Origin of the sequence: Nocardia sp. NPDC050408 (assembly GCF_044458905.1) — a bacterium.
Lineage (GTDB): Bacteria > Actinomycetota > Actinomycetes > Mycobacteriales > Mycobacteriaceae > Nocardia.
On sequence record NZ_JBITIL010000006.1, the window covers coordinates 1 to 230686 of the forward strand.

Below are 230686 nucleotides of genomic sequence, written 5' to 3' on the forward strand. Positions count from 1 at the left end.
GCCCGCCATGGGCTTGCTTGAGCCGGATGCATGGAAATCGTGCACGTCCGGTTCTGAGGGGGGCCGGGCGCAGCAATGCGCCCGGCCTACCCGGCAATTTCAATTCAGCCCGAAATATCTGGCTCGATAGGCTGGCGGTCATGAATCGTCCGGACCCGAACTCTCCGCTGACCTACGAGGAAGCGCTGCGAATCGCGCGCGATCTGGCCCAGGATCCCGGCACTCTGGTCCGCTACACCCATCAGGGGCTCGAGAATGCCCGCTACGGGCGAGGTTTCGCCTTCTTGCAGACGCTGCGCGGCGAGATGGACGGCTATGTCCTGGTGACCACGACCGGTTACGGCAGCGGGGTACTGTCGGTGGACGGAAGCACCATCGACACGGTGATCGCCGAACACCTGGCTCGAGCCGATCATGCCAACAGACAAATCCCCGACAGTGAACTCTCGGTGGCGCACCGAGTGGCGCTCGATGCCTACGATGCCGGCCTCACGCGCATCGACGAGATACCCGGGCGCGCAGCGATCGACGCCGAGACAGCCGACTACGCTGAGTTCGTTCTGCTGGTCCTGTGGCGCAACCGCAACCAGGAAGACTCCGGTCGTAAAATCCTCGCCCGCAACGATTTCCTGTTGCAAAGCCCAATCCCTGGGCGTCGATACACCCAGCCCTGCCCGCATTGCGAGCGGCCGACGATCTACCAGGAACGCTACCCCCGCGCGGTCTGCGATCCCTGCCGGGACCGCACTACCGACCGCGCCGGGCGCCGAGTGACCGGTTTCAACGCCAGTTTCAGTGGCGGAATGATCGCCTACTACACCGACACGCTCGAGCGCTCGGACAACTCTGGCTCCCAACAGGAAGAATGCGTCGAGGTCAGCCGAACCGGTGTGTGTTTTATCGACGCACACCCAGCGACCATGCAGGAGGTACGTCTCGGTGGGATCGTCGTCCAAATAGCATCCGCCCACGGAGACGGCTCAGGCCAACCGAACGGCGCCGTAAGCCGCTTACGTCGCGTTTTCCGCTGGTAGCGGTGACGGTAGGACATCGCACGAGTATTCAGCCGCCGACCAGTTGGCGCGCGACGAGCGCCGATCATCAACGATCCACCGAACCCGCAGGTCATGTCTTGGATGGCGGTGACCGCGCTCGACAACTGTTGTCGCACCGCCGTACCCCGAGCGCTGCCGGTCTCGCAGCGAGTCGCATTCGTGCTGCGGAACCGTGCTCGACGGTCAGCTGATGACCGACCACTGACGGCGAAGCCGAGATCGGTTTCGCCGATCGAGGGACGCGGCTGGGCTGGCGTCGATGCCGGACTTGGGAAGTGGTGTCTACTTGCCGCGCAGAAATTTCTCGGTGTCGATGTCGAAACCGCGGCTTGCCGTTCGACGTAGGGGTGAGTCAGGGTGGAGACGGTCCGCGAACGGTGGGTCGGCCCCGGCGACGGCTAAGGAGCAACAACATGCGAGTCATGATTCTGGGGAAGGCGACCGAGGACACCGAGCGTGGGGTTCCGCCCACCGCCGAGGAGTTCGCCGCGATGGAGGCCTTCAATGAAGAGCTTGCCAAGGCCGGCGTGGTGCTGGCCGGTGACGGCCTGAAGCCGAGTTCGGCCGGCAAGCGGGTGGCTTTCGACGAGAAGGGTGGCTCGTCGGTGCTCGACGGGCCATTCGCCGAAACCAAGGAGCTGATCGCCGGCTACCAGATCTGGGAGGTGTCCTCGCTCGAGGAGGCGCTCGAGTGGGTCCGCCGCGCCCCGATCCGCAATGGTGTCGTCGAGGTACGGCCGTTGTACACCGCCGAGGACTTCGGCGAGGCGTTGACGCCCGAGCTGAGCGAGGCGTGAGACGACCGGGCTTGTAGGGCCGAGGGTATCGGGTGACCATTGCGACCCGGCGGACCGTGGAGGCGGTCTGGCGGATCGAGTCGGCGCGGTTGATCGCTTCCCTGGCGCGAATCGTGAACGACCTGGGCTTGGCCGAGGACTTGGCCCAGGATGCGCTGATCGCGGCGCTGGAGCAGTGCCCGAGTCGGGCGTTCCGGACAAGCCGGGCGCCTGGCTGCTGGCTGTCGCCCGCCGTCGCGCGGTCGACACAGTCCGCCGCCGGGTGAATCTGGAGCGTAAGCTCGCACTGCTCGCCCGCGAGACGCCTGAGGGCGAGGATCCGATGGACGCGATCGAATTCGACAGGCAAGTCGACGATGATGTCCTGCGGTTGATGTTCACCGCGTGCCACCCGGTGCTCGGCCGCGACGCACGGGTGGCGCTCACGCTCAAGACGGTGGCGGGACTGTCCACCGACGAGATAGCCCACGCCTTCCTGATCCCGCCCACCACGCTCGGTCAGCGGATTTCGCGGGCGAAGAAGACGTTGTCGAACGCGGAGGTCCGGTTCGAGGTTCCGGTCGGCGACGAGCTGACCGCACGGCTGGCCTCGGTGCTCGAGGTCGTCTACCTCGTCTTCAACGAGGGATACGCCGCCACCAGCGGCGATTCCTGGATGCGTGCAGAGCTGTGTGCGGAGGCCATGCGGCTCGGTCGGATGCTCGCCGCGCTCGCACCCGACGAACCGGAGCCGCACGCACTGGTGGCGCTGATGGAGTTCCAGGCGTCGCGGCTGCGGGCCCGAACCGACGCCGGCGGCCGACCGGTGCCGCTGGACCGTCAGGACCGGACCCGCTGGGACCGGTTGCTCATCACCCACGCCGAGGGTGCGCTGCGGCGGACCGAACACCTCGGCGGACGCGGGTCCTACGTGTTGCAGGCCTCGATCGCCGCCTGCCACGCCCGCGCGATGAGCGCCGCCGTTACCGACTGGCACCGCATCGCCGAGCTCTATCACGAACTCAGCGCACTCACCGGCTCGCCGGTGGTCGAGCTGAACCGGGCCGTCGCGGTGTCGATGGCCGACGGACCCACAGCCGCGCTGGCCATCGTCGATGAGCTGTCCGCCCTCACCGCGCTGCGCGGCTACCACCTGCTGTCTGCCGTCCGGGGTGATCTGCTGCTCAAGCTCGAACGTCGCGACGAGGCACGCTCGGAGTTCGAACGGGCCGCGGCGATGACCGGCAACCAAGCCGAGCGGACGCTGCTGCTCGACCGGGCCGCGTCCTGCTGAATCGGCCGTGATGACGGATGGAATCGCAGAAAGGCCCGGGAAGTCAGCTGCAGGAGACGAATTGCTGGACGAAGATGCCCGCGGGGTCGCTGGTGTCGAAGCCGGGGCGGGCGGCGCCGGCACGGACACCTACACCGAGCTTGGTGACGTTGCGGTCGAGGATGTTGGCCTTGTGGGTGGGGCTGTTCATCCACCAGGTGAGGGCTGCTCGGGCGGTGGTCAAGGTGTTCGAGCCCCAGCCTGCGTAAGTGTTCTCCGACCAGCGGTTCACGTCGGGGGCATCGCCCTCGTAGTAGGTGCAGGGGTTGTAGGACTTCACGCGGCGCTGGATCTGGGTGTCCACCGGCACACCGGCGAGGTCGGGATCGTCGTGAGAGTTCGCCCCGTCGGTCCACCATTGACGTCCCTCGGCGTGGCGGGCGAAATCCGCTGCGCTGTTTCGTAAGTCGTCGCTCCATTTCAGTTCGGGGACACCGGCATTGGCGCGTTCGATGTTGGTGAGGCAGAAGACGGCGCGCTCGATCTTGTCGAACTGGTCGTTGAGGGCGAACATGGCGCCGAGGCCATTGTTGGGGTACTTGTTCGCGAAGTACTGGTAGCCGTGTACAGGGTCGTCGGCGCGTCACGGCACAGCCCGAGCCTTTCATCTCCACCAGCCATCGGCCAGGGTGTGACGCCGCGCCAGGTTCGGCAGCGCGAGGCACACCATGTTGAGCGAGCCTTGGCTGGTATACGGATATTTCGGCCCGGTATGGCGGATGTTTCGATACATACAACGCCATAGCATCCGGTATGGAGGCCGAAGCTCGATACGCCACGGGCCGAAACCCCTGCACCCGCACTGAATCCCGCCAGAGCTTTGGGGCCGCATGATCACAACTCCGCCCACTGGTTCGAAACCGTCCGGCCATACCGCGGGCCGTTCGGCTTGGAAAGTCCGAAGGCGCGGCCCGGCGCGCGGGGGTGGGATCCGGCAGACCCCCGTGCACAAGACGTGGGCCCTTCCGTGACGCCGTCTCGATCGTGATCCGGCCCGCTCCGAGTGGAATTGCCCATCACCACGCTTCAGCCGTCGAATTCGATGAACGGTCGGCATCCTGTCGGTGCACCCGCGCGCCGTCATCGGTTGGTTCGCGAAAGTCTATCGAATTCGCGCCGGGGCCAGAAATAGGTATGTCGTATAGGTTTCAGGGGTGCTGCCTCGAAAACTGTGTGAATGGTCTTGCCGGTACGCTGCTAGGTTGCTGCGATAGCTAAATGGAATTGCAGATTCGGAATGACGGAAGATCGGTTCGGTCATCGCACGGTTACAATTCCAAAGTATTGTGTTTTGTTCGTAAATATCACGTACATCGGTAGAAGCCGTTCGCTCTGCGGCATTAGATTCGACCATCCAGGCGCTGGGTCCAGACGTTCATGCGCTCCGCGGAAACGGCTGGACGCAATGGGTGGAAAGAAGGAGGTGGATCTCGATTCGATGGGTAATGCATAGTGGCATGGACGTGTTGGGCGGATCGCTGATTTCTACGTGACCGAGTGAGGCTTCGGCGCGCATTTGTAGAGCGACGGTTGGCGGTGATACCGCATTTGCATCGACGTCGCTGATGTCCGGTATGGAACGCGATGCTGTTTCCAGCGTGACTGCGACGAGTTTTCGGCCTGCCCAACGGCCGTCTGGCCGCCGAATATAGCCGATCGAAGAAATGTCAGCAAAAGATCGCCCATCGGTTGCGGGAACCTAACCATGTTGCCCGTGTGAAGAGCGAGATCTGGCATGTATGGATCCCAGCGTCTATTCCCAATGTTGGGAACGCCTGATACTCGGGACATATCGCGGTGCGTGGCCGATTTCTGCTGAATGAGGCTTCGAATTAACGGCCATTGATTGACCGGAGCGGCGATGTCAAAAGGGTATGAACGGTGGCAGTCGGCGACATTGTTGTGAGTCGGCTGGCGTCGGGAGTGTGTGAGAGGTATGTCGATGAGGGACATAGCGATGGCGGCACTGTGTGCCGGAAAAAAGCAAACGTCCAGTTCGTGTCGATCGGCCTCGGCGAACGTTCGCACGTCATGGAGCGGCCGGGAATTGGTGCCCGCATGCTCGGACGGGGACCGGTACCGCAGGTGGTCTGCGGGCGGATCCGTCGCTTCGCCCCCGCCCAACGTTGCCGAGGGCAGTCACGACGGCTGGATTCAGCCGTAACGCCACCGGCCGTCTGCCGCCGATTCGCCGAATCACCGCTGCGCCACTCGAAGCTCGAGGACGGCGTCGGTATCCCCTGTCCGATAGCGCCGGAATTCTTCCGGCGTCTTCGGCAACCCCGATCTACCCCTGGATGTGAACGTGGACACGAACACTGGTGACTCGTCCGACCGGATGTTGGAGTACCTCAAAAAGGTCACCGTGGAGCTCATGTCGAGTCGCGACGAGCTCACCCGACTGCGGGAGCAGAGCGTCGAGCCCATTGCGATCGTGGGCATGAGCTGCCGGTATCCGGGCGGTGTGGAGTCGCCGGAGCAACTGTGGGATCTGGTCGCCTCCGGCTCGGACGCGATCGGGGAATTCCCGGCCGACCGGGGCTGGGATGTGGCGGGATTGTTCGATCCCGATCCGGACCGGTTCGGGAAGGTGTATACGCGCGAGGGCGGTTTTCTTTCCGGCGCCGGTGATTTCGATGCGGGGTTTTTCGGCATCGGCCCGCGTGAGGCGGCGGCGATGGATCCGCAGCAGCGGTTGTTTCTGGAGGCCTCGTGGGAAGCCCTGGAAGACGCCGGTATCGACCCGACCTCGCTGCGAGGCAGCGACACCGGCGTGATCGCCGGAGTGATGTACACCGACTACGAGCACACGGCCAAGGCCGCCGGCCCGGCAGCGGAGGGGCACGCGGGCACCGGATCGGTGAGCAGTGTGGTGTCGGGGCGAGTGGCCTACACGCTGGGGCTGGAAGGTGCGGCGCTGACGGTCGACACGGCATGCTCGTCGTCGCTGGTGGCGATCCATCTGGCCGCCCAGGCACTGCGCCGCCGGGAGACGTCCCTGGTGCTGGCCGGCGGTGTGACCGTGATGTCGACACCGTCGCTGTTCGTGGAGTTTTCGCGGCAACGGGGCTTGTCGCGTGATGGGCGGTGCAAGTCGTTCTCGGCCGGCGCGGACGGGGTGGGCTGGTCCGAGGGCGTGGGCGTGCTGGTGCTGGAACGGTTGTCGGACGCGCGGCGATCCGGGCACGAAATTCTGGCCGTCATTCGAGGATCGGCGGTGAATCAGGATGGTGCGAGCAATGGTTTGACCGCGCCGAACGGTCCGTCGCAGGAGCGGGTGATCGCGTCCGCGCTGGCAGCTGCCGGACTCGAGCCGGCGGATGTGGATGTGGTGGAGGCGCACGGGACGGGAACGCCGCTGGGTGATCCGATCGAGTCACAGGCGTTGATCTCCGCATACGGACAGCGGCGCGGCGCGCCATTGCGGCTCGGGTCGCTGAAGTCGAATATCGGGCATTCGCAAGCGGCCGCGGGCGTGGGCGGGGTGATCAAGGTCGTGCAGGCGTTGCGGCACGGAATGCTGCCCAGGACGCTGCACGTGGGTGAGCCGTCGCCGCATGTGGATTGGTCGGCGGGATCGGTGCGATTGCTTACCGAGGCGGAGCCCTGGCTCGCGGGTGAGCGGGTGCGGCGGGCCGGGGTGTCCTCGTTCGGGATCAGCGGCACCAACGCTCATTTGATCGTGGAGGAAGCGCCCGCGTCCGTCCCTTCGCCGGTCGAGGAGACCGCCGCGACCCCCGCTGCCGCGGCGGATGTGCTGCCGTTGCTGGTATCGGCCAAGTCCGATGCGGCACTGCGCGCCCAGGCGGATCGGTTGCGGCAGTGGCTGCTCGACAATCCAGATGCGGACCTGTGGAGTGTGGCGTCGTCGCTGATCGAGAACAGGACGCAATGGGACCGGCGCGCCGTGGTGGTGGGTCGCGATCGCGGACAGCTGGCGTCGGAGTTGGCGGACCTGGCGTCGGGGTCCTCGGCGGCCGGTGCGTCTGTCGCGGGTGGGACGGCATTTCTGTTCACGGGGCAGGGAACTCAGCGGGTGGGGATGGGGGCGGAGCTCTATGCGGCCTTCCCGGTTTTCGCGACGGCGTTGGACGAGGTCTGCGCGGAGTTCGATCCGCATCTCGGCGGGTCGTTGCGGGAGGTGATGTTCTCCGGCAGCGCTGCGACACGGCCGCCGGGGGTCGGCGCAGCCGATGTCGCACTGGATCGGACGGAGTGGACGCAGCCCGCGTTGTTCGCGTTCGAGGTGGCGTTGTTCCGGTTGATCGGGAGTTTCGGTGTGACCGCGGATGTGCTGGCCGGACATTCGATCGGCGAGCTGACGGCCGCCTACGTCGCGGGGGTGTGGTCGCTGGCGGACGCGTGTGCGCTGGTGGCGGCGCGGGGCCGCTTGATGGGTGCGTTGCCGGCGGGCGGCGCGATGCTCGCGGCCGCCCTGACCGAAAAGGAAGCGCTCGAACTCGTTGCGGTACACGGTGATCGGTTATCGGTCGCGGCTGTGAACGGCCCTTCGTCGGTGGTGCTGTCCGGCGCTGCCGACCTCGTCGAAGCGGCGGAGCGCGAGCTGTCCGACGCGGGCGTGCGGACATCGCGATTGCGGGTCGGTCACGCGTTCCATTCGGCGTTGATGGAGCCGATGCTCGACGAATTCCGTTCCGTGGCAGCGGGTCTGACATATCGATCGCCGACCGTTCCGGTGGTGTCGAACATCTCCGGCGGTGTCGCCGGTGCCGAGGTGACCGATCCGGAGTACTGGGTGCAGCAGGTACGCGGCTGCGTGCGATTCGCGCCCGGCGTCGATGCTCTCGTCGCGGCCGGGGTGCGGCGATTCGTGGAGGTGGGCCCGGATGCGGTGCTGGCATCCATGACTCGCCAGTGCCTGGCCGAATATCCGGAGGTCGAGGCGGGGGCGATGGTTGCCGCCGGGGCGCGGCGTTCGGTCGACGAAGTGACGCAGTGCGTGACGATGCTGGGGCAGCTGCACGCCTGCGGCGCCGAGGTGGATTGGCAGCCGATCTTCGCGGGCCGTCCGCTGCACCGGGTGTCGTTGCCCACGTACGCATTTCAGCGTCAGCGGTTCTGGTTGGAGCCGTTCGCCGCCGATGCCTCCGCGGTGTCGTCGGATCATCCGATCCTGACCGGCGTCGTCTTCGTTGCGGGCAGGGACGAATGGCTGTTCACCGGACGGATGTCGTTGCGGACCCACCCGTGGCTCGCCGATCACGCGGTCTTCGGCTCGGTGTTGCTGCCCGGGACCGGATTCGTGGAACTGGCGTTGACCGCCGGCACTCGGCTCGGCGCCGAGGTCGTCGAGGAACTGCTGCTGGAAGCGCCGCTGCTGGTGCCGGACGACACCGCGGTCGATATTCAGCTCGGTGTCGAGCCCGCCGATGGCGCGGGCAGGCGTCGGTTCGCCGTGCACTCCAGGGTGTCCGGTCAGCATTCCGACGGCGCGGAGTGGGTCGCGCACGCGACAGGGGTGCTGGCGCCCGTGGCCGGCGCGGCGAACGCGGTGTGGGACGGACGGGTGTGGCCGCCCGCGGGCGCCGAACCGGTGGACTCGGCGCGGCTGTACGAGCGGTTGGCGGACATGGGTTTCGGGTACGGCCCGGCATTCCGGGGTGTGCGCGCCGCGTGGATGCGCGGTGCCGAGGTGTTCGCTGAGCTGTCGTTGCCCGAGAACGCGGACGCGCGGCGGTTCCGGGTGCACCCGGCCTTGCTGGACGCCGCTTTCCACACCGCGATCGACCGTCTCGCCGATACCGGCGACGGCCGGGTGCCCTTGCCGTTCTCGTTCGCCGGAGTGCGCGTCTACCGGGAGGAAGCCACGGCCCTGCGGGTGCGTGTCACCCGCACCGACGACACCATCCGAGTAGATGCCGCCGACACGCACGGTCTACCCGTAGTAGCCGTCGACACCCTCGTCGCGCGCCCCGTCGATGCCCGCACCCTGCGCCGTGATCGCGCAACCTCGCACCCGCTCTACACCCTCCGGTGGACTCCGGCATCCACCTCGATCTCCGTGAATCGTTGTGCTGTAGCGGTATTGGGCTCCACGACGATGCCGGGCGCCGAGGCACACACGGATCTGGACGCTCTGCTCGCAATGCCGTCCGTACCCGAGATCGTCGTCTGGCACTGTGACGACGTCCCCGCGACGGGTGATGCCGCCCAGGTGGCCAGGCTGCGGGTATATGCGGCGCTGACGATGTTCCGGGACTGGATCGCCGACGAACGATCCGAGAAATCCACGCTGGTCGTCGTGACCCGCAACGCCGCGGAAATACCGGGCGAATTGTGTGATCCCGCGGCAGCGGCGGTATCCGGTCTGATCGCGTGTGCGCAGTCGGAACATCCCGGCCGGGTCGTCCAGATCGACCACGACGACGCCACCGCGGTGACATCCGGCACGGTGGTGCGAGCCGCGGATCTCGGTGAGCCGCAGGTGGCAGCGCGTGACAACACGCTCCTGGTACCCAGGCTGATACGGGCCGCCGCGCCGGATGCGGCACCGGTCTCGTTCGGCGGCGGGACGGTTCTGATCACCGGTGGCACCGGAGGTCTGGGTGCGCTGACGGCGCGACATCTGGTTGCGGCACATGGCGTTCGGAGCCTGCTGCTGGTTTCCCGGCGGGGACCGGATGCCCCGGGCGCCGCGGATCTGGTCGGCGATCTCGAGGCCGCGGGTGCGCAGGTCCGGGTGGCCGCCTGCGACGTCGCCGACCGAGATGCGCTGCGAGATCTGCTGCGGACCATCCCGGAGCAACACCCGCTGACCGCCGTGATCCACACCGCCGGCGTACTCGACGACGGCACCGTCGAGACGCTGACCACCGCGCAGATCGACCGCGTCATGCGGCCGAAAGTCGATGCGGCACTGCATCTGCACGAACTCACCCGGGATCACGACCTGTCGGCGTTCGTGCTGTTTTCCTCCGCCGCCCCGCTACTCGGTGGTCAGGGCCAGGGCAACTACGCGGCCGCGAACCGTTTCCTCGACGCACTCGCGCATCGTCGTCGCGAAACAGGCCTGCCCGCGCACTCGCTGGCGTGGGGGCTGTGGACGCTCGGTATGGCAGGCGTGCTCGATCGGGAAGATACCGAGGACATAGCCCGCCGTATTCGCACCCGGCTCGGGCTGCTACCCATCACCCCCGAGCCGGGATTGGCGATGTTCGACAAGGCGCTGGCCACCGGCCACTCGCTGCTGATGACCGCGTCGCTCGATAGGGACGCGCTGGCATCGCTCGCTCGCTCCGGCGTGCTGCCGCCGGTGCTGCGCGAGATCGTGCGCGCACCCGTGGCAGCGCAGCCCGGCAGCGAACGCGGCTCGCTGGTACAGCGTTTGGAGATGCTGCCTGAGGACGATCACTACGAGGTCATCCTCCAGGAGATACGCTCGCTGGCCGCCGTCGTCCTCGGACACAAGTCGGCCGCCGCGGTGGCCGCGGATGTGCCGTTCGCCGAACTCGGATTCGACTCGTTGGGCGGCGTCGAATTCCGTAACAGGCTCGCCGCCATCACGGGTCTGTCTCTGCCGTCGACGCTGGTGTTCGAGCATCCGACCGCCGCCGCGGTCGCGCAGCTGCTGCGGTCGCGGATGGGGGCCGTCGAGGTTCGGCACGAGCCGCCGCCCGCCGCATCGGGAGTACGTGGCCGGTTGACGGAGCTGGTGATGGCGGCGCATCGGCGCGGGGACGCGACCGAGGCGATGCCGCTGTTGATCGAAAGTGCCAGACTGAGCGTCGCTTTCGATGAGCCGGCCGCCGCGAATGGCCCCTCGGGGCCCATGCTGCTGTCGCGCGCCGGCGCCGGACCCAACCTGATCTGCATCCCGTCGTTCCTGGTCGGCAACGGACCGCACCAGTTCGGCCGCTTGGCGCGCGAACTCGGCGCCGAATTCGGTGTGTCCGCGTTGCGACTGCCGGGGACCCGAGTCGGTGAACCGATGCCGCCGACCTGGGACGCGCTGCTCGACCACCTTGCCGTTGTCACCGAAAACGCCACGGGCGAGCATCCGTTCGTACTCGTCGGCTACTCGATCGGCGGAGCGGTTGCGCACGCGCTCGCCGAACGGCTCGACGAGCGTGGTCGTGGCCCGGTCGGTGTCGCGATGCTCGACACCTATTCGCCGGATGGTGAAGACCTCATCGGCACCGTTTTCGCCGGCGCGCTCGGCCTGGTGCTCGATCGCGGTCACGAACTGATCGATATCGACGACCACGCACTGGTCGCCATGGGCAATTATGTGCGGATCTTCGGCGAGCGCGGCACGCGGTCCATTGCCGCGCCCACGCTGAATCTGCGAGCCACTGTCGGGCTACCGGGCCTCGATATTGCTGCGCCGGTGCCGGATTGGCAGCACCGCGGCGACACGATCCACATATCCGCCGACCACTTCTCCCTCATCGAAGACGCGGCACCGGCTGCGGCAGAGGGGATTCGGCGATGGCTCCACTCGATTGCGAGCGACGTCGTGGGCAACCGATGAACCGCGTGATCGCGAAAAACACATGCTTGGAATCGAATAAGGCGAGATAGAGGAATCATGGTCGACGCGAATGAGATCGCCATTGTCGGAATGTCGTGCCGGATGCCCGGCGCTTCCGATCTCGAGAGCTTCTGGCGGTTGTTGCGCGATGGGCGCGAGGCTATCGGCTCCGCTCCCGCAGACCGCCCGCGAATCGAGGAGAAGGCCGGATTCCTGGCTTCGGCATCGGAATTCGACGCCGACTTCTTCGGGGTGGCGCCGAATGAGGCGCGTGCGATCGATCCGCAGCAGCTGCTCGGTCTCGAGCTGAGCTGGGAGGCGCTCGAAGACGCGGGCTACCGCGATCGCGACGGTGCCCGCGCGGGAGTGTTCCTGGGCAGCACCGGAACCGATTTCGCCGAAATCGAGGCGTCGAGGGGTAAGTCCGGCGTCGGCAGGCATTCGTTGTCGGGCGTCGGGCGCGGCGTCGCCGCCAACCGGATTTCGAATTACTACGGGTTCACCGGTCCGAGCATCGTGGTGGACAGCGGGCAGTCCTCGTCGCTGGTCGCGGTGCACCTGGCGTGTGAATCGTTGCGCGGCGGCGAGTGTGATGTGGCCTTGGCGGGCGGGCTGAATCTCATCCTGTCGCCGCTGGGTGGTGAGCGCTACGAGCAGTTCGGCGCGCACTCACCGTCGGGACGGTGCTATACCTTCGATGAACGTGCGGACGGCACGGTTCGCGGCGAAGGCGGCGGCATCGTCGTACTCAAGCCGCTGGCGCGCGCGGTCGCCGATGGTGACCGGATCTACGCGGTGATCCGCGGCAGTGCTATCAACAGCGGCAATGAGCGTCAAGTGCTGAGCGCGCCCAGTGTGTCCGCGCAGACCGCGGTGATCAGGGCCGCGCTGGCGGCCGCCGATGTGGAACCCGCGTCGGTGGATTATGTGGAGCTGCACGGAACCGGTACACCCGCGGGCGATCCGGTGGAAGCGCGGGCCCTCGGCGAGATCTATGGCGCCGGGCGGTCCGGGAGCGCACCGCTGGCTGTCGGTTCGGTCAAGACGAATATCGGGCATCTGGAGGGTGCCGCCGGGATCGCCGGCCTGATCAAGACCGTGCTGAGCCTGCGGCATCGGGAACTGGCGCCCAGCTTGAACTTTCACACCGCCAATCCGCAGATTCCACTCGAAGCGCTGCGATTGCGGGTGCAGACCGCGACGGAGCACTGGCCGGGCGCGGCACAGCGCCGGGCGGGCGTGTCGTCGTTCGGAATGGGTGGCACGAACGCACATGTGATTCTGGAGGAGGCGCCGGCGCCGGTCGCGGGTGATGCGGGTGTGGCCGCCGCCGACCGCCCGGTGACCTGGGTGTTGTCCGGGCAGAGCTCGGAAGCGTTGCGGCAGCAGGCTGTTCGATTGCAGGAGTGGCTGGCCGGACATCCGGCCGGTGATGCCGCCGATGTGGCGTATTCGCTCATCCATTCGCGCACGGCGTTGGACTGGCGGGGCGCGGTGATCGGACACGACGCCGACGCGATGGGTGTCGCGCTGGCCGCACTGGCCGATCCGGCGGCGCAGACCTCGGATGAGGCTGCGGTGGTGTCGGGTCGTGTGGTGCCGCGTCGGGTGGCGTTTGTTTTTCCGGGGCAGGGGAGTCAGTGGGTGGGGATGGGTGCGGGGTTGTTGGCTGGGGGTGGGGTGTTTGCGGAGTCGGTGGCGGAGTGTGAGGTGGCGTTGGCGCCGTTTGTGGGTTGGTCTTTGAGCGCGGTGTTGCGGGGTGAGGCTGGGGTTGGGTCGTTGGATCGGGTGGATGTTGTTCAGCCGGTGTTGTTTGCGGTGATGGTGTCGTTGGCGCGGGTGTGGCGTGCGGCGGGTGTGGAGCCGTCGGTGGTGGTGGGGCATTCGCAGGGTGAGATCGCGGCGGCTGTGGTTGCGGGTGGGCTGTCGCTCTCGGATGGCGCGCGCATCGTGGCGGTGCGGTCGCGTGCCGTCGCCGAGGTGCTGGCGGGTTCGGGTGGTATGGCGTCGATCGGTTCTACGGCGGAGGTGGTTGCCCAGCGGTTGTCGGGTTTCGGGGGCCGGTTGTCGGTCGCGGCGGTCAATGGTCCCGGCCAGGTTGTGGTGTCGGGTGAGGCCGCGGCGTTGGACGAGTTTCTGGCGGGGTGTGCGGCCGATGGTGTGTGGGCCAGGCGGATTCCGGTGGATTACGCCTCGCATTCGGCGGCGGTGGAGGCCGTTCGCGACCGGGTGCTGGCGGAGCTGGAATCGGTTGTGCCGGTATCGGGTTCGGTGCCGTTCTTCTCGACTGTGACAGCGGATTTCATGGACACCGCCGAGCTGGACGCCGGGTACTGGTACCGGGGGCTGCGTGAGCACGTGCGCTTCGCCGACGCGATCGAGACGTTACTGGACTCGGGGACGAATGCGTTCGTGGAGACGAGCCCGCATCCTGTGGTGTCGACGGCGATCGAGCTGACGGCGGATTCGATGGGGCTGGCGGACCGGGTCGCGGTCGTCGGCACGCTGCGGCGCGACCACGGCGGCCGACAGCAGTTCGCCGCGGCCTTGGCACATGCCTACTGCGTGGGTATCGATGTAGCACCGGAACTGCTGGCCCCACCGGCACAGCGGGTGGAACTGCCGACGTATGCGTTCCAGCGGCGGCAGTGCTGGACGCTGGATGGCGTGGAGCCGCTTCCGGCTCCGCAGCGCACCGCGTCCCCGGTTCGAAGCAGGCGTGCCGTGGTGGAGGGCCCGCTGGCGCCGCGGTTGTTCGCCGCGGCCGAGCGTGACCGCGACGCGCTCGTGCTCGAGGTCGTGGCCGAACAGGCCGCGGCGGTGCTCGGCCATGATTCGGCCGATGCCGTCGCACCCGATCTGCCGTTCACCGCCGCCGGATTCGATTCGGTGAGCGGACAACAGCTTCGGAGCAACCTGGCATCGGCCACCGGTGTGCCGTTGCCCGCGACCCTGATCTTCGACCACCCGACGCCGATGGCGGTGGCGCGGCTGGTGCGTGCACATCTGGAAGGGATCGATCCCGATGTGCCACGAGTGACTCACCGGGCCGTCTCCGATGAGCCGATCGCCATCGTCGGTATCGGCTGCCGTTTCCCGGGTGGTGTCGGATCGGCCGATGATCTCTGGGAACTCGTCGCGGCGGGACGGGACGTGATCGCGCCGTTCCCATCGGATCGGGGCTGGGATCTGGAGCGGTTGTTCGATGCGGACCCGGATAAGCCGGGGACCGTGTACACCCAGGAGGGCGGCTTCCTCGATGACGCCGGCGGTTTCGATGCGAGCTTCTTCGGCGTGGGCCCGCGCGAGGCGGCGGCGATGGATCCGCAGCAGCGGCTGATGCTGGAGGTCTCCTGGGAGGCGCTCGAGGACGCGGGTATCGACCCCGCGTCGCTGCGCGGCAGCGATACCGGCGTCTACGTCGGCGCCTGCTCGTCGGGGTACGCGCCCGGGGTCGTCGGTGAATACGAAGGTTTCCGGCTGACCGGGACATCACACAGCGTGGTATCCGGCCGTGTCTCTTATGTTTTCGGTCTGGAAGGCCCGGCGGTCACGGTCGATACCGCGTGTTCGTCGTCGCTGGTCGCATTGCACCTGGCGTGCCAGGCATTGCGTCAGGGGGAAGCATCGCTGGCGCTGGCGGGCGGTGTGAGTGTGTCGGCGAGTCCGAGTCTGTACGTGGATTTCGCGCGACAGCGGGGGCTGGCGCCGGATGGGCGATCCAAGGCGTTCGCCGCCGCGGCCGACGGCGTGACGTGGTCCGAGGGCGTCGGGGTGCTCGTGGTCGAGCGGCTGTCGGACGCACAGCGGCTGGGGCACGACATTCTCGGCGTGGTGCGCGGCAGCGCGATCAATCAGGACGGTGCGAGCAATGGCCTGACCGCGCCGAACGGTCCATCGCAGGAGCGTGTGATCGCGCAGGCGCTGGCCAATGCCGGGCTCCGGGCATCGGATGTGGACGCGGTCGAAGCCCATGGCACCGGAACGGCATTGGGTGACCCGATCGAGGCGCAGGCATTGATCGCCACCTACGGGCAGGACCGGTCGGAGCCCTTGCGGATCGGGTCGGTGAAGTCGAATATCGGTCACGCGGTCGCCGCGGCCGGTATCGGTGGTGTCATCAAGATGGTGGCCGCCCTGCGGCACGAAACTCTGCCGCGAACGCTGCATGTCGATGCGCCGACGCCACACGTGGATTGGTCGGCAGGGTCGGTGCGATTGCTGACCGAGGCCGAGCGCTGGCCCATCTCCGATCGGGTGCGGCGTGCGGGTGTGTCGTCGTTCGGGATCAGCGGCACCAACGCGCATGTGATTCTCGAGGAAGCGCCGGCAGTCGTACCGTCGCCGGACGAAGACGCCGCCGCGGTGGCGACCGATGTGGTTCCTGTGCTGGTGTCGGCCAAGTCCGACGAGGCGTTGCGCGCACAGGCGGATCGGCTGCGGCAGTGGATGATCGACCGGCCCGATGCCAGTGTCGCCGATATCGCGTATTCCTCGGTCGAGACACGCGGACACTTCGATCGGCGCGGCGCGGTCGTGGGCCGCGACCGGGAACAGGTGCTGGCCGGTCTCGCCGCTCTCGCCTCGGGCGAGGCGGCGTCGGTCTTCGAGGGGCAGGTCATCCCGGGGAAGACGGCGTTCCTGTTCACCGGTCAGGGTGCGCAGCGAGCCGGGATGGGCGCGCAGTTGTACGGCGCGTTTCCGGTGTTCGCGTCGGCATTGGACCAGGTGTGCGCCCAGATCGATCCGCTGCTCGGCCGGTCGCTGAAAGACCTGATGTTCGATGAGGAGAACGCGGCGCTGCTGGACCTCACGGAGTTCACCCAGCCCGCGCTGTTCGCCTTCGAGGTGGCGCTGTTCCGGTTGGTGGAGTCCTTCGGTATGGCGCCGGATGTGCTGATCGGGCATTCGATCGGCGAGTTGGTGGCCGCCTGTGTGACGGGGGTGTGGTCGCTGGCGGATGCGTGCGCCCTGGTGGTGGCACGCGGGCGGCTGATGGGCGCGCTGCCCGAGGGCGGGGCGATGCTCGCGGTGGCGGTACCCGAGGATCGGGCAGCCGGGATGCTGACCGAGTTCCAGGGCCGGGTATCGATGGGCGCGGTGAACGGTCCGTCGTCGGTGGTGCTGTCCGGTGACGCCGCGGCGATAGCCGGGATCGAGGACAAGCTGGCCGGCGAAGGAGTCAAGACCTCCCGGTTGCGGGTCAGTCATGCGTTCCACTCGGCGTTGATCGAGCCGATGCTCGATGAATTCCGCAGTGTGGCAATGGGATTGACCTATCACGAGCCGGCCGTTCCGATCGTGTCGAATGTGTCGGGTGTCCTGGCCGGCGCCGAGGTGACCGATCCGGGTTACTGGGTCGACCAGGTGCGTGGCTGTGTCCGGTTCGCACCGGGTATCGAGACCGCGGTAGCGGCCGGGGTGCGGCGGTTCGTGGAGATCGGCCCCGATGCCGTGTTGTCCGCGATGACTCGACAGTGCCTGGCCGAGATCCCGGATGTGGAGGCCACATCGACGGTGGTCGCCGCGGCCCGGCGTGCGGCCGACGAGCCGACGCAATTCGTGTCCGCGCTGGCACAGGCCCATGTGGCAGGTATGAGTGTGGACTTGCGCCCGCTGTCGGCCGGTCGCGGTGCACAGCGGGTTTCGTTGCCCAGCTACGCCTTCCAGCATCGGCGGTACTGGCTGCAGCCTGTCGAAGCGGCAGCGGGCGACTCTGGGGGTCATCCGATTCTGACGGGTGTGACCGAGCTCGCCGATACCGACGAATGGTTGTTCACCGGCCGGTTCTCGTTGCGCACGCATCCATGGATCGCCGACCACATGGCCTACGGCGTCGTGGTGGTGCCGGGCGTGCTGTTGCTCGAGTTCCTGCTCGCCGCAGGTCGCGGGATCGGCTGCGAGGTGGTCGAGGAAGTCATGGTGCAGGCGCCGATCCGGCCCGGTGCGGACGCGGTCGATGTGCAGGTGCTGGTGCAGTCGGCCGATGAGTCCGGGCGGCGTTCGTTCGAATTCTTCTATCGGAATGCCTCCGATGGGGAGTGGGTGCGCAACGCCACGGGCGTGTTCGCGGCGGAGCCGGCCGACGATTCGGCGTTGGTGTCGCAGCTGCGGGACCAGGAGTGGCCACCGGCCGATGCCGAACGCGTGGACGTGGATCGGCTGACGCTTCCGGCACAGATCACCGAGGACACCGGACTCGAGTACGGTCCGGCGTTCATCGGTGTGCCGGCGGTATGGCAGCGTGGCGACACGGTCTTCTCGGAGGTCGTGCTGGACACCGACGCGGCACCGGAGTCCGGGCACGGTGTGCATCCGGCCTTGATGGAGCTGGTCGTGCATGCCGGACTGTCCCGCTTGGTTTTCCGGGCCGCGGAGCCCGACCCCGATTCCGGGTGGTTGCTGTTCCAGTGGGGCGGTGCGCGTTTTCATGCGCCGGTGCCCACAGAGGTGACGGAGCTGCGGGTCATGGCGGTGAAAGCCGGAGTGAACACCATCGCCGTCGCGGCCGTCGATACGAACGGCAATCCGATCCTGTCGATCGACGCCGTCATGATGCGTCGCAACGACGCCAAGGAATTCCGGCGCGGCTTGTCCGAGGACGCGGCCGGTCTGTACCAGGTGCACTGGGAGCCTGCCACGGCAGCGTCGGCCGGATCGCCGTCGCCGTCGATGGCCGTGCTCGCGGATTCGGCGGTACCGGGGATCGGCATGTCATTCGCTTCCGTCGCTGAACTCATTGCGGCGGAACAGCTTCCGGAAGTCGTGGTGTGGCGCGTCCCGGAACAGGCGGCGGATGGTCCGGCAGTGGTGCGGGCCGGGGTGCACAGCACGCTGGCCACGGTGAAATCCTGGCTTGCCGAGGAGCGACTGTCCGATGTCCGGATGGTGCTGCTCACCACCGGTGGGGCGGGGCTGCCCGGCGAGGTGCCGGATGTGGTGGCGGCCGCGGCGTGGGGGTTGGTCCGCAGTGCGCAGTCGGAGAATCCGGGGCGGTTCGTTCTCCTCGACGAGGATCCGGCCGAGCGGTCGGGCGCCGACCGGATCGCGGCGGTGCTGGCCTCGGGTGAGCCGCAGGCCGCGGTGCGGGGTGCGGGAGTTCTGGTTCCCAGGCTCACCCGGACATCGAAGGCCGACGAGGTGCGCGACGCCGGCGCGGCGCCGGCTTTCGGCGACGGCGCGGTCTTGATCACCGGTGGTACCGGTGGTCTCGGTGCGTTGTTCGCCCGGCACCTGGTCGCCGAATACGGCGTGCGCAGGTTGGTGCTGTCGTCGCGGCGGGGTCCCGAGGCGCCGGGGGCGTCCGAGCTCGTCGCCGAACTGGGCCGGGCGGGCGCCGATGCCCGCGTGGTCGCGTGTGATGTCGGCGACCGTGACGCGGTGCGAAACCTGTTGGACGCCATGGATTCCGACGGCGGTGTGACCGCTGTGGTGCATACGGCGGGTGTTATCGACGACGGCACCGTGGAGTCGCTGACCAGTGAACAGGTGGACCGGGTGCTGGCGCCGAAGGTGTACGGGGCGTGGTATCTGGACGAGCTGACTCGTGACCGCGATATGTCGGCGTTCGTGGTCTTCTCGTCGATGGCGGGGGTGCTGGGTTCGGCCGGGCAGGGCAATTACGCCGCGGCCAACGCTTTCCTGGACGGTCTGGTGCAGCGACGCCGCGCGGCGGGCTCGGCTGCGGTGTCGCTGGCATGGGGGCCGTGGAACTCCGGCAGCGGCATGACCGGGGAACTGGACAGCACCGCACTCGCACGATGGGAGCGGCTGGGGCTGGGCCGGCTCGGTGATGCCGAGGGCCTGCGGTTGTTCGACGAAGCGGTCGCCGGTTCGCAGGAGCGTCCGGCCGCGATCCGGTTCGACCCGAGCGTATTGCGGCGCGTGTCGGATCCCGATGCGGTTCCGGCCGTTTTGCGCGGTTTCGTACCGCGTTCGATGCGCCCGGCGAAGGCTGCGGGAAAGCCCGCGGCCGGTGCGCTGGCCGAGCGGTTGGCCCAGGTGCCCGAGGCCCGGCGTGCCGACGTGGTGTCGGAGGTGGTGCTGGCGCAGGCGGCGGCGGTGCTGGGACATGATTCGGCGGCCGATATCCGGCCCGATCGGCGCTTCGACGAGATCGGTTTCGATTCGCTGGGTGGCGTGGAATTCCGGAACCGGCTGAACAAGGCCACCGGTATTCAGCTGCCGTCGACTCTGGTGTTCGATTATCCGACCCCCGCGGCGGTGGCGAAACTGGTGTTGTCGAAGGTGGAGCCGAAAGCCGCGAGCGAACCGGTCAAGAAGGTGGCCCGCCGGACCCGGACCGACGAGCCGATTGCCATCGTGGGGATGGGCTGCCGGTTCCCCGGCGGTGTGACGTCGCCGGATGAGTTGTGGGACCTTCTCGCCGGGGGAATCGACGCGACCAGTGAGTACCCGTCGGATCGCGGATGGGATCTGGAGCGGCTGTTCGACGAGGACCCGGACAAGCCGGGCACCGTGTACAGCCGTCGTGCCGGATTCCTCGACGGCGCCGGTGATTTCGATGCCGGCTTCTTCGGAATCAGTCCGCGCGAGGCATCGGCGATGGACCCGCAACAGCGTCATTTGCTCGAATCGTCCTGGGAAGCATTGGAAAACGCGGGAATCGACCCGGCCGCGTTGCGCGGCACCGATGCCGGCGTGTTCGTGGGGGCGTGCTACTCGGGCTATTTCAACCGGGTCACCCCCGAGTTCGAGGGCCATCGGCTCACCGGCACGCAGGGCAGTGTGACGTCGGGACGGCTGTCGTATGTCTTCGGTATCGAAGGACCTTCGGTCACCGTGGACACCGCGTGCTCCTCGTCGCTGGTCGCCTTGCATCTGGCCTGTCAGGCGCTGCGGCAGGGAGAGACCTCGCTGGCCTTGACGGGCGGTGCGACCATCTACGCCGATCCCTATCTCTCCATCGATTTCGCAAGGCAGCGCGGCATATCGCGTGAGGGTCGTTGCAAGTCGTTCGCTGCCACGGCAGATGGCACGGCATTCTCCGAGGGCGTCGGCATGCTCGTGCTCGAGCGCCTGTCGGACGCGCAGCGCGCGGGTCACCCCGTGCTGGCGGTGGTCCGGGGCAGCGCGATCAACCAGGACGGGGCGAGTAACGGTTTGTCGGCGCCGAATGGTCCTTCGCAGGAGCGGGTGATCACCACGGCGTTGGCGAACGCGGGGCTGGAGCCGACCGATATCGATGCGGTGGAGGCACACGGGACGGGAACGCCGCTGGGTGATCCGATCGAGGCGCAGGCCCTGATCGGAACCTACGGGCAGGGGCGATCGAGTGGGCCGCTGTGGCTCGGGTCGTTGAAGTCGAATATCGGGCATACCACGGCCGCGGCGGGTGTGGGCGGTGTCATGAAGATGGTGCTGGCGTTGCGGCACGAGACGCTGCCGAAAACCCTGCACGTGGACGAGCCGAGCCCGAAGGTGGACTGGTCGGCCGGCGAGGTGGAGTTGCTGACCGAGTCGCGGCCGTGGCCGCGCAACGGGCGTGCTCGTCGCGCGGGCGTGTCGTCGTTCGGTGTCAGCGGCACCAACGCCCACGCCATCCTGGAGGAGGCGCCGCTCCCGACTCGCGCCGAATCTCCCATTGCCGCACAAGATTCGGGTCCAGCCGATTCGGATGCCATGTCGTGGATGTTGTCGGCGGTGAGTCCGGAGGCATTGCGGCAGCAGGCTGTTCGGCTCGAGCAGTGGTTGCGCACGCACCCGGATACCGACGCGGCCGATGTGGCGCATTCATTGCTGCGTCACCGGTCGCAGTTGGATTGGCGCAGTGCGGTTGTCGGTCGCGATCGCGACGGATTGATGGCGGGCCTGGCCGGATTGATCGAGTCGGAGGCACTGTCGCCCGAGGGGCCCGTCGAGGTGGTGTCGGGTCGTGTGGTGCCGCGTCGGGTGGCGTTTGTTTTTCCGGGGCAGGGGAGTCAGTGGGTGGGGATGGGTGCGGGGTTGTTGGCTGGGGGTGGGGTGTTTGCGGAGTCGGTGGCGGAGTGTGAGGTGGCGTTGGCGCCGTTTGTGGGTTGGTCTTTGAGCGCGGTGTTGCGGGGTGAGGCTGGGGTTGGGTCGTTGGATCGGGTGGATGTTGTTCAGCCGGTGTTGTTTGCGGTGATGGTGTCGTTGGCGCGGGTGTGGCGTGCGGCGGGTGTGGAGCCGTCGGTGGTGGTGGGGCATTCGCAGGGTGAGATCGCGGCGGCTGTGGTTGCGGGTGGGCTGTCGCTGTCGGATGGCGCCCGGGTCGTCGCGCTTCGTTCTCTCGTTGTGGCACAAGACCTTGCGGGTCACGGCGGTATGGCCTCGGTGAGCGCGGCCGCCGAGGTGGCTGCCGAGCGGTTGGCGGGTTTCGGCGGCCGGCTGTCGGTGGCAGCGGTCAACGGTCCGGGCCAGATCGTGGTTTCCGGTGAAGTGTCGGCCCTCGAGGAATTCCTGGCGGGGTGTGCGGCCGATGGTGTGTGGGCCAAGCGGATTCCGGTGGATTACGCCTCGCATTCGGCGGCGGTGGAGGTCGTTCGCGACCGGGTGCTGGCGGAGCTGGAATCGGTTGTGCCGGTATCGGGTTCGGTGCCGTTCTTCTCGACGGTATCCGGCGATTACGTGGACACGGCGACCTTGGATGCCGGGTATTGGTATCGGGGGCTGCGTGAACAGGTCAGGTTCGCGGAGTCGGTGGCGGCGTTGCAGCGTGCGGGGACGAATGCCTTTATCGAGGTGAGCCCGCATCCGGTGCTGACGATGGGGATCGAGGCGACGGCGGGAGAGCTGGGTCTGGCCGATCGGGTGGCCGTGCTGAGCACGCTGAAGCGTGATCAGGGTGATCCGCTGCAGGTCACCACCGCGTTGGCGCAGGCCTACTGTGCCGGCGTCGACGTGGCGGCCGACGCGTTGGCTCCGGTCGTGACACGGGCGCTCGGTACGCTCCGACCCGTCGCTCGGGTGGATCTGCCGACGTACGCCTTCCAGCACAAGCGGTACTGGTTGCAGCCGAGCGCCGCCCGGGATGTGTACCAGTCGGGGCTGGGCGAGGCGAAGCATCCGCTGCTGGGTGCGGCGGTCTGGATGCCGGACTCCGAAGCGGTGGTGTTGACCGGGCGCCTGTCGCTGGCGGATCACCCGTGGCTGGCCGATCACGCGATCAACGGAGCGGCCCTGCTGCCGGGGACGGCCTTCGTCGAATTGGCGTTGCATGCCGGGACGATGGTCGGCTGTCCCCGGCTGGCCGAGCTGGTCGTGGCCGCGCCACTGGTCCTACCGGCCGATGGCGCCGTTGAACTTCGGGTGATGGCGGCCGCACCCGATGATGCGGGAGCACGAGCCGTATCGGTGTATTCGCGCCCGCAGAGCGACGGCGAATCGGACCAGGACGGCCCGGGATCGTCCGGCGCACCGCGCTCGGAATGGGTACGCCATGCCACGGGAACCGTTGTCGCCTCGCAGCTTTCGGCTCCCGAACCGATCGGGGCCGATGCGGCGAGCTGGCCGCCCGTCGGAGCGCTGCCGGTACACATCGGCGATGCGTACGCCGAGTTGGCCGAGCGCGGCTACGACTACGGGGCGATGTTCCAGGGGCTGACCGCTTTGTGGCGCCGTGGCGACGAACTCTTCGCGGAGGTCGCGCTGCCGGAGCAGGCACAGTCGGCGGATCGGTTCGGGGTGCATCCGGCACTGCTGGACGCGGCACTGCACACGATCGGCCTCGGTGGGATGAGTGCGCCTGCCGCGCCCGGTGAGATCCTCGTGCCCTATTCGTGGGAGAACGTGACCGTGGACGCGGTAGGTGCCGCGTCGGCCCGTGTTCGAGTGGCGCCGGCCGGGACCGACCCGCAGGACCAGCGAATCACCCTCACGCTCACCGACTCTCAGGGCGCAAAGATCGCCGAGATCGCGGCGTTGACCCTGCGTCCGATCCAGATCGGCGCGGTGGGCGCGGCGGCGCCCGACGGTACCTACCGTCTGCGCTGGGTTCCGTTGCCCGCGCCGAATCCGGACGACGTGGCCGCGGCCACGCGGTGGGCGAGCACGGACGACGGCGAGACGGTGACCGTTGACGGCCGGCCCGCGACGGTGATTCGACTCGATGGTCTCGTGGCCGGCGCCACGGCGGCAGCGGACACGGACGTGCCCGATGCGGTGCAGAGTCGGCTGGCCGAGGTCGTGGCGCGCGGCAAGGAGCTGCTGGCCCAGGATCAGCGCATCGTCGTGGTCACCCGAGGTGCGGTCGCGACGGCCGCGGGCGAGCCCGTGGATCTCGTCGGCGCGGCGGTCTGGGGCCTGCTGCGCAGCGGACAGAACGAGCATCCCGACCGGATCACCGTTGTGGACGTGGACCGCTGGGACGACTGTCGCGATGCCGTTGCCACGGCCTTGGCCTCGGCGGACGAGCCCCAGGTCGCGGTGCGCGCCGGCGTTCCCTACGTGCCGCGGCTGACATCCGACCGCGGCGACGTGGTGGGAAGCGGTGACGCGCTGCGGGCCCCGGCGTGGGCGTTGCGTCAGCTCGGCAAGGGCTCCTTGACCGGTGACAACTTCGCTCTGGTCGAAACCCGCACTGCCGTGCAGGAGCTCGGGCCCGGTCAGGTTCGGGTGGGTCTGCGCGCCTCGGGCGTCAACTTCCGGGACGCACTGATCACCTTGGGTATGTATCCGAACCCGGACGCCACCATCGGCATGGAGGGTGCGGGCGTGGTACTGGAGGTGGCGCCGGACGTCACCGAATTCGCCATCGGCGACCGGGTTTTCGGGATGATCGAGGGCATCGGTTCGGTCGTTGTGACCGACAGCAGGCGGCTGGCTCCGATACCGCGGGGATGGTCGTTCGCACAGGCGGCCGCCGTGCCCGTGGTGTTCATTACCGCGTACTACAGCCTCGTCGATCTCGCCGACGCCCGGCCGGGGGAGACGTTGCTGCTGCATGTCGCCACCGGCGGTGTCGGCACGGCCGCTGTGCAACTGGCGCGTCATCTCGGTCTGCGGCTGCTGGTCACCGCCGACCCTTCCAAATGGGATGTGCTGCGCGGCATGGGATTCGACGATGCGGTCATCGGTGACTCGCGCACCCTCGAATTCGAGCGGAAGTTCCTCGAGGTCACCGGCGGCAGTGGTGCAGACATCGTGCTCGATTCGCTGGAAGGCGAATTCGTCGACGCCTCACTGAGATTGCTGCCACGCGGTGGCCGCTTCCTCGAGATGGTGGCTACCGATCGGCGCGATCCCGGCGAGGTCGCCGAGCAGCACCCGGGCGTGCACTACCGCTACTTCCATCTCGACGAGATCGGGCTCGATCGATTGCGCGAGATCATGAGTGCCCTGATCGAATTGATCGATACGGGGGTACTGGCACCGCCTCCGATCACCGGATGGGATCTGCGGCAGGCGCCGGAGGCGTTCCGGTTCGTGGGCGAGGGCAAGCATATCGGCCGCAACGTGCTCACCATTCCGACCCCGCTGCGCCCCGACGGCACCGTGCTGATCACCGGCGGTACCGGTGTTCTGGGTGCGATGGCGGCCCGCCATCTCGTCGTCGAGCACGGTGTGCGGCGGCTGGTGCTCGCGAGCAGGCGCGGTCCCGCCGCCGACGGTGCCGCCGGCCTGGCGGAGGAATTGACGGCGCTGGGCGCACAGGTGGAGGTGGTCGCCTGCGATGTGGCCGACCGGGAGGCGCTCGACAAGCTGCTGGCGAGTATTGCACCGGAGCACCCGCTCACCGGCGTCGTCCACACGGCGGGTGCGCTGGCCGACGGTCTGCTCGCCGACATGACCCCGCAGCAGCTCGCGACGACGCTGCGCCCGAAGGTCGACGCGGCATGGAATCTGCACGAGGCGACCGAGGATCTGGATCTGTCGCAGTTCGTGCTCTATTCCTCGGTCGCGGGCGTGATCGGCACTCGGGGACAAGCGAATTACGCCGCCGCCAACGTCTTCCTCGATGCGCTGGCACACCACCGGCACCTGAGCGGTCTGCCCGCGACATCGGTGGCATGGGGTCTGTGGCAACAGCGCAGCGGGCTGACCGATGCTCTCGGCGAGGCCGACCTGGCCCGGTTGCGGCGGGAGGGAATCGTCGCGCTGGGCGAACAGGACGGGCTGGCGCTGTTCGACGCGGCACTGGTGGATCAGGAGTCCGCGCTGGTTGCCGCGCGGTTCGACCGGACCGCGCTGCCCGACCCGGTCCCCGCGATACTGCGGGGTCTGGTGCGACATTCGGAGCGGAATACGGTGAGCGACAAGCGCTCGCGTGGCTTCGAGCTGGGCCTGATACCGGAAGCCGAACGGGAGCAGGCCGTCGTGGACTTCGTTCTCGAACAGGTGGCGGCCGTACTGGGCTACTCGTCGGCCGCAGATATCGAGCCGGACAGGGGATTCGACGAGATCGGGCTCGACTCGCTGTCGGGTGTGGAGCTTCGCAACCGGCTGTCGAAAGCCACCGGCCTCCAGATTCCGGTGACGCTCGTCTTCGACTACCCGACCGCCCCCGAACTGGGCGGTTATCTGTACGAGCGATTGGCCCCGGCGGTGGCCGTCTCGCCGGCTGCGGCCGGCACCACATCCGACGACATCGCCCATCTGGCGGCGATGGTCGATCGGGTCCTGGCCGCGGCGGGAGACGACGACGCCACGGTCACCGCACTGCTCGGTATCGGCGACCGGCTTCGGTCCCACCTGGGCGGGAGGTGGCGCGGCGATGAGGACGAATACGCCGACCTCGCCACACATTCCCCCGACGAGCTGTTCGATCTGATTGATGAGGAGTTCGGTCGCTCATGAGCAACGAGGAAAAGCTCACCCGGTATCTGCGCAAAGTCACCGGGGACCTGCGAACCGCCAATAAGCGCATCCAGGAATTAGAAGAGGGTGCGCGCGAGCCGATCGCGATCGTCGGGATGAGCTGCCGCTTTCCCGGCGGCGTGGAATCCCCCGCGCAGTTGTGGGATCTGGTGGCCTCCGGTGCCGACGCGGTCGGCGGCTTTCCCGTCGACCGCGGGTGGGATCTGGACACACTCTTCGACCCCGATCCCGGTGTGCCCGGGACGATCTATACGCGTGAGGGTGGGTTCATCCATTCGGCGCCCGAATTCGACGCGGGCTTCTTCGGGATCGGCCCACGCGAGGCCGCCTCGATGGATCCACAACAGCGTCTGACGCTTGAGGCTTCCTGGGAAGCTCTCGAGGATGCGGGCATCGACCCGAAGTCGTTGCGAGGCAGCGACACCGGCGTCTTCGCCGGTGTCTTCCACCAGAACTACGGCCCTCGCATCGGCTCCCCGGCGCTGACGGCGGAGGCCGAAGGTCATGCCGTTCTAGGCGTGTCGAGCTGTGTGCTGTCCGGCCGGGTCTCCTACCTGTTCGGTTTCAAGGGCCCCACGTTGTCCGTGGACACCGCGTGCTCGTCGTCGCTGGTGGCATTGCATCTGGCGTGCCAGGCGCTGCGGCGGGGCGAGACGTCGCTGGCTCTGGTGAGCGGTGTGACCGTGATGTCGGACCCGTCCCATCTGATCGCCTTCGCGCGTCAGCGAGCGCTGTCGGCGGATGCGCGGTGCAAGGCGTTTGCGGCAGCCGCGGACGGGACCGGTCTCTCGGAGGGGCTCGGGATCCTGGTCGTCGAACGGCTCTCGGACGCACGGCGATTGGGTCACGACGTGCTCGCGCTGGTGCGCGGGACGGCGATCAACCAGGACGGTGCGAGCAAGGGGCTGACCGCGCCGAACGGTCCGGCGCAGGAACGGGTGATCGCGGCGGCGCTGGCGAATGCGGGCCTCGCACCGTCGGATGTGGACGTGGTGGAGGCGCACGGGACGGGCACCAAGCTGGGTGATCCGATCGAGGCGGGTGCGCTGATGTCGGTCTACGGTGCGCGGGGTGAGCGTGGGCCGCTGCGTTTGGGGTCGCTCAAGTCGAATATCGGTCATACCAATGCCGCCGCGGGTGTCGCCGGTGTGATCAAGATGGTCGAAGCGATGCGCCACGGTGTGCTGCCGAAGACGCTGCATGTGGATGCGCCCACGCCGCACGTGGATTGGTCCGCGGGCACGATGCGGTTGCTGACGGAGGCCGAGCCGTGGCCCGCGAGCGGGCAGGTGCGGCGTGCGGGTGTGTCGTCGTTCGGAATCAGCGGCACCAACGCTCATGTGATCCTGGAGGAAGCCCCTGCCGATCCGGAGGCCGCCGAGTCGGCGGGCGAATCCGAGCAGGTGGTCACGGCCGAGCCCGTGGCGTCGGATGTCGTCGCGCTGATGATCTCGGCCAAATCCGAGGCAGCGCTGCGAACCCAGGCGAACCGGCTGCGACAGTGGTTGCTCGACGACCCCGATGCGGATGCCTGGGATGTGGCGCATTCGCTGGCGACCTCCCGGGCGCTGCTGGACTGGCGCGGTGTGGCGGTGGGGCGTGACCAGGAGGAACTGCTCGCCGGTCTGGCCGATCTCGCGGCCGGTTCGCCCGGCGCGATCGAAGGCCGCACGGGTGCGGGCACAACCGCTTTCCTGTTCACCGGCCAGGGCGCTCAGCGCGCGGGTATGGGCAAGAGCCTGTACACGGCCTTTCCGGTGTTCGCGGCGGCGTTGGACGAGGTGTGCGCACAGTTCGACCTCGCGTCGGGACGGCGGCTGAAAGACCTGATGTTCGGCGACTCCGCCGAGGTGCTGGCGCGCACCGAAAACACCCAGCCGGCGTTGTTCGCCTTCGAGGTGGCGATGTTCCGGCTGCTCGAATCCTTCGGTATCGCCCCGGATGTGCTGCTCGGGCATTCCATCGGTGAACTGGTCGCCGCGTATGTGGCCGGGGTGTGGTCGTTGCAGGACGCCTGCGCTCTGGTCGCCGCGCGCGGCAGGCTGATGGGCGCGCTGCCCGAAGGCGGCGCGATGCTGGCCGTCGCCGTCGGGGAGGAGCGGGCCGCCGAACTGATCGCCGAGCACGCCGGAAGAGTCTCGATCGCGGCCGTGAACGCCCCCTCCTCGGCAGTGTTGTCCGGGGATCTGGAGGCCATCGAGGCGATCGAGTCCGCGTTGTCGGGTACCGGCGTCAAGACCAACCGGCTCGACGTTTCCCACGCTTTCCACTCCGCCCTCATGGAGCCGATGCTGGCCGAATTCCGTTCGGTGGCACGAAGTATCGCGTATCGATCGCCGCGCCTCGCGATCGTGTCGAACGAAACCGGAGAGCTCGCCGGGGACGCGGTGACCGATCCGGAGTATTGGGTTCGGCAGGTGCGGGGGTGTGTGCGGTTCGCTCCGGGAGTGGACACCCTCGTCTCGGCGGGTGCGCGGCGATTCGTGGAGGTGGGCCCGGATGCGGTGCTTGCGGCGATGACGCGTACGACCGTGGCCGAGAATGCCGAGGTCGAATCGGTGTCGCGGATCGTGGCGGCGGCGCGCCGATCCGTCGACGAGGTGTCGCAGTTCGTCACCGCACTGGCGCAGATCCACGTCGCGGGTGCGCGGGTGGAATGGGCGTCGCTGTTCGCGGGGCGAGCGGTGCGCCGGGTCGCTTTGCCGACCTACGGATTTCAGCGTCGCCGGTTCTGGTTGCAGCCCAGTACCGATGCGGCGGCGTCGGCGGATCATCCGATCCTGACCGGTGTGGTCGGCGTGGCAGGGACCGACGAGTGGCTGTTCACCGGCCGGTTCTCGGTGCGTACGCATCCGTGGATCGCCGATCACATGGCCCATGGTGTCGTGGTGGTTCCGGGCGTGTTGCTGCTCGAATTCCTGCTCGCCGCCGGCGGGCGGATCGATTGCGAGGTGGTCGAGGAGATCATCGTGCAGGCGCCGATCCGTCCCGGTGACGACGAGATCGAAGTGCAGGTCCTGGTCGCGGCCGCAGACGAGTCCGGGCGGCGTTCGTTCGAGTTCTTCTACCGCAGGCCGTCCGGCGACGAATGGGTGCGCAATGCGACCGGTTTCCTCGCGCCACGGTGGAATGGCGACTCGGACTTGGTATCCCGGCTCGGTGAGCAGGCGTGGCCGCCGGCCGATGCCGAACTCGTCGATGTCGACCGGGTGGCACTTGCCGAGCAGATCGCGAAAGATACCGGGCTCCACTACGGTCCGGCGTTCATCGGCGTGAATGCGGTGTGGCAGCGTGGCGACACGGTTTTTTCCGAGGCGACGCTGAATACCGACGCGGTATCGGAATCCGGTCGCCACGACCTGCATCCGGCGCTGTTGGAGCTGGTGATGCATGCCGGACTCTCGCAATCCATATTCCGTTTCGCGGAGTCCGATCCGAAGACCGGTTGGCTGCTGTTCCGGTGGGGCGGTGCGCGTCTCCACCGGCCGATGCCCGCGGAAGTGACAGCCCTGCGGATCATCTCGGAGAAGACCGGCGCGGATACGGTGTCGGTCGCGGCAGTCGATCCGGAGGGCAGGCCGATCGTATCGGTTGATTCGGTGCTGCTGCGTCCGTACGACGTCGAGGAGTTCCGGCGCGGTCTGTCCGATGATCAGGACGCCGGTCTGTATCGGGTGGGCTGGGAGACCACGGCCCCGCCTCCGGTCCCAGGCTCTATGCCGGCGTCGGCCGTCCTCGCGGACACGGTGGTGCCGGGAATCGCGGCATCACCCAGGTCCATTGCCGATATCGTTGCCGCGGAACATGTTCCGGATATCGTCGTCTGGCGTCCGGCGATCGCCCGAGAGGTCGTCGACGATCCGGGTGTGGTGCGGGCACGGGTGCACAGCACACTGGCCGTGCTCGGGACATGGCTCGCCGAAGAACGCCTGTCGGGTGCCTCGCTGGTGGTGGTGACCACGGGTGGTGTCGGTCTTCCCGGCGAGGACGCTGCCGTGGATGTGGCAGCCGCCGCGGTGTGGGGGTTGGTCCGCAGCGCACAGACGGAGAATCCGGGGCGGTTCATACTCCTCGACGAAGACCCGGCCGAAGCGGTGGACGCCGATCGGATCGCGGCTGTGCTGGCCTCGGGTGAGCCGCAGGTCGCGGTGCGCGACACCAGGATTCTGGTTCCCCGGCTGACCCGCACCGGCACCGAGGTTCGGAAAGACAATCCCCTGTCGCTGTGGTCGGGTGCGGGGACGGTGCTGATCACCGGTGGCACAGGTGGTCTGGGCGCGGAGTTTGCCCGGCACCTGGTCACCGAGCACGGTGTGCGCAGGCTGGTGCTGACCTCCCGGCGCGGCCCGCAGGCGCCCGGCGCGGACGAGCTGGTCGCCGAATTGGCGCGGGCCGGCGCCGACGCGCGCGTCGTGGCCTGCGACGTCACCGATCGTGACGCGGTGCGGAACGTGTTGGACGCCATGGACTCCGATGGTGGGGTGACCGCCGTGGTGCATATGGCCGGGGTTGTCGACGATGGCACCCTCCAATCGCTGACCGCCGAGCAGGTGGATCGGGTGCTGGCGCCGAAGGTCGACGGAGCGTGGTACCTGGACGAGTGGACGCGCGGCCGAGATCTGTCGGCATTCGTGGTGTTCTCCTCGATCGCGGGAGTGCTGGGTTCGGCCGGACAGGGCAATTACGCCGCGGCGAACGGATTCCTGGATGGCCTGGTCCGCCTGCGTCGAGCCGCGGGGTTGCCCGCCATATCGCTGGCGTGGGGACCGTGGCACGCCGGCAGCGGGATGGCCGGCGAGGTGGACGGTGCGGCGTTGGCGCGGTTGGGCCGGTGGGGGCTCGGGCAACTCGAGAATGCCGACGGTGTGCGCCTTTTCGATGCCGCTCTCGCGGTCGCGAGCGACGATGGGCGGCTGGCTCCGCTGCGGTTCGACCCGAGTGTGCTGCGGCGCGTCTCGGATCCCGTGGGGATCCCCGCGGTGCTGAGCGGGTTCGTGCGGCGTCCGCTGCCGGCCGCGAGCCGGTCGGAGGCGAGTTTCGCGGCGGGTTCGCTGGGTGAGCGGTTGGCGCGGGTGCCGCACGCGCAGCGCGGCGACGTGGTGCTGGAGATGGTGCTGGGGCAGGCCGCGGCCGTGCTGGGACACGATTCGGCGGCCGATATCCGGCCTGATCAACCTTTCGACGAGATCGGTTTCGATTCGCTGGGGGCGGTGGAGTTCCGCAACCGGTTGGTCAAGGTCACGGGGTTGCGGTTGGCGTCGACCCTGGTGTTCGATCATCCGACTCCCGCCGCGGTGGCGAAACACGTGCTGTCGAGGCACGAGCCGAAGACGACGGGCGGACCGGGCAAGAAGGTCGCGCGCCGAACACCGGCGGATGAGCCGATCGCGATCGTGGGCATGGGATGCCGGTTCCCGGGTGGGGTGAAATCGCCGGACGAACTGTGGGATCTGGTGGCCTCGGGGATCGATGCGACCAGTGCGTACCCATCGGACCGCGGCTGGGATCTGGACCGTTTGTTCGACGAGGATCCGGACAAACCCGGGACCGTATACGCCCGCCGCGCCGGATTCCTCGACGACGCAGCGGATTTCGACGCCGGATTCTTCGGGATCGGCCCGCGGGAAGCGACGGCGATGGACCCGCAGCAGCGGCAATTGCTCGAGGCATCGTGGGAGGCCCTGGAGGATGCCGGGATCGATCCGGTTTCGCTGCGTGGCACCGATGCCGGGGTATTCGTGGGTGCGTGCTTCTCGGGTTATTTCAACCGGGTGACCCCCGAGTTCGAGGGCTACCGGCTCACCGGAGCCCAGGGCAGCGTGATCTCGGGCCGGCTGTCGTATGTGTTCGGCCTGGAAGGGCCGTCGGTCACCGTGGATACGGCGTGTTCGTCGTCGTTGGTGTCGCTGCATCTGGCCTGTCAGGCGCTGCGGCAGGGTGAGGCATCGCTGGCGTTGTCGGGCGGCGCGACGATCTACGCCGATCCCTATCTCTCCGTCGATTTCGCTCGGCAGCGTGGTCTGTCCCCGGACGGGCGGTGCAAATCGTTTTCCGCCGCGGCCGATGGTGTCGCGTTCTCCGAGGGCGTCGGAATGCTGGTGCTGGAACGGCTGTCGGATGCCCGCCGCCTGGGCCACAACGTTCTTGCCGTGGTGCGGGGCACGGCGATCAATCAAGACGGCGCGTCGAACGGTCTGTCCGCGCCGAATGGGCCGTCGCAGGAGCGGGTGATCGCGGCGGCCCTGGCCAACGCCGGGTTGCGGCCCGCCGACATCGATGCGGTGGAGGCGCACGGCACCGGGACGACACTGGGTGATCCGATGGAGGCGCAGGCATTGATCGCCGCCTACGGTCAGGATCGGCCGGGAGCGCCGCTGCGGATCGGCTCGCTGAAGTCGAATATCGGGCACACCTCGGCCGCCGCAGGCGTGGCCGGAGTGATCAAGATGGTGCAGGCGTTGCGGAACGAGACTCTGCCGATGACGCTGCACGTGGATGTGCCCAGCCCGCATGTGGATTGGTCGGCCGGCGGTGTGGAGTTGCTGACCGAGCCGCAGCGGTGGCCGCGCAACGGGCGTGTTCGCCGCGCGGGCGTGTCGTCGTTCGGTGTCAGCGGCACCAATGCGCATGCGATCCTGGAGGAAGCGCCGCCGCAACGAATTCCGGTGGCACCCAACGGAACTCCGGCAGACCTGCCGTTGCCGTTGCTGGTATCGGCCAAATCCGAGGCAGGGTTGCGGGCGCAGGCGGATCGGCTCCTGCAGTGGTTGGTGGCCGGACCCGAGCGAGAGATCGCCGATGTCGCGTACTCGCTGAGCGCCTTCCGCTCCCATATGGAATTCCGGGGCGCGGTCGTCGGGACGGGGCGCGACGAGATCCTTTCCGGTCTGGCGGATCTGGCGGCGGGCAAGGTGTCTTCCGGTGCCGTCGAGGGCGTCGCGGCGACGGGGAAGACCGCGTGGCTGTTCACGGGACAGGGTGCGCAGCGAGCGGGGATGGGTAAGGACCTCTATGCGGCGTTCCCGGTGTTCGCGCAGGTTCTGGACGAGGTGTGTGCCCAGTTCGATGCTCTCCTGATGCGTGATCCGGGAGCGGATTCCGCGCCAGGGCTGCTCGCGGTGATGTTCGATGACACCGAGGGACTGCTGCACCGCACCGAATTCACCCAGCCCGCGTTGTTCGCGTTCGAGGTGGCGCTGTCGCGGTTGCTGGAGTCGTTCGGTATCGCCGCGGACATGCTCATCGGGCACTCGATCGGTGAGCTGGCCGCCGCGTATGTGGCGGGGGTGTGGTCGCTGCCCGATGCCTGCCGTCTGGTGGCTGCCCGCGGTCGGTTGATGGGAGCTCTGCCCGAGGGCGGAGCGATGCTGGCAGTGGCCATCACGGAGACCGACGCGACGGATATCGTCGCCGAATACGGCAGCAGGGTCTCGATCGCGGCGGTCAACGGCCCGTCGTCGGTGGTGCTGTCCGGAGACGCGGACGCCATCCACGCGATCGAGCGTGTACTCACCGGACGCGGACGCAAGACCAACCGGTTGCGGGTGAGCCACGCATTCCATTCGGCGCGAATGGATCCCGTGCTCGCCGAGTTCCGGCTGGTGGCCGCCAGTGTGACCTACCACCCGCCGAAGATCCCGATCGTGTCGAACATCAGCGGCGCCGTGGCCGGTGCCGAGGTGACCGATCCGGGTTACTGGGTCGAACAGGTGCGCGGTTGTGTGCGGTTCGCGCCCGGGATCGCCACCGTGGCCGAGGCCGGGGTGCGGCGGTTCGTGGAGATCGGGCCGGATGCCGTGTTGTCCGCGATGGCCCGGCAGTGTCTCGCCGAGATTCCGGACGTGGAGGCCGCATCGACGGTGGTCGCGGTTGCCCGGCGTTCGGTCGGCGAGCCGTTGCAATTGGTGTCCGCATTGGCACAAGCGCATGTGGCGGGTGCCGGTGTGGATTGGACGCCGCTGTATGCGGATCGTCCGGTATCGCGGTTGCCGTTGCCCACCTATGCATTCCAGCATCGGCGGTACTGGCTGCAACCGGTTGCCGGTGGGGCGCCGCCGGGAGTATCGGGTCACCCGGTGCTGACCGGTGTGGTGCAGGTCGCGGGCAAGGACGAATGGATGCTCACCGGGCGGCTCTCGCGCCGGACCCATCCGTGGCTCGCGGATCACGTGAGCTACGGCGTGATGGTCGTGTCGAGTACGACGCTGGTGGAGATGTTGTGTGCGGCGGGACCGCGGTTCGGCTGCGCCGGGGTGGACGAGCTCACGCTGGAGGCCCCGATATTCCCGCCCGAGGACGGCGCCGACATCGATCTGCAGGTGCTTGTCGACCAGGCCGACGATAGGGGCCGCAGGCACTGCACGGTGCACTACCGCATCGGTGAGGGAGAGTGGGTACGCAACGCCAGCGGCATTCTGACCGGTGACCGGCCGGCGGCGGAGCCGCTGCTGGAACGTCTTCGGGCGCAGCCGTGGCCGCCGTCGGATGCGGACCCGATCGACCCGGAATGGGTACCCGCGCATATCGAAGCCGTGTCGGGACTCGAATACGGTCCCTCCTTCCGCGGCATCGAACGCGCGTGGCAGCGTGGCGACGCCGTGTTCAGCGAGGTTGCGCTGGATCCGGCCGTCGAATCGGACGGTTTCCTGCTGCATCCGGGCCTGATCGACGTCATCGCGCATGCGGGGATGGCCCGTCTGGTGTGGCCGGAGCCCAGCTCCGACCCGAGCCGCGGCATGCTGCTGTTCCGGTGGGGCGGCGCCCGATTCCACGATGTCCGCAGGCCGGGTCCGTTGCGGGTGATCGCCGTGGCGAAAGGTGAGGACGTGCTCGCCGTGGCGGCGGTGGACGGCGACGGCAACCCGGTGGTCTCCTTCGACGAGATCGTGATGCGGCCGTATGACGTCACCCAGTTCCGACGCCCGCTCGCCGGTGACGCCGGGGTGTACGAAATGGAATGGGCGGAGGTTCACCCTGCACCCGACGTGCCGGTGACCGACGAGGTCATCGCACTGGGGTCGGCTTCGATTGCCGGTGTGCGGGAACGATATCCGGACCTCGACAGTCTGACATCGGATCGTGCGATGCCCGATGTGCTGGTGTGGTCGGACGCGGCAGCGCGAAACGACGATGTCACCGTCGCCGCACATGAGCGGGCCCGGTCGGCACTACACCTGCTGCAGGGGTGGCTGGACAAGGATCCGTCGGAGCGGTCGCGGTTGGTCGTCGTCACCCACAACGGCCTTGGGATGCCCGGCGAGACACCGGATCTCGCGGCGGCCACGGTGGCGGGCCTGGTTCGCAGTGCGCAGTCCGAGTATCCCGGCCGGATCGTCTTGCTCGACCGGCAGTCCACGTCCGTTCCGCTGTCGGTCGACACCGTGTTGTCGGCACTGGCGGCCGACGAGCCGCAGGTGGCCGTTCGCGCCGACACGATGCTGGTGCCGCGGCTGCGGCGCTCGGAGGTGATCGCCGGCGCGAGACCGGCATTCGGCTCCGGCACCGTGCTGATCACCGGGGGTACCGGTGGTCTGGGCGCGATGGTGGCCCGTCACCTGGTTGCCGAGCACGGTGTCCGGCACCTGCTCCTGGTGTCCCGCAGTGGCGAGCGAGCCACAGGCGCAACGGAATTGGCGGCGCACCTGTGCGAGCTCGGAGCGAACGCGCGCATCGCGGCCTGCGATGTCGCGGACCGGTCCGCGTTGCGGGCACTGCTCGATTCCATACCGGCCGAACAGCCGTTGACGGCCGTGGTTCACACCGCGGGTGTGCTCGACGATGCGACGATCGCGACGCTCACCGTCGAACAGCTGGACCGCGTGCTCGCGCCGAAGGTCGACGCGGCATGGAATCTGCACGAGTCGACGCGGAACGCTGATCTCTCGGCCTTCGTGCTGTTCTCGTCGATGGCCGCTGTCATCGGCGCCGCGGGACAGGCCAATTACGTTGCCGCCAACAGCTTCCTGGACACGTTGGCCGCGCGGCGCAGCGCCGAAGGGCTGCCCGCTGTGGCGCTGGCCTGGGGTCTGTGGGAGTCCACCGCGGCCGGATCGGGCGGTATGGGCGGCACCCTGGATCACGTGGGTGCCGCACGCATGGCCCGCCTCGGCGTGCATCCGCTGGCGTCGGCGGACGGCCTTCGGCTGTTCGATACCGCCGTGGGGATCGGATCGACCCGGGCGGGCGCATCCGCGCTCATGCCGTTCCGTCTCGACGTCAATGCCCTTCGGCGGGAAGCACATATGGCAACGATTCCCCCGGTCCTGCGAAAAATCGCCCTGCCTTCTCGGTCCGCCGCCGCGGAGGAAAGACCACCGCAGGGTCTGGTACTGGATCGGCTACCGGAGGCCGAGCGGGATCGCGCGGTTCTGGACCTGGTCCTCGAGCAGGCTGCCGCGGTACTGGGGCATTCCTCGGCGGGGGATATTCGGGCCGACAAGGGATTCGACGAGCTCGGCTTCGATTCGCTGGCCGGTGTGGATATGCGCAACCGGCTGTCGAAGAGCACCGGTCTGCGGTTGTCCTCGACGATGGTGTTCGACTACCCGACCCCGGTCGAACTGTCCCGATATCTGCATGAACAGCTGATCTCGGCGTCACCTGCGGCCCCACCGGCCGCCGTTTCCGCACCCGTCGATATCGCCCGGCTGGAGGCGATGGTCGAACAGGCGCTCGCCGCGGCCGGTGACGACCCCGCTGCCGCTACCGCACTGCTCGGTATCGGCGACCGCCTCCGGTCGCACTTCGGCGATCGATGGCAGGACGAGGAATTCGACGATGACCTTGCCGAGCATTCCGGCAGCGAACTATTGGATCTGCTTGACGAGGAGTTCGGTCGATCATGAGCAATGAGGAACGGCTCACCCAGTCCCTGCGGCGATTCGCCAGGGACCTGCGCGCCGCCAACAAGCGCATCCAGGACCTGGAGGAGCGTGCGCGGGAACCGATCGCGATCGTCGGGATGAGCTGCCGCTATCCCGGCGGCGTCGAATCGCCCGCGCAACTGTGGGACCTGGTGGCCTCCAGCGTCGACGCCATCGGCGAGTTCCCGACCGACCGGGGCTGGGATCTGGAGAAACTCTACAATCCGGATCCGGACGTTCCCGGTACGACCAATACCCGTGCAGGCGGATTCCTGTATTCGGCAGGCGATTTCGACGCGGGATTCTTCGGGATCGGCCCGCGGGAAGCCGCGATGATGGATCCCCAGCAGCGCTTGGCACTGGAGGCGTCCTGGGAAGCGCTGGAGTACGCGGGCATCGACCCGATGTCGCTGCGCGGCAGCGATACCGGTGTCTTCACCGGCGTTTTCCACCAGTACTACGGACCTCGGGTCGGCTCCCCGACACTGACCGCCGAGGCGGAAGGCCACGCCTATCTCGGTGCGGGAAACTCCGTCGTATCCGGCCGGGTCGCTTACACATTCGGCTTCAAGGGGCCCACGATGTCGATCGACACCGTGTGCTCGTCGTCGCTGGTGGCCCTGCATCTCGCGTGCCAGGCGCTGCGCAACGGCGAAACATCGCTGGCCTTGGCGGGCGGTGTCACGGTGATGTCGGATCCGTCCCATCTGATCGCATTCGCCCGCCAGCACGGGCTCGCCACCGATGCCCGATGCAAGGCATTCGCGGCCGCCGCGGACGGGACCGGATTTTCCGAAGGTATCGGCATGCTGGTCGTCGAACGCCTGTCGGATGCGCAACGCCTGGGGCACAACGTCTTGGCGGTCATTCGCGGCAGCGCGCTCAATCAGGACGGCGCGAGCAAGGGGCTGACCGCACCGAACGGCCCGTCGCAGGAGCGTGTCATCGCACAGGCATTGGCCAATGCCGGACTGGAACCCGGCGACATCGACGCGGTGGAGGCGCACGGGACCGGCACGATGCTCGGGGATCCGATCGAAGCGCGCGCGCTGATCGGCGTCTACGGCGCGCGGCGTGAACACGGGCCGTTATATGTGGGTTCGCTCAAGTCGAATATCGGTCACACGTCCGCCGCGGCGGGGGTGGGCGGTGTGATCAAGATGGTTCAGGCGATGCGGCACGAGATGTTGCCGATGACATTGCATGTGGATGCGCCTACGCCACATGTGGATTGGTCGGCGGGCACTGTGCGCCTGCTGACCGAGGCGCAGCCGTGGCCCGCGGGTGAGCGGGTGCGCCGTGCGGGTGTCTCGTCCTTCGGGGCCAGCGGCACCAACGCGCACGTGATCATCGAGGAGGCTCCCGCCGAACCGGTCGCCGGGACTGCTCCGGAACAGGTGGCGGCCGAAACGATTACGCCGAATACGAACTCCGATGTCGTCGCGTGGCTCCTGTCGGCGAAATCCGAACCCGGCCTGCGCGCGCAGGCGGATCGGCTGTGGCAGTGGTTAATCGGTGAACCCGATGCGGATGTATGGGATGTGGCCCATTCGCTGATCACGTCGCGGGCGCTGTTGGACCGGCGTGCAGCGATCGTGGGCCGTGACCGGGAGACACTGCTGGCGGGACTTGCGGCCCTTGCCGACGGTGCCTCGTCGGAGGGCGTGGTCGATGGCGTCGTGGGCGCGGGACGCACGGCGTTCCTGTTCACCGGCCAGGGCGCGCAGCAACCCGGAATGGGCCGGGAACTGTACGCGGGGTTCCCCGTGTTCGCGGCCGCGCTGGACGAGGTATGCGCCGAACTCGACCCGTTGCTGGGACGAGCGCTGAAGGACGTGATGTTCGCCGCCGACGGTGATGCCGGTGCGGCCCTGCTGAATCGGACGGAATTCACCCAGCCCGCGTTGTTCGCGTACGAGGTGGCGGCCTACCGGCTGGTCGAATCGTTCGGTGTGACACCGGATGCGCTGCTAGGGCACTCCATCGGCGAGCTGGTGGCGGCGTATGTGGCGGGGGTGTGGTCGCTGGCGGACGCGTGCGCGCTGGTGGCGGCGCGGGGGCGACTGATGGGCGCCCTGCCCGGCGGCGGTGCGATGCTGGCGGCGGCTGTCACCGAAGGCGAGGCGATCGAACTGGTGGCCGGATACGCCGATCGGCTGGCGGTCGCCGCGGTGAATGGACCGGCGGCCGTGGTGCTGTCCGGCGACGCGGAGGCGGTCGACGACGTCCAACGGCTGCTCGCCGAGCGGGGTCGCAAGACCAGCAGGCTGCGGGTCAGCCACGCCTTCCATTCCGCCCGGATGGATCCGATGCTCGACGAATTCCGCTCGGTGGCAGCGGGATTGACCTATCATCAGCCGACCGTTCCGGTGGTGTCGAACGTGACCGGCGCTGTGGTGGAGCGGGAGCTGACCGATCCGGAGTATTGGGTGCGCCAGGTCCGTGCGGCCGTGCGGTTCGAGCCCGGCGTGCGCGCGCTGGCCGCGACCGGGGCCCGGCGGTTCCTGGAGGTCGGCCCGGACGCCGTCCTGGCCGCGATGACACGGCAATGCCTTGCCGAGGAACCCGGGACCGAGGGGCGGTCCGTGGTGGCCGCTGCGGCCCGGCGTGGTTGTGCGGAAGTCGCGCAGTTCACCACATTCCTGGCCGCCGCGCACGCCGCGGGACTGGACGTGGACTGGAGCCCCTTGTTCGCGGGCCGGGAATCGCGTCGAATTCTCTTGCCGACCTATGCATTCCAGCATCAGCGCCATTGGATCGCACCCACCGCCGTGCGGGGCGATGTCGGCCGCGCCGGTGTGACGGTGGTCGACCACCCCATGCTCGGCGGGTCGATCGTGGTGGCGGGCAGGGACGAATGGCTGTTCACCGGTCGGCTGTCGGTGGCGTCGCATCCGTGGATCGCCGATCACACCGTCTTCGGCGAGATTCTGCTCCCGGGAACAGGTTTCGTGGAGCTGGCCCTGGCGGTAGGCGCTCGGCTGGGTGTCGAGGTCGTCGACGAGCTGGTGCTGGAGGCGCCGCTGCGTTTCGGCGAGCGGACCGAGGTCGACGTGCAGATCGCGGTCGAAGAACCCGATAACGAGGGGCGCAGGCGATTCGTCGTGGCGTCCCGGATCGTCGGCGAACAATCGGCGGGCGCGAGTGGAACAACCCATGCGCGTGGCATTCTCGCTCCCGGCGGGGAAATGGAGGGTCCGGCCTACGAGGTCGACGACAACCCGGAGGACGACGCGATCCCCGGCGACGTCCTTTACGACGGGCTGGCCGCGCGCGGATTCGATTACGGCTCCGCATTCCAGGGGGCGCGCCGCGTCTGGCGCGATGGCGGCGGTGACATGGTGGCCGATGTGCGGTTGCCCGCCGAAGTCGGCGTGGACGGTGGCCGATTCGGCATCCATCCCGCGCTGCTCGACGCCGCGTTGCATGCCGGGGTGCAGGATCTGGCCGCGGATCTGCCGCCCGGACAGGTGCCGCTGCCGTTCTCGTTCGGCGGCGTCCGGTTGTATCGCCCGGGGGCGACCGCCGCACAGGTGCGCATCCGGCGCGTCGGCGACAGTATGCGGCTGGAACTGGGTGACGACACCGGCGCTCCGGTACTGACCGTCGAATCGCTGCGGGCGCGCCCGGTGAACAGCCAGGCGCTGCGCGGTGATCGATCGATTGCCGACCGCGGGCTCTACGACGTGCAATGGAGTCGAGTCGGCTCCGGCGACGCGTCCCATGAAGTGGACGGCCTGCTGATCGCCGGGGTGGCCGTGCCCGGATTCGCACGGACCTACCCGGACCTGGCTGCCGAGACCGGAGACACCGGCGAAGCTCCGGATGTGCTGGTGTGGTTCGCCGATGGTCCCGACCGCCGCGCTGCGGACAGCGAGGCCGGTTCCCGGTCGGCGGCGGCCATCGTGCGAGATCGCGTGCACGCGGTGCTGGCCTCGGTGCGATCCTGGCTGCGCCTGCCCACTGCCGACGCCCGACTCGTGGTGGTGACGCGCAATGGTGCGGGGTTGCCCGGCGAAGACCCCGATTTGGCCGCCGCGGCCGTCTGGGGTCTGCTCCGGAGCGCGCAGTCGGAGAATCCCGGCCGGATCGTGCTGCTGGACATCGACGATGACAGCGCGGTGACCCCGGAACTGATCTCGGCGGCCATGGCCACTGACGAGAAGCAGCTGGCGCTGCGCGCGGGTGCGCTGCTGGCGCCGCGGCTGACCCGCCGCGATCCGGCCGCCGCGCGGACCATCGATCTCGGCCCGGGTGCGGTGCTGATCACCGGTGGCACCGGCGGGCTGGGCGCGCTGGTGGCGCGGCATCTGGCCGGCAGGCACGGGGTGCGCGAACTGGTGCTGGTGTCGCGGCGCGGTGAGCGGGCCGAGGGTGTCGCCGAACTGGTAGCCGAACTGGCCGAACTCGGGGCCCGGACCCGGGTGGCGGCCTGTGATGTGAGCGATCGCGCCGCCGTGGCAGCGCTGCTCGACGACATCTCCGACGGCCCCGCGCCGACCGCGGTCATCCACGCCGCCGGCGTGCTGGCCGACGGCACCGTCGACACCCTCACCGCCGAGCAGGTCGACCGGGTGCTCGCACCGAAAGTCGATGCGGCACTGCATCTGCACGAGCTGACCTCCGATCTTTCGGCGTTCGTCCTGTTCTCCTCCGTTGCCGCGGTGGTCGGATCGTCGGGACAAGGCAACTATGCGGCGGCCAATTCGGTACTGGACGCATTGGCGCTCCGCCGCGTCAATGCGGGCCTGCCGGCGGTGTCGGTGGCCTGGGGGCCATGGGGCGGGCGCAGCGGAATGGCGGCCGAGCTGACCGATGCGGACCTGGACCGGTTGTCGCGCATGGGTTCTCGCCCGCTGTCGGAGTCCGACGGTCTCGAATTGTTCGATCTGGCCGGTGGCGCCGGAGCTCCGTTCGTCGCCGCGGTCGACCTGGACACGGCGACATTGGCCGTCGCTGCCGGGTCGGGAATGCTGCCCTCGATGTTGCGGTCGCTGGTGCCGTCCGCGCGCCGCGCGGCCGGAGGTGGCGACCTGGCGCGGCGGCTGGCGTCGCTGGCACCGGATGCTCGCGACGCGGCGGTACTCGAATTCGTCCGTGGTCAGGTCGCCGCAGTGCTGGGATATGCCGCGGCTGATCTGGTCGATATCGAGAAGCCCTTCAGCGCAATGGGTTTCGATTCGCTGGGCGCGGTCGAGTTCCGCAACCGGCTCACCACGACCACCGGCCTGCGGTTGCCGTCCACCCTCGTCTTCGACCACCCCACCACCCGGGCGGTGGCCGCCTTCATCGGGTCCCGGATGGGGGACTCGTCCACGCCGGAGCAGCGCAAGACCACGCGCAGGGTGCGAGCCGACGAGCCGATCGCGATCGTCGGAATGGCGTGCCGCTATCCCGGCGGCGTCGAATCCGCGGACGACCTGTGGGATCTGGTGTTCTCCGGCGCGGACGCCATCAGCGAGTTTCCGCCGGATCGCGGTTGGGACACGGCCCAGCTGTTCCATCCGGACCCCGACCATCCCGGCACGTCCTACGCCCGTGAGGGCGGCTTCCTGATGAACGCGGCCGAATTCGACGCGGGCTTCTTCGGAATCGGCCCGCGTGAGGCGATCGCGATGGATCCCCAGCAGCGGTTACTGCTCGAGGTGTCGTGGGAGGCATTGGAACATGCGGGGATCGCCCCGACCTCGTTGCGGGGCAGCGACACCGGTGTCTACACCGGCGTGATGTACCAGGACTACGACGCCCTGACCCGCCTGGGTGGGCCCGAGGTGGAAGGCTATGTCGCCACCGGCGCCGCGAGCAGTGTGGTGTCCGGCCGGGTCGCCTATTCGCTGGGGTTGGAAGGTCCGGCGATGACGGTGGATACGGCGTGCTCGTCATCGCTGGTGGCACTGCATCTGGCGTGCCGGGCTCTGCGCCAGGGAGAAAGCTCCCTCGCGCTGGTGGGCGGTGCCACCGTGATGGCCACTCCGACGGTGTTCGTGGAGTTCTCCCGGCAGCGCGGTCTGGCTCCCGATGGCCGGTCCAAAGCGTTCTCGGCGGCCGCCGATGGTGTGGCCTGGTCGGAGGGCGCGGGCGTGCTGGTGCTGGAACGACTGTCGGATGCGCGGCGGCTGGGACACAACATCCTCGCGGTGGTCCGTGGCAGCGCTGTCAATCAGGACGGCGCGAGCAATGGCCTGACAGCGCCGCGCGGTCCCTCGCAGGAGCGCGTGATCGCGGCGGCGCTGGCCGATGCCGGCGTGCGTGCGCAGGACGTGGACGTGGTGGAGGCGCACGGGACGGGGACGGCATTGGGCGACCCCATCGAGGCACAGGCATTGATCGCCGCCTACGGACAGGAGCGGTCGGACCGGCCGTTGCGTATCGGCGCACTCAAGTCGAATATCGGCCATACACAGGCGGCCGCGGGTGTGGGCGGTGTGATCAAGGTGGTGCAGGCGCTGCGGCATCAGGTGTTGCCGAAGACACTGCATGTGGACGCCTTGTCGCCGCACGTGGATTGGTCGGCTGGGTCGGTGCGGGTGTTGACCGAGCCCGAGCCGTGGCTGACCGGCGACCGGGTGCGGCGTGCGGGCGTCTCGTCGTTCGGGATCAGCGGAACCAACGCACATGTCATTGTCGAGGAAGCGCCGGATGCGCCGTCACCGGCCGGCGTATCGGAGCACGGCGGTGATCCCGATGTGCGGCAAAGCCCTTCCGTCGCCGATGTTTTCGTGGTGCCGCTGATGCTGTCGGCGAAGTCGGAGCAGGGACTGCGGGGACAGGCGGACCGGTTGCGGACATGGTTGGCCGACCGCCCGGATATCGATCTGTGGTCGGTAGCACGCTCGTTGGTGGACACGCGCGCACGGCTGGACCGGCGGGGCGCCGTCGTCGGGCGCGATCGGGAGGAGTTGCTCGCGGGACTGGCCGCACTGGCATCGGGTTCGCCGCTGCCGGGGGTGGTCGACGGCATGGCGGGTTCGGGGAGAACCGCATTCCTGTTCACCGGTCAGGGAGCGCAGCGGACAGGGATGGGTTCGGGCCTGTATCAGGCGTTTCCGATGTTCGCGGCCGCGCTGGACGAGGTGTGCGCCGAGTTCGACAGCCGGCTCGGTGGGTCGCTGAAGGACGTCATGTTCGCCGATCCGGGGCAGATGCTGGATCGGACGGAGTTCACCCAACCGGCGTTGTTCGCGTTCGAGGTGGCCATGTTCCGGCTGCTGGAATCGTTCGACCTGTCGCCGGATGTCGTTGCGGGACATTCTATCGGTGAACTGGCGGCGGCGTTCGTGGCGGGCGTGTGGTCGCTCGAGGACGCGTGCGCGCTGGTGGCGGCGCGGGGCCGGTTGATGGGGGCGTTGCCGGCCGACGGGGCGATGCTGGCGGTGGCCGTGCCGGAGGACGAGGCGATGCGCGTGCTCGGCGAATTCGGCGACCACGTGTCGCTGGCGGCCGTGAATGGTCCGGAATCGGTGGTGCTGTCAGGGGACGCGGATGTGATCGACGAGATCGCGCGACGGCTGTCGGAAGAGAGGAGAAAGACCACGCGGTTGCGGGTCTCGCATGCGTTCCATTCGGCGTTGATGGAGCCCATGCTGGACGAATTACGTGCTGTGGCACAGGGTTTGACGTATCGGGAGCCGTTGTTGCCGATCGTGTCGAATGTGTCGGGCACGCAGGTGAGTGCGCAGGTGTGCGATCCGGAGTACTGGGTCGCGCAGGTTCGTGGTTGCGTGCGATTCGCTCCCGGTGTGGACACCCTGGTCGGTGCCGGTGTGCGCAGGTTCGTGGAGGTCGGCCCGGACGCGGTGCTCGTTGCGATGACCGCCGAGTGTTTGGCCGAGCATCCGCGAGCGGAGACGAAGTCGATGCTGGTGGCGGCGTCGTCGCGTCGGACGATCGACGAGACGGTCGGGTTCGTCACCCTCCTCGCGCAAGCGCACGCGGCGGGGCTGGAGCCGGATATGCCGCTGGTGTTCGCCGGGCGTGGCATGGATCGGGTGGCATTGCCGACCTACGCGTTCCAGCATCGGCGCTATTGGGTGCAGCCACAGGCAGGAGTCGTGACCGGAACATTCGGGCATCCGCTGTTGGCGAATGCGGTGCCGGTAGCGGGCAGGGACGAGTGGTTGTTCACCGGGCGGTTGTCGCTGCGGACGCATCCGTGGATCGCTGACCACGCGGTATTCGGTTCGGTGTTGTTGCCCGGGACGGCGTTCGCGGAATTGGCGTTGAGCGCGGGCGTACGACTGCGGGTGGACGTCATCGAGGAACTGCTACTCGAATCCCCACTGGTACTGGGCGACGGCATCGAGGTCGATCTGCAGTTGAGTGTCGCCGCACCCGATGAGGAGGGACGGCGCGCCTTCGCGATCTACTCCCGCCCCGCCGCCGAGGCGGACTCGGCCGCGGAGCATCCGTGGGTGCTGCACGCGAGGGGTGTGCTGACCGCTGCCGCCGGCGTCGCCCCGGTGTGGGACGAGCGGAGCTGGCCCCCGGCCGGTGCGGTGCCGTCGAGCGATGCGTCCTTCTACGATCGATTGGCGCAGCGCGGTTTCGAGTACGGCCCGGTATTCCAGGGTGTGACCGCGGTGTGGACTCGCGGCGAGCAGACCTTCGCCGAAGTCTCGCTCGACGACTCGGTGAGCGGTTCGGCCTCGGCGTTCGCCGTGCATCCGGCACTGCTCGACGCCTGTCTGCACGTGGCGATCGACGGCCTGTCCGACGACCTGGCCGCCGGGCAGGTGCCGTTGCCGTTCTCGTTCGCGGGAGTGCGGCTGTGGCGTTCCGGTGCCGGGGCGGTGCGTGTGCGGGTGGTGCGCGACGGCAGCGGGCAGATCGGAATGGTCGTCGTCGACGACACCGGTTCGGTCGTGCTGACAATCGATGCCGTGACCGCGCGCCCGGTCGATGTCCGGGCCTTGACCGCGAGCTCGGCTCGCCGTGCGGCGCCGCTGCACCTGCGATGGGTTCGCGCGGATCGGGCTGCCGCCACCACCGCCGCCGTCATCGCTACAGTCGGGTCGGCGAGGGTGTCCGGGATCGACCGGCATTATCGTGACATCGCGGAATTGGCGGCGGCCGAGGAGGTTCCGGATCTGGTCGTCTACTCGCTCGCCGACGGGGTCGCTACCGCGTCCTCCGGCGCACGTGCCGCCGAGGTGCGGGCTTCGGTTCACACGGTCTGGACGATGCTGCGGTCGTGGTTGTCGAACGAGCGGCTGGCCGATGCTCGTCTGGTGGTGGTGACCCGCGGTGCGACGGCCGTGGCGGACGAGCCGGTCGATGTGGCCGCCGCCGCGGTGGCAGGCATGGTCCGCACCGCACAGTCCGAACATCCCGGCCGGATCGCGTTACTCGATCACGACGGCATGGTGGACGCCGATGTCGTGCGCACTGCCGTCGAATCGGATCGGGGACAGACAACGGTCCGCGACTCGCAGATGTTCGTACCGCGACTGTCCGGCGGTGCGGTCACCGACGAACCGCAGTCGCTCGACCGGGGTGCGATGTTCGGGCACGGCACGGTATTGATCACCGGCGGCACCAGTGGTCTGGGTGCGGTCCTGGCCAGGCATCTGGTGGTGACGCACGGTGTCGAGCACCTGCTGCTGGTGTCGCGCCGGGGTGAAGCGGCCCCGGGCGTCGCGGACCTGGTGGCCGAATTGACCGCCCTGGGAGCCGAAACGCGTGTTGCCGCATGCGATGTCGGTGATCGCGCCGATGTCGCTGCGGTGCTCGATTCGATCGCGCCCGAACATCGATTGACAGCGGTGATTCATTCCGCGGGTGTGGTCGACGACGCCACGCTCGAGAAACTGACCGCCGGGCAGATCGACCGTGTACTCGCGCCAAAGGTCGACGGTGCCCTGCACCTGGACGAGCTGACCCGGGGACACGACCTGTCGGCCTTCATCATGTTCTCCTCCGTCGCATCGACATTCGGTGCACCCGGACAGGGCAACTACGCGGCGGCGAACTCGTTCCTCGACGGACTCGCACTCGCCCGCCGCGCCCAGAGGCTGCCCGCGCTCTCGCTGGCGTGGGGACCGTGGAACCAAGACGTCGGTATGACCGGCGCGATGGACCGAGCCGCGCTGACGCGGTGGGAACGACTGGGCATCAAGGTGCTCGGCATCGACGACGGGACCGCACTGTTCGACGCCGCGATCGCCGCGAACGAACCGGTGGCCGCCTGTGTCGAATTCGACAGGGCGGCACTGGCGGCGCAAGCCCGGACCGGGCTGTTGCCCGAGGTGCTCGAGAGCCTGGTACCCGCTCGAGCGCGTCGAGTGCCGGGCGGCAGCACCGGCCGGTTCGCCGCACGGGTGGCCGCCGCGCCGGAGGATCAGCGAGATGAGCTGATACTCGAATTCGTGCGGGAACTCGCCGCGGCGGTTCTGGGACATCCGTCGGCCGTGGCCGTCGATCCCGAAATCCCGTTCAACGAACTGGGATTCGATTCGCTCGGGGGTATCGAGCTGCGGAACCGGCTCGCCGAGGAGACAGCGATGAAACTACCGTCGACCCTGGTGTTCGATTACCCGACCGCCGCCGCGGTAGCGAAGCTGCTGGGGTCGCGGTTGGCGGCCACATCGACCACATCGGCGGTCGACGACCAGATCGACTCGCTGCAATCGCTGTTCGCGACCATGACGTCGGATCGGGACAAGGCACGTCTGGCCGAGCGGATCCGCTCGCTGCTGGCCGACGCACTCTACGACGGCGAATCCTCGGCCGGAAGCGATCGCGCCGCCGTCGAGGCGGCCAGTGCCGACGAACTCTTCGCACTCATAGACCAGCAGATTTCGACTCAGTGAGGAATGCCGTGACACGTAATGAGGTGACCGCATCCGCCGATCACGACGCAACGTCCCGTGGTCGGTGGTGGATCCTGGCCGTGGTGTGCATCGGCCCGATGATGGCTTTCGTCAATGTCTCCTCCACGCTCGGAGGGCTCGCCACCATCCAGGCCGATCTGCACCCCTCGGCGTCGATGGCCGTCTGGGTCGCCAGTGCCTACAGCCTGGTCGTGGCCAGTCTGGTGCTCGGCAGCGGGACCGTCGGGGATCTCATCGGCCGGCGGCTGATCTTCGCCACCGGCGCGGCCGTCTTCGCGGCGGGCAGTGCTGTGGCATTCGCCGCGCACAACACGGTCGTATTGATTGCCGCCCAGGCCATCATGGGAATCGGCGGCGCGATGGTGTTGCCCACCAGCCTGGCCATCATCAGCCACACCTTCACCGATATGCGCGAACGCACCGAGGCCGTTAGTATCTGGGCCGGAAGTTCCGGAATCGGCCTGGCGATCGGTCCGCTGGGAGCGGGGGTGCTGGTGGGTGCGTTCTCCTGGCATGCGATCTACCTGATCAATGTCGTACTCGGTGTGGTTGCCCTTCTCGGCGCGGTGACACTGATTCGTGAGAGCAGACTCCCCACCCGGGCATTCGATCCCGTCGGGATGGTGCTGGGCACCCTCGCCATCGCGGCACTGACCTATGCGGTGATCGAAGGCGGCTCACGGGGATACACCGAGGTCCGCATCCTGTGTGCCTATGCTGTGCTGGCCGTGTCACTGGTGGCGTTCATCCGGTACGAAGCCCGCCATCCCGATCCCATGCTGGACGTGAAGCTCTTCCGGTCCGGATCCTTCAGCGCCGTGATGGGTACGGCCGCGGTCACCCTGCTGGGATTCACCGGCACCGCGCTGGTCACCGTGCTCTACCTGCAGCACGTGCAGGGAACCACGGTCCTCGCCGCCGCCGTGCGGCTCCTGGTGATGTTCGGCCCCTTCGTCCTCATCAGCGCCGTCGCCGCCCGTATCGTGCATCGCATCGGGTTCACGACGATGCTCACACTCGGCCTCGTCGTCATGGCCGCCGGCATATTCGCGCTCCTCGCCAGTCCACCCGGTACCGGGTTCGGACGGATTTGGCCCGGACTACTGCTCGCCGGTATCGGCAGCGGCATGCTCATCGCACCCGCTACCGCGGCGGCGGTCAACAGCGTCGCACCACACCAGGCAGGTATGGCCAGCGCCACGGTCAACTTGTTCCGTCAGGTCGGCAATGTACTGGGTGCCAGCGTTCTGGGCACCATCCTGACGACGCGGTTCGCCGACAACCTCCGCGACGAACTCCGTGCTGCCGACCTGCCTCGGCCGCTCACCGACGCCGTCGTGTCCGCCGCCGCAGCGGGCGAGCACAGCTCTGCCCTCCCGCCCGCCGTCGCCGGACCGGTCCGCAACGCCATCCAGCACGCGTTCACCGACGCCACCCATCTCGCCCTCACCGTCGCCGGCGTCGTGCTGCTGATCACCGCGGTCCCGGTCGCGATATTCGTCCGCCGGCAACCCGGCACATTCGAGACCGCCACGGCCCCAACGACTTCGGAACTCGACACCGCATAGGACGGACGTGCCGGTCGACCGGGCGTCACTGGTCGGATGTGCTCACCGGAAGCGGGTCGGTCCAATACACCACGTGGCCCCACAATTGCCACAGGGCCTCGACGGCGGCCTCGTCGGTGAGCTCGATGTGAGGACTGTCGTTCTGGTACTGCCAGGTGAGGCAGAACTGTTCGATCATGGCGGTCAATGCCGATGCGGCGATCTCGGGATCGAGCCCGGGACAGTAGCCCGCGGCCTGGGCCGCGCGGATATCGCGAGCGATGAGCGTATTTGCGCTGCTGTGGATTTCGCGCCAGCGCGCCGCGAACGCGGGGTCGATCATGGCCGCCTGGCTGATACCGATGACCTCGGCCAGATGTTCGCGGTAGTGCAGTATCGCTCGAGCGCGCGTTCACTCGCCTCGACGAGTATCTGGATACGGCGGCCAGTGCGGACGTGCGCAAATACCGTCCCGAGAATCTCGCCAACGCGCTGCCTTCGGGCCCTATCGGCCGGTCGCCTCACGCAGCTCGGGTGTCGACGCCTCGACGAAGTCCTCGGCGGTGCACAACGGCCATACCTCACGACACCGTTGCGGATCGGGGGGCCGCGGACCCACCGTGCGCGGACGGTCTCAACCCTGATTCACCCCTAAGTCGAACGGCAAGCCGCGGTTTCGACATCGACATCGAGAAATGTCTCCGCCCGGGATCTTCGGTAGGTTATAGATGTCGAGTGCGCGTTATGACGGGGATCGCTGACCGGCGGGCTTGCCATGGGTGGTAAATACCAGCATTGCGCAGGGACGCGAAGTGCGAAATCTTCAGCCTTGGACATTCCAAATCCTGACGACGAACCGATCCAGGCGATTTTGGGGGGAACTGTTCGTGAACTGCTCGCGGTCGAGGTCGCGCGTTGGCGCCTCCGGGGTTTCGGCGCTTTTGTCGTTCCTGGAACATGGAGAGCGCCGTGACGCAGGCCGAGGATGAGGATCTCGAGGGGTTGGTCGATCGAATCGCGGATGGGCTGCGTGAGGTAGCCCCGCCCGGGTGGCAGCGGCTGGAGGCGTGGTTCGCGATGACCGTGGTCGCCGAATCGGCGCTGCTGGTGGTCGACGACGGTATCCGGTCGTTCCGGTGCCCCGTACCAGATGCGGTGTGGGCTGCGGTGCGCCGGCATCGGCAGGTGTCGGCAAGGGCCGAGGGCGGCCCGTGGTGGCGGTTGCTGGTGCGCATCGACGCGGACCGTGTCGAGGCTGCTGCTGATCACGGTGCCGTGCCGTTCCCCGGCGAGCAATTGTTCGCACCGGAGGCCTATCTCGCCGACTTGGAACGCTATCCGCGGGATCGGCTGCCGGTGTGGCTGGCGGCCTACCTCGGGCGCGGCGAACGTCGGACTCGGCCGCCGCGCGCCGCCGCCGACGCGACGCGGGCGGACCAGCGTGCGGGTCTGCGGGCGGTGGCCGTGGATAACGAACTGCCGGAGCTGGCCGTGTTGTGGGCCCGGTGGGCGGTGCTGGCGGCAGCCTTCGTGGCGGTCGGGTCGGGGCAGGGGCCGCGGATCGGTCCGTCGGTGGGCATCTTCGAAGGCGCCGGACGTAGCGGTTCGACGTTGACGCTATTACCCGGTGACCGGGCCGTGCTATCGGGTGGTGTGTGGGATGCGTCGGTTCTGGACGCCGCGTACAACGCGGGTGCGGCAATGCCGGAATTGTTTGCGGGAGCACCGGATTGGGTGGCCGACCCGGTACTCAATCCGCGGGCGGCAGCCGGTTTGCTGTCGTTTTGTTACTGGTGGGAGGCCGGCCAGTGGTACCGGGGTGAGTCCGCGCCGATACCGGAGTGCGCGCCGGCGCTGCCCGCAGTGTGGACGGTCGGCACCGTGGCGGATGTCGTCAGCACCCTGCTGGACGACCAGTCGGGTGGTGGTACGTCGGGCGTGGCCGAGCTATTGGTGTCGGCTGCGCAGGCCGGCGCCGTGACTCGCGAGGCGATCGTGCAGGTCTTCGGGGTCGGCGACGGCACCGACATCGATGGTGCGATGTTCCAGTTCATGCTCGCGGATCTGGACGCGAACCACACCGAAGGGATCGGCGAAGCGGATGCGCTCGACCTCGTCCGTGATCACATCCGACGACAGGGGTATGACACTACGGGTTACCCGCTGTCGACGCTGCGGGCCGATCGCATAAGTGTGGGCTGGATGGTACGTTCGCCGGTGCCGGACGGCGAAATTGCTTTGGACCGTGCGGTTTTCTATGTCGCCGACGATGGCGTTGTGGAGCGCTCGACGACGTCGGTGCCGTTGTCGGTGTTCGTCACCGGTTTCGAGCGACGGTTCCGGCTGCGCGGCAACGGCCGAGCCTCCTCGGAGGGGGCGCGACGTGAACGATGAAGTTCGGTTGGATCCGGACCACTTGCGAAATCGGGGAGCGCGGCTGGCCGAACTCGGGGACCGCGTGGGGCAAACCTATGCGGGACTGCGCGATTCCCTGGCGCACGCCGAAGGCAGTTGGGGCGATGACAATCTGGGTGTCGCGTTCGCCAGGGAGTTCAAGCCGCATGCCGACCAGTTGCTGGCCAATCTTCGGGCGATGGAGGAGAGCCTGCACAGCACGGCCGCCGGAATGGTGGACGCCGCAAGCCAATTCGAAGTCCAGGACAGGTTCGGCGCCAGCCGGGTCGGCACTACTGCCGACGACCTGGACCCGATCGGCGAGCCGCCGCCGCCCTGGCCGGATGGCAGCGCGAACACGTCCTCACCCGCGGGCACACAGCCGCCCGTGACGTCCGATCCCGCGGCGACCTTTCCGGCAGCGGGTCCTCCGGTGTATCCCACGGACCGGGCTGACCCCACCGAACGATCCATCCCCGGCGGGTCGCGGACACCGGACGCGTCCGCGGGCCGCTCCACGCCGGAGAGCGGTCCGCAGCGGGATCCTTCAGATCGGGCAGTGGGCCGAGAGGTGGAGCGGGGATCAGACGCACCGGGCAGTGGTAACTCCAAGCCTGCCGGAGACTCCGGTCGCCGTCCTCCGGCCGCGGCGGTGTTCCCGCCGGCCGCCGCAGTGTCATCACCGGCCGTGGTGCCCCCGGCCGCTACCCGGGCTTCACCCAGTGCCGCAGCCGGGCGGCCGGCAGGGGCGAGCCCACCGGGTAGTGCGGGACAGCGAGATACGCCGTGGTCCGGGCAGCCGCCCAAAACGGCCGGACCACCCGCCGGTGCCGCGCCGAGACCCCCTGGTCCTCGGTTGCCCTCCTCGCCGCGGACGCAGAAGCCCGCCGATGAATTGCCGCGCGATCGGCGGGGCTCCGGCGCGCGCCCGGTTACCGACCCAGTGGTCGGCTGGCTGGCGCGGACGCTGGCCGAGAACCACGACGTGCGGGTGACCGGATTCGATACCCCAGGCTTGCAGGTGCCGGTTATACGAGAATTCGTGGCCGCAGTGGACCAGGTACTCACCGACTACCCAGTTATCGATCTCGATGTCGTCGCGGTGGCGGAGCTCGATGTCGAAGCGGGGCCGGTGTGTTGGCGTCTCGAACCGCGCGATACACGGGGCACGGGCGCCGGCCGGTCGATCACCCTCGACCAGCGGACCGCGCAGGAGCCGACGCGAGCGACCGGATCGGCGGAGTCCGACACCGAATCGGTGGAGCTGGAAATTTATCAGGCGACGCTGCGCGAATTCGGCCGGGCACTCGACTTCGCCGGTGGCGGTATCGCACGCAGGCGGGCACAGCGCGTCCTGATCGCCGAGTACCTGTGTCTGGAGGCTGGACGCAACAGCACACTCGCCGAGGTAGTGAGCGGTTACCGGCGCTGGCGTGCCGAGTTGACCGGGGACGCCGCGGACGCACGTGGGTTCGACGTGAGCAGGGCCCTCGGCGCCGCGTTCACCGATGTCGTGCTGCGTGGAGACGAGGCGAGTCTCCAGGCGCGAGCACTGCACGCGGTGCTGGTCGACGCGACGTCGCGGTAGGCGGTGCCGGTGGACGGTTCGTGGGCGCTGAACCCGGTCGTTGAACTGCGCAAGTTGTTCGAGGATTTGCCCACCGTGGTGCGGCGCCCGATCGAACTGGTGGTCTTCGGGGGAGACCTGCCGCGCGCCGACGTGTCCGGGATGCGGTGGATGGCCGCGGAGCTGCGGGCCAAGGCCGCCGCCATGAACGGTCACGCGCAGGACGCGGAAGAACTACTGGCGCAAGAGGATTCGCTCGGCGCGCTGGGTGACCGAGTGCGCGAGGTATTGCATCTGCAACACGAGGGCGCGGCGAGGCTGCGGGAGGAAGCGCTGGCTTTGGCCGATCAAGCGCACGCGGCCGCCAACGATGCGGAGAAGACGCTGTGCGTGATGTTCGTGTTCGGCATCGAACTCGCCTGGCGCATCATCAAAATGCTGTCGACGGCGGCCGCGGCCGGCCCGGCCGGAGAGGTTGCCGCGGCTCCCGTGGTGGATTCGATGCTGATCGAGGGCCGAGGCAAGGTCGCGCTGATGCGCGCGGGCCTGGAGCAGGCCTACAAGGTGGGCGCGGCGAAGACGGCGGCCCGCCTCTCGGCGTTGGGGCCGTACCGGTTGGCGCTCGCGGTCGGCAAGGCCGCCGCGCTGCCCGCGGGTGCGGATCTCGGGGTTCAGCTGATGCAGGTCTTGTCCGGCGACCGGAACACGATTGTCAAGGGCCCGAGCGGGGAGAACCCGACGGGTATCGACGTGAATTCGATCGAAGCCGCAGGAGTGTCGGGCGCCGGTGGCGCGGTGGGCGGCATGTTGGCGCCCAAGGTCTTTCCCCGTCTGGAGACCAACCGCGCGGTGCTCGGGCTGGTGCAGGGGGTTGCGGGCGCGGTGTCCGGTCTGGGTGCGGCGGCGTTGATCACGGGCTGGCCGGAAAACTTCGAAGATGTTCTGGCGTCGCTGCTCAGTGGCGGATTCGCCGGAGTAGTGGATGTCCACGGTGGCGCCCACTCGGATCTCGGTTCTCCGACCGGGGAAGTGGTCGACGGCAGCGGGGCCTACGTCGCTCCGGATCCTTCCACGGTGAGTCTCAGCAAGGATGCCGTGATGCGGCTGGCGGGGGCTCCCCCGGGTACGAAATCGCTGACGCCTCCTCCGTCTGTCCCGGTGGACAGCAATGGCGGAACGACCCCGGATCCCGCGAACTCGGCCGCGCCCGGCCATGCCACGGCCACCGGAGCATCGCAGCCGGGAGGGAACCCGATTTCATCGGGGCCGACGGGAGCGACGGGTGATGGACAGCACGAGCCGGACGAGTCCGGAGACCTGGCGCGGCGCCTCGCCGATTCGGCATCGGGTGCGCAGGCGCCGGCCCCGGATGAAGACGCGAACGATCAGGCGAGTGCGGACAGACAACCGGGCGAGCCCAATTCGCCTGCGCGGCAAGGCGACCGCGCGACGGCAGACCGTGCCGGCGATCGAGAGCCCGGTGTAGACCTTCCCGCCGGTGCTGATGAGCCCGCTGGTGGCGGTTCGCAGGCCGGTGAGGGTGTGCAGGGCGGTAATGGCACTGCACAGACCAGTGATCCTGCGCACGCCGGGGCTGGCGCGCAGGATGGTGCTGGCGCGCATGGCGGTGGGGCACAGGCTGGTGGCGCCGGCGATGCGCAAACCGGGAACGGCGGGCAGGCCGGTAGTGGCGACGGTGCACAAGCTGGCAATGGGCCGGCCGGTGGTGGGGTTCACGGTGCTGGCGGTGGTGGCAATGCGCAGTCCGGTGATGGTACGCAGGGTTGGGGTTTGGCTTCCGGTGTGGTCCTGTCGAGCGCGGGCGGCGACCACTCCGGTTCGGAACCGCAGCAATCGGCAGATCACGGCGCGGACGACGCGCATGCGGTCGGTGGCGTCCGGAGCGCCCGGGCTCCGGACGGCGACGGCCCGACTGGACACGAGCCGGCGGTCGCGCGGCCGGGGCGTGGGTCGGCGAAGGTCGATCTGCCGGTGGAGGTGGGTGATGCGTCCGGCCGCCACGGTGCGGGTGGTGAGGGACCGGCCCGGGTCGCGGCACCGAAGCAGGCGGACATACCGCCGGCGCACGAGCCGCCGTCTGTGGAGCACGCCGAGGATGCGGTGCCCGCTGACGCGCCTCCGTCCGGGTCCGACGGATCCCACCGCCCGGTGGAGGAGCTGGCACAGGAGCTGGTGGGGTTGCCGTCAGCGGATCCGGCGACGAAGCGGGACCTAACCGCCGAGCAGCAGACGCAGTTCAAGGCTGCGGCGAAGAAGGCGCTGGCGTTGTATCGGCTGCGGCAGGAGGAGTTGGCCGGTGAGTCGTGGGGGCAGCGCAGGCACGCGATGGAGCATGGCGATCGGGTGGAGTCGCTGCTGCGGTACATCGACGCGGTGCGTGAGGGGACCGGGAAGACGCCACGGTGGAATCAGATCAAGGCGTTCCTGCTCGGCGAGCACGGGTTCATGCGTCAGATGGGTACGGGGCAGGGCAAGTCCATGGTCGGTGCGCTGGATACGTTGGGGCAGTTGTCGCGCGGGGAGCCGGTGGAGCTGGCGAACGGCAAGTCGGTGCGGGTGCATCATGTGATCACCACGACCGAGGTGCTGGCCAACGAGGGGGTCCGGGAATTCGCGCCGATGCTGCGCAGTCTCGGGTACGAGGTCGCGCGCTGGGATCCGCACAATCCTCCGGGCGAGGCAGAACACCCAACCGTGTACTACATGACCTACGACGAGCGCGCGACCGCCGAGCTGTTCGACCGGCCGCCGCCGGGAAAGACCGCGACCATCGATGAGGCGGACGCGGTGCTGGTGCACAACCAAACGGTGCATTACCAGTCCGAGGGGCAGCGGGAAATCGCCTCAGAGGTGGAGGCCGCCGGGGTGTACCGGGTGCGGGACTTCTTGAAGGCCGTCTTGCGCAGCAGAATCACGGCGGCGAAGGACTTGTCGGTCCATCTCGAAGAGGCACTCCACGATGGGCCGTTGACGGCAGCGGAGGCAGGGGCGGTACGGGCGCTGTCGCCGGAGGAGATCGGGGCGGCACGAACGCTCACGGCGCGGTCGCTGCGCGAGCAACCCGAGCAGTGCCTCGACACGGCGAGCCGATTGTGGCAAAGCTATGCCGGGCGGAAATTCACCGCCGAGGAAACCGAGATGGCCCGCGCTTTCCTGGACGTCAGGGCGGGCAGGTTGAAACTGAATCGGGATTTCCAGATCTTCGGAAAGGATTTCGAGAAAAAGGTACAGATTCTCGATGAGTACGGGAAGCCGCGCAGCGATCCGAAGATCGGCACCGAGAGCCGGTGGTTCGGAGGCCGCCACAAAATGGTGGAGGCAATGTTCGGTGCCCCGGTGTATTCCGATGGGACGGGATCGAAACAGGTCACCGTGGAGGACGTCCTCGGCGGGTACGAACAGTTGCATCTGATGTCGGGCACGCTGGAGCGGAGCGCGGCGGAGATCAAGGAGAATTTTCCGGTCCACGGTGGTTTGGCGAAGGTGGAGGACTTCGGCCGGTCGAAACTGGTGGGGGAGCACGATCGGATATTCCTCACCGAGCCGGAGAAATTGCGGGACGCGGTGAGCCGGGTGCAGCAGTTGCAGGCCGAGGGACGGCCGGTACTGGTGATCTGCCCGTTCAACGATCTGGCTCGGAAATTCTCGCTGATGCTCACCAAGGCGGACGTGGAACACAATGCGATCGACGCCCGGTGGTTCGCCGAGCACCGCGACAACAATGCCGCCGAGGAAAACCTGCTGTCGGTCAAGGACACCGCGGGGGTTCGGGGCGCGGTGACCGTCGGCACGGGCATGCTGGGCCGAGGTTTCGACGTGTCGATCAGCGACGAGGTCAATCAGCTGGGCGGAGTGCACGCGCACATGCTGGGTCGTTCGCCGACCAATCCGGACGAAGACCATCAGCGGTCGGCGCGCGCCGGCCGCAACGGCCGCAACGGCAGCTTCTGTTTCAACGTCGCCGCGTCCGACCGCCTCTACAGCGAGGCGCAGCATCACGGTGCGCGGGTCGCAATTACCCACTATCGCGCGGCGGTGGCCAAACACGCCGAGGCCACCGCCGAATACACCGAAGTCGCCCGTCAGCTGGGCAATACAGATGCGGTTCAACCGGGCGTGCAGGTGGCGCGGACCAAGGTCGCGGCCACCGCGGCCGATGTCGCCGCGGCCGAACGGGAGATGCGCAGCCTGACGTCCCCTCTGCAGAACGACGCGGCCGACCGCACGTATCTGCAGCGTGCGATGCGCCGCGCCAACCAGGCCCACGCGCCCCCGTCCGCAGGAGATGCCGCATCATCGCCCCAGACCACCCTCGCTGCGGGCCTCCACCACACCGGGCCGGACACTGCCCGTACTGCGGCGGGTTTCGGCCAGGCCAGGGCAGACACTGGCCAGACCAGTTCGGACGCCGGCCACGCCGGGGCGGATATGGACCGCGCCGCGATGGAGGCCGTGCACGCCGGGCCTGACGCCGTCCAACCGCACCTGCGCGGGGACCGGTTCGCGCGGCTGGCCGGCTGGCTGGGGGTCCCCGCATCGGTCCAGGCGGCCGCGGCCGTGTTCGACACCGACGATGACGACGACCCGTTGAGCCGACTGCTGGAACGAGCAGGCATCTCCTCCGCTGCCGTGGAAGCGCTGAACCAGCACCTCGACTTCGCCCCGCCCGCCGCGGTGATGCGGGCGGACGCCCTCACCGACGAGCAAGCGCTGAATCATCTGACACCGCAGCGCAACCGGCTGGCCGCCGAACTCGGCTGGGAACCCGCCCAGGTCGCCGGCGCGGAGGGCGTGCGCCAGGTCGGCACCGCCCTCGACACGGCCCGCAAAGAGCTGGCGGACCTGCTGGACGTTCCCGAAACCGAGGTGAACGCCGCCACCGCCCGCGACGGGCTCGCCAGCGCGGTTGCCCGCCTGCTCGCCCCCACCGAAACTGTCGACGACCCGGCCGCCGAAGTCCTCGTTTTCGCCGCCTCCACCTACCTGGCCGTCACCGCCCTGCTCGACCTCACCGCCGCCATCCACCAGCGCAGCCCGAAGAGCTGCGTCAACAACGGCGTGACGATGATGCGAGTGCTGTATCCCGACAACGAGCACGCCTACCACATGCCGGATGACATGCCACTGCGGGGCCACGACGCCGAAGCCGCCGAGCGGGCCTTCGGCGGTGCCTTCCGGGCATTCGGCTCGCTGGACGAGGCCGCCGAATCGCTGAAAGAGTGGCCCGGGGGGAGCCAGGCGCTGGTCTACAAGTGGATGAACAACGGGGCAGTCGAAAGCCACCTGGTGCTGCTGGTCAACGACAGTGACCGGGCAGATGCCCCGAAACTGGTTGTCCTGGACATAGCGGCCGCCCCCGGAGAAGCTCCTCTCACTCCCGCCGATCTGGCTGAACCCCGCGCGCTGCTGAACAAAGCCGTCCCGTTGCAGCAGTGGCAGCGCGAACAGCAGCCGTTCATCGACCAGCTCGACGAGGCGGACCGGGACATCTTCGCAATCGAATTCGACAGTACGGGCGAACCCCTCGCCCGCCCGTCCACGACGCAACGCCCGGTCGTCTCCTCTCAGGGCCCCGGTTTGTCCTCGCCATCGCTGTGGTCGAGCCGTGCGCCACCTCTTCGACGGGGCCGGTTCGCACTGGCAGGCCATCGCGCGCCGGGTGACGGTGGGGCTCCGGAGAGTATCCGCGCGAACACTCCCACCCCCGAAATCCAGCGGGGGCCCGAGGCCGTGTCGCGGTCGGGGCGACACGTCGTTCCCAACAGCAGCCGACCACCATCGGATCCGGGTGTCCGCTCCGACGCAGACGTCGGCGGGCTTGTCGGGCAGCGCTTTCCCGGTATCCGGTCGCCGGATGCCGGTGTGCTGGCGAGGCATGTCGATGCGGTAGGTGTCGAGCGGTTCCTGGCGGTCAAGGATGTCTCCGCCAGGGGTGGGCCGAGCTTGTGGCGACTGCCGTCCGCGCGCGAGGCGGCGGCGTTGAATGTGCAGGCCACGACTGTGTCCCACAGCACCGAAGCCGGCATCGCCGTTGTCGAGGCGTCCGAGCGGACGGGTGCGGGTGCCGACAGGGGCGAGCTCACCGACGCCCAGTGGCTGACCCACGGTGAGCTGGACGTTCGAATCACCAACCGGCAGGTGCACGGCGAGTTCGCGCAGAGCTTTTCCGCCGGTCTGGAGGCGCTCGATCGGGTGCCTGCGCCGGCGGGCGCCGCGGCAGAAGTCGCGCGGCTGGGATCCCGCCTCTCTTTGAGTAACGATGACGTCGAACGGCTGACCCGTCGGATGGTCAGGCGACCAGCCGACGACCAGGATAAGATCGTCGGTTATCTTCGCGACCTCGCCGATAGCTTCGAGATCAACAAGATGACGGCCGAGGTCTACGCCGACGATGGGTACCGCGACCGGCTCGACAATTGTCTCCGCATGCAGCAGGTTCGGATCGCTCTCGCCGCTCATCCCGATATCGTGGACGCGATTCTGACTCCGATGTCGGAAGTCATCCTGTTCGAAATCGTGCACAGCCCGCACTGGACCGGTGCCACCATCGGAAACGCTATCGAATTCCTGGTCAGACCTCAGATCGCCGCCGCGCTGCGAAAGATACATCGAAGCAATTCTCACTTCGCGCCGTATGTCGCACGAAGGATGTCGAAACCGATTGCGACCGATCTCGACCGCGTCGGTTGGGAGCTGCGCCGGATTGCGGAGATACCGGCCGACACTGTGGATTCACGTTTGCTCGATGGGTTCGGCAGATATGTGTCGCCGACTCAGCTCGCTGACATCCACCAGCTGATTGCGGGCGGCTCGTCAAGTGGTGACCAAGTGACCGTCCAAGACCGAGCCTGGGAATTCCTGCTCACTCTCGAGGATTTCTCCCCGGGTGGGGCCCGGCAGAAGTTCGCGGACCTGTTCCTCGAGGCGGGCCAAATCGCGAATATCCCGAAATATGTGAGTTCGGAGGTGACCTTCACCGCGCAGCGGCTGCGCGACGTGGAAGACATCTACCTCGGCGGGCCGCACGGCGGCGATTTCACCCACTACGTGGAGAAGGTCGGTGAGCAACTTCCCAGCCAGCGCCCGCCGACGATACGCACCGCGATGGAGTTCGTCCGCGAGGTGACGCCGGAGTTCGCCCGATGCCTTCGCGATCTGCTGGCAGACGGCGCTCACGGAGCCGAGCGACAGGCGCTCGGCTTGCGGCACACGGGTGACGCGGGCTTCCGCGAGTTGAAGGAGATCGCGCGCTCCTTCGTCACCGAAGTGAAGAGCGCGGTCATATCGGCCGAAAGCCTCGCGAAGGTGCAGTCTTCGGAATTCCTCGCCCGGTTGCTGACCGACGTCACCCACTACGACACTTCCGGGTGGGGGCCCCGTGGCATCGCGTCTCTACGTGAACTGCTCGGCTACCACAATCGGGCGGCGGCGGAAGGCCGCATCGCACCGATGCCCGCGGAATATCGACCCAGCGGCGTGCTCGAGGTCGCGAAACTGCGGACTCGCGACACCGAGTCCCGTCCGCAATGGACCGAAGATCTACTGACACGCTTCGCCAGATTGTCGGAGAATCTGCAGGACGCACGCTCGGCGCTGACCGGCGTACCGCGGCCGTTCACCTATCTGCTCGGGAAGCTCGGCCGGGGCATCGCCGAGCACATCGAGGCATTGGAGCGTTCCCTCCGCTCGGGAGTACTGGCCGACGGTTCGCCCATGAACGGCATCGCGCGCCGGAATATGGTGGCCCGGTCGCAGGAGCTGAAGGAACTCATCACACCCGAGACCGAAGGCGCGCAGCAATTCCCGGCGCTGCGTTCGCTACGGGATTTCGAACAGAATTTTCAGCAACTGGCACGTATCGGCGAATTGCATGACGACCTGCGGACGATCTGTTTCGCATGGGCGATGCGTCAGCACCCGGAATGGGTCGACAGACTGGGAAATCTCCGGTCCGACGAACCGACTCTGGAGGACGTCAGTCTCGTCCGGGATTTCGTGGAGCACATTACCAACCAGGAGGTTTTCGCACACTATTTCTCGAACCGGAAGGGCGCGAACATATTCCGCAGAATGACCAGTGTCGCGGCGTTGGACGAAGCAATATTGCGCACCCAGGGCGTCGGAGTTTCGAGCGACACCACTCGGCTGCAGTTCGTTCCGACGCGGGGTTCGCTGCTCGAACTTTCCGGGCATATCGCCAGCGCCTGTTGGGCGGGTAAGTATCCGTCGGTTGCCGCGGCCATGCCGAATATGACGGCCGTCATCATGGTCCGGAATCCCGACGACCCTGGCCGCACCGCGCTGGCCGGGGCCGGCCTCCTTATCGAGACCACCAGCGCAGCCGGTGAACCCATTCTCCTGGTACGCGGTCTCAACCCGTTGGAGACGTATATCAACCACGTCTCCGTCGCAGATTTCTATAGCAAATTCACCGACTGGGCGCAGGGGATCGCCGCGGCCCGTGGTCGTCGCCTGGCCATCGTCATCGACGGCCGCGCCGGCGGTGCCGCGACGAATCGCCCCGTGTTGTTCGGGCATCTGGCGGCGGAGCGCCGGAAACTGACTCCGGTACCGGTCGATCCGAGGGATACCGAATTCAACGGTTATAACGTCACCCAATGCGCGTACCTCGTCGGCGCCCTCGAGGAGCGGGAACAGCGCGCCGGGCCACGCGGCACCGGCGGTCTCATCGGCAGTCGGCCACCTTCCGATCCGGTAGGCGGCGCGGAACGGAGAACGGCGGAGACCGGTACGCCGGAATCGGGTCGGCCGATCGACGTCGGCGAGCTCGGCGGGGTGCTGGCCGAGCACGGCGTTGTGGTGGGACGTGCGGCGGCGGCGCGGGTATTGGGTTCAGATTTGTCGGGTGGCCAGGATGTCATCGAACTGTCGGTTCCGGAGTGGGTGTACCGGCAGTGCGAGTCCCAAGACTGGGCGCCGGACGACGAACAGCGCTCGGTATTGGTGCGCGGCCGGTTCCGGGTGTCGGTGGGTTGGCCCGGTGTCGGGACCGGCATGGTGTCACATGAGGACCTGGCCGGCCGGTCGTGGCAGCCTGCCGGGGGTGGATCGAAGGTCGCTCTGCTGGCCGATGTCTATGCCTGGATGCAGGAGACGCAGGACCGGGCGTCGGTCGACTGGATCAAGGATCACCTGCTGAGTCCGGTGTGTCCGCCGCTGCCCGCCGAGGTGATCGCGCGCGAGATCGATGAGGTGACCGAGATCCTGCAGTCGCGGGTGCCGCGGCAACAGCTCGGCGATCCCGCCATCCGGCGCGTGATTCGGCTGGCTGCCGAGGGACTTTTCGTCAACCGGACGCTGTACGGGCATCCCGACGTCGGTCGCATCAACCATCTTTACGACGATGCCTTCGAGTTGCGCGAGTTCGGGGTGGCGGCTTTCTATCACAACGGCATGAGTGTGGCCGAGGACCTGCGCCGCATCGTGGACAACGGTGCGCTGCAGGGCGCCGACCCGCGCGAGATCGTGGCAGCGATGGCCGCGGATGCCTGGAGTGACACCGTCTACGGTGGCGGGCGGCGCCGCGATAATCCGCAGCGCTATGACGAGTTGGCCTCGGCGGAACTGCTCCATGCCCGTGCCCTGTCGCACGGCTGTGACGCGAGCACCGCTCGGACGCTTGCGTTCGCGATCAACGGCACCGGATTCGACGAGCGGATCGGCACCCAGATGATCGCGGCACCCGCGGCGGTCGAGGAGATGCGCACGCGGTGGGCGATGACCGACGGCGAATTCGCGAAGGCGACGCGCATCGCGCGGTGGGTCGCCGCGGCGGATCTGCAGGGATTGTCGGAGCCCGACGCGGTCGTCCGGAGTATCGAATTGGCGCTCGAGGACCTGATGTCGCGGCGCTTCGACCCGGCACGCATATTCGGGCGGGTCGTGTCCGAATGGGGTGCTCGGGTCAACAGCGTCGACGAGGCGTTGCGGCTGGCGGACCGGTTCGGGCGCCTGATGCCCGAAGACAGTCACATCACTGTGCGTCAAGCGTTCATCAACCATCTGCGCGGGAGTGTCCGCTTCGTTCACCCCGACAGCGGATACCGGCCGCCGGACGGGTGGCTGCTGGCCAACCGGGACATACGCCGTGACCATGCCGCGAAGCTGCGGGAGATCGCCGACCGTTTGGCGAGCGATTCGGGGTATACGCCGCTGGACGCCTATCGCGACGCCCGGGCGCATGCGGCCGAGATGCAGGAGGAGTACGGCGGTTTCCGCTGGCAGCTGGTCATCCGGCCCAGCACATGGGACGCGATCGCCCTCGCCGATGCGGTCGCGGTGCGACTGCCGGAATCGGAACGCTCGGGGATGTCTCGGGACATCATCGATGCGATACCGCGTATGGCGAATCTCGCCCGATCCTGCGCCGGGGACGACGCCGTATTCGTTGTGACCTCGTCTCAGGACACCGACGGCCGACCCCGGCTGCTCGCGCAGCTGGACTTCACCAGGCCGGACGAGGCGGATCCAGCGCCGGGTGCGACGGTGGAGGATCTGCGTCGCGAGCTGGCCGAGGTGGATTGCCGGATCGAGGTCGAGACCGCCGATCCCTTGCCGCAAGGGCAGGTTTGGCATCGTCTCCGGCTCGACTTCACCAGGCAGAGGATTCTGGTCTGCTGCGGCGAGTGGGGGACGAGTGGATCCGGTATGGGCACCTTGACCGTGGCGCTGTGCCAGGCCCTGGCCGAGGCCGGGCACGAGGTGATCGTCCGGGCAGGACAGGTGGGCAGCGCCCCCCGAATTCCTGGAGTCACGGTGGTCGGTCACCGCGACAGCGGTTCGTTCGCCGGCACGCGTGAACGGATGCTGTCCGACTGGGATGAGTTGCCGGAATCGATGGATCTGGTGATCGTGCACGGTGCGGCGGACGGCCTCGCGGCCGCGCTCGCGGCTACGGAGAAGTATCCGGGTGCGAAACTCGTTCGCGTCAACCATTTGACACCGATGCTGCGGGAAACGCTCGGAAACAATCCGGAACGTGGCCGCGCCAAGGTCGCGGCCGATGTCTACTTGGCGCGGCGGGCACATCTGGTGACGGGACTGGGGCCGGTGCTTGCCACGGACGCGCTGTCGGCGGCCGTCATGGCGGGGCACGGCTCAGTGCACGAACTGCAGCCGGGCTTGGTGATGGCCGAGCAGCCGCCGGTTCCCTCTCCCGGTGACCCGGCTCGGATTCTGTTGTTCGGCCGGCCGGACGACCCCCTGAAGGGCGTGGTGGAAACCGCCCGCGTGGTGCGGCAGCTGCGGGCTCGCGGGCGGGATGTGCGGCTGATGGTGCGGGGTTATCCGCGACGCGGCGTTGAGTCGGCCCGCGCTGAGCTGGTCAGGCTGGTTGGCGACCCGGATGCGGTCGAGGTTGCGCCGCGGACATCGAATCGCGCGACGCTGCAGGCGGATATCCGCTCGGCAACGCTTGTGGTGATGCCGTCGCGTGCCGAGGGGTTCGGTCTGGTCGCCACCGAGGCGATCGAGCAGGGTGTGCCGGTCGCCGTGCCGTCCTCCAGCGGAGTGGGCCGGTTCCTCGCCGACCTCGCCGAGTACCGCGACCAAGCGGAACGATTCAACCTGGTCGAACAGCATCTCGGTGCGGCGCCGGTGGTCGACACCTGGGCAGCGGCGCTGGGGTCCGTGCTCGACGACGTACCCGGCGCCTGGGCGGCGGCCCGTCGATTGCAGGAACTGCTGCGGCCATTCACCCGCAAACGCAGCGCGAAAATGCTCGTACACGCCACCCTGAACACCGACCCGCATCCTCGCCCGGCGATCCGGCCGTCCCGGACCGAGGTGGCGATAGAGAACGGGCACGTGGTGGCGCGCGGCGAGGAGACCGACTACGAGCGGATACTCGCCGTGGCCGATGCAATGGAAACCGATCCCGCGGTGCGGCGGGCCGTCATGGGCGGCACCGTCGTCGAGTTCGCACCGTCGCGGGACCCGCTGCCCATCCGGCTCGCGGCGGCGGACGTCGACGAGTGGCTGTTCGATCTGTCCGTGAGATCCGCTGTGCGGCAGGATGATCCGCGCGCGAGCATCCTACAGGCGTTCGTCGCGACAGTGTCGAGGCAGGGATTCGGCGCAACCACGATCGACGACGTCTGCCGGCGTGCGGGGATCCGCCGGGACGCCTTCCGCGACCAATTCCCGACCACCTACAGCGCCTTGGTCGATGCGCACCGGGAGGTCCTGAGCAATCTGAACGAACTGGTCGTCGACGAGGTGCGTGCGGTGCCGGCTTCGGACCGCGCCGCCCGCGTCGCCACCGCGGTGAACACGTATGTGAGCGCCCTGGCCGCCCGTCCGGCCACGGCGCGCATGCTGCTGGTCGAAGGGTTCGCCGCAGCCCCGGGAGGGCGCGCCGAACTCGGAGTGGACGTGACGAACGAGATCGCCGCCACGCTCGCGACCGTGTTCGACGAGCCGATCACGCCGACGCGGGCGCGTCGCGCCTTGGCGGCAGCTGCCCACGGCATGCTCGCCGACTGGGCCGCGACCGGCGACCCCACCGCCGTGCCTGCCCTCCGGCGAGATCTCGCCGATCTGCTTCGGAACGGCACGACGACAGCGTCCGCGGACTCCGCCGCTACCGACACCGCGGCCCACCTTCCGCAGTCACCCCGGGAACCGCACAGCCGCCCGGCAGAACGGGCGGAACCGGGTGAGCGGGAACGGATTTTGACGCAGCTGATCGAGGTCACGGCCGAACAGGGCTACACCGAGATGTCTCCGGAGACCGTCCAGCGGCGTGCCGAGGTATCGCCCCGGACATACCGGAAGTTGTTCTCCGACAAGCGGACCGGCTTCGAGGCCGCCTGCGCCGCAGCCGTCGAACGCGTGCGCGTCGCCGCCCGGGCCGCCATGCCCGATACCCCGGGCGACGACGTGCAGTCGCGGTTGCAGGCCGCCGTCCGCGCCTACCTCACCGCCCTCGCCGAGTATCCGGACGAGGCCCGTGTCCTGCACCTGAACCTGTTCGCACCAGGCCCCGGGGCAAGCTCGCTGTACGACCCGCACCGGGCGATGCTGGCCGCGCACCTCGCCGAGGCGGTCGGTGGTGGGGTCGACGCCCGCACCGGCGGGCTCCTCGCCTCCGCCGTCACAGGAGTCGTCACCGATCGGATCCTTTCCGGCCGGACCGCCAGGACCAGAAACCGACGATCTGCCGACGCCGAGTCCGAGCGCATCGCGACCCTGCCCGAATTCGCCCCGACGGTGACGGCCGCGGTCCAGGGTCTCCTCGCCGACATCGGCGCGGCCACCGCCACCGGTGGAACGTCCGGACACCCGCCTACCGGACCGGGCCGGCTCGACGGCTATATCGGCAGCCGCCCAGGGGAATCCACGCCTCGGCCGGGCGAACCGTCACAGGGCGAACCGGCCGTGTCCTCACCGGAGAACGCTTCATCCGGCGAGGGCGCGTCCGCTGTTCGCGACTTCCAGGGCTTGGTACTCGCCGGCAGGGAGTCCGGAATAGCGGAACGGTCGCTGGTCGAGGATGCGCCGGGGGTGCGGGTCGAGTCGGTGACCTTCGGAAACGGCACCCGCGCGTTCGCGGAGACGTACCACAACCCGGTAGCCGCTCTCGAGCAGGTGCTACAGAGGGAAGTCGCCGCGATCATGGACGCGCCGGTCGGGCGCGCGTGCCTCATTCTGGAGGACGGCATCGTCTATCGCGAAATCACTCCTGGGCAGCCCGGAGACAGCCCGCGGACCCGGGACCGCGGAATTCTCGGTTCGCGCTCGGCCTGGCGACTCGGCCTGTTCGACGCGGTGACCAGGACCAACCGCGGCGCGCGAGAGTGGAGTGTGGGTCCGGATAACGAGGTTGTGGGTGGACGCGCCCCGTCCGTGATCGATGCGACGCCGGCCGGGGTGTTCGCCGCGATGTTCGTGCGGCGTATCGAGGGCCGTGAGGTGTGGCAGGACCACGGCCTACCGAGATCGGAGTTGGCGACCATCCGGGAGCGGGTGGCCTACCTTCAAACGTGGATCTCGAACCTTCCGGTACCGCAGAAGTACCAGCCCACGCTGAACCACATACACGGTCGGTATATGGAGGCGCTGGCGGAGGCCGAGTGGCACGCCGCCCGCCCCCGGGGCGAGACCTCGCATCGTGCCGGGCTCGACGTCGAAGCGCAGGCCAAAGCGCGGCTGGTCGAGGCATTCAACCTCGACTACCCGCACATCACCATAGCGGGGTTCGAACATCCGGATGTACCGGCCCACGTCGTCGAGGAGATCATCGGCGCACTGGACGAGATGCTCACCAGGTTTCCGGGCCGTACCAACATCCGGGGACTGTGGATCGATTATCTGGGTAACGAGGACGCAGGCGCCGCATCCTTCGCCCAGCGCGATTCCGAATCGACGTTTCGAACCGTCGGGATACAGTTCAGCCTGCGCAATGTGAGCAGGCCGGTATGGACTGTCGAACGCGGTATCGAGATGCGTGAGCGCGGTATCAATCCGATCGGTGACAAACCGTTCTACCATGATGCTGTCCACGAATTCGTCCACGCGATCGATGCCGTGGAGCTCCTGTCGGTGACCCTGCGGCAGGTGCTGGAGGACACCTGGTCCCGGCTCCACGAACTGGGCCTGGTCCGTGAACCCGGGCAGGCCTGGCTCGCGCGACTGCCCGTGTACGCCTTCGTCGACGAAACCAAGGCGCAGCTGCGTGAATACGAGGCCCTCGCCGTCGGGTTCGCCGAGGCGGACATCCATGGCGTGCCGATCGGCACACCGCAGTGGGCGATCCACAAGTACGTCACCACCGGTCGGCCACCGCAGATCACGCCGGACCTATACATCGATCCCAAGGCGCAGGAGAATCAACTCACCTCGGCGTCGGCCCCGCACCCGCAGGGGGGCGACGCCGACCTGACCCGGCCGTCTCGTGCGCCCGATCCCGGCGCGGTGCCATTCGGATCGGAGGCCGTCGTCCCGGTCCTCGGCGGCGGCCAGGGACCGCCGGGTTTTCTGCAAGAACAGCGGGGCTTGCAGCGCCAGAACGAGGCGGCGGTTGTCCTTGCTCAGGCCGGCTTCCGGGTCGAGCAGCACCCTGTCGAATCCGGCGCGCGTCTGCCCGACTTCCGTATCGAGGGACGGATCTTCGACTGCTACTCACCGGCTACCGGCAGGGTCAGCAACATCTGCTTCGAAATCCGCCGCAAGGTGCATGTGAAACGCCAGGCCGAGCGTGTCGTGGTGAACCTGGCCGACTCGGCCGCAGACCCGGTCGAATTGAGTCTGGCACTGCGTCGGCACCCTATCCCGAACCTACGCGAAGTACTGGCTATCGATCGGCTCGGCACTGTGCTGCGGCTGTCGCCGGGACCCGTGACTGTAGTCGAGAGCCAGCCGGACACGGGCAACGACGGATTCATCGGCAGCCGTCCCCAGGAGCAGTCCGACCCGTCGCCGGGCGCCTCGCGGGATGGAGGTCCGGACACAGGGCCTGAGGAGTCGGCTGAGCGGCGGGCCGACGCCGCTTCCTTCGACGTAAGGGGCTCGTCGACCGTCGGCGCGGACGATCCTCATGCTGTGCTGCGGACGGAGGATGCGGCAGAACCGGTCTTCCTCGACATGCGGGAACGTCTGTTCGGCCGCAGCGATCGCGCTGCGCGCGAAGCTTGGGGGCGCGAGCTCATGGAATTGACAGAGCTCGGCTACGGTGCGCAGGCGGATCGCCATCTCGAGCGTGTCTTGGGCCTGCCGCCCTATCGGTACCACGATGCACCGGCGGTAGGGCGGCCGCTGGCGCCGTTCGACGGGCTGTCTGCGGTGATGGCAGACCGGCCGGATGTTCACGCGCCGGAGCCGTCGCGACTGGTTTACCTCACGCCGGTAGCGAACGCATTGAACCTGACCGCCGACGATGTGCTGTACGACATCGGCTCGGGCCTCGGTAAATCCGGCCTGTTCTTCGGGGCTTGCACCTCGGTCGGACGGGTGGTCGGGATCGAGATAGAGCCCGCATACGCGCAGTATGCCGATGCGCGCGCCCGCGCGCTGGGCCTATCACACGTGTCCTTCGTCAACGAGGACGCACTCGATGTCGATCTTTCCGACGGCACAGCATTCTACTTTTACAACCCGTTCAGCTCGACCGAGAACACGGATGCCGTGGGCACACTTGCGGAGCGGTTAGCGGAGTTGGGTGCGCAGAAGCCCATTCAGGTTGCCGTCAAGGGCCGGGACCTGCAGACGCGCTTGCGGGAAAGCGGCGTGTTCTCCGCGGAGACCGTGCTGGAGGACCCGGCCGTCTGGGTCGTGTTCCGCAGTCCGGCAACGGGTGACAGCCCAGGTCCCTCGGGCTTGATCGGCAGCGGGCCGTCGAAGGAGTCCGGACAGGCCGATTCCGCACTGTCGGTGCCCGACGCCTCGCGGAGCGCGTGGCTCAAGGGCCTGCGGCTCGAACGGGGGCTGAAGCAGAAGGAAGTTGCGCAAGCGGCAGGCCTGACCAACGCGGCACTGTCCAAGATCGAGAGCGGCAAACCGACGTCGCTCGGCACTTTTCAGCGGATCTGCCGCGCATTGGGAGTCGAGGCCGAAGAGCTGACCGAGGCTACTCGGCGGTTCTACCCGGATGCCGAGCTGGAAACCGATGCTGCTGCGCATGTTTCGCCGGGTGGTTGGGTTGCCGCTCTTCGCAATACCAAGGGCATGACCAAGGCGGACATCGCGCGCGCGGTCGGTGTGACGCCGACGCGGATTTCGGAGATCGAGAACGGCGATCGCCCGCCGCCGAAAACGTTCTGGCGGATTGCCCGAGCATTGGGCGTAGGTCCGCAAGCGCTGGCAGCGGCGACCCGTAGCCTCTATCCGGATCTCGAGCTCGATCTCGATCCGGCCGCGCACGATCCCGCGTCACCCGGTAACTGGATCATGGCGCTGCGCCATGACCGGGATATGACCCAGGCCGAGCTGGCCCGGACCGCGGGCACGTCGGCAGGATATCTCGCCGGAATCGAAGGCGGAGAATATACTCCGAACTCGATCATCTTCCGGCGGATCTGCCGGGCACTGAGTGTCGAGCCGGAACTCCTCGGCGTGGCGACGCACCATTTCTATCCAGATCTCGAGCTCGATCTCGATCCGGCCGCGCACGATCCCGCGTCACCCGGCAGTTGGATCGTGGCGCTGCGGCACGACCGGGATTTGCCTCAAATCGAGTTCGCGAAAGCAATCGGGCCCGGCTGGGGTCGGCTCTCCAATATCGAGACCGGAAACTATGTGCCGAGGTTCGCGGTTTTCCGGCGAATCTGCGAGGTATTGGGAATCGACCACGGACTGCTGCGGGCGGCTACCCGTCACTTCTATCCGCACATCGATCTCGACCTCGAGCCAGCGGCACACGACCTTGGCAGCTGGATTACCGCGCTGCGTAACGACCGAGATATAAGCCGTGCCGAACTCGCCCGTGTAACCGGTCTGTCCACGAAATACCTGGCACAGATCGAGACCGAGAATCGGCGTCCGCGGCTCGGCGCTTTCCGGCAAATCTGTCGGGCGCTGGGAATCTCGGGTGGCTTGCTGATCCACGCGGTGCGGGACTTCTACCCGGATATCACCGCCGATATCGATCCCGCTTCGCACAAATCATTGGGACGTTGGATCGCGGCGCTACGTTATGATGACGGAATATCGGCGACCGAGCTCGCGCGGCGAATTCGGATACCTCGCAGCACACTTTCCAGTATCGAGAACAATCGCTATCTGCCGCGGCTGAGCAAATTGCGGCAACTGTGTCGAGCGCAGGGCGTCGGTGGCGAGTTGTTGCTGGAGATCGTCGAGCGATTCTATGCGGATCGATACGAGCGGTCCGGCTATCGAGACGAAGAAGAACTGTTCAAACGGTATGTCGTGACTCGGGTGCGTTCGCCCGAAGAAGCAGAGGTCCAGAACGAGATTCTCGAGAGATTCGCCTGGGTCCCGAAGGCGGTAGCACGTCGCGAACCTCCGGATATTCGTGACGATGCGGTACAGGCCGCGTGGATCGGGATGCTCGGCGCGATCGCCGGCCACGTTCCGTCTGCGTCGTTCGCTGCCCACGCGTGGGCCAGTTGCCGCGCAGCGGTGTTCCGGTACCGTCTCGCGCTCCGATTCCCTGATCTCGACACCCGCACACGAAAGATCGTGAGCACGGTCGAAGCGCAGATCCACAGGATGGTTGCAGCGGGTGTAGCGCTCGAGGACACCGAGATCGCGCGCGGAGCGGGATTGAAGGTGGCCGATGTCGCGCTGGCTCGGGAGATCCTGGCTCGGCCCACCCTGCGGCTGGATGCCCCGATCAGCGGCAAAGACAGGTCGCGGCACCTGGACGTAGCCGATCCGGTTGCCGCCGGGTTCTCCGACACCGACTTCGCAATGACGGTCCGCGCCGCACTGGCCGGTATGGCCGACCCCGCCACTGCCGAGCGGCTGGTCATGCTTCATCTGGTCGAGGGCACACCCTTGGCTCGCGCCGCCGAACGGCTGGGGTTGCCCGCCGCTGCCGCGGCAGACGTTCTCGCCGACGTGATGGCCCGATTGCGCGGGGCGTTCGACCATCGTGAACCGGCCGACCCCACCGCGAGCGAGCAGCCGCGGCCGACGCCGTGGAGCAAGGCGAGGGCGGAGCCCGATCAGCCGCCGAATCCTCCACCGGTGGCGCCCGACGATTCCGCGCCAGGCGAGGGCGCGCCCAGGCCGGGCGGATTCATCGGGAGCAGACCATCCGAACCAAATGAGTCTTCACGTAGGCCTGCAGCGAAGGAGACGCCGCAGACGACGCCATGGTCGCGGCTCTCGGACGGTGACGCACACGGCGGTGTCGGCGGCGAGGATGAAACGGCCGAGATGGTCGCGTCCGGCACGGCGGGATCCCGTGCGGCATCCGCGTCGGCCCGTATCGTGGAGCGCTTGCTCGGGTACTTCACCCACAGAGACATGGCCTACTGGTGCCAGCTGACGCCGGACAGTCCCTTCCCCGACTGGGCCTGGTCGAGTGACGAACAGCTTCCCGCCCTGGCGCCGGACCTGCCGCTCAGCTGCATCGACATGGTGGTGTATGCCGCTGTCGCCGTCGGTGCACTCGGCCGCGAGCAGGTCCGCGCGATCTATAACTGGGCCGACCCCGACGACTTCTCCCGGCGCTGGGTGCACGAACTCCCCGGGCTCCTGGTCCCGGCCGGAGGGCAGCTGCTATCGGACCAGGACACGGGGTCACGTCCACAGCCCGGTGACGTGGTGATGTGGTTCGGCAGCGATGAGCCGGGCGGAGTCGAGCGGGTTATGCATGTCGCGGTGGCGGACGGCCGAGCCGATCGGACGGCTGATTCTGCCTCCGTGCTTTCGTTCGGCGCCCGTTGTTCTTGGCTGCTGGCACAGCCGCGCCGCGGCGAGACCAGATTGAGCGGGGTCGAAGTCACGACAATCGCGGACATCAGCAACGCAATGCTGGCGAACTGGTCGCATACGGTACGTGTCGAGTTCGGACCCGGTCCGTGGACACAGCGACCGGCGATCGGCGGGGAGCTGCGAGTGCCACCGAGCCGGGAATCGCGGGCCTTGCGGCCGTTCAACAAGAAGAATTGGCGCCGTGAATTCCCGGGCTTGGCCGAATGGGTGCAAGGACGGCCCGACGTACAGCGATCGACCGTCGCGTTCGACGAGTGGGAGCGGGCCGAGGGCGCCGCGGGTGCGCCGACGCGACTGGTCGAGATGGTCGACGCCGCCGTGTCGAGCACATGGATCGAGGAGGCGCTGCGGTCGCCCGGTGCGGTGCCGATCGTCGGACACCCGCAGGTGGCGCTACATGTGGACCGGGGCGACAATCCGATCGGTCTGAGAGTCGCGAGCATGGGCGGGCACGGCCGTGTCCTGCGCAAGCTGTTCACCGAACACCCGGACGTGCTGGACACGATGCCGCGCCAGGGTGGCCGCCTGCGGATCGCCTACGACGATGTGGAGCTGGGGGTCGATGGGGTTGTTCGCAGTGCACATCTCCAGCCCGACAATGCCGATCCGAGCCGGAAACTGATCTCGGGCCGGCTGCTGGATGAGTATCTGCGTCTGTCCAGTGCGGGAGCGCTCGATAAGCCGGGGACAAGGCCCGGGAAATCACCGAAACGGCCGAGCTTCGAGCAGTGGATCCAGGGGCTCCCGCCGAGCGTGTTCAAGGGCCCCGGTGACTCGTCCTACACCATGACCACCCACGGCCATATTCTGACCGACCGTGCGGTCGAGGAGGGGTGCCGACCGCTGCGGGCGAGTGTGTCCGGCGATCCGCACAGTGCGTTGGCGGCGCTGCGCCGGGTGGTCCTTCAAGCCCCGGACGATGTCGCCCACCCCGCGCCGTTCCTGGAACAACCGGCACCGTTGGCGGAACGCTCCAGCGAAGTGCTCGACCTCGGTGTCATGTCGGCGCGTGTCACGGTGGGGAAGGACCCATCGGGCAGGTGGCGTCTGCTGGTGCCGTCCTACTCCGACTTCTACCCGGGCGATGTGATCGCACACTGGTGCCGGCACCTGCATGCCGGCAGCCGCCGCCGGTTGCTGAACCTCATCTGGAGGCAGCTGAACGGCCGAGGGGGCGCCGCACCCGCAACCGCCACTGTTGGACCCGGCTACATAGGCAGCCGGCCGACGGACTCCTCCGATTCGGCACCGCCGGTGCTGACACCACAGGAGAGATCGGCGCTGCGAGCGGAGCTGGCCGCATTGCTACCGGTGGATCGGGACGAGGAGCAGCAGGTGCCGGTGGGCCCGGGACTGGGCACGGTTCTGGAGCGGCTGCTGACCGAGGAGTTCGCCGCCGACCCGCTACGACCGGGCAGCTACGAGGCGGTAACGGAAGCCATCGCCGACACGGTGGCGACCGCATTCGGTGAGCCGCCCACGCCCGGCCGCTGGAACCTGGTGGCGGCCATTCATGGCATCCTCGCCGATTGGGCCGTATCCGGCGATGACAGCGCGCTGCGCCGACACATCGCCGATCTCGTGGGACATGGCGTGCGGACAACTGCTTCGGGCCACCCCCCGCCCGCCGGCACCAGACCAATTGGTGGGCAATCGGTTCCCCGATCCGATGCCGAACCCGAGCCCGGCGCCATCGGGCCGGAGCACCGCGAGCTGGGCGATTCGACCCCTGGGACCGCACCGCCTGACGATGCGCCGCCCGGTTGGCTGCCGTCGGCGCAGGTGCCGCGCACGGTCGTGTCGCTGATTCGCGGGCTGTCGAAGGAGGGCATGACGCGAGTGCTCGCGGAACCGGCGCGGGCACGGGCGGTCATCGCCGAGGTCGGCCAGCGGTTCGCAGAGACGGATCTCCCGGTGCGCGTCGGCGGTGTCACGCGGCGGCTGGCGGAGTTGTTCCCGCCAGATGAGCTTGCCTATCTGCAGTATTCGCTGGAGCGGTCGATCGCGTCGGGATGCTTGCAGTACAAGCTGACCGAGACAGCGTTGCAGCAGATGATGAGCCACCCAGAGCGAGTAACCGCGGCACTGCGGGCAACGTATTCGGAGGTCGAGCCGGGTTATTTCGCGTCCTGGCTGGACGACGACTACGTCATGCACGGCCGCGACGGATACCCCCGCGACAGCGGCCAGCATGCGTTCATGCAGGCGGCAGTCGAGCATCTGACCGCGGTCTGGAATTCGGTGGACGAGCCGGTATGGCAGGACCTCGCGGCCATCAAGGATGAACGCTCCCGCGACCGGGCACCGATGCTGAACTCGATTCCGCCGCACCGACGAGCTGAACTCGACCTACCCGCCCACTCGGTCGACGAATTCTCGATGTCGGGCGACAATACGGTGCTCAGCGCCGCGACCAACATGGGCAGCGTGCAGATCGTACTGCGGGGCTACCTCGAGAGCCTCGCCGAGCATGCCGACGTGATCGAGGGCTGGCCGTGGGCCAGCATCCAGCACGGCGTCCTGGAATTCGCCAGCCGCTTGAGCGTGCTGGCGGGAGTCACCTTCACCACGCTGGGTGACTTCACCGAGCCGCGCGACCCGCCGCGGTTCGCTGTGGAATTCGACCGCGCGAACCAGACGATCACCTCGGTCGCGATCACCGGATCGGCGAAACAGGCACGCGCGGCCGACCGTGGGGGCGTGTGCCCGGGTTTCGTCACGTTCGATCCGGCCGGAGCAGCCCGGGCGTCCACCGACCGGCTCCGGCAGTCACTGGAGGGATTCGACGTCGAGGCGTACCGCCAGACGTCGGGCTCCAAGATCGCCGTGATGGTCGGTGGGTTCCTGCTACCACTGCTCGGACGCGATTTCCCGCAACTTCGACTCACCGAACCGGCCCTCACCGGCCACATGTCCGGCCGCTCGGGCGATCCGGTCCGAGCCGTCCGGCGGCCGACCGGCCACTCGTCCGAACAGCCGGGAGACGACCGACGGGAACACCTTCTGACGCAGTTTCTCGCCGTCGCGGCCGACCGGGGATACGGTGCGATGTCGCTGGAGACCGTGCTGGAGCGCGCCCAGCTGACGCGCCGGACGTACTTCCGGATGTATTCCGGTAAGCGCAGCGGCTTCGAGGCCGCCTGCGCGGCGGCGATCGACCGCGTGCGGGCCGCCTGTGACGCGGCGATGCCGGACATGCCTGAGCGGCACGGCAGTGTGCGGTCGCGGCTGGAGACCGCCATGCGCGCCTACCTCACCGCCCTGGCCGAGCATCCGGACGAGGCCTGTGTCCTGCACCGCGACCTGCTCGCTCCTGGTCTCGGGGCACGCCCGCTACACGACCAGCACCGGTCCATGCTCGCCGAGCACTTCGCCCGGGCGCTCGGTTCCATCGACACACGCACCGGCCGCCTGCTCGCCTCCGTGGTCACCGGCATCGTGACCGATCGGATCCGGGCCGTGGGTGCCGGACGCCGATCGATCGCGAACTTGCCGGACCTCGCACCAACGGTCACGTCCTTGGCCCAAGCCCTCCTCCCTCGCGGGACCGAGGTGATCGAGACGGGCCGGACGGACAGCACGGGAGACTCCGGGAAATCGAACATCCGACGAACCACCGGACCTGACGGATTCATCGGCAGCCGGCCCGGTGGCGGTGATGAGCCAGCCGATCCGGTGCGGCCGCAGGAGCCGGCAGGTGCCGGAGCGGATGGTCGCGTCGAGCTCATCGGGCCGGTCGATGCGCGTGCTGGGCTGCCGACCTACACGCCGCCCGGTGCGGACCTGCGTATGCGGGCTGAGCGGGTGTTGCGTGAGCACCTGGGATTCGGGGCGAGCCCGGAGGATCTGGTGTACCGATGGCGGCGGCGGCGAGCGGCCGCGAACCGTGCGGTTGCCGTCCGGGAACGTGCGGAGCACGCAGCCGAGAATGCGCGGCTCGCGCGGCGTCTGAGCGTGGACGAGCTGCGTTCGCTGGTGCGGGTGTGGCCGGAAATTGTCGGCAAAGCGGACGGATTCCCGAGAGATGTACGCGACCAGGCCAATCGGTGGGCGTTTGCGAAAACGAGGGCCGCACTCGGCGACACGGCGGCGACGATCCGGCCAACCGCGTTGCAGCGGGCGCTGCGGGAGTATCTGCTGAATGTCGAGGACTTGTTGATCCGGGCGCGCCAGCGGGCCGCGACGGTCGAGACTCCCGGAGTGCCGGTACCGACCGTGCTGCTCGAGCAGTTCGATGCGGACCGGCTCGGCGCCGGCTCGATCATCATCTCGTTCGGCAGCGAAGATCCCGTGGCGGAGGCGTGGCACGTGGACGGCACCGCCGGCGACCTGCGCCGCCTGGATCAGCGAATGCAGTTGGCGTGCAATCACTATGAGGCGGCCGTACGGGAAAACCCGGATCGCCCCGTCAGGGTGGTGGTGTGGTCCGGGACTGATGGTCACCGGTTGGCCGGGGATATGGCGGCACTGTACGCCGACATGGACACCGACGCTGCGTCCCATCCGGCGATTCGGCCGGAACGCCAGCTGGTTGTGCACGGCAACGGCGGTCGGCCCGCGAAGCAGGCACTGATACACGAGTCGGCCGCTCATACGGTCGACACGGTGGTGGTGTGCGGCGAGTCGAATCTCGGGACGATGCGTGACGCATTGGCGGATATCGCATCGTCCACCGACGTGTACTACGGAATCGCATCGCCGGCGAGGAGCTCCGCAAAAGCAATGGATTTGCCAGGCGTGCAATTCACGTGCCGGTTTCCGACCGGTGATGCGGGAAATACCGGTTCCGTTCTGAAGGATATGCGCGATATGGCGCAGAGATACGAGAAGGAGCCATTCGAGGCGGGCAAGCCGATCGATGACGAATTCCTCCTGTATGTCGACGACCGCACCAAGGTGCCCACGGAGTCGCTGGACAATATGAGCCGCATTCTTGCCGGCTGCCCGGATCGGGTCGCGCGGCATGATGACGCGCAAGGTGCGCGGGTGCGCTTCACCGACTTCATTGCACGCACCGCCGATGAGCAGATCGAGTCCGCCTATATTGATATCCTGCCGCGCGATCCGAACACCGACGTGCCCACATTGGTCGAGACCGGTGGCGACGGTGCACTCGCCCGAAGCGCGATCGCGAAGCGCGGCGGTCGGGATCTGGGGCCCGATGTCCTACTGCATAGAGGTCTGCCGGACGATTTCACCAGGGCCAGCCGGCTTGCCGTCGACAACATGCGGTGGTGGAACGCACTGCACCACGACGAGCAGCGCGCAGTCGTGGCGAGGCATCCCGAAATCATAGGCAATGCCCCGGGCATTCCGTCCGAGGTGGCGAACTACGCGAACGATTATTGGCGATATGCCACTTCCTCGGCTATCCACGCGAAAGGTAGCAGGAAAGCCGGTCGGACGGAGCGCCAGATTTTCAGAAACCTCTACGCCGTCGACGAGGCACTCACGCGCTCGGTCACGGTGCACCGCGACATCCCTGCGCCGATCGTGTCGACTGTGAGGTTGGACCCGGAGGCGTTCGGCGGCAACGGATCCGGCACGTTCGTCATCGGCAACTGCCGACTGGAGGACGCCGAACACGTGGTCTGGTACGTGGATGGCGTCAACACGCGGCTGCAGTCGGCACCGGCCCGGCTGGCGAGTGCGCGGAATCTGTACGAGGAGCTGGTGCGGGCGGATCCCTCGACCAAGGTCGCGGTGGTGTGCTGGATCGGCTACGAAGCCCCTGCCAAGAACAAGGAAGCGTGGGCTGCCAGGCCTGAGCTCGCCGAGGCCGGTGGGAGGCTGTTCGCGCGTGATGTTCTGGCCTTCCGCGCGGTGAGCAAGGCGAAATTTTCCGTGCTCGGTTACAGCTACGGAACCCCGGTTGTGTCCGACGCGACCGTCGGTGGGCGACTGGATGGCGTGTTCGGCAACCGCGCGATCGTAGGGTCGCCCGGGCGTGGCCGACGCTACGACAGCGCGACCGATGCCAGTTGCCGCAATACCTGGGTGCTAGCGCAATCCGACGACCCGGTCACCGGTTTGGGCGGCGATTCACCGGAAATGCGTGGCCGGTTGCTCGGTGACGGCCCATTGGGGCTCGGGACCGATCCGGCAACGGACGTCAATGCGATGCGCGTACGTGCCGAACGCGGTTTCCCGCACTCGCTGGCTCCCTTCGACGGGCATGGCGAGTACCTGCAGTATTCATCGGTAGGTGCCGCGCAGCCCACGGAATCGTTGCGTTACGTCGCGTGGTGCCTTGCCGGCCGGGGTGCTGAGGTGCCTACCGAGCAGCATCGGCCTACCGTCGAGAATCCGACAGCGATGCATCGCATTCGTGCCGTGTTGGTCGATGCCGCGCGTGATCGCCGTGCGCCGCAATTGGCCGCGGCACTCGACGAACCCGCTGGAGTAGGAGCAACCGATCCGTTTGGTGGACGGCGGACGCGTCCAGCCGATCCCGGCAGGGCGGCAGCGAGAGCTCCCGATGCGGCTCGTGTGGACATCAGGATCGCAGTACACCTCGGGGGAGGCGGGCTAGCGGATGACGGGCGGGCGTTGACCGACGCGCTCGCGCTGGGAGTGAACGCGGTCGTCGTGGAGGTGGGCCGGGCCGCCGCCGACGTGGCTGCTCTCGACGCCGTATGCCGGTCGGCGGCCTTCGCGGATGCGGCGCTGTCGGTGGAGGTGCCCGCGGGGCCCGCCTGGTCCGATTCGGAGGTCCGCGCGCAGGTGGGAGCGATCGCGGGCATGCTGGAGCGGCACGGCGTGCGCGGCGAGCTACACGCGGTCGACCTGCGAGTATTGGCAACGGCCACGGAGCTGGCACCGGATTGTCGGCGCGTGGCGAGGATCAATTCGCTGACGGTGGCCATGAGGGGGATGCATGGCGCCACCGGGTGGATGGCTCGCGCGCTGCGGCCGGGTGCCAGTGACATCGATGCCATCATCGAAGATGTGCGCCGCGTGGGGGCTACCGGTCTCGCGGTCACGTACCCACTGCTGTCCGAGGGCTTCGTGCGGCGAGCCGACGAGGCAGGCATGTGTCTGGCCGTATGGGGCGTAGCCGGTTCCGGCCGGATGCGTGCGGCGATCACGCTGGGCGTCGGCGAGATATCGACGAGAAGCGGGGAACATCTCGCGCTTCTGCGCGCCGAGGTCGCCGAAAGCGGGTTCCGGATACCCGAAGCGTTCTCGCGTTCGACGCCACCGCCGGACGGGTCGCCGAGAGCCACGCCGTGGTCCGGGTTCCTGGGCCGATGACGGGTCTGGGAACCAGATAGCTAGTGCCCGTGTCTGGTCAATCCCGCCCCGGGCGCGGCGCACGAGGGGCAGGGGCGCGAGATGCTCCCTGCTTCTCGATATGGCTGACGGCCCGCAATGGGCCACTAGAGCATCGGCACACGTAACGAAGCCATCGGGTGTTGTTAAGAGGCGGGTGCTGCGACTGGGGTTAACGTGATGCCGCCGCAGCGAGCGGTGTGACCGCTTCCGTGGACTGCTCTTGTTTGTGCCTGCCAGAATTCCGATGCTCTTGGAGGACACATGTTTGCTCCTTTTCGGACCCCCGTTGTCGCGCTCACAGTGGCCGCCGCGGCGACGTTCATCGTCTCCGGCGTTGCGCAGGCGACCCAGCCGACGACTATCGAGATCGACGCCGACGGCGTGGCAATCGTCGGATCTGATGCGACAGGCGAGAAGTTGAGTGTTCCGCTGCGCTACACATGTCACGCAAAAGACGGCAAAGGTCACCTCGGAGTCAACGTCCGCATCGCCGATATCCTGGTAGGCATCGGCAATGCGAAACCGACGTGCGACGGGATCGAGCACAAGGCCGTCATCATCGTGACTGCGAGCCAAGCGGACGACCGTTTCGAGGCTGGCGACGAGATCGCTCTCGAAGTAAATGTGGAGACCGTCGAAGGTGGTACGGCCGACACAGGCACGGACCGGAAGATGGTGGTGCTGTAGGCGAGCGCCCAGCCCGTAGACCAGTTCGGTCTTCGGGTGCCACTGCCGCCACGACGGTTGCGTCTCGAACTCTTCCGGAAATTTTTGTGCCGTCCGGCGAGTTGTCCGAACGGCACAAGACCTGATCTTCAAGGAAGCCCAGGACGCACGGCGCGGAGAGCTATCTCATTGGCAGGCAAACGGAATCGTCAGATTTTATAGGCTGTGGCTACTCGACACAGCGAATTATCGCTTGGATACCGGCAAATTCACTGCAATAGCGCGCGCCCGCCGATGTGAGGCGGAGCGGCACAAAAGAAATCCGGCCCCGTGAGGCGACCCGGACGAAGCGGTGATCTACCGAGGCCCGAATTAGGAGGCGGGCTTGGGCTGGGAGAGATCCCTGACGCCGGTGATCGCATCGATGATGTTGAGGATGGCGGAGGTGCCGCCGTCGAGGGCAGAGCTGCCGGAGTCGAGCATGGCGGAACCGGAGGACGAGCCAGCCGAACCCGTGGATGAGCCACCATCGGCCGAACCCGAGCCCGAGCCGGTGGCAGCGGAGCCGGTGGCAGCGGAGTTAGCGGCGGGGTTAGCGGCGGAGGCGACCGCGACCGGGCCGAAGAACAGGGCGGCGGCGGAGACGGTGGCGGCGGCGGCAAAGACCTTGCGAGAGACCATGTACGGAGCTTCCTTTCACAGATGGATAACGACGCCATCACGGCGCACACCCCAAATGTTATTAAGAAGTGATCTGCAAATCCACTTTTCTTATTGTGCAAATAATCACGGTTAATAATAGGCAAACACTATCTTTAGCCTAGGTGACGCAATTTGATCTTTATCGCTCATGCGAATTAGATGATCAAATTCGCTTGATTTATTCGACGGTGCCGCGAATCGGCATGCGGCGTACCCGATCTCGCAGCGGACCTTCGCTCGCGGCCCGGCGCGAACTCGAGCCGATGACGCGCTCGGGGGCCCGTCGGACGACGGCGAATCCGGCGTTACCGGGCGAGGTGTCGCGCGGCGCGACGGCGCGACACCGAGCTGGGACGATGTCGACCCATGTATCCTCGCTCTGCTGCGCGCCGATGGCCGGGCCCCGGGGCAACCAACTCACCGCCGAGACCGGGGTGTCCTACTCGACGGTGCAACGCCGGATCCCTGAGCCGCGACACCGGCGTGCTCTACTTCGACGTCGACACCGAACGCGCCCGACTCGGCTCGCGCTTCCGTACGCTGCTCCGGATCCCGAGAACCCTCCGAGCCGTCCAGTGGTTCGAGCGCGCGGTCTCAGCTGATGCCCTGTTGATCGGGCTCCATGAGAGCGACGACCCGATCCTTGTCACGCGCCTAGGGTCTGCCGGTTTATTTCGTCGAGATCCTTTTGTGCCTACGCGGGTTGGCGGGAATCACCGACATGCGGTCTGCTGCGAGCGCGTCGGTGGGCCGTGCAGCCATCAGTAGCTCCAGACGAGCGCACATGCCAACGGGTAGATGGAGCGCCGGGCGTCCGGCAGAACCGTGGGACATGTCCGGGAAGTTAGGGGCGCAAGCGACTAATTGCGTGCGGCGTCGATCAGCTGTTGGCGCAGCCAGGTGAGAGGGGTGACGCCGCCGGGGTCGATCGCGTAGTGGGGGTAGCTCTGGTGGATCCCTGACTTCAGGAAATCGTCGATCTGTTTTTTGCGTTCTTCGTAGGCGGAGTTGTTGAGCTGGTCGTGGAGCAGGCCGAGACCGCCTGCGGCGAGGGCGTCGGCGATGAGGTTGCCCGCCTGCTGCTGATAGGGGCCGATCTGGGTGGGGTCGGGGTTGGAGATCTGGGCGAAGAATCCGGCGATGCGGGCGGCGAAGTCGCCGTCGGGGGTTGCGCAGTACAGATCTCCCGGGGCGCAGAAGGTGTAGGTCTTGGGGGTGAGCCAGCCGAAACCGCCCAGGCGTGGACCACCGGCGCCGGCGCCCACGACAGGAGGGCCGATCAGGTTGTCGGTGGGGGAGCGGCGGGGATCGGATATCAGCCCGACCAATGCCACGCGGTCCGGCGCTACGACGCCCAGCCCGGTGCCGATCTCGGCGGCGAGATCACCGGCGGCGTCGGCGCCCTGGCTGTAGCCCAGCAGCGCGAAGCGAGTTGCGCCACAGCGCTGCGCCATCGCGTTGACCAGGCCACGGGTGTTGTCGAGGGCTTCGCGTTTGGAGCGGCCGTACACCTCGCCTTCCCAGGGGAACGCGGTCGCGGTGTAGGCGACGTAGTCGGTCTCGACGTCGCCGGGCAAGCCGTCGGCGACGGCGGCGAGCATCCCTCGGCCCGGTTCGGACTTCGAGGTTTCCCATGTGCCCGGAACGGCCACGACATACATGTCGGGGCACTGCTGCGGGGCTGCTTGTGCGGTTGTGGCGACGCCGACCGGAAGGGCGGCGCTCACCAGGGCAGCCGCGCATGCGGCGGTGTTTTTCCATCGAGAAAACATCGTCTACTCCCGGGGTTTCACGATCCAGCGCGTTGTCCGATCGGCGAAGGTTACTTCGCGAGTGTAAAGGGCGTGTCAGCACGGCGCTGGGATTATACGTCAGTCACGCGCTTGACTGGTGGACGAGCAGACCGCCGGGCGCCCCCGGCTAAGTGCGCGTACAACTGACAACGCCATGAATAAGAGGGGGCACGTTCGGCGGAACTGGTTATCGGCCCGGTAACACAATCGGTTTGATCGAGCTGTGGTCGTGGCGGCCGCTGGTCAATGCCGCGCCGACTTCATCGAGGCCGAAGCGGCCGGTGACCAAGCGGTCGAGATCGACTCGTCCGGTGGCGGCGAGGTCGATCGCGGTTGGCCAGGTGTTGGCGTAGCGAAACGTTCCGGTCAGCTCGAGTTCGTGTTCCTGAAGGTAGGGCAGGGGGAGTGGAATATCGTCGCCGCCCATGCCGACCAGTACCACCCGTCCGGCCCTGGCCACAGTGCGTATCGCGTCGCTGATTGCTCGTGGGTGTCCGGAGCATTCCAGCAGCACATTCGGTTCGAATCCGATGTCGCGCAGTGCGGTGCCGGCGACGTCTACGGCTTGTGTGCAGCCCAATTCGATGGCCAGCGCCAGTCGCTGCGGGTTCACATCGGTGATCACGACCTCGGAGGCGCCGAAAGCCAGCGCGGTCTGTGCGGTGACGAGTCCGACCGGGCCCGCGCCGTTGACCAATACCCGGTCGCCCGCACTCACCCGACCTTTACGGCATGCCCATACGCCGACCGATAGTGGTTCGAGCAGGGCGGCCGCCTCGTCGGTCAGTGAATCCGGCACCGGATGGGCGAATTGCTGGTGCAGCACCACGTATTCGCAGAATGCGCCGTCGATCGGGGGTGTGCCGAAGAACCGCATGTGCGGGCACAGGTTGTAGCGGCCGGCCCGGCATTGGCGGCAGGTGAAGTCCGGTACCCCGGGCTCGAGCGAGACTCGTTGCCCGAGGTGATGGTGTCGCGCACCGGTGCCGAATCCGACCACCACGCCGCAGGCTTCGTGGCCGAGCACCAACGGTTGGTCGACGATGTGGTGGCCGATCCGACCGTGCTCGAAGTAGTGCACATCGGAGCCGCATACGCCGACCGCGCTGACCTCGACGAGCACTTCGTCCGGACCCGGTTCGGGCACGGCACGTTCCTCGATCGCGATCTTTCCGACGGCTTCCAGGACCGCTGAGCGCATAGTGTCACTGCCTTTCGTCGCGTGCCAACTCGGCAACCGTCGCCCGGGCGCCACGAGCATGCAGTGCACGCAGTGACGTGACATAGGCGTCGAGGAATCCGGGCCGGTCGATCAGATCGCCGAATACTGTTCTGTTGCTGAGGAATGCGGTGGGGTCGTCGCGCTGGCGGCGGGCCAGCGGTGTCAGCTGGTCGCGGAGCCGGTCGATGACCTCGATCGGCTCGCCGTGCTCGTCGATGCCTTCGGCATAGCGTGCCCAACCGGCAACGATCGTCGCGGCACAGTCGATCTCGCCGGATCCGTCGCGAGTGTCGAGCTGCTGACGGATGACCGGCAGCAGCCATTTGGGGATGCGGTCCGACGATTCGGCACACAGTCTGGCGATGGTGTCGCCGATCGCGGGATTGGAGAACCGTTCGATGAGCGTGTGCTTGTAGCGGTCCAGGTCGACGCCGGGCACCGGGCGCAGGGTAGGTGTTGCCTCACGGTCCATGTAGCGCAACAGGAATCGGCGGAAGTCCGGATCCTGGGCCGCTTCGTGCACGAGGCGGTAGCCGCTCAGATATCCCAGATAGGCGAGTGCCTGGTGGCTCGCGTTGAGCAAGCGCAGTTTCATCAGCTCATACGGTGCGACGTCGGCGACGAGCTGCACCCCTACAGCATCGAAGTCGGGACGGCCGAGGGTGAACGAATCCTCCAGCACCCATTGGGTGTACGGCTCGGTCACCACCGGCCACCGATCCTCCAGGCCATAGCGGCGCGAGAGCTCGGCGGACGCGTCGGGGGATGTCACCGGCGTGATGCGGTCGACCATCGAGCTGGGGAACCGCACCGCATGCTCGACCCAATCACCGAGCTCACGATCACGCAGCCGCGCGAACGCCCCGAAGGTGGCTCGCGCGATATGTCCGTTGCCCTCGATGTTGTCGCACGACATGATGGTGAACGGCGTGATGCCCCGCGCCCGGCGGCGCACCAGCGCCTCGGTCACGAGTCCGAATACAGTGTGGGGCAGACCGCCCGACGCGAGATCGGCCCGAATCGCCGGATCGGCAGCGTCGAATTCGCCGGTGGTCGCCGAGAAGTTGTATCCGCCCTCGGTGATGGTCAGTGAGACGATCCGGATTGCCGGATCGGCCAGCTTCTCGATTACCGCTTCCGGATCGTCTGGCGCATAAAGGTATTCGATGATCGAGCCGATCACACGGGTACGCCAGGTACCGTCCGGCTCGGTGACCGACAGGGTGTACAGGCCATCCTGCGCCGCCAGCACATCGCGCATGCGTCGATCGGCGGGCAGCACTCCGACTCCGCAGATACCCCAGTCGGTCGCGCCGCCCTGCTCCAGTAGCCGATCGATGTACATCGCCTGATGGGCGCGGTGGAACCCGCCGACGCCGAAATGGACTATCCCGGTGCGGATCCGGGTGCGGTCGTAGGCCGGCACCGAAACTTCCGGGGCGAGCCCGTGGATCCTGGCGGCACGTAACGCCGTGGTTGTGGCCCCGTTCATAACGACCCTTCGACTGTTGTGTACGTCACACTCCGATGGTAGCCTCTTGAACAATAGCTCACACGCTGAGCAGATGATCAGGCATCGATGAGGAGCACAGTGGCTACCGAAGCGTCCCGGCCGGGAAATCCGGACGATGTCCGGTTGGCGTTGCGGGCTGCGCAGCTCTATCACCTCGAGGGCGCCACCCAGGCGGAAATCGCCGCCAAGCTGGGTGTTTCCCGCCCGACCGCCGGGCGGCTCATCGCCCGCGCGCGGGCGCAGGGGCTGGTGCGCATCGAGATCAACGTCCCCGACGAGCTGCGCTCGGCTGTGCACGCCGATGTCGAGAGCGAACTCGAGGCGAGGTTCGGGCTCACCGAAGCGGTCGTGCTCGGTGAAGTGCCCGATCGATCCCAGGCGAGCCTGCTCCCGTTCGGTCGCGCCGCGGTCGGCGTCCTGCACCGTCGACTACGGCCGGCGGATACCCTCGGATTCACCTGGGGCCCGGACACCATCGCGGTCGCGCATGAGCTGTGGACGAAGTCGGCACGGTGCGCGACCGTTGTCCAGCTGGACGGTTCGATGACCTCGGGTGACTACCAAACCGGCGTCGATTACACACTCGGCCGCTGCGCCGTTCAATTGCAGGCCACCCCCGTTCGGTTGCACGCACCGCTCTACGCGGATCCGGCGACCGTGACCGCGCTGGAACAGGATTCGCTACTCGGCCGCGCCATGTCTTTGGGGCGAGACGCCGACGTGATGATGTTCGGTGTCGGACCTGTCTCCACCGCCACCACTTTGTTCGAGGGCAGCTATCTCGACACCGCGATCCTCGATGAACTCGGCGAACTGGGCGCGGTCGGGGAAATCGGCGGCCGATTCTTCCGCGCCGACGGCAGCGATGTCGCGGGATCCCTTGCCGCACGCACGGTTTCGGTCGGACTCGACGCCATCCGGGCCTGCCCGACCTCGCTGCTGATTTCCGGCGGAGAGTCCAAGCACGAAGCCGTCCTCGGTGCGCTGCGGGGCGGACTGGCCACCATTCTCGTCACCGATATCGAGTGTGCGCGGTGGCTGCTGGAAAAGAAGGAGAGTTCTGGCCGATGAATGGACACCATGCGAAGGCCGCTGCGGCGCTGGCTGTCGCGGTTGTTATGGGGGTGGGCGGCTGCGCGGGCGCCGGATCGTTCACCTCCAGCGGCGATACCGTCACCATCGCGATGGTTTCGAACTCACAGATGCAGGACGCCATCGCCCTGTCCGGTGAGTTCGAACGCGAAAATCCGGGAATCGAACTCAAATTCGTCTCGCTGTCGGAGAATCAGGCCCGCGCCAAGATCACCGCCTCGGTCGCCACCCACGGTGGTGAATTCGATGTGGTGATGATCAGCAACTACGAGACACCGCAGTGGGCCAAGAACGGCTGGCTGGTCGACCTGTCGGATTACGAGCGCGAGACGCCCGGCTACGAGGCGCAAGATTTCATTCCCTCCCTGCAGAAATCCCTGTCCTACCAGGGTGATATGTACTCCGTGCCGTTCTACGGCGAATCCTCGTTCCTGATGTACCGCAAGGATCTGTTCGAACAAGCGGGGCTGACCATGCCCGCCGAACCGACCTGGGATCAAATCGCCCAGGCCGCCGCGAAACTCGATGATCCCGCCGGTGGTCGCTCCGGTATCTGCCTGCGCGGTAAGCCCGGCTGGGGTGAATCGCTCGCACCGTTGAATACCGTGATCAACACCTTCGGCGGACGCTGGTTCGACGAGAACTGGCACGCCCAGCTCAACAGTCCCGAAGTGGTTCGTGCCGTCGAGTTCTACATCGACCTGGTGCGCGAACATGGTGAACCCGGGGCGGCCGCCAGCGGATTCAGCGAATGCGCCACGCAGCTCTCCCAAGGCAACACCGCCATGTGGTACGACGCGACCTCGGCGGTCTCGGTGCTGGAAGATCCCGCATCCAGCAAGGTGGTCGGCAAGATCGGGTACGCGCCGGCACCGGTCATGCAGAAGCCGAACTCGGGCTGGCTGTACACCTGGTCGCTGGGGATTCCCAAATCCAGTGAAAAACCCGATGCGGCCTGGAAATTCATCTCATGGATGACCGGTAAGCCCTACATCCGGATGGTCGGCGAGAAGCTCGGCTGGTCACACGTGCCACCGGGCAGCCGGATGTCGACCTATCAGATCCCCGAATACGCCGCGGCGTCGAAGGCATACGGACCGTTGACACTCTCGTCGATGCAGGGGGCTGATCCGGAACATCCCACCGTGGCGTCGGTGCCCTATACCGGAATTCAGTTCCTCGCCATTCCGGAGTTCCAGGACCTCGGAACCAGAGTGAGCCAGCAGATCAGCGCCGCCGTCGCGGGTCGGACCAGCGTCCATGACGCACTCGACCAAGCCCAGCAATATGCCGACGCGGTCGGCCGGTCGTATCGAGAGAACCAGTAGTCATGTCTGAAACCACCACAGCGCCAGCAGCTTCCGAGTCGACTACGGAACAAGCACCACCGCCGATCCGCGCGCGGCGCGACCGGCTCGCACGAGCCGAAAGCTGGCGCAGGCGCGGTCCGCTGCTACCCGCCCTGATCTTCATGGTTGTGGTCACCCAGGTGCCGTTCGTCTTCACGTTGTACTACTCGACGCAATCGTGGAACCTGGTCCGGCCGGGCTCGCGCCATTTCATCGGATTGCAGAACTACGCGGATGTCTTCCGCGACAGCCAGTTCCGGCAGGTGGCGCTCAACACCGTCATAATGATCGTCGGGACCGTCATCATCTCGGTGATCCTCGGACTACTGCTGGCATTGCTGCTCGATCGCGCGTTCTTCGGCCGCGGCATCGTCCGCACCCTACTGATCACACCGTTTCTGGTGACTCCTGTCGCGGCGGCATTGATCTGGAAGACCACCATGCTGGATCCGGTGTTCGGACTGGTGAATTTCGTACTGAAACCGTTCGGCGCCGGCCAGGTCGACTGGGTGAGCAAGTATCCGCTGCCCGCGGTGATGGCGGACCTGGTATGGCAGTGGACGCCGTTCATGATGCTGCTGATCCTGGCCGGGCTGCAATCGATGCCACGCGATATCGTCGAGGCCGCCCGCGTCGACGGCGCGAACTCCTTGCAGATCTTCCGTGAGCTCACCCTCCCGCATCTGCGCCGGTTCATCGAACTGGGGGCCGTGCTGGGGGCGATCTACTTGGTCAACACCTTCGACGCGGTGTACATGATGACCTCGGGTGGGCCGGGCATCGCCAGCTCCAATCTGCCCTTCTATATCTATCAGCGCGCTTTCCTCGGTTTCGATATCGGTCAGGCCGCGGCAATGGGTGTCGTCACCGTCATCGCCACCACCATCGTCGCGACGTTCGCGTTGCGACTGCTGTTCAAGTCCTTCACCGGAAAAGAGGAAGCCGCATGAACGCGCATGCGCTTGCCGACAAACCCACTGCGGCACAGCAGGTTCCGATACGTCGTCGGCACAACCGAGCGGGCATGCTGTGGGGTGCGCTGGCCTGGGTGATCGGCATCGGAATGTTCTTCCCTGTGCTGTGGATGGTGCTGACGGCGTTCAAACAAGAGGGCGACGCCTACACCGATCCGCCGAAGCTATTCTTCACCCCGACCCTGGACCAGTTCTCCGCGGTCCTCGACAGCGGTATCGGCACCACGCTGCTGAACTCCACCTTCGCCACCGGGATGTCGACGATTCTCGTTCTGGCCCTGGGAATTCCGGCGGCATTCGCGCTGTCGTTACGTCCGGTGCGCAATACCCGCGACGCGCTGATGTTCTTCATCGGCACCAAGATGCTGCCGATCGTGGCGGCGATCGTGCCGCTGTATGTGATCGTCGGCAATATCGGGCTGCTGGACAATATTTGGGCGCTGGTCATCCTCTATACCGCGATGAATCTGCCGATCGCGGTGTGGATGATGCGATCGTTCTTCCTGGAGGTGCCCGGCGAGCTGCTCGAGGCGGCGAGCATGGACGGGGCGAGCCTGTGGACCGCGGTGCGCGAGGTGATCCTGCCGCTGGTATCGCCCGGTATCGCCGCCACCGCACTGATCTGCATCATCTTCTCCTGGAATGAATTCTTCTTCGCGGTGAATCTGACCGCCGTACAGGCACAGACGATTCCGGTGTTCCTGGTCGGCTTCATCACCGGCGAGGGCCTGTACTGGGCGCGGCTGTCCGCAGCCGCGGTGCTCAGCGCCCTGCCTGTCGTCCTCGCCGGCTGGCTCGCACAGAACAAGCTGGTGCGCGGCCTGTCCTTCGGCGCCATCAAGTAAGGAAAAACTCATGGCCACAATCCATTACGACTCCGCATCGTGTGTCTATCCGGGCGCGGAGACGCTCGCGGTCGACTCGCTCGACCTCGATATCGCCGACGGTGAGTTCATAGTCCTGGTCGGGCCGTCGGGCTCGGGCAAATCCACCGCATTGCGAATGCTCGCAGGCCTCGAGGAGATCGATGGCGGCTCCATCCGCATCGACGGTCAGGACATGGTCGGTGTGTCGTCCAAGGACCGCGATATCGCCATGGTGTTCCAGAATTACGCGCTGTACCCGAACAAAACCGTCGGGGAAAATATGGGTTTCGCGCTCAAGATGATGAAAGTGCCGGTGGCCGAACGCAAACGCCGCGTCGCCGAGGCCGCCGAACTACTCGGTCTCACCCCGTATCTGGACCGCAAACCTGCGAAACTGTCTGGCGGACAACGGCAACGGGTGGCGATGGGGCGCGCGATCGTGCGTGAGCCGCGGGTGTTCTGCATGGACGAGCCGCTGAGCAACCTCGACGCCAAATTGCGCGTGCAGACCCGCACCCAGATCGCCGCGCTGCAGCGACGGCTGGGCACCACCACCGTCTACGTCACCCACGACCAAGTGGAGGCCATGACCATGGGGGACCGGGTGGCGGTACTGCGTGACGGCCGGTTGCAGCAGTTCAGCACCCCCGCCGAGCTCTACGACCGGCCCACCAACGCGTTCGTCGCCGGGTTCATCGGATCACCGTCGATGAACCTGTTCCGGGTGCCTCTCACCTCCGGTGGCGTCGACATCGCAGGCACCACAATGGAATTGTCGCGCGAGCAGATGACCCGGCTCGCCGAAGCGAGCTTGGACACGGTGACCATCGGCATCCGGCCCGAACAGCTCGAACTCCGCCGCGACGGAACAGGTTTCACGGTCACCGTGGAACTCGTCGAGGAACTCGGCAGCGAATCGTATGTGTACGCGCGCATACCCGGTGCGCCGATCACCGGCCTCGACGGCGAGCCGTTCACCTTCGTCGCCCGCTCGGCGAGCCGTGCCCCGGCCAAACTCGCTGAGACGGTAACACTCCAGGTCAACGACCCCGCCGCAGTACATCTGTTCCATCCCGTGAACGGAACGCGAATCGCGGCCTGATACCCGGCACAAGGAGGACCACACCGGTGATCACAGTGGTTGGCGAAGCGTTGCTGGATCTCATCGCCGACTCGGATGCGCAGGTCTTCGCATCTCGCCCTGGCGGCAGCCCAGCGAACGTCGCGGTCGGACTGGCACGTCTGGGAGCGCAGGTCACCTTGGCGACCCAGCTGGTCGACGACCTGCCCGGTCGCATCGTGGGAAAGCATTTGCGGGCAAACGATGTGGTTGTCCAACGCTTGCCCGCCCAGTCGTCGGCGACCAGCATCGCCCTCGCTGCGTTGGACAACGACGGCGGCGCCACCTACGACTTCCGGATCGCCTGGGATGTCACCGAACCGCCGCGGATCCTGCCGGATTGCCTATGCCTGCACACCGGATCGATCGCAACCGCCCTATACCCCGGAGCAGCCGTTGTCGAAGACCTGATGCGGACACAGCGAAGGAGTGGTTCGGTGACGATATCGCTGGACCCGAACATTCGCCCTTCCCTACTGGGATCAATCGACGGCGAAAGCGCCAGGGTCGAGCGCCAAGTCGGCCTTGCCGACATCGTCAAGGTCAGCGCGGAAGACCTGCGATGGCTGTATCCGGGCACGGACCCGCGCACCGTAGCGCGGGACTGGCTCGCCAGGGGGCCGGCGCTCGTTGTGGTTACCCTGGGCGCCGACGGCGCTTACGCCCGCACTCCGCGATTCGCGGTGACGCGGATTGCCCCGCAGGTCAGCGTGGTGGACACCGTCGGCGCGGGCGACGCCTTCACAGCGGGCCTTCTCGACGCACTCGGCGGAGCCGGGTTACTGGGTAGATCCCGTCGAGAGCAGTTGGCGGCCATTACCCGGTCCGGGTTGGAAGAAGTTCTGGATTTCGCGATCGCAGTGGCCAGTGCGACCTGTAGCAGACAAGGTGCGGACCCACCGCATTGGAGGTGGGCGGCGAACCGGCATTTCGGGCCGCGCGCTGGGCGCGATTTCTGAACGGACTCATGGCTGCATGCCCCAGTGTGCGTAAGAGCGGTTCACGCAGTCCTGATCGTGGTCATCATGAGCCGGAGCGGGCCGCCTGATGGCGCAGCGCATCGTATGGCTCGAAATATGCCTCGCCCACGATGAACATTCCGCGTTGCGGCAGCCAGAAGTCACCCAACCTCGCCTGCTCGGCCAGCGGCCCAGGAGGACCGATATCGATGCCGTCGATCCGTGCAGCACTGTTCTCGACGGTCCACAGCATCCGCGGGTTGGCACGGAACCATTGACCGTTCGGGGACGTCCCGCTGAGCCGGACTCGCCCGACGCCGAGGGCTGGACCCGCAACCCGCGACATGAGCGCCAGGACGGCAGGGCGTCGCCACAAAGGCGCGGGCAGTATGCGACCGAGACCCGTCATCGCCGCCGTCGCCGCCGATCGTCCCAGTTCGAGATCCCACACAAGCCTGTCTGGCACCTCCACTGTGAACGCGGACGGACCCGTCCACGTCACCGAGATGTGTTCGACCCGTGCGTCTTCGAGGGCTGAGCCGAAATAGCGGGCGCAGCTGGCCTCCGGGGAAATATTGCTGTAGATCACCCATTCGCCGGCCGGGTCTCGATGCCACACCGAGTCGTACCCTGCGCCGACCGAGCTGGCAGGGAAGTGCCGAAGCGCCAAGTAGTGGCCGCTGACGAATGGCATCCCCATCACCCCGTAGCCGGAAAATCGCTCCTGTTCCTCACCTGATGGGAGCGTTGTGTGGACTTCGGCGATCGATCGTGGGCTTTCGGTCATCGCCAGCCTCCTCGAGGAGTCTCGAATGTCATACCGCGCTCGCGGTCTCGTACTCGAGCACTTCACTTGCCGCCCGTTCTCCCGAGCGAACGGCTCCGTCGACCCAACCGCACATGACGGCAGAGCTCTCGGTTCCGGCCCAGTGGATGCGGCCGCACGGTTCACGCAGAGCATGGCCGAATTGGCTGAGGACACCGGTGGGTGCGTGACTCAGCATCCCGCCGCCGGAGTAGCGCTCGACACTCCAATTCTGCTCGATGTAGTCGACGGGGGCGCTGGCCTTTTCACCGAACCGCTCCACGAGTGCACCGAGTATCGCTTTCCTTCGATCGGACTCATCGAGTCGTCCGATCTGCCGCGCGATGGGTCCCTCGGTGATGACACACATGACCCCGGGCCGCCCAGCGTCGGTGCAGGCATCGATGGTGATGGTTGCGGGCGACCCCGGTGCGGCCGATTGTCCCGACAACCCGTCCGCACGCCAGAACGGCTCGTCGTACACGACGGCAATCTTGACGATCGAGCCGCTCGGCATCCGCTGATGTAGGAACGATCGGTCGACCGGCAGCATCGGCTCGTAAAGGATCTGGCTCGCAATCGCCAGGGGAACCGCCACAATGACGCGGCGTGCGCGCACGGTCAACTCGTCGGAGCGTACCGTCACTCCGTCGGCGTCCTGATGGATGTGCCGGACGGGCTGTGACAGGTGGATCGAGTCGCCGATCTCGGCCGCCATCGGACCAGAGATGGCACCCATGCCCCCAACCGGTCGCGCATCTTCGGCGGCGTCCTTGACTCCCAAGACGAAGCCGGGCCCGCCCCCCGACGCCATCTGGTACAGCACAAACAGCAAGGACACCTCCGAGGCGTCGGAGGTGTAACAGCCGGCTATCGCGGTCTCGAGGAGCTCATGGGCGGGCTTGGACAGGGTGTTGCTATCCAGCCACTGCGCCAGGCTGATCCGATCCCACTTGTCAGCATTTTTCGCTGTCCACGGAGCTTCGAGGGGAATCGACTTGCACATATGACCCAGCTCGAGAAACACCGCACCGAGGTTCATCGCCGCCCAAGGGCTCATCGTCCACGGGATCGTGCCCGTGTAGCGGTGTTGCTTGCCGTCGACCACCATCATGGCCTCGCCGTCGGTGTACTGCTTGTAACTCGATACCCCGAACTCGTTCATCAACGCATAGATCCGGTTCTGCCCTGGCCCTATCCAGGCGCCACCACGATCGATCCAGGCCCCGTCCGGGCGCATCTCGGTGAACGTGCGCCCGCCGGACCGGTCGCGAGCTTCCAGCAGCGAAACCGTTCGACCCGCCTGTTTCAGCCGCAGCGCGGCCGTCAATCCAGCAAACCCGCCACCAACTACGCAATAGTCGACGTCTGTCATGGAGCGCCGCCCTCGGGTTGAAGTTCCGCGCAAGGCCGCCGTGCGGCCACGCGCACTGCTCACCGCACCCTCGACACAACGGGTGCAAAATCGCCGTCGATCAGGTAGAGCGTCGGATATTCAGCAATTCTAGAGCGAATCCCGAGGCAGGATAAGCCAGTGGGCCGATCCGAGCCGCCGTGCAGACGGCTCGGCCGGTGTCGTCGCATTCAAGATCGGCAGGTCAGCGGTCCGGCGTGAACGGTTCGGTGCCGAGCACCAAGCGCAGACCCGAGATACCGGAATGCGCTCGCGCGTAGGCCAGTTCGTGGCTGATGTCACCGATGTTGTTGACGATGGGAAGCGAAATGGCGAGCGTTGACAGAGTGCCGAGCGCATAGCCATCGCGGTCGAGCAAGGCGCTGCCGCTGTCGCCCGGGATGCCGGGGATAGGCGCGATAAAGACGTGGGTCCAGCCACCGGCAGCGATATCGTCGATCTTGCTTTCACCGATCTGAGGGGACAGGCTGGCGATTCCGCCACGCAGCAGGGAGTTCCAGTAGCTGTAGAGGCGGTCGCCGGCATTCGTGCCGCTGGTATTGATGCCGACCGGGCCGCCCCAGTGCGGCAGGCTCGGATTGACTTCAGCGGCGGCCTCCGGCGCGAGGCGCACCAGCGCCAAGTCGTTGTAGGCGCAGGTATTGCGGTCCTTCTCACCAATTTCCTGCATGGTCAGCCAGCTGCTATATGCGAGCTGACCGGTGGTGGTGGTCGTCGCCCCGGAGACCGGCGATAAGTTGCGGTTGAAACTCACGGCGGTCCCGAGGGGAAGGCTACCGGCGGTGCAGCCATCGGTATCGGTGACCAGTCCCGTGGTGGCGCAGTGAGCCGCCTGGCCGATGTACACATGGCCGGTGTCATCGACGAAGACGTAGTTCGCCGTGCATTGGACCGCGCCCTCGGTATAGGTCTGTATCCCAGGGGTGATTGCGGCGGCGGCGGCGGGTGCCCATCGATGTCCGGCCTGGTCGGCGGCAACGGTCGGTCCGTAGCTGGCGCCGAAGGTGAAGGCCGGCCGTTGCGGCGACGCAGGAGTCGAAGCCGAAGCATGGTTTTCTGCTGTGCTGTCGGTGCCGGGCTGGCTGCCACAGCCGGCGGCCAAGTACGTGCCGGTCGCGGCGAGTACGCAGGTTACCGGAATGGCGAACGCGCGGCGAAAACTGGACAGCAGCATGGATGGTCTCCTAATCGTTGTGAGGTTGCCGATCTAGCGCGGGGGTGCGGTCGCGGACAGCAAAGCGCCGAGCGCGACGACGTCGCCTAGCGATTGCCACCCGGTCTCCTGCTCGCATTGCTTCCTTGGACAGCGTTGCGCAAACTCGTGGCGATGCTCGAACAAGTTTCAGAGCCCGGCAGGGCAGCTGCCGGGTAAGTCGCGATGACCAGCTGATCTGAACCGTATTCGTTTGCCATCGCGAGGTGATCAGGTATCGCTCAGAAGTAGACCAGACACTGAGATGAAATCTCGCAAATTCCCAGCATAACTACCTGAACCGGCTCGGCGAATCGCGACGCTCCCACCGAGGCGATCATGTCCGCGATACGCCTCCGGTCCTCGGCCGCGCGCGTCCCGGCTGTAATTTCCAACTCTGTCAGGGGAACTCGCTTGACGAACGCGCGTGCACCAGCAATGTCCGCCGCCGCCGACCTGCCGCCGATACTGGGCCGACTGCGTGGGGGACCCAACACATTCGCCCAGCGACCACTCGGCTCGCGGTTTCGTGCTCGCCGCCCTGAGCGGATGCGCCGTCAGGCTGTCAGGGCATCGTAGGCAGCGATCAGTATGCTCAGGGCTCGCATATTGTCGTCGGTCCACAGCACCTGGTTCATCACGTACGACACCGTCATCCGGTGCTCGAAATCGACCAGAACCAGTGAACCGCCCCAGCCGCCCCACGAGCAGGTGCGACCCTCGAGTCGATAGCCCATGCCCCAGCGGATCGGCCGTTCGAGCACACGGTCCCGGCCTTGGAATTGTTCTTCGAACACGCGCTCACAACCGGGCTGCGACAGCAGGCGAACACCGCCGACGCTGCCGCCGCACGCGAGTATCGACTGGACTGCGGCGACCGAGCGTGCGTTGCCGTGACCGTTGATAGCAGGGATCTCCGCGCGCCGCCACGCCGGAGTGTTGGCATCGGACACTCCGACCGAGAATCCCTCGGGGCGGTCCCCCTCGGGCGCGGGAATGAGCGCTGCGACGCGATGGTCGTGTTCGGGGCCGAGCCCTATGTGGAAGTCCGCCCCCAATGGCGCTGCCACTTCCTCGGCGAAGAATGCGCCTACGCTGCGTCCGGTCACCCGGGCGATGACCTCACCGACGAGGAAGCCGAAGGTGATCGAGTGATAACCCCCTTCGGTGCCCGGTTCCCATTGGGGTGACTGTCCGGCAAGACGCGCGGTGACGGTCGGCCAGGAGTACAGGTCGGCGGCCGTGACGGGGTCGTCCCATACCGGCAGACCCGCGGTGTGACCGAGCAGGTGACGTACCAGCACTTCATGTTTGCCCGCCGCCGCGAACTCCGGCCAGTACCTGGCGACCGGCGCATTCAGATCGAGTACGCCACGGTCGGCCAGTATGAGCGCGCACAATGCCACCATTGTCTTGGTCGTCGACCAGACGTTGACGAGGGTGTCCGCCTGCCACATCACCGTGCGATCCGCGTCGGCATATCCGCCCCAGATGTCGACCACAGGTTCGCCGTCCACGTACACCGCCGCCGACGCACCGACATCGTCGGCGTTCAGCGATGCCGCGAGCGCCTCGGCGACACCAGCGAACCGTGCATCGTAGGAACCCCGTATATCGGTAGTCACAGGCGCACCGTAGACCGCGTTCACTCCACGGCGCCAATGGTTTTCACCCACTGCGGCTCGTTTGTCACCAGCGGCGCAGGATGGCGAACCGACGTCTGGCTCGTCGCGTCACAACCACTCGTGCAAGACCTCCGCGATACACCGGAGCGCCGCATCGGTGGTCATCCGCCAGTGGGTGGTGGCCACCGGATGGTTGTGTACGGAACCCGCTACTGCGGGCGTCCAGGTCGCGGCGCCGACCGAACCCGTCGGATCGTCGTGGACCGCGGTGAAGTAGACGAGGTCCCCGTCGAAGGACCGCGCACGATATGCCGCGTTGAGGGCCGCCGAACCGATCGCTGCGGCCACGACCCGTTCGATCCGCGCGGCCCCGAAGGATGCGAACGGCTCGGGGAGCGTGCTCAACCGCTGTGCCAGTTGAGACAATTCCACCGTTTCGTCCAGGCCGAATTCCGCGGCTTGATCACCGAGCAGTCCACCGAGCAGTTCTGGCACCGTAACCTCGATCCCCGCGAGGGTGGTTGCGGCGGCGGTGTCGAGTAGTCGACTGTCCATCATGCCCAGCAGCGCCACCTGTGCGCCCTCGTCCTGGAGTTGGACGGCCATGGCATGGGCGAGCACACCGCCGAGTGACCAACCGAGCAGGTGGTAGGGGCCCTCCGGTTGTACCGCACGAACGTGTTTGACGTAGTGCCGCGCCCAATCCTCGATCGAATCCGGCAGTGGGTCCGCCGAACTCAGCGCGGGTGACTGGAGTCCGTAAATGGGCCGATCCGTATCGAGATGGGCTGCCAGCCCGGCGAACGACCACGCGATACCCCCGATCGGATGGATGCAGAACAGCGGCTCGGCGGCGCCGGAGACCCGCAGCGGCAACAGCACATCGAATGCCGCGTCGGCACCGGCGCCCTCTGCGCCGCGCGCACGCAACTCCGCGACGATGCCCGCGGGGGTGGGTGCGGTGAACACCCACATCACCGGAACCGTTTCGGCCATCGCATCGGTCAACCGAGCGGTCAGCTTGGTGGCGATCAGTGAATTGCCGCCGAGTTCGAAGAAGTTGTCATCCAATCCGATGCGATCCAGACACAGTACATCCGCAAAAATCTCGCAGACCATGGTCTCGAGCGCGGTTGTCGGTGCGCGGAAGGCACGGGTCCCGAGTTCTGGTTCGGGCAGTGCCGCGCGGTCGAGTTTGCCGACCTGGGTCAACGGGACACCGTCGAGGACCACGATCGCCGTGGGAACCATATGCGACGGCAAGGTCCGTGCGGCCCAGTGGATCAGCCGATCCGGATCGATCACCCGGTCTTGGGCGGCCACCACATACGACACCAGAACCGTTGCCCCAGCGGAATTCTCCCTGCCGACCGTGACGGCGAAATCCACTGCCGCATGGGCGGCAAGTACTGCGTCGATCTCGCCGAGTTCGATTCGGAAGCCACGGACCTTCACTTGGAAATCGGTTCGGCCCCGATAGTCGAGCTCGCCGTCGCCATTCCATGCCACCAGATCGCCGGTGCGATACATCCGGGCACCCGGCTGGAACGGGTTGGCGACGAAACGATCCGCCGTCAGGTCAGCGCGACCGAAGTAGCCCCGCGCCAACTGCCCTCCGGCCAAGTACAACTCGCCCGTGACGCCGACCGGAACCGGGCGCAACCGCGAATCCAGTACGTATACCTGACTGTTCCACGCCGGTCCGCCGATCGGCACGGCCGGTTCATCGAACCTGCGCACCTGGTGGCTGGTGATCGACACCGCCGCCTCGGTCGGGCCGTACAGGTTGTACAGCGACGTATCGGGCGCCACCGCCGCGAATCGGCGCGCCAGCGCGGCGGGCAAAGTCTCACCGATCGCCAACACCCGGCGTAACGAGTCCGGCAGTCGACCCGTCAGCAATGCGTCCAGCATCGATGGCACCGCGTGCAGTGTGGTCACCCGCTCACGAGTCATCAGTTCGTTCAGGTATGCCGGGTCGCGGTGGCCGTCGGGCGCAGCGATTACCAGGCGGCCGCCGCAGACCGCGGCCGACCAGAATTCCCACACCGACAAATCGAACGTCGCCGCCGTTTTCAGCAACACCGCGTCATCGTCGGTCAATCCGAATTGCGCTGTCTTCCAGAGCAACTGATTGACAATCGCACCGTGGGAGACCGCGACACCCTTCGGGCGTCCCGTGGAACCCGACGTGAAAATCACATAGGCCGCGTGCTCGGGGCGCAACGGCGCGATCCGCTCTGCGTCGGTGATCGGGGCCGCGTCCACCGCGGACAGGTCCAGTCGATCCAGCGGCACCACCGGCGCAGCGCTGGTCCCGAAACCCGCATCGGCGTTCGTCAGCACACAAACCGGTGCCACCGTCTCCAGTATGTAGTCGCTGCGCTGCGCGGGTTGATCCGGATCGACCGGCACGTAGACACCGCCGGCCTTGCTCACCGCATACATCGCGACTACCAAGTCCACCGAACGCCGAATAGCCAACGCCACCCGCGACTCCAGGCCCACACCAAGCGAAATCAAGTACCGCGCAACCTTGTTCACGCGCGCATCCAGCTCACCGTAGGTGGTCCGAGTCCCGTCGGCGGCGACCAGCGCCGTCGACTCCGGTGTGGCAGCGACGGTCTCATCGAGTAGCGACACCAACGTGGTGGCCGTATTCACCTGGTGCGCGGTGTCATTCCACTCCGTGAGGATCCGTGTACTTTCCTCGGTCGCGAGCAGATCGATAGCTCCGACCGGGACCTGCGGATCCGCGACCACGGCATCGAGCACCCGCACGAACCGGTCCACGAAACCGCGCACCGTCGACTCGTCGAATAGATCCGCGGCGTAGGTGAAGAAGCCACCGATACCCGTCGGCACACCGGCCTCGTCATAGCTGTCGGCCATGATCACATGCAGATCGAACTGCGACAGCTGTCGATCCGTTTCCAATGCCGTGACGGTCAAGCCCGGCAGCTCCATCCTGGCCGGGGCCAGATTCTGGAACGACAGCCCCACCTGGAACAGTGGATGCCGCGCCGTCGAGCGCACCGGATTCAGTACCTCGACCAATTGCTCGAACGGCACATCGGCATGGGCGAACGCTTGGACGTCGATATCGCGTTGCCGCGCAAGCAACTCGGTGAAACCCGTACCCGCGTCCACCCGGGTACGGAACACCAGTGTGTTGACGAACATGCCGATCAGATCGTCCAGCACCGCCTCACCGCGGCCCGCTATCGGTGTACCGATCGCGATATCGTCGGTGCTCGACAAGCGAGCCAGCAACACCGCCAATGCGGTATGCACAACCATGAACAGCGTGGCGCCCTCGGCCCGCGCCAACTTCGTCAGCGCCGTATGCGCACGCGCATCGATGCGTAACTCAACTCGGCCGCCGACGAACGACTGTACCGGCGGACGCGGCCGGTCTCTCGGCAACTCCAGCTCATCCGGTAGGTCGGCAAGGGCGCCCCGCCAGTAGGCGATCTGCTCGGCTGCCAGCGACCCCGGCTGGCCCGCGCTGCCGAGCAACGCACGTTGCCACACCGTGTAATCCGCGTACTGCACGGCGAGCGGTGACCAATCCGGAGCCCGCCCCAGCGTACGAGCCGCGTATGCCGCGGCCAGATCACGAGTGAGCGGGCCACCGGAGTAGCCGTCACCCGCGATGTGATCGACGACCATCCCCAGCACGAATTCACCGTCCGCGACCCGGAACAGTACGGCGCGGACGGGCACCTCGACAGTCACGTCGAAAGTTGTCGAAACCAGTTCCAGTACAGCCGATTCGACCTCAGCGGCGCCGACGTTCCGGACCTCCAGCCGCGGCAGGTCGGAGTGTGCGGGAGGCAGGATGACCTGCACCGGATCCGCTACACCCGACTCATCCACTGCAGGCTGCGGATACACCGTTCGCAGGATCTCATGGCGCACAACGACATCGGTGAAAGCCTGCGCCAGCGCGGCGATATCCAGATCGCCGGTCAAACGGATCGCGACAGGGATGTTGTATGCGGTCGACTCGGTATCGAACCTGTTCAGAAACCACATCCGTTGCTGGGCGGGCGACAGCGGAATACGCTCCGGCCGCGGGCCCGCCACCAGGGCGCGGCGCCTCCCGGTACCGGTGAGCTCGGCCACCTCCCGCGCGCAACCCGCGACGGTGGGCGCGGCGAACAGCACACGCACCGGAACACGGGCATCCACCGCCATGCCGAGGCGGGCCGTCACCCGCGTGGCAAGCAGCGAATTGCCGCCCAACTCGAAGAAATTGTCGTCGGCGCCGATCCGCTCGATGCCCAGCACCTCAGCGAAGACCGCGGCCACGGCTTGCTCCGCGACTGTCGACGGTTCCCGGTAGGTGCGCACCGCGAACTGCGGCTCGGGGAGGGCATTTCGGTCGAGCTTGCCGACCGCCGTCAATGGAATCTGGTCGAGCACCACGACCGACGTGGGAACCATATGCGAAGGCAGGCTCCGCGCTGCCCACCGCGCCAGTTGATCCGGATCCAGCGACCGGCCCGTCACATACGACACCAGAATCGTGGTCCCGCTGGGGTTTTCGCGCCCAAGGGTCACCGCGTAGTCCACGTCGGGGTGCGCGGTAAGCACCGCGTCGATCTCCCCGAGCTCGATGCGGAAGCCGCGTACCTTCACCTGGAAGTCTGTGCGGCCCAGGTACTCCAACTCCCAACGGGTAGTCGCGGCAGCCGGTACCTCGACCCATCGGACCAGATCACCGGTCCGGTACATTCGGTCGCCCGGCGGACCCCACGGATTCGCGACGAAATGTCCCGACGTCGAGCCGCAACGGCCGTGATAGCCGCGGGCGAGTGCCGGGCCCGCCAGATACAGCTCACCGATGACACCTGTGGGCACCGGGTGCAACCGCTCATCGAGCACCGCCGCCCACCCGCCGGGTACCGGACCTCCGATCGTTATCCGTTGTCCCGCGAGCAGAGTCGTATAGGTTGCACCGATGGTTGCCTCGGTCGGACCGTATCCGTTGATGAAGCGGCGACCCGGCTGCCACCTGGCCAGCAGTTCGGCAGTGGTGGCCTCGCCCCCTGCGGACACCACCGCCAAGTCGTGCAGACCGGCGGGATCGACGGTGCCGAGCAGCGCGGGAGTGATGATCGTATGGGTCACCCGTTCGCCGCGCAGCAGGTCATGCAGTTCGCTGCCGCCGACGATATCCGGTGCGGCGATAACCAGGGTGGCACCGCTGTAGAAGGCGCTGCACCACTCCTCGACCGATTGGTCGAAACTCGGCGAACACACATGCAGCATCCGATGTTGCGGCCGGAGTCCGAGCAGGTCGACAGTGTGGCCGACGAGTCCACCGAGCCCGGCGTGGGTGACGGCGACCCCCTTGGGCAATCCGGTGGACCCCGACGTGTAGATCACATAGGCCGGGTGCGACATGCGCAGTGGCGCGCGACGGTCCGCGTCGGTTACCGCGGCCGCCGTGTGGGCGGCGCAGCGCGCGAGCAATGCCGGATCGTCGAACACCAGCCAATCCACCGTGTCGGGCAGCCCTGCCTGCTCAGCAACTGTAATGCCCACCACCGCACCGGAATCGGCCACCATGTGCCGCACCCGGTCCACCGGATAGTTCGGATCGACCGGCAGATACGCGCCACCCGCCTTGGCGACCGCCCATACCGCCGCGATCATCTCGTACGAACGTCGCATCGCCAACGCAACCACTGTCTCCGGCGCGACACCTCGATCGATCAGCACGCGCGCCAGACGCGACGACAGCTCATCGAGCTCACCGTAGGTGTACGCCCGCCCCGCGTCGCGTACCGCGACTCGATCACGCCCGAATCCGACGCCGCGGGACAGGAGATCCGGCAGCATCCCGACGGTAGCCGGAGCGCCGCTGCGGATTCGGGTCAGCTGCTCGTATTCGTCGTCGATCAACAGCGGCAGATCGCCGACCTGTGCCGTGGGCTCGTCCACGACCGCCGCCAGCATCCGAACGAACCGCCGGGCAAACATCTGCGCCGTACCGTCATCGAAAAGATCCCGCGCGAAAGACAGCTCGCCGTGTATCCGGTCCGAGTCACCATCCGCGGCCGAGATCGACAGTGCCAGATCCCCGACCGCATCCGGTGGACTCTGGAACGACAGAGCCACCTGGAACAGGGGATGTCGATCCGGCGGCCGTCGCGCTCCCAACAGATCGGCCAATTCGTCGAACGGAATACCGGCGTGCGCGAACCCTTGCAGCTCACGCTGGTGTGCCTCCGGTAGTAGGTCGGCGAAGCGCGCGCACCGATCCACGCGGTGACGCAGCACCAACTCGGTTCGATGGCCACCTGGCGCCGGAGTGCCGATCGCGATGTCGTCGGAGCTAGAGAGCCGCGCGAGCACTACCGCCAATGCCGTGCGCACCACCGCGGTCCATGTCACGCCCGCCGTGTGCGCAAGTCGTCGTAGACCCAGGTGTACCTCGTTCGGCACCGAGAACTCCACCTGCCCACGGACATCGGACCGCACCGCCGTGCGCGGCCGGTCTGTTGGCAGCTCCAGTCGATCGGGCAAGCCCGCCAATGCCGTGCGCCAGTATCGAGATCTGGTTATCGGGTCGTCCAATTCGGTAGCGCACAGCAGCGCGATATCGGCGGCGGTACGGTCCGGTGTCGCGAGCAGATCGCTGAGCACGCTGCGCAGCCGATCGGCCACGGCCCGCGCCGTCTCGTCGGCGACGATATCGCGCCGGTACTTCACCTGCACCAGCGTCCGGGTATCCAGGAAGACCACAACGGTGATCGGATAGTGCGTGAAGTCGGCCCCGCGCATTTGCTCGATCCGCAACCCGTCGATGGCGCCGCCGGCCTGCTGTAGCCCCTCGGCGTCGACCGGGTAGGACTCGAAGACCAGCATCGTGTCGAACAGTTCGTCACGGGGGATGGCAGCCGACGGAGCCTGCGTAGTCGGCGGGGTGGGTGAATACAGCGGGGTGGCAGCCGACGGAGCCTGCGTAGTCGGCGGGGTGGGTGAATACAGCGGGATGGCAGCCGAGGGAGCCTGCGTAGTCGGCGGGGTGGGTGAGTGCAGCGGGTGCGCGAGGCGTTGGATCGCGGCGAGTCCGAGGTGGTGATGGTCCAACAGCGACGCTTGCTCGGCCTGCAAACCCGCCAGCAGGGTCGGCACCGTCGTGCCGCGATCGAATCGGATTCGTACCGGGATGGCATCCACGAACAGGCCGATCATGTCGCCGATACCGTCGAGTTGCGGTGGTCTGCCGGAGACGGTGGCGCCGAAGACGACGTCGTCGCGTCCGGTGCTAGCGGCGACGACCAGACCCCACGCCGCCTGAATCACCGTATTCGCGGTGACCTCGGCCGTAGCCGCGTACGCGGTGAGCGCCGAGGTCTGTGCGGTCGACAGATCGAATTCACGGACGCCGAACCCGTCGCCGGCCGGTGCGGGCCATGCCAGTTCGGGGGCGAGCATGGTCGCGGTGGCGCCGGTCAACATCTCCGACCAGGCGCGCGCCGCGGCCTCCCGGTCTTGCTGCGCGAGCCAGCGCAGGTAGTCGCGGTAGGGCCGGACCGGTGCGAGCAGCGATGTGTCGCCGCCGGTCGCGTACAGAACCAGCAGCTCCTTCATCAACAGCGGCATCGACCAGCCGTCGAGCAGGATGTGGTGTCCGGTCAACACGAGGTGGCTGTATTTTTGGTGTCCGGAGTCGTTGGTGTACACCGTGAATCGCAGCAGCGGCGCCACCGCCGGATCGAATCCGCGTCGCCGCTCGGCGACCAGCAGGTCCGGCAGCTCGGCCTCGGACACGCCGTCGACAACCTGCCACGGCACCTCGACCCCGTCCACCACCAGCTGCACCGACGTCCCGTCGGCGGTGGGGACGAAGGCCGACCGCAGGTTCGCGTGCCGGTCCAGAATCGTCTGCGCGGCGCGGCGCAACCGGCCCATATCCAGCTCGCCGGTCAGCCGCGCCGCCAGCTGGATGATGTAGGCGTCGACCGAACCGTCCAGTAGTTCGATGAGCACCCGCAACGAGCCTTGCAGCGGTGACAGCGGCAGCACATCCGACAGGCCGGGATAGTTCCGCCGCCACTGGTCCAACTCGACCTGGGAGACCCGCACCAGCGGCACATCCGACGGAGTCAGACCGCCGGCGGCCGGATCCTTCGAGTGGTCGGCGATCGCGGTGAGCGCGGCCAGCCAGTCCTCGGCCAACTCCCGCACCGCCGCTTGGTCGAGGATGGCGGCGGCGAAGGCGAACGACGCCACCATCCGCGGGCCATCCTCGGTATCGCTGACGATCGTGTTGATGTCGATCACCGCGGACAGTGGCAGGTCCGGATTCGGCTCAGCGGCAACGGTTCCCAGGTCACCGGTCGGCAACCAGCCCGCATCCGAACCGATGTCCGCCACCGCGGCCGCGGAGACGCGGCCGAGGTAGTTGAAGCTGATCTGCCCGAGATCACCAGCCAGCGCGTCGGCGGTATCCGGATTCAGATGCCGAAGCAGGCCGAAACCGATGCCTCGATCCGGTACGGAAAGCAGTTGCTCCTTCACCGATTTCAGCACTGCGGCGGTCGCCTCGCCACCGGCGAGGGCGGCCTCGGTGTCGGTGCCCGACAGGTCGATGGCCACCGGACTGATGCTGGTGAACCAACCCACAGTGCGGGTCAGGTCGGCGCCGGGTATCGCGTCTTCCTCGCGCCCGTGCCCCTCGAGTCGCAGCAGAGTGACCGGAGCATGGATACCGCGGCGCGCCCGCCAGGAACGCACCGCCATCGCGAGCGCGGCGAGCAGACTGTCATTGGCACTGCCCTGGTATAGCGCGGGAACCTTGGTGAGTACCGCGTCGGCGACCTCGACCGGAACCCGGATATCGAACACACCCCTGGTTTGGAAGGTATCGGCGACCGAGTCCAAGGCGCGCGTGCCGAGCAGCGGATCCGGTGTGGCCAGAACCCGCTGCCAATAACCGAGTTCCTCGGCACGGTCCGGTGTGGCAGCCGCTTCCACCAAACCGTGCGCCCAGCGCCGGAAGGAGGTGCCGACGGTGGGCAATGCCACCGGCTGCCCGGCGCTGCGCTGTGCCCACGTCAGTACGAGATCCGGGATCAGGATGCGCCACGAGACACCATCGGTCACATAGTGATGGACCGCGACCGCGACAGCGTCGCGCGCGTCGGGCCTGCGCAGCCAGGTGCACGTGATCATCCGGCCCGCAGCGGGATCCAACCTGGCCAGCGCGGAATCCATGGCCGCGTTGGCAATCCGGTTCAGCTCGGCCTCGTCGATACCAGCAGGCACCTCGATCTCGGCCACCAGCGCGTCGACCTCGATGGCGCCACGAGCCGATACCTCGAACCGCCACGAGTCGTCCACCTGCCACACCCGCGAGCGCAGCACATCATGATGATCGAGCACCGCACCGACGGTGGCCACCACACCCGCGCGATCGATCCCCTCCGGCAAACCGAGCACCATGCTCTGGGCGAACCGACCGAACGAACCGTTGGCGAGGAACCAAGCAAGGACCGGGGTCAACGGAACCGGGCCGACACCACCGCCGGGCAACTCCGCCAAAACCGCCGCCGACTGCGCACCGACCACGGCAATACGAGCCAACCCCGCGACTGTCTTCTGCTCGAACACATCTCGCGTGGTGAACACCATTCCCGCCGCCTTGGCCCGCGACACCAACTGGATCGACATGATGCTGTCACCACCGACCGCGAAGAACGAATCGTCCACCCCGACCCGCTCCACACCCAGCACCTGCGCGAAGAGTTCGGCAAGCCGTGCCTGCACCGTGCCGACCGGAGCACGCGACGCAGACGTCGGGAACACCGGCTCCGGCAACGCTTTACGGTCCAGCTTTCCATTCGAAGTCAACGGAACCCGGTCCAGCACCACAATCGCCGTGGGCACCATATGCGACGGCAGGATCGCGGCCGCATGCTCTCGCAGCCCGGCTGGATCCACGACCCGTCCCGGCGCCGCCCGCACATACGACACCAATACCGTTGCACCACCGGGCATTTCGCGACCCAGCGTGACCACGAAATCGACATCGGCATGTCGCCCGAGCACGGTATCGATCTCGCCGAGCTCGATACGGAAACCACGGACCTTCACCTGGAAATCAGTGCGACCGACATAGTCGAGCTGCCAATCCGCCGACGCAACGGCGAGATTGCCTGCCCGCTGCTCCGGGGCCGCGTACCAGCGCACGAGGTCGCCGGTGCGATACATCCGCGAACCCGGCCCACCCCAGGGATTGGCGACAAACCGCTGCGCGGACAACCCGGCACGGTGCCAGTAGCCGCGAGCCAACCCGGCGCCGGCCAGATACAGCTCACCCGTAACTCCGGGCGGTACCGGATTCAATCGCGAGTCCAGCACGAACGCCGAGCTACCCAGAATCGGCTTACCGACCGTGATGTGCTGCCCTGCAACCAGTTCCACATTGGACGACATGACCGTCGCCTCGGTCGGACCGTAGGCGTTGAACAACCGGCGGCCCGGCTGCCACTTGGCCAACAGCTCCGGGGTAAGCACATCCCCACCCACGAAAAGCACTTCCATCCGGTCCGCAGCGGCCGGATCGACCGTGCCGAGCACCGCCGGAGTGATGATCGTGTGCGTCACCCCCTCGGTCCGCAGCAACTCACCGAGTTCCGTTCCGCCCATGACATCCGAGGGCACGACCACCAACGTCGCCCCCACCGAGAACGCGCACATCCATTCCATCACCGACGGATCGAAACTCGGCGAACAGATATGTAGGTACCGGTGGTGCGGCTCGAGGCAGTACTGGCCGACCGAATGATCGACCAGATCGCTCAACCCGCCATGGGTTACGGCGACTCCCTTGGGTAGGCCTGTCGAGCCCGAGGTGTAGATCACATACGCCGGATGTTGCGTCCGTAACGGCACGATCCGCTCGGCATCGGTAACCGTGTCGGCGGATTTGCCGGCACACAACACCGCCGTCGCCGGTGCGTCCAGCACCAGCCAATCCACCTCATCGGGCAGCCGGTCGACCTGGTCGGAGCCGGTAATGCCAAGGGCCGCGCCGGAATCGGTCAGCATGTGCCGCACCCGATGCGCGGGATGAGCCGGGTCGACCGGTAGGTGCGCACCGCCGGCCTTGGCGATCGCGATTGCCGCCAGCACCATCTCGTAGGAGCGGGGCAGTGACACCGCGACCGGCAGTTCGGGACCGACACCTCGATCGATCAAGACTCTCGCCAGCCGCGACGACTGTTCGTCGAGTTCGCCATAACTGATCGACCGACCCCGGTATCGCACCGCAACCCGGTCCCTGCCCAAGGCGACTCCACGAGTCAGCAGATCGGGCAGCAACCGGGGTTCCCGCGCGTCATCGTCGTCGACCCGGGTCAGCAGGGCCAATTCGTCATCCCCGAGCAACGGCAGGTCACCGATCGGGTCCCCAGGGCGGTGCACGGCGGCCGCCAGCAGCCGGAGGAATCGTTCGGCGAAAATCTCCACGGTGCGCCGGTCGAACAGATCGCTCGCGAAAGAGAGGTTCGCGGCGATGCGGGCGCTGTCCGGGTTCTCTCGAATGTGCAGGGATAGATCGAACGGCCCGCGTGCGACCGGAGTCCGAGCACCGACGGACAACATCACCTGTGCCAGCGACCGGGCCGGATCGAGCAATGCCACCAACTCGTCGAACGGCAGGTCTGCTCGTGCGAATGCCTGTAGGGCAATGTCTTTCGCGTTCGCGAGCAGATCATCGAAGCAGATTCCACCCGGCACCCTGGTGCGCAGTACCACGGTGTCGACCGCTCCGGCTATCTCGGCGGGGGTGCCGATCGCGATGTCATCGTTCCCCGATAGTCGCGCAAGTAGTACCGCGAATGCCGCGTGTGCAACGGTGAACACCGTGGTATCGCGTGTCCGCGCAAGCTGGTGTAGACGGTGCCGCAGATCCGCACCGATCTCGAACTCGACGCACGAGTCCGCAAGGGAGGGCATCGCAACCCGTGGGCGATCTGTGGGCAGGTTCAGCTCATCCGGCAGACCCTGGAGCGCGGTGCGCCAGTAGCGCGTCTGCGAGATCAGATCGCCGCGATCATCGAAGAACCGATTGATTTCCGCCGGCGTGCGCTCCGGCGTCGCGACGAATTCACCGATCAGCACCCGCAACCGCGCGGCGAGCGCCTGCGCGGTCGCGGTGGTGATCATGTCGCGCCGGTACTGCACCTGTACATGCAGTTGGGTGCCCAACTCGACCACTACAGCCACCGGATAGTGCGTGAAGTTGCGACCTTGTAGATCGACGATCTCCAGCCCGTCGATGCTCGCGTGGGCCTGCCGCAAACCATCGGTGTCGACGGGATACGACTCGAAGGCCACCAGAGAATCGAACAACTCATCCGCACCAGCGGCGCGCTGAATATCGGCCAACCCGATGTGATGGCAGTCGAGCAACGAAACCTGTTCGGACTGAAGCCGAATCAGTAGTTGCCGCACCGGCGCATCGGAGTCGAACCGAACCCGAACCGGGACGGTATTCGCGAACAGGCCGACCATTTCGTCGACCCCGTCGACCTGCGGCGGCCGCCCGGAAACCACCGCGCCGAATACGACATCATCGCCGCCGGCACAGGCCGCGAGCACCAGACCCCAGGCCGCCTGGAGTACCGTGTTGACGGTGACCTCGGCTGCGGCAGCGAACGCGAGCAGCTCCGCTGTTTCGGCAGGTGACAGTTCGGCCGCGCAGACCCCGTGGCCGTCGGCGGCCGTCGTGGGCGGCGGCAGCGTGGGGGCCAGTCGAGTCGGCGTCAGATCCGCCAGCGCTGCGCGCCACGTCTGCAAGGCAGCGTCGCGGTCGTAGCGCGCCAACCAGGCGAGATAGTCCCGATACGGCCTGACTCGCGGCAGCGGCGTCGAATCACCGTCGGCCGCATAGGAAACCAGCAGTTCCTTCATCAGCAACGGCATCGACCAGCCATCCAACAGGATGTGATGCGCGGTCAACACCAGATGCACGCGTCCGGAGTTCGTGCGATACACCGTGAAGCGCAGCAATGGGGCCACCGTCGGATCGAACCCGAGACGTGCTTCCGCGGCCAGGAGCGAGGCCGGATCGGTGTCGGATGTGTCGACGATCCGCCACGGGACCGCCAGACCCTCGGCAACGACCTGGACGGGGGTGCCCTCGGCCGAAGTTCGGAACGCGGCCCGCAGGATCACATGCCGATCCAACATCGCCTGCGCCGCCCGCCGCAGCCGATCCAGATCGATCACGCCGGACAACTCCACCGCCAACTGCAGCAGATAGGGATCTGCCGAATCGTCGGAAAGCTGTGTCAGGAAAAGCAATCCGAGCTGCAGGGGCGACAGCGGCAGGACATCGAGCAGACCCGGGTGCTCCCGCTGCCAGATATCGAGTTCACCCTGGGTGATTCGCACGAGCGGGACATCCGCCGGCGTCAGGCCACCGGCCGCCGGATCGTGTACATGTCCGGCAAGCATGGTCAGTGCGGCGACCCAGTACTCGGCCAGCTCCCGCACGCAGGCCTCGTCGAGGATCTCGGACGCGTACGCGAAGGACGCGTTCATCTGCGCGCCCGCGTCGGTATCGGTAACGATCGCGTTGATGTCCACCACGGCGGCTGCGGGCATCGCCCGATCCTGGTCGGCTTCCGGGGCGCCCCAGTCGGCGGTCGGCAGCCAACTTCGATCCGTCAGCGATTCCGGCACGTCGCTCGCGGAAATCCGACCGAGATAGTTGAAACCGATCTGGCCCAGTGCACCGCCGAGTTGGCCCGCGGTATCGGTGTTGAGATGACGCAGCATGCCGAAACCGATGCCCTTTTGCGGCACCGCGAGCAGTTGCTCCTTCACCGTCTTGAGCATCGCCGCGGTCGCGTCGGCGGTGTTCCATGCGGCGTCGGCGTCGATGCCGGACAGATCGAGCACCACCGGATACATGCTGGTGAACCAGCCGACAGTGCGGTTCAGGTCGGCGCCGGCGACGGCGGCTTCTTCACGACCGTGGCCCTCGAGCCGGATTCGTGTGGCCGCGGCATCGACCCCTCTTATCGCCCGCCACGAGCGCACCGCCAGCGCCAACGCCGCGAGCAGACTGTCGTTGACCCCGCTGCGATACAGCGTCGGCAACTCGGTCAACACCGCGTGGGTGACCTCGGCCGGCACCGTGACGGTGAAATGTCGCACCGTTGCCGCGGTGTCGACGACCGGGTCGAGTGCCCGCGCGCCCAATAGCGGATCGGTGACGGTCAGAACCTGTCGCCAGTACGGCAGCTCGCTGGTACGGTCCGCGGCCGTCGACGCCTCGACCAGACCGTGTGCCCACCGCCGGAACGACGTGCCGACGCCGGGCAGGGCGATCCGATGTCCACCGTCGCGTTGCGCCCACGCGGTCACCAAGTCCGAGATCAGAATGCGCCACGACACGCCATCGATCACGTAGTGATGCGCGGCGATGATCAGCGCATCCCGGCCGTCCGGCCGAGACAGCCAGGTGCAGGCGATCATCCGGGCCGATGCCGGATCTAGCGTAGCGAGGGCGGAATCCATTGCCGCACTGGCGGTTACGCACAACGCATCGGTGTCCAGTCCCGTGGCCACGTCGATATGAGTGAGCAGCGCGTCCACGTCCACCGCGCCCGGCGGCAGAGTGTGCAGCTCCCATCGCCCGTCGACAGACCACACCCGTGCGCGCAGCATGTCGTGGTGGTCCAGCACCGCGGCGAGCGTGGCCACCAAACCAGACCGGTCGATGTGCTCGGGTAGGGCCAGCACCATCTGCTGGGTGAACCGGCCGAACGACCTCCCTCCGACGAGGTGGGCGGCCAACACCGGTGTCAACGGAATCTCCCCGACACCGCCGCCGGGCAACTCCGCGAGCCTCGGCGCGGATTCGGCACCGATCACAGCGACCCGGGCCAACCCGGCCACGGTGCGCTGCTCGAATACATCCTGGGGGGTGAACAGTAGCCCTGCCGCACGGGCCCGCGACACCAGCTGGATCGATAGGATGCTGTCTCCACCGGCGGCGAAGAACGAGTCCTCCGCCCCGACCCGCACACCGAGCACTTGGGCATACAACTCGGCGAGCCGGGATTCCACGGCGCCCACCGGAGCACGCGACACCGCCGCCTCGAACACCGGCTGGGGCAACGCCTGCCGATCGAGCTTTCCATTGGCGGACAAGGGGATCTCGTCGAGCACAACGATCGCGGACGGCACCATATGGCCGGGCAATGAGCCTGCGACGAAGCGCAGGAGTTCTCCGGCGTCGATGGAAATGCCGTTGCGTGGCAGCACATAGGAGACCAGTACGGTCGCGCCCGAGGGCGCGAGCTTGCCGAGAGTCGCGGCGTATTCGATTTCGGGATGAGCGGTCAGTGCGGCGTCGATCTCACCTGGCTCGATACGGAAGCCGCGGATCTTGACCTGGAAATCCGAGCGGCCCAGATATTCGATCGCGCCATCGACCATGCGGCGCCGCACCAGATCGCCGGTGCGATACATCCGTACGCCAGGAGAACCGGCTTCCCCGCCGAACGGATTGGCCACGAATCGTTCCGCCGTGAGCGCCGCCCGCCCGAGGTAGCCCTGCGCCAGCGCGGGGCCGGAAAGGTAGAGCTCGCCGATCACGTCGGTGGGTACCGGGCGCAACCGCGAATCCAGCACCACCGCACCGACTCCCGGTAAGGCGGTACCGATGGTGATCGGCTGCCGAGGCACCAACTCGGCGCTTTCAGCGGCGAGAATGGTGACCTCGGTGGGCCCGTAAGCGTTGTAGAACGACCGCCCGGCGACCGCCCACCGCTCGACCAGCCGGGGGCCGAACGCATCACCCGCGACGACAACGACCCGCAACGCGTCGAGTCCGACCGGATCCACCGACTCCAGCGCCGCGGGCGTGATCAGCATGTGCGTGACACGCTCACGACGTAGCAGCTCGGCCAGTTCGGCGCCGCCGAACACCGTCGGCGGGGACACCACGAGAGTGGCACCGGAACTGAAAGCGAGCAGCAGTTCGAGCACCGATACGTCGAAGTTCGGCGAGCAAACGTGCAGCACCCGCGAATCGCCATCGACCGCATAACGCTCTCGCTGAGCGTTGACCAGCATCGCAAGACCGGCGTGGGTCACCGCAACGCCCTTCGGGCGACCGGTGGAGCCGGAGGTGTAGATGACGTAGGCCGGATGCTGTTCGGTCGGTGTCCCCACCCGATCGACGTAGGAGATCGGATGGCCGGGTCGTGCCGCGATCCGCTCCCGGTGCAGCGGATCATCGATGTCGAGCCAGTAGATCTCGGTGCCGAGCCGCGAGTGATGCGTCGAGTCGGTGAGCCCCAGCACCGCCCGCGAGTCGGCGACTATGTATGCGCTGCGCTCGGGCGGAAGGGTGGGGTCGACCGGCACGTAGGCCGCACCGGTCTTGGCGATGGCCCATACAGCCAGCACCGATTCGATCGAGCGGGTGAAGCCGACGGCAACGACGTCGCCGGGGCCTACGCCCCGCTCGATCAGTTCCCGTGCCAGTCGCGATGAGGACTCGTCCAGCTGCGTGTAGGTGAGTTCGCGCTGATCAGCCGGTTCGCCGGTCGGGTTGTAGCTGATCGCGATCGAGTCGGCCGCGGATTCGACCGCCGCGGCCAACAACTGCATGAAGAGCGGGCTACTCGATCTGCGGCGAATTCGACCTCGAACAGTGCGACGAACCCTATCCATTCGAGTACTACAGTCCTCTCGCGTCGAGCCCACAGGTTTAGCCGAAACCCACGAACCCGGCCGGATCCTGGCACCATTGGCGGACCAGTGTCGAACAAAGCGAGAAGGAATCGATTTTGGAGTATTTCTGCCCTATCAAATCACAGGCACCGGCGTCATGACGTCACATGGGTCGCATCCGGGGCGGGTCACTCACCGGTTGCTGGATACATGGTGTCTCGATGCCGCGTAGGGCTCGCCCCGGCTGTTCCGCTATGACACGCTGAATAGCTTCGCCTGTCCGGATACAACGGTGTCATTGCGGTCGACGAGGGCGACTCGCACCTGGACCTGGCCCGAACCCAGGGGTGGCTGGCCAGCGGTTGCGGTCATCGGGATGCTCGCGTCGTGTTGGGCGTTGTCGCAGGTGACGGCGTTCTGAATGCCCTGGGCGGCGGGACCATCGGCAGTGGGTTCGCCCATCATCGCCTGAATACTGGCGACTCCGTCGGAGTCGTCGCAACTATAGGTGACTTGAACTATGGTCGGTCCGGCGCGGGAGATGTCGATGGTCGCCGCGGCTAGAGCGGGGGCAGCCGTCACAACCAGCGCGGTCGCCATCGCTGCGAAGCCGGTCGCGACACGGGTGGTGCGCCGACAATTCCGAGTAGTCGTCATGGATCTCGGTTCCTCCTGTGTAGCGGGGATGAATCGCTGAACACAACGGGAAGAGAACGCGGCACTCGCCGTGCCGCACCCATCCATGGTCCCAGCCCGCGGGTCTGCGTGCGTGGGAAATCCGCTAGGGCGCCTCGTGACGCTGCTCCTGTGGGTTCACTGGTGCTTCTCGGCGGATATGTAGGACGCCCGCTGTAACCGATGCCAGGATCACTGCCTGCCGCACACCCCGCTGCCATGCCGCGGCGAAGAAATCGTCGAAGAACTTTGTCCGAACCCCCATGAAGCGCCCGAACAGTCCGACTGTGCCCGCCGATGCCGGGTCGTCCAGTTTCCGCAGGAAGTGCGGTTCACCCGCCGCCTGGACGAACCATGCCGCGTAGTCGTCGTGAATCATCGGCTCGGGATCGAGCGTCTCGAGTGCGCGAAATGTGGCGACGCCCAGGGCGGTCAGACCCACGCTCGTAACGATGTCCCAGCTGTCTCCGTCCGTTCGCATAAATATCACCTCATCGGTCAGCGATCGATGGCAGGTCCTGCAGCCGTCAGGTGTGGGATCGGAAACGGGGGTTTACGACGCGCTCGAGGGCCGCCAGATCCGATTGCAGGGCGTAGAAGGTGCGCAGGGCGACGGCGAAGGCGATAAGCCCACCGATACAGAGCGCTACGATCGAGCCGATCACCGTGTGCTGCTGGTGCGGAGTAAGGAATATCAGCCCCAACGACACGCCGATCAGCGGAACCGATGCCGCCACACCGAGATACACGCGGCTGCGCCGGATCAGCCGGTGTAGTCGGGGGGCGTCGTCGGGGGAGATGCCACCGGCAGCGACCAAACCTGGGTAGTACCAGCGCAAGACGAAAAAGGTGGCCGGAAAGTACGTGTACACGACCGCCACCGCGGCCGCGACGAGGCTCGAGACAATCAGATTCGCCAGCAGCCCGCCCGGTATGGGCCCCAGCGACAGCAGCTTCACCGCGAAGATACCCATGGCCAGGATCCATCCGATAAACGCGACCGCCGCGATCCGGTCGCCGCACGCAAGGGTGTCGGCGCGTGCCCGGGCCAGGGTGGCCTCGTCGAAGCATTTGCCCCGGCGTAGGCCGTCGGGCACCAGGAAGACGTTGCGGCACCAGTACAGCAGGCCGGCGATGGCAACCGGATAGGAGATCGCGATCACCACGTACCCCAGGTGGGTAAGCCGCCCGGCAGCCTCGGAGCCCAGTTGGAGTTGGATCAGCCGGACATTATGTGCTGACAGGTACAGTCCCGCCGCGACTTGGCCGAACATGCTTGCCGGAATCACCACCGGGATCGGCCGCATGCGCAGCCGTGCTCGCAGGCTGTGTGCGGGCGGGTCGACCAGGTCGCGGGCGGCCCGGTCCTGGCTCAATTCCAGCTGCTGGGCCAGTTCGGCGCCGCCGGGGTAGCGATCTGCGGGGTGGGGCGCAAGGCAGGTGAGCAGCGCATGACGCAGTAAGGCCGGGCAGTCCGGGGGCAGGTCGCCCGCCAGGGTCGTATCGTCGAGACGGCGGCGTCGATCGATCATCGCCTGCAACGATTGCTCCGATTCGCCGGCTCCGTAGCCGTCGTCGAACGGTCGCCGTCCGGTGAGTAGCTCCCACAGGACCACAGCCAGCGAGTAGAGGTCGCTGCGGGTGTCGAGATCGGCGGCGGTGGTGGCCAGGTTGGGGTGACAGGCCTCGAGTTGTTCGGGGGACATGTAGACCAGCGAGCCGCCGAAGTAGGCGACCGGGTTCGCGCCGGGCAGGTGGCGGCTGAAGCTGATGTTGAAATCGGCCAGTTTGGGCTGGCCGTCGGTGGTCAGCAGGACATTCGCGGGTTTGATGTCGCGGTGCAGCACACCGTGGTGATTGGCGTAGTCGAGCGCGGTGGCCAGCCGAGCGCCCAGCCAGGCGACGGTTTCTGGCCAGGTGAGCTGTTCCAGTTCCGCGCGCGCGGGCGAGGGCTGCGGCTGGAGAACGCCGCCGCTCATGGTGGCGGCGTCGATGGCCTGCAACAGCAGCTTGCCGCCGCGTCGGACCGGTGTGGTGCTGTGCAGCAAGCGCAGCACGCCCAGCAGGGTGCCGCCGGGTACGTACTGCATGTACATCAGTTTCAGATGCTGTTCGGCGAGTTGACGCTGATCGAAGACGCGCACGATGTAGTCGTGGTCGAGCTGGGCCAGCGTCTGCGGTTCGGTGCCCCGGTCGCGGGAGATCTTCACCGCCACCAGTCGGCTCATCGATCGCTGCCGAGCCAGGAATACGCGCGCGAAGGCGCCGCTGCCCAGCGGCAGCAGCAGATCGAAATCGTCGACGGAGGCGCCCGTATTGATGGAGTCGAGGGCGTCGAGCGCCCTGGGGTCGGCCAGCAGCGTGTTGCGCAGGCCGCCAACGTCGAAAGTCTCGGTGATGCGGGCCATTTGGGCCGGATAGTCGTGCTCGTACTCGGTGAGGTCGATGTCGTGGCGGCAGCTGCGGGCACTGATCTCCTCGTAGATGAGATCCGGCGGCAGCGGGGCGGTGCCCAGTTCCGGGAACTGTTCGCGATAGTCGGCAAGGCGCAGCGCGTTGTCGCTGCGCTGCCAGCGTTCGTGCAGATCCACTTTGATCAGCTCGATCAACGTGGTCCGTCGCAGCGCGGGCTCGACCGGGAGGTGGGTCGCCAGATCGGGCGGTTCGCTCGATGCTTTCCAGTCCCCGGCGAACTGGGCAACCAGAGTCGTCAACGCGGTCCGCGTTGCCGTCGCGCGGGCGACACCGGCGCCGGGTGTGCTCGCTCCGAGGTTCTGATCCATCGTCGCTCGCTTCGAAGTGGTTGAGCTCGGTCCCGCACCGAGGGGTGTTGGATCCCTCCGGCGAGCACTTCACAAACAGCCTTTCGCTCTTGTGTCCATTTGTCCACCCCCATCGGCGACCGATGATTTTAAATAATTGGTGAACCGGGCCGCGGCTCTCTGTCGAATTGCATGACATGCCCGGCGGCGTCTGATGCCGCATCTGCCGCGTTCTGTCCACGGTCACCGATCCGCCCCCCAGCCTGCGAACTTGGCGCTTTCGACGTACCGGGCGCGTAATGTGGCTCGTCGGGTTTTCTGAACCCGGAGTGCTGCAATACCTATCGCCATAATTGGGACGATTTGCGGTGCCGGGTGGGGCCATTTGCGTCGTTCATATGCGAAGAACATTTGTGATCCGGCATGGCAGGATTTCATTTCCGAATTGTATTCGGCGAGTGAGACTTTCGATTCTTTGCGGGGCGTACTTCGGCTCGATCGCCGCCGTCGAATTAGGCAGTGACGACGATACTTTCGCGCTGGGGCTGATCAATTCCCCACGGGCACTGGAGATCGTCGACGTCGAGCGGGCCTACGGGATCTCGGTCGGTGTCGAGGATCTCGATCTCGACAACTTCCGTACCGCGGCCCGCGCGGCCGAGTTCGCCGAGCGCAAGCAGTCCGGGACGGGTCGTGGCCGCGGAATCGGATGCGGCCCAGTGGGATCGCGCGTGCTTGCCCGACGAAATGATCACGCTCACGGCCCGGACCGGGCTGCTGGGTGCCGATCGGCCGGTGACATTCGGTGGCGCGGGTCGGGATGCTCGTGAACTCGGCCGGATCGCCGCGACGCTCGGGGAACACTGCACGAGTTTAAGATCGCTGGTCACGGTGCACGGCATGGTCGCCGCCGCGCTGGATCGGTGGGGAACCGCCGCGCAGCGCCGCGACTGGCTGCCGAGGCTCACCGCAGGGGAGGTTGTTGCCGCGCTGGCGGCGACCGAGGCCGGAGTGGGGCCGACTTAGCCGGTGCTGCAACGACTTTCAATCCGCCGAAAGTGATTCATCACTGAATTCAGGTCACGAATATCTGTTCGCGGCGATTGTGGCGGCCTTGCGACGGGCATCGTCGGCGGCGTGCATTTCGTTTGCGTACAGCAGGCCGAAGGTGAAGCCGTTCTCGCCCGCTGTTGTGCCTGCGGTCGTCGCGGTGCGCCACAGGAATTGTGAAGATACGATGCCGTCGTTGTAGTCGCCGAGCACGCGTTGAATCGTCTTGTAGTACTTGATGTTCGGCTTCGCTTGCTTGCGTTTTCCCGCGGGCTCGAGCAGTTCGGCGGCATAGCGGGCTCGTTTGGCGGCTTTGCGGGCTCGGTGCAATGACGCGTGCCGTTGGTTGTGCAGGCCGGTCGTGAGCCGGTGATCGGCTTTGCGCGCGGCTTTGTGTGTCCGTTTCACGAGTTCACGTCGGCGAACTCGTCGGTCGAACGGTGGCTGCGATTGCCAGGCATGCAGGGTCGCGAGCAACTTCAAGTAGCGCGTCGAGTCCATGGCCGCGGTGAGTGCGTCGCGGCTGGGCACCTGTCGGGCCAGGATCGTGCTGTCGATGCGCGCGGCGATCGGGCCGAGAACGAGTTCGGGCGGCAGTTTGTTCACCTGGTCGGCCAGACGGCGATGTTGGACGTGGCAGTCGCGCACATCGCCGAGTAACCCCGCATACCATTTCAATTCGTCCTCGATGGCACCGATGGCGGAACGGTCCAGCAGCTTTCCGAAAACGCGGAGGGTGCTGCGCAGGCGCCGCGTCGCGACGCGGGTGTCGTGGATCGGATCCTGGCCGCGGCGCAAAGCGACGTCGCCAGCGAAGATCATATCGATCTGCGCGGTCATGTAGTTATAGATGGCGCGCTCCGCGGCAGTGTCGGTGTCCGGGCCGGACCGCGCGGGTAGCACGCGAGACAGCTTGGAGGGAAACTCCGACCTGCGTGCGCCCGCCTTGGCGAGGCTGTCCGCCAGCGCCGCGGGTACCGCGTCGGTCCGCGGGCCGAGTTCGACCTCGATCTCGTGCCAGGCGACGGAACCGCTGTCTGCCGGTGTCGTATCGACGATGTCATCGTCGACTTCGACTATCAATTCACCGTCCGGCCCGAGTACGCGGTGGCGATTACGCAGCGTGTGAATTGTGGTAACCGCGTGCAGTTGCTTGCCCAGCGCCGCGCCGGTGACCACCTCGATCAACTCGGGCGGCAGTTCCTCCGAGAGCGGGGCATGCAATTCGGTGCGACCCTTCGGATGGGGAACTTTCAACTGCCAACCGGATTCGTCGGTGCCTTCGCGCCGCCGCAAGGTGAGATTGTGAGCGAGCAGGTCTCGCTCGGGGGTGTCGAAATAGGTGCTGGTCAATTCGACCGATGTTTTTTCGACACGACTGTCGGAGGCCAGGTTGTCCAATGGCGGAAGTGTAAAGACCCCGTCGACCTCCCATTTGCTTTCGCGTTCCACTACTTTCTCCATACACTGGGCGTTCCCGGCCCACCGCACCCGAAACAGCTGGCTTCACCCCGCGATCGATCTCGTCGCGGAGTTGGCCGGTCGCCAGCAAGTGACGTCGCGGCATGGTCATTTCGACCAGGCCGGCTTGCCCCACACCTGGGTGAGCGAATCGTCGACATGGAGGATCCGCACCTCGGCCGAGCGCGCTCGACGCAGCGCCGCCTCGCTCGTCGCGACTCCGGGCGAAGAACCGATCGCGATCCAGTGCGGTGGCCAGTGGATGTCGGTATTCCGCGTGTCGGTGTGCCGGTGGGGGCATACTTGCCAGGCAAAGCTGCATCGAGGAGAGACAAGACCCGAAGGGGCCCGTTGTGACCAGTGCGATCGTCGCTCGTTGTTGCCGAAATCGCCCAACTCGCTACACAACCGGCCTAGCGCGACGCGTGCCTGCGGCGTCGGCGCAGCGAGCTCTGTCGCCGATAGGACTACCCGCGTAGCGCCGAACCGATTCTGCCGCAACAGCTCGTCGAACAATCCCGACCCGCGCGGCGGTAGTCGCGTCGAAAAGTTCACGCGCACAGCTTTTCTCTAACCTGGATTGCCCGGGACAGCGATCGGTTCGTTACATCGACCGGAGCAACGAGCCTCGTTGTTCGACTCTTGCTATTGCCTGGCCGCACGCTCGATTTCGGCGGCGACGAATTTCCGCCACTCGCAAGCTTTCTCACTTTGGAGGAACAGATGAATCCATGGACTGAGCGACTCTGCGTCAACAGGGTCGCTGTTGTGTCCGCCTCGGTCCTGATCGCAGTGGCGGCGGTCGCATCCTTCACGTTCGGACACCATCTGGCACGGTTGGCCGGAACGCCGTCCATCATCGCGTGGCTCTGGCCGATTGTGGTGGGCCTCACGGTCTTTCAGATCGCATACTGCTACGTGATGGTTGGAACATTGCCGTACCGGACCGGAATCATCCGACTGTACTTCGGGGTTTTGCTGCTGAGCGGTGTCGCCGCCAGCGTCGTCGGAAACGCGTTCAACATAACGAATCCCGGTGAGCTCTCGCTGGCCACGAAAGCGATCGTGGGTGCGGTTCCGCCGCTGTGCCTGCTGCTGGTGGTCCTCAACACCTCGATCTTCTTCAGCGCAACCAAACCGTGGCTGCCCGGTGCGGCCGATTTCTCCCGACGTGCCGCAGCTGAAACGCCCGTCGTCGACGCAGCCGGACGGCTTCTGTCGTAGCTCGAAACCTCGGGCCGGCCCGACGAGAGGCTCCGACTAGTTGCCTTGGGCAACTAATCTGATATGGTAGCCCCAAGCAACTATCGACGGGGTCCGCGGCGACATCCACTCAGCGGGCAATTCGGTGCCGCGTGCACTAGCGCCGCGAGAGAGTGAGGCCTGCCATGTCGCAGCAGCCATTACAGGACGCCGACCAGCAGAGCGCCGCACCGAACCTGAACAAGCACCCCGAGCTCAGCACCCCGATGACCCACCGTCAGATCATGGAAACGCTGGCCGGACTGTTGAGCGGCATGTTCGTCGCAATCCTGTCCTCGACCATCGTGGCGAACGCGCTGCCCACGATCATCTCGGATCTGCATGCGGGCCAGACCGCCTACAGCTGGGTGATCACCGCGACCCTGCTCGCCATGACGGTGACCACTCCCATCTGGGGAAAGCTGTCGGATCTGGTCGACAAGAAACTACTGGTGCAGATCAGCCTGGTCATCTTCGTCGTCGGCTCGATTATCGCGGGCCTGGCGGCCAACACGGGACAGCTGATCGCGGCGCGGACGATTCAGGGTGTCGGCGCGGGCGGCATGACGGCGCTGACCCAGACCATCATGGCGGTCATGGTCTCGCCCCGTGAGCGCGGTCGCTACGGCGGATACATGAGCGGTCTGTTCGCCGTCGGAACGGTCGTCGGACCGCTGGTGGGCGGTGCCATCGTGGATACTTCCTGGCTGGGCTGGCGGTGGTGCTTCTTTATCGGCGTCCCGATCGCGGCGGTCGCACTGGTCGTGCTCCAGAAGACGATGAACCTGCCGATGGTCAAGCGGCAGACGACGGTGGACTGGCTCGGTGCGTTTTTCGTGGCCGCCGCCACCTCGCTGCTACTGATCTGGGTTTCGTTCGCCGGTGACAAGTACGCCTGGCTGTCCTGGCAGACCGGCGTGATGCTCGGTGGCACCGTGGTATTGGTCGCGCTGTTGCTGCTGACGGAGTCGAAGACCAGTGAGCCGATCATCCCGCTGCACCTGTTCGGCAATCGCACCATCGTGCTTGCCGTCATCGGATCCCTGGTCGCGGGTGTAGCCATGTACTCCGGCACCACCTTCCTCAGCCAGTACTTTCAACTCGCCCGGGATGCGTCACCGACCGCGGCCGGCTTGCTCACTCTGCCGATGATCTTCGGGCTGGCGATCGTGTCGATCGTGTCGGGGCGGTTGATTTCCCGGACCGGTCGCTGGAAGATCGTCCTCGTCATCGGCAGTGTGCTCATGGTCGTCGGTGTCACCACGTTGGGGACTGTGCGCGCCGACACACCCTACGGTCTGCTGGCCATGTACATGTTCTGCGTCGGTGCCGGGGTCGGCATGATCATGCAGAACTTGGTAGTCGCCGTACAGAACCAAGTGCGCATCCACGAGATCGGCGCGGCCAGCGCGACTGTCGCATTCATGCGATCTCTCGGCGGAGCGATCGGTGTTGCCGCACTGGGGGCGGTCATGGCGAACAGCATCACCCGCTACACAGAATCGGGGTTGGCTCGGCTGGGGATCTCCGGCAGCGGCGCACATTCGAGTAGCAGACTGCCCAGCTTGCCCGCGCTGTCGGCTCCGGTCCGCTCCGTAGTGGAAGACGGCTACGGACACGGCGTCGCCGATGCCTTCCTCTACACCGCGCCCCTGGCGGTGCTCGCGCTGATCGCTGTCCTGTTCATCCGGGAGGTCCCGCTGCGCACCACAATTGCCCCCGACCCCGTAGTCGAAGCAGCCGGGTCCGCGTCCGAGAGTAGAGTCGGCCACTGCTGAGTAACCCGTATGCTTCACGCGGCGCTGTGGAGGTGGGTAAGACGGTGAACGAAACGATCGACGAGATCGAGGAACAGCTCATTGTGGCGCTGCGGCGCAGCCGTAGGACCTCGTTCGAGTCCGCCGAACGCGTCCATCCTGGTCTCGAACCCGCCGCCTACGCTTTCCTGATGCGGCTCGATGCGATCGGCCCCAGCCGTCCCAGCGACTTGGCCAGCTATTTCCGCATCGGGAAAGCCACTACCGGCCGCCAACTTTCGGCACTCGAGGAACTCGGACTCATCGATCGGCAACCCGACCCGGACGACGGTCGCGCCCAGCTGCTCGCACTGACCACGCTCGGCAAACAGCGGCTCGACGCCACCCGCGCGGCTCGCCGTCGAGCGCTGCACGAACGACTGTCGAGCTGGCCCGAATCCGACCTGGCAACACTCGCCGAACTCCTACACCGCCTCAATGCCGAATTCGGCGATTGAGTCCCGCACCCTCTTCAGTCCGAGCCACGGTGTGTCGTCGGGTGATGAGCCAACCGACAGCGCCCGCGACCGGCAGCATAATTCCACCGTAAACCCCTGCGGGCACGCTTATTTCGGTGCTGTCGAGAACGCTGATGGCGATAGTGATGGCGATGGCGCTGTTGTGGATGCCGATCTCCATCGAGCATGCTATCGCCTGCCGGATATCGACGCCGAGCCAACGGGGGACGAAGTAGCCCACCGACAAGCTGAGCAGGCAGAAAACAAAGGTGACCGCGCCGACATCGAGGAGATATCCCGGCAGGTCGGCGGCACCGCTGATCACGCTCGCGGCTATGACTAGTACCAGGGTCAGCGCCGACCCGATGCGCACCGGCCGGTCCATCCGGTCGGCGAAATCGGCGGACAGCCGCCGCACCAGCATGCCGATGATGACCGGGATCAGGATCATCGCGAATACCTGGACCACCTTGCCGAACTGCAGACCGAGTCCGCTCGCACCGGCTTCGGGTTCGAAGTAGTCGATCGCGAAGTTCGTTATCAGAGGTGCTGTTCCGACCGCGATGACCGAATTGACAGCCGTGAGCGATACGTTGAGTGCGACATCGCCGCCGAACAGGTGACTGAGCAGGTTGGCCGTAGTGCCGCCGGGCGATGACGCGAGCAGCAGCATGCCGACTGCGAGGGTCGGCGGCAGATCGAAGAGCAGGACCAGACCGAACGCGATTACCGGCAGCACGAGCAGTTGACATACCAGCGCGGTGGCGACCGTCCTGGGTTGGCGCGCGGTACGGGTGAAATCGTCGACGCTGAGCGAAAGACCCAGTCCGAACATGATCACGGCCAAAGCCAGTGGCAGAGCCAGTGATATGAGCGGTGAGTTCACTGGTGTTCCTTCGTCGCGTTGGAGTGGACGCGGAAAACGGTAGCCGGTTGGGGCGGTGAGGTGGCCCGGTCCTTCCGTTCAGCGAGAAGGCCGGTCAGGTGATGATGCGCAGGGGGTGTTCCAGGACTTCGGTCAGCTGCTGGAGGAACCGTGCGGCGGTGGCGCCGTCGATCGCACGGTGGTCGGCGGAGAGGGTGACGCGCAGGATGCTGCGGGTCACGACCTGGGAGTTGTCGAGGCTCAGTTCGTCCTTGGCCGCGCCGACGGCGAGGATGGCGGATTCGGGTGGGTTGATGACGGCGGTGAATTGTTCGATGCCGAACATGCCGAGGTTGGAGATGGTGAAGGTGCCGCCGCTCATCTCGTCGGCGCGGAGTTTGCGGTCGCGGGCGCGTTCGGCTTTGTCGCGGGTCTCGGTGGCGATTTCGGAGACACTTTTGCGGTCGGCGTCGCGGATGACCGGAACCAGGAGCCCGGCGGGGGCGGCGACGGCGATGCCGAGGTGAATTCCGCGGTGCCGCAGCAGTTTGTCGTCGGCGATGGAGACGTTGACGGCGGGGTCGGTGCGCAGTGTGGTGGCGACCGCCTTGACGAGTAGGTCGTTGACGCTGACCTTGGTTTTGCCTGCTTGTTCGAGGGTGCGGTTGATCTCCGCGCGGAAGGCCAGCAGGTCGGTGACGTCGATTGCGCTGGTCAGGTAGATGTGCGGGGCCTGCTGTTTGCTTTCGGTGAGACGTTTGGCCGAAACCTGCTGGATGGTGCTGAGCGGGATCTCGTCGTAGTCGCCTGCGGGAGGAGCCGCGGAGGTTGCGGATGCCGCGGGCTGGACTGCTGACGGTAGGTCAGGCGTGGATGCGATGGTGCGGTGGGCGGATTCGACATCGTTGCGGGTGATCCGTCCGCCCGGCCCGGTGCCGGTTACGGTGGCGAGGTCGACGTCGAGTTCGCGGGCGATCTTGCGGGCCAGCGGTGAGGACTTCTTGTGCGCTCCGACCCCTCTTGTCGTCGAAACGGCGGGCGCAGTTCCGCCCGCTTCGATCGGATTATCTTGCCTACCAGTGCGTTCCGATTGCGCTGGCAAACTGGCCGCACGGTCCTTTGCCGTATCACTCGATGCCGCACCGCTTTCGGCGGCAGAGTTCGATCCGCCCGCCGCTGACCCGGTTCCGTCGCCGATCAGCGCGATAGTGTTGCCGATCGGGACCCGTGAGCCCGGCTCGAAGAGAATCTGTTCGAGGATGCCGTCCTCGTAGGCCTCGAGTTCCATCAGTGCTTTGTCGGTTTCGATTTCGGCGAGAATATCGCCGCGGCTGATCTTGTCGCCGACCTGCTTGAGCCAGGCGACGACGACGCCTTCCTCCATGGTGTCGGACAGGCGGGGCATGATGATGTCGGGCATGTGATGTCCTCTCAGCGGCGTCGGCCGACGGCCGCGAGTGTCTCCGCGGCGGCGGTGTACAGGGATTCGGCGGACGGCAGCGCGATCTGCTCGAGGGTTTTGGCGTAGGGCAGTGGCACTTCCGCTGCGGCGACTCGCCGAACGGGGGCGTCGAGGTAGTCGAAGGCGCCGTCGGAGATGGAGGCGGCGATTTCCGCGCCGATGCCGTAGGTGAGCCAGTCGTCTTCGGCCACCACGGCGCAGCCGGTCTTGCGTACCGAGTTGACAATGGTGTCGCGATCCAAGGGGCGCAGACTGCGCAGGTCGATGACCTCGGCCGAGATCCCTTCGGCAGCAAGGCGTTCGGCGACCTGGGTGGCGATCGTCGCCATTCGCGAGTAGCCGATGAGTGTGATGTCGGTGCCCGCACGTGTGATCGCTGCCTTGCCAATTCGGGCGGGCGGAAGATCCTCGGGCACTTCGCCTTTGGTGTTGTAGAGGGCGAGGTTTTCCAGGAACAGCACCGGGTCGTCGTCCTCGATCGCGGCGCGCAGCAGCGCACGAGCGTCGGCCGGAGTGCTCGGCGCGACGACCTTCAGGCCGGGCACGAACGCGTAATACAGCTCGATGTTTTGCGAGTGCGTCGCGCCCAATTGCTGGCCGCCACCACCTGGCGTGCGGATCACCAGCGGGACGCTGGTCTGTCCGCCGAACATGCCGTAGATCTTGGCCGCGTGATTGACGATCTGGTCCAAGGCCAGCAGCGAGAAGTTGATCGTCATGAGTTCCACGACGGGGCGCAGGCCGAGCATGGCCGCACCGATGGCCGCGCCGACGAATCCCTCTTCCGCGATCGGGGTATCGCGGACCCGCTTGTCGCCGAATTCGGCGAGCAGTCCGGCGGTGATCTTGTAGGAGCCCTCGAAGACGCCGATCTCTTCCCCGATGAGTAGGACGTCGTCATCGCGACGCATCTCCTCGCGCAGGGTTTCGCGCAGCGCTTCGCGATAGGTCATGACAGGCACGGTGGTGTCCTCAGCGGTCGCGGGAAGTGTTTTCAGAACAGCGGATCGGCGGGTAGCCGTCGAGATTCACCGGCCACCGGGGTGGCGTAGGTGTAGTCGAACAGGCTCGTCGGCTCGGGGTGCGGGCTGGCGTCGGCGAATGCCACGGCCGCGTCGACCCCTTCGCCCACTTCGGCTTCGATAGCGGCAACGGTGTCGTCGTCGAGGAAGCCGGCGGCGATCAGCTCCCGCTGTAGCCGCGCGATCGGATCGGATTCGCGCGCGATCGAAACCGCTTCGGCACTACGGTATTTCGCGGGATCGACCACCGAATGCCCCTTGAGTCGGTGGCTGACGGCTTCCAACAGGGCCGGCTTTCCCTCCCGGCGAGCGGCTTCCACCAGTTCAATGGCGATATCCCGCACCGCGAGTACATCGGTCCCGTCGACTCGTTCGCCCCGCATCCGGTATGCGCTGGCCCGCTTGTAGAGGTCGGGTTCGGCGGAGGACTGTTCGACGGTGGTGCCCATGCCGGTCTGGTTGTTGATCACCACGAACACCACGGGCAGATGCCACAGCGCCGCGATATTCAGCGACTCGTGGAATGCCCCGATATTCGTTGTGCCGTCGCCCATTTGGCAGACCACCACATCGTCGCCCCCGCGATAGTCGATGGCCAGTGCGGCGCCGACGGCCAGCGGCAACTGACCGCCCACGATGCCGTAACCGCCGAGCAGTCGGGTCGCGGTGTCGAACATATGCATCGAGCCGCCCCAGCCCTTGGAGGTGCCGGTGGATCGGCCGTACAGCTCGGCCATCACCCGGCCGGGTTCGATGCCTTTGGCGATCGCGTAGCCGTGTTCGCGGTAGTTGGTGAACAGGTAATCGGTCGGGCGCATCGCCGCGGCGAGTCCGACGACGGTTGCTTCCTCGCCGAGGTTGAGATGGCAGTAGCCGCCGATCTTGGCCTGGGTGTAGCCCTGCGCGGTGCGCTCTTCGAAGCGGCGCACGAACAGCATGTCGCGGAAGTAGCTGCGCAGGGTGTCGGGATCGGTGCCGGCGAATGCCTTGCGGGCTGCGGCCTTCGACGTGAATTTCCGGGGTGCGGTGGTCGTGGTCACGGTGGCTCCTCAGCGTTTGCGTGGCGCGATGTGTACGGGCAGTCCGAGTCCGGCCAGCGCCGCCTCCATGCCGATCTCGCCGAGGGTTGGGTGGGCGTGGATGGTGTCGGCCAGCTCGTCGAGCGTCGCCTCGAGCGAAATCGCCAGTGCGCCTTCGGTGATCAGGTCGCTGGCCGAGGGGCCGATGATGTGCACTCCGAGAACCTCTTGATGCTGTTGCCCGGCGATTATTTTCACGAACCCCTCGGTCTCGCCGAAGGTTTTGGCTCGGCCCAGGGCCGCGAACGGGAAGCGCGCGGTGATCACCTCGTGCCCGGCGGCGCGGGCGGCCGCTTCGGTGAGTCCGACGCTGGCGATCTCCGGATGGGTGAAGGTGGCCGCGGGGATCACCGTGTAATCGATATGCGCCTGACGTCCGGCGATCACGTCGGCGGCGGTGAGGCCTTGGTGGGAGGCCACGTGGGCGAGCAGCGCCCGACCGGTGACGTCGCCGATGGCGTACACATGCGCGGTACCGGTACGCAGCTGCTCGTCGACAGTGATGAATCCGCGGTCGTCGGTGGCGATTGCGGCGATGTCCAAGCCCAGGTCGGCGGTGTTGGGTCGCCGACCGACACCGACCAGTACCACGTCGGCATCGAGCTCGCGCGCCCGCTGGCCGTCGACGGACACTCGCAGTGTCCGATTCGACTCTTGTGCAATGGATTTCACTGTCGAACCGGTGAGCACCGCAATGCCGCGCTTGCTGAAGGAGCGACCCAGCGCGGTCCCGATATCGGCGTCTTCCGCGGGAACGAGCCGGTCCTGCATTTCGACGATCGTGACCTCGGCGCCGAAGGTGGCGAACAGGCTGGCCCATTCGGCGCCGACCGCGCTGCCGCCGATGATCACGAGCCGCTTCGGCACCTCGGTCAACCCGAACGCGCCATCGGAAGTGATCACGCCCGGCAGATCAGCGCCCGGAATCGGCAGCCGAGCGGGCACCGAGCCGGTCGCGATGATCACATCACGCGCACTGACCTGTCGGATCGGCGTGGTCGGAGCGGCGGCGTAGCGCGGGCCCTCCGGGCCGATGGGGGAGGGACCCACCTGGTGCACCTCGACGGTGGTGGGATCGATGAAGCGCGCATGGCCCTCGATGACCGTCACGCCGTTGGCCGCGAGCAATCCCGCGACACCGTCGGTGAGTTCCTTGACGATGCCGTCCTTGCGCTGGCGCACGGCCGGGAAGTCGAAGCGCACATTGTCGGCGTAGATACCGAAATCCGCTGCGGCGCTGACAGTCTGGAAAACCTCCGCGGATCGCAACATGGCCTTGGTCGGAATGCAGCCCCAATTCAGGCAGACCCCGCCCGGCCGTTCCTTCTCCACCAGGGCGACTGTCAAGCCGTGCTGGGCCGCGCGGATGGCGGCCACATAGCCGCCGGGGCCGCCGCCGACTACCAGAAGATCGAAGTCCGGCACTCGTGGTGCTCCTCGTCTCGAACGATTTCGACTCGACACGGGTATGGCGCGAGTCATCATCGACGAGTCTCGTCACCACCCTGCGCACAAACAATCACTCCGAAGCCCAGGAAATCGGTCTGGAAAATGGGCGCTGCGCCCAATTCCGCCGGTGCCTATCGGTAGTGTGACTCGCCGAGTTGGAGTGCCGCGAGCGCGAGTGACAGCTCCAGGTAGGAGCGTTGCCCCTCGAGCGGACGATCGAGCAGGGTCGAGATACGTTGCAGCCGGTTGATCACGGTATTGCGGTGGCAATGCAGGCGCGGCGCGGCATTGGCCGCCGAGCAGTTCTCCGCCAGCCACACCGCGAGGGTCTGCAGCAGTGAGTCGCGCTCTTTGACCGGCAGCGCCAGCACCGGACCGAGGGTGCGGGTGACCAGCAGCTCGGTCAGGTCGGGCGAGCGGACCAGCAGCGCTTCCGGATAACGCTCGTCGAGAGCGACCAATCCCGTTGCCTCCCTGGGCATTGTCTGCATCGCTATGAGAGCGAGCGCATGCGCGGTATCGACATCCGCGAGTCCCGCGACAGCCGGCGAGACACCGGCCAGTCCGCGTATCTGGGGACGAAGATGAGCCAGCACGGTCGCGCTGTCGTGACGGGCTAGTGAAACGAGCCCGATCGTGGCATCCACCCGGTCATGCCATACCGACCGAATCCCCAACGCGCCCAACGCGGCTTCGGTGCCCGTGCGCAGCGGCCGCCCCTCGCCGCCGCGGACCGCGACCACCAGATACGCACCCTGGACGGGCAGGTTCAGCTCGCGCGCCACCCGTGCGGCGAAGGTCGCATCATGGGCGCGACCGGCGAGCAGATCCTCGATCAGGGCATGCCTGCGGCGCTCGTCGCGGCGCACTTGTTCGAGCTCGGCATTGCGATAGGAGGTGACCAACGACGAGGACAACCCATCGATCACCGTCCACATCGCGGTGCCGGCCTCGCGGACTTCCCGGGCGTCGATCGCATCGGCCTTGTCCAGCAAGGCCTCCCACACGATCGCGCCGCCGAGCCGGAATGTGCGCAACATCGCCTCCAACGGCACCGCTTGCGCTGCGCGATGCCTACCGATCGCCGCGGCCACATCATCGTGTTCGGGATCGGTAGCCGCCCCACCGAGCAGATCCAAAATCCGGGTCAGATATTGCCGACAGCCTTCTCGTAACTCCTTGCGCGGCACCGAGGTGTAATCCGTCCACTCCGGGTTATCGGTGAAAATCGCCGCCAGCAACCGCCGGGTCAGCACTGGAATCTCCGCACGGCAGGCCGCGGCCAACTTCCGCGTACCCGCCGTCGCGACCGGATGCTGGGGTGTAGCCATACCGGTCGACGCTACTCAGCGCCGTTGCGGGTGGTCTCGTCGGCGAGGCGTTGCAGGTAGGCGGCGAATTGGTGGCGGTCGCGGTCGGGCCAGGACGCGGTCAGTCGGTCGAAGCATCGGCGTTGCCAGTCGCGGGATGCGGTGAGCAGGTCTCGACCGTTGTCGGTGAGTTCCAGGACCACTCGTCGCCGGTCGTGGGCGGAGTCGACGCGGGTGAGGTAGCCCGCCGCGACGGCGTCGCGGACCATGCGGCTGGCGCCGGAGTGGTCCAGGCCGAGTTGATCGGCGACTGTCGAGACGGTGGCTTCGTCGGAAGTCCGCAGCCCGGCCGTGACGGCTTCGACGACCTGGATGTGCTGGACCTGGCGCATGTCGTCGTCCTGGGCTGCCGCGGTATCTGTGCGCGCCTGGTTGACCCAGCGCCGTGACCAGAAGCGGACCAGCCGGAACAGCGCCGGCCCACCTTCGGCGGTCTCATGATTTCGCGCAGCACTGACATTCACCCTCGACATTGTATGCGATGCACACGTATATTTATGTGCGTATCGCATACAAATTGGCTCGGGTCGGGTCGAACACAGGAGGTCGCAATGCCAATCGTTCTCAACCACACAATCGTGCCCGCGACCGACAAGCAGACCTCGGCCACGTTCTTCGCCGAATTGATGGGTCGGTCGGTGTCGGCTCCGAACGGACCGTTCGTGCCGGTAACCGTCAACGACGATCTGACTCTCGACTTCGACGACCGTGGCAGTGTCGAACCAGGGCACTACGCGTTCCTCGTCGATGACGAAACCTTCGACGCAGTGCTGCACCGATTGTCGAATTGGCCTGCTGTCGATTACGGTTCCGGTCCCGAGAACGGCTGGGACCGGGATATCAACCACCTCGCCGGAGGGCGCGGGGTATATGTTCGCGACCCCGATGGCCACAGCTACGAACTGTTCACGGCCGTCCCCTGAACCGCGAAGTCCGACCGCTCTTCGCGGGCCGCACCCATGGACCTATCCGGTAACCAGGAATACGCTGAAGTTGCCGAATGTTTTGCGTCCGATCTATCCCACTCTGGGCGTCGTATGTCGGACGTCCCGGCTTCGCCGATGCGTTCGGATGTCGAGGCGAGCAAGGAGTGAGCCGTGCAAGGTGGAGCAAGAATTGCGATAGGGGTGGGCGTCGGGTACCTGCTGGGGCGCACGCGCAAGATGCGGTTCGCGTTGGCGCTGGCGGGTGCGGCGATGTCGAGGGGGTCGACGGGAATGACTGGGGAATTGCTCGAGCGGGGGACATCGTTGCTCAAATCGTCGCAGGAGCTGACCCAGATCACCGATACCGTCAAGGGTGAGTTGCTGGGCGCTGTGCGCTCCGCCGCGGTCACCGCGGCCAGCAACCGCATCGACGCGCTCAACGACCGGTTGCAGCAGCGTGCGATACCCGACTCGCAGGAGGATCGAGGCGAGTCGCAGGAGCCGGATTCAGACGAGGAAGAACGGCCCGAGGACGAATTGGCCGAGGAAGAACGGCCCGAGGACGAATTGGCCGAGGACGAACGGCCCGAGGGCGAATCGGCTGAGGAAGAACCCGCCGAGGACGAAGACGACGAGGACGCCTACGACGAGGACGATTCCGGCCGAACCCGAGACGAGTACGACGAGGACTCCGAGCAGACCAGCGCGCGGCCCCGGGCACGACGGACGCGGACCGCCGCCCGTGGGACGGGCTCTCGGACCTCGGACCGTGCGCCCCGCTCCGCCGAGCGTAAGGCGCCCTCGGCCCGCCGACGCCGTAGTCGCGTCGATACCGACGAATCCGACGAAGCGCCCGTGCGACGCACGAGGAGATGAGGCCGATGGCGGCCAGAACACTGCGTGATGCGACAACCGGAGTCGGCAAGAAGGCCGCCGACTCCACGGGGCGGGCTACTAAAGCCGCCACCCGTGCGGGATCGACCATCCAGCGGAAAACCCAAAAAGCCGTCCCGACCAGCGCCTTGCAGCAATCGGTGCAGAATCTCACCGCAACCCTGGCTGAACGCGCGGTCTCCGGGCTCTCGGGCACGGTATCGAAGACCGCCGACCGGCTTAATCAATACGCGGAAGACGGTGGGGGAAATCTGCTTTCGGCGATAACGGGAGTGGAAAAACTCAGCCAAGGCGCCTCGCCGCTGCGAGCGACGATGAGTGCGGGCATGGAGAAGGTGAAGCACTCCGTTCGCGACAACTTCGAATCGGTCAAGGAGTCCATGACCGGCGGCAAAGGCAATGGGGGTGGCAAGGAGCGCAAAGCGACCAATATCGTCGAGCAGCTCGATCTCGGCGTCCCGATCGACCTTGCCTACGACCAGTGGACCCAGTTCGCGGACTTTCCGAAGTTCACCAAGAAGGTCGAGCAGGTCGAGCAGGTCGCCGACGAGAAACTCACCTGGACCGGCAAGGTGTTCTGGTCCAGGCGGACTTGGAAATCCACGATCCTCGAGCAGGTGCCCTTCGAGCGAATTGTCTGGCGTTCCTCAGGCGCCAAGGGCTACATCGACGGGGCGGTGAGCTTCCACGAGATCACGCCGGATCTCACCCGCATCATCGTGGTGCTCGAGTACCGACCCCACGGAGTCTTCGAGAAGACAGCCAACCTGTGGCGCGCGGCCGGTCGCCGATGCCGCCTGGAACTGAAGCAATTCGAGCGGCACGTCATGACCGAGGCTGTGCTGCATCCCGACGACGTCATGGGCTGGCACGGCGAGATCCACGACAGCAAGGTCGTCAAGGACGACGAGACCGCGCGGCGCGAGGAACAGGACGAGAGCGCCGAGGCCGAAACCGCGGACAACGAAGATCGAGACGAAAAGGAACGGAAAGACGAGTCCGACGAGTACGACGAGGACGAGCAAGACGAGGACGAGCAGACCGCGCCCGCGCCGCCCCGTCGTCGATCGGGCTCGCAGCGCCGCACCACGGCAGCTCGCCGGTCGAGCGAGAGGAGAGCACGAACATGACGATCGAACCCGCAGGCGGTGGCGGTGGTGGAGCCGGCACGATGGCGCGCCCGAATTCCTCCAGCCTTGCCGACGTTGTGGACACGATTCTGGACAAAGGGCTGGTCATCGACGCGTTCGCGCGCGTTTCGTTGGTCGGCATCGAACTGGTGACCGTCGACGCCCGCGTCGTCGTTGCCAGCGTCGACACGTATCTGCGCTTTGCCGAGGCCGTCAACCGACTCGAAATTTCCACCAGTGAACCCAAGGGCTTGACCGATATCGTCGGCGACGTTACCGAGGGCGCGAGCAAGCACAAGACCAAGGGTGCGCTCGAAGCGGCGGGCGAGAAGGTCAAGGGCTTCCTCGACGACGTCGAGGACAAGCGCCAAACAGCACCCCGGTCTTCGCGGCGCAGGGAGGAATAATGGCTACCGACCACGCCCTATACGTCTACGGAATCGTCCCCGCGGATGTGGAGCCGCAGCCGCATGCCAGTGGTGTCGGCGATCCCCCCGGCGATGTCGCAGTGGTGCGACACGGCGAGATCGCCGCCCTGGTCAGTGACGTCGCCACCGATCGCCGGCTCGGCGATCCCGATGACCTCGCCGCGCACGCCAAGTTACTGGACGAGTCGGCGGCCGTCGTTCCGGTGCTGCCGCTGCGCTTCGGCGCGGTGATGACCGATGCGGAGGCGGTGGAGAACGAGCTGCTCGGGGAACACGAGGACGAGTTCCGTGCCGCGCTGGCGGAACTGGAGGGTCGTGCGCAGTTCGTGATCAAGGGACGCTACGTCGAGAATGCCGTGCTGCGTGAACTCATCGACGAGAACGCCGAAGTCGCCCGGCTACGCGAGGAGATCCACGACAAACCCGAAGACGCCACCCGCGATGCCCGGATTGCACTGGGCGAAATGATCAATCAGGCGATCGAAGCCAAACGCGCCGAGGACACCCGCAGGGTGATTTCCGAACTCGAGGAATTCGACCCGCTCGTCAACCAGCGCCAGCCCACCCACGAGGAGGACGCCGTGCACGTCGCGGTTCTGGTCGACACGAGTCGGCAAGGCGATCTGGAGGATGTGTTGCGCCGGCTCGCCAGGGACTGGGACGACCGGGTCGAACTGACCCTGCTCGGACCGATGGCAGCCTACGATTTCGTGACCAAGCAGGCACCCGAGAGCTGAACCATGGGTCTGGTCTCAGCGATCTTGTCGTTGCCGCTCGCACCGGTGCGCGGCGTGATCTGGCTGGGCGAACTGATCCAGGACCAGGTAGAGCAGCAGCTACAAAGTCCCGCGGCAGTGCGGCGCGAACTCGAGGAGATCGATGAGGCCGCCGCGGCCGGTCGCCTGTCCGAAGAAGAGCGGAAACAAGCGCAGCAAGCCGTCCTCGATCGCACACTCCCGTCCTCGGACGACGCGACGGCGACCAAACGGAAGGAGTGATTCGCGTGGCACGCATGACCACTCCGGAAAACCCCGAGGATGTCGACGCGGCGCCGGACGAACCGCCCCCCATCACCGCGGCGCAGGCCTCGGCCGCGGCGATCGAGATCCTCGTGGAACTGACCTCGAAGCATGTGGAGGGAGTCACCTCCATGGAGCCGATCGAGGACGGATGGCTGGTAGAGATGGAGGTCCTCGAGGATCGCCGTATCCCGTCATCGGGGGACATGTTGGCGCTCTACGAGCTCGAGCTCGATTTGGACGGAAATCTGCTGGCCTACCGCAGAACCAGACGCTACACGCGCGGCAGCACCGATATCGGCCGAAGAGATCGACGATGACGGTGGTCCCAGGAGGCGAATCGTCCGCACCGCAGCCGTTCGGAGGCGGACATCAGTCGACGAATCTCGCCGACATCCTCGAACGGGTGCTCGACAAGGGCTTGGTGATCGCTGGCGACATTCAGGTGAATCTGCTCGACATCGAACTGCTCACGATCAAGCTGCGACTGGTCATCGCGTCGTTGGAGACGGCCAAGGCGGTGGGCATCGACTGGTGGGAGACCGATCCCTGGCTCAACAGCAAGGCCCGCACACTCGAGCGGCAGGATCACGACCTCGAACTGGAGAACCGGGAACTGCGTGACCGGATCGCCGAACTAGAAGCCGCACGCGAGGTCCCGCAATCTATCGAACGCCGCCGTGAACCCAAGGAATCGAGGCGGCGTGACTGACGAGGTCGGCGTCTGGCTGTACGCGGTGACGCGCGCAACGGACGCCGCGGCGGGAGCCGGCTCGACCACGGGCGTGGCGGGCGAGGTGGTACGCACGGTGGTGTCGGATGCGCTGGCGGCGTTCGTCGGATCGGTGCCGCTCGCGGTATTCGGGGACCAACCACTACGGCAGAACTTCGAGGATCTGGACTGGCTGGCGGCGACGGCTCGGGCACACGACGCCGTCGTGTCGACCTTGGTGCGCCGCGGCCCGACCGTTCCGCTGCGTCTGGCCACTGTCTTTCTCGACGACGAGCGGGTGCGCGAGCTGCTCGATGCGCGGCGTGCGGACTTCATCGCGGCGCTGACCTTGGTGACCGGACGCACCGAGTGGGGCGTGAAAGCCTATACCGACCGCGCAGCCCTCACCGCCGCCGTGGCCGATGCCGAGGCCGCGAGCACAGGGACCGAAAAGGGCAGGGGCACGGCCTATCTGGCCCGTCGCCGCGCGGAACTGTCCGCACAGGCAACTGTGGAGCGCGACGCGGCAGAGCAGGCCGGGGAGATCCATGCGCGCTTGGTTCGACACTCCGTGGCGGGACATCGCCAAGCGGCGACGGATCCGGTGCTGAGCGGACGCCGCGACTGGATGGTGCTCAACGGCACCTATCTGGTCGATGACGACGACGGCGGTGACTTCGCCGCGACCGTCGACGAACTCGGCAAGGAATTTCCCGGCATCCGGCTCGAAATCACCGGTCCGTGGCCGCCCTATTCGTTCGCCGGTGTGGACCAGGAGCCGATATGAGACCGACCGACCAGAGCGTCGACGGCGAGCGCCGGGTCGCACTCGTCGACCTGTTGGACCGAGTGCTGGCCGGCGGGGTAATCATCTCCGGCGATATCAGACTGGCCATCGCGGACGTCGACCTGGTCGCGATCTCGCTGCGAGCCCTCATCTCATCCATCAGTAGCTTGTCTGTCTCCTCGGTCGAGTCCGCGACGGCACACCCTGAACTGGAACCGCCCCGAGATGACTGAAATAGGCGGCATTCCACCGCGTATCGATACCAACCCCGAATCCGTCGAGCGCGGTCTGGTCACGCTCGTGCTCACACTGGTGGAGCTGCTGCGGCAGCTGATGGAACGGCAGGCTCTGCGGCGCGTGGACGACGGCGATCTGACCGAGACCCAGATCGAACGCATCGGCACCACCCTTATGCTGCTCGAACAACGCATGGACGAGCTGCGCGACCATTTCGGCCTCACCCCAGAAGATCTCAACATCGACCTGGGTCCCTTGGGAAAGCTCCTTCCCGACTAGGGGGTGATGCAATAATCCTCGGCGACACCGTTTCCGCTCTGTTGGGGGAGCATGGGGACCAGAAGAGCTTTGCTGCAAGCGGGTTGGGTGCTGCCGCTGGCCGCGTGTGCGCCGCAGCTGTTGTGGGGCGACTCGGCGTCGATTCGGATCGGGGTCTCGTGGAGTGGCGCGGAGCTGGCGGCCTTCCGGAAGGTGTTGGCGCCGATGCCGTTCGCGCGATCGGTGGATGTGATTCCGATGGGCGACGAGGTCGGTACTGCGTTCAGTGCGGGCGGGAAGTCGGCGCCGGATATCGTGCTGCTGCCGCAGGCCGGTCAGGTTCGCGCGCTTGTCGACGACGGTAAGCTTCGGCCGGTCCCCGATGCGCTGTGGACCGACGACCAAGGGGCGCGGTATCCCGAGTTGTGGCGACAGCTGTTGTACCACAACGGAAAACCGTATGGAGTGCCGTTCAAGGCCGCCGATAAGTCGATGGTCTGGTACGACCGGCAGACCGTCGACAAGTATCACCTCGGCGACCCCGCCGATTGGACGATCGCGGACTGGGTCGACCGGATCGAGGTGCTCGCGGGCACGCCGATGCGGTTGCTCGCGCTCGCCGCCGCGGACGGCTGGGTACTGACTGATGTCTTCGAGAATGTGCTGCGCGCCGAATCTGCGCGCACCTACGACGATTTGACGACAACTTCGCAGGATCGTGTCTGGGACCGGCCTGCCGTGCGCGAAACGTTCGCGAATCTCGCGCGGCTGTGGGGTCGACCGCACGCCATCGCGGGAGGTGTCGCCGTGGCGTTGACCCGTCAGTTCCCGGACGCGATTCGAGAGGTGTTCGAGCACCGTCGCGCCGCCATGGTGATCGCACCCGATTTCGCCGAACCCGTTGTCCGTGAAAGCCTTCGGGTCTCCGGGCGCCGATCCGAGGAGGTGGTCGGTATCGCACCGTTCCCGGTCACCGGCCTCAGTGGTGAACGGCCGCGGATTGTCGGCGGCGATGTCATGGTGGTGACCAGATATGCCGGCTCGCACGCCGACGAGGTGGTGACGGCGCTGGCCGCGCCGGAGGCACCGCTGCCGTGGATTCAGGGCGACGGCGGCTTCATCGCCCCGAATATTCGGACTACCGTGCGCTATTCGGCGTTGCTGGATCCGATCGCGCGTGCGCAGAGCCCGTGGAGCGCATTCGATCTGTCCGATCAGCTGGGAGCGGTGGGCGGCCGTAATGGTTTGTGGCGCATTCTGACCGACTTTCTCGTCGCGATCGGTGACGGTGCCGCCGAGCGGCCGGATGCGGCGATCGATCGCGCGATCGCCGCGTTGGACGGATTCGAGCGGAGCCGCCGATGACGGGTGTCGCCGACTTCCGTGCCAACGGATTGCGCATCGAGCTCGCGACGCGCCGGATGCGCGGCCCACTGATACCGGGTGGGCGGCCGCACCGCTGGCTCGGTTGGGCGGGTCTACTCGCGGTCGGGTTGATCGCGGTGTTGCTGGTGGCGCCCGCGGTGTGGACGGTGGCGATCGCGGTGCCCGCGCGTCCACGAATCGTGTTGTCCTGCATGCTCATTGCCTGTGGCGCCGTCGCCTTCACTCTGATCCGCAGGCGAGGATCGTTGAGCAGGGCGCGCCTGTCGGTGCTCGCGGCTTGCGCCGTGCTCACCGCGCTGGGACTCTGGCTGCTCGCCGACGCCCTGGCCGGCGACGGACGATGGGCGTACCTGCTGACCATGCTGTGGGTCGTCTTCGGTCTGGTCCTACTGCTCGTCGCCGTCGGCATCGCCTGGCTGTCACGGGATTCGCGCAGATTGTGGGCACCGCTGATCGTGCCGTTCGGTATCTCGGCGTTCGTCTCCGGTGTCGCCTTCCGGATAATCTTCCAACATCTCGCCGCCTGGTTCGGCATCGAAAGCGTTGGCGGGTACCGGATCTGGTTCGCGCTGATGCTCGGTTCGGCGTTTCTGTGGACCTGGCTCGGCTTTCTGACCGGGTTGTTGCGCGCCGATATCCGGGCCATCGAGGCAGACCCGGTGCGGTCGGGCTATCTGCACGGGCAGGGTAAGCGTTTCCCGCTGCTGCGACTGCTGGAGTTGGTGCGCCCGATCCTGCTGATTCTCGGATTGGTCGTCGGGGTGGCGGCGGCCAGGGTGTTCGATGTGGTGCTGATCGGCGTACCCGGTTCGATGCAGTATCAGCTCGACAGTGCGACGGTGCAGTGGTGGCGGCTGGCCACCGACGGCGATCCCAGCGCGGGCGTCGCCGCGGCATACGCGCTGCCGTTGGCGGTCCTGGTCGGTTTCGTGGCCTGGCTGCCCCGGACCGGTGTGCGCGGCGGCCGGACCCACACGGCGGTTTCGCCGCCGGTGGATGCCAGCCGCCGCATCGGTCCGGTGCGCGCGATCGGGATCGGCGTGGTGTCGCTGTTGGCGTTGGTGCCGATCCTGGTTCTGATTGTCGTTTGTCTGAACGGCCCCAAGGGATTCGGACTCTCCGCTCTCACCGGCATGTGGCGCGACGAATCCTTCCGTGCGGCATGGCAGACGACGTTACTGGTGGCCGGGTTGGCGACTATCGTCGTGGTGGCGGCCGCTCTACCGGTGGCGCATCGCCTGGCCGCCGGGCGCCAGCAGGGTGTGGTCTCGCGGATCGCGGTGGTGTCCCTGGTCGTCCTTTCGGTGCTACCTGCGCAGAGCTACCTCGGTTCCCTCGATGCGTTCATCGACACGTTCAACCTGTCCGGCACCAGGATCCCGTTGATCTTCGTGCACGCCGCCGCCGGATTGCCGATCGCGATCCTGATCCTGCGCGGTGCGATGCTGGCCCCGCCGGACAGTCCGGCCGAGGCGGCGCTGCACGGGCTGGCCAGTCCGGGCACCGTTACGCGGCGGCTGCTGACATCGGCGGGTCCCGCCGTGGTCGCGGTCGCGGTACTGGAATTCATCCAGGTATGGAACGACTTCTTCATCGGGCTGATGATGAACGGCGCGGGTGCCAGCCCCTGGTCGTTGCTGTTGTGGGGCGAGGCACGGCAATTCAACGAGAACGCCGCGGAACTCGCGGCCGGGTCGCTGCTGTCGGCCGTGCTGCCCGTGCTGCTGTTGCTTGCCACTTGGCGGCGCTGGCTGGTACCGGGATTGACCGCCGGGACGCGGTCGTGACGGCGCCACGCGGATACGAAGCGCCGCAGCAGATCACGCCGCGCTCGTCGATCTGGGAGGGGGTTCTCGGCACCGCGGAGGTCGTCGCGTGGGCGCTGGTACTCGAACTCGGTCGCAATATCGTGGTCAACTCACTCGGCGACAACGATGTCGTCAAGGTGATCGGCGGGTTGCTGCGTGGGCTCGCCATCGTCGCCGTGCTCGGTGCGGGCACGTATGTGGCCTACCGACGCATCGACAGGTTTCGCGAAACAGCGCGCACCGAAAGGGAACTCGCCCTGATCGCCGAACTGGTCGAGCCCGGCGAGCCGGTACGTGTCGCCGCCAGAAACCGTCCCGATCCGCCGCGACAGCTTTCCGAACTCGATCACGAGCCCATCCTCGCGGCACTGCGGGACCTGCCGGTTCAGGAATTCGAGACGGCCGCTCTGCTCGCGGTGCTGTCGGCCGTCCTCGAAGCGCCGACGCGGTTGCCTGCGGATTCCGCACCCGACGGGCGCACCGCGACCCTGGTGCTGGCGGACCTCGAAATGCGCGGGATCATCGGCTACCTCCGCGCCGACCGATATTGCCTGCGCGAAGCTCCGCGGCTGCCGCCCACCGCGGAGGTCATTCGCGGACCACACTGGCAGGCGGCGTTGCCCGCACTGCTGCACCACTACGCGGACCGGGCCAACCGCTGGGCCGTCGCCTTGGAAACGGTTCGTTTTGCCAAGGGTGCGCGACGCTGGTTCGAAGCGGAAGAAGAATATCTGCGCGCACTCTTCCCGACTCCGGCAACGCGGTTACCGACGGCGGCGGTACACGAACTCGCCAGAATCGCGGACGCCCTCGACGTCTGGTATGCCCGCAAGGGCCTGCCCGAGAATGCCAACGGCGTAGCGCGAGCGCTGGGTGACCTCACCGATCCCGGCGATTTCCCGCTGCGTGGTGAGCTGACCGCGCTCCGGGCCGGCCGGCTGCGTCGACGTCCGCCGAAATATCGGCCACGTGCCCTATCCAGCAGTCTGTCCGCGCGCTGGTCGCACTACTCCGCGCTGCATCGACTCGACGCCGAGCCGCCGAGTCCGCCGGTGCTGTCCGAGTCGGCCGAACAACTGGAAGCTGCCTGGTGGTTGCTGCCGCGAACCGATCTGGCCGGAGTGGTCTGCACGCTGATCAACCTGGCCGTCGTCCACTTGCATCAAGGTCGACTGGACGCCGCCCAAGACCGCCTGGAATTGGCCGAATCGCTGACCCGCGACGGCCGCGACCCCGACGGCCGTGCCCAGACGCGCGAAACGCTCGGCGTCCTCTGGTGGACCCGCGGTGAACCCCGCCGTGCCCTTCGGCAATGGCAACGCGCACTAACCGCCTACCGCGAGCTCGATGACGATCTCGGTACCGGCCGCTGCCTGCAGCACCTCGGATCGGCGGTGGTTCTCGCCCCTGAACACGGTGGTCTGCTGCTGGGTGACGACCCCCCGCTCACCCGTACCGAAGTACTCCGCCAGGCAGGCGGCTGGCTGGCCGCCGCCCGCCGCCTACACCCCCAGGCCCTACACGCCGAATACTATGCGCGCCAAGCCGGTTCGACCCTGCATACGGTGGATCGCTGGCCGCTGCCCGCCCCGGATCCGCAATAGCGGCGACTGAGCGATCTGCCACGGTGTCCTGGGGGCATAGTCGCGACCGAACGATCAACCCGATATTCGGTAACCGCACCATGGTCTGGAATACCCGCAGAATCAGACCCCGGGAACGACCGGACCCCCACCCTTTGCATCAAGTTAGTTGAATTGGCACAAATCACTGGCGGAAAGGCGCATTCTGAGCATACAAAGCGGTGCCCGCAGTTCATGACGTACCTCGGATTGGGAACGACGCATCATGGCCACGCCATACGGACCACAGGCGCTGCGTCACGGACCCTATCCAGACGCAGGCGATGGTGCGTGGCAACAGTCAGCCGTTGGTGGCACTCTCTCCCACCGGATCGGCTATGGAAATTGGCGCGAGATTCCGCTCGATGGCGACATGCACAGCATGACAATCGGGCGGTCGGAGGCCGCCGACATAACCGTGACCGCCGACGCTACGGTCTCGCGCCTGCACGCCATTATCGAGCGGGTGAGCGACTACTGGGTTGTCATCGATAACGGGCTGTCCACAAATGGGACCTTCGTCAACGGCGAGCGCGTCGACGGGTGTCGCAAACTCGAGTCCGGCGATACCATTCGCTTCGGAAAATCGGTTTTCATCTTCACAGACGACCACTCATCCGAAGATGAAGTAACGATTGCCCACGGCACCCTGCCGACCAGGAGTGCGCTGACCGACGCTCAATATCTGATTCTCGAGGCACTGTGTCGCCCGTATGACGCTCGGACCGGATTCACCTACCCTGCATCGAACTGGCAGATTGCACACGACCTATGCCTGAGCGTGGCTACGGTGAAGACCCACATGCGGGCGCTGTTCAAAATATTCGACGTCGAATCCTTCCCGCAGAACAAAAAACGCATGTTTCTGGTTGAACGTGCGCTCGAGAGCGGCGTGATCGTCAATCACCACGGACGGTAGTCCTTCGGCGGCTAAATCGGATGGAAACCCGATCCGATGCCACCGCGCGCGTTGATGTCGTCGATGATGGTGGCGATGTTCGCGCCGAGCTCCGGTCCCAGGCATGGCACCCGCAGGTATCCGTTCACCATGCCGACGAGCGTTGTTCCGACCACGACCGGCGCGCCGGAGTCACCGGGAAGGACACATATCTGCGTCCAGGTCCAAGTGTTGGTCTGGTCCAGATCTCCGTAGGCCAGGCCACAGGTCTGGCCCGTGGTATAGCCCTCCTTGCACGCGACGTCCGGGAACTGCGCCGGACCGCCCAATCCGGTAATCGTCGTATTACCAACGCGATTCACTGGTACTACCTTGTCCGCATCGAAAGCGATGACGGCGTAGTCCATGTCGCGGTTCGAGTAGGCGAAGGTGCCGACGACGCCGGCGTCACGGTTGGCCTCGGCGGTCACCGTGTTACCCGCATCATTGCAGTGACCTGCGGTGATCCCGACCAGCCGACCCGCGGCATCGTGCCCGATCGTGGTGAGCGTGCAAACGCCCTGGTCGTTGACGACAATGCCGGAACCGCCGCCCAGTACCGACGGGCCTGCGGCATGCGCAGTGCCTACTTGCACCCCGGCCAGCGCTGCGCATGCTGCGAGCACAGCCGCAGCTCTCGCGAACTTCCTGAACATGTCCTATCCAATCGCTCGAGCTGCAACTATTCCGTCGTCGAGTAGGTCATACGAGGCAGATGCCCGTTCCGAAGGGGAAGATCGGCGGAACGAAGCAGACCCACCACAGGAACGGGTTCCACCACAGGAAGGCGGGATCGGCCGCCTGGGGGAGTTGTTCTGAAGCGGGCGCCACTTGGACCGGCGCCGGAGGAGCGGCCGGCGCGGGATCGGCGGTCGCAACGCCTGAGCCGAGGGCAATCATCGGTGCGAGCGCTGCCGTCGCTACGGCTGCGCGAATTTTCGTGCTCTTCATGATGGTTCCTTCAATTGAGTGCTTCAGGGACGCCTCGTCCGTCGAAGGCTTCCCACACATGAACACCACCAACTCTCCTCGTAGAGGGCGCGGAAGATCATCCTCCCCCGGGTTGGAAACCCTCAGACCTCGGGTCGTGCCCGGGCCATCGGCAATGGTCAGCGCAGAGAAAGAAGCGTTGGGCAGGCACCGCGGCCGCAGTGGCGCGATGATGTTCGGTATGGGTGAAACCATGCTGGGCGACGCTTCGCGGCAGCCGGAGCGGGGTTACCCGGGTGTCGATATGAACACCGCGGCGCCGATCACGAGGGTCGACAGAATCATCGAGGAAGCCCATCGCGTCTACTTCGGCAACCGGTCCGCTACCGGTCCGCTCGAGGAGGGCGCGCGACGGCTGCACGAACCGCTGCGCATCGCATTGGCCGGTGCCGTCAAGGCCGGAAAGTCGACGTTGCTCAACGCGCTGGTCGGCCAAGATATCGCCCCGACCGACGCCACCGAGTGCACCCGCGTCGTGACCTGGTACCGGCACGGTGCCACCCCGACGGTCATCGCCCGGCTCGCGGGCGGCCGGTCGGAGTATGTACCGATACAGCGAGCCGAGGGTGGTCTGAGCTTCGACCTCGGCAAGCTCATGGCGGTGCAGGTCGATCGAATCGATGTCGACTGGCCGCTGCCTCGACTTGCCCGCACCACGATCATCGACACACCCGGAACCACGTCACTGTCGAGGGACGTCTCCGCGCGAACATTGCGGCTGCTTACTCCGGATACCGGCTCGGCCGGAGCCGATGCGGTGGTCTATCTGTTTCGTTCTCTCGACGATTCCGACCTGGCACTGATTCGGCAGATCGGGGAGCGCGTCGGCGGTAACGCCGGCCCGCTGGGAATTGTCGGCGTCCTATCGCGGGCGGACGAACTCGGTGCGGGCCATCCGGACGCAATGCATTCTGCCCGGGCCGCAGCCAAGGAATTCACTCGCGAGTTGGAAATGACGGGCCTGTGTCAGGCGGCCGTGCCGGTTGCGGGTTTGCTCGCCTTTACCGCGAAAACTCTTCGACAGAGCGAGTTCGTGGCCCTGCGCCAGCTTGCGACGGTCGCACCGGCCGACCTGGAATTGGCCATGCTATCGGCCGATCGATTCCAGCGTGCCGATTATCTGCCGATTGATTGCGCGGCACGAAAGCATCTCGTCAGACGTCTCGGTCTGTTCGGAATCAACATGGCACTGACTCGTTTACGGGCCGGTACCAGCGCTTCGGCGGCTCTGGTCGACGAACTGATCGCACGCAGTGGCATCGGCGAACTCGAGCGCGTCATCGACATTCAATTCGGTCAGCGCGCGGACGAATTGAAAGTTGCGGTGGGTCAGCTCGGGGTGCTGCGCTGCGTCAGCAGCATCATCAGGCCGACTTCGCGGCTCTGGGTGTCGATCATGTCGCGGGCCGCCTGTTCGACTATGCCGCTGGACAATTGGCGATCGGCGGCTTGGGCCATCTGGATGCCGCCGACATGGTGGCGCTGCATGAGTCGCAGGAACAGCGCTTCCGCGTCAGCGCCGCGCGCCGCGGCCAGCGCATCGAGTTCGGCCTGGGTCGCCATACCGGGCATGTGGTCGGCGGTGCTGGTCGGTGTCGCGTGCTGGTGTTGCGTGAGATTCGGTTGGTCGGTGTGCATCCAAGCCATCGGGTGCGGATTGATCGTGACCACGCGGGCCATTCGTAGCCAGCCGAGCAACATTCCGATCTCGGTGCGCTGGGTGTCCGAAATCTGTTGTGCCAGTGCCCGTACCGTCCCGTCGACTCCCGAGTCGAGCCGCTGCGTCATGAGCAGTGCCTGGCTGTGGTGGGCGACCATATCCTGTGTGAAGCCGATTTCGGTACTGCTCAGCACGGGCGGCGCGGCCTTGTCATCGGTTATCAGCACCGGTCGGATGGCCGCACCGACAGCGAGCAGCAGTACGGCCAGGCTGACGAGTGCGGCACTGCTGATCCAGGTTCGCCGGGTCATGAGCCCATGGTCGAGTGCTGATCGGCCGGCGGGGTGTAGATGCTCGAATCCAGTCGCAACGCCAGGAATCCGCTGTCGGCGCAGGTGGTCCACAGTTGATTGCCACGCCATTCAGGTGCCGAGAAGCACCAGTCCGAGGACAGATCGCCGAAAGCCAGCATGCCGGTGCGCGGACTGGCGGCCTCGGACATATCGAACTGGCCCTGCAATATGGTCTGGACCACTGTCGGCGACGCGAGCAGCGGCGGCCCGATGATCGAGGCGAGTGCATGCGGCGAGTTCGTCAGCTCGGTGTTGTGTCCGGTGCGCGCGGGCGGGTTGTAGTAGGCGATCTCGCGGATGGCGAGCGGGTCGCGCACGTCGAATACGCGGATGCCGGAGGAGGTCCAGCTGCAGGCCAGTGCGGTGGGATCGACGGGCCGATCCGCGGCACAGTAGTGCGCGTCGTAGGCGAACAGCGAACCGCCCGCGGCGGAAGCCATTGCGATGTCCTCGTTCTGGGGTAGATCGATCTCGAGTTTGATGGTGTTGCGCAGGCGTGGATTCGTCGCGTCGGAGACGTCGAACAGCATTACGCCGCCGGATCCGGCCTCGTTGGTGGCGAAGACATACGGTGTGCCTCGATATGTGACCGGGATGTTGTGCTGGGTGGCCCAACCGTCGGTCCAGGAGATGTTGGCCAGTTGGCGCACCTGCGGATCGGTATCGCGGCGCTGGACAGCGCTGATATCGAGGATCATGAGTCCGCCGAAGTTATTGGCGAGATACATGGTGTTCCCGTCGGGACTGAATCCGAAGCCGTGCATGGATAATCCGGGCAGGTTCTGCCAGATAACGCGCGGATTGGCCGGATCGGTGAGATCGACCGCGCTGACCAGGCCCGGGGCGACGCCCGAGCTCCAGTAGGTGTTGCCGTCGGGGGAAAAGCCACCCTCATGTGAGGTGATCGGCAGTGGCATGTTCAGACTGGTTCCGGTGCCCGGGTTGAGCAGACGGGGGTGTGCGCAATCGGAGATGTCGTAGACCGACAGCAGGCCCGCACCGGTTATGACGGGTGCGCCCGTGCCGACGAGCAGTTTGCGAGTCTCGTTGACCTTCAAGCTTTCCCAGGTGCCCGCCAGCATTGCCGGTTCGTTCAACGTTGCGGTGAGCACCGGCGCGGCGGGATCGGAGACGTCGAGCACCTGCACACCTTGTTCGGGCCCCAGCAGGTTGCCCGGGAAGAAGGTGCCGACGTAGACGCAATGTTCGAAGCTGGCCGAGGAGATACCCCCGCCGCGTCCCGGGTAATTGCCGACCTGCGACATATTGCAGCGGTAGCCGCGGGTGCTGCGGCCGTCATTCCGGTCGGCGGCGGGGACGTCGCCCTGGTGTTCGGATTCCGGCTCGGAACCGGGGCCGCACTCGGCGCGGGCGACCGCGATATCGGTGCGGCCGGAGATTTCTCGAACGCTGCCGGTTATATCCGACTGCGGTTGCGCGGCAAGGATTCCGGTCGGCAACAGCAGAGCTGTGGCCGCGGCCGTCACCAGGGAACGCCGAACCAGGGGAAGCAACGATGATGTCATGGTGGCCCTCGGCTATGAGGGTTGCCTTTCGTGTGGATCGATAGTCGATGCCAGGTCGGCCGCGGGCTGGTGGTCCGTCGATCGGCTGCGGAAATCCGTTGAGGGTGCGACGGCCATGGTGGCGGCTGTGCGATCCGACAATCCGGACTGTACTGTCCGGTTGCTACTCGGTAGTGTGCGCGAGGCATCATCTGGAGTCAAGACCTTCCCCCGAATCCCGCGGCGGGGCGCTCACCCTCCGATTGTCAGTCGACCCAACAGCGCACGAGTTGCTTCGACAGCCGGCCTGATCCGGTCGTAATGACTGACGCCGCTGCGCGCCTCGGTCAGTTGCGGAACCTCCAGACTGACCACGGTGCTGGGTGGAATCGCGGAGAGGATCTCGAACAGCGGCAGCTCCCCGGCTCCCGGTACGAGCCGCTCCGTCATCGATTCCGCCATGTAATCCGGGATGGCCGGATAGCGAGGGACGTCGCAGATCTGAACGTAGCCAATGAGATTCGGATCCAGGGTGGCCAGGTCGCTCGGGGTGGCACCGGATCGGATCAGATGCATCGTATCGATCAGCAACCGGAAGTCGGGACGTCCGACGTGGCGCACGGCGGCCAGAGCCGTCGCGAGAATATGTTCTGGACACCCAGATCCGCTGCCAGGTCGACGAATTCGGTCCGTGGCAGGCCGAAGACGCTGAGATGTTCTATGCCGATGCGCTCCATGGGTTCCCCATTTTAAGCGCGGGCTAGTCGGCAGTCTCACCCGCGAGGAAGCGCTGCCAGACCGCATGATCCGTACGCTGGCCGCCGGGCGTATCCGCACCATATCGGGTGATCTCCGCCGCGAGATCGAGCGGCATGGTCGGCGCGGTCATACCTCGCAACTCCTGTTCGATCGCGGCATCCGGCACCAACCAGCACACCTCGAATTCGATGCCGTCGGGGTCGGCTCCGTACAGCGACTTGGTGACCGCATGATTCGACGCTCCGCTCAGAGCGTCCGCCGCCCGCAGTGCGTCCTTGACCCGCCCCAACTCGCGCAGCGTGTCAACCTCCCAGGCCAGGTGGTACAGCCCGACCCGTCCGGTGCGATGCGTAGCGGCCGGTTCGGTGGATCGGAACAAACCCAGGTCATGGTCGTTGGCTGAACCGGCCGCCTGCAGGAAGACCCCACCCGGAATTGCGCCGATCTGTCGGAAGCCGAGGACATCGTGGTAGAACGTGGCCGAGCGCTCCACATCGGAGACGAACAGGACGGCATGGTTCAGGCGCTGGATTGGCACGAAAGTTGCTCCGTTTCCTCAGTGCTCGACCGATGCGAAGGCCCGCAGTTCGCGGGCTACATCGGGACCGGTCGGCATGTACACGACCTCGCGGTACCGTGCTGCGGCCAGGTTAGCCAAGGTCATGGGCGCTGGCCATTGCCGATCTGGCGGTGAATCCGGTACCGAAACACGCGCGGAATCGGCCGCTGGAACAGCCGTGTGATTGTCGCGATCGCACTTGCCATCGCGATTTCCAGGATCACGTATCGCTTCGGCATCAGTTCCTCCCTTCGATCGTCTGTGATCAGTAGGCGGCGCTGCTGTGCGCCCCTCCGCGCGAAAGCTGCACCGGCCGACTGGGCCGCAATCTTCATACCAACGGTTGGATGGCCTATCCCTGATCAGCTTCCGCTGAGTGGAAGGTCGGGATCGAACGCCAGGGAGTCGATGACGAAGCGACTGCCGCGGCCGCAGAGATGCAACGCAAAGGTGCTCCACCTCACAATGCCTCGGGTTGACCTTCACATACATGTGAAGGTTCGAATATTCGAGTCATGAAGATAGGCATTACCACCTTCCTTACCGACGAGGGAATCAGCGGTCCGAAACTCGGTGTGGCGCTGGAGGCGCGGGGATTCGAATCGTTGTTCCTGCCGGAACATTCGCATATCCCCGCGAGCCGGAAGTCTCCGGCCCCGGGTGGAGGCGAATTGCCTCGGGAGTACTACCGCGCACTGGATCCGTTCGTCACCCTCGGCGCGATTGCGGCGGTCACCGAACGGTTGATCCTCGGTACCGGGGTCACTCTGCTGATCCAGCGCGATGTCATCCACACCGCGAAGGAGGTCGCCACGCTCGACCGAATCTCGCGCGGGCGCTTCATATTCGGCGTCGGCGCGGGCTGGAACCGCGAGGAGATGGCCGATCACGGTACCGATCCGCGTACCCGCGGCGCGCTGCTCGACGAGCAACTCGACGCCATCCGAGCGATCTGGACCGAGGACGTCGCCGAATATCATGGCCGCTTCATCGATTTCGACCCGATGTATGCCTGGCCGAAACCCATGCAAACCCCGCACCCGCCGATCTTCATCGGTGGCGCGGAAGCGGCGGCCGAACGCGCGATCCGCCACGGCCTCGGGTGGCTTCCCGCCGCGGTCGCCGATCCCGCCGCGATACCGGCCCAATTAGCCCGACTCGACGGATATGACGTGCCTGTCACCGTCGCGTTCGCCGCAGTCGATTCAGCACTGATCGACGGCTATGCCGAGGCCGGGGTAGAGCGATTGGTCTTCAGCGTGCCGACGCTCCCGGAACTGGAAACACTGCGCGCCCTCGACGAAATCACCAAAGTCGCCGACCGGTACCTCGGCCCGACGCTCGCGCCATGACAGATTGACAATGAGTGTAGCGATGTAACAAACTCTCCGGGGTTCGCGGTCATCGGAAGAGGGGCTGGCCAGTGACCGATAACGCCCGTGCGGCGCTGGAGTTGGTTCGTGATTCGAGCCAGTTCAAGTGGTATGTGATCCCGCTGTTGCTGATCGTGGTTTACGTGTATGCCACCGAGGTCGAGCGCCGGAACTGGAATGTGCTGTTCGGTGGGCTGGCGCTGTGGGGGATGGACTGGTTCAACGAGATCTGGAACGCCGTGGTCTTCCATGTCACCGATCGCGCGCCAGTGTGGGGCGCGGTCGGGCCGACCGCCTATCAAATTTTGATCGGGCTCAATATCGAGATCTGCTTCATGTTCGCGATCATGGGCGTGGCGGCGGCGAAGTTGCTGCCGCCACGCGAGATGCGCGTGTTCGGGCTGCCCAACCGTCCGGTGCTGGTGGCGGTGAATGCGGCGTTGGCCGTTGGCGTCGAGATCGTGCTCAACAAGATCGGTGTGCTGACCTGGGACTGGTCCTGGTGGCAGGCAGGCTTCCCGCCGCTGATCTGGCTGATCGGCTACGTCCCGTTCTTCGCGGCCTGCTTCTGGGTGCACGATCTGCCCACCGTGCGCGCCAAGGCCTTGGCAGCCGGGGCGATCCTGGGGCTCGACGCGGTGGCTCTCATTGCTTTCGGCTCGCTGGGATGGTTGTGAACACTCTCGCTCGATTCGCGCTCACCACCGCGCTCACGCTCGTATTCACCGGCATCACCGCGCATTCCGCGACTGCCGAACATACGCCCTGTACCTTGCTCGGCACCGTGGGAACTCCTGAGGGCGCAAGCGACCGGTCCAGTGTCGGTCTGGAAGTGTTACCGCCCGCCGACATTGCACTGCCCGCGCAGGTGTATTTCCGCACCACCGCCGAATCGTTCAACCGCCGCTGGTCCTTCGCCGTCCGTGACGGCCGCATCTTCGTGAAAGATGCTGCGGAACAAGAGGATTGGCACATTCTCCCACTCCCGGGCGGTATGGATGGCCGCATCTCCGGGGTGTCGGCGGACGACGACGAGGTGATGGCGATCGACCGCGACCGCCGATTCTTCACCATGGACCACGCGCTGAGCGCACCGCGAGACTGGAACTGGAGCAGCCGCTACGGCACACCGCTGTGGACCGGCCCCGGCAACGACACTGCCGCCGACCACACACTCGAAACCCTGGCGGCACCATCGCCATACACATATACGGAGCGTTCGGACCGGGGCTGGATGGCCACCATCGATGCCTTCGACATCGCGGTGACACCTACGCTATTGCGCCTCGACTTCGGCGGCGACCTTCGACTCGACCTGATCCTGCATACCGTCGACGGACTACGCCAAATGCCGCAGCAGCGGGGGATCAGCGATCAGCCCCGTCACCTCGACGGCACCATTGAGGTCCCGGCCGCGATCGCGAACAGCCTTGTAGACCAACCCGAACCGATCCGACACTTCATAACAGACCATCTGAATGGACGCCGTTTCACCGACACTGACGTCACGGTCACCGCGTAGTCGTTCAGCGTCGCCGGACTCGGCCTGGTGCTATCGCGCGTCCGCTGACCGCATTATGGGCCGGACGTCGTCGTGCCCAGTCGTGCGGCGGTGAGGTTTTCGGCGGCGAAACGGGCGATGCTGCAGGCCTGGCGCGTATGAGCTTCCGGGTGCGCGGTGCGCTGCTCCAGCGTGGTGCGGATCCGATCCAACGATGCGGTGGCATCGCTGGTGGCGCGGCGGAGCACGGTGTACCGGTGGTCGAGGTCGCGATAGGCGAGGTCGATGTCGTGGCAGCGGCCGCGCAGGTCGGCCACACGATTGAGCAGATCGGCGACCTCACGTGTGGACAGGGTGAGGGTCGGGTGCTCCTCTCCGGAGAGGATCGCCTCGCCCGCGACCTCGGCGCAGCGCGCGTGCAGTATATCGAGAATGTCGGCCACACAGATCACCTCCCACCACTGCGCACGAGAACGAGAGAGAGGCTGCAGGTCAACGCATCTGACGATGGTCGGGCGCGAATCGACGCTCCCTCTCGTTTGATTGCTTTGATCGACACGTAACCCGGCTACGACCCGATCACGGGTACGGTACTGGAATCCTGCCGGCCGAGGAATTCCGCCACTAGTGTCATAGACACAAATGAGAAATTTCCGATGATACGCGCGGGTAACCACCTGACGCTGTGTAATTGCGCGCAGTAAGGGTGCAGACTACGCGGGACCGGCAGTCGCAAACCGTCGCCCGACCGGGCCAGTGCTGTGGAGTGGAAGGAGTTGGCGAGTGTTCAGCCGCATCGCCATCGTGAACCGGGGAGAGGCCGCTATGCGGCTCATCCATGCCGTCCGAGATCTGGCCGCGGAGACCGGGCGACCGATCGAAACCGTCGCGTTGCACACCGATGTCGATCGGAACGCGACATTCGTGCGCGAGGCCGATATCGCCTATGACCTCGGTCCGGCGTCCGCGCGTCCGTATCTGGATCTGAAGGCGCTCGAGCGCGCTCTGGTCACGACCAAGGCCGACGCCGCCTGGGTCGGTTGGGGTTTCGTCGCCGAGGATCCGGCATTCGCCGAGCTGTGCGAGCAGATCGGCGTCACCTTCATCGGCCCCAGTCCGGAGGCCATGCGCAAGCTCGGTGACAAGATCGGCGCGAAGCTGATCGCGGAGGAAGTCGGCGTGCCGGTCGCGCCGTGGAGCCGCGGTTCGGTCGAGACCGTGGACGCCGCGCTCGCGGCCGCCGCCGAGATCGGCTACCCGTTGATGCTGAAAGCGACCGCCGGTGGTGGCGGCCGTGGTATCCGGGTGGTGACGAACGAGGCCGAACTCGTCGATGCCTACGAACGCACCCGTCAGGAAGCCGCGCGCGCCTTCGGCAGCGGCGTGGTCTTCCTGGAACGGCTGGTGACCGGCGCCCGGCACGTCGAGGTCCAGGTGATCGCGGACGGCCAGGGCACCGCATGGGCGCTCGGCGTCCGCGACTGCTCGGTGCAGCGGCGCAATCAGAAGGTCATCGAGGAGTCGGCGTCACCGGTGCTGCGTCCCGAGCAGGTGGCCGAACTCAAGGCGTCGGCCGAGCGCTTGGCGATCGCGGTTCAGTATCGCGGCGCGGCGACCGTCGAGTTCCTGTACCACCCGGGTGACGAGCTGTTCGCATTCCTCGAGGTCAACACTCGCCTGCAGGTCGAACACCCGATCACCGAGTACACCACCGGTTTCGACCTGGTTCGGGCGCAGCTGCTGGTGGCATCGGGCGGCAAGCTCGAGGGCGAAGCTCCGGCCGAACGCGGGCACGCGATCGAAGCCCGGCTCAACGCCGAGGATCCGGACCGCGACTTCGCGCCCGCGCCGGGCCGCATCGCGCGGCTGGATCTGCCCGCCGGGCCCGGCATTCGCGTCGACACCGGCGTCAGCGAGGGCGACACGATTCCTGCCGACTTCGACTCGATGATCGCCAAGATCATCGCCTACGGACGAGACCGCGAGCAAGCGCTGGGCCGGCTGCGCCGGGCAATGTCGCAGACCAGGGTCGTCATCGAGGGCGGGGCGACGAACAAGAGCTTCGTGCTCGATCTGCTGAACCAGCCCGAGGTGATCGACGCCAGCGCGGACACCGGCTGGATCGACCGCGTGCGCGCCGAGGGACGCCTCGTATCGCATCAACACTCCGCGGTCGCGGTGGCCGTCGCCGCCATCGATGCCTACGAAGAGGAAGAGCGGGTCGAGCGGCACCGGCTGTTGTCCACGGCGGCCGGTGGACGGCCCCAGGTGCAGCACCAGAGCGGTCGCCCGCACGACCTGAAGTTGCGTGGCGTCGGCTACCGTGTGCGCGTCGCACGGATCGGTGCGCACCGGTTCCGCGTCGGCATCGAAGCGGGTGGCGAGATGCGTGCCGCGGATATTGATCTCGAGCGCTTCGACCGCCACACCGGGCAGATCGTGGTCAACGGCGTCCGCTACCGGGTGATCACCGGTACGCATGGGCCGATCCACCTGGTCGATGTCGACGGTGTGACGCATCGGATCAGCCGTGACGAGGGTGGCGTCGTCCGCTCGCCCGCCCCCGCGCTGGTCGTTGCCACCCCGCTGGAGGTCGGTGCCGAGGTCGAGGCGGGCGCACCGGTGCTGGTACTCGAGAGCATGAAGATGGAAACGGTGCTGCGCGCGCCGTTCCGGGCTCGGTTGAAGGAATCCGCTGTCACCGTCGGCACCCAGGTCGAGACCGGCGCGCCGCTGCTGCGGCTGGAGCCGCTCGCCGAGGACGATGAGGCCGCAGACGCCGTGGAGGTCGCGTCGGTCGAACTGGACCTGCCCGACGAGCCCGCGCCGGACCGCGTGCACGACGGCATCGCCCGCAGCCTGCAGGACCTGCGCAGCTTGCTGCTCGGCTTCGACGTCGACCCGCATGACGAGCGCCGGGTGCTCGACCACTACCTCGCCGTGCGCCGGGCGGCCATCGCGGACAACCGCAGGCCCCTTGCCGATGAGATCGAACTCGTGCAGGTGTTCTCCGACCTGTCCGAGCTGAGCCACAACCGGTCGTGGAATGAGGACGGCGTCCAGGGCCACGTCCACAGCGCCCGCGAGTACTTCCACACCTACCTGCAGAGCCTCGATGTCGAGCGGGCCGGACTGCCGGAGTCGTACCAGGCCGAGCTCGCCAAGGCACTCGGGCATTACGGCGTCACCGAACTGGATCGTTCCCCTGAGCTCGAAGCCGCGGTCTTCCGGATCTTCCTCGCCCAGCAACGGCCATCCGACACCGTCACCGTCATCACCACCTTGCTGCGCGAGTGGCTGGGCGAGCCGGTGCCGGACCGGGCGCTGCGGGAGCCGGTCGGTCTGGCACTGGAGCGGCTGGTTACCGCGACACAGGTGCGCTTCCCCGTGATCGCCGACCTCACCCGTGGCCTGGTGTACTCCTGGTTCGGCCAGCCGCTGCTGCGGCGCAATCGTGCCCGCGTCTACACCAATGTCCGTAAGCAGCTGAGCCACCTCGATGCGCACCCGGAGACGGCGGATCGCGCCGAGCGCATCTCCGAGATGGTCCGCAGTACCGAGCCGCTGGTGCGGCTGCTCGGTCAGCGCCTGGTGCGCGGCAGTGCCGACAACACCGCCATGCTCGAGGTGCTGACCCGCCGGTACTACGGGAACAAGGGTCTGACCGGTGTGCACACCCGGGAGGCCGGTGGGTGCACGTTCGTGATCGCCGAACGTCGGGGCCTGAGCTTGGTTTCGGCGGCGGTGAGTTTCGATGCGCTCGACACTGTGCTGCGCGGTCTCACCGAGCTGGCGAGCGTGACTTCCTCCATCGAGGCCGACATCTACCTGAGCTGGGAGAAGCAGCCGGAGGACTTCGACGCGATGGCCGCCGCGTTGCAGGAAGTGCTCGGTGCGCGGCGGTTGCCGAACCAGATCCACCGGATCACCGCCACTGTCGCGGGGAGCGGCGGTGCGGTGATGCACCATCACTTCACCTTCCGTCCGTCCGCGACCGGCATGGTCGAGGAGCGGTTGATCCGCGGCCTGCATCCGTACATCGCGGAGCGGATGCAGATGAAGCGGTTGCGCAAGTTCGACCTCACTCGGCTCCCGTCCTCGGACGAGGAGGTCTACCTGTTCCGGTGCATCGCGAAGGAGAATGCGTCCGACGAGCGTCTCGTCGCATTCGCGCAGGTACGAGACTTGGCCGCATTGCGCGAGCACGACGGTCGGCTGCTGGCGCTGCCGACCGCCGAGAGCACCATTGCCGCCTGCCTGGATTCGATCCGCCGCGCGCAGTCGCAGCGGCCCTCGGCCAAGCGGTTCCACACCAACCGCATCGTGATGTACATCTGGCCGCCGGTCGAGATGACCCGCGCCGAGCTGGAGATGATCGTCGATCGGGTGCGGCCGACGACCGCGGGCGCCGGGCTGGAGGAGATCCTGCTCATCGCGCGGCATCGCCACCCGAAGACCGGCGAGCTGATCAAGGTCGCCGTGCGCATCGCCTTCGACGCCACTGGCGGCACCGAGGTGACCATTGGTGAGCGGTCCGACGAGGCGGTCGAGCCGATCGACGAGTACCGGCAGAAGGTGCTGCGGGCCAGCAGCCGCAACACCGTGTACCCGTACGAGCTGACCGCTCTGCTCGGTGAATTCGCCGAGTACGACCTGGATTCCGATCACACGCTCGTGCCGGTCGACCGGCCCAAGGGACGCAATAAGGCCGCGATCGTCGCGGGCGTGGTCACCACGGCGACCGAGCAGTATCCGGACGGCATCAGCAGAGTGGTGCTGCTCGGTGATCCGACGAAATCGCTCGGTGCGCTTTCGGAGCCGGAGTGCCGTCGCGTGATCGCCGCGATGGACCTGGCCGAACGGATGCAGGTGCCGCTGGAGTGGTACGCGCTGTCCTCCGGCGCCCGGATCTCGATGCAGTCCGGCACCGAGAACATGGACTGGGTGGCGGCGGCGCTCAAGCGGATCGTCGAATTCACCCAGGACGGCGGCGAGATCAACATCGTGGTCTCGGGGATCAACGTCGGCGCGCAGCCGTACTGGAACGCCGAGGCGACGATGCTCATGCATACCAAGGGCATCCTGGTGATGACGCCGGACTCGGCGATGGTGCTCACCGGCAAGCAGGCGCTGGACTTCTCCGGCGGCGTGTCGGCCGAGGACAACTTCGGTATCGGCGGTTACGACCGGGTGATGGGCCCGAACGGGCAGGCGCAGTACTGGGCGCCTAATCTGCTCGCCGCGCGAGATGTGCTGATGTCGCACTACGACCACACCTATGTGGCGCCGGGCGAGCAGTCGCCGCGGCGGTCGGACACCAGCGACCCCATCGATCGCGACGTCTCGGACTTCCCGCATGTCGTGGCGGGCAGCGACTTCACCACGGTCGGCGAGATCTTCTCCGCCACCGCCAACCCCGACCGCAAGAAGCCGTTCGACATCCGGACCGTTATGCGAGCCGTGGCCGATCAGGACCACCCGGTGCTGGAACGCTGGGCCGGGATGGCCGACGCCGAGACGGCCGTCGTACAGGATGCGCGGCTCGGCGGTATTCCGGTGTGCCTGCTGGGCATCGAGTCCAGGGGAGTGCCGCGCCGCGGCTACCCGTCCACCGACGGCCCGGACACCTACACGGCTGGCACGTTGTTCCCGCAGTCTTCGAAGAAGGCCGCGCGGGCGATCAACGCGGCCAGCGGCAATCGGCCGCTTGTGGTGTTGGCGAATCTGTCGGGCTTCGACGGCTCACCGGAATCGATGCGGAAGTTGCAGCTCGAGTACGGTGCCGAGATCGGCCGAGCGATCGTCAACTTCCAGGGCCCCATCGTGTTCTGCGTGATCTCGCGCTATCACGGTGGCGCCTTCGTGGTGTTCTCGAAGCTGCTCAACCCGAATATGACCGTGCTGGCGCTGGAAGGCTCGTTCGCTTCGGTACTCGGCGGCGCCCCCGCGGCCGCGGTGGTGTTCGCCGGTGAGGTCAATGCCCGTACGGCAGCCGATCCGCGGGTGCGCGATCTCGAGGCACGCGCCGCGAACGCGCTCGGCGCCGACCGTGCGGCACTGACAGCGGAACGCGACGAGGTCCGGTCTTCGGTTCGCACGGAGAAACTCGGTGAGGTCGCAGCGGAGTTCGACCGCGTGCACAATATTCAGCGCGCTGTCGAGGTCGGTTCGGTCGATGCCATCATCCGCGCCGCCGAACTTCGCCCGCGCATCATCGAGGCCATCGAGGTGGGACTGCCCGCCTGATCTTTGATCGCTGAAACGGTCGGCCTATTCGGGGCAACATCGCGCCCCGAATAGGCCGACTGTTGTTTCTTCGGGCGGTCATACACTGACACCGACAGCTGTTCCATCTCGATCAGAAGATCGGCCGAGCCGATGACCGAACTTGTTTCGCGCGCCCAAGGCGTCCGCTTCGACGAACTCGCGCTGGCGACGCGCAATCACGGCATGCAACTGGAGGGCATGCGGTACGACATCACGCCCATCGGCATGCATTACTTGCTGATTCATTTCGATATCCCGGAGATCGACGCATCGTCATGGCGGTTGCGGGTGACCGGATACGTCAAGCGTGGACTGGAGCTGTCGCTCGACGACATCAGATCGCGACCGGCGACGACGATTCCGGTCACCCTCGAATGCGCGGGTAATGGGCGCACGAGAATGGACCCGCGCAACGTCAGCCAACCGTGGGGTCTGAGGCGATCGGCACGGCGGCGTGGACGGGCACCGCACTGGGTGGGATTCTCGACGACTGCGGTATCCGGGACGAAGCGGTCGAGGTCGTATTCACCGGCGCCGATCGCGGATTCCAGGACAAAGTGGAGCACAACTATCAACGCTCCCTGAGCATCAGCGAATGCCGCAGACCCGAAATTCTGCTCGCTTACGAAATGAACGGCACACCGCTCCCACCACAGCACGGCTTCCCACTGCGACTGCTCGTCCCCGGGTGGTACGGCATGACGAGCGTCAAATGGCTGCGGAATATCGAAGTCGTCGACCGGCCCTTCACCGGGTTACAACAGGCGGTGGCCTATCGCTACCAACGCGACGCGGACGATCCGGGGCTACCGGTATCGCGAATCAAGGTGCGTGCGTTGATGATTCCGCCTGGCATTCCCGACTACCCGAGTGGGCGACGCACGGTCGACGCCGGTGCGGTCCTGCTCCGCGGCCGCGCGTGGTGTGGCACCTCGCCCGTGGTCCGCGTGGAAGTCGGTGTCGATGGCCGCTGGCAGGACGCTCAATTGGAGCGCGGCGTCGCCGAATTCGCCTGGCGCAGTTGGAGTTACACCTGGGATGCGCGACCGGGCGAGTGCCGACTGAGCTGCCGCGCCACCGATGCGGAAGGGAATGTGCAACCGGCCGAGCAATTCTGGAACCGACAGGGCCTGGGGAACAACCTGATTCAGGAAGTCCCGGTCACGGTCCGGTGAACCAGCGCCGAACCCGTGTTGCAGCGAATTCGGCCTTCTCGGTCGCCAATTCGGCCGAGGGTGTGACGAACGGTGCGGCCGGCTTCGGTCCGGAAAGGAAGTCGGCGTCTACCTTGCCGACGAGTCCGTCCCCGAATTCGATGTAGCAGGAACCCTGCCCGAGATACTTCCCGGGCGCGGGTGTTCGGTGCAGTTGCGCGGCAATGTGCGCTGCAACCGTGCGTGCGGCGTTTTCGGCGAAAACCCCGGCGCGGGGAACCGGAGCGTCCGCGCAGTCGCCGATGGCGTAGACGCCCGGATAGGGGGTGGCGAGGGTTCACGGGTCGACGTGGATCCAGCCGTCGCCGCCGTCGACGGTCAGCCCGGATGCCTCGACCACGGGTACGACGCAATGGGTCGGGATGCCGATGAACAGGTCGTAGGCGAGGTCGCCCGCGCCAGTCCGGGCGATATGGTTCTTCGGGTCGAGCGCATGGACCCGCTGCCCCGGAGAGTAGTCGATTCCACGTCGCCCGAGCGCCTCGACAAGCGCGGCGGAGGTGTCCGCGGAGACCGGGATCGGTAAGTCCATCGGGGTCAGCACATGCATGCGAGTACGGTCGCGGATGCCACGCCGGCTCAGTAATTCGTGCAGCAGCATCGCGCACTCATAGGGTGCGGGCGGGCACTTGAACGGGACGCTCAATATCGCGATGAGAATGGTGCCACCGTCGAAACCGGCCAGCCGATCGCGCAGTCGGCACGCTCCCGGGATCGAGTAGTACTCGTGACCGTCCGCGACGAACCCCGGGGTAGCGGCGGGGTCGTAATCGGCGCCCAAAGCGACAACCAGAAAGTCCGGGTCGTAACTGGCGCGGTCGGTGTCCACGTGACGGGTCTGCGGGTCGATCGCGGTGACCTGCTCCTGCCGGAACTCGACGCCGGGACGGACCAGGTCGCGGTAGCTGACCCGCACGGATTCCGGAGTCCGGTCGTGGAAAAGGATTTCCAATTTCGAGAAACCGAATGTGAACCCGTTGTTACGGTCGACGAGTACCACTCGAACCTCGCCGGGCACTGACTCGGACAGGCAGGCGGCCAGTTCCAGCCCGCCGAACCCGGCTCCGAGGATGAGCACCGTCGGCGTTCGAACGTTCTCGGGGATGGACATGGTTGAACGCTTTCCCGCGAGTCAGTGCGTCGCCGGCCGTTTCAATCCATTGATTGCGTATCCATTGTGCGCGCCTCGCTAGCCGGATGGAACCCGGCTTTCAAGCCGCGCGCATACTTGCGGCGATTGCTGTGGCACCGTTCGCCGTTCTCGTAACCGATGCAGATCCACCCGAGCACGGAGGTGAAAACATGGGTGTGCTCGATCGCCGAACCGTTCTGGTCGGCACCCTTACTGCGACGACCGCCTTGATGGCGGGTTGCGGGCGAGATCAGTCATCCGATCAGGTCCCAACGACGCAGTCGCCGCCGCAGACCGCGAAGGCGGCCTTCGACAGGCTGATGACAGGTAATCGCCGCTGGATCGATGGCAATCTGGACCATCCTGACCGCGATCCGGATCGGCGCGAGTTGCTGGCCCGGGATCAGCAGCCGTACGGCGTCGTGCTGGCTTGTATCGATTCGCGCGTCCCGCCGGAGCTGGTGTTCGACACCGGGCTCGGCGATTTGTTCGTGATGCGTACCGGCGGTCTTGCGGTGGGACCCGTCGTGACCGGTTCCGTCGAATACGGGCCGATGACCAGTGGCTCCCCATTGATCATGGTCCTCGGGCACCAGCGCTGCGGTGCGGTGGCCGCGGCATACAAGGCACTGCAGGAGGGCACGTCGCTGCCGGGCAATCTGCAGTCGATTGTGGAGGCACTGCGACCGGCATACGAGCGGATGGATTCGCCGGGCACCGACCCGGTCGAAACGATGAGCCGCATCCAGATCGAGTTGACCGCACAAGATCTGCGACGCAACAACGACCTCGCGCCGATGGTGGAACGTGGCGCTGTTTCGGTCGTGGGCGCCTACTACAACCTCGACACCGGGCGGGTCGAAGTTCTCGACGGAGCCCCGGCCTGACCGCGGCTTGCATACGACCGACCGGGCGGGTAGTCCGGATAGCAGGAGGTGTTCGATGCTGTCCTCCGCATCCGATCCCTTGGCGCGGACAGAAGAAGTCATCGTGTCGTCGGAGTCCATCCGGCTGACGGGGATACTGGCCGTCCCACAGAGCCCCACCGGTCTGGTCGTCTTCGCGCACGGCAGCGGCAGCGGTCGCCACAGTCCGCGGAATCGGCTGGTCGCCGATGTACTCAACCGAGCGGGACTCGCGACGATGCTTGTCGACCTGCTGACCGCGACCGAGGAGGGCGACCGTGCACGAGTTTTCGATATCGAGCTGCTCGCCGAGCGTCTCGTCGCGGTGACTCGTGGGCTGCGCACGCGGCCGGTCCTGAGCGGCCTTCCGACCGGATATTTCGGGGCGAGCACCGGTGCCGGTGCCGCACTGTGGGCGGCGACCGAACCCGGCACCGAGATCGCGGCCATCGTCTCCCGTGGCGGTCGCCCGGACCTGGCCGGTGCGCGACTGGCGCACGTCCGGGCGCCGACGCTGCTCATCGTCGGCGGTAACGATCAGTACGTGCTGGAGCTCAATCGCGAGGCCCAACTGCGGATGCCGTGTCCGAGCGAGATCGACGTCGTCCCCGGTGCGACGCACCTGTTCGAGGAGCCCGGTGCGCTCGAGCAGGTGGCGGATCTGGCTCGCGACTGGTTCCGCGGCAACCTCAGCGTCGTGCGGTCTTGAACACCACCGGTAGGTCGTCGGGGCGCAGTGCGACCCGGGTGCCGAAGTCGTGACTGATGTGCTCGATCGTCTCGCACAGCCATCGAGATTCATCGCGCGCGGCCGACTCCAGGCGCATGTGCCGAATCCGCAGTGGAATCATTCGCGTCTGCATCACGCCGGGATCGATGGACACCAGATAGAGCAGGCGAAGCTCCGGGCGGTACCGCTCATAGCCGCGGATGCCCTCGTAATCATCGATGACGTCACCGCACCCGTACAGAATCGGTTTGCCCTGATAGATCTCGATCGGCCGTGGATGGTGTGCGGAATGCCCGTGCACGAGGTCGACTCCGGCATCGATCAATCGATGCGCGAACTGCCTTTCGCTCCGCGGCACCCCGTAGCCCCAGTTGGGCCCCCAATGTACGGAAACGATCGCGATATCGCCATTGCGCTTGTGCGCCAATACTTCTGCCGCCACCTCCTCGGCGGCGCGAATATTCGGCGCGTCTCCGATCCACCACAGCCCCGGCCGATCGCGGCCAGCCGCCCAATGGTTCGGGACCCCACTCGATCCCGCGCCGACCGAGACGATTACCACTCGTCGTCCGTCATCGAGTTCCGATATCGCCGGGGTCCGGGCCTCGTCGAAATCCACGCCCGCCCCGGCGCGCTGGATGCGCGCGGTATCGAGTGTTTCCACCGTGTCCGCCAGCCCTTCGACACCGAAATCGAGAATGTGGTTGTTGGCCAGCGCGCAGACGACCGGCGCGATTGCGGTCAACACCGGAATATTGGCTGGATTCATGCGGTAGTGGATGCCCTTGCCGGCTGCGAAGGCGCCATCGGCGGTGATCGCGGTTTCCAGATTGAGCAATCGCACCTGCGGGGCGAGCTGCGCAAGTATCGGCAGGACCTCACCCCATGGGTGACCGAAATCCACCGGGCGGGCAAATTCACCGCTTATTTGCTCAGCCAACTCCGCATACGTCCGCGCATCCTCGATATACCGTTCGTGCAGCGTCGGATCACCGGGGTGCGGGAGAATCTGGTCCACCCCACGGCCCAGCATGACGTCGCCGCCCAGCAGCACCGTCGCCATGCCACCATTGTCGATCATGTCCGCCACATCGTTCAATGCGCGGCGGTGTAAATGGCGATGTCCGCGCCGCGTCACCGGGTTCGAGAAGGATGTCGCCCCGCTAGGCGCTGATGCCCGCGGTCAGGATGGCGGCCAACTCGCGGTAGGCGTCGGCATCGTCGAGTCCGGTGTGTTCGCGCACCCCGCCCTGCTGGATGCGGACCATCATGGTGGCGACCATATCGGCGGCGAAGGCGGCGTGGACGTCACGGAATTCGCCCGCCGCGACCCCCTCATCGATGAGTTCGCGGACCCGGCGGGCGGCGATCCTGGTGTTCTTCTCGTAGATCTCCCGCGCGGGCGCGAAACCGCTCAAGTCGGCCATGAACCGGTCGGAGGCGGCGGCCAGGGCGGTACCGACCGCGGACAGGTAGGCGGTGATGCGCTCACGGGCATCGGCGATCGGCGCGATACCGGCCTCCACATCGTCGGTGGCGCGGCGGAAGAAGTGCACGGTCGCGGCCCGGACCAGCTGTTCCTTGCTGCCCGCCAGGGTGTAGAGGGTCGATTTGGAGCAACGCAGTCGCGCGGCGATCTCATCGAGGGTCAGATGCGCGAATCCCTCGGTCAGAAACAGGTCGACCAGCGCGTCGAACAGTTCGGTACGCCGCCGAGTGGCGAATCCGCCGTGTGTGAGCTGGTCCATAGCAGCGAATAGTACTGAAGCGTCTCTTGCAGTACCGAGGTACGACCAGTACTGTACATAGTAATTCAGTACTGCTATACGTAGGCGAGGAGTCTTGTGGCCGTCGAACGTCTGCTGCCCACCACCGAAGCCCGGGAATTGATCCAGCTGACCCGCGACATCGCCGATAAGGTCCTCGCCCCGATCGTCGATGAATGCGAGCGGGCCGAGAGCTATCCCGATGGTGTGTTCGCGAGGCTGGGGGAGGCCGGGTTGTTGAGCCTGCCGTACCCGGTCGAATGGGGCGGCGGTGGCCAGCCGTACGAGGTGTATCTGCAGGTCCTCGAGGAGATCGCCGCGCGGTGGGCGGCGATCGCGGTGGCGGTCAGTGTGCACAGCCTGGCCTGCCATCCGATGCTGGCATTCGGCACCGAGGAGCAGAAGCGGCGTTGGCTGCCGGAGATGTTGGGCGGCAACACGATCGGCGCATACAGCCTCTCCGAGCCGCAGGCCGGATCAGATGCCGCCGCAGTGGCCTGCAAGGCCGCTCCGGTCGATGGCGGCTATCTCGTCAACGGCACCAAGGCCTGGATCACCCACGGCGGCATCGCCGACTTCTACAACCTGTTCGCGCGCACGGGCGGGGGGCCGCGCGGCATCTCCTGCTTCCTGGTACCGCGTGAGACCATCGGCCTGACCTTCGGCAAGCCCGAGCAGAAGATGGGACTGCACGCGGTGCCGACTACGACCGCGCACTACGACGACGCGTTCCTGCCCGTCGAGCGTCGGATCGGTACGGAGGGGCAAGGCCTCCAGATCGCCTTGAGTGCGCTGGATTCCGGTCGGCTCGGTATCGCCGCCGTCGCGACCGGACTGGCTCAGGCCGCGCTCGACGAAGCCGTCGCCTACGCCAAGGAGCGCTCGGCATTCGGCAAGCCGATCATCGAACATCAGGGTCTCGGGTTCCTACTGGCTGATATGGCTGCCGCGGTCGATTCGGCCCGCGCCACCTATCTCGATGCCGCGCGTCGACGCGATGCGGGCCTGGCGTACTCACGGCAGGCGAGTGTGGCCAAACTGATCGCCACCGACGCGGCCATGAAGGTCACCACCGACGCGGTCCAGGTATTCGGCGGCTACGGCTATACCCGCGACTTCCGGGTCGAGCGGTACATGCGCGAAGCCAAGATCACCCAAATCTTCGAGGGCACCAACCAGATTCAGCGACTGGTCATAGCACGCAGCCTCGCGCATTGACGGGCTGTGCTGGCGGTGCCGCTCTGTTCGGTACCGCGGTGATCAGGTGGCACGCTGCGGCGGGTACGTCTCGAATCCGGTTGTCACCGGTCATGGCCGAAGGGCTTTCGGCTTCTTCGTCGTTCGCTGCGGTTGCGGTGGGCCTCTGCCGAATATGACTTCGTTTCAACTGACCGGCAAGCTGCGTACCGGGCCGCTCAACGACACCCGTTGACCTCGCCGCGGGTGATTTCGTGCGATTTCCCGGTGACATCCACGTGTGCTCGAGCGAGCGAGTCATGGTTGCCCACATGGTGACCACGATTCCCCCGGTGCGCCAGTTCGGTCCGCGCGTGACGCAGATCGAACTCGGCGGGTGGTCCGGAGCTGAGCGGGTAGCGGTGGTGTCATCGGACCGATGGTGACGTATCCGCTACTGCCCTGAGCAGTGCTAGGAATTGCATGATCGGCGGTGCGTCGTCGTAGCGCGTTTCGGTCGCGATCGCCGAGATGTGTGGCCCGTCGGCTGCGGTGCGGACGAGGCCGTGCTCGGCGCACAGCATCAACGCGGGTAGTGCGGTCTCCGCGGCGGTCCGTCGGCGTCCGGCGACCCACAGGCAGCCCGCCCGCAACAGTTGCGCTTGGATGAATGCTCTTGGGCGCTGCTGGGTTTCGATCACGCGCACCATCTGCTCGGCTCGATCGCAGGCTTGATCAGCCGAGCGATCGGCCAACAGCAGCCGGATCGCGGAGTCTTGTTCGAGTTCGGCGATTCCGGCGTGAATCATTGTGTTCTGCTTGCGGTATGGCGGCAGCTGCCGGAGCGCGTCGCGAGTTTCGAGTGGAATCGGCAGACCGAGGCGGATGCGCTCGTTGACCATGCGGGCGGCCAAGCGCGGCAGTGACTCGTGCTCCGCGATTTCCGCCCCCTCGGTAATGCGTTGTTCGGCGGCGGCGAGGTCGCCGCGTATTGCTTTGATGCGTGCGCCGGTGCCGAAGCTGGCGAGCAGGAACCAGACGGCGCCGCCGTGGCGGCCGAGATCAGCGCTGGAATCGAGTAGTTGCTCGGCTTCGTCGAGGCGGTTCTGCTCGTAGCGGATGGAGCCGAGGAGGGCACCGGACATCCGTGAACCGTAGGTTTGCGAGCGGCCGCGTCGCGTACGGGTGATGGCGGCATCGAAATGCTCTTCGGCGGCGGCGATGTCGAGCTGCTCGAGGGCCGCGAGGCCGGCGACGCACCTGCCGTACATCACCCCGAACGCGCCTTTGCTGCGACGGTGATATGGAGCTGCCCATTGTTGCCAGCGGCGGGCCTCGGCGAAGTCGAAACGGTTGAGCGCATCGATGGACGCGAGATTCGCGGCGTTCGTGGCGGTGAACGGTGTGTCGGCATCCTCGAGATGCCGGGCCAGCAGCTCCGGCAGACCATCGAATCGGTCGGTGACGAATTGTCCGGCACCCGCAACCGTTTCCGCCTCTACTCGCAGCTTGGTCGCCTCGGTACCGGTCGCCGCACCGGCATCCAGTTCGGCATATAAGTCTTCCAGCGCAAGCTGAACCTGTTCCGAGCGTTGCAGTCCGACGTTGGCCCAGGCCCGGCAGATCTGCAGCCTTGGTCGTGCCTGCGCCGAGGGTTGCGGCAGTTTCGTCAGCAAGCCGAGGAACGTCGCCATGCGGGAGCCTTCGATGAGGTCCATGGCCCGTCGTTCGACCATATTCGCGGCGTAGTCCGGATCACCGGCGGCCAGTGCGTGATCGACTGCGGCGGAGACGATCTCGTGTTCATCGCACCATTCGGCCGCACGGCGGTGCAGTTGTGCCAGGCGTGCGGGATCACGGCGGACCAGTCGGCGCCGCAGGTAGTCGGCGAACAGGTGGTGATATTGGAACCACTGGTCCTCTTCGTCGAGGCGGCGTAGGAATAGATTTCGGTCGGCTATCTCTTCGAGTAGTTCCTGGCTGTCGGATCGGTCCGTCAGCTGAATCGCGAGATCGGCGCAAATTCGCTCCGTGATCGCCGTGTCCAGCAGGAAATCCAGCAGTGGCGGTTCGAGTGAGTCGAGCACGTTCTCGGCGAGGTAATCGGCGAGTGCCCGGTGGCGGCCGGTGAGCTGGTCGATGAACGTGGCGGGATGATCGTGGCCGCGCAATGACAGCGAAGCCAATTGCAGTGCGGCAGGCCAGCCTTCGGTCGTTTCCTGCAGGCGACTCACATCGTCGGTGGACAACGACAAACCGCCGGACTCGGCCAGGAAAGCATCGGTTTCCTGCGGATCGAAACGCAGCTGCGCGACATCGATTTCGACCAGCTCGTCTTGCACCAGCATGCGACTGAGCGGCAGGCACGCTCTGCTCCGGCTCGCAATGACCAGCCGCAGGTGGTGACAACCGTGCTCGAGTAGGTAATCCAATGCGGCGCAGGTGGTTTCGCCGTGCACCCGGTGCCAGTCATCGATCACCAACACCATCGTTTGTCCACCCGAGTGGATTTTGTCGATCAGCGCGGACAGCACGTATCTCGCCGTGTCGGACGATCGTTCCTCGAGCAGCGTGCCGAGTTCACGCGCAAGCGCCGGAGCGACGCGGTGGATTGCCTCGACCAGGTGGGAAAGGAACCAGACGATATTGTTGTCGTCGGGGTCGGCGGTCAGCCACGCCACCGGGACGTCCTCAGCCGCCAGCGCGGTGGCCCATTGCAGAGCCAAGGTGGTCTTGCCGAATCCGGCCGGTCCATGGATCAGCGTGAGTCGTCGGTCGCCGCCGCCACGCAATAGCACCAGCAGCCGGGTGCGGGCAATCATCGTATGGGGTGCGGCCGGCGGCCGGAATTTTGTTGCCGTGCTGGGCGGTGGGGGCGGTGTCACCGTACCCGGGGTGTGCGAGGCCACGGGAACCGACGTGGCCGAACCGGATTCGATGACCGTGGGCGGCAATGCCAGTGCGTCCACCGCCAGGCCTGTTTCGTGCTGCACCCGGCGCAGCCATTCCCCGAACTCGATCGCCGAGGTCGGTCGTTCGTCCGGCTTCGCCGCCATCGCCGCCTCGATTGCCGCGCACACCGCCGTGGGGATGTGCTGATCGCGCAGACTGGGTATGGCGGCGGTGGCGATGCGGGCCAGTTGAACTTGCAGCGGTTCGCCGGTGCGGCGTGCGAACGCTGCTCGCCCGGCCAGTAAGCAGTGCAACGTAGCGCCTAGGCCGTAGATATCCGAGATCGGCGTTGGCGTCGCACCGCTGAGCACCTCGGGTGCGGTGAATGCGGGCGTGCCCTGGACGGTCTGCAGGGAGGACGTGGTGACGTCGCCGAATTGGGCGATGCCGAAGTCGGCGAGCTGAGGTTCACCGTAATCGGTGAGCAGGATATTGCCGGGCTTCACGTCGCGATGCACAATGCCGATCGCATGGGCGGCGGCCAGCGCCGCGGCCATCTTCACGCCGATCGAAAGCACCTCCGACCAGCGCAGTGGTCCCGAATCCCGCAGCACGGTCTCCAGCGAGCCGCATGCGTAGAACGGCATGACAATATAGGGGCGGCCGGTGGCGGTGATGTCGACCTGTAGCACCTGCAGGATATGGGGGTGCCCGAACAGTCGACCTAGTGCCCGCTGTTCTCGGAGAAATTGCTCGCGCTCGTCGCCGCTGACCTCGGATCTGAGCAATTTGAGCGCGACGTAGCGTTCGAGTGCGTATTCGTAGCAGCAATACACGACGCCGAATCCGCCACGGCCGATTTCGGTCGCGTCGCCGAATCCGGCCGCCGCTAGTTCCGCCGGGATTCCGGTTGGGCGGTCGCGCTGTGTCGCGGCCTCGTCTAGCTCGTCCATCGAATATTCGGCGGCACCTCCGCGTCAGCGCATCCATCCCGACCTGTGTCTCAACCATAGCGCCGTTGTGGAACGGCGGTAACGAGGCGTTGTCCAGAGTGGAATAGTGCCGGTCCGGATCGGTCGATTCAGGTCCGCGGCTACTACCACGACACCCGCGTCGCATTTCCGGATCAGGACCACGAGATCATCGCGTTGCGGCACAGCGCCGACGCGGTAATCGTCGAATTCTGGCTACTTGGAACACATTTGGGTCCGCTTGGCGGCATACCGCCCGCCGGTTCCCGGCACCGCACCCGGATGACGGCGTACTTCGTATTCGACGACAACGAGAACCTGATCGTGGAGCGCATTTACTTCGACACACTGTCGATGCTCAAACAGCTCATCGGCGGTGTGATCCTGCGCGACCCACGTAAGTGGCCGCTGGTCTTCCGTGTGCTGCGGGGACTGCTCGGCATGTCGAGCCATCCGAAGCCGAGTCGGACCTCCTTCTCGTCAACGCGCACGACCCGCACTTATTCGACCGGGGCACCGGGCGCGCGTAACACGCTTGCCCGGCATGCGTGCGTTACTCCCGTCGCCCCTGTTTCAGGATCGAGCGGACACACAGTTCGCCTTGACGCATTTTCGCCGCCAGTCGAGCAGTGCGCGGGAGTCCATACCCGATTTCGCTCGCGCGACTCGACTGGCTCATATCCCGCGCTGCTCGGACCGGTGTGCGAGGTGGTTCGGCCGTCCTGAAATGTTGCTCGCATTTATCGGACGGATTCCAATGGTCGTCTGCTCCGCCGTGCTTGTGCATCAACATATCGCGCTGCACTATTAGATATAATGACAGATACCATCAGCATGCCGAAGAAAATGCTCATAGATGAAGGGCTGACTCATGGCGAAGAAGGTGACCGTTACCATGGTCGATGATTTGGATGGCACGTCGAAAGCCGATGAGACCGTTCTGTTCTCCCTCGACGGCGTTACCTATGAGATTGATCTGTCGAAAAAGAATGCCGGAAAGCTCCGTGCCGATCTGGATCCTTGGACGGAGAAGGCCCGCAAGACCGGGCGGCTGAAGGTCAGGTCCAAGAGCGGAGGCGGCAGCAAAGATTTTCGGTCGACGGCGGATCGGGACCAGTCGCTCGCGATCCGCGAATGGGCCCGCAAAAACGGCCATCAGGTATCGGCGCGCGGTCGGATATCCGCCGACATCGTCGCCGCCTACAACGCCGCGAGGAAGTAAACCGTCCCTGACATTCTGCTATTTTCGTCGACCGTTCGTATTCGATGGGCGTCGGCATGAGGTCGCGCACCTCGAATTCGATGATCGGGTATTCCCATCTTGGCGGCGTAATGCCAGATTTCTCCTGGTCACACAGGGGGCCGATTTCATCGGTTGGTGTCCGCTGTGATGTGCTCGAACAGGCCCGCTTGGATACGAGTGCGAACCCCCTTGGCCCACGGCTCGTCCACTTCGACGGCGGCCACGTTGTTGAGCAGCATACCGAAGGCGAGGAACGACTTCACCGTCACCGGGGCGAGGCCTGTCGTATCGGCAACCGTGTCCCACATGTAGGCCAGTCGCGCCCGCACGAAATCGCGGACTTCACGGTCACCGCAGGCGGCGAAGCCTTGCAACTGACCAATTCACCGATGACGCGTCGGGCTGCGTGGCGGCCTCGCCCCGGTCCGGCGCTTCCTGCCCGATCTCATCGACCGCGTCCTGACCGGCCGCATCGACCTCGGCCAGGTCTTCGACCTCACTCTGCCGCTCGAGCAGGTGGCCGACGGCTACCGCGCCATGAACGACCGCCGTGCCATCAAAACCCTCTTGCGGCCCTGATCCGGATTCTGCACTGCACTCGAATTCCGGCGCAAAGGTTTCGGTCGACTGCGGGTGCCTTCCGAATTCGGCGGCTTCGATGTCGATCCACCGCCACGGGCATCGCTGCCCCCATCCAACCGATCTGGCCGGCGGGGGTTTGAAAGTCGCATAGTGGGCCATCTCGGTCGTATCTGGAGCTTTTTCCCGAGTACCTAGGAATCGCCATGACCGAAACACCCACCGGGTCGTCGATCGAAACTTCGCCCACGGAGACACGGTCGGTTATCGAACTCGTCAACGATGCGACCGAGCAAATGGCCCACCTGATCCGGGACGAGATCAAGCTCGCCGAACTCGAGGTGCGAAGCAAAGGCAAACGTCTGGGTCGCGGCGCGGTTGTGACCGGTGCCGGGGCGCTCACGGCGTGCTACGGCTGCGCCGCCGTTATCGCCGCGGCGATCATCGCCCTAGCGGGCCCGCTGTCGGGCTGGGCCGCTGCGCTGATCGTTGGAGTGGTACTGCTGCTCGTTGGCGGCGTCTTGGCCCTCATCGGCAAGAAGGACCTGCAGAAGGCGGTCCCGCCGGTCCCGCAGGAGGCGTTCACCGGCGTACAGCAAGACATCCATGCGATCAAGATCGGAGGATAGCGATGAGTGACGAGAGCAACCCCCCAGTCGGGTCGCCCGAGGCGGAACTGCTGCGCGCCGACCGCGACCTGGCCAGACAAGAGCTGGGACAGACCATGGCGGAACTGACCGGCAAGCTCGATGTGAAGGGCAGAGCCGAGGCAGAACTGCATCAGAGCGTGGACAACGCCCGCGCGAAGGTGCACCATGCGGCCGAAACCGTGCATGAGAAGCGAGAGAAGGCCAGCGCCGCCACCCAAGACCGCGCCGTCCAGTTCGCCGCCGTGACGCGCAGTCGGCCGGCGCCCTTGGCAGCCGTGGCCACCGCCGCCATCGCGGCCTTGGTGACGTGGCTGATACTACGTGGCCGTCGCAATCGGTGAGTGTCTGAATAGTCCACTCACCGCACCATTCTGCCCGAGATCGAGGGACCTTCGACGTCTCGTTCGGGCTGGTAGGGACCTGCGAACCCGCGCCATCCGCTGACAGCTTTCCGCACCGGAAATGTTGGGCGGCAACGCGATCGGCACCCACCCCGTCAGAATCGGAGCCCGCAGGGGTTGCCCCCGGACGGTACTATTACCTTTCGATCACAGATGTGGTCGACTGAATCACGTGGCCCGGCACGGGCTTTCAGCACGTGTCGGCGCGCGCGACAGCCGATGGAATGTGGGGAAAACCATGAGCGCCACCAAGTTCGCCGCCACCGCCCTGCTCGCGATCGGTGCGACCGGCATTACCGCGGGCGCCGTGCAGGCCCAGCCGGTAACGACCGACACCACCGTGCAGGCAACCGATCACGGCATCAACTTCATCACCGCACCGACAGCAGACCGCCGAGGTGTCAGTACCACCGTCGAGGCCGGACGGTTCACCGTGGCCGCCGATGCTCTTTCGATCACCCTCACCGACGCCGCCGGCAATGCGGTGACCTCGATACCGCTGGGACTGCAGACCGCAGCCGGGACCGTCGCCCTGACGCCGGCGATCGCCAACGACGGCCGAACCCTCACCCTCACAGCGCAATCCGACACCACACGGACGGCGCAGGCAATCGACGAGGCCTCCGACACGATCGCTCGCAAGCAGTACAACGCCGGTATCGGCGCGCTCATCGGCGCCGGCATCGGCGCTGTGATCGGCTTCTTCCTCGGTGGCGTCGGTGCCCTCGTCACTATCCCGATCGGCGCGGGAATCGGCGCGCTGATCGGCTACTCCACTCCCTGATCCGGACCGCGAACACGTCGAGTCCCTGTGTGCCGCTACCGAACAGCGTTGGCATGCAGGGACTCGTGTCGTTCAGCCCGCTTCCACGGTAAGCCCGTCGCTACCGCGAGTCGTCGCTGATACGGTGACCCATTCGCCGCCGCGCGCCATCGAGCACCGAGCGGCGGTTTCGTTTACTCTTTGGCAATTCGCGCGTCTGGTTACTGCGCGCAGATAGGTACCGACCGGTCTTCGGCTGACGATGGGAATCCCGTGCACTTGTGGAGTTACATCCGAGGACGGGGAGAGACTCTGGCGTTTCTGACGTATCAGCATGCCTCCCTGGCATTTCAGACGGTGCTGGTCGGGACTGTCGTCGCTGTTCTCATCGCGGTCGCGGTATATCGGCTTCCACTGATGTCCGCACTTTCGCTGACCTCGAGCCGGGTCGCGCTGACCATTCCTTCGCTCGCGCTGTTGGCACTGCTATTGGTCCCGTTCGGACTCGGCGTGGTCCCGTCGTTCATCATGTTGGCGTTCTTCGCCGCACTGCCGGTGATCGGCAATGCGATCGTCGGCTTGCGGTCGGTGCCCACCTCGGTCGTCGAATCCGCACGCGGGATCGGCTTTTCGCGATGGCGCATTCTGTTGACCGTGGAATTGCCGATTGCCTGGCCGGTGATCCTCACCGGTATCAGGGTGTCCACCCAGATGATCGTCGGTGTCGCCGCCATCGTCGCTTATGTCCTCGGACCCGGCCTCGGATCGCTGATCTTCAACGGCCTTTCGCGGCTCGGTGGCGCGAACGCGCTCGAAATGGCGCTGACCGGCACCATTCTCATCGTCCTTATCGCGTTGGTGTTCGACGCGCTCCTCGTCCTGCTCGGACGCCTCACGATCGCAAAGGGACTGTCATGACCGATGTGACCAACCAGCCGGAGCGCAATGTCACCGGCGCGTCCATCAAGTTGGACTCGGTTGTCAAGCGTTACAAGGGCCAGGAGAAACCGGCAGTCGAGCGGCTCGACCTGGAAATCGACGCCGGCGATATCGTCGCCTTCGTCGGCCCGTCCGGCTGCGGTAAGACGACCACACTCAAGATGATCAATCGGCTGATCGAGCCCACCGACGGCCGGATCTTCATCGGCGGACGCGATGTCACCCGGGAAGATCCGGACAAGCTGCGGCAGTCGATCGGATACGTCATCCAGTCCGGTGGGCTCTTCCCGCACTGGTCGGTCGCCAAGAATGTCGGCGCCATCCCCCGGGTGCTCGGGTGGGACCGGAAGCGGATCGCCGAACGCACCGAGTATCTGCTCGATCTGGTCGGTCTGGACCCGGGCACCTTCGCCGACCGGCTGCCGAAAGATATGTCCGGCGGACAGCAGCAGCGGGTCGGCGTCGCCCGCGCGCTCGCGGCCGACCCGCCGGTCCTGCTCATGGACGAGCCGTTCGGCGCGGTCGACCCGATCACTCGGGTTCGCCTGCAGGACAGTCTGATCGCCATCCAGCACGAACTCGGAAAGACCATCGTGATCGTCACGCACGACTTCGAGGAGGCCACCAAACTCGGTGACAAGGTGCTCATCCTGTCCGAAGGCGGACACGTCGAGCAGTACGCGCGCCCGGAGGAAATTCTCACCGACCCGGCCACGCCGTTCGTGGAGGAGTTCGTCGGATCCGGCGCGAAGCTGGCGTATCTGACCGTGTCGCGGGTGCGTGATGTCGCCTACGACGAGGTGATCACCGCTCGGGTGGGGGAGTCGGCGCACGGGGTGATCGAACGCGCGAAGGCCGCCGGACACACCTGGATCGTCGTCGTCGACGAGGCCGGGCGCCCGCGATCGTGGCCATCACTCACCGAGGTCGCGACGAAACCGGAGGTTTCCGACTTCCTCGATCGGCGCTTGCCCGTCGTCGCACGATCTTCGACCCTCAATGACGCGCTCGACGCCATGCTCGCGACCAGCCAGGGTGCCACGCTCGTCACCGACGGCCGTGGCGCGGTCGTCGGCTCGCTCAGCATCAACTCGGTGACAGAGGTGATCCGGACCAAACTCGCCGAGGGGACCGGCGATGGCGAGGACCTGTCGTACGAGACGTACGTCGAGGGAACCGATCCGGCGCCGACACCGGTGGTCTTCGCCGATGACGAGCTCGGATCGGCCGGGCAGTCATGAATCGCCTGCGCCGCATTCCGATCGACGTGTGGTTCGAACCGCTCGTCATCGGTGTCATCGCCATCGGATACGTCATCTGGTATCGCGCGACGACGTTCACCCCGACAGAGCGGGCGTCACTCGGCTGGGCCAATCTGCAGACCACGATCCTCGCCCACATCAAGCTGACCGTGGTCGCAACGGTGATCGTGGTTGTCGTCGCGATTCCGCTCGGTATCGCACTGACCCGTCCAGGCTTGAAGCGCTTCGAGCCGCTCGCCGTCAATATCGCCAATATCGGCCAAGCCGCGCCCGCGGTCGGTCTGCTCGTCTTGTTCACCTTCTGGCTGGGCACCGGATTCCGCACGGCGATAGTCGGTCTCGTCGTGTACGCGATCCTGCCGATCCTGCAGAACACGATCGTCGGGCTGCGGCAGGTGGATCAGCGCACCATCGAGGCCGCGCGGGGTATCGGGTTCTCGGGTACGCGGACGCTGTTTCAGGTCGAACTCCCGCTCGCGGTGCCGGTGATCCTCAACGGCGTGCGCACCGCGCTGGTCATTCTGGCCGGTACCGCGACGCTGAGTACCTTCATCGGCGCGACCAGCCTCGGCACGCTGATCACCACCGGCGTCACCCTCTTCCTGCCCAAACTGCTGATCTCCGGCGCGATCCTCGTCGGGCTGCTCGCACTGATCATCGACTGGCTCGGCAGACTCGTCGAACTGGCCGCGACGCCGCGAGGTGTCTCATGAAATCGCCACTGGCCACTCTGGTTTCGGCGCTCGTCGCGACGACGGCGCTGCTCGCCGGGTGCGGTCTGGTGAGCTCGTCCGGAACATTCCACGATGCACGGCTGCCCGGCGGTGAGCGGCCACTGGACGGTGCGAAGCTGGTCGTCACCTCGAAGAGCTTCACCGAGGGCATACTGCTCGGCAAGATCACCGCGACCTACCTGGCCGCGGCGGGCGCCCACGTCACCGATCTGACCGGGGCGCCGGGTTCCGCATCGTCTCGACAGGCCCAGCTCAACGGCGATGCCGATGTGTTGTGGGAGTACACCGGCACCGGTTGGGTCAACTACCACAACGAGACCGAGACGATCTCGGATCCGAAGGAACTCTGGCAGCGGGTCCACGACATCGAAAAGAGCGACCACGACTTGGAGTGGCTGCCGCCGGCGAATTTCAACGACACATACGCCTTCGGCGCGTCTACGTCGAATGCCGAACGCCTACAGGTGCAGTCGCTGTCCGACGTGGCCGCGCTCCCGGTGCCCGATCGGACCTTCTGTGTCGACGACGAATTCTTCAGCCGCTCAGACGGTTTCATTCCGATGCTGAAGAAGTACGGGATCCCCTACAACGATCCGAACGGTGTGCCTGCCGGAAATGTCACGCGCATGGACGCCGGTGTCGTCTACACGGCGACCGCCAAGGGCGCGCCGTGCAATTTCGGCATGATCTACACCACCGACGGCCGCGTCAAGAACCTGAACCTGGTTGTCCTCGACGACGACAAGAAGTTCTTCCTGCCTTACAGCGGCACCGCGGTCGTTCGCGGCGTCGTCCTCGACCGCTACCCGCAGTTGCGAACCCTGCTCGGCACGATTTCCGAACATCTCACCGACGAACTGATGCAGGACCTCAACGGCCGCGTCGATATCGACGGCGAGGATCCCGCCGACGTCGCCTACGACTGGCTGAAGAGCGAGAAGCTGATCGAGTAGCTACGGCTCGGGTGGGGGTTGCAGGCTGATGCGGTCGGCGAGGGCGTCGACGGCGTCCGCGTCGGCGTATGCCTCGGTGGTCAGTTCGAGGAATGCGGCCCAGCGGTTTATCCGCGGCGTCCACCGTTGGATGAATGCGTGGGCATGTTCGAACTCGGCTCGCGTTCCGTTTATTTGTGCGCGTGCCGCTGCTTCGGTTGCCGCTTGGACGGTGTTCTGGGCCAAAGCCAATTGTTCTCGGCAGTGGTCGGCGTCGGGGACTTCCTCGCGCACAGTATCGGCCTCGACGCGCAGATTGAGGATGAGTCCGGCCAGTCTGGGATCAGCCGGTCCCGAGCGTGGGGCGGAGGTTCCGGCGGCAATGGCTTTATCGCGGCGTTCGCGTCGCCTACGTTCCCGTTTCTCGGCCAACGCCACTTGCTTACGGTAGGTTTCGGTGTCCGCACCGGTGACGACCGGATAGGTCAATGCTGCTGTCGTCGAGAGCATTTCGACGCCGTTGCCGTCACGGACCTGCATGCTGACCCGGTGCAGCGGCGGTGCCGGGTCGGGTTCGTCTTCGAGGCGGGCGTCGAGCACCGCGTTTCGGTACTCGATCATGATGTCCGCGACGACCCGGTCGAACACCGCGGTGCCGACCTCGATGTGGTTGGTACACATGCGGCCGGTGCAGTCATCGAGAATTCCGAATTCGCCGTCACCGGAGTCGACGACGGAATCCCCGGCGGGACCGCTGCCCACGACCTCCCAGTTGTAGGTGTTGGATTGCGCTACCTCGGATCGCTCCACACAGTCCTCGGACATGGGCCTGACCGTACTTCATGCAGGCGGCACGAAGCGGCTGTTTCCCGAAGCGACGGGGATAAGCCGCGGACCGAGCCGCAGAACCCATTGACCCGATCGGCGATATCCGTTATTTGTGCTGGTTGCCGGGTATGCGAGCGGCAGGAGGTGAGAAGAAATGGTTGCTTTGTTGCTGGTTCTGCTTCTTGTATTAGTTCTGTTCGGCGCGGGGTTCGCACTGAAGGCCCTGTGGTGGGTCGCGATTGCGGTCCTGGTGCTCTGGGCGCTCGGCTTTGTTTTCCGGTCCGCCGATTCCGCGGGTACCCGCGGTCGCTGGTATCGGTGGTGATACCCCGCCTCACCGGAGGGGGCTGGTGCGCGGATGGGCCTGGAAGAAATCCCACATGATCTGATCAGCGCTGATCGATGCGGTAGCGCCGACCAACGGTGTAGGGGCGATAGGTGGCGAGCCCGGCCAGGTGTGCCCGCCGCCGATAAGCGCGTACCGCTCGACGGTGCCGTATCCGGGGCATGGGTAGCGCAATAGCATGACATCCGCGGCGATCTGGCGCTGTTGCGGCTCGGGCCCGCAACCATTGCGGTGCGCCGTTCGCGCCGCGCTGGAAGGATTGTTCTTCATCATGAGAGGTGTGTTCTCATCGATGCGCCTTTTGGTGGACGCGTGCGCCGATGGGTGGCACAGGCGGCCGAACTTGTCGGTGGTGACCGCAATACTGGCGCGGCCGATGAATTCGAGCCGCCCGTCCCGTCTCAACCGATGTGGCGAGATCCGATGAATCGGCAACGCGCCACACACATTCCTGTCGAGACGCCCTGGAGGTACGCCCGATGTCAGCCGAACTTTCCGCCCCCGCCTCGGGAGGGCGGACGCCGACCGTCATCCGGGTACTGGTACTCGCGACCTTCGTAGTGATCCTGAACGAGACGATCATGATCAACGCGATCCCTCGTCTGATGGCCGATCTCGAGGTCACCGAGCGGGCGGCGCAGTGGGTGTCCACCGCGTTCATGTTGACGATGGCCGCCGTCATCCCGACCACCGGCTGGTTCCTGCAGCGGGTTTCGACCAGACGGGCCTATGCCGTGGCGATGGGAGTCTTCCTGGCCGGTACCGCATTATCGGCCGTCGCGCCGTCATTCGCGGTGCTGCTGCTCGGACGGATCATTCAGGCGGGTGGTACCGCGGTAATGATGCCGCTGCTGATGACCACGCTGATGACCGTCGTGCCCGAACAGGACCGCGGCCGGGTGATGGGCAATGTCACCCTGGCCATTTCGGTGGCGCCCGCACTCGGCCCGGTGGTCTCCGGAATGGTGCTCCAGATCGGTTCGTGGCGTTGGCTTTTCGTACTTGTCCTGCCGATCACGGCGGTCGTCACCTGGCTGGGTCTGCGTCGACTGGAGAATGTCGGTGAACCGCAAGCCGGGGCGATCGACTGGTCGAGTGTGGTGTTCGCCGCGCTCGGGTTCGGTGGGCTGGTATTCGGGCTCAGCAGGTTCGAGAGCGACAACTACACCAGCCCTGCCCTGATCGTCGCCGCGGGTTCGGCCCTCATCGCCGTATTCGTATTCCGTCAGCTGCGCCTGCAGCGCATCGGTACCCCGCTGCTGGATCTGCGGGTGCTGCTGTCCAGCACCTACGCAAAGGCGCTGGTGCTGATGTCGATCGCGTTCATGGCGATGCTCGGCTCGATGATCCTGCTGCCGCTGTATCTGCAGAACCTGCGTGGTCTGAGCCCCTTGCAGACCGGCCTGCTGGTGATGCCGGGCGGGCTGGCGATGGGGCTGCTCGGACCGACCGTCGGCCGCCTGTTCGACCGCTTCGGTGGGCGCGTACTGGTGATTCCCGGCTCGGTCGGGATCGCCGCGGCGCTGGCCGGATTCACCCAGGTCTCGATGTCGATGCCGTACTGGCAGCTGCTGGTCCTGCACATCCTGCTGATGGTGTCGCTGGCCACCACATTCACCCCGGTCTTCACTCTCGGCCTCGGGGCGCTCCCGCAGCACCTGTACTCGCACGGCAGCTCGATGCTCGGCACCCTGCAGCAGGTCGCCGCGGCCTTCGGCACCGCCCTGGTGGTCACGGTGATGTCTGCCCGCAGCACCGGACTCGTCGCCGCTGGCACCGACCCCGTCACCGCACACCTCGACGGTATGCGCCTGGCGTTCCTGGTCTCCGCTGCTCTGGCACTGATCGTGATCGCCATGGCCGTGCTCCTTCCGAGCCGGGCGGCGGTCGCCACCCCGGAGGAGACCGACGAAATCGAGACCGCAATCCCCGAATTAGTCAAGGGCTGACCACAATTCGGTACACCGAACCCCTGGCCGCGCTTGCGGGCCGGGGGTTCGGGGCCGGGATGTTCCGCATCCGAGCCAGTTCCTCGGGTCAGTACTCCGAGAGGTTGTTGCTACCCCCCGACCATGGTGACGAAATCAGCCCAGCCGGGCGCACAGCAGCCAGGCGGGGACCGACTTGCGGCCACTGGGTTCGTCGCGGATGCCCTCGAACCGGAACCTCGGGCCGTCGGCAGTCGCCCCGAAGTCGCCGACAGGCAGGTTGCCATGGATTCGCGCTGGCCTGATCTCATCGACCACCCAGTACTTCTCCACCGCCTCACGAAGCTCGTCAGCGGTGACCGGCGCTGGGCCCGGTACAGGTACTTCGGGCAGGGCGGTCCGGTCGAACACCAGCGCGAAATATGACGCGCCCGGCGCGGCGGCGCGCACGATCGACTGCTGATAGCCCGCCCGCGACTCGACCGGGATCGAATGGAATAGCGTGCTGTCGACGATGGTATCGAAGCGGCCGTCGTAGCCGGTGAAGGCCGTGACATCGGCGACCTCGAAGGAGGCGTTGGCCAGGCCACGCCTGGTCGCCTCGGCGCGGGCGAGCTCGATCGCGGTCGGCGACAGATCCAGGCCCACGGTGGTGTAGCCCCGCTCGGCCAAATACAGCGAGATCGCCGCCTCTCCACATCCGACATCGAGGACATCGCCATGGAATCTGCCCTGCTCGATCAGCGCGGCGAGTTCCGGCTGGGGTTCCCCGATACTCCACGGCGGTTTGACGCCAGGGCCGAACGGGCCACCCGTGCCTTGGTAGACGGCTTCGAACTCGAAATCCTCCGGCGCAGTCATAGCATATGAGTATCAGTGACCTTGGTTCGTGTCAACGTCGTCGATGGCGGCGGAATAGTTCCGAGCGGTAGTTCGCTCGCGCGAGTTCTGTGGGTCTGCAAGGCACGGACGCGGTGACCAGCTTTCGCAGGTCAGCGGATTACGAATGGATTTCCCACGGGCGCACCGGAATTGATCCATACGGTCTTGGTTTCGAGATATTCCCGAACCGCGTCTATACCGTTTTCGCGGCCGAAGCCGGAATCTTTGAATCCGCCGAACGGCGCCAGGAAACTGACGGCGCGATAGGTGTTCACCCACACGGTGCCGGAGCGAATGCGTTCGGCCATGCGCAGGGCACGGCCGATATCACTGGTCCACACCCCGGCGCCGAGGCCGAAGCGGACGTCGTTGGCGAGGGCGACGGCATCCTCTTCGGCGCGAAACGGAATGACGGCGAGGACCGGTCCGAAGACTTCCTCCTGGGCGATGCGCATCCGATTATCGACGCCGGTGAAGATGGTCGGTTCGATGAACCATCCGTTACCGCATTCCGGACGCGTCGCGACGGCACCGCCCAAAGCCAGGGTGGCGCCTTCCTGTTCGGCGATCCGGAGGTAGTCCAGCACCTTCGCGTACTGCGCGGGTGTGGTGATCGGGCCGACTCGAGTGTCCTTGGACATGGGGTCGCCCATGCGGGCGGTGCGCGCGAGTTCCACTACGCGCGCGACGAATTCGTCGTGAATGCTGTCCTGGACCAGCAGTCGCGATCCGGCGATACAGGTCTGTCCGGTGGCGGCGAAGATACCGGAAACGACACCATTGACAGCCGCGTCGAGATCGGCGTCGGCGAATACGATATTCGGGGATTTACCACCCAGCTCGAGACTCACCTGCTTGAGGTCGCGGGCCGCGGCCTCGTTGATTCGGCGCCCGGTGACATCGGATCCGGTGAAGGTGATCTTGCGGACCAATGGATGCTCGACGAGCGGTGTGCCGACGTCGGCGCCGAAGCCGGTCACCACATTGATCACGCCCGGCGGCACTCCGGCCTCATGGAACAGCTTGACGAGTTCGAGCGTGGAGGCCGAGGTGAATTCCGACGGTTTGATCACCACTGTGCAGCCCGCGGCCAAGGCTGGAGCCAGTTTCCAGGTCAGCAGCATCAGCGGTGAATTCCACGGCGTGATGATGCCGACGACACCGACTGGCTCTTGGCGTGTGTATGCGAAATAGCCTTTCTTGTCCAGCGGCAGCACCGTCCCCTCGATCTTGTCGGCCAGTCCGCCGTAGTAGTAGAACCACTGTGGCAGATAGCTGAGCTGGCTATACATTTCGGCGAATAACTTGCCGTTGTCGCGGACCTCGAGCTCGGCCAGTCGGTGCGCATGCTCGGCGAGGGTGTCGCCGAGACGGCGCAGCAGTGCGCCGCGAGCGCTCGCGGTGAGTGCGGGCCACGGGCCGCAGGTGAACGCCCGGTGAGCCGCCTGCATTGCGACATCGACATCCTCGGCGGCGCCTTTGGCGATCCGTGCCCATGGTTCGCCCAGATATGGGTTATCGGTGGGGAACCACTCGCCGCCGATCGGTTGGTGATCATGCCCGTCGATGAACATCGGATACTGCTGGAAGTCGGCGTCCGGCGAGGGTGGCGGCACCGTCTCGGTCTGCCCCATGATGTGAACTCCATACTCGGATCGGCTACGCCGCCCATCATGAGTGATGATCAACATAGTTGAAAAATAGAAATGATTGATGCCTACATTGCTGAATGTCATACGTCGCCAGCTCTGGACGTGATGGGCGTCGAACCGGTAATAGTCGACGGGAATCGGTTCGGCGGAGCAATCAATTCGCGGTGGTTTCGCTGCGGTCGACGAGTCGGGCCGCGGGCCAATTCCCCTCGGCTACGGCGGCGCGCACCTGGCGGATGAGTTCGGCCGCAACGACTTCGGCGGCGGCGGGCACGCGGCCGGTTCGGGGCATGCCGAGGACGATCAGTCGCCGGACTTCCGGGTCGCACAGCGGTGCGGCGCTGAGCGTCCCATTGGCGACATCGTCGGCGATGCCGACGCCGGGCAGAATTGTCCAGCCGTGCCCACCGAGCACCAGCAGTTTCTGCAGACGTAGTGAATTGGTCTGGACGGTCACCTCGAAATTCACCCGCATTTGCGCGGCGGCGCTGTCGATGAGGGCGCGCAGCGCATGCCCCGGCGCGGGCATCACCATCGGATGGTTCGCGACCTCGGCCAGAGCGACGGGACGTTCGGCATGTAAGTCGTCGCTCGGCGGCGCGACCACCCAGAGCCGTTCCCGCGCAAGCGGTTCGACATTGAGCGACGGTGTGCTGGTCAGGTTGTAGAGCAGGCTCAGGTCCAGATCGCCGTCGTCGAGCCAGCGCTGCAGATGTCCGGAATAGCCGGTGAGCACACGCAATTCGATGCCGGGATGATCGCGGGCGAGCGCCGAGACCAGCGGTTCGGCCAAGAGGTCGGCAGCGCTCTCCAACAGGCCGACGGTGACCACCCCGGTGACGACACCGGGCGCCGGGCGTAGTTCGGCGCGGGCACGATCGAGCTCGTGCAGCGCCCGTCGCGCCCGCTCGACCATGACGGTTCCGGCTTCGGTCGGGCGCATACCTTGTCGGGTGCGCTCGAATAGTGCGACGCCGAGCTCCTGCTCGAGCATGCGAATCTGCCGGGTGACGGCCGGTTGGACCAGGTGTAGCAACTCCGCGGCCTTGGTGACGCTGCCGACCTCGGCCACCGTGACCATGGCCTTCAACTGCTTGAAGTCCATTCGCACCTCCTGCGTATCGCGAACCGGCATGGTTATATCAGAACTCGGCATTTTACCGAGGCATTTATTAGCTCTCATGATGGTATTGCGGGGAGTGTCGAGAGGAAGTCGTATGGACGAGCTCAACGAGGAAGAAACCGCGATCGTCGCGGTGGTGCGCGACTTCGTGGATCGGGAGGTCAAACCGGTCGCGCAGGAACTCGACCATACGAACACCTACCCGGAGAAGCTGATCGATCAGATGAAGCAGCTCGGGATCTACGGGCTGGCCATCCCGGAGCCATGGGGCGAGGCCAAGGTCTCTACACCGTGCTACGCCGCCGTCACCGAGGAGCTCTCGCGCGGCTGGATGAGCCTGGCGGGGGCGATGGGCGGTCACACTGTGGTCGCAAAACTGTTGCTGGACTATGGAACTCAGGAGCAGCGGGATAGGTACCTGCCCCGGATGGCTACCGGCGAGCTGCGCGCGACCATGGCGCTGACCGAACCGGGCGGCGGATCGGATCTGCAGTCGATGCGCACTACCGCGCGCCGGGTCGGCGACGACTACATCGTCAACGGCTCCAAAACCTGGATCAGCAATGCCCGCCGGTCGGATCTGGTCGCCCTGCTGTGCAAGACCGATCCGACCGCCGAACCCGCGCATCGTGGTATCAGCGTTCTGCTGGTGGAAAAGGGTCCCGGATTCACGGTGTCGCGCGATCTGCCCAAACTCGGCTACAAGGGTGTCGAGAGCTGTGAGCTGAGCTTCGACGATATGCGTGTGCCCGTATCGGATGTGCTCGGCGGGGTCGAGGGTGCGGGATTCGCGCAGATGATGCGCGGGCTGGAGGTTGGGCGTATCCAGGTGGCCGCCCGGGCGCTCGGTGTCGGCCAGGCCGCGCTGGACGATTCGATTCGGTATGCCCAGCAACGGGAAAGCTTCGGCAAACCCATCTGGCAGCACCAGTCCGTTGGCAACTATCTCGCGGATATGGCGACGAAACTGACCGCCGCGCGCCAGTTGGTGTATTACGCGGCGCGCCGCTACGACTCGGGTGAGCGCGCCGATATGGAGGCCGGCATGGCGAAACTGTTTGCCTCGGAGACCGCCATGGAGATCGCTCTCAATGCCGTGCGCGTGCATGGCGGCTACGGGTATTCGACGGAATTCGATGTGGAACGCTACTTCCGCGACGCACCGCTGATGATCGTCGGCGAGGGCACCAACGAGATTCAGCGCGCAGTGATCGCCCGCCAGCTGATCAGCCGAAATCGGATCAACTGAGTTGTCCGGCACCGACTTTCCCGGAAGGCACCGTATGCGCCGCCCGCTCGAAGATATCACCGTCGTCGCGGTCGAACAGGCCGTTGCCGCGCCGTTCGCGACTCGCCAGCTCGCCGACCTCGGTGCTCGCGTGATCAAGATCGAACGCCCTGGTGGCGGCGATTTCGCCCGGCGCTACGACCAAACCGTCCACGGGGAGTCGAGCTACTTCGTGTGGCTCAATCGGGGCAAGGAAAGCGTCGAACTCGACGTCAAGGACTCCGCCGACCGTCGGCTGCTCGATGCGATGATCGCCAAGGCAGACATATTCGTGCAAAACCTGGTCCCCGGTGCCGCCGAACGGCTCGGACTCGATGCCGAGACGCTGCGCGCGGCACGGCCCGAGCTGATCCACTGCTCGATCTCCGGGTATGGCCCCGAAGGGCCGTACCGGTCGAAGAAGGCCTACGACCTGTTGTTGCAATGCGAGACCGGGCTCGTGATGTCAACGGGTACACCGGAAGTGCCGGCCAAGGCGGGTTTCTCGATCGCCGATATCGCCACCGGCATGTATGCCTACAGCGGTATCCTCACCGGGCTCTTCGACCGGGCGCGCACGGGTGTCGGTGCGAGCCTGCACGTCGCGATGATCGATGCGCTCGGGGAGTGGATGAGCCAGCCCGCCTACTTCTCCCGCTACGGCGATGAACCGCCGCGCCGCACCGCGGCCAAACATCCATCGATCTCTCCTTATGGCCCCTACCGCACCGCCGACGGTACGGTATTCCTCGGTATCCAGAACGAGCGCGAGTGGATTGCGCTGTGCGAAACCGTGCTCGGACGTTCCGACCTGATCGAGGATCCGAGGTTCGCAACCAATACCGATCGGGTGGAACGCGACGGCGAGGTGACCGCGCTGCTGGAGCGGGCGTTCGCCGCATCCGGTACCGATGAGGTCATCCAGCTGCTGGAACAGGTCGGCATCGCGAATGCGCGGTTGCGCACACCGGCCGAGTTCACCGAGCACCCGCAGCTCGCGGCCCGCGATCGCCTGCGGCCGGTGGATACACCCGGTGGGGTGATGCAGGCCATGCTGCCGCCGGTGGTGGGTGGTTGGGAACCGGCAATGGGTGCCGTGCCTCGGATGGGGGAGCACACCGCGGCTCTGCGCGCGGAATTCACACCGGCAGAAGATGTTTCGGAGGAGACACGGGCATGACCGATGTGGTCGAACGCACCGAATGGCTGCCGCCCGGTCCGGCGGAGGCGCTGAGTGGGCTGCTCGGTGTGCCGCTGCCCGATCTGGACAAGGGGCTTCCGCTGCTCTGGCACTGGATCTATCTGCTCGAACGTCCCGCGCAGACAGATCTGGGGCCAGATGGTCATCCGATTCGCCATACCGTTCCGGAGCCGCCGGGCCCCGGCCGACGCCGGATGTGGGCCGGTGGGCAGGTGCGCACCCGTGGTGCGCTGGTATGTGGCGAACCGGCGACGAAACGAACAAAAGTGGTGTCCACACAAGAGAAGCAGGGACGCAGCGGCGCGCTGACCTTCGTCGTGGTCGGCCACCAGATTCTGCAGGGCGATCGAATCGTGGTGGACGAACGGCAGGATATCGTCTACCGCGACGCCGTCGAACCGAGCGGACGATCCAGCGAACCGGAACCCGGCCAGGACGCGAAAGTGCCTCCCGCCGACGACGAATGGGCCATCGATACCTCCCCGACCCTGCTGTTCCGATATTCCGCGCTCACCTACAACGGCCACCGCATCCACTACGACCGCGACTACGCCCGAGATGTCGAGGGTTATCCCGGTCTGCTCGTGCACGGTCCGTTGCAGGCGATGGCCATGGCCGAGGCCGCCCGGGCCCGCGGATACAGCGGTGACCAGGTCTTCGACTACCGACTGCGGTCGCCGCTTTTCGACCACCAAGGGCTGGTCGTCTCGGCGACCCTGCGCGGCGGTGTCCTCGTGACCGTCGCGCGGGACGGTTTCGGGCGGCAAACGGCAACCGGGACATTGCATCCCGCCGACTGAGGCAGATTGTGGTCAGCAACAGGGATGGCTGATCCGCGATTTCGTCGCGGTAGGCGTTCGGGTCGGCGAACAGGTTGACGCGGCCGGGGTGGTCGGCCGGTTGGCCCCGCACTGCTGTTTGCTCGCGAATCCGCGATTCGCTGGCAGTGCTCCGACGAGCAGTGCGGGGCCTCCCTTTTCCGGCGTCGCGGACGCGATCAGGCGTTGGCCTTCTCGTACGCCTGGGCTACTTCTGCTGAAATCCGTCCGCGGGCTGACACCGCGATGCCTTTGGCACGGGCCCAGTCGCGGATGGCGACGGTGCGAGCGCGGTCGTGCGCCGTGCGCGAGGCCTGGCTCTTGCTCCGAGATGTGCGGCCGAGCTTGCGAGCGTTCGAGGTCCAGGGCTCGAAGATGCCGCGCAGCTGACCAGCATTGGTGGTGGATAGGTCGATCTCGTATTCGACGCCGTCGAGGGCGAAGGCCACTGTTTCCTCGGCAGCGGATTTGCCGTCGAAGTCATCGACGAGCGTCACAACGACCTTGCGTGCCATGGGCATTCCTTTTCCTGGGGGACAGCGGGCAGAGGATCGTGAGCAGAGGATGGTGATCATAACGAGCGGCCGAACAACCAGCGAAGCTGCCCCGAATCGAACCTGGACCTGCGTACTCCCTGGGATACCTTCCAGGCGAGACGGTTTCGACCAAACGGTCGGTTCAGTGAATTTTCAGCGATCTATGTCCTGATCCTTGGCGATCCAGGACTCATGTGGGGTTTGTTGTTCGTTTCCCGACATGAACCGCTAATCTGGCGACATGTTGGCAAACTATCTGCGGCGAGTTGACCTGCCCGGCTCAGAGATGCAGACGAGCCGAAGCGTTTGCGAATCGTGAGTGCGGTCAATGCCTCCGAACTCTCGGCGCCCCGTGCTGAAGCGCAGGTCGTCGCCCTGTGCAATCAGAAGGGTGGAGTCGGCAAGACCACCTCGACCATCAATCTGGGCGCCGCGCTGGCCGAATGCGGTCGGCGGGTGCTGCTCGTCGACCTCGATCCGCAGGGCGCGTTGTCCGCGGGGTTGGGTGCCGTACTGAACGACCTGCCATCGACGGTGTACGACCTGCTGGGGGGATCGGGAAAGCTGATCGACGAGGTGCTGATCAAAACTCACCTCGACAATGTCGATCTGCTGCCGAGCAATATCGATCTGTCCGCGGCGGAGATTCGGTTGGTCAACGAGGTCGGCCGGGAACATTCGCTGCGGCGGGTACTCGACCCGATTCGGGACCGCTACGACTACATACTCATCGACTGTCAGCCATCCTTGAGCCTGCTCACCGTGAACGCGCTGGCCTGTGCGGACGGTGTGATCGTCCCGATGGAATGCGAGTTCTTCTCGCTGCGCGGGGTCGCGCTGCTCACCGACACCATGGACAAGGTCCGGGACCGGCTGAACCCGCGGCTGAGCCTGTTCGGCATCGTGGTCACGATGTTCGATCAGCGCCTGCTGCATTCGCGTCAGGTACTGGCCAGGGTTGCCGAAGTCTTCGGCGACCAGGTCTACGACACGGTGATATCGCGGACGGTCCGCTTCCCCGACGCCAGTGTTGCCGGTGAACCCATCACCACCTGGGCACCACGATCCGCCGGCGCCGAGCAATACCGGGCCTTGGCTCGCGAGGTCATCCACCGATCCGGCCGCTGACACCGCGTCCACGAGGTGCACGACCACGCCGGACCGGGGTAGGGTCGCCGTGCTCTGCCCGCGATCGACCCACTTCGGACGACGCGGGCACCCGTCACACCGACGAGGAGGACCCCGTGAGCCAGATGGGTAACCGCCGCGCCGGGGACCATGCGGTGGTGCTCGGTGGCGGGATCGCGGGTCTATTCGCGGCCCGTATTCTGGCCGACCACTATGCGGCCGTGACCGTCATCGAGCGAGATCGGTTGTCGGAAGCCGAAACGAAACGTCGCGGCACTCCGCAATCGCGACATTCCCACGGCCTGTTGATGCGGGCCGCCGAGATTGCCGAGTCCCGGTTTCCCGGCCTGACCGATGAGCTGATCACCGATGGCGCGAAGGCCGTCAGCGCATTCGACGATTTCCGGGCGATCTTCTTCGGAAACGTCCTGCATCGAGCTGAATTGGGCAGAACCTCCGTTGCCGCCAGCCGACCGTTTCTGGAATCGCATGTGCGTGCCCGGGTATCGGCGCTGTCGAATGTGACGATATGGGACGACGCGGTCGTAGCCGACCTGATCGCCTCCGATACCGGCGTCGGCGGAGTTCGGGTGCTGCGCCGGGAGACCGACGGCGAACCGGAGCCGGTCCATGCCGATCTGGTGGTCGATGCGATGGGCCGGGGTTCGCGAGCCGGGTCCTGGCTCGCGTCGCTGGGGTACCCACGTCCGCGCGAAGATCAGGTGCCCGTCGATATCGGCTATGCCACTTGTCATTTCCGCCTGCCGCTGGATGCTGTCGGCGGCGATCGGATCGTCCTGGTCGGGCCGATGCCGAGCCGACCGCGCGGGTTCGGGTTCGCGGCGCAGGAGGGGGACTTGTGGGTGCTCTCGGCGTTCGGCGTCGGGAAGGAGAATCACCCGCCGGCGGGTCCGGGCGAACTGCTGGACTACGCCGCGGAATTCGCACCCGACGATGTCGCTACCGTGCTGCGGTCGGCGACTCCCGTCGACGACGTAGCGACCTACCGGTTCCGCACGGCCGTTCGGCGTCGGTATGAACTGCTGGATCGTGTTCCGGGCGCAATGCTCTCGATCGGCGATGCGGTATGCAGTTTCAATCCCATCTACGGCAGCGGCATGACCGTCGCGGCCATCGCGGCCGATCTGCTCGATGACGTCCTCCAGGAGGGCACCGACGATCTGCCACGCCGTTACTATCGCCGCATCGGCCGCATGCTGCGCACCCCGTGGTGGCTGACAAAGGTCAGTGATATGACCATGCCGCCGGTCGCCCTCGGCTCACCAGGGGTGAAATCACTTGCACATTCGGGCTTGAACAGGATGTTCCGAGCGGCTGCGGACGATCCGGCGACCGCCGCGAAATTCCTCGATGTACTGAACATGACCAAATCCCCGCTGCACATGTTCGATCCACGTGTCGCCGCGGCGACAATGGGGTTGCATCGTCTTCGAGGACGACCTACCTCCGCATAGCCGAATCGAGCTGTTGCGTCGCGGCTTTGCCATGGCCTGCCGTGCGATTCGTTCCGTGCGGGGCTGGGCAACGCTGGTCTCTACCGGTCGCGTGCAACGGTGTTCCGTTCGGACGCGACGGCAGATGATCGCCGAGACCATCGAATGGCACCAGCGTTACCCGCACTTGGCCGAAGAAGTCGCCCGCAGTCGGACTACTCGGCCAACGCGCGCCGCAGAGCTCCCGCCAGTTCGGCGTTCTGCCGCTGTGAAACCTCCGCGGACAAGATCGCCTGCGAGCCATGGAACGTGCCCGGCCACTGGTGCAGTTCGACCGATACCCCGGCCGCCATCAGGCGCAGTGCGTAGTCGATATCTTCGTCGCGGTTCGGGCAGAATTCCGCGGCGGCGATGTAAGCGGGTGGCAGGCCGGACAGATCGGTGGCCCGCGCCGGGGCGGCGTACGGCGTGGCGGGCATGGAACCCAGGTAGTACGCCCACATTTGCGCGACCTTGTCGCGAGTCACGAACGGGGTATCGGTGAAATTCCGCTGCGACCACGTCTGCTGCCGGTCATCGAGTCCGGCCTGGTGGAGCAGCTGGAAGCGGATCGGCGGCCCCTGCTCGTCGCGCGCCCGCAACGCCACCGCGGCCGCGAGACCCGCGCCCGCGCTGTGGCCGCCGATCGCGATGCGCGTCGGATCGATGCCGAGTTCGGTTGTGTGTTCGGCGGTCCAGTTCAGCACCGCGTAGATGTCATCGTGTGCGGCGGGGAACGGGTTTTCGGGGGCCAGTCGGTAGCCCACGGAGATCACGGTCGCGCCGGAGCCGTTGGCGAGCATCGTGGCCCACGGATGTTCGGTGTCGAGATCACCCATCACGAATCCGCCGCCGTGCAGCCACACGATGGCGCCCTGGGCCCGGTGTGGACGATAGATCCGCACCGGCACATCGGGATCGGCTGGGACCGTGCGGGTTTCGATCTCCAGGTTCGCGGTGTCGGTAACCGGTACCGCGGCGGCCAACTCGGCGAGCTGTTTACGCGCGGTGGGCGGATCGGACAGGTCGGACGGCGGGAACAGCGACAGGAACGGTTCGAGTTCGGGATCCATGACAGCTATCCTCGCGATTCGCCCCGCCGAGATCATCCGCCAACCGTCGGGCATTCCAGCCCTGTTCCGCGACGAGCGCCGCATATCCGACCTCCGCCGAGGAGAAATAGGCACGGATGCCTCGGCTGCCGAAAGCTCCGAAGGCATGGCGAAGCACAGTTTGTGATGCTTGCCAGGCGTCAGCAAGCGGTTCATCGGCGGGGCATGCCTGCACTCGGACCGTGGATGTCAGGAGTTGCGCGGTGCTACCAGGCCGGATTCGTACGCGAGGACAACCAGTTGGGCGCGGTCGCGGGCGTGGAGCTTGGTCATGGCTCGGTTGATGTGGGTTTTCGCGGTCAGCGGAGTGATCACCATGCGCTCGGCGATCTCGTCGTTGGACAGGCCGTGCGCGACCAGGGCTACGGCCTCGCGTTCGCGATTGGTCAATTCTTTCAGCCCCGTGTCGGCGCCGGTGTCGAGTTGCTGGGTGACGTACCTGTTGATCAGTCGGCGGGTAATCGATGGTGCGAGCAGGGCGTCGCCGCGTGCGGCGACACGTACGGAGTGCAGGAAGTCTTCCGGCTCGATGTCCTTGACGAGGAATCCGGCCGCACCGGCGCGCAACGCGTCGAAGACGTATTCGTCCAAGCCGTAGTTGGTCAGGATGACGACGTGCATCCCGGCCAGGGTCGGGTCCGCGGCGATCCGCCGGGTTGCCTCGATGCCGTCCATGACCGGCATCTGAATGTCGATGAGCGCGATGTCAGGCAAGTATTGTCTGGCCAGCGCCAGGCCCTCGGTCCCGTCGGTGGCCTCGGCCACCACCTCTATGTCGTCCTCGAGGTCGAGTAGTGCACGGAATCCGCTCCGAATGAGCGGCTGGTCGTCGACCAGCAGGACCCGGATCATGACGTTCGGTCCACAGGGAGTTCGGCGTGTACGGAGAAACCGCCCGTGGTGCGCGGTGCCGCCCGCAGGCGACCGCCGAGAGCGGTGACTCGCTCGCGCATCCCGAGCAGCCCGACGCCGGGGACCGGCACGGTATCCATCGTGGCCTTGCCGTCGTCATCGACCCGTATGACCAGGGCGTCGGGACGGTAGTCGATCCGGACCGACGCCGTCGCGGCGGCGGCGTGACGGGCGATATTGGTCAGTGACTCCTGAACGATCCGGTAGCCGGTCCGGTCCACTGCGGTCGGCACCTCCTGGCGTTCTCCCTGGATCGTGAGCGTCGCGTCCAAACCGGTCGTGCGTACCCGTTCTACCAGTTCAGGGACATGGTCGAGCCCGTGCTGCGGGCTGTTGCCGTCGTCTCGTAGCGCCTCGAGGGTCGCTCGCAGTTCCCTGGCCGCCTCCCGACCGGCCTGCCGGATCGCTAGTAGCGCTTCCGGGACTTCTTCGCCTCGCTTGCGGGCCACGTGGACGGCGGCCTCGGATTGCACTTTGATGACCGAGATCTGGTGGGTGAGCGAATCGTGCAGTTCCCGCGCGATGTGCAGCCGTTCCTCGTCGGCGCGGCGCCGCGCGGTCGCCTCGCGGGTGCGCTCGGCTTCATCCGCTCGCCGTTCGGCTTGGCGCAGCGCTTCCCCCGCGGCGCCGGCCGCGATCAGCCAGGCCAATTGGAGGGCATCCCGGGCCTGCGTGAATGCCGCGCCCACGGGCCAGTCGGGGTGCGAGGCCAGCATCGCGAACGGGAGCGTAGCCACCATGAGCACCGAACCCGCCACCGCGACGAGGCGGTGTCCCGCTCGTACCGTGGCATACACGGCGACCAGATACGCGACGGCGGGCACCTCGAAACCGATTGCCTGGTAACCCAGTACGCATAACCCGGTCACGGCCAGTACGGTGATCGGAGCCCAGCGGTGCGCTGCCAGCACCAGACCGCCGATTATCAACAGCGTGTAGCCCAGCGCGTCGAGTTTCGTGGGCGGGTGTTGCCCGGACAGCGAGGTGACCAGCAGGACGGCAGCTACACCGACGGCGATCGCCCGGTCTCCGATCCCTCCGCTGCTCATGCGTGCAACCCTAGCCGGACAGTCGCGCGGGCAACTCCTGCTCGCGGATGATCGGCCGCCTACCGCGCCCGCGGTATTTTCTCGGCACTCTACGACGTCCGCAGCACTCTGCTACGGCAACGGTGGTAGCGCGAATTGTCTACGCCCGCAGGATGATCGGCGGTAGATCCAGCGGACATGATGAATCGACGTCCAGTCGTTCGACAAAGGAGCATCCCATGTCCGTCCGTCATCTGCCTGCCGCTGTGGCAGCCGCCATGCTCGCAGGTTTCGCACTTGCCGCACCGGCGGCCGCACAGGTCTCGGTCGAGTCCGCCGCCGCTACCGGCATGACCTCCGGGCGAATCGGGCCCTCCCTGACCGCGTTGGTGGCGCTGGCCGGTGTCGTCATCGGTGGGCTGGCGCTGGCCCGCTCCGCCAGTCGTATCGGCACCGGCAACAGGGGAAGAAGGGCCATTGTTGCTCTGGTGTCGGGGCTGATCGGCGTGGTCGTAGGTGGGGTCTTAGCGGCCACCGCCGACGGTGGTCCCGGCACCGGCAACGGGATAGTGGGGTCCTGGGCGGCCATGGTGTTGGGGCTGATCAGCCTGGTCCTCGGCGGCCTGGCGCTGGTCCGCTCCCGCCGCACCGCCTGATCGGTGTAGATTCGCGCGACTGCGGCGATCGTGCCCTTCGTGGAAGGTCACCGGGCAGCGGGCTGGAACAGTTCGACGAGGTTTCCGGCGGGGTCGAAGACCAGGATCTGTTGGCCTCCTGGGCCGGTGACGATGCGGTTGCGGAATGTCACACCGGCTGCCTGCAGGCGTTCGACCTCTGCGGCGATGTCGTCGACGATGAGGTGGATTCGGTTCCAACCACCGGGCTCGGGGCGGGCTCCGTCGGGCATCGGGCGGGCTCCGGAGCTGGTGGGTCCGCTCAGCGGTGACCGCGAACGTCACGAATGCCGACTCCTTCGTGACGCGATGGCATCAGCGCACTGGCCGGCCGCGAAATGGCGCCTGACCTGGACTCACCGGACTCGAGGACAGCCATTGGGGGAATCGCGGATAGCCTCCAGACATGGATGCCTTGGTGGTCCGATTGTCGCAGTTGGACGTGGAAGCGGAAGGCGCGCTGCGTGTCGTGATGTTCTACGACACCCTCATGCGCCGACGGGTGGATCTCCCGGCGCTCGCGCGGGCCTCGGCCGTCCTGGCCGAGTGTGTTACCGGGATTCGGCTGCACGGCACGGGACGAGTGATCCGGTGTGCACCCGACGGACAGGAAGTGTCGGGTCCGCCGCCGTCTGCGTCCACCACGGGGCCGATCATCCTCGACGAGGAGGAGATCGGCACGGTGTGGCTGGAACGCACCGGTACCTCCCGCTCGCTCGACGACCTGCTATTGGAGCGGCTCGCCATTGCGGCGGCGGCGGTCGTCGAGCGGTACGGACCGGCACGCACGACCATGGCCGATCCTGCCCTGGTCGAGCTGGTTATCAGCGTCGACAGTGACGAGGCGGCCAGGGCTCGGGCGTTGCGGCTCTTGGGTTTTGCCGCCGACCTGCCGGTGCGCGTCGTGGCCGTCCGGTCCCAGCTTCCGCTCGACCACGTCGGTGTTCTGATCTGTCCGGGCCGTCCGGTGAAGGCGGCACCGCTGGCCGACGTCGGCGTCATCCTGGCCACCACAGTGGACCCGGCTCGGTTTCCAGCAGGCGTACGCGCGGGCATCGGAGCGGCCGGTCGGCCCGACAGGTCCTGGCGGCAAGCCCGCACCGCACTGCGCTTCGCCACGGCACGTAGTCCGATTGTCCCCCACGACGACCTCGGAGCGTTGGCCTTGCTCGCGCAGGTACCCCAGGATGCCGTGCGCGACAACGCCGATGTCGCCGCGATCACCCGAATAGCGAGCACCCCGGAGGATCTGGAGACACTCGACGCCTACTGTGCCACCGGCTCGCTGCGTCGGGCGTCCGCGTTGTTGCACCTGCACCACAGCAGCGTCGCCCGCCGGCTCGAACAGATCGAAAAGATGACGGGTATCGAACTGGCCGAACCCACCGGACTACTACGGGCCAGGCTCGCACTCACGGCATGGCGCCTGCTCGACGAGTGACGTCGACCAGCAGCTATGCGGGGATGAATTCACTGATCACAAGCGTGCGAGCGGCGGCGTATCGGCCATAATTGCTTGGTGACCCCTTCGCCTGGATCTTCGATCGACGATAGCGCGGCCGCGTCGCCCCGACTGGCGGGTGCGCGATCCGCGGTCGGTAGTTTCCGCTTCTGGTTCGCCAGCCGCCGCTGGGAGTGGTCGCCGGAGGTGTACCGGATGCACGGCTACCGGCCCGGGGAAATCGAGCCGACCACCGAATTGCTATTGGCCCACAAGCATCCTGACGACCGCGAACCGGTTGCCGAACGCATCGCCCATTCCATCGATAGTGGTGAGCCGTTCTCCAGCCGCCACCGGTTCATCGACACCTCTGGTGGCGAACACAATGTCATGGTCGTCGCGGACCGAATTCTCGACGACGAAGGCCAACCGGTTGGCACGACGGGTTTCTATATCGACCTCAGCGCCACCCTCGCCGAAGCCGAACGTGAAGCGCTCGAGGTGCGTTTGCCGGAACTGATCGAGTCGCGTGCGGTGATCGAACAAGCCAAGGGCGTGCTGATGCGGCTGTACGGGATCAGTGCCGAGCAGGCGTTCAAGGTGCTCATCTGGCGTTCGCAGGAAACCAATATCAAGCTGCGCGTGCTGGCCGAACAACTGATCACCGAGTTGTGTACCTTACCCGCGCCCGAACCCGCGACCGTCGCCACCTTCGATCACATTCTGCTGACCCTGCACGAGCGCATACCCAAGGACTGACCGCATCCGATTTCCCAGCAGCGAGAGGTTGCGCCACCGATGCCGGGCGTCGGCGAACTACGGTGTGGCGGTGGTAGTGGAACCGAATGACCGGTTTGCTGGATTCGTTGTGCAGGCTCGGCTTGGTCATGGCGGTAGCAGCGATGTGTATCTGGCCGAGGATTCGGAACGGTCGCGGCCGGTATCGCTGAAGATTCTGGGCCCTGAGGACAGCCGGTCACCCGAGGCGCGAGCGCGATTCGTGCACGAGTTCGACATCCTGTCGGTGCTACGGCATCCCAATATCGTGCGGATGTACACGCACGGTGAAACCGACGGCAGGCTGTGGTCGGCGCACGAGTACGTCGCCGGCGCAACGGGTTCGACATTGGTGCCGATGCCGCACCGACATCCGGACCTGCGGCGGGTGCTACATGTGCTGGGCCGGGTCGCGGCCGGTTTGGATTTCGTGCACGCCAACGACATAGTCCATCTCGACGTCAAACCGGCGAATCTATTGGTGGGTGTGGACGATCCCGCGACGGTGAAACTTTCGGATTTCGACCAGGCCCGATGGCTGCACCGGCCGGAACCGCCCTTGGCCAGTAACGGTTTCGTCGTCGTCTCGGTGCCGTATGCCGCGCCGGAGCTGTTGCGGGCGGGCGCCGTATGCCCGGCGACGGACCAGTACGCGCTGATCGCTACCGCGATCGAACTGCTCACCGGCCGCCCGCCGTTCCCTCGCGGAAATCTCATGGCCACCGCGCAGGCCCACCTGCACGACGCGCCGCCGGATATCTCCGCGCGCCGACACTGGATCCCCGCCGAGGTCGACACGATCGTGCACCGTTCGCTCGCAAAGGATCCGAGCGCCCGCTACACCACCTGCACCGAACCCATCAGCCTGCTCACCGAGGCTCTCCACGCCGCCGCCGACACCCCGCCACGCAGTCCCTTCCGGAACCGCCTGAACGCCGCGTTCGCCCGATCGGCGCTTCGCCGGTAGCGATATGTATGTTCCCGCCGCGGCATACGGGATCGGTATGGGGTTGCGGCGCCGGTCATGACATTGACAGCGCTCGACTCGAATAAGTTCAATCCGAACGCGCCGAAATATTTCATTCAGCGGGGAAGGCGAAGTCACGGATGAGGGCCGCGAGTTCGAGGGGGCGGTCGCCCTGGACCGAGTGTCCGGCGCCGTCGACGATCGCGACCCGTGCGCCGGGGCGGCGGCGGAGCAGTTCCGCGACGTCGGCGTCGTCGACGACCGGTGAGCGTGCGCCGCGTACGAGCAGCAACGGTGCTTGTACGGCGGAGACGTCGTCCCAAAGGGGGCTGAAGTCGAGCGAGCCGTCGGCGGTCGGGCGAAGTCGGTCGTAGCGCCAAATCCAGCGGCCGTCATCCCGCTGGCGCGCGTTGTGTAGCACTCCGCGCCGCAGCGACTGGACCGACCGGCCCGGATTGTGTGCGACGGTACGCTCGAGGATCTCGTCGAAGGAGCCGAAGTCGGTGGGGCCGTTGACGAATGCGACTATCGCCGCGGTCTTGTGCGGGTTGTCGTTGGTGCCGGGGGTGACGTCCACGACGATCAGGCGGCGCACCAGAGCCGGGCGGCCCGCGGCGAGTCGCAGTGCGGTCAGCCCACCGAGGGACATGCCGATGACCGCCTTCGCCTGCGGCGCCACGGTTTCGACAGCGGCGGCGACCGCGTCGGCCAGCCGGTGTGGCGTGTACAGGTGATCTGGCCACCAGTCGGAATGGCCGTGACCGGGCAGGTCGAACGCGATGAGGGGGCGATCCAGCGCCAGTGCCACGGTGTCCCAGGTGTGCGCGTTCTGCGCGCCACCGTGCAGAAGCACCATCTCCGGCTCGCCGTCACCCCAGCGCAGGCCACTGATGTGGCGACCGGAGCCGATGTCGACCGAGAACCGTTGCACCTGTGGCGGACCGGACCAGGCCAGCCCGGCCTCGGCCGCATTCTCGGCGAACAGTCCGAATTCGTCATAGGTCGGTGTTGTCATCTGAGTTCGAAACCTGTTTGTCGAATATGGATTCAGCTGAAGTGGATGATCGAGAGCAGTCCCACGACCAGTGAGTACGTTGCGAACGGTAGCAGGGTGCGAGTTTGGAAGTGCCGCTCGAGGTAGCGCACGGCCAGCCAGGACGATGTGCCCGACACGATCGCGCCGACGAGAACCGGCCCTCGGATGCCGTCGGTTTCCGGTCCGAACAGCTCCGGTATTTCCACGATCCCGGCGCCCAGGATTGCCGGAGTGGCAAGCAGGAAGGCGAATTTGGCCGCGTGCGTGTGTTCGAGACCGCGCCACAGTCCGCCGACCATGGTCAGGCCCGCGCGGCTGAACCCGGTCAGCAGGGCGCCGGCTTGGGCGAATCCGATACCGACGGCATCGCGCGCCCCGAGGGCGGCCAGCCGCCGGTCCGTTTGGCGGGCTGGATGCGATGCGGCGGTGAGGGCGAAACGTCGCCCATATTCCGCCAGCGTCGGCTCGTTGCGTCGGCGCAGCCCCTCACCGATTACCAGCACGACGCCATTGAGAGTCAGGAAGATGGCCGCGTCGATGGGCCCCTCGAACAGTGCGTGTAGCAGATGCACGAGCAGCGGCCCGAGGATGGCGACCGGCGTGGAGGCGATCACGATCAGCCACGCCAATCGCTGCGGAACGGTATCGAGTTGCCTGGTGCGCAGCGACGTGACGAAACCGGAGATTATCGAGCACCAGTCGCGCCAGTAATACCCGAGCAACGCCACAGCGGTCGCCACGTGTAGCGCGACCACGAACGCGAGATAGGGATTGCCTGCGCCGGAGTCGTTCTGGACCAATAACTTCCGCCAATCACCTCCCACCCATGCGGCGATCAGCACGGAGTGACCGAGGCTGGAGATCGGGAACAGCTCGGTGACCCCCTGTACCGCACCGATAACAGTCGCTTCAAGATAGGTGATCATCGCGGACGATTCTTGCATGTGCGCGACGGTCCTTCCGGCTGGGAGTATCACCTACCGATTTGTCCGAATACCGGTTGCAGCAGCACCTTTCGGGAGTGGGCTCGGACCCGGACTGTGCGACATCGTCCTGCGACATTCGCCGGATTCGCGCTGTTCGGCTGTGGGTGGGCACGACTGGAGTCCGCTGTGCCGTGATGGCCGGTACCGCTGGCAAGATCATGTACGGAAATGCCTGCGGTGCCCAGCAATTCGTCGGCGAGTGTCGAGCGAACTTCGTCCCCTAGCTCGAGGGGCGAGGTGCCTTCGGGCAGAGCGGGTTTCGACTTCGCGCGGGGAGGCTTGCGAGGACGCCGACGGTCTCGTCCAGCGCGCTGGGCCGTTGGGACCGGGAACAGCGGCCATGCGGCGGAATATTTTTGACCCGCCCGGCAACACACCGTGTTGCCGGGCGAGTTCCTTCCCCGTTCGCTGCGCGAACGCCGCCACGTCGCACAGCGCTGCAATGTTAGCCCAACTGGCACGCATATCTATGTCGCCACGCCGATGTCGGCGTGTTCGGCGTGTTGCATGCCGAACCGTAGACCGGACGAGGCGCCACTACTGCGCCGCAGCAGCTTCGGTTGCCGGAGTCGGCAGTCCGGCGAGGCGGTGCGGTGCCAGTAGGGATTTCACGGTTTCGGCTGGCAATAGGCCGAGCTCGGTGGCGATTTCCTCGACCGGGCGGCCGGTGTGCAAGGCCTGCTTCGCGATTCGGGCGCTGGCGGCGTAGCCGATGTGGGGGGTGAGGGCCGTGACGATACCGATGGAGCGGCGCACGCCCTGTTCCAGGTGGTCGCGGTGGGCAGTGATTCCCGCGACGCATCTGGTTGCGAGAGTGTCGATGGCGGCAGTGAGATGCGCGGTGGTGCGCAGCAGGCTGTAGGCGATGATCGGCTCGAAGGCGTTGAGCTGGAGCTGGCCCGCCTCGGCGGCCATGGTGACAGTCATATCGTTGCCGATGACCGCGAATGCGACCTGGTTGACGATCTCCGGGATTACCGGATTGACCTTGCCCGGCATGATCGATGATCCGGCTTGTACTGGGGGAAGGGAGATTTCCCCCAGACCCGTCGTCGGTCCCGAGGACATGAGCCGCAGGTCGTTGCAGATCTTGGACAGTTTGACCGCGACGCGTTTGACGATGCCGGAGATCTGCACGAACGCACCGCAATCCTGGGTGGCTTCGATGAGGTCGGCGGCCGAGGACACCGGAATCCGAGTGATGTCGGCGAGATGGGTGCAGGCCAGCGCCGGATAATCCGGATGGCCGTTGATGCCGGTCCCGATCGCGGTGCCGCCGAGATTGCATTCGCGCAGTAGCGCGGTGCCCTCGTCGAGGCGGGCGCAGTCCTCGCGCATCATGATCGCGAAGGTGCCGAACTCCTGCCCGAGCGTCATGGGTACGGCATCCTGGAGCTGGGTGCGACCCATCTTGATTACGTCGGCGAATTCGATTGCCTTGCTGTCGAATTCGGTCGCTAGACGGCTCAATGCCGCGATCAGATCGTGGATGTGGTGCACGATGGCGAGCTTCACCGCGGTCGGGTAGACGTCATTGGTCGACTGGCCCAGATTCACATGATCGAGCGGATTCAGTTCGGTGTAGCCGCCGCGGTCGTGGCCGAGCAACTCCAGTGCGCGGTTGGCGATGACCTCGTTGGCATTCATATTCGTCGAGGTACCGGCCCCACCCTGAATGGGATCGATGGGGAATTGGTCGTGCAATGCGCCAGCGCGGATCTCGTCGCAGGCCGCATCGATAGCTTCGGCACGGCGGGAATCGAGTAGGCCGAGGTCTCGGTTGGCGCGGCAGGCGGCCTGTTTGACGGCGGCGAGCGCGGTGATCAGTGCCGGGTAATTCCCGATGCGGTCGCCGGTGATAGCGAAATTGTCCAGTGCGCGCGCGGTGTGGACGCCCCAGTAGGCCTCGCGTGGTACCGCGCGGGTGCCGAGGGAATCGCGTTCGGTGCGAGTGCTTTCGGTCATCGGATTCCTGTTCAGTTTGATGTGTGCGGGATCGGCTGTGTCGCAGGGGGATTCGAGAGTTCGCCGAGCAGGTTCGTCGTCATCCAGCGGTGCAGCTCGCTACCGGACAGGCCGATGTCGACCAGGTAGCCGAGTTTCGCGAGCGTGGCCTCCCGGGTCATATCGCGGCCACCGATGGCACCCGCACCCCGCATGGCCCGGCCGGGTTGATAGCGGTCGAGATCGACTGTGCCGCTGTCACAGTGGGTGATGACGACGACGGGCGTCCCGCGTGAGGTGGCCGCACGTATTGCCTCGACTGTTGCTGAACCGTGCAGCGGTAATGTGCCCGAGCCGTAGCACTCGAGTACGAGTCCGCCTCGGTAGTGACGCAGTGCCACGTCGAGGAGGTCCGGGTGCATTCCGGGAAAGACGGTGAACAGGCCGACCGGCATGCGATCCGGGCGCGACTGAATTTCCGGCAGCCGGGGCGGCGAGGGTGGTGGTGTGTATTCCCGGACTGTGCTGAATCCGTCGTAGTCGTCGCACGCGCGTTTGCTGGCACGCACCGCGGGATGCAGCGACTTTCCGAAGGCGATAAACGTTCCGGAAACCGATTGGGCAGCAATGCTGTTCAACGCGAGCGTCAGATTGCTCCGTGCGTCGCTACCGGGAAGCCCCAGCGGGATCTGCGCTCCGGTCAGCACGACGGGCACCTCTATATCGCGTAGCTCGAATGCCATCCGAGCGCCCACGTAGGCCATCGTGTCGGTGCCGTGCACGACGACGACCCCGTCCGGCCGCCGCTCCTCGATGCCGGACCGGACCTGTCCGGCGATGCGGCGGGCGGTGTCGGCCCCGGCATCGGAACTGTCGATGACCTGGTCGAGTTCGGTGTAGCCGAACCGTACCGCGATACCGTTCTCGCGCTCGAATCGCGTGATGACGTCGGCGATTTCACTGTCCAGACCCTGGCGCGGGCGCAGTCCGTCACCGTGATCGACCATCCCGAATGTGCCACCGGTGTAGAGGATATCGACACTGATCTGCGAAACGCGTTGCGCAGTAGCGACCGAGGTCACGAGCTCTCCGATCCGGTGCTGGTGCCCTCCATCGGCGCGAGCACGTCAGGTTCCAACCGTCCACGCACCCGGTACCAACCCGCCACCATCGCGGCGATGACCAGCAGGAATGCCGCGAGCGTGATGCGCCCGATCTCGTCGTCGAAGAACATCAGCACGATCACCGCCAGCAGGAAGCCGAGGGTGAGGATATTGAGCACCGGAGCGAAGGGCAGCCGGAAGGCGGGCCTGCGGTAGTGCCCCTGCTCGGCGCGGCGCACGAAGATCCAGTGGCAGATCATGATCGACGCCCAGGTGCCGACAATGCCGAGTCCGGCCAGATTCAGCACGATCTCGAAGGCCTTCTGCGGCATGACCAGATTGAGCACCACACCCGCGATGCCGACCACACTGGTGATCAGAATGCCGCCGTACGGGGCGCCATTGCGGTTCAGCCGCTGTGCGAAACGTGGTGCCGCGCCGGCCACCGCCATCGAGCGCAGAGTGCGGCCGGTCGCGTAGAGCCCGGCGTTCAGGCTGGACATCGCGGCGGTGAGCACCACCAGATTCATCACGTCACCGGCGTGCGGAATGCCGATCGAACTCATCACCGTTACGAAAGGACTTTCACTGGGGGAGTAGGCCGTCCACGGCAGCAGCAGTGTGAACAGGATGACCGAGCCCGCGTAGAACAGGATGATCCGCCACATGATGGAGTTCACCGCGCGCGGCACCACGAGCCGGGGGTTGTCGGCTTCACCCGCTGCGACGCCGATCATTTCGGTGCCACCGAAGGCGAACACCACACCGAGCGCGATGGTCAGCATCGGTGCAAGTCCGTGCGGGAAGAGTCCGCCGTGATCGGTGATCGTCGAGATGCCGGGATCGTTCCCGCCGACCGAGGTGCCGGTGACGATGAATCCGATGGCCAGCACCATGAATACAACAATGGTCCCGACCTTGACCAGCGCGAACCAGAATTCGAGTTCGCCGAACAGTCGCACCGACATGACGTTGAGCGCGACGACGACCGTCAGCGCGATCAACGCCAGCACCCACTGCGGCACGTGGACGAAGAACGACCAGAAGTGTGCGTACAGCGCGACCGCCGTGATGTCGGCGACGAGCGTCGTCGACCAGTTCAGAAAGTACAGCCAGCCCACCGTGTACGCACCGCGTTCACCGAGGAATTCGCGGGCATAGGACACGAACGCCCCCGACGAAGGCCGGTACATGACGAGTTCGCCGAGGGCGCGCACCACCATGAATGTGAAGATTCCGCACACGATGTAGACGAGGGCAAGGGACGGTCCGGCGAGCGACATCCGACCGCTGGCGCCGAGGAACAGTCCGGTGCCGATCGATCCGCCGATCGCGATCATTTGCATATGGCGCTTGCGCAGCCGCTTCTGGTAGCCGAGGTCCCCGATATCGATCCGCGGTGCGGGCGTGGGGGTGGCGATCGACTGTTGGTCGTGGTGTTGCATCGAAAACCTTCCGTGGGCCGGATTCGGCCCCTGAGAAGTAAGGCTGTCAGGCTGTAAGACAGGTTGACTGTAATGGGGGTCACAGCGACTGTCAATGCCATACTGGGTCGCGTGACGGTCGAGGAAGGGTACGTGCAGCGCATCGGCGCCACCGAAGCGGTCTTTCGTCGGCTCAAGAGCCTCATCCAGAGCGACGATTACGCGGTGGGCGATCGCCTGCCCGCAGAACTGGCGCTGGCCAAGCAGTTCGGGGTGAGTCGGCCGGTGGTCCGTGAGGCGCTACATGCCTGCGCCATCCTCGGGCTCACCGAAACCCACACCGGCCGAGGCACTTTCGTCGTCTCAAAGAACGCCGATACCCAGCCGACCTTCGCGGGCGTCGGGGCCGGTGACCTGATCGAGGCGCGCCGGCTCGTCGAAATACCGGCCGCCGGATTCGCCGCCGAGCGCCGCACGCCGGCCCAGGTGCACCAGCTGTTCGAAATCCTGGACAAGCTGGCCGCTGCCCCGGATGCGCACGAATGGGTGCGCTACGACGGCGAATTGCACACCGCGATCGCGGCCGCCAGCGGCAATACGATGCTGACCGCCATGGTCGCCGACACCCGCCGTGCGCTGGACCTGCAATCGGAGTTCTTGAATCTGACCCAGGACCGCCGCACCGACTCCGACCGCGAGCACGAAGCCATCGTGCGGGCCATCGAGGCGGGTGCGCCGGAGGCCGCGCGTGCGGCGATGACCGATCACCTGGAACGAGTCGCCGAAACGGTCGCCCGGATCGGCGCCTGAACGTCTCACCGCTGCAGATCCGGCGGCTGGTGTGTGCGCTGGATGGTGAGTGATGCGGCGAGCAGGCGGGAGTTGTGCGGGTCGGTGGGATCGATGCCGGTCAGCTCGGCGATGCGGCGCAGTCGATAGCTGAAGGTGTTGGGGTGCACATGAAGTCGTGCCGCCGCTGCCTTGCGGTCGGAGCCGTAGCGCAGATGTGCCTCCAACGCCTCCAGGAGATGGGGGTTGCTCAGCAGTGGGATGATGCGCTCGGCCAGCCGGTCACGGGCGTGGCCCGGCCGGGTGAGTTGGTATTCGAGCAGTAGATCGTCGAGTCGATAGGTTCCGGTCGGGCGGCCGAGTAGACGTGCGAGCGTTGCGAGCTCGGCCACTTCGGTCGCGGCATCGGGCAGTTCGGCACGTGCGACCGCCGGCCATTCGGCCAGATATGCTGCCGCACCGAATTGTTCGGCCAGGTCCGCCGCCAGCGCGGCATATCTCGTCAGTTTCGGTTCGTCGGAATACGCTGGAAGAAGGGCGATTCCGGTGGCTCCGTCGAAGGTCACCAGCGCGGTGCCGTTGCTGATCGTATCGAGGGTGCGGTGCAGGATCCGTATCCGTCGCCGCGCCAGTAGATCAGCGACCGAGGTGGGGTGGTCTTCGGAATCGATATGGATGCCGAGCACCGTATACCGCTCGCTGAGCGGGGTATCGGCGCGGGCGGCCTGTTCATCCGCGGGTTGGCCGCGCAGCAGTGCCGAACACAGTTCGCGGCGGGCTTCCCGCTCCGCGTTATAGATGGATTGTTCGACCGCGGTGTAGGTCTCGACGACGATGATATTGATGTGCTTGAGCAGATCGAGCAGGCGTGAGCCGACTCGGACCAGATCGGCCATTTCCTCGGGCGTCGCAAGTGCGGCGGCTTCGGCAAGCACCGACTGCGCCGAACCGTGGATTGCCTCGATCAGGATCGAGAGCGGAAAGCGGTCTTCGGCATGCCGCTCGGCGACCGGTGCCACGAAGGTCGCGACCTCGGCGCCGGTGAATTCGCGGTCTTCGCCGATGGCCTGCAATACGGCGCGGCCGCAGGCGTAAATCGCGGGCAGCACCTCCGCAGTGAAATGTCCTTCGGGCAGATCGGTCGCGGGCGGGGTCGCACCGAGGCCCTCGGCGAGCATGCGTTCGGAGATCTGCGGCCACCGGGTCAGTAGCCGGGTCACCAATGGGGCATCTCGGGTGGCCGAGGTCGGGGCGATTGCCATGCGCCGATTGTTGCCGACGACAGGGCGCACTTCAACGTTTCGGTTTTCTCAACCAGAACTTTGTCGTCGACGACAAACCAGTGCGGAGTTTATTCGTCATGCCGTGTAGTGACGTCGTCTAATGACCGTCCTAGATTTCGAATACCGCGTAATCACAATGGCGGCCATCACATTTCGATCGATCTGTGACCCATGGCATAGCGACCGGCGTGGCGCGGAACCGATCGGGATGGGAAGTACGAAATGTTTGCAATGAAGCAACGCGGGTGCCGTACCTTCGCGGGTGCCGCCCTCATCGCTGGACTGGCCGTGGCGCACGGTCTCGGGATCGGTGCGGCGGGCGCGGAGCCCGCCGAATCCGATCAGCAATTCCTCGTCGAACAAATCAACGCGGGGCTGGCGCCGGCTCCGGACGGGCGCCAGCCGCGGGCGATCGTGGATACCGGAAGTGGATCGGGCTGGGCCAAGAGCATCGCATCCAATACCGTCGGTGAGGGGCCCGAAATGACCGCGGCTCTTGCGGCTTTCGGGTACGGTCTCACGAACCCTGACGCCGCGCCCGCGGGTTCGAACCGGTGGGACTGCAAGCCGAGTGCCGAACATCCGAACCCGGTGGTGCTACTGCACGGCACCTGGCTTAACGCTTTCGACACCTTCGCCTATCTCTCGCCGCAGTTGGCGCGGGCGGGATTCTGCGTATTCGCCTTCAATTTCGGGCGATCGGGACTGATGGACGGCGGCGGAATCGGTGCGTTGCTGCCCGGTCGCTACGGAGTCGGGCCGATGGCCGAATCCTCGCGCCAGCTGGCGGATTTCGTGGAGCGGGTGCGCGCGGCCACGGGGGCGGAGAAGGTCGATATCATCGGTCATTCGCAGGGTGGGACGGTGGCGAATCAGTACCTGAAATTCGACGGAGGTGCCGATAAGGTCGGCAAGCTGGTCACTTTCGGTGCGACACACCACGGCACGTCGTTGATGGGCATCGCGTTGCTGGGGCGGGCCATCAATAACCTCGGTGTGAATATCCTCGGTTTCTACGAGCCGATCGTCGGGCTGTCGAATATCGAACAGGCGGTGGGGTCTTCGTTCTACGCACGGTTGAACGCGAACGGCGATACCGTGCCCGGTGTCGATTACACGGTCGTCGGGTCGCGCTACGACGAGGTCACCAATCCCTACAACTGGACGTTCCTGCAGGCGGGGCCGGATGCCGCAGTCGACAACATCACGCTGCAGGACGGCTGCGAACAGGATCTGTCCGACCACCTGACCATGATGTACTCGCCGCGTGCGGCTTCGATCGCCCTCGAGGCTCTGGATCCCGCGCACCATTCGAGCTTGGACTGCAGCTTCAACCCATGGCTGATCGGAGGTGGCGGCGCCCTCTGAGTTCGACCGATGCACCCTGCCCGAATCGGCCGAGCCGGGCAAGGCGCGGACTTCCCAATCTCGGGAGGTTTGACGACCTGAGTGAAAATTGACTGCGCCACTGTCCGTCTTCGGGTCCACGCGAATCGGACCGTGGTTACGGGTCAGCACACCCGGTTGCACCTGACCGCGGTAACGACACAGCAGGAGACCTCGGTGAATCAGCGGTCGCGGTTCGACCCGGGCGAACTGCGGGCGATGGTGACCAGGTTGGAACGCCTCATCGTCGAAGCCAACCGAACCGTCGTTGAGCTCAAGGCCGCGATCGAATTCGCGGAGGCGGAGTCGGTTGGTGCGTCCGAAGGGGTGCTGTCGGCTGCGGCGTCTGCGGAGGTGTCGTCGGGTGCGGTATCTGCGGCGGCGTCGGACGTGGCGGCTGTGGAGGTGCGGTCGGGTGCGGTATCTGCGGAGGTGCTGTCGGCTGCGGCGTCTGCGGAGGTGCGGTCGGACGGTGCATCGGCGAAGGTGCGGTCAGCAGCGGCATTCGCGGCGGCGCAGTCGGATATCGCGCATTTTGCGATGCACTCGGACGTTCCGCCTGTTGCGGTGCATTCGGATATCACATCTGCGTCGGTGCGCCCCAACAGCGCATCAGGTCAACCGGCGACAGACCAACACACCGCGAGTCGACACCGCCCATTCGTCCGTGAGCCCGCACCAACTCCGTGGTCCCGTCGCACAGTGGACACTCCGTGGTCCCAACGCACGGTCCGCCCACGCCCAGCGAAACCGAAGGCACCCGCCGCACCCTCCACATTCCCTGGGTCGGAACCGCTCCCATTCGCGACCTCTGTCCCACCGATAGTCGAGCGAACCCCGCCCCGCCAGCCCACCACGGTCCACGCGGGCGCCGTGTCGACACCGACAGGTCCGCCGAGCGACACCGTGCAGCCGGCGCCAATTCGACCGACGACGGATGTTTCAGCGCCGGAGGCAGTTTCGCCACCGGTGAATATTCGGCGGCCAGGCCCAATGCCGCTGTCGACGGATGCCGCGGAGCCCATCGCAGTGGCTGTGCCGATGGATGTAGGGGAGCCCGCGCTACGGGTAGAAGTTGAGGAGCCCGAGGCTCTTCCAGTACCCGTGGATGTGCAGGAACCGGAAACCGCGGCGCCGAGTGGTCCACTGGGCGATACCGCGAAGCTAGAGGCGTTTCGATCGTCGCGAGATGTTGCGTCGGAAGTAATTTCGCCTCCAGAGGATGTTCGTCCGCTAACCGCCCTCCCGCTGTCGGTGGACATTGCGGAGCCGGCGGCGGCGCTGCCCATGGACGTAGGCGAGTCGGAGGGTGCGCCGCAATCGCTGGATATTGTGGAGCCCGCGGCCGTGGCGCTACCGGCCGATGATCGCGAGCCGGAGGCAGCACCGCTACCGGTCGACGTTTCGGAACCCGAGACGCAACGACCACCGGCGGAGATCGAGGCGCCGACGGCTGTGCCGTTGCTGGCGGATGCAGCCGAGTCCGCAGCGGTTGGGCCCTCGGAAGATCTTCGGGAGCCGGAAGTCGTTTCGGCACCGAGTGGTGTGCTAGGCGATACCGCCAATCCGGAGGTGATCGGACCGTCGAGGGATATTCAAGCGCCGGAGGGGGTTTCGCCACCGACAGGCCCTCTGCCGCTGTCGGATATTGCGGACTTCGTGGCGGCGGATGTCGAGGAAGGCCCGGCCGTACCTCTGCCGGTGGATATTGGGGAACCCGAAACGGTACCGCGACAGGCTGCGGATGTCGGCGGGCCGGGGGGTGCGCCGCAATCGCTCGATCCTGCCGAGCCCGCGGCCGTGGCAGGACCGACAGATATTCGGGATCCGGATGCAGGGGCGCGGCTGGCCGATGGTTCGGAACTTGCGACGGTACGTGCGCCGCTGGATAAGGATGTGCCGGGGGGTGCGCCGCAATCGCTCGATCCTGCCGAGCCCGCGGCCGTGGCGCGACCGACAGATGTTCGGGAACCGGATGCGGGGGCGCGGCTGGCCGATGGTTCGGAACTTGCGACGGTACGGGCGCCGCTGGATAAGGATGTGCCGGAGGGGGTGCGGTCGCTGGCTGATGTCGCGACCTCAGCGCCGGAGGCGCTATCGGCAGATCTTGGGGAGCCCGATGTTCTGCCGCTATCGGTCGACATCTCGAATTCCGAGTCTGTGCAGCCGCGGGTGGATAATCAGCCGCCCAGGGCAGTGCCATTGCCAGCGGATGTCGCCGAGCCCGCAGCGGTGCCGCTACCGGCGGATGCTTGGGAGCCCGGGATTCCACAGCTACCGGTTGACGTCCAGGAACCACCACTGGCGGCGCCCGTCCAAGAACCTGACTCGGCATCGCGGCCGGTCTGCGTTCAACGACCAGAGTCGGTGCCCGTGCCGGTCTATGCTCGAGAATCCGAGGTGGCGCGGCCGCAAGCGCAGGAGTTGGAGCCGGAAACTGTAGCGTTCCCGGTCTACTTTCAGGAATCCGAGACAGTACAACTCTCGGCGTATCCCGATGTCGAGATGCCTTGCCCCAGTGGGGAGTCCGTTGATTCGGTGACCTTGACGACCGCTGTCGAGTTGGCGGCGCAGCACGGTCTGGACATCATTGGATTCGATGGGCCGAATGTCGACACGTATGTTGTCCGGGAGGTGACCGCGGCGGTCGTCGATATGCTGACCAGGTATCCGATTGCCTTGCGTGGCATACGGATTACCGATCCGGACGATAGCGCGCCCGCAATAGGTGGGCCGTCTCCGGCGCTGCCGCAGTCGGATGCGTCGGCGATTTGGATGGTGCTCGATGGTGGGGCCTTGGCGACCTTGGTTCCGGAAGCCGGGAGTGCGCGGCCGCGCAGGTGGTTGCGGCGGCGGCGCAATGCCGATCGGCCGGTGTATGCCGCGGTTGTGCGCGAGTACGGTTGTGCGCTCGATGTCGCGGGGGACTTTCGGGCCCGGCATGAGGCGCAGCGCCGACTGATTACCGAATCCCTGCGTGGCAGTGCGGGTCTCGCCTACAACCCATTGGATCCGAGCCTCGCCCTGCTCGATGCGTTCACCGATGTGGCGCTGCACGGGGATCGGGCGGGGAAGTTGGCGAAGGAATTGCACGACATGCTGGTGAAAATGGCGCGAGCCGAGTCGACTGATCTGTCGGCCTGATCCGACCAGGGCCGGGCCGCGACTTGGGCGGGTTCACAAGTTGGGTGACGGTCGGCTTGTGTGTTGACGGAGTCTTTGCTCGCTGACCCGCGGTAGCCACCGGATTGTTCGTTACCGTCATCGCGTTCGATTGCCCGCGTTCGGGAGGATCAGCTGTGACGGAGATCGGGACACGACGATCCGACGAGCGGACGGGCGGTGAATTCGGCGCGTGGCTCGCCTTCGCCGGTTGCCTCCTCGCGGTCTTCATGCAGATGGTCGATGTGACCATCGTCAATACCGCACTGCCAAATCTCACCGCTGACCTGCGGGCCTCGCAATCGGCGCAGGTGCTGGTGGTCTCCGGCTATTCGCTGGCCTTCGCGTGCACCCTGCTGACCGCGGCGCGCATCGGTGCCATCTTCGGCCGTCGCACCGTATTCCTGGTCTCGGTCACGGCGTTCACCGCGGCCTCACTGTGGTGCGGAATGTCTACCAGCGCAACTGAATTGGTAACCGCGAGAATCGGCCAGGGCATCGCGGGTGCCGGGATGGCGGCACAGACGATCGCCATCCTCATTGCGAGCTTCCCGCCGAATCGACATCAACAGGTGTTCGCGCTATACGGCGCGACCGCCGGATTCGCCGGAATGCTCGGACCGATCCTCGGTGGCGCGCTGGTCACCGCTGATATCGCCGGACTCGGTTGGCATTCGATATTCCTGATGAATCTGCCCGTCGGCGTGCTCGCCTTCGTCCTCGGCTTCAGATATCTGCGGCTCGGCAGGCCGCCGGAACGCGATCGCATCGACCTGGGCGGGGTAGCTTTGTCTACGGTGAGTCTGTTCGCCCTTCTTGCCGCGCTCGCCGACATTCAGCAGAACGGTTGGCGGCCATGGCCTTTCGGCGTAATCGCGGCAGCATTCGCGGTCGGCGCGGTGTTCTTCGCCTATGAGCGCAGGCTGGTTCGGCGTGGCGGCAGTCCGCTGGTGCGCCTGGATCTGTTCGCCGATCGTGGCTTCGCCATCGGTGCGGCACTGGTGGCGAGCTTCTTCGGCCTGTTCACCGCATTCGTCTTCACCGTATCGATCACCCTGCAGGACGAACTGCACTGGTCCGCACTGCGCACCGGTGTGGCGATGACACCGTTCGCACTAGGTGCGGGCGCTGGTGCCCTCGCCTCGCTGCTGCTTGTAAGGCGTTGGGGAGTAAGGGCACTCGCATTCGGCATCGCGATGTACGGATGCTGCGTGGCGATCGGCGCGGCTTACCTGCGGATCTCCGCGGGCGAGGTGAACCTCGCCCTGGCGCTCGGCCCGGTTTTCATCGCGGGATTCGGGGTCGGTCTGTTCGGCGTGCAACTGCAACCACTGATGCTGGCGGGATTGGAGCAGCGCCAAATGGCCGAGGCATCGGGCCAGCTGCCCACCATCGAGCAGATCGGCAATGCGGTCGGGCTGGCGCTGCTCAGCGTAGTGTTCTTCCGCACTCATACCTTGGACGGAAGCATTGCTATGCTGGCCGCCATCGCGGTCCTCGCGATTGCGATGGCGCTGCCGACTCTGGCGTTGCCGGCACCGTCGCAGGAACCCGCATAAGGTCAGGCCGAGCCAGTGGTGCCCAGCGGAGATGGTTCGCCGGGCTCGGATCCGATGAGCAGTCGTTTGAGGATCTTTCCGGTTTCGCCGCGGGGGAGCGCGTTGAGGAAGGTGACATCGCGCGGTACGGAAAAACGGCTGAGCCGGTTGCGAATATAGGACCGGATCATATCCGAATCCAGTCCCGCGCCTTCGCGTTTCACAACGAAGGCGGCCAGACGCTGCCCGAATTCGGTATCCGGGACACCGACCACGGCGACCTCACTGACCTGCGGCAGATGCGCGAGTGCCTCCTCGACCGGACGTGGGAACACGTTCTCGCCGCCGGAGATGATCATCTCGTCATCGCGCCCCGCAATGAACATGCGGCCCGCCACATCGAGATAGCCGAGGTCCCCGGTGTCGAGCATGCCATCGGCTTCTGCGGGCGGCGCCGAGTTCACATAGCCGTCGAACAGCATGTGGTTGCCGACGAAGATACGCCCGGTGACGCCGATCGGAACAGGACGTTGATCTGGACCCAGCACCGCGACTCTCGTGCCGAGCGGCGGTCGGCCCGCGGTGGTCGGTGCGGTGCGCAGATCGTCGGGGGTGGCAATGGTGGCCCAGGAGACTTCGGTGGAACCGTAGACGTTGTAGAGGATCTCGCCATAGGTATCCATGAACCGTAAGACCGTCGCCCCTGCCAGCGGCGCACCGCAGCTGATCACGGTGCGCAGACTCGACGTGTCGTAGCGTGCACGCACGGCAGTGGGCAGATCGAGGATGCGATTCACCATTGTCGGCACGACGATCATGCTCTCGACCTGGTGTTCGGCCATCAGGCGCAGACAATCCTCCGCATCGAACCGCTCCGGCAATACCACCGTTGCACGCAGCGCAGTACTGAGCTGCAGCCCGGCCAGCCCCCAGGTGTGGAAGAGCGGAGCCGGAATGAGCATCGCCGCATCCATCGCGAGCGGAATCCGCGACAGCAGTGCCGCGATGGTGCCGAAACCCTTCGGATGGGGGCGGCGCGCGCCCTTCGGAGTGCCGCTGGTTCCCGAGGTCAGCACGATCAGCCTGCCAGGCTGTGCCGGCATGCGAAATTCGAACTGCCCCATCGCGATCAGGTCGTCGATGGTGGATCGACCGGGTACCGGCGGTCGGCCGTCGGTATTGAAGCGGTGCAGATCGGTATGCAGATAGCGGACCAGTTGCTCCAGATCGCCGTCGACGAACAGTGCCGAAAGCCGGTGGCGCTGCACGATTTCCTCGATGCGCCGCCCGGACAGCCCCGCATTCAGCAGTGCCACATCGACCCCGAGTTTTCCGGCGGCGACCATGGTTTCGACCATGCCCGCATGGTTGCGCGAGAGCAGTCCCACCGCATCACCCGACGCGAGACCCAGGGTAGCCATGGCCCCGGCGAGCGCATTCGTGCGCTCGTGCATCTGGGCGAAGGTGCGGGTACCGGAGTCGTCGACGACGGCGATCCGGTCCGGTGAATACGCCGCCCCCGCCGCATACCCGCCCGCCATATTGAATCCCCACTTCGTCAGGGAGCGAGCCTGTTTGATGCTGGTCGCTGGATTGGTGGGTCGCGCGACGCCGGTGCTCATGATCTGCTTGGCCACACCCACCTGTCGCCGCAGCGGCGAATTCTCGGCATTGACCAGCACCGAGTTGTGCGCGCCGCGAATGACATCGACCGCGTGCTGTAACCCGCTGTTGATCCACGTCATCACCGCGGCATTGGACTGCTCCGGCAGCGATGGATGCATCCGGCCCGGCGCGAACAGGGTGATGACGATCTTGGTGCGCTCCTCGTCGCCGCGCAGGCGGACCGAGGCGAAACTGCCGGTACCGAGGCACTCCAATTCGAAGCTCTCGTACCAGCGGCACACCCGCAACCGCACCTGATGGGTGCGTATTCCGGTTTCCGGCGTGCCGACCCGCAGTTCCAGAATGCCGTTATCGGTACGGGATTCCACGCGTTCGCAACCGCCGATGCCGGCGAATAACCGTGGATAGGTCTGCGGTTCGAGCAGCAGATCCCAGAGTGCTTGCCGGGCGATCGTGAATTCCGCGCCCACATCGATGATGTCGGTAACCAACTCATGCACTTCTCGTCGGCCGGTTCGAACAACTCGGGTCGGCGGTAACCCCTATAGACGCAAGTATGCGAGGCCTCACCCGTGTTGCCCACCATTCACTGCGAAGTTGGGTTCGCGCCCAACCGGTGACCGACGCCTATGTGAATGCCCCCAATGATCATCGGAATACGCCCGCCGCGTCCGGCGCACCCCACCTGGGATGGATCACAACGCCTGCGTTAGCCAATGATGTTGTGCTCCAATAGGATTGTCGAAATGTTCAGGCAACCCTAAGCTGAGAACACATGGTGATCACCGGGCACCGTCGCCGACACCGTGTCTCGAATACTTCGCACGCGCGACACCGAGGCCGCAGTCGGTGCCGCTGGCGCAGCGGTGTTCGAGGGCAGGTCGCGCTCATCGGTTCGGGTAATCCGATCCTCCCCGGATCTGCGTGGGCGCGTCCTGCCGATGATGATGATTCGCCTACGTTCTGAAGGCGAAGATCGCGCTGGCCAGAGTCAGGCAGTACCAGTAGGTGTAGAGGAGGTAGGTGGTGTGGTCGGCACGGCGCTCGCGCCGCCGCAGCACGCGGTAGGCGATGACCAAGGACAGCAGCGCCGCGGCCACTCCGATCAGTGCCGCCGGGGTCGGTGCGTTCCGATAGACGAGGAAATGCATGGCAATCGGATAGATCGCGAATGCGGCCGCGAAGAACCGGCGGCAGGCCATCTCGCCGAAAACCACTGCCGCGGTGCGTCTTCCGACAGCCAGATCACCGTCGATATCGCGCAGATCTTGCAGGGATACCAGCACACTCAGTGGTATGGCGATCGCCGCGATCCAGGTCCAGGCCGCCGGGGTCAGGGGAGTCACGATCTGCCAGGCGGCCGCGAGTTGGGCGATCGTGCCCGCGACCATCGCCGCATTCTTCCCCCACAGGGCGCGGGCACCGCCCAAGTGATTGTGGAAGGCCCACGCCACAATCCAGAGCACCGTCCATTCCAGGACCCGCAGCGCCGCGCCCAGCACAAGGAAGGCGGCAGTGACCCAGACCAGCCGCCACTTGGCACCCTGCGGGGTGACGAGTCCGACGACGAGCGGCCGGTGCGGCTTATTGCGGCGATCCTCCTCGATTCCGGTCAGCTGGTTGGAAAGATTGAAGGTGTAGATGTAAAGCCAGAAATAGACCAGACATTCGGCCAACACCAGCGGCAGTGACGCGATACCGGCCCGAGTGCTCATCCAAGCCGCGACGGCGAAAGTCGTCGCGGGCACAACGGTTGCCGTCAGGTCGCCTGCGCTGAACGACCAGCAGATGTGGAGCTCACGCAGTAGGCCGCTGGTCAGCGCGCCGGCCGTGCGGCACGCGGGCGCTTCGGCGGGTGCCGCCATGTCTACCTACCCGTGCTCCGACGCGGACGCATTGACGGCCACCGGATCTCGACGCCACACCCGCATACCGAGTTTCGTCGGTGCGGGCAGCTGCGCGAGCGATACCGATACCGGCCGAGTCGACAGCGGAGCGACACGCCAGCGTGCCGCGATCGTCGCCAGTGCCAAACTGGCCTCGACCAGTCCGAATTGGTCACCGATGCAGCGTCGCGCACCAGCGCCGAAGGATATGAACAGCGTTCGGTCCGGCTCCGTACCGATCCACCGATCGGGCACGAATTCGCCTGCCCGCTCATAGATTTCATCGCGCCGATGAATGACGTGCGGACTGACCGCGACGGTCGTGCCCGCCGGAAGCGCGACGCCGTCGAGGGTGGTATCCGCCGCAACTACCCGGGTTAGCAACCATCCGGCCGGATACAATCGCAGCGTTTCGGTCACCACCCGATTGACGACCGGCAGATTCGCCAGGTCCTGGTAGCGGGCCGTTCTATCGCTCAGCACGGTATCGACCTCGTGCTGAACCTGCTGTCGTAGCTCCGGATTTCGTCCGAGCAGATACAACGCCCAAGTCAATGTGCTCGCGGTGGTTTCCGCGCCCGCGAACAGAAAGGTGAATACCTGGTCGATCAGTTCCTCGTCGCTCATCGCGACCTGCGCGCCGGTGGAGTCCGGATCGCGGGCGCGCATCAGCGACGACAGCAGATCGCCATGGTCGCGATTGTCGGACCGCCGCTGTTCGATGAGTTCGGCGGCCACCGCCCGCAGCCGGTTCCGCGCCTGGTAGTAGCGCCGGTTCGCCGGTGTCGGCAGTCGATTGAGGACCGGTGGCAACACCATCCGTCGGAAGATGCTCCCGGCTATGGTCGTGAAATCATCGGCGACCTGCTGGACCGAGGTCTCCGGAAACGACGAGGAGAACATTGTCCGAACCGCCACCCGGACAGTGAGTTTCGACATTTCCGCGCCGAGTTGGATTTGCTGCCCGTCCTGCCAGGAACCGATCACGTCTTCGATCGAGTCGATCATGGCCGCGGAGTATCCGGGCATACGCCCCGGTTGGAACGCGGGCTGGCTCAGGCGGCGCTGTCGGCGGTGTCTGCTGTGCGGGCAGGTACCGATGCCGTCCCCCGCGACCTCGCGGGAGCGGTCGTAGAGTGGTCCGCCGCGGTCGAAGGTGCGGTCGTCGAGCAGTACCACCCGGGCCAACTCGGGATCGCAGACCACCACCACCGGCAACGGACCCAATTGGACTCGGCTCAGGCGGCCGTGCGTGGGGAGTGCGGACAGAAATCCGATCGGGTCGGTGAGAAAACGTATGCCGTGACCGAGAAGCGGGACAGTATTCGGAGCTAGCGGGATCGACTCGATCGGGTTCTTCATGCGGACCTGCTCGTCATCATCGCGGCGAGTAGTCGAAGGTCCTCGGTAGCATTGTTGGCGGATACTTCCGTCAGACAGTCCAGCGCGGCAGCGAGCTGTCGCTGGGCTTCACGCCGCGCCCACTCGCGTGCTCCGGTGAGTTCGATCAGGCAGGCGATCCGGTGCAGCGTTTCGGCATCTCGTCCGACATCTCGATACAACTCGCGTAGCGCATCCGCGGTGGGCCCGGGGGAATCCAGGGCGCGCGCGATCGGTGGGGATTTCCTGCGGTTGGCGAGGTCCGGGTACAGCGGCTTACCGGTCATGCTCGGATTTCCCCAGATGCCGAGCATATCGTCGATCAATTGGAAGGCGATGCCGAGATGGTGTCCGAATTCGGCCAGTGCTCTGGCTTGTGCGGGGTCGGCGCCCCCGGCGATCGCACCCATCTCGCAGGCACAAGACAACAGTGCCGCGGTCTTCGATTCGATCATGGCGAGGGATTCGTCGACCGTCTCGCGCTGCTCGGACTCGATATCCGCGCACTGTTCATTGCATAGGGCGTCGAGGGCTTTCGACAGCAGCGTGATGCCGGGGCGGCCCACCATCTCGTTGATCGCCATGGCTAGTAGCGCATCTCCCGCGAGCTGGGCGCCGCGTTCCCCGAAGACCGACCAGGCCGAGCGGCGGTTGCGCCGCTGCTCGTCGCCGTCGATGAGATCGTCCTGCAGCAATGAAAAATCGTGCACGAGTTCGACCGCGACGGCCTCGGTGACACCCTGCGGTGGCTCCGCGGCTGCCACGGCTTTGGCGGAGGCGAGTACCAGTGCCGGACGGATCGACTTGCCGACCTGCTTGCTCGGGCGCCCCGTGGCGTCCAACCAACCAGCGTGGTAGCCGACGATCATTCGGATCGGTGGGGCAATGCGGTCCAGGGAGGAACGGTATGCGGGCTCAACCAGACGCCTGGCCTCATCGAGCACCGTGGCCGCGGTTCGCGACCCGGATTCGTACCTGGTAATGCCCACTACCCGTCCTTCGATGCCCGCCTCGCTCGTACTCAGTCGCACGTAGCATTGAGATGGTATCAACATTTGGATGGTATGCGCATCTGTAAACGAACAGAACGGTTGGTGGAGAACCGATGGGTCGTCAGAACAGAGCCGCATTGCAGCAACGCAATCGCGACCGGGTCCTAGCGGCTGCCAAGGCCGAATTCGCCGAACGTGGTTTTCGCGGCGCGACGGTGGATGACATCGCCGAGCGCGCGGAGCTCACCCGCGGCGCGGTGTACTCCAACTTCGCTGGTAAGCGGGCGTTGTACCTGGCCGTACTGGCCGCGGAAGCCGAGCGAGCGCCGGAACTGCTGGATGGTCGCCCGGCGCGGACCCCGGTGACGGCCATCGGCCGATTCGCCCGGACCTGGGTCGACCGACTCCCCGGTTCGGCAAACTATCCGGTGGGCGGCGTCTCCCAGCTGCGCTCACCGATGCTGGCGCACGACCTCATTCCCGAACTCGTCGTCGACGAATGTCTGCGCGGCTCGTTCGTGCAGCTGATCAAACTGGACGCCATCCTCCTCGGCTTGGCGCTGGCGGGACTGGACGGCGGCGGTGGGTCCGTACTGCCCGGCCGTTGGCTCGGCATCGCCGAATCGGTGATCACGCTGCTCTACGGTGCGACCCAATTATCTTTCGTCGCACCGGAATTCGTGGACCGAGCGAAGGTGATCGCCGCATGCGAGCAGATGGTGCACCATCGGATCGACGACACCACGCGGGCTACGGCGAACACCGTCACGGTGGCCAGCGTTGACGAACCATGGACGCCGCCACCATGCCGCGACCTCGTCCATACGGTCGCCGCCGACCTTTCGGGCGCAAACGTCGTTGCCGTACTCGGGATGAACAAGCTCGGAGCGATCGCGGATATCCTGCGTGATCAGCCCAGCGGAGGTCGCACAACGATCGCGATGGCCACCGCCGAGGGGACGGAGGTGGCACAGCTGGCTCGCCTCGCGGTCAGCGATATCAGCCGGTCCCTGCGCACCGCGTTTCCGTGCCCCGCGGTTCCCGGCATGCAGGTGGTGCTCGACGAATCCGGCAAGCTTGCACGGGCATGCGGGGTCGATATCGTCGACGACGACACCGAGAGTGCGGTCTTCATCGACGGCGAACGGGTAGTGGCGCGGGTGACGGGCACGGGTGCCTGTCAGGCGTTGGCTAAAACGCTCGGCACCCTGGAAGACTCACGTTCGGTCCGCAGCCGATGAACTCGCGTAAGCGATAGCGACGGCTTCGCCTGCGCCCCGACCCTCCGCCCGCGTCGTGATGCGGCCGTTCTCGATGATGACCGCGAACTCGGAATTGTCGTCGAACCGGTCGAATCCGCATGCGGCAGCGAGCGTTCCGGCATCATCGACGACCACCTGTAGCCGAGGTAGCGCCGACGCCGGGAACGCATGACGCAACGACCGGCAGATATCCGCGATCGCCAGCCGCGCCAGCGGGGCGAGTTCTGCGGGACGGTCGCTCACCAGCGTCAGCGTGATATCGGTGTCCTCGGGCCAGATCGACAGCGCCGCTTCGATTGTGGCGATCCGGTGCATGCCGACGACGGCGATCAGGCCGTTGCCGTCGAGCCTGGCCGCGTCCGCGCGCACGCGATCGATGCAGCTCGGTGGCTCCCAAGCCTCGTCCGTCCGCGTGACGTGCGCGTCGGCGGTGGACGGCGGACTCGGCGTCTTCACGCCGCCGAGTAGCGCGACCTGTTCGCACAGTGCGATGGCCCGTGCCGGATCGGTGAATTCGGGCGCGACGTAGGACAGCTGGGTCGTCCCGTACAGGATCGTCAGCACGGATTCGGCACTGGCGATGAAACTTTCCAGCGGCGCCGACGTCGGTTGGCTGATTGCCCGCAGCGATACCGCGAGCAGCAGCGCGTCGAGTGCGAGCAGCTGTGCGAACGGTCGCCGGATCTGTTCGCTCATCAGCACTTGCGGTACGAAATCGACGCTGAGCGCGGGGGAGGTGAACTGTTCGTCCTCGCCGTACTCGTATCGGCTCGACTGCGGTAGCTGCTCGAGCCAGGTACTCGCGAACGCGCCGAGCGCGGCGGCCGGCGTGTCGGCCTTCGCGCCGCCGGCGGGCGCGGGAGCCTGTTCGGCTTCGTGTGCGAGCACCGCGAGATATAGCGCCCGCTTGCCCGGAAAATTGGAATAGACCGCCCCGCGTGTCATATCCGCGCGCTCGGCGATGCCGTCGACCGTCGCGCCGCGGAATCCGCGCTGCGCGAACTCGGACTTGGCCGCGGCCAACACCTTTCTGCGGGTGGCGTCCTGCTGCTGTGCCCTCGTCAGACGAACCATCGGTCCCTTCGCTGTTCCCTTGCTTCCTGCGGCACCGCGCAGCGTACCGGTTCGATACTCGCGCGCGGCGCTACGAATGGCCGAGATGTAGCTGGTGGCGCGGCAACCGTGCCCTGTTCGGCGTTGTCATGCACATTCGGATGCGTCTATCATCCAAATGGTAACAACATCTCGACTGCCGATGTCCTCGCGCGTCAGTTGCCGCCGTCTGACCGCGGAGGGGATGGTCAGACGGCACCGGGCATAGGGTGGATTCCGGTTCGCACTGTGAACTGTCCAGAACCGCGTTGTGCCAGCGCTTATCGCACCGACCGGTCCGTATCGTCGCCGCGGGATCCACTGTGGGCGCGAGGTGGCATGAGATGACGGTACGCGCGAGAGTCTGGAACTGTTGCCGGGCAAACTCGCGATAGCCGAGAAGTCGGCAGCTGCGGCAGGGGTTTTGTGCCGGATACCAGGTGGTTCGGCGACCGCTGACGAGATTGCCCAAATTTCGGCTGAGCGGTTCCGCCGCAGCGTTATTCCGGCTTACGTTCGGCCCGAACAGTGCCGTTTGCTGATCGGAGGTGCCGGGTGGAGCTCTGGTGTGGTCTGCGTTCGGCCGCGCTGTGCACGGCGGCTGTCCTCGCCTGTTCCAGCGGTATCGCGCTCGCCGACTCCGCACCGGACCCGGACACGCCGATCCCGGTCCGGGCATTGGCGGCGGCACGACCGGCACCCAATGGGGCACGACTGCTCACCGCGGCGCAAGGGCCGGGACGGGTGCTCGATCTGACCGTATATTCCGAGGCGATGGGTCGTACCTTGCCTGTCGAAGTCCTTCCTGCGGTGGATGATTCGCAACCGGCACCCATCTTGTATCTGCTCAATGGTGTCGACGGAGGCACCGATACCGGGATCTGGAGTGACGGCAACAATTGGCTCACCAAAACCGATGCCGAGCGATTCTTCGCCGATAAGCAGGTCACCGTGGTGATGCCGGTCGGGGGTGGTGGCACCTTTTTCGCGGATTGGCGGGTCGACGATCCGGTGATGGGCAGGCAGCGCTGGACCACCTTTCTCACCGCGGAGCTGCCGTCGATTATCGACTCGGCTTTTCGTGGTGCCGGTGCCAATGCCGTTGCGGGGCTTTCGATGGCGAGTTCGGCGGTATTCCGACTCGCCATCGCCGCACCGGGCCTCTACCGTGCCGTCGGCTCCTATAGCGGTTGTGTGCGCACCAGCGACCTGCCGGGACAAGCGATGGTGAATGTCATAGTGACCGCCCGTCGCGGCAATCCGCTGAATATGTGGGGTCTGCCGACAGATCCGGCGTGGGCCGCCAACGATCCCTATCTACATGCCGACCAGCTGCGCGGTACGACCATCTACGTATCCACCGGCACCGGGCAACCGGGACCGCTCGACACGCTGGACGGACCGGGCATCAATGCGAATCCGGTGAAACTCCTGGACCAATTGGTCATCGGTGGGGTGTTGGATGCCATCACCGCCAGATGCACCGAACAACTGCGCGATCGGTTGCGGGAGTTGGATATTCCGGCCACCTTCGATTCGAGGCCCACTGGCACGCATTCCTGGGGGTATTGGCAGGAAGACCTGCACAATTCGTGGCCCGTACTCCGTGCGGCGCTGGGGCAATGAATCGCTGCGAGATGGTGCCGTGGACCAGCGGCAGCGTCCGCACACAGCCCGACCGGGACGTGGTTTCGGTGAGGCGGCGGGCGTTGTGTGCGGACCGTGTCCGTAGACGGGACATTTTGTGAATAGTCGCAGCGATTTCTATTTCGCTCATCCGCAAGTGTCGCAAGCGATTTGAATATTCTTCGTAACATCGCCGACAGGAGGAATTGTGCACACCGCGTTCCGTGATCCCGGTATCCCCGATGGTGAGAAATCCGTGTACGCCGTCGGTATCGCGGACCAGCCGCACCAATTCGAGGTGACCAGTGTGGTGGCGCACGAGGACCACGGCTATCGCTCAACTGTCGAAATACGCGCGGGGGATGGGGATCCGACGATCCGGATCGAGCAGTGCTTCCAGCGGGTCGGCGGCTGGTTGCGCGCACAAGACTATCGCGCCGAAACGCGCTCCGGCGATATGGTCGTCTCGCGCGAGGAGGCGCATTTCATCGATACCACCCACCTACAGTTCGGCAGCGGCATCGCGCCCTTCCCATCGAATGTGATGCCGCTCATCGGCGGTCTGACACTGCTACGCGGGCTGGATTTCACCGAGGGCGTGGTGGAGTCGTTGGATCTGTGGTTGGCCTTCTCAGTGCATTGGCCGCTGACGGCGCGGGTGGCTGCGCAGACGACCGTAGCTGTGCCCGCCGGACGACTGGCCAGCTGGCCAGTCCACCTACGACCCGGCTTCGCACATGTGAACAGCTTCTTGGACAAGGTGATAGGAGGTCTCCTACCCTCATCCGTCGCACACTTCGACGCGTCCCCGCCACATCGGCTGGTACGGCTCAGCTTCCCGACCGAGGCGATGCCATCCGATCCAGGAGGGCTGATGGAATTGGTTACGTAGTACCGACGACCGAGGTGAATACCGCCTGCATCGCAGACACATAGCGTTCCACGGATCGGTGCGCCACCGGGGTATCGGGATAGATGACGCTCAACGACGTCCCCGTCGGCAGCCGGTTGATCCACACCAGAACCTCTTCGGAGGCCGCGCGATTTGCGTATACGCCCCCGCGCACCTCGCCGAAGAATTCGTGTCCGATGAAGTCGCGCGCATCCACATAGGAGATCATCGGTGTTGACCAACCCGGCCTGGCCTTGATATCGGTATCGGCGGGCAGCAATTCCAGCACACGATGAAATGACGTGGGCGCCAGCCGAATACCGTTCTCATAGGCCCGCTGCGCAATGGTCACCATACGGGCGAAACCGGTTGTGCCGATAGGGAAGGCCACCGGAACGAGGGATACATACCAGCCGACCGAGGCACGTTCCGCTGGGGACGTGCGGGTACTGATCGGTGTCATGCCGAAGTAGTAGTCGCTGTCGAGGAGTTCGCGTTCGGCCAGCGCCGCCGCGGCGAAGACACCACCGACGAATTCGGCGTCGTTCGCACGACAGACCTTTTCGAACCGACGTGCGTCGCTCTCGTCCATCAAGGTTATGCTGCGATGGGCACTGCGGTTGTAACCATCGATGCGCTTACCGAGATCCAAAGGAAAGGACGGTAATTCGCCGTCATTTCCGCGGATCAGCTCCAGCCATTTCCGTACGCTGTGCGAGCTGAGGGTCATCGCTGCGGTGTACTGGCGTTCCATGACGCAGTAGTCGAGATAACTCGCGGCCGGGGGCAGGTCCTCGACATCCGACAAGACCCGCTGGGCGTAGAGGTGGGCCAGGTCGAAGCACGAGAGGTATTGCCCGAGCCCGTCGGTGTGCAGATGGTCGACGGCCAGGTAGACCGTGGTCGAGTCACCGTGCTCGATCACGCCGAAGGTGAAGCAATCCCATTGGAACGGACCGGGAGTCGTCTTCTGCACATGCTCGCGGATGGCTTCGGCGTCGTCGAGGTGGCCGTAATCGATCGGCACGAAATCGACTACATCCGGGGCGACCAGGTGTCGCCGCACCGTGCCACCGGGATCGATGGCGAACCACGTCCGAAAGGTGTCGTGGCGCAGGAGGAATGCGTTGATGACGCGCGTCATCGCATTCTGGTCGAGATCGCCCACCGGTATCTCGGCCGTGACCAGGCAAAGCCCGGAATAGCGGAAGTCGGCGGCGGCGTGCCGATCGGCCAGGCGCAGATACTGTTCCTGCTGATGCGACGGCGGCGCGGGATGAACGGGTGCCTTGGCGGCCCGCGCCACCGACTCCGGCGCGGCAACCCAGGTAACCAGCCGACCGGGGGCTGGCTCCCATTCGTCGATGAGCCCGAAATTGACCACAGCGAACCTCGATTCGTCGTAAGGGCGGTCAGTGCTGCGGTACGGAGATCGGTGCCACGGTGGCTTCCGGTGCCGATCCGTTCCCGGCCAGCGTGTTGTGCGCGGACCCATTGGTCGCGGCCATCGGTTCCGGAATCGGTTGTGGCTGACCGGGTTCAGCGGCCAGAATCAGTTCCGCCACCTTCGGACCGGCCTGTTCCAGGCTGAACGATCGGCCCATCTGCAACGACATCAGGTCGATGCCGAGGGTTTTCGTGACGCGCGCACCCAGTTCCACTGCCATCAGCGAATCGAGCCCGAGTTCGGGCACCGGCACCGTCATATCGATCGAATCCACCGGTACGCCCATGACGACGGCGAGTTCCTCGGCCATCTTGCGGGCGATGAACGGTCCGCGCTTGGTTTCGTCCATCTCGACGAGTTCGGATCGCAGCCGGGCCAGTTCGGAGGTGTCCTTGGCGGAGGCCTTGGCCAGTTCAATCGTGCGGCCGGTGCGGGTCAGCTGCGGGAAGGTGCCGGTGAGCTTGGCCCAATCGGTGGGGATGATCGCTGCACGCGTTTCGCCCAGGCGCAGTGTTTGCTCCAAATAGGCGGTGGCATCGGCCATATCGATCGGTCCGAAGCCGACCAGGTCGAGGTATTTCACCGCGGTTTCGTCGGCGGCCATCCCGCCGGTCGCCCCTGACAGGTGGCCCCAACCGACGCACAGCGCACGCTCACCGGCCCTGGACCAGTCTTCGGCCAGCGCCTCGACCGCGACATTGGCCGCGCAGTAGTTGTATTGGCCGTATATCCCATACATCGAGCCGCCGGAGGAATACAGCACGAACATATCCAGCCGGATCCCGGCCTCGGTGACCGCGCGATGCAGCGCGCGCGCACCGTGCACCTTCGGCAGGTACACCTTCGCGAGTTGTTCGTGTTCCATCTGGTCGACTCGGCTATCGGCCACCGATCCGGCCGCGTGGAAGATGCCGCGCAGCGGGTGTTCTGCGCTATGGGCGCGGGCTACGACATCGGCGACCGCGTCGGCGTCGGTCACATCGACCAGCTCCTCGATCACCTCGATGCCGACCGTGCGCCAGGCCCCGAGCTGTCGGCGCGCCTGGTCGCTGCTCGCGCCACCGCGGCCGAGCAGTACCAGTCGGCGCGCGCCGCGCAGTACCAGCCAGCGACCGGTCGCCATCCCGAATCCGCCGAACCCGCCCGTGACGAGATAGGTTGCGTTGGAATGGATCTCGATATCGGGCAGGTACGGCCGAACGGGAGTCTGCGGCGAATCCATGCGCAGGGCGATCCGGGCCGGCCGGGTCGATCGGATGGTCTCCTCGAATGCCTTACCGACCTCGTCGGTCTCGAACATCTGGTATGGCAGCGGCCGGTAGACCCCCGCGAGGACCTTCTCGTACACCCGCCGCAGTAGTTTCGCCAGCCGCTGCGGCTGGACCGCGACCAGGCGGTCCAGATCCATCGAGTAGTAGGCCACGTTCTTGTCGAAGTTGGCCAGCTCGAGCAGCCCGCCGGTGTAGATATCGGCCTTGCCGACCTCGACGATGCGGCCGAACTCGGCGACGGCGTTGAAGTTCTGGCGCAGGATCTCCCCGGGTGCGCTGCTGAGCACCACCTCGGCACCCTTGCCGTCGGTCAGGGCCAATACATCGTCGACGAAGTCGAGCGACCGCGAGTTCACCGCATGATCGGCGCCCAAGGCGAGAATATGTGCCCGCCGTTCATCCGAACTCGCCGTCCCGATGATCCGCGCACCCAGCGCCTTGGCGACCTGAATGGCTGCCGTGCCGACGCCGCCTGCGGCGCCGTGGATCAGCACCGTCTCACCCGGTTCCAATCGTGCCAGATCCAACAGTGCGTATTCGGCGGTGCCGAAAGCGATGGTGCTGGTGCAGTATCCGGGGTCGGCGTCGGGCGGCAGCGGAATGGCCAGCTGCCGGTCGACAATGGCGAAGCGGCGCATCATGCCCTTGGCCGCAACCGCGACAAGGTCGCCCACGGCGACGCCCTCGACCTCGGCGCCCGCCCGCACCACGGTGCCGACACCCTCCATGCCCGGCGCGGTGCCGAAATACGTTGGTGCCAACTCCCTTTCGCCGAGCAGACCGATGACCTTGAGTGGATCCTTGTAATTCAGCCCGATGACCCGCATCCGGACCTCGACCTGATCGGGGCCTGGTTCCGGGCGCGGGCACTGCCGCCAGGCCAGCGCCGACAGCAGCCGGGTTCGGGGGAGTTCGAGCTCGAAATTGACCTCGGGATCGGTCAGCGGCTCCGGGGTGTCGAGTACCTCGAGACGCTCCGGCAGCGGTTTGGTTACCACGGGCACCCAGCGCTTGCCGTCACGCAGCAGCACCTCGTCGGCGTTGTCGTGCGAAAAGGCTCCGGGCACAGCCAGTTCCGCGAGAAGTTCGGCGATGGTCGTTTCGGGCTCGACATCGATGAGCCGCCACCGCAACAGTGTCTGCTCGTTCAACAGCACCCGCCGTGCCCCGGCGAGCGCGGCCTGCCGGGAATCCGGTGGGATCGCACTGTCCGGCAAGGTGAATGCGCGCTCGGTCACCAGAGTGACATGCGCCGCGCCGTCGCCGAAGACCGTCTGCGGCGTGCCTTCGGACGACGGGGGGTTGGCGAATTCGTGCACGGCGACCGCGATTGTCTTCAGCGTCCAGAGGTACGCGAGATCGTCCTCGACTGTTCCGACGACCACACAGACATGCAGTCGCCGCACATCCTTCGTCCGTGCGGCCAATAGGTGGGTGATCAGCTCCGTAGCCCGTTCCGGATCGGCCGGATCGGCAGCGTAGAGCCCCGATTCCGGGATCGCTTCCGCCAATTGGTCGGCGCGGCTACTCTTTCCGAGCGCGACAACCAGGGTGGCGACCGGACCGGAATCGGCCAATGCGGCCGGGTCGATGGGATCGCGCTGCTCCATGGTGTCGGCGTAGTAGAAATCGGCCATGCGATGGAGCGGATCGTCGCCCGGTTTGAGCGCACCGATCTGCAGTCCGGTCAACCGGAGCACCAGATTCTCATCGGCATCGAGCAGGTCCACATCGGCGCGCAGCCGTGCCCGCGGATCGCGGCGCGCGACCACGGTGATCTGGGCGGGAATCGCTGCGAGCAACCGTACCGCCACGACTCCGACGGGCACCATGATGCCCTCATTGATCCGCTCGTCGGCGAACAGCAGCGCCGCGGTTTGCATCGCGGCATCGACCACCGCCGGATGCGCGAGATGTCCGGAGTCCGCGGCGATCGTGCCGTCGACCGTAGCGACCACGGCATCCTTGCCGACCCGAACCGAGGTGACCCGCTGGAAGGCGGGGCCGTACTGCAGACCCGCCGCTGCCAGCCCGGAGTAGAACATCTCCGGATCGACATCGATACCGACATCGATGGTGGGCACGGCCGCTTTCGACGGCGCGTGGCTGCCGGTCAGCGTCCGGCCGAACGAGTGCACGGTCCACGCCGTGCCGGTGGCGTTGCGTGATCTGATCAGGAATCGCCCGCTGGATTCCTCGACGCTCAATGCCATGAGCGGCACATCCGGTGCGCCCATGATCAGTGGCGCGACGAACCGAACCTGTTCCAGCGCGACCCGTTTGACACCCAACCGCGTCGCTGTCGCGCTGAGCGCGGCATCCAGATACGCCGCGCCCGGCATGATCCGCACTCCGTTGACTACGTGATCGGCCAACCACGGTAGCAATTCGGATCCGACCTGCAGCAGCCAGTCCGATCGGCCCTCGACGTCCGGGTCGCCGAGCATGGCGTAGGTGTCCGGTGTCCCGAGCCTTGCCTGTTCGAAGAGCGGTAGCGTCGAATGCAGTCGCGTCCGCTGCCACGGATAGCGGGGCAGCGGCACGTGCGCGGTGGCCGGGCGGTCGGTGCGGAACAGGACTTCCCGGTTCAGCACGCCGGCACCGTAGAGACCGATCAGCGTGCGACGGATGCTCGCCGAATCAGGTTCCTTACGGTCGAGCGTCGCCACCGTGGTGCCGTGCACGTCCGCGTCGAGGAGTGCCTCGCGAATATTGCCCGCCAGCACCGGATGCGGCCCGACCTCCAGGAATACCCGACTGCCCGCAGCGATCACCTTGGTGATGGCATCGAAGAATCGCACCGGCTGACGAACATTCGCGCACCAGTACGCCGCATCCCAGTCGGCATCGGTGACAAGATCGCCGGTCACGGTCGAATACAGCGGTACGCGCGGCGGCCGCGGCGACAGATCCGCGAGTTCGGTACGCAGCTCGTCCAGGATCGGATCCATCAACCGGCTGTGATACGGCACCTCGACGCGCAGCCGCCGCGCGAAAGCGGCGTCCTCGGTCAGCTTTTCGGCGATCTCGTCCAGCCGGTCGATATCGCCGGACAGGGTGAGGGAGTTCCCGCTGTTGATTGCCGCGATATCCACGCGCGGATCGTCACCGACGAGCTCGCGGGCCCGTTCGGGAGTGAGCCCGACCGCGAGCATGCCGCCCGATCCGGCGGTGGTCGCCTGCAATCGGGCTCGGTGATAAGCGACCCGCACTGCCTCGGGCAGCGTCAGCATTCCGCTCACATACGCTGCCGACACCTCGCCCACACTGTGGCCCACCACGGCGGCGGGCGAAATCCCGAACTGCGCAAGCTCATCCACCAATGCGACCTGCACCAGGAAGTTGGCAGGCTGCGCGACCTCGGTGCTGGTCACGCGCGACTCTGCCTCGGGCCGCAGCAGTTCCTCGATAATCGACCAGCCCGAGATCGCACTGAACTCCGCATCGATCCGTTGCGCGGTATCGGCGAATATGCCACCGGTGGAAAGCAATTCGCGTGCCATACCCCACCACTGCGGGCCCATGCCGGAGAAGACGAACACCGGCTCGCTATTGCGGGAGACGACGGTGCGCACCGCATCCCGACCTTCGCCCGCCGCGAACTGCCGCAGATCCCGGACCACCTCATCGGTTTCGCCGACGAGGACGCCGGTGCGGTACTGATGGTGGGCCAGTCGCGTCCACGCGGCCTCGGCCAGGTGATCCGGGTCGGCGCCCGCGCTGATCAGGTCGGCGAAACGCCCGGCGAGAGCGCGGGCGGCACCGGTACTGCGGGCTGAAATGGGCAGGATCCCGTGATGGTGTCGGGGTACGGCGGTTGGTGTGAGCGGTTGCGCGCGGTACTCCTGCAGGATCGCATGGGCGTTGGTGCCGCCGTAGCCGAAACCGTTGACCGCGATGGTCATCGCAGCGGCGTCCGGCGGCAGCGTTTCGGCGTCCACCTGCACCCGCAGGCCGAGCTCGTCGAACGGGATATCCGGATTGGCCTTGTCCAGCCAGCCCTGTGGCGGAATCGTGCGATGCCGAATCGCCAACGCTGCCTTGATCACACTCGCCACTCCGGCGGCGGCCTCGGTATGACCGATGGTCGCCTTGACCGAACCGACGCCGAGAATGCTCGAACGTCCTGCCGGGGCGCCGAAGGCGCGTCCCAGCGCTCGCAACTCGACCGGGTCGCCGACGAGGGTTCCGGTTCCGTGCGCCTCCACGTAGGTGATGTCGTCCGGGGACAGACCAGCACGCGTGCGCACCGAACGGGCCAGCATCTCTTGGGAATCGGCGTTCGGCACGGTGATGGCGGTCGTTCGGCCGTCCTGATTGGACCCCGTGGCCTTGACCACCGCGTAGATGCGATCACCGTCGCGCACCGCATCGTCGAGCTTCTTCAGCACCACCATGCCCGCGCCCTCGCCGCGGCCGTAACCGTCGGCGGCGGCATCGAAGGATTTGCAGCGGCCGTCGGCGGCCAGGAAGCTGCCCTTGCACATCAGCACGAATGTCTCCGGCTGCAGCATCACATTCACGCCACCGGCCAATGCCACCGTGCAGTCGCCGTTGTCCAGCGCCTGGCAGGCCAGATGGAAGGCGACCAGCGACGACGAACACGCCGTATCGACGGTGAGCGCGGGACCGGTCAGGTTGAGCGCGTAGGCGATTCGATTCGACAGCATGGTGTAGGACGCGCTGGCCGGTGTATGCATATCGGTGTGGAACAGTGCCGGACCCACCACGCCGATGACCGACTGATCCACCACGAACCCGCCGACGTACACGCCGACCGGTGCACCGGCAGCCCGGCCCGCCATCCCGGCATCGTCGAGCGCCTCCCAGGTCACCTCCAGCATCAGGCGCTGCTGTGGATCCAGCACCGTCGCCTCACGCGGCGAGATGCCGAAGAAGTCCGGGTCGAACTCCCATGGATCGATCGTCATGAAGGCGCCGTGCTTGGTGTAACTGCGGCCCGGCGTGCGCGGATCCGGATCGTAGTACCGGCGGTAATCCCATCGGTCCCCTGGAATCTCGACGACACCGTCGCGTTTATCGACCACGAATTTCCAGAACGTATCGGGCGAATCGATTCCGCCCGCATATCGACAGCCGATTCCAACAATAGCGATATCCGACACGCAGTTCCTCCCGAATACGGCTATTCGTCGCCGCACGAATAGGGCGATATGCATAACGAAGTCCAACACAGTGGACAAACCGGGCCCGAGTCTATCGAGGTGGCGACAAGGCCTCGCGACATTCTGTAGATCACGTGAAATAACGGCCCGTGGACTGTGAATCAGCCCAACCCGCGGTCCGAATATGCTTGGGCCACCTGGGCGTTCGGGTCAACTCACAATCGTAGCGCCTGATTTGTTGTGCGCTTTCGGAATCCGCGCTGATCCATGTGTCGATGACGGTGGCATTGTTACGATCCAGCTGGTCGGCCCGGCCGTTGGATTCACGCACGCATTAGGAGGCCGCGATTGTTCGCCGATTTCACGCAGTGGGCAGATATCATTGTTCGGCGACGATTCACGGTGATCGGCGTGATTGTGGTCGCGATGCTGGGGTTGGGTGCCTATGGTCTCGGACTCGGCGATGATCTGAGTTCCAGCGGATGGGACGATCCGAACTCGGAATCCGCACAGGCGGCGCGACTGCGCGACGAGGTATTCGGACGCGATCACAGCGGTGACGTCATCCTGCTGTACCACGCGCCCGAGGGGGCGACGATCGACGATCCGGCCTTCGCCAGTGTGATCGTCGACAGTCTGAACGAGTTGCCGCGCCGCTTCCCTGATGAAATCGCGAAGATCAACGGAACATACTGGCCGACCGAAACCGGTGTGGCGGTGCCGGATCTGTTCGGCTCAAAGGACCGCAAGCACGCATTCGCCTCCATCGCCGTCAAAGGCCATGATGACACCGAGCTGATGCGCAACTTCCGCAAGGTCGCGGACGGTTTCGACGTCCCGGGCATCGATATGGAGGTC

At 66.2% G+C, this 230686-nt stretch carries 128 protein-coding genes and 6 pseudogenes (1 of these 134 cut by a window edge); 76 read left to right on the plus strand and 58 right to left on the minus strand.

Annotated features, from left to right (window positions below; translation table 11 throughout):
* The 3 genes and pseudogenes from ACIBJI_RS19745 to ACIBJI_RS19755 form a co-directional block, all read left to right on the plus strand.
* The coding region (locus tag ACIBJI_RS19745) for a hypothetical protein (RefSeq protein ID WP_397085147.1) at nt 1–1034 on the plus strand (1034 nt) is incomplete at its 5' end.
* Nucleotides 1035–1468: 434 nt separating this feature from the next.
* Nucleotides 1469–1852: a YciI family protein gene (locus ACIBJI_RS19750; protein ID WP_364358676.1), complete on the plus strand. Its 384-nt coding sequence runs from the start codon at nt 1469–1471 to the stop codon at nt 1850–1852.
* 38 nt (nt 1853–1890) lie between these two features.
* A pseudogene (locus ACIBJI_RS19755) lies at nt 1891–3125 on the plus strand (RNA polymerase sigma factor).
* A 43-nt stretch (nt 3126–3168) separates the two neighbouring features.
* On the opposite strand, the gene ACIBJI_RS19760 reads toward ACIBJI_RS19755, so the two are convergent.
* Nucleotides 3169–3678, minus strand: coding sequence for a CAP domain-containing protein (locus ACIBJI_RS19760; protein ID WP_364358670.1), 510 nt, complete (start codon nt 3676–3678; stop codon nt 3169–3171).
* Nucleotides 3679–5469: 1791 nt separating this feature from the next.
* Here ACIBJI_RS19760 and ACIBJI_RS19765 point away from each other — a divergent pair.
* Genes ACIBJI_RS19765 through ACIBJI_RS19785 form a run of 5 tightly spaced genes read left to right on the plus strand, consistent with a single transcriptional unit; the run spans nt 5470 to nt 49710 of the window.
* Nucleotides 5470–11655, plus strand: coding sequence for a type I polyketide synthase (locus ACIBJI_RS19765; protein ID WP_397085149.1), 6186 nt, complete (start codon nt 5470–5472; stop codon nt 11653–11655).
* Nucleotides 11656–11712: 57 nt separating this feature from the next.
* On the plus strand, nt 11713–26430 hold the full coding sequence (locus tag ACIBJI_RS19770) for an SDR family NAD(P)-dependent oxidoreductase (protein ID WP_397085151.1): 14718 nt from the start codon (nt 11713–11715) through the stop codon (nt 26428–26430).
* Entirely contained in the window at nt 26427–37295 is a 10869-nt protein-coding gene (locus ACIBJI_RS19775; RefSeq protein WP_397085153.1) for a type I polyketide synthase, read from the plus strand. Before ACIBJI_RS19770 ends, ACIBJI_RS19775 begins: the two co-directional genes overlap by 4 nt.
* A complete protein-coding gene (locus ACIBJI_RS19780; RefSeq protein ID WP_397085155.1) occupies nt 37292–48121 on the plus strand; it encodes a type I polyketide synthase in 10830 nt (3609 codons plus the stop codon). Before ACIBJI_RS19775 ends, ACIBJI_RS19780 begins: the two co-directional genes overlap by 4 nt.
* 8 nt (nt 48122–48129) lie before the next feature.
* Nucleotides 48130–49710 (plus strand): MFS transporter, encoded by a 1581-nt coding sequence (locus ACIBJI_RS19785; RefSeq protein WP_397085157.1) that lies wholly within the window; start codon nt 48130–48132, stop codon nt 49708–49710.
* Between the two features lie 25 nt (nt 49711–49735).
* Here the strand turns inward: ACIBJI_RS19785 and ACIBJI_RS19790 are convergent, their stop codons facing one another.
* A complete protein-coding gene (locus ACIBJI_RS19790) occupies nt 49736–50032 on the minus strand; it encodes a hypothetical protein (RefSeq protein ID WP_364345756.1) in 297 nt (98 codons plus the stop codon).
* A 626-nt stretch (nt 50033–50658) separates the two neighbouring features.
* Between ACIBJI_RS19790 and ACIBJI_RS19795 the strand changes: the two genes are divergently transcribed.
* The 4 genes from ACIBJI_RS19795 (at nt 50659) to ACIBJI_RS19810 (ending at nt 81052) form a co-directional block, all read left to right on the plus strand.
* Nucleotides 50659–52083: a hypothetical protein gene (locus ACIBJI_RS19795; RefSeq protein ID WP_397085160.1), complete on the plus strand. Its 1425-nt coding sequence runs from the start codon at nt 50659–50661 to the stop codon at nt 52081–52083.
* Nucleotides 52073–53671 (plus strand): hypothetical protein, encoded by a 1599-nt coding sequence (locus tag ACIBJI_RS19800; RefSeq protein ID WP_364345760.1) that lies wholly within the window; start codon nt 52073–52075, stop codon nt 53669–53671. The genes ACIBJI_RS19795 and ACIBJI_RS19800 overlap by 11 nt, the downstream gene beginning before the upstream one ends.
* A gap of 9 nt (nt 53672–53680) precedes the next feature.
* Nucleotides 53681–80344 (plus strand): helix-turn-helix domain-containing protein, encoded by a 26664-nt coding sequence (locus ACIBJI_RS19805; protein WP_397085162.1) that lies wholly within the window; start codon nt 53681–53683, stop codon nt 80342–80344.
* Nucleotides 80345–80665: 321 nt separating this feature from the next.
* The gene (locus ACIBJI_RS19810; protein WP_364345764.1) at nt 80666–81052 is read left to right on the plus strand and encodes a hypothetical protein; all 387 of its coding nucleotides are present in this window, start codon (nt 80666–80668) and stop codon (nt 81050–81052) included.
* Between the two features lie 351 nt (nt 81053–81403).
* Here the strand turns inward: ACIBJI_RS19810 and ACIBJI_RS19815 are convergent, their stop codons facing one another.
* The 4 genes from ACIBJI_RS19815 to ACIBJI_RS19830 all read right to left on the minus strand — a co-directional run bounded on the left by ACIBJI_RS19815 (nt 81404) and on the right by ACIBJI_RS19830 (nt 86240).
* Complete coding sequence (locus ACIBJI_RS19815) at nt 81404–81712, minus strand: hypothetical protein (protein WP_364345766.1); 309 nt, start codon at nt 81710–81712, stop codon at nt 81404–81406.
* Nucleotides 81713–82593: 881 nt separating this feature from the next.
* Nucleotides 82594–83505: a cutinase family protein gene (locus tag ACIBJI_RS19820; protein ID WP_396956537.1), complete on the minus strand. Its 912-nt coding sequence runs from the start codon at nt 83503–83505 to the stop codon at nt 82594–82596.
* A 208-nt stretch (nt 83506–83713) separates the two neighbouring features.
* Nucleotides 83714–84727 carry an NAD(P)-dependent alcohol dehydrogenase gene (locus ACIBJI_RS19825; RefSeq protein ID WP_364345770.1) on the minus strand — a complete coding sequence of 338 codons (1014 nt, stop codon included), beginning with the start codon at nt 84725–84727 and terminating at the stop codon, nt 83714–83716.
* Nucleotides 84728–84731: 4 nt separating this feature from the next.
* Nucleotides 84732–86240 carry a mannitol dehydrogenase family protein gene (locus ACIBJI_RS19830; protein WP_397085165.1) on the minus strand — a complete coding sequence of 503 codons (1509 nt, stop codon included), beginning with the start codon at nt 86238–86240 and terminating at the stop codon, nt 84732–84734.
* An 87-nt stretch (nt 86241–86327) separates the two neighbouring features.
* On the opposite strand from ACIBJI_RS19830, the gene ACIBJI_RS19835 reads away from it, so the two are divergent.
* The 6 genes from ACIBJI_RS19835 (at nt 86328) to ACIBJI_RS19860 (ending at nt 92621) form a co-directional block, all read left to right on the plus strand.
* A complete protein-coding gene (locus tag ACIBJI_RS19835; protein WP_396956540.1) occupies nt 86328–87332 on the plus strand; it encodes a sugar-binding transcriptional regulator in 1005 nt (334 codons plus the stop codon).
* A complete protein-coding gene (locus ACIBJI_RS19840; RefSeq protein ID WP_397085167.1) occupies nt 87329–88681 on the plus strand; it encodes an ABC transporter substrate-binding protein in 1353 nt (450 codons plus the stop codon). The genes ACIBJI_RS19835 and ACIBJI_RS19840 overlap by 4 nt, the downstream gene beginning before the upstream one ends.
* Nucleotides 88682–88683: 2 nt before the next feature.
* Nucleotides 88684–89652 carry a carbohydrate ABC transporter permease gene (locus tag ACIBJI_RS19845; protein ID WP_397085169.1) on the plus strand — a complete coding sequence of 323 codons (969 nt, stop codon included), beginning with the start codon at nt 88684–88686 and terminating at the stop codon, nt 89650–89652.
* A 74-nt stretch (nt 89653–89726) separates the two neighbouring features.
* A complete protein-coding gene (locus ACIBJI_RS19850) occupies nt 89727–90521 on the plus strand; it encodes a carbohydrate ABC transporter permease (RefSeq protein WP_364346087.1) in 795 nt (264 codons plus the stop codon).
* A 10-nt stretch (nt 90522–90531) separates the two neighbouring features.
* Nucleotides 90532–91644 carry an ATP-binding cassette domain-containing protein gene (locus tag ACIBJI_RS19855; protein ID WP_364345778.1) on the plus strand — a complete coding sequence of 371 codons (1113 nt, stop codon included), beginning with the start codon at nt 90532–90534 and terminating at the stop codon, nt 91642–91644.
* 26 nt (nt 91645–91670) lie between these two features.
* On the plus strand, nt 91671–92621 hold the full coding sequence (locus ACIBJI_RS19860; RefSeq protein WP_397085171.1) for a carbohydrate kinase: 951 nt from the start codon (nt 91671–91673) through the stop codon (nt 92619–92621).
* Between the two features lie 64 nt (nt 92622–92685).
* Here the strand turns inward: ACIBJI_RS19860 and ACIBJI_RS19865 are convergent, their stop codons facing one another.
* The 9 genes from ACIBJI_RS19865 to ACIBJI_RS19905 all read right to left on the minus strand — a co-directional run bounded on the left by ACIBJI_RS19865 (nt 92686) and on the right by ACIBJI_RS19905 (nt 118571).
* Nucleotides 92686–93408: a hypothetical protein gene (locus ACIBJI_RS19865; protein WP_364345783.1), complete on the minus strand. Its 723-nt coding sequence runs from the start codon at nt 93406–93408 to the stop codon at nt 92686–92688.
* Between the two features lie 28 nt (nt 93409–93436).
* Nucleotides 93437–94801 carry a flavin monoamine oxidase family protein gene (locus tag ACIBJI_RS19870; RefSeq protein WP_396956552.1) on the minus strand — a complete coding sequence of 455 codons (1365 nt, stop codon included), beginning with the start codon at nt 94799–94801 and terminating at the stop codon, nt 93437–93439.
* Nucleotides 94802–95024: 223 nt separating this feature from the next.
* Entirely contained in the window at nt 95025–96014 is a 990-nt protein-coding gene (locus tag ACIBJI_RS19875) for a hypothetical protein (protein WP_364345787.1), read from the minus strand.
* 575 nt (nt 96015–96589) lie between these two features.
* The gene (locus tag ACIBJI_RS19880; RefSeq protein WP_397085174.1) at nt 96590–97657 is read right to left on the minus strand and encodes a serine hydrolase domain-containing protein; all 1068 of its coding nucleotides are present in this window, start codon (nt 97655–97657) and stop codon (nt 96590–96592) included.
* A gap of 108 nt (nt 97658–97765) precedes the next feature.
* On the minus strand, nt 97766–114310 hold the full coding sequence (locus ACIBJI_RS19885) for an amino acid adenylation domain-containing protein (protein ID WP_397085176.1): 16545 nt from the start codon (nt 114308–114310) through the stop codon (nt 97766–97768).
* A gap of 315 nt (nt 114311–114625) precedes the next feature.
* The gene (locus tag ACIBJI_RS19890) at nt 114626–115030 is read right to left on the minus strand and encodes a hypothetical protein (RefSeq protein ID WP_364345793.1); all 405 of its coding nucleotides are present in this window, start codon (nt 115028–115030) and stop codon (nt 114626–114628) included.
* Between the two features lie 124 nt (nt 115031–115154).
* Nucleotides 115155–115529, minus strand: a complete 375-nt coding sequence (locus ACIBJI_RS19895; RefSeq protein WP_364345795.1) for a class I SAM-dependent methyltransferase — start codon at nt 115527–115529, stop codon at nt 115155–115157.
* Nucleotides 115530–115575: 46 nt separating this feature from the next.
* Nucleotides 115576–117831 carry a serine/threonine-protein kinase gene (locus tag ACIBJI_RS19900; RefSeq protein ID WP_397085179.1) on the minus strand — a complete coding sequence of 752 codons (2256 nt, stop codon included), beginning with the start codon at nt 117829–117831 and terminating at the stop codon, nt 115576–115578.
* Between the two features lie 491 nt (nt 117832–118322).
* Nucleotides 118323–118571, minus strand: coding sequence for a hypothetical protein (locus ACIBJI_RS19905; RefSeq protein ID WP_364345799.1), 249 nt, complete (start codon nt 118569–118571; stop codon nt 118323–118325).
* On the opposite strand from ACIBJI_RS19905, the gene ACIBJI_RS19910 reads away from it, so the two are divergent.
* Entirely contained in the window at nt 118558–118836 is a 279-nt protein-coding gene (locus ACIBJI_RS19910; protein WP_364345801.1) for an acyl-CoA dehydrogenase family protein, read from the plus strand. The two genes, ACIBJI_RS19905 and ACIBJI_RS19910, sit on opposite strands and share 14 nt — an antisense overlap.
* 54 nt (nt 118837–118890) lie before the next feature.
* On the opposite strand, the gene ACIBJI_RS19915 is transcribed toward ACIBJI_RS19910, so the two are convergent.
* Complete coding sequence (locus ACIBJI_RS19915; protein WP_364345803.1) at nt 118891–120312, minus strand: CYTH and CHAD domain-containing protein; 1422 nt, start codon at nt 120310–120312, stop codon at nt 118891–118893.
* A gap of 777 nt (nt 120313–121089) precedes the next feature.
* Between ACIBJI_RS19915 and ACIBJI_RS19920 the strand changes: the two genes are divergently transcribed.
* From ACIBJI_RS19920 to ACIBJI_RS19930, 3 genes are all read left to right on the plus strand, one after another.
* Nucleotides 121090–121545: a hypothetical protein gene (locus ACIBJI_RS19920; RefSeq protein ID WP_364345805.1), complete on the plus strand. Its 456-nt coding sequence runs from the start codon at nt 121090–121092 to the stop codon at nt 121543–121545.
* Nucleotides 121546–121709: 164 nt separating this feature from the next.
* The gene (locus ACIBJI_RS19925; protein ID WP_397085182.1) at nt 121710–123341 is read left to right on the plus strand and encodes an MDR family MFS transporter; all 1632 of its coding nucleotides are present in this window, start codon (nt 121710–121712) and stop codon (nt 123339–123341) included.
* Nucleotides 123342–123385: 44 nt separating this feature from the next.
* The gene (locus tag ACIBJI_RS19930) at nt 123386–123817 is read left to right on the plus strand and encodes a MarR family transcriptional regulator (RefSeq protein ID WP_364345809.1); all 432 of its coding nucleotides are present in this window, start codon (nt 123386–123388) and stop codon (nt 123815–123817) included.
* Here ACIBJI_RS19930 and ACIBJI_RS19935 read toward each other — a convergent pair.
* The 7 genes from ACIBJI_RS19935 to ACIBJI_RS19965 form a co-directional block, all read right to left on the minus strand.
* Nucleotides 123795–124703, minus strand: coding sequence for a bile acid:sodium symporter family protein (locus tag ACIBJI_RS19935; protein WP_397085184.1), 909 nt, complete (start codon nt 124701–124703; stop codon nt 123795–123797). The genes ACIBJI_RS19930 and ACIBJI_RS19935 overlap by 23 nt on opposite strands.
* A 94-nt stretch (nt 124704–124797) precedes the next feature.
* Nucleotides 124798–126102 carry a dihydrolipoamide acetyltransferase family protein gene (locus ACIBJI_RS19940; RefSeq protein WP_397085186.1) on the minus strand — a complete coding sequence of 435 codons (1305 nt, stop codon included), beginning with the start codon at nt 126100–126102 and terminating at the stop codon, nt 124798–124800.
* Between the two features lie 11 nt (nt 126103–126113).
* A complete protein-coding gene (locus ACIBJI_RS19945; protein WP_364345815.1) occupies nt 126114–127097 on the minus strand; it encodes an alpha-ketoacid dehydrogenase subunit beta in 984 nt (327 codons plus the stop codon).
* Between the two features lie 41 nt (nt 127098–127138).
* Nucleotides 127139–128206, minus strand: coding sequence for a pyruvate dehydrogenase (acetyl-transferring) E1 component subunit alpha (gene pdhA / locus ACIBJI_RS19950; RefSeq protein WP_364345817.1), 1068 nt, complete (start codon nt 128204–128206; stop codon nt 127139–127141).
* A 9-nt stretch (nt 128207–128215) separates the two neighbouring features.
* On the minus strand, nt 128216–129670 hold the full coding sequence (gene lpdA / locus ACIBJI_RS19955; protein ID WP_364345819.1) for a dihydrolipoyl dehydrogenase: 1455 nt from the start codon (nt 129668–129670) through the stop codon (nt 128216–128218).
* A 155-nt stretch (nt 129671–129825) separates the two neighbouring features.
* A complete protein-coding gene (locus ACIBJI_RS19960; protein ID WP_364345821.1) occupies nt 129826–131025 on the minus strand; it encodes a helix-turn-helix domain-containing protein in 1200 nt (399 codons plus the stop codon).
* A gap of 11 nt (nt 131026–131036) precedes the next feature.
* On the minus strand, nt 131037–131528 hold the full coding sequence (locus ACIBJI_RS19965) for a MarR family winged helix-turn-helix transcriptional regulator (RefSeq protein WP_364345823.1): 492 nt from the start codon (nt 131526–131528) through the stop codon (nt 131037–131039).
* An 87-nt stretch (nt 131529–131615) separates the two neighbouring features.
* Between ACIBJI_RS19965 and ACIBJI_RS19970 the strand changes: the two genes are divergently transcribed.
* The 15 genes from ACIBJI_RS19970 to ACIBJI_RS20040 all read left to right on the plus strand — a co-directional run bounded on the left by ACIBJI_RS19970 (nt 131616) and on the right by ACIBJI_RS20040 (nt 143190).
* Entirely contained in the window at nt 131616–131987 is a 372-nt protein-coding gene (locus ACIBJI_RS19970) for a VOC family protein (protein WP_364345825.1), read from the plus strand.
* Nucleotides 131988–132161: 174 nt separating this feature from the next.
* The gene (locus ACIBJI_RS19975) at nt 132162–132866 is read left to right on the plus strand and encodes a hypothetical protein (RefSeq protein ID WP_397085190.1); all 705 of its coding nucleotides are present in this window, start codon (nt 132162–132164) and stop codon (nt 132864–132866) included.
* A gap of 5 nt (nt 132867–132871) precedes the next feature.
* Nucleotides 132872–134014 (plus strand): SRPBCC family protein, encoded by a 1143-nt coding sequence (locus ACIBJI_RS19980; protein ID WP_364345829.1) that lies wholly within the window; start codon nt 132872–132874, stop codon nt 134012–134014.
* A complete protein-coding gene (gvpJ, locus tag ACIBJI_RS19985) occupies nt 134011–134421 on the plus strand; it encodes a gas vesicle protein GvpJ (RefSeq protein WP_364345831.1) in 411 nt (136 codons plus the stop codon). Before ACIBJI_RS19980 ends, gvpJ begins: the two co-directional genes overlap by 4 nt.
* On the plus strand, nt 134421–135179 hold the full coding sequence (locus tag ACIBJI_RS19990) for a GvpL/GvpF family gas vesicle protein (protein ID WP_364345833.1): 759 nt from the start codon (nt 134421–134423) through the stop codon (nt 135177–135179). Before gvpJ ends, ACIBJI_RS19990 begins: the two co-directional genes overlap by 1 nt.
* Before the next feature lie 3 nt (nt 135180–135182).
* Complete coding sequence (locus ACIBJI_RS19995; protein ID WP_364345835.1) at nt 135183–135440, plus strand: gas vesicle protein GvpG; 258 nt, start codon at nt 135183–135185, stop codon at nt 135438–135440.
* A gap of 14 nt (nt 135441–135454) precedes the next feature.
* Entirely contained in the window at nt 135455–135781 is a 327-nt protein-coding gene (gene gvpO / locus ACIBJI_RS20000; RefSeq protein ID WP_364346089.1) for a gas vesicle protein GvpO, read from the plus strand.
* Nucleotides 135778–136173 carry a gas vesicle protein gene (locus ACIBJI_RS20005; RefSeq protein ID WP_364345837.1) on the plus strand — a complete coding sequence of 132 codons (396 nt, stop codon included), beginning with the start codon at nt 135778–135780 and terminating at the stop codon, nt 136171–136173. The genes gvpO and ACIBJI_RS20005 overlap by 4 nt, the downstream gene beginning before the upstream one ends.
* Nucleotides 136166–136960, plus strand: a complete 795-nt coding sequence (locus tag ACIBJI_RS20010; RefSeq protein ID WP_364345839.1) for a GvpL/GvpF family gas vesicle protein — start codon at nt 136166–136168, stop codon at nt 136958–136960. The genes ACIBJI_RS20005 and ACIBJI_RS20010 overlap by 8 nt, the downstream gene beginning before the upstream one ends.
* Nucleotides 136957–137193: a gas vesicle protein gene (locus ACIBJI_RS20015; protein WP_364345841.1), complete on the plus strand. Its 237-nt coding sequence runs from the start codon at nt 136957–136959 to the stop codon at nt 137191–137193. Before ACIBJI_RS20010 ends, ACIBJI_RS20015 begins: the two co-directional genes overlap by 4 nt.
* Complete coding sequence (locus ACIBJI_RS20020) at nt 137186–137476, plus strand: gas vesicle protein K (protein ID WP_364345843.1); 291 nt, start codon at nt 137186–137188, stop codon at nt 137474–137476. The genes ACIBJI_RS20015 and ACIBJI_RS20020 overlap by 8 nt, the downstream gene beginning before the upstream one ends.
* A 51-nt stretch (nt 137477–137527) precedes the next feature.
* Complete coding sequence (locus ACIBJI_RS20025) at nt 137528–138820, plus strand: ABC transporter substrate-binding protein (protein WP_397085193.1); 1293 nt, start codon at nt 137528–137530, stop codon at nt 138818–138820.
* Entirely contained in the window at nt 138817–140628 is a 1812-nt protein-coding gene (locus tag ACIBJI_RS20030) for a hypothetical protein (RefSeq protein WP_397085195.1), read from the plus strand. The genes ACIBJI_RS20025 and ACIBJI_RS20030 overlap by 4 nt, the downstream gene beginning before the upstream one ends.
* A complete protein-coding gene (locus tag ACIBJI_RS20035; RefSeq protein WP_364345849.1) occupies nt 140625–142253 on the plus strand; it encodes a tetratricopeptide repeat protein in 1629 nt (542 codons plus the stop codon). Before ACIBJI_RS20030 ends, ACIBJI_RS20035 begins: the two co-directional genes overlap by 4 nt.
* 244 nt (nt 142254–142497) lie before the next feature.
* Nucleotides 142498–143190 carry an FHA domain-containing protein gene (locus ACIBJI_RS20040; protein ID WP_396956584.1) on the plus strand — a complete coding sequence of 231 codons (693 nt, stop codon included), beginning with the start codon at nt 142498–142500 and terminating at the stop codon, nt 143188–143190.
* 11 nt (nt 143191–143201) lie between these two features.
* On the opposite strand, the gene ACIBJI_RS20045 is transcribed toward ACIBJI_RS20040, so the two are convergent.
* Together ACIBJI_RS20045 and ACIBJI_RS20050 are read right to left on the minus strand one after the other, a co-directional pair.
* Entirely contained in the window at nt 143202–143864 is a 663-nt protein-coding gene (locus tag ACIBJI_RS20045; protein WP_364345853.1) for a S1 family peptidase, read from the minus strand.
* A gap of 46 nt (nt 143865–143910) precedes the next feature.
* Complete coding sequence (locus ACIBJI_RS20050) at nt 143911–144159, minus strand: hypothetical protein (protein WP_364345855.1); 249 nt, start codon at nt 144157–144159, stop codon at nt 143911–143913.
* Nucleotides 144160–144442: 283 nt separating this feature from the next.
* Here ACIBJI_RS20050 and ACIBJI_RS20055 point away from each other — a divergent pair.
* Nucleotides 144443–144874 (plus strand): annotated as a pseudogene (locus ACIBJI_RS20055) (dynamin family protein); the annotation flags it as partial.
* Nucleotides 144875–145527: 653 nt separating this feature from the next.
* Here the strand turns inward: ACIBJI_RS20055 and ACIBJI_RS20060 are convergent.
* From ACIBJI_RS20060 to ACIBJI_RS20075, 4 genes are all read right to left on the minus strand, one after another.
* Nucleotides 145528–146169 carry a DUF305 domain-containing protein gene (locus ACIBJI_RS20060; RefSeq protein WP_364345857.1) on the minus strand — a complete coding sequence of 214 codons (642 nt, stop codon included), beginning with the start codon at nt 146167–146169 and terminating at the stop codon, nt 145528–145530.
* On the minus strand, nt 146166–147737 hold the full coding sequence (locus ACIBJI_RS20065) for a hypothetical protein (RefSeq protein WP_364345859.1): 1572 nt from the start codon (nt 147735–147737) through the stop codon (nt 146166–146168). Before ACIBJI_RS20065 ends, ACIBJI_RS20060 begins: the two co-directional genes overlap by 4 nt.
* Before the next feature lie 231 nt (nt 147738–147968).
* Nucleotides 147969–148337: a hypothetical protein gene (locus ACIBJI_RS20070; RefSeq protein WP_364345861.1), complete on the minus strand. Its 369-nt coding sequence runs from the start codon at nt 148335–148337 to the stop codon at nt 147969–147971.
* Nucleotides 148338–148476: 139 nt separating this feature from the next.
* A complete protein-coding gene (locus ACIBJI_RS20075; protein WP_364345863.1) occupies nt 148477–149013 on the minus strand; it encodes a VOC family protein in 537 nt (178 codons plus the stop codon).
* Between the two features lie 536 nt (nt 149014–149549).
* On the opposite strand from ACIBJI_RS20075, the gene ACIBJI_RS20080 reads away from it, so the two are divergent.
* From ACIBJI_RS20080 to ACIBJI_RS20090, 3 genes are all read left to right on the plus strand, one after another.
* On the plus strand, nt 149550–150386 hold the full coding sequence (locus tag ACIBJI_RS20080) for an LLM class F420-dependent oxidoreductase (RefSeq protein WP_364345865.1): 837 nt from the start codon (nt 149550–149552) through the stop codon (nt 150384–150386).
* A gap of 71 nt (nt 150387–150457) precedes the next feature.
* Complete coding sequence (locus ACIBJI_RS20085; RefSeq protein ID WP_364345867.1) at nt 150458–151084, plus strand: hypothetical protein; 627 nt, start codon at nt 150458–150460, stop codon at nt 151082–151084.
* Complete coding sequence (locus ACIBJI_RS20090) at nt 151075–151929, plus strand: hypothetical protein (protein ID WP_364345869.1); 855 nt, start codon at nt 151075–151077, stop codon at nt 151927–151929. The genes ACIBJI_RS20085 and ACIBJI_RS20090 overlap by 10 nt, the downstream gene beginning before the upstream one ends.
* A gap of 53 nt (nt 151930–151982) precedes the next feature.
* Here ACIBJI_RS20090 and ACIBJI_RS20095 read toward each other — a convergent pair whose 3' ends face one another.
* Nucleotides 151983–152351, minus strand: coding sequence for a hypothetical protein (locus ACIBJI_RS20095; RefSeq protein ID WP_364345871.1), 369 nt, complete (start codon nt 152349–152351; stop codon nt 151983–151985).
* A gap of 340 nt (nt 152352–152691) precedes the next feature.
* On the opposite strand from ACIBJI_RS20095, the gene ACIBJI_RS20100 reads away from it, so the two are divergent.
* From ACIBJI_RS20100 to ACIBJI_RS20110, 3 genes and pseudogenes are all read left to right on the plus strand, one after another.
* On the plus strand, nt 152692–158154 hold the full coding sequence (locus ACIBJI_RS20100) for a carboxyl transferase domain-containing protein (protein WP_364345873.1): 5463 nt from the start codon (nt 152692–152694) through the stop codon (nt 158152–158154).
* A gap of 246 nt (nt 158155–158400) precedes the next feature.
* Nucleotides 158401–158870, plus strand: a pseudogene (locus ACIBJI_RS20105) (molybdopterin-dependent oxidoreductase); the annotation flags it as partial.
* 144 nt (nt 158871–159014) lie between these two features.
* Nucleotides 159015–159350 (plus strand): hypothetical protein, encoded by a 336-nt coding sequence (locus tag ACIBJI_RS20110; RefSeq protein WP_364346091.1) that lies wholly within the window; start codon nt 159015–159017, stop codon nt 159348–159350.
* Nucleotides 159351–159666: 316 nt separating this feature from the next.
* Here ACIBJI_RS20110 and ACIBJI_RS20115 read toward each other — a convergent pair whose 3' ends face one another.
* Nucleotides 159667–160500, minus strand: a complete 834-nt coding sequence (locus tag ACIBJI_RS20115) for an FAD/NAD(P)-binding oxidoreductase (RefSeq protein WP_364345875.1) — start codon at nt 160498–160500, stop codon at nt 159667–159669.
* Nucleotides 160501–160691: 191 nt separating this feature from the next.
* On the opposite strand from ACIBJI_RS20115, the gene ACIBJI_RS20120 reads away from it, so the two are divergent.
* Together ACIBJI_RS20120 and ACIBJI_RS20125 are read left to right on the plus strand one after the other, a co-directional pair.
* Nucleotides 160692–161408: a carbonic anhydrase gene (locus ACIBJI_RS20120; RefSeq protein WP_364345877.1), complete on the plus strand. Its 717-nt coding sequence runs from the start codon at nt 160692–160694 to the stop codon at nt 161406–161408.
* Nucleotides 161409–161481: 73 nt separating this feature from the next.
* Nucleotides 161482–162135: pseudogene (locus tag ACIBJI_RS20125) on the plus strand (dienelactone hydrolase family protein); the annotation flags it as partial.
* Here the strand turns inward: ACIBJI_RS20125 and ACIBJI_RS20130 are convergent.
* Together ACIBJI_RS20130 and ACIBJI_RS20135 are read right to left on the minus strand one after the other, a co-directional pair.
* On the minus strand, nt 162116–163237 hold the full coding sequence (locus tag ACIBJI_RS20130) for a CapA family protein (protein WP_364345879.1): 1122 nt from the start codon (nt 163235–163237) through the stop codon (nt 162116–162118). The pseudogene ACIBJI_RS20125 and the gene ACIBJI_RS20130 overlap by 20 nt on opposite strands.
* A gap of 82 nt (nt 163238–163319) precedes the next feature.
* Nucleotides 163320–163904, minus strand: a complete 585-nt coding sequence (locus ACIBJI_RS20135) for a TetR/AcrR family transcriptional regulator (protein WP_364345881.1) — start codon at nt 163902–163904, stop codon at nt 163320–163322.
* Between the two features lie 96 nt (nt 163905–164000).
* On the opposite strand from ACIBJI_RS20135, the gene ACIBJI_RS20140 reads away from it, so the two are divergent.
* Nucleotides 164001–165140, plus strand: a complete 1140-nt coding sequence (locus ACIBJI_RS20140) for an acyl-CoA dehydrogenase family protein (RefSeq protein WP_364345883.1) — start codon at nt 164001–164003, stop codon at nt 165138–165140.
* Nucleotides 165141–165526: 386 nt separating this feature from the next.
* Here the strand turns inward: ACIBJI_RS20140 and ACIBJI_RS20145 are convergent, their stop codons facing one another.
* Nucleotides 165527–168943, minus strand: a complete 3417-nt coding sequence (locus ACIBJI_RS20145) for a protein kinase (RefSeq protein ID WP_364345885.1) — start codon at nt 168941–168943, stop codon at nt 165527–165529.
* A gap of 117 nt (nt 168944–169060) precedes the next feature.
* Between ACIBJI_RS20145 and ACIBJI_RS20150 the strand changes: the two are divergent.
* Nucleotides 169061–169441, plus strand: a pseudogene (locus ACIBJI_RS20150) (ester cyclase); the annotation flags it as partial.
* Nucleotides 169442–169832: 391 nt separating this feature from the next.
* The gene (locus ACIBJI_RS20155; RefSeq protein WP_364345887.1) at nt 169833–170183 is read left to right on the plus strand and encodes an Lsr2 family protein; all 351 of its coding nucleotides are present in this window, start codon (nt 169833–169835) and stop codon (nt 170181–170183) included.
* Between the two features lie 146 nt (nt 170184–170329).
* Here ACIBJI_RS20155 and ACIBJI_RS20160 read toward each other — a convergent pair whose 3' ends face one another.
* On the minus strand, nt 170330–170578 hold the full coding sequence (locus ACIBJI_RS20160) for a hypothetical protein (RefSeq protein ID WP_364345889.1): 249 nt from the start codon (nt 170576–170578) through the stop codon (nt 170330–170332).
* 19 nt (nt 170579–170597) lie between these two features.
* On the opposite strand from ACIBJI_RS20160, the pseudogene ACIBJI_RS20165 reads away from it, so the two are divergent.
* From ACIBJI_RS20165 to ACIBJI_RS20200, 8 genes and pseudogenes are all read left to right on the plus strand, one after another.
* Nucleotides 170598–170783 (plus strand): annotated as a pseudogene (locus ACIBJI_RS20165) (IMP dehydrogenase); the annotation flags it as partial.
* Nucleotides 170784–170989: 206 nt separating this feature from the next.
* Entirely contained in the window at nt 170990–171412 is a 423-nt protein-coding gene (locus tag ACIBJI_RS20170) for a phage holin family protein (RefSeq protein ID WP_364345891.1), read from the plus strand.
* Nucleotides 171413–171414: 2 nt separating this feature from the next.
* Nucleotides 171415–171774: a DUF3618 domain-containing protein gene (locus ACIBJI_RS20175; protein WP_364345893.1), complete on the plus strand. Its 360-nt coding sequence runs from the start codon at nt 171415–171417 to the stop codon at nt 171772–171774.
* Between the two features lie 298 nt (nt 171775–172072).
* Nucleotides 172073–172618, plus strand: coding sequence for a hypothetical protein (locus tag ACIBJI_RS20180; protein WP_364345895.1), 546 nt, complete (start codon nt 172073–172075; stop codon nt 172616–172618).
* 252 nt (nt 172619–172870) lie between these two features.
* Nucleotides 172871–173515, plus strand: coding sequence for an ABC transporter permease (locus ACIBJI_RS20185; protein WP_364345897.1), 645 nt, complete (start codon nt 172871–172873; stop codon nt 173513–173515).
* Entirely contained in the window at nt 173512–174777 is a 1266-nt protein-coding gene (locus ACIBJI_RS20190; protein ID WP_364345900.1) for an ATP-binding cassette domain-containing protein, read from the plus strand. The genes ACIBJI_RS20185 and ACIBJI_RS20190 overlap by 4 nt, the downstream gene beginning before the upstream one ends.
* A complete protein-coding gene (locus tag ACIBJI_RS20195; protein WP_364345902.1) occupies nt 174774–175511 on the plus strand; it encodes an ABC transporter permease in 738 nt (245 codons plus the stop codon). Before ACIBJI_RS20190 ends, ACIBJI_RS20195 begins: the two co-directional genes overlap by 4 nt.
* Nucleotides 175508–176485 (plus strand): glycine betaine ABC transporter substrate-binding protein, encoded by a 978-nt coding sequence (locus ACIBJI_RS20200; protein WP_364345904.1) that lies wholly within the window; start codon nt 175508–175510, stop codon nt 176483–176485. Before ACIBJI_RS20195 ends, ACIBJI_RS20200 begins: the two co-directional genes overlap by 4 nt.
* Here the strand turns inward: ACIBJI_RS20200 and ACIBJI_RS20205 are convergent, their stop codons facing one another.
* Entirely contained in the window at nt 176486–177289 is an 804-nt protein-coding gene (locus tag ACIBJI_RS20205) for a hypothetical protein (protein ID WP_364345906.1), read from the minus strand.
* A gap of 157 nt (nt 177290–177446) precedes the next feature.
* Between ACIBJI_RS20205 and ACIBJI_RS20210 the strand changes: the two genes are divergently transcribed.
* Entirely contained in the window at nt 177447–177617 is a 171-nt protein-coding gene (locus ACIBJI_RS20210) for a hypothetical protein (protein WP_364345908.1), read from the plus strand.
* Nucleotides 177618–177626: 9 nt separating this feature from the next.
* Here the strand turns inward: ACIBJI_RS20210 and ACIBJI_RS20215 are convergent, their stop codons facing one another.
* A complete protein-coding gene (locus ACIBJI_RS20215) occupies nt 177627–177908 on the minus strand; it encodes a hypothetical protein (RefSeq protein ID WP_364345910.1) in 282 nt (93 codons plus the stop codon).
* Nucleotides 177909–178117: 209 nt separating this feature from the next.
* Here ACIBJI_RS20215 and ACIBJI_RS20220 point away from each other — a divergent pair, with 209 nt between their 5' ends.
* Nucleotides 178118–179587: an MDR family MFS transporter gene (locus tag ACIBJI_RS20220; protein ID WP_364345912.1), complete on the plus strand. Its 1470-nt coding sequence runs from the start codon at nt 178118–178120 to the stop codon at nt 179585–179587.
* A 135-nt stretch (nt 179588–179722) separates the two neighbouring features.
* Here the strand turns inward: ACIBJI_RS20220 and ACIBJI_RS20225 are convergent, their stop codons facing one another.
* The 3 genes from ACIBJI_RS20225 to ACIBJI_RS20235 all read right to left on the minus strand — a co-directional run bounded on the left by ACIBJI_RS20225 (nt 179723) and on the right by ACIBJI_RS20235 (nt 183205).
* Nucleotides 179723–180427: a class I SAM-dependent methyltransferase gene (locus ACIBJI_RS20225; RefSeq protein ID WP_364345914.1), complete on the minus strand. Its 705-nt coding sequence runs from the start codon at nt 180425–180427 to the stop codon at nt 179723–179725.
* 131 nt (nt 180428–180558) lie between these two features.
* Complete coding sequence (locus ACIBJI_RS20230; RefSeq protein WP_396956617.1) at nt 180559–182082, minus strand: aldehyde dehydrogenase; 1524 nt, start codon at nt 182080–182082, stop codon at nt 180559–180561.
* A 172-nt stretch (nt 182083–182254) separates the two neighbouring features.
* The gene (locus ACIBJI_RS20235; RefSeq protein ID WP_364345916.1) at nt 182255–183205 is read right to left on the minus strand and encodes a LysR family transcriptional regulator; all 951 of its coding nucleotides are present in this window, start codon (nt 183203–183205) and stop codon (nt 182255–182257) included.
* A gap of 112 nt (nt 183206–183317) precedes the next feature.
* On the opposite strand from ACIBJI_RS20235, the gene ACIBJI_RS20240 reads away from it, so the two are divergent.
* The 3 genes from ACIBJI_RS20240 to ACIBJI_RS20250 are packed head-to-tail and all read left to right on the plus strand — an operon-like array spanning nt 183318 to nt 186491.
* Nucleotides 183318–184472, plus strand: a complete 1155-nt coding sequence (locus ACIBJI_RS20240) for an acyl-CoA dehydrogenase family protein (RefSeq protein ID WP_364345918.1) — start codon at nt 183318–183320, stop codon at nt 184470–184472.
* Between the two features lie 34 nt (nt 184473–184506).
* Entirely contained in the window at nt 184507–185670 is a 1164-nt protein-coding gene (locus tag ACIBJI_RS20245) for a CaiB/BaiF CoA transferase family protein (RefSeq protein ID WP_397085206.1), read from the plus strand.
* Entirely contained in the window at nt 185667–186491 is an 825-nt protein-coding gene (locus tag ACIBJI_RS20250; RefSeq protein ID WP_364345922.1) for a MaoC family dehydratase N-terminal domain-containing protein, read from the plus strand. The genes ACIBJI_RS20245 and ACIBJI_RS20250 overlap by 4 nt, the downstream gene beginning before the upstream one ends.
* 197 nt (nt 186492–186688) lie before the next feature.
* Here the strand turns inward: ACIBJI_RS20250 and ACIBJI_RS20255 are convergent, their stop codons facing one another.
* Nucleotides 186689–187024 (minus strand): Lsr2 family protein, encoded by a 336-nt coding sequence (locus tag ACIBJI_RS20255; protein WP_364345924.1) that lies wholly within the window; start codon nt 187022–187024, stop codon nt 186689–186691.
* 336 nt (nt 187025–187360) lie between these two features.
* On the opposite strand from ACIBJI_RS20255, the gene ACIBJI_RS20260 reads away from it, so the two are divergent.
* Together ACIBJI_RS20260 and ACIBJI_RS20265 are read left to right on the plus strand one after the other, a co-directional pair.
* A complete protein-coding gene (locus tag ACIBJI_RS20260) occupies nt 187361–188173 on the plus strand; it encodes a ParA family protein (protein ID WP_364345926.1) in 813 nt (270 codons plus the stop codon).
* A gap of 125 nt (nt 188174–188298) precedes the next feature.
* Nucleotides 188299–189648: an FAD-dependent monooxygenase gene (locus ACIBJI_RS20265; protein WP_364346095.1), complete on the plus strand. Its 1350-nt coding sequence runs from the start codon at nt 188299–188301 to the stop codon at nt 189646–189648.
* 194 nt (nt 189649–189842) lie between these two features.
* On the opposite strand, the gene ACIBJI_RS20270 is transcribed toward ACIBJI_RS20265, so the two are convergent.
* The 3 genes from ACIBJI_RS20270 to ACIBJI_RS20280 all read right to left on the minus strand — a co-directional run bounded on the left by ACIBJI_RS20270 (nt 189843) and on the right by ACIBJI_RS20280 (nt 192739).
* Nucleotides 189843–190739, minus strand: coding sequence for an alpha/beta hydrolase (locus tag ACIBJI_RS20270; protein ID WP_364345928.1), 897 nt, complete (start codon nt 190737–190739; stop codon nt 189843–189845).
* 228 nt (nt 190740–190967) lie between these two features.
* Nucleotides 190968–191630 (minus strand): response regulator transcription factor, encoded by a 663-nt coding sequence (locus ACIBJI_RS20275; RefSeq protein WP_364345930.1) that lies wholly within the window; start codon nt 191628–191630, stop codon nt 190968–190970.
* Nucleotides 191627–192739 (minus strand): histidine kinase, encoded by a 1113-nt coding sequence (locus ACIBJI_RS20280; RefSeq protein ID WP_364345932.1) that lies wholly within the window; start codon nt 192737–192739, stop codon nt 191627–191629. The genes ACIBJI_RS20275 and ACIBJI_RS20280 overlap by 4 nt, the downstream gene beginning before the upstream one ends.
* Nucleotides 192740–192957: 218 nt before the next feature.
* On the opposite strand from ACIBJI_RS20280, the gene ACIBJI_RS20285 reads away from it, so the two are divergent.
* Entirely contained in the window at nt 192958–193374 is a 417-nt protein-coding gene (locus tag ACIBJI_RS20285) for a DUF6223 family protein (protein ID WP_364345934.1), read from the plus strand.
* Nucleotides 193375–193421: 47 nt separating this feature from the next.
* On the opposite strand, the gene ACIBJI_RS20290 is transcribed toward ACIBJI_RS20285, so the two are convergent.
* Nucleotides 193422–193625: a VOC family protein gene (locus ACIBJI_RS20290; protein WP_397085209.1), complete on the minus strand. Its 204-nt coding sequence runs from the start codon at nt 193623–193625 to the stop codon at nt 193422–193424.
* Between the two features lie 173 nt (nt 193626–193798).
* Here ACIBJI_RS20290 and ACIBJI_RS20295 point away from each other — a divergent pair, with 173 nt between their 5' ends.
* The 3 genes from ACIBJI_RS20295 to ACIBJI_RS20305 all read left to right on the plus strand — a co-directional run bounded on the left by ACIBJI_RS20295 (nt 193799) and on the right by ACIBJI_RS20305 (nt 196577).
* Nucleotides 193799–194833, plus strand: a complete 1035-nt coding sequence (locus ACIBJI_RS20295) for a helix-turn-helix domain-containing protein (protein ID WP_364345936.1) — start codon at nt 193799–193801, stop codon at nt 194831–194833.
* A 102-nt stretch (nt 194834–194935) separates the two neighbouring features.
* Entirely contained in the window at nt 194936–195592 is a 657-nt protein-coding gene (locus tag ACIBJI_RS20300; protein ID WP_364346099.1) for a PAS and ANTAR domain-containing protein, read from the plus strand.
* A 70-nt stretch (nt 195593–195662) separates the two neighbouring features.
* Nucleotides 195663–196577, plus strand: a complete 915-nt coding sequence (locus ACIBJI_RS20305; RefSeq protein ID WP_364345938.1) for a serine/threonine-protein kinase — start codon at nt 195663–195665, stop codon at nt 196575–196577.
* A gap of 112 nt (nt 196578–196689) precedes the next feature.
* Here the strand turns inward: ACIBJI_RS20305 and ACIBJI_RS20310 are convergent, their stop codons facing one another.
* From ACIBJI_RS20310 to ACIBJI_RS20330, 5 genes are all read right to left on the minus strand, one after another.
* Nucleotides 196690–197592 carry an alpha/beta hydrolase gene (locus ACIBJI_RS20310; protein ID WP_364345940.1) on the minus strand — a complete coding sequence of 301 codons (903 nt, stop codon included), beginning with the start codon at nt 197590–197592 and terminating at the stop codon, nt 196690–196692.
* Nucleotides 197593–197624: 32 nt separating this feature from the next.
* Nucleotides 197625–198557, minus strand: a complete 933-nt coding sequence (locus tag ACIBJI_RS20315) for an undecaprenyl-diphosphate phosphatase (protein ID WP_396956631.1) — start codon at nt 198555–198557, stop codon at nt 197625–197627.
* Between the two features lie 579 nt (nt 198558–199136).
* Complete coding sequence (locus tag ACIBJI_RS20320) at nt 199137–200564, minus strand: aspartate ammonia-lyase (RefSeq protein WP_397085212.1); 1428 nt, start codon at nt 200562–200564, stop codon at nt 199137–199139.
* Between the two features lie 11 nt (nt 200565–200575).
* The gene (locus ACIBJI_RS20325) at nt 200576–201625 is read right to left on the minus strand and encodes an asparaginase domain-containing protein (RefSeq protein ID WP_396956632.1); all 1050 of its coding nucleotides are present in this window, start codon (nt 201623–201625) and stop codon (nt 200576–200578) included.
* A complete protein-coding gene (locus ACIBJI_RS20330) occupies nt 201622–203091 on the minus strand; it encodes an amino acid permease (protein WP_397085214.1) in 1470 nt (489 codons plus the stop codon). Before ACIBJI_RS20330 ends, ACIBJI_RS20325 begins: the two co-directional genes overlap by 4 nt.
* A 111-nt stretch (nt 203092–203202) precedes the next feature.
* Here ACIBJI_RS20330 and ACIBJI_RS20335 point away from each other — a divergent pair, with 111 nt between their 5' ends.
* Nucleotides 203203–203880: an FCD domain-containing protein gene (locus ACIBJI_RS20335; protein ID WP_364345950.1), complete on the plus strand. Its 678-nt coding sequence runs from the start codon at nt 203203–203205 to the stop codon at nt 203878–203880.
* A gap of 5 nt (nt 203881–203885) precedes the next feature.
* Here ACIBJI_RS20335 and ACIBJI_RS20340 read toward each other — a convergent pair whose 3' ends face one another.
* Nucleotides 203886–205121, minus strand: coding sequence for a PucR family transcriptional regulator (locus ACIBJI_RS20340; protein WP_397085216.1), 1236 nt, complete (start codon nt 205119–205121; stop codon nt 203886–203888).
* A gap of 252 nt (nt 205122–205373) precedes the next feature.
* On the opposite strand from ACIBJI_RS20340, the gene ACIBJI_RS20345 reads away from it, so the two are divergent.
* The 3 genes from ACIBJI_RS20345 (at nt 205374) to ACIBJI_RS20355 (ending at nt 211249) form a co-directional block, all read left to right on the plus strand.
* Complete coding sequence (locus ACIBJI_RS20345; protein ID WP_397085218.1) at nt 205374–206510, plus strand: esterase/lipase family protein; 1137 nt, start codon at nt 205374–205376, stop codon at nt 206508–206510.
* 1305 nt (nt 206511–207815) lie between these two features.
* A complete protein-coding gene (locus ACIBJI_RS20350) occupies nt 207816–209672 on the plus strand; it encodes a hypothetical protein (protein ID WP_397085220.1) in 1857 nt (618 codons plus the stop codon).
* Nucleotides 209673–209827: 155 nt separating this feature from the next.
* On the plus strand, nt 209828–211249 hold the full coding sequence (locus tag ACIBJI_RS20355) for an MFS transporter (RefSeq protein WP_397085222.1): 1422 nt from the start codon (nt 209828–209830) through the stop codon (nt 211247–211249).
* 2 nt (nt 211250–211251) lie between these two features.
* Here ACIBJI_RS20355 and ACIBJI_RS20360 read toward each other — a convergent pair whose 3' ends face one another.
* The 4 genes from ACIBJI_RS20360 to ACIBJI_RS20375 form a co-directional block, all read right to left on the minus strand.
* A complete protein-coding gene (locus tag ACIBJI_RS20360) occupies nt 211252–213345 on the minus strand; it encodes an AMP-binding protein (RefSeq protein ID WP_397085478.1) in 2094 nt (697 codons plus the stop codon).
* Between the two features lie 465 nt (nt 213346–213810).
* Nucleotides 213811–214719, minus strand: a complete 909-nt coding sequence (locus tag ACIBJI_RS20365) for a UbiA family prenyltransferase (protein WP_397085224.1) — start codon at nt 214717–214719, stop codon at nt 213811–213813.
* Between the two features lie 6 nt (nt 214720–214725).
* Nucleotides 214726–216102 carry a cytochrome P450 gene (locus ACIBJI_RS20370; RefSeq protein WP_397085226.1) on the minus strand — a complete coding sequence of 459 codons (1377 nt, stop codon included), beginning with the start codon at nt 216100–216102 and terminating at the stop codon, nt 214726–214728.
* On the minus strand, nt 216099–217109 hold the full coding sequence (locus ACIBJI_RS20375) for a polyprenyl synthetase family protein (protein ID WP_397085228.1): 1011 nt from the start codon (nt 217107–217109) through the stop codon (nt 216099–216101). The genes ACIBJI_RS20370 and ACIBJI_RS20375 overlap by 4 nt, the downstream gene beginning before the upstream one ends.
* A 116-nt stretch (nt 217110–217225) precedes the next feature.
* On the opposite strand from ACIBJI_RS20375, the gene ACIBJI_RS20380 reads away from it, so the two are divergent.
* Nucleotides 217226–218353, plus strand: a complete 1128-nt coding sequence (locus ACIBJI_RS20380; protein ID WP_364345968.1) for a TetR/AcrR family transcriptional regulator — start codon at nt 217226–217228, stop codon at nt 218351–218353.
* Here ACIBJI_RS20380 and ACIBJI_RS20385 read toward each other — a convergent pair.
* A complete protein-coding gene (locus ACIBJI_RS20385; RefSeq protein WP_396956641.1) occupies nt 218330–219448 on the minus strand; it encodes a TetR/AcrR family transcriptional regulator in 1119 nt (372 codons plus the stop codon). The two genes, ACIBJI_RS20380 and ACIBJI_RS20385, sit on opposite strands and share 24 nt — an antisense overlap.
* A gap of 573 nt (nt 219449–220021) precedes the next feature.
* Between ACIBJI_RS20385 and ACIBJI_RS20390 the strand changes: the two genes are divergently transcribed.
* Both ACIBJI_RS20390 and ACIBJI_RS20395 read left to right on the plus strand, forming a co-directional pair.
* A complete protein-coding gene (locus tag ACIBJI_RS20390; protein ID WP_397085230.1) occupies nt 220022–221092 on the plus strand; it encodes an alpha/beta hydrolase in 1071 nt (356 codons plus the stop codon).
* A 208-nt stretch (nt 221093–221300) separates the two neighbouring features.
* The gene (locus tag ACIBJI_RS20395; RefSeq protein ID WP_397085232.1) at nt 221301–221984 is read left to right on the plus strand and encodes a hypothetical protein; all 684 of its coding nucleotides are present in this window, start codon (nt 221301–221303) and stop codon (nt 221982–221984) included.
* On the opposite strand, the gene ACIBJI_RS20400 is transcribed toward ACIBJI_RS20395, so the two are convergent.
* On the minus strand, nt 221977–223368 hold the full coding sequence (locus ACIBJI_RS20400; RefSeq protein ID WP_397085234.1) for a condensation domain-containing protein: 1392 nt from the start codon (nt 223366–223368) through the stop codon (nt 221977–221979). The genes ACIBJI_RS20395 and ACIBJI_RS20400 overlap by 8 nt on opposite strands.
* Nucleotides 223369–223396: 28 nt before the next feature.
* A complete protein-coding gene (locus ACIBJI_RS20405) occupies nt 223397–229828 on the minus strand; it encodes an SDR family NAD(P)-dependent oxidoreductase (protein ID WP_397085236.1) in 6432 nt (2143 codons plus the stop codon).
* Nucleotides 229829–230176: 348 nt separating this feature from the next.
* Here ACIBJI_RS20405 and ACIBJI_RS20410 point away from each other — a divergent pair, with 348 nt between their 5' ends.
* Nucleotides 230177–230686, plus strand: partial view of an MMPL family transporter gene (locus ACIBJI_RS20410; protein ID WP_397085238.1) — the beginning only. The gene runs 1710 nt beyond the window's last position; the window shows 510 of its 2220 coding nt (coding positions 1–510); its start codon is at nt 230177–230179; its stop codon lies beyond the right edge, outside the window.

What these genes read in the sequence shown, in the direction of transcription:
- ACIBJI_RS19750 (WP_364358676.1), top strand. Translation starts at nt 1,469, where the DNA reads ATGCGAGTCATGATTCTGGGGAAGGCGACCGAGGACACCGAGCGTGGG.
- ACIBJI_RS19760 (WP_364358670.1), bottom strand. Translation starts at nt 3,678, where the DNA reads ATGTTCGCCCTCAACGACCAGTTCGACAAGATCGAGCGCGCCGTCTTC.
- ACIBJI_RS19770 (WP_397085151.1), top strand. Translation starts at nt 11,713, where the DNA reads ATGGTCGACGCGAATGAGATCGCCATTGTCGGAATGTCGTGCCGGATG.
- ACIBJI_RS19775 (WP_397085153.1), top strand. Translation starts at nt 26,427, where the DNA reads ATGAGCAACGAGGAAAAGCTCACCCGGTATCTGCGCAAAGTCACCGGG.
- ACIBJI_RS19780 (WP_397085155.1), top strand. Translation starts at nt 37,292, where the DNA reads ATGAGCAATGAGGAACGGCTCACCCAGTCCCTGCGGCGATTCGCCAGG.
- ACIBJI_RS19790 (WP_364345756.1), bottom strand. Translation starts at nt 50,032, where the DNA reads ATGATCGACCCCGCGTTCGCGGCGCGCTGGCGCGAAATCCACAGCAGC.
- ACIBJI_RS19815 (WP_364345766.1), bottom strand. Translation starts at nt 81,712, where the DNA reads ATGGTCTCTCGCAAGGTCTTTGCCGCCGCCGCCACCGTCTCCGCCGCC.
- ACIBJI_RS19820 (WP_396956537.1), bottom strand. Translation starts at nt 83,505, where the DNA reads ATGTTTTCTCGATGGAAAAACACCGCCGCATGCGCGGCTGCCCTGGTG.
- ACIBJI_RS19825 (WP_364345770.1), bottom strand. Translation starts at nt 84,727, where the DNA reads ATGCGCTCAGCGGTCCTGGAAGCCGTCGGAAAGATCGCGATCGAGGAA.
- ACIBJI_RS19830 (WP_397085165.1), bottom strand. Translation starts at nt 86,240, where the DNA reads ATGAACGGGGCCACAACCACGGCGTTACGTGCCGCCAGGATCCACGGG.
- ACIBJI_RS19835 (WP_396956540.1), top strand. Translation starts at nt 86,328, where the DNA reads ATGAGGAGCACAGTGGCTACCGAAGCGTCCCGGCCGGGAAATCCGGAC.
- ACIBJI_RS19840 (WP_397085167.1), top strand. Translation starts at nt 87,329, where the DNA reads ATGAATGGACACCATGCGAAGGCCGCTGCGGCGCTGGCTGTCGCGGTT.
- ACIBJI_RS19845 (WP_397085169.1), top strand. Translation starts at nt 88,684, where the DNA reads ATGTCTGAAACCACCACAGCGCCAGCAGCTTCCGAGTCGACTACGGAA.
- ACIBJI_RS19850 (WP_364346087.1), top strand. Translation starts at nt 89,727, where the DNA reads ATGCTGTGGGGTGCGCTGGCCTGGGTGATCGGCATCGGAATGTTCTTC.
- ACIBJI_RS19855 (WP_364345778.1), top strand. Translation starts at nt 90,532, where the DNA reads ATGGCCACAATCCATTACGACTCCGCATCGTGTGTCTATCCGGGCGCG.
- ACIBJI_RS19865 (WP_364345783.1), bottom strand. Translation starts at nt 93,408, where the DNA reads ATGACCGAAAGCCCACGATCGATCGCCGAAGTCCACACAACGCTCCCA.
- ACIBJI_RS19870 (WP_396956552.1), bottom strand. Translation starts at nt 94,801, where the DNA reads ATGACAGACGTCGACTATTGCGTAGTTGGTGGCGGGTTTGCTGGATTG.
- ACIBJI_RS19875 (WP_364345787.1), bottom strand. Translation starts at nt 96,014, where the DNA reads ATGCTGCTGTCCAGTTTTCGCCGCGCGTTCGCCATTCCGGTAACCTGC.
- ACIBJI_RS19885 (WP_397085176.1), bottom strand. Translation starts at nt 114,310, where the DNA reads ATGCAGTTGTTGGCCGCGGCGGTCGAATCCGCGGCCGACTCGATCGCG.
- ACIBJI_RS19890 (WP_364345793.1), bottom strand. Translation starts at nt 115,030, where the DNA reads ATGACGACTACTCGGAATTGTCGGCGCACCACCCGTGTCGCGACCGGC.
- ACIBJI_RS19895 (WP_364345795.1), bottom strand. Translation starts at nt 115,529, where the DNA reads ATGCGAACGGACGGAGACAGCTGGGACATCGTTACGAGCGTGGGTCTG.
- ACIBJI_RS19900 (WP_397085179.1), bottom strand. Translation starts at nt 117,831, where the DNA reads ATGGATCAGAACCTCGGAGCGAGCACACCCGGCGCCGGTGTCGCCCGC.
- ACIBJI_RS19910 (WP_364345801.1), top strand. Translation starts at nt 118,558, where the DNA reads ATGATCACGCTCACGGCCCGGACCGGGCTGCTGGGTGCCGATCGGCCG.
- ACIBJI_RS19925 (WP_397085182.1), top strand. Translation starts at nt 121,710, where the DNA reads ATGTCGCAGCAGCCATTACAGGACGCCGACCAGCAGAGCGCCGCACCG.
- ACIBJI_RS19940 (WP_397085186.1), bottom strand. Translation starts at nt 126,102, where the DNA reads ATGCCCGACATCATCATGCCCCGCCTGTCCGACACCATGGAGGAAGGC.
- ACIBJI_RS19945 (WP_364345815.1), bottom strand. Translation starts at nt 127,097, where the DNA reads ATGACCTATCGCGAAGCGCTGCGCGAAACCCTGCGCGAGGAGATGCGT.
- ACIBJI_RS19960 (WP_364345821.1), bottom strand. Translation starts at nt 131,025, where the DNA reads ATGGCTACACCCCAGCATCCGGTCGCGACGGCGGGTACGCGGAAGTTG.
- ACIBJI_RS19970 (WP_364345825.1), top strand. Translation starts at nt 131,616, where the DNA reads ATGCCAATCGTTCTCAACCACACAATCGTGCCCGCGACCGACAAGCAG.
- ACIBJI_RS19980 (WP_364345829.1), top strand. Translation starts at nt 132,872, where the DNA reads ATGGCGGCCAGAACACTGCGTGATGCGACAACCGGAGTCGGCAAGAAG.
- gvpJ (WP_364345831.1), top strand. Translation starts at nt 134,011, where the DNA reads ATGACGATCGAACCCGCAGGCGGTGGCGGTGGTGGAGCCGGCACGATG.
- ACIBJI_RS19990 (WP_364345833.1), top strand. Translation starts at nt 134,421, where the DNA reads ATGGCTACCGACCACGCCCTATACGTCTACGGAATCGTCCCCGCGGAT.
- ACIBJI_RS19995 (WP_364345835.1), top strand. Translation starts at nt 135,183, where the DNA reads ATGGGTCTGGTCTCAGCGATCTTGTCGTTGCCGCTCGCACCGGTGCGC.
- gvpO (WP_364346089.1), top strand. Translation starts at nt 135,455, where the DNA reads ATGACCACTCCGGAAAACCCCGAGGATGTCGACGCGGCGCCGGACGAA.
- ACIBJI_RS20005 (WP_364345837.1), top strand. Translation starts at nt 135,778, where the DNA reads ATGACGGTGGTCCCAGGAGGCGAATCGTCCGCACCGCAGCCGTTCGGA.
- ACIBJI_RS20015 (WP_364345841.1), top strand. Translation starts at nt 136,957, where the DNA reads ATGAGACCGACCGACCAGAGCGTCGACGGCGAGCGCCGGGTCGCACTC.
- ACIBJI_RS20020 (WP_364345843.1), top strand. Translation starts at nt 137,186, where the DNA reads ATGACTGAAATAGGCGGCATTCCACCGCGTATCGATACCAACCCCGAA.
- ACIBJI_RS20025 (WP_397085193.1), top strand. Translation starts at nt 137,528, where the DNA reads ATGGGGACCAGAAGAGCTTTGCTGCAAGCGGGTTGGGTGCTGCCGCTG.
- ACIBJI_RS20030 (WP_397085195.1), top strand. Translation starts at nt 138,817, where the DNA reads ATGACGGGTGTCGCCGACTTCCGTGCCAACGGATTGCGCATCGAGCTC.
- ACIBJI_RS20040 (WP_396956584.1), top strand. Translation starts at nt 142,498, where the DNA reads ATGGCCACGCCATACGGACCACAGGCGCTGCGTCACGGACCCTATCCA.
- ACIBJI_RS20045 (WP_364345853.1), bottom strand. Translation starts at nt 143,864, where the DNA reads ATGTTCAGGAAGTTCGCGAGAGCTGCGGCTGTGCTCGCAGCATGCGCA.
- ACIBJI_RS20050 (WP_364345855.1), bottom strand. Translation starts at nt 144,159, where the DNA reads ATGAAGAGCACGAAAATTCGCGCAGCCGTAGCGACGGCAGCGCTCGCA.
- ACIBJI_RS20060 (WP_364345857.1), bottom strand. Translation starts at nt 146,169, where the DNA reads ATGACCCGGCGAACCTGGATCAGCAGTGCCGCACTCGTCAGCCTGGCC.
- ACIBJI_RS20065 (WP_364345859.1), bottom strand. Translation starts at nt 147,737, where the DNA reads ATGACATCATCGTTGCTTCCCCTGGTTCGGCGTTCCCTGGTGACGGCC.
- ACIBJI_RS20080 (WP_364345865.1), top strand. Translation starts at nt 149,550, where the DNA reads ATGAAGATAGGCATTACCACCTTCCTTACCGACGAGGGAATCAGCGGT.
- ACIBJI_RS20090 (WP_364345869.1), top strand. Translation starts at nt 151,075, where the DNA reads ATGGTTGTGAACACTCTCGCTCGATTCGCGCTCACCACCGCGCTCACG.
- ACIBJI_RS20110 (WP_364346091.1), top strand. Translation starts at nt 159,015, where the DNA reads ATGATTCCGCCTGGCATTCCCGACTACCCGAGTGGGCGACGCACGGTC.
- ACIBJI_RS20115 (WP_364345875.1), bottom strand. Translation starts at nt 160,500, where the DNA reads ATGTCCATCCCCGAGAACGTTCGAACGCCGACGGTGCTCATCCTCGGA.
- ACIBJI_RS20120 (WP_364345877.1), top strand. Translation starts at nt 160,692, where the DNA reads ATGGGTGTGCTCGATCGCCGAACCGTTCTGGTCGGCACCCTTACTGCG.
- ACIBJI_RS20130 (WP_364345879.1), bottom strand. Translation starts at nt 163,237, where the DNA reads ATGATCGACAATGGTGGCATGGCGACGGTGCTGCTGGGCGGCGACGTC.
- ACIBJI_RS20135 (WP_364345881.1), bottom strand. Translation starts at nt 163,904, where the DNA reads ATGGACCAGCTCACACACGGCGGATTCGCCACTCGGCGGCGTACCGAA.
- ACIBJI_RS20145 (WP_364345885.1), bottom strand. Translation starts at nt 168,943, where the DNA reads ATGGACGAGCTAGACGAGGCCGCGACACAGCGCGACCGCCCAACCGGA.
- ACIBJI_RS20155 (WP_364345887.1), top strand. Translation starts at nt 169,833, where the DNA reads ATGGCGAAGAAGGTGACCGTTACCATGGTCGATGATTTGGATGGCACG.
- ACIBJI_RS20170 (WP_364345891.1), top strand. Translation starts at nt 170,990, where the DNA reads ATGACCGAAACACCCACCGGGTCGTCGATCGAAACTTCGCCCACGGAG.
- ACIBJI_RS20175 (WP_364345893.1), top strand. Translation starts at nt 171,415, where the DNA reads ATGAGTGACGAGAGCAACCCCCCAGTCGGGTCGCCCGAGGCGGAACTG.
- ACIBJI_RS20180 (WP_364345895.1), top strand. Translation starts at nt 172,073, where the DNA reads ATGAGCGCCACCAAGTTCGCCGCCACCGCCCTGCTCGCGATCGGTGCG.
- ACIBJI_RS20190 (WP_364345900.1), top strand. Translation starts at nt 173,512, where the DNA reads ATGACCGATGTGACCAACCAGCCGGAGCGCAATGTCACCGGCGCGTCC.
- ACIBJI_RS20195 (WP_364345902.1), top strand. Translation starts at nt 174,774, where the DNA reads ATGAATCGCCTGCGCCGCATTCCGATCGACGTGTGGTTCGAACCGCTC.
- ACIBJI_RS20200 (WP_364345904.1), top strand. Translation starts at nt 175,508, where the DNA reads ATGAAATCGCCACTGGCCACTCTGGTTTCGGCGCTCGTCGCGACGACG.
- ACIBJI_RS20205 (WP_364345906.1), bottom strand. Translation starts at nt 177,289, where the DNA reads ATGTCCGAGGACTGTGTGGAGCGATCCGAGGTAGCGCAATCCAACACC.
- ACIBJI_RS20210 (WP_364345908.1), top strand. Translation starts at nt 177,447, where the DNA reads ATGGTTGCTTTGTTGCTGGTTCTGCTTCTTGTATTAGTTCTGTTCGGC.
- ACIBJI_RS20215 (WP_364345910.1), bottom strand. Translation starts at nt 177,908, where the DNA reads ATGAAGAACAATCCTTCCAGCGCGGCGCGAACGGCGCACCGCAATGGT.
- ACIBJI_RS20220 (WP_364345912.1), top strand. Translation starts at nt 178,118, where the DNA reads ATGTCAGCCGAACTTTCCGCCCCCGCCTCGGGAGGGCGGACGCCGACC.
- ACIBJI_RS20225 (WP_364345914.1), bottom strand. Translation starts at nt 180,427, where the DNA reads ATGACTGCGCCGGAGGATTTCGAGTTCGAAGCCGTCTACCAAGGCACG.
- ACIBJI_RS20230 (WP_396956617.1), bottom strand. Translation starts at nt 182,082, where the DNA reads ATGGGGCAGACCGAGACGGTGCCGCCACCCTCGCCGGACGCCGACTTC.
- ACIBJI_RS20235 (WP_364345916.1), bottom strand. Translation starts at nt 183,205, where the DNA reads ATGGACTTCAAGCAGTTGAAGGCCATGGTCACGGTGGCCGAGGTCGGC.
- ACIBJI_RS20240 (WP_364345918.1), top strand. Translation starts at nt 183,318, where the DNA reads ATGGACGAGCTCAACGAGGAAGAAACCGCGATCGTCGCGGTGGTGCGC.
- ACIBJI_RS20245 (WP_397085206.1), top strand. Translation starts at nt 184,507, where the DNA reads ATGCGCCGCCCGCTCGAAGATATCACCGTCGTCGCGGTCGAACAGGCC.
- ACIBJI_RS20250 (WP_364345922.1), top strand. Translation starts at nt 185,667, where the DNA reads ATGACCGATGTGGTCGAACGCACCGAATGGCTGCCGCCCGGTCCGGCG.
- ACIBJI_RS20255 (WP_364345924.1), bottom strand. Translation starts at nt 187,024, where the DNA reads ATGGCACGCAAGGTCGTTGTGACGCTCGTCGATGACTTCGACGGCAAA.
- ACIBJI_RS20265 (WP_364346095.1), top strand. Translation starts at nt 188,299, where the DNA reads ATGGGTAACCGCCGCGCCGGGGACCATGCGGTGGTGCTCGGTGGCGGG.
- ACIBJI_RS20270 (WP_364345928.1), bottom strand. Translation starts at nt 190,739, where the DNA reads ATGGATCCCGAACTCGAACCGTTCCTGTCGCTGTTCCCGCCGTCCGAC.
- ACIBJI_RS20275 (WP_364345930.1), bottom strand. Translation starts at nt 191,630, where the DNA reads ATGATCCGGGTCCTGCTGGTCGACGACCAGCCGCTCATTCGGAGCGGA.
- ACIBJI_RS20280 (WP_364345932.1), bottom strand. Translation starts at nt 192,739, where the DNA reads ATGAGCAGCGGAGGGATCGGAGACCGGGCGATCGCCGTCGGTGTAGCT.
- ACIBJI_RS20285 (WP_364345934.1), top strand. Translation starts at nt 192,958, where the DNA reads ATGTCCGTCCGTCATCTGCCTGCCGCTGTGGCAGCCGCCATGCTCGCA.
- ACIBJI_RS20290 (WP_397085209.1), bottom strand. Translation starts at nt 193,625, where the DNA reads ATGCCCGACGGAGCCCGCCCCGAGCCCGGTGGTTGGAACCGAATCCAC.
- ACIBJI_RS20295 (WP_364345936.1), top strand. Translation starts at nt 193,799, where the DNA reads ATGGATGCCTTGGTGGTCCGATTGTCGCAGTTGGACGTGGAAGCGGAA.
- ACIBJI_RS20310 (WP_364345940.1), bottom strand. Translation starts at nt 197,592, where the DNA reads ATGACAACACCGACCTATGACGAATTCGGACTGTTCGCCGAGAATGCG.
- ACIBJI_RS20315 (WP_396956631.1), bottom strand. Translation starts at nt 198,557, where the DNA reads ATGCAAGAATCGTCCGCGATGATCACCTATCTTGAAGCGACTGTTATC.
- ACIBJI_RS20320 (WP_397085212.1), bottom strand. Translation starts at nt 200,564, where the DNA reads ATGACCGAAAGCACTCGCACCGAACGCGATTCCCTCGGCACCCGCGCG.
- ACIBJI_RS20330 (WP_397085214.1), bottom strand. Translation starts at nt 203,091, where the DNA reads ATGCAACACCACGACCAACAGTCGATCGCCACCCCCACGCCCGCACCG.
- ACIBJI_RS20340 (WP_397085216.1), bottom strand. Translation starts at nt 205,121, where the DNA reads ATGGCAATCGCCCCGACCTCGGCCACCCGAGATGCCCCATTGGTGACC.
- ACIBJI_RS20345 (WP_397085218.1), top strand. Translation starts at nt 205,374, where the DNA reads ATGAAGCAACGCGGGTGCCGTACCTTCGCGGGTGCCGCCCTCATCGCT.
- ACIBJI_RS20350 (WP_397085220.1), top strand. Translation starts at nt 207,816, where the DNA reads ATGGACGTAGGCGAGTCGGAGGGTGCGCCGCAATCGCTGGATATTGTG.
- ACIBJI_RS20365 (WP_397085224.1), bottom strand. Translation starts at nt 214,719, where the DNA reads ATGGCGGCACCCGCCGAAGCGCCCGCGTGCCGCACGGCCGGCGCGCTG.
- ACIBJI_RS20370 (WP_397085226.1), bottom strand. Translation starts at nt 216,102, where the DNA reads ATGAAGAACCCGATCGAGTCGATCCCGCTAGCTCCGAATACTGTCCCG.
- ACIBJI_RS20380 (WP_364345968.1), top strand. Translation starts at nt 217,226, where the DNA reads ATGGGTCGTCAGAACAGAGCCGCATTGCAGCAACGCAATCGCGACCGG.
- ACIBJI_RS20385 (WP_396956641.1), bottom strand. Translation starts at nt 219,448, where the DNA reads ATGGTTCGTCTGACGAGGGCACAGCAGCAGGACGCCACCCGCAGAAAG.